The sequence below is a fragment of the Thalassobius vesicularis genome (assembly GCF_004799325.1).
GTDB classification, from domain to species: Bacteria; Pseudomonadota; Alphaproteobacteria; order Rhodobacterales; family Rhodobacteraceae; genus Thalassobius; species Thalassobius vesicularis.
In genome coordinates this window covers 218,269-436,319 of the sequence record NZ_SSMD01000002.1, presented here as the reverse complement: position 1 = coordinate 436,319, position 218,051 = coordinate 218,269, and the positions used below count along the sequence as shown (strand labels likewise).

At 64.6% G+C, this 218,051-nt stretch carries 228 protein-coding genes, 4 tRNA genes, 1 other RNA gene, 2 pseudogenes and 1 riboswitch (1 of these 236 running past the window's edge); of the genes and pseudogenes, 131 read left to right on the top strand and 104 right to left on the bottom strand.

Translation table 11 applies throughout. The annotated features are described in order from the left end of the window. Positions 1 to 158 precede the first annotated feature (158 nt). The 4 genes from pgsA to E7681_RS05965 all read left to right on the top strand — a co-directional run bounded on the left by pgsA (position 159) and on the right by E7681_RS05965 (position 3,186). On the top strand, positions 159 to 782 hold the full coding sequence (gene pgsA / locus E7681_RS05980) for a CDP-diacylglycerol--glycerol-3-phosphate 3-phosphatidyltransferase (RefSeq protein ID WP_136338353.1): 624 nt from the start codon (positions 159 to 161) through the stop codon (positions 780 to 782). Beyond that, positions 782 to 1,027, top strand: a complete 246-nt coding sequence (gene moaD, locus E7681_RS05975) for a molybdopterin converting factor subunit 1 (RefSeq protein WP_136338352.1) — start codon at positions 782 to 784, stop codon at positions 1,025 to 1,027. Before pgsA ends, moaD begins: the two co-directional genes overlap by 1 nt. Position 1,028: 1 nt before the next feature. Then, on the top strand, positions 1,029 to 1,472 hold the full coding sequence (locus tag E7681_RS05970) for a molybdenum cofactor biosynthesis protein MoaE (protein ID WP_136338351.1): 444 nt from the start codon (positions 1,029 to 1,031) through the stop codon (positions 1,470 to 1,472). A 130-nt stretch (positions 1,473 to 1,602) separates the two neighbouring features. Continuing rightward, positions 1,603 to 3,186, top strand: coding sequence for an acyl-CoA synthetase (locus tag E7681_RS05965; protein ID WP_136338350.1), 1,584 nt, complete (start codon positions 1,603 to 1,605; stop codon positions 3,184 to 3,186). Positions 3,187 to 3,222: 36 nt separating this feature from the next. On the opposite strand, the gene E7681_RS05960 is transcribed toward E7681_RS05965, so the two are convergent. The 3 genes from E7681_RS05960 to ubiA are packed head-to-tail and all read right to left on the bottom strand — an operon-like array spanning position 3,223 to position 6,508. Further along, entirely contained in the window at positions 3,223 to 3,546 is a 324-nt protein-coding gene (locus E7681_RS05960) for a hypothetical protein (protein ID WP_136338349.1), read from the bottom strand. After that, positions 3,539 to 5,479, bottom strand: coding sequence for an OmpA family protein (locus E7681_RS05955; RefSeq protein ID WP_136338348.1), 1,941 nt, complete (start codon positions 5,477 to 5,479; stop codon positions 3,539 to 3,541). Before E7681_RS05955 ends, E7681_RS05960 begins: the two co-directional genes overlap by 8 nt. A 57-nt stretch (positions 5,480 to 5,536) precedes the next feature. After that, positions 5,537 to 6,508, bottom strand: a complete 972-nt coding sequence (gene ubiA / locus E7681_RS05950; protein WP_246032418.1) for a 4-hydroxybenzoate octaprenyltransferase — start codon at positions 6,506 to 6,508, stop codon at positions 5,537 to 5,539. A 12-nt stretch (positions 6,509 to 6,520) separates the two neighbouring features. On the opposite strand from ubiA, the gene E7681_RS05945 reads away from it, so the two are divergent. The 4 genes from E7681_RS05945 to E7681_RS05930 all read left to right on the top strand — a co-directional run bounded on the left by E7681_RS05945 (position 6,521) and on the right by E7681_RS05930 (position 9,690). Then, positions 6,521 to 7,249, top strand: a complete 729-nt coding sequence (locus E7681_RS05945; protein ID WP_136338346.1) for a 16S rRNA (uracil(1498)-N(3))-methyltransferase — start codon at positions 6,521 to 6,523, stop codon at positions 7,247 to 7,249. Positions 7,250 to 7,252: 3 nt separating this feature from the next. Further along, complete coding sequence (locus tag E7681_RS05940) at positions 7,253 to 7,759, top strand: hypothetical protein (protein WP_136338345.1); 507 nt, start codon at positions 7,253 to 7,255, stop codon at positions 7,757 to 7,759. A 60-nt stretch (positions 7,760 to 7,819) separates the two neighbouring features. Beyond that, entirely contained in the window at positions 7,820 to 9,190 is a 1,371-nt protein-coding gene (locus tag E7681_RS05935; RefSeq protein WP_136338344.1) for a glutamate--cysteine ligase, read from the top strand. A 77-nt stretch (positions 9,191 to 9,267) separates the two neighbouring features. Further along, complete coding sequence (locus tag E7681_RS05930) at positions 9,268 to 9,690, top strand: GNAT family N-acetyltransferase (protein ID WP_136338343.1); 423 nt, start codon at positions 9,268 to 9,270, stop codon at positions 9,688 to 9,690. Between the two features lie 166 nt (positions 9,691 to 9,856). Here E7681_RS05930 and E7681_RS05925 read toward each other — a convergent pair whose 3' ends face one another. The 9 genes from E7681_RS05925 to E7681_RS05885 are packed head-to-tail and all read right to left on the bottom strand — an operon-like array spanning position 9,857 to position 15,821. Next, entirely contained in the window at positions 9,857 to 10,435 is a 579-nt protein-coding gene (locus E7681_RS05925) for a hypothetical protein (protein ID WP_136338342.1), read from the bottom strand. Beyond that, positions 10,432 to 11,037, bottom strand: coding sequence for a glycerol-3-phosphate 1-O-acyltransferase PlsY (gene plsY, locus E7681_RS05920; RefSeq protein ID WP_136338341.1), 606 nt, complete (start codon positions 11,035 to 11,037; stop codon positions 10,432 to 10,434). The genes E7681_RS05925 and plsY overlap by 4 nt, the downstream gene beginning before the upstream one ends. Beyond that, positions 11,037 to 12,317 carry a dihydroorotase gene (gene pyrC / locus E7681_RS05915; protein ID WP_136338340.1) on the bottom strand — a complete coding sequence of 427 codons (1,281 nt, stop codon included), beginning with the start codon at positions 12,315 to 12,317 and terminating at the stop codon, positions 11,037 to 11,039. The genes plsY and pyrC overlap by 1 nt, the downstream gene beginning before the upstream one ends. After that, positions 12,314 to 12,793 carry a hypothetical protein gene (locus E7681_RS05910; RefSeq protein ID WP_136338339.1) on the bottom strand — a complete coding sequence of 160 codons (480 nt, stop codon included), beginning with the start codon at positions 12,791 to 12,793 and terminating at the stop codon, positions 12,314 to 12,316. The genes pyrC and E7681_RS05910 overlap by 4 nt, the downstream gene beginning before the upstream one ends. After that, on the bottom strand, positions 12,790 to 13,350 hold the full coding sequence (locus E7681_RS05905) for a hypothetical protein (protein WP_136338338.1): 561 nt from the start codon (positions 13,348 to 13,350) through the stop codon (positions 12,790 to 12,792). The genes E7681_RS05910 and E7681_RS05905 overlap by 4 nt, the downstream gene beginning before the upstream one ends. Further along, positions 13,347 to 13,877 (bottom strand): aspartate carbamoyltransferase catalytic subunit, encoded by a 531-nt coding sequence (locus tag E7681_RS05900; RefSeq protein ID WP_136338337.1) that lies wholly within the window; start codon positions 13,875 to 13,877, stop codon positions 13,347 to 13,349. The genes E7681_RS05905 and E7681_RS05900 overlap by 4 nt, the downstream gene beginning before the upstream one ends. Further along, the gene (locus E7681_RS05895; protein ID WP_136338336.1) at positions 13,874 to 14,314 is read right to left on the bottom strand and encodes a hypothetical protein; all 441 of its coding nucleotides are present in this window, start codon (positions 14,312 to 14,314) and stop codon (positions 13,874 to 13,876) included. The genes E7681_RS05900 and E7681_RS05895 overlap by 4 nt, the downstream gene beginning before the upstream one ends. A 2-nt stretch (positions 14,315 to 14,316) precedes the next feature. Beyond that, positions 14,317 to 14,865 carry a hypothetical protein gene (locus tag E7681_RS05890; RefSeq protein ID WP_136338335.1) on the bottom strand — a complete coding sequence of 183 codons (549 nt, stop codon included), beginning with the start codon at positions 14,863 to 14,865 and terminating at the stop codon, positions 14,317 to 14,319. Beyond that, a complete protein-coding gene (locus tag E7681_RS05885; RefSeq protein ID WP_136338334.1) occupies positions 14,862 to 15,821 on the bottom strand; it encodes an aspartate carbamoyltransferase catalytic subunit in 960 nt (319 codons plus the stop codon). The genes E7681_RS05890 and E7681_RS05885 overlap by 4 nt, the downstream gene beginning before the upstream one ends. 125 nt (positions 15,822 to 15,946) lie before the next feature. Here E7681_RS05885 and E7681_RS05880 point away from each other — a divergent pair, with 125 nt between their 5' ends. The 5 genes from E7681_RS05880 (at position 15,947) to E7681_RS05860 (ending at position 22,828) form a co-directional block, all read left to right on the top strand. Next, positions 15,947 to 16,735, top strand: a complete 789-nt coding sequence (locus E7681_RS05880; protein ID WP_136338333.1) for a uracil-DNA glycosylase — start codon at positions 15,947 to 15,949, stop codon at positions 16,733 to 16,735. Continuing rightward, positions 16,732 to 17,349 (top strand): LysE family translocator, encoded by a 618-nt coding sequence (locus E7681_RS05875; RefSeq protein ID WP_136338332.1) that lies wholly within the window; start codon positions 16,732 to 16,734, stop codon positions 17,347 to 17,349. The genes E7681_RS05880 and E7681_RS05875 overlap by 4 nt, the downstream gene beginning before the upstream one ends. Positions 17,350 to 17,351: 2 nt before the next feature. Then, complete coding sequence (moaB, locus tag E7681_RS05870; protein WP_136338331.1) at positions 17,352 to 17,894, top strand: molybdenum cofactor biosynthesis protein B; 543 nt, start codon at positions 17,352 to 17,354, stop codon at positions 17,892 to 17,894. Between the two features lie 98 nt (positions 17,895 to 17,992). Next, the gene (locus E7681_RS05865; protein ID WP_136338330.1) at positions 17,993 to 19,450 is read left to right on the top strand and encodes an efflux RND transporter periplasmic adaptor subunit; all 1,458 of its coding nucleotides are present in this window, start codon (positions 17,993 to 17,995) and stop codon (positions 19,448 to 19,450) included. A gap of 3 nt (positions 19,451 to 19,453) precedes the next feature. Further along, the gene (locus E7681_RS05860) at positions 19,454 to 22,828 is read left to right on the top strand and encodes an efflux RND transporter permease subunit (protein WP_136338329.1); all 3,375 of its coding nucleotides are present in this window, start codon (positions 19,454 to 19,456) and stop codon (positions 22,826 to 22,828) included. 6 nt (positions 22,829 to 22,834) lie between these two features. Here E7681_RS05860 and E7681_RS05855 read toward each other — a convergent pair whose 3' ends face one another. After that, on the bottom strand, positions 22,835 to 23,641 hold the full coding sequence (locus E7681_RS05855) for a protein-disulfide reductase DsbD domain-containing protein (RefSeq protein WP_136338328.1): 807 nt from the start codon (positions 23,639 to 23,641) through the stop codon (positions 22,835 to 22,837). Positions 23,642 to 23,774: 133 nt separating this feature from the next. On the opposite strand from E7681_RS05855, the gene E7681_RS05850 reads away from it, so the two are divergent. Next, positions 23,775 to 24,341 carry a YqgE/AlgH family protein gene (locus tag E7681_RS05850; RefSeq protein ID WP_211089766.1) on the top strand — a complete coding sequence of 189 codons (567 nt, stop codon included), beginning with the start codon at positions 23,775 to 23,777 and terminating at the stop codon, positions 24,339 to 24,341. Between the two features lie 189 nt (positions 24,342 to 24,530). On the opposite strand, the gene E7681_RS05845 is transcribed toward E7681_RS05850, so the two are convergent. Then, entirely contained in the window at positions 24,531 to 25,481 is a 951-nt protein-coding gene (locus tag E7681_RS05845) for an L-threonylcarbamoyladenylate synthase (RefSeq protein ID WP_136338327.1), read from the bottom strand. A 119-nt stretch (positions 25,482 to 25,600) separates the two neighbouring features. Here E7681_RS05845 and E7681_RS05840 point away from each other — a divergent pair, with 119 nt between their 5' ends. The 5 genes from E7681_RS05840 to E7681_RS05820 all read left to right on the top strand — a co-directional run bounded on the left by E7681_RS05840 (position 25,601) and on the right by E7681_RS05820 (position 29,729). Next, positions 25,601 to 27,295, top strand: coding sequence for an acyl-CoA dehydrogenase (locus E7681_RS05840; RefSeq protein WP_136338326.1), 1,695 nt, complete (start codon positions 25,601 to 25,603; stop codon positions 27,293 to 27,295). Continuing rightward, on the top strand, positions 27,292 to 28,347 hold the full coding sequence (locus E7681_RS05835; protein ID WP_246032417.1) for an MBL fold metallo-hydrolase: 1,056 nt from the start codon (positions 27,292 to 27,294) through the stop codon (positions 28,345 to 28,347). The genes E7681_RS05840 and E7681_RS05835 overlap by 4 nt, the downstream gene beginning before the upstream one ends. A gap of 4 nt (positions 28,348 to 28,351) precedes the next feature. Then, positions 28,352 to 28,807: a DUF6173 family protein gene (locus E7681_RS05830; protein WP_136338325.1), complete on the top strand. Its 456-nt coding sequence runs from the start codon at positions 28,352 to 28,354 to the stop codon at positions 28,805 to 28,807. Positions 28,808 to 28,906: 99 nt separating this feature from the next. Further along, positions 28,907 to 29,041 carry an aa3-type cytochrome c oxidase subunit IV gene (locus E7681_RS05825; RefSeq protein ID WP_136338324.1) on the top strand — a complete coding sequence of 45 codons (135 nt, stop codon included), beginning with the start codon at positions 28,907 to 28,909 and terminating at the stop codon, positions 29,039 to 29,041. A 25-nt stretch (positions 29,042 to 29,066) separates the two neighbouring features. Next, positions 29,067 to 29,729 carry a hypothetical protein gene (locus E7681_RS05820; RefSeq protein WP_136338323.1) on the top strand — a complete coding sequence of 221 codons (663 nt, stop codon included), beginning with the start codon at positions 29,067 to 29,069 and terminating at the stop codon, positions 29,727 to 29,729. A 3-nt stretch (positions 29,730 to 29,732) separates the two neighbouring features. On the opposite strand, the gene E7681_RS05815 is transcribed toward E7681_RS05820, so the two are convergent. The 4 genes from E7681_RS05815 to greA form a co-directional block, all read right to left on the bottom strand. After that, positions 29,733 to 30,065, bottom strand: coding sequence for an AzlD domain-containing protein (locus E7681_RS05815; protein WP_136338322.1), 333 nt, complete (start codon positions 30,063 to 30,065; stop codon positions 29,733 to 29,735). Beyond that, complete coding sequence (locus E7681_RS05810; protein ID WP_136338321.1) at positions 30,062 to 30,778, bottom strand: AzlC family ABC transporter permease; 717 nt, start codon at positions 30,776 to 30,778, stop codon at positions 30,062 to 30,064. The genes E7681_RS05815 and E7681_RS05810 overlap by 4 nt, the downstream gene beginning before the upstream one ends. An 86-nt stretch (positions 30,779 to 30,864) precedes the next feature. After that, a complete protein-coding gene (locus tag E7681_RS05805; RefSeq protein ID WP_136338320.1) occupies positions 30,865 to 31,875 on the bottom strand; it encodes a hypothetical protein in 1,011 nt (336 codons plus the stop codon). A gap of 14 nt (positions 31,876 to 31,889) precedes the next feature. After that, positions 31,890 to 32,360 (bottom strand): transcription elongation factor GreA, encoded by a 471-nt coding sequence (greA, locus tag E7681_RS05800; RefSeq protein ID WP_136338319.1) that lies wholly within the window; start codon positions 32,358 to 32,360, stop codon positions 31,890 to 31,892. Positions 32,361 to 32,668: 308 nt separating this feature from the next. Here greA and E7681_RS05795 point away from each other — a divergent pair, with 308 nt between their 5' ends. From E7681_RS05795 to E7681_RS05785, 3 genes are all read left to right on the top strand, one after another. Continuing rightward, entirely contained in the window at positions 32,669 to 34,315 is a 1,647-nt protein-coding gene (locus E7681_RS05795) for an electron transfer flavoprotein-ubiquinone oxidoreductase (protein WP_136338318.1), read from the top strand. A 147-nt stretch (positions 34,316 to 34,462) separates the two neighbouring features. Then, positions 34,463 to 36,166, top strand: coding sequence for a tetratricopeptide repeat protein (locus tag E7681_RS05790; RefSeq protein ID WP_246032416.1), 1,704 nt, complete (start codon positions 34,463 to 34,465; stop codon positions 36,164 to 36,166). After that, complete coding sequence (locus E7681_RS05785) at positions 36,159 to 36,956, top strand: 4-(cytidine 5'-diphospho)-2-C-methyl-D-erythritol kinase (protein WP_136338317.1); 798 nt, start codon at positions 36,159 to 36,161, stop codon at positions 36,954 to 36,956. The genes E7681_RS05790 and E7681_RS05785 overlap by 8 nt, the downstream gene beginning before the upstream one ends. Before the next feature lie 77 nt (positions 36,957 to 37,033). Here E7681_RS05785 and E7681_RS05780 read toward each other — a convergent pair whose 3' ends face one another. Further along, positions 37,034 to 38,035 carry a polyprenyl synthetase family protein gene (locus tag E7681_RS05780; RefSeq protein ID WP_136338316.1) on the bottom strand — a complete coding sequence of 334 codons (1,002 nt, stop codon included), beginning with the start codon at positions 38,033 to 38,035 and terminating at the stop codon, positions 37,034 to 37,036. Positions 38,036 to 38,090: 55 nt separating this feature from the next. Between E7681_RS05780 and E7681_RS05775 the strand changes: the two genes are divergently transcribed. The 3 genes from E7681_RS05775 (at position 38,091) to E7681_RS05765 (ending at position 39,329) form a co-directional block, all read left to right on the top strand. Next, complete coding sequence (locus E7681_RS05775) at positions 38,091 to 38,306, top strand: putative signal transducing protein (RefSeq protein WP_136338315.1); 216 nt, start codon at positions 38,091 to 38,093, stop codon at positions 38,304 to 38,306. Continuing rightward, positions 38,299 to 39,045 carry a tRNA1(Val) (adenine(37)-N6)-methyltransferase gene (locus E7681_RS05770; protein WP_136338314.1) on the top strand — a complete coding sequence of 249 codons (747 nt, stop codon included), beginning with the start codon at positions 38,299 to 38,301 and terminating at the stop codon, positions 39,043 to 39,045. Before E7681_RS05775 ends, E7681_RS05770 begins: the two co-directional genes overlap by 8 nt. A gap of 116 nt (positions 39,046 to 39,161) precedes the next feature. Beyond that, a complete protein-coding gene (locus E7681_RS05765; RefSeq protein ID WP_136338313.1) occupies positions 39,162 to 39,329 on the top strand; it encodes a YdcH family protein in 168 nt (55 codons plus the stop codon). Position 39,330: 1 nt separating this feature from the next. Here the strand turns inward: E7681_RS05765 and yddG are convergent, their stop codons facing one another. Both yddG and gcvA read right to left on the bottom strand, forming a co-directional pair. Beyond that, positions 39,331 to 40,194 (bottom strand): aromatic amino acid exporter YddG, encoded by an 864-nt coding sequence (gene yddG, locus E7681_RS05760; protein ID WP_136338312.1) that lies wholly within the window; start codon positions 40,192 to 40,194, stop codon positions 39,331 to 39,333. Continuing rightward, positions 40,191 to 41,138, bottom strand: a complete 948-nt coding sequence (gcvA, locus tag E7681_RS05755) for a transcriptional regulator GcvA (protein ID WP_136338311.1) — start codon at positions 41,136 to 41,138, stop codon at positions 40,191 to 40,193. Before gcvA ends, yddG begins: the two co-directional genes overlap by 4 nt. 108 nt (positions 41,139 to 41,246) lie before the next feature. On the opposite strand from gcvA, the gene E7681_RS18790 reads away from it, so the two are divergent. Then, positions 41,247 to 41,408, top strand: a complete 162-nt coding sequence (locus E7681_RS18790; protein ID WP_168733161.1) for a hypothetical protein — start codon at positions 41,247 to 41,249, stop codon at positions 41,406 to 41,408. A gap of 67 nt (positions 41,409 to 41,475) precedes the next feature. On the opposite strand, the gene phbB is transcribed toward E7681_RS18790, so the two are convergent. The 3 genes from phbB to E7681_RS05740 form a co-directional block, all read right to left on the bottom strand. Further along, a complete protein-coding gene (gene phbB, locus E7681_RS05750; RefSeq protein ID WP_136338310.1) occupies positions 41,476 to 42,198 on the bottom strand; it encodes an acetoacetyl-CoA reductase in 723 nt (240 codons plus the stop codon). A gap of 185 nt (positions 42,199 to 42,383) precedes the next feature. Then, complete coding sequence (locus E7681_RS05745; RefSeq protein WP_136338309.1) at positions 42,384 to 43,559, bottom strand: acetyl-CoA C-acetyltransferase; 1,176 nt, start codon at positions 43,557 to 43,559, stop codon at positions 42,384 to 42,386. Positions 43,560 to 43,697: 138 nt separating this feature from the next. Further along, positions 43,698 to 44,546: an EAL domain-containing protein gene (locus E7681_RS05740; protein WP_246032415.1), complete on the bottom strand. Its 849-nt coding sequence runs from the start codon at positions 44,544 to 44,546 to the stop codon at positions 43,698 to 43,700. Positions 44,547 to 44,655: 109 nt separating this feature from the next. Here E7681_RS05740 and E7681_RS05735 point away from each other — a divergent pair, with 109 nt between their 5' ends. Next, the gene (locus tag E7681_RS05735) at positions 44,656 to 45,231 is read left to right on the top strand and encodes a DNA-3-methyladenine glycosylase I (protein ID WP_136338308.1); all 576 of its coding nucleotides are present in this window, start codon (positions 44,656 to 44,658) and stop codon (positions 45,229 to 45,231) included. Here E7681_RS05735 and E7681_RS05730 read toward each other — a convergent pair. The 3 genes from E7681_RS05730 to E7681_RS05720 all read right to left on the bottom strand — a co-directional run bounded on the left by E7681_RS05730 (position 45,225) and on the right by E7681_RS05720 (position 47,225). Continuing rightward, positions 45,225 to 46,157, bottom strand: a complete 933-nt coding sequence (locus E7681_RS05730; RefSeq protein WP_136338307.1) for a sterol desaturase family protein — start codon at positions 46,155 to 46,157, stop codon at positions 45,225 to 45,227. The genes E7681_RS05735 and E7681_RS05730 overlap by 7 nt on opposite strands. Then, the gene (locus E7681_RS05725) at positions 46,154 to 46,546 is read right to left on the bottom strand and encodes a hypothetical protein (protein ID WP_136338306.1); all 393 of its coding nucleotides are present in this window, start codon (positions 46,544 to 46,546) and stop codon (positions 46,154 to 46,156) included. The genes E7681_RS05730 and E7681_RS05725 overlap by 4 nt, the downstream gene beginning before the upstream one ends. A gap of 121 nt (positions 46,547 to 46,667) precedes the next feature. After that, the gene (locus E7681_RS05720) at positions 46,668 to 47,225 is read right to left on the bottom strand and encodes a TlpA family protein disulfide reductase (RefSeq protein ID WP_246032414.1); all 558 of its coding nucleotides are present in this window, start codon (positions 47,223 to 47,225) and stop codon (positions 46,668 to 46,670) included. A 22-nt stretch (positions 47,226 to 47,247) separates the two neighbouring features. Between E7681_RS05720 and argH the strand changes: the two genes are divergently transcribed. The 5 genes from argH (at position 47,248) to E7681_RS05700 (ending at position 53,153) form a co-directional block, all read left to right on the top strand. Next, the gene (gene argH / locus E7681_RS05715; protein WP_136338304.1) at positions 47,248 to 48,639 is read left to right on the top strand and encodes an argininosuccinate lyase; all 1,392 of its coding nucleotides are present in this window, start codon (positions 47,248 to 47,250) and stop codon (positions 48,637 to 48,639) included. Next, the gene (locus E7681_RS18785; protein WP_168733160.1) at positions 48,636 to 48,782 is read left to right on the top strand and encodes a hypothetical protein; all 147 of its coding nucleotides are present in this window, start codon (positions 48,636 to 48,638) and stop codon (positions 48,780 to 48,782) included. Before argH ends, E7681_RS18785 begins: the two co-directional genes overlap by 4 nt. After that, on the top strand, positions 48,782 to 49,096 hold the full coding sequence (locus E7681_RS05710) for a DUF2834 domain-containing protein (RefSeq protein ID WP_136338303.1): 315 nt from the start codon (positions 48,782 to 48,784) through the stop codon (positions 49,094 to 49,096). Before E7681_RS18785 ends, E7681_RS05710 begins: the two co-directional genes overlap by 1 nt. Before the next feature lie 202 nt (positions 49,097 to 49,298). Next, positions 49,299 to 50,564: a diaminopimelate decarboxylase gene (gene lysA, locus E7681_RS05705; RefSeq protein WP_136338302.1), complete on the top strand. Its 1,266-nt coding sequence runs from the start codon at positions 49,299 to 49,301 to the stop codon at positions 50,562 to 50,564. 33 nt (positions 50,565 to 50,597) lie between these two features. Continuing rightward, positions 50,598 to 53,153, top strand: a complete 2,556-nt coding sequence (locus tag E7681_RS05700; RefSeq protein ID WP_136338301.1) for a TIGR02302 family protein — start codon at positions 50,598 to 50,600, stop codon at positions 53,151 to 53,153. A gap of 169 nt (positions 53,154 to 53,322) precedes the next feature. Here E7681_RS05700 and E7681_RS05695 read toward each other — a convergent pair whose 3' ends face one another. Then, a complete protein-coding gene (locus E7681_RS05695) occupies positions 53,323 to 54,900 on the bottom strand; it encodes a 2-isopropylmalate synthase (RefSeq protein WP_136338300.1) in 1,578 nt (525 codons plus the stop codon). Positions 54,901 to 55,248: 348 nt separating this feature from the next. Between E7681_RS05695 and E7681_RS05690 the strand changes: the two genes are divergently transcribed. Both E7681_RS05690 and E7681_RS05685 read left to right on the top strand, forming a co-directional pair. Continuing rightward, positions 55,249 to 56,520, top strand: a complete 1,272-nt coding sequence (locus tag E7681_RS05690) for an NAD(P)/FAD-dependent oxidoreductase (RefSeq protein ID WP_136338299.1) — start codon at positions 55,249 to 55,251, stop codon at positions 56,518 to 56,520. A 52-nt stretch (positions 56,521 to 56,572) separates the two neighbouring features. Beyond that, a complete protein-coding gene (locus tag E7681_RS05685) occupies positions 56,573 to 57,238 on the top strand; it encodes an SDR family NAD(P)-dependent oxidoreductase (RefSeq protein WP_136338298.1) in 666 nt (221 codons plus the stop codon). A gap of 3 nt (positions 57,239 to 57,241) precedes the next feature. Here the strand turns inward: E7681_RS05685 and E7681_RS05680 are convergent, their stop codons facing one another. Further along, entirely contained in the window at positions 57,242 to 58,639 is a 1,398-nt protein-coding gene (locus E7681_RS05680; RefSeq protein ID WP_136338297.1) for an MORN repeat-containing protein, read from the bottom strand. A 154-nt stretch (positions 58,640 to 58,793) separates the two neighbouring features. Here E7681_RS05680 and E7681_RS05675 point away from each other — a divergent pair, with 154 nt between their 5' ends. Beyond that, positions 58,794 to 60,455 carry an NAD+ synthase gene (locus E7681_RS05675; protein ID WP_136338296.1) on the top strand — a complete coding sequence of 554 codons (1,662 nt, stop codon included), beginning with the start codon at positions 58,794 to 58,796 and terminating at the stop codon, positions 60,453 to 60,455. 69 nt (positions 60,456 to 60,524) lie between these two features. Here E7681_RS05675 and E7681_RS05670 read toward each other — a convergent pair whose 3' ends face one another. Then, positions 60,525 to 60,917 (bottom strand): metallopeptidase family protein, encoded by a 393-nt coding sequence (locus tag E7681_RS05670; protein ID WP_136338295.1) that lies wholly within the window; start codon positions 60,915 to 60,917, stop codon positions 60,525 to 60,527. 135 nt (positions 60,918 to 61,052) lie between these two features. Here E7681_RS05670 and E7681_RS05665 point away from each other — a divergent pair, with 135 nt between their 5' ends. Then, positions 61,053 to 61,604: a 2OG-Fe(II) oxygenase gene (locus E7681_RS05665; RefSeq protein ID WP_136338294.1), complete on the top strand. Its 552-nt coding sequence runs from the start codon at positions 61,053 to 61,055 to the stop codon at positions 61,602 to 61,604. Between the two features lie 58 nt (positions 61,605 to 61,662). On the opposite strand, the gene E7681_RS05660 is transcribed toward E7681_RS05665, so the two are convergent. Beyond that, positions 61,663 to 62,592, bottom strand: coding sequence for an MBL fold metallo-hydrolase (locus E7681_RS05660; protein ID WP_246032413.1), 930 nt, complete (start codon positions 62,590 to 62,592; stop codon positions 61,663 to 61,665). A gap of 159 nt (positions 62,593 to 62,751) precedes the next feature. Here E7681_RS05660 and gltX point away from each other — a divergent pair, with 159 nt between their 5' ends. Beyond that, on the top strand, positions 62,752 to 64,074 hold the full coding sequence (gene gltX / locus E7681_RS05655; RefSeq protein WP_136338293.1) for a glutamate--tRNA ligase: 1,323 nt from the start codon (positions 62,752 to 62,754) through the stop codon (positions 64,072 to 64,074). Positions 64,075 to 64,128: 54 nt separating this feature from the next. Here the strand turns inward: gltX and E7681_RS05650 are convergent, their stop codons facing one another. Together E7681_RS05650 and E7681_RS05645 are read right to left on the bottom strand one after the other, a co-directional pair. Next, positions 64,129 to 64,758: a ferritin-like domain-containing protein gene (locus E7681_RS05650; protein ID WP_136338292.1), complete on the bottom strand. Its 630-nt coding sequence runs from the start codon at positions 64,756 to 64,758 to the stop codon at positions 64,129 to 64,131. A 209-nt stretch (positions 64,759 to 64,967) separates the two neighbouring features. Next, entirely contained in the window at positions 64,968 to 65,564 is a 597-nt protein-coding gene (locus E7681_RS05645) for a gamma-glutamylcyclotransferase family protein (protein ID WP_246032412.1), read from the bottom strand. A 95-nt stretch (positions 65,565 to 65,659) separates the two neighbouring features. On the opposite strand from E7681_RS05645, the gene E7681_RS05640 reads away from it, so the two are divergent. From E7681_RS05640 to gcvP, 4 genes are all read left to right on the top strand, one after another. Next, positions 65,660 to 66,106, top strand: coding sequence for an RrF2 family transcriptional regulator (locus tag E7681_RS05640; protein WP_136338290.1), 447 nt, complete (start codon positions 65,660 to 65,662; stop codon positions 66,104 to 66,106). Between the two features lie 44 nt (positions 66,107 to 66,150). Then, a riboswitch (glycine riboswitch) is annotated at positions 66,151 to 66,237 on the top strand. Between the two features lie 156 nt (positions 66,238 to 66,393). After that, positions 66,394 to 67,518 (top strand): glycine cleavage system aminomethyltransferase GcvT, encoded by a 1,125-nt coding sequence (gcvT, locus tag E7681_RS05635; RefSeq protein WP_136338289.1) that lies wholly within the window; start codon positions 66,394 to 66,396, stop codon positions 67,516 to 67,518. A 23-nt stretch (positions 67,519 to 67,541) separates the two neighbouring features. Beyond that, positions 67,542 to 67,901 carry a glycine cleavage system protein GcvH gene (gene gcvH, locus E7681_RS05630; RefSeq protein WP_136338466.1) on the top strand — a complete coding sequence of 120 codons (360 nt, stop codon included), beginning with the start codon at positions 67,542 to 67,544 and terminating at the stop codon, positions 67,899 to 67,901. Positions 67,902 to 67,995: 94 nt separating this feature from the next. Beyond that, positions 67,996 to 70,842 (top strand): aminomethyl-transferring glycine dehydrogenase, encoded by a 2,847-nt coding sequence (gene gcvP, locus E7681_RS05625; protein WP_136338288.1) that lies wholly within the window; start codon positions 67,996 to 67,998, stop codon positions 70,840 to 70,842. 30 nt (positions 70,843 to 70,872) lie between these two features. On the opposite strand, the gene E7681_RS05620 is transcribed toward gcvP, so the two are convergent. From E7681_RS05620 to E7681_RS05605, 4 genes are all read right to left on the bottom strand, one after another. Then, positions 70,873 to 71,568 carry an SGNH/GDSL hydrolase family protein gene (locus E7681_RS05620; RefSeq protein ID WP_136338287.1) on the bottom strand — a complete coding sequence of 232 codons (696 nt, stop codon included), beginning with the start codon at positions 71,566 to 71,568 and terminating at the stop codon, positions 70,873 to 70,875. Further along, the gene (locus E7681_RS05615; RefSeq protein ID WP_136338286.1) at positions 71,568 to 72,428 is read right to left on the bottom strand and encodes an inositol monophosphatase family protein; all 861 of its coding nucleotides are present in this window, start codon (positions 72,426 to 72,428) and stop codon (positions 71,568 to 71,570) included. The genes E7681_RS05620 and E7681_RS05615 overlap by 1 nt, the downstream gene beginning before the upstream one ends. 65 nt (positions 72,429 to 72,493) lie before the next feature. Continuing rightward, the gene (locus tag E7681_RS05610) at positions 72,494 to 75,010 is read right to left on the bottom strand and encodes an ABC transporter permease (RefSeq protein WP_136338285.1); all 2,517 of its coding nucleotides are present in this window, start codon (positions 75,008 to 75,010) and stop codon (positions 72,494 to 72,496) included. Beyond that, positions 75,007 to 75,687 carry an ABC transporter ATP-binding protein gene (locus E7681_RS05605; RefSeq protein WP_136338284.1) on the bottom strand — a complete coding sequence of 227 codons (681 nt, stop codon included), beginning with the start codon at positions 75,685 to 75,687 and terminating at the stop codon, positions 75,007 to 75,009. The genes E7681_RS05610 and E7681_RS05605 overlap by 4 nt, the downstream gene beginning before the upstream one ends. Before the next feature lie 4 nt (positions 75,688 to 75,691). Here E7681_RS05605 and E7681_RS05600 point away from each other — a divergent pair, with 4 nt between their 5' ends. After that, positions 75,692 to 76,372, top strand: coding sequence for an arylesterase (locus tag E7681_RS05600; RefSeq protein ID WP_246032411.1), 681 nt, complete (start codon positions 75,692 to 75,694; stop codon positions 76,370 to 76,372). A gap of 89 nt (positions 76,373 to 76,461) precedes the next feature. On the opposite strand, the gene E7681_RS05595 is transcribed toward E7681_RS05600, so the two are convergent. After that, a complete protein-coding gene (locus tag E7681_RS05595; protein ID WP_136338282.1) occupies positions 76,462 to 76,668 on the bottom strand; it encodes a cold-shock protein in 207 nt (68 codons plus the stop codon). Between the two features lie 314 nt (positions 76,669 to 76,982). Here E7681_RS05595 and E7681_RS05590 point away from each other — a divergent pair, with 314 nt between their 5' ends. Both E7681_RS05590 and trxC read left to right on the top strand, forming a co-directional pair. Then, on the top strand, positions 76,983 to 77,918 hold the full coding sequence (locus tag E7681_RS05590; RefSeq protein ID WP_136338281.1) for a methyltransferase domain-containing protein: 936 nt from the start codon (positions 76,983 to 76,985) through the stop codon (positions 77,916 to 77,918). A 65-nt stretch (positions 77,919 to 77,983) separates the two neighbouring features. After that, positions 77,984 to 78,415 carry a thioredoxin TrxC gene (gene trxC / locus E7681_RS05585; protein WP_136338280.1) on the top strand — a complete coding sequence of 144 codons (432 nt, stop codon included), beginning with the start codon at positions 77,984 to 77,986 and terminating at the stop codon, positions 78,413 to 78,415. A gap of 82 nt (positions 78,416 to 78,497) precedes the next feature. Here the strand turns inward: trxC and E7681_RS05580 are convergent, their stop codons facing one another. Beyond that, on the bottom strand, positions 78,498 to 78,818 hold the full coding sequence (locus tag E7681_RS05580; RefSeq protein ID WP_136338279.1) for an antibiotic biosynthesis monooxygenase family protein: 321 nt from the start codon (positions 78,816 to 78,818) through the stop codon (positions 78,498 to 78,500). 118 nt (positions 78,819 to 78,936) lie between these two features. Between E7681_RS05580 and E7681_RS05575 the strand changes: the two genes are divergently transcribed. The 3 genes from E7681_RS05575 to E7681_RS05565 all read left to right on the top strand — a co-directional run bounded on the left by E7681_RS05575 (position 78,937) and on the right by E7681_RS05565 (position 80,627). Continuing rightward, on the top strand, positions 78,937 to 79,569 hold the full coding sequence (locus E7681_RS05575; protein ID WP_136338278.1) for a hypothetical protein: 633 nt from the start codon (positions 78,937 to 78,939) through the stop codon (positions 79,567 to 79,569). 69 nt (positions 79,570 to 79,638) lie between these two features. Further along, positions 79,639 to 80,148, top strand: coding sequence for an anthrone oxygenase family protein (locus E7681_RS05570; RefSeq protein WP_136338277.1), 510 nt, complete (start codon positions 79,639 to 79,641; stop codon positions 80,146 to 80,148). Further along, entirely contained in the window at positions 80,145 to 80,627 is a 483-nt protein-coding gene (locus E7681_RS05565) for a HugZ family pyridoxamine 5'-phosphate oxidase (protein WP_136338276.1), read from the top strand. The genes E7681_RS05570 and E7681_RS05565 overlap by 4 nt, the downstream gene beginning before the upstream one ends. Here the strand turns inward: E7681_RS05565 and E7681_RS05560 are convergent. Further along, positions 80,624 to 82,909 (bottom strand): glycosyl hydrolase family 28-related protein, encoded by a 2,286-nt coding sequence (locus E7681_RS05560; protein ID WP_136338275.1) that lies wholly within the window; start codon positions 82,907 to 82,909, stop codon positions 80,624 to 80,626. The two genes, E7681_RS05565 and E7681_RS05560, sit on opposite strands and share 4 nt — an antisense overlap. A gap of 145 nt (positions 82,910 to 83,054) precedes the next feature. Further along, positions 83,055 to 83,792, bottom strand: coding sequence for a DUF4336 domain-containing protein (locus tag E7681_RS05555; protein ID WP_136338274.1), 738 nt, complete (start codon positions 83,790 to 83,792; stop codon positions 83,055 to 83,057). A gap of 123 nt (positions 83,793 to 83,915) precedes the next feature. Here E7681_RS05555 and E7681_RS05550 point away from each other — a divergent pair, with 123 nt between their 5' ends. Continuing rightward, positions 83,916 to 84,380 carry an SRPBCC family protein gene (locus E7681_RS05550; RefSeq protein WP_136338465.1) on the top strand — a complete coding sequence of 155 codons (465 nt, stop codon included), beginning with the start codon at positions 83,916 to 83,918 and terminating at the stop codon, positions 84,378 to 84,380. A gap of 55 nt (positions 84,381 to 84,435) precedes the next feature. On the opposite strand, the gene E7681_RS05545 is transcribed toward E7681_RS05550, so the two are convergent. Then, positions 84,436 to 86,010 carry a lysine--tRNA ligase gene (locus E7681_RS05545; RefSeq protein ID WP_136338273.1) on the bottom strand — a complete coding sequence of 525 codons (1,575 nt, stop codon included), beginning with the start codon at positions 86,008 to 86,010 and terminating at the stop codon, positions 84,436 to 84,438. A 122-nt stretch (positions 86,011 to 86,132) separates the two neighbouring features. On the opposite strand from E7681_RS05545, the gene E7681_RS05540 reads away from it, so the two are divergent. Together E7681_RS05540 and E7681_RS05535 are read left to right on the top strand one after the other, a co-directional pair. Continuing rightward, positions 86,133 to 86,564, top strand: a complete 432-nt coding sequence (locus E7681_RS05540; RefSeq protein WP_136338272.1) for a tellurite resistance TerB family protein — start codon at positions 86,133 to 86,135, stop codon at positions 86,562 to 86,564. Between the two features lie 90 nt (positions 86,565 to 86,654). Continuing rightward, complete coding sequence (locus E7681_RS05535; protein WP_246032410.1) at positions 86,655 to 87,065, top strand: L,D-transpeptidase; 411 nt, start codon at positions 86,655 to 86,657, stop codon at positions 87,063 to 87,065. Positions 87,066 to 87,328: 263 nt separating this feature from the next. Here E7681_RS05535 and dacB read toward each other — a convergent pair whose 3' ends face one another. Continuing rightward, positions 87,329 to 88,717: a D-alanyl-D-alanine carboxypeptidase/D-alanyl-D-alanine endopeptidase gene (dacB, locus tag E7681_RS05530; RefSeq protein WP_342777048.1), complete on the bottom strand. Its 1,389-nt coding sequence runs from the start codon at positions 88,715 to 88,717 to the stop codon at positions 87,329 to 87,331. A 154-nt stretch (positions 88,718 to 88,871) separates the two neighbouring features. Then, positions 88,872 to 89,471 (bottom strand): nicotinate-nucleotide adenylyltransferase, encoded by a 600-nt coding sequence (locus E7681_RS05525; RefSeq protein WP_136338269.1) that lies wholly within the window; start codon positions 89,469 to 89,471, stop codon positions 88,872 to 88,874. Positions 89,472 to 89,572: 101 nt separating this feature from the next. Here E7681_RS05525 and E7681_RS05520 point away from each other — a divergent pair, with 101 nt between their 5' ends. Continuing rightward, positions 89,573 to 90,445 (top strand): bifunctional helix-turn-helix transcriptional regulator/GNAT family N-acetyltransferase, encoded by an 873-nt coding sequence (locus E7681_RS05520; protein WP_136338268.1) that lies wholly within the window; start codon positions 89,573 to 89,575, stop codon positions 90,443 to 90,445. 5 nt (positions 90,446 to 90,450) lie between these two features. Here the strand turns inward: E7681_RS05520 and rpiB are convergent, their stop codons facing one another. Continuing rightward, positions 90,451 to 90,891 (bottom strand): ribose 5-phosphate isomerase B, encoded by a 441-nt coding sequence (rpiB, locus tag E7681_RS05515; protein ID WP_136338267.1) that lies wholly within the window; start codon positions 90,889 to 90,891, stop codon positions 90,451 to 90,453. Positions 90,892 to 91,051: 160 nt separating this feature from the next. On the opposite strand from rpiB, the gene ettA reads away from it, so the two are divergent. After that, entirely contained in the window at positions 91,052 to 92,707 is a 1,656-nt protein-coding gene (ettA, locus tag E7681_RS05510) for an energy-dependent translational throttle protein EttA (protein WP_136338266.1), read from the top strand. Positions 92,708 to 92,935: 228 nt separating this feature from the next. After that, positions 92,936 to 93,139: a hypothetical protein gene (locus tag E7681_RS05505; protein WP_136338265.1), complete on the top strand. Its 204-nt coding sequence runs from the start codon at positions 92,936 to 92,938 to the stop codon at positions 93,137 to 93,139. A gap of 83 nt (positions 93,140 to 93,222) precedes the next feature. Here the strand turns inward: E7681_RS05505 and E7681_RS05500 are convergent, their stop codons facing one another. Next, positions 93,223 to 93,426, bottom strand: a complete 204-nt coding sequence (locus tag E7681_RS05500) for a YgaP family membrane protein (protein WP_136338264.1) — start codon at positions 93,424 to 93,426, stop codon at positions 93,223 to 93,225. 163 nt (positions 93,427 to 93,589) lie between these two features. On the opposite strand from E7681_RS05500, the gene E7681_RS05495 reads away from it, so the two are divergent. From E7681_RS05495 to E7681_RS05485, 3 genes are all read left to right on the top strand, one after another. Beyond that, positions 93,590 to 93,997: a universal stress protein gene (locus tag E7681_RS05495; protein WP_136338263.1), complete on the top strand. Its 408-nt coding sequence runs from the start codon at positions 93,590 to 93,592 to the stop codon at positions 93,995 to 93,997. Positions 93,998 to 94,147: 150 nt separating this feature from the next. Then, positions 94,148 to 95,947: a translation elongation factor 4 gene (lepA, locus tag E7681_RS05490; RefSeq protein WP_136338262.1), complete on the top strand. Its 1,800-nt coding sequence runs from the start codon at positions 94,148 to 94,150 to the stop codon at positions 95,945 to 95,947. Between the two features lie 168 nt (positions 95,948 to 96,115). After that, a complete protein-coding gene (locus E7681_RS05485; protein ID WP_136338261.1) occupies positions 96,116 to 96,463 on the top strand; it encodes a hypothetical protein in 348 nt (115 codons plus the stop codon). A gap of 9 nt (positions 96,464 to 96,472) precedes the next feature. Here E7681_RS05485 and E7681_RS05480 read toward each other — a convergent pair whose 3' ends face one another. Continuing rightward, positions 96,473 to 96,781, bottom strand: coding sequence for a hypothetical protein (locus E7681_RS05480; RefSeq protein ID WP_136338260.1), 309 nt, complete (start codon positions 96,779 to 96,781; stop codon positions 96,473 to 96,475). A gap of 378 nt (positions 96,782 to 97,159) precedes the next feature. Further along, positions 97,160 to 97,234, bottom strand: a tRNA-Thr gene (locus E7681_RS05475). A 102-nt stretch (positions 97,235 to 97,336) separates the two neighbouring features. Between E7681_RS05475 and E7681_RS05470 the strand changes: the two genes are divergently transcribed. The 14 genes from E7681_RS05470 (at position 97,337) to E7681_RS05405 (ending at position 105,847) form a co-directional block, all read left to right on the top strand. Further along, a complete protein-coding gene (locus tag E7681_RS05470) occupies positions 97,337 to 97,516 on the top strand; it encodes a hypothetical protein (protein ID WP_136338259.1) in 180 nt (59 codons plus the stop codon). Then, on the top strand, positions 97,516 to 98,787 hold the full coding sequence (gene murA / locus E7681_RS05465; protein ID WP_136338258.1) for a UDP-N-acetylglucosamine 1-carboxyvinyltransferase: 1,272 nt from the start codon (positions 97,516 to 97,518) through the stop codon (positions 98,785 to 98,787). The genes E7681_RS05470 and murA overlap by 1 nt, the downstream gene beginning before the upstream one ends. Next, positions 98,784 to 99,260 carry a DUF2948 family protein gene (locus tag E7681_RS05460; RefSeq protein ID WP_136338257.1) on the top strand — a complete coding sequence of 159 codons (477 nt, stop codon included), beginning with the start codon at positions 98,784 to 98,786 and terminating at the stop codon, positions 99,258 to 99,260. The genes murA and E7681_RS05460 overlap by 4 nt, the downstream gene beginning before the upstream one ends. 95 nt (positions 99,261 to 99,355) lie before the next feature. Then, positions 99,356 to 100,657 (top strand): histidinol dehydrogenase, encoded by a 1,302-nt coding sequence (gene hisD, locus E7681_RS05455; RefSeq protein WP_136338256.1) that lies wholly within the window; start codon positions 99,356 to 99,358, stop codon positions 100,655 to 100,657. 11 nt (positions 100,658 to 100,668) lie between these two features. Beyond that, positions 100,669 to 101,148, top strand: coding sequence for a UPF0262 family protein (locus E7681_RS05450; RefSeq protein ID WP_136338255.1), 480 nt, complete (start codon positions 100,669 to 100,671; stop codon positions 101,146 to 101,148). A 4-nt stretch (positions 101,149 to 101,152) separates the two neighbouring features. Then, the gene (locus E7681_RS05445; RefSeq protein WP_136338254.1) at positions 101,153 to 101,611 is read left to right on the top strand and encodes an arsenate-mycothiol transferase ArsC; all 459 of its coding nucleotides are present in this window, start codon (positions 101,153 to 101,155) and stop codon (positions 101,609 to 101,611) included. Further along, complete coding sequence (locus tag E7681_RS05440; RefSeq protein WP_425471375.1) at positions 101,611 to 102,003, top strand: ketosteroid isomerase-related protein; 393 nt, start codon at positions 101,611 to 101,613, stop codon at positions 102,001 to 102,003. The genes E7681_RS05445 and E7681_RS05440 overlap by 1 nt, the downstream gene beginning before the upstream one ends. Continuing rightward, the gene (locus E7681_RS05435) at positions 102,000 to 102,584 is read left to right on the top strand and encodes a GNAT family N-acetyltransferase (protein WP_136338252.1); all 585 of its coding nucleotides are present in this window, start codon (positions 102,000 to 102,002) and stop codon (positions 102,582 to 102,584) included. Before E7681_RS05440 ends, E7681_RS05435 begins: the two co-directional genes overlap by 4 nt. A gap of 51 nt (positions 102,585 to 102,635) precedes the next feature. After that, on the top strand, positions 102,636 to 103,517 hold the full coding sequence (locus E7681_RS05430; protein ID WP_136338251.1) for a carbon-nitrogen hydrolase family protein: 882 nt from the start codon (positions 102,636 to 102,638) through the stop codon (positions 103,515 to 103,517). An 84-nt stretch (positions 103,518 to 103,601) separates the two neighbouring features. Beyond that, positions 103,602 to 103,820: a translation initiation factor IF-1 gene (gene infA, locus E7681_RS05425; RefSeq protein ID WP_136338250.1), complete on the top strand. Its 219-nt coding sequence runs from the start codon at positions 103,602 to 103,604 to the stop codon at positions 103,818 to 103,820. Next, positions 103,821 to 104,396, top strand: coding sequence for a Maf family protein (locus tag E7681_RS05420; RefSeq protein WP_136338249.1), 576 nt, complete (start codon positions 103,821 to 103,823; stop codon positions 104,394 to 104,396). Beyond that, positions 104,393 to 105,418 (top strand): ribonuclease E/G, encoded by a 1,026-nt coding sequence (locus E7681_RS05415; protein WP_136338248.1) that lies wholly within the window; start codon positions 104,393 to 104,395, stop codon positions 105,416 to 105,418. Before E7681_RS05420 ends, E7681_RS05415 begins: the two co-directional genes overlap by 4 nt. Further along, complete coding sequence (locus tag E7681_RS05410; protein WP_136338247.1) at positions 105,415 to 105,597, top strand: DNA gyrase inhibitor YacG; 183 nt, start codon at positions 105,415 to 105,417, stop codon at positions 105,595 to 105,597. The genes E7681_RS05415 and E7681_RS05410 overlap by 4 nt, the downstream gene beginning before the upstream one ends. A gap of 175 nt (positions 105,598 to 105,772) precedes the next feature. Continuing rightward, positions 105,773 to 105,847, top strand: a tRNA-Phe gene (locus E7681_RS05405). A gap of 81 nt (positions 105,848 to 105,928) precedes the next feature. Here the strand turns inward: E7681_RS05405 and E7681_RS05400 are convergent. From E7681_RS05400 to E7681_RS05385, 4 genes and pseudogenes are all read right to left on the bottom strand, one after another. Further along, a pseudogene (locus E7681_RS05400) lies at positions 105,929 to 106,399 on the bottom strand (transposase); the annotation flags it as partial. An 89-nt stretch (positions 106,400 to 106,488) separates the two neighbouring features. Continuing rightward, entirely contained in the window at positions 106,489 to 106,782 is a 294-nt protein-coding gene (locus tag E7681_RS05395) for a transposase (RefSeq protein ID WP_136338245.1), read from the bottom strand. 228 nt (positions 106,783 to 107,010) lie between these two features. Further along, a tRNA-Cys gene (locus E7681_RS05390) sits at positions 107,011 to 107,084 on the bottom strand. Between the two features lie 302 nt (positions 107,085 to 107,386). Further along, the gene (locus E7681_RS05385) at positions 107,387 to 107,839 is read right to left on the bottom strand and encodes a hypothetical protein (protein WP_136338244.1); all 453 of its coding nucleotides are present in this window, start codon (positions 107,837 to 107,839) and stop codon (positions 107,387 to 107,389) included. A gap of 244 nt (positions 107,840 to 108,083) precedes the next feature. On the opposite strand from E7681_RS05385, the gene E7681_RS05380 reads away from it, so the two are divergent. The 3 genes from E7681_RS05380 (at position 108,084) to E7681_RS05370 (ending at position 111,163) form a co-directional block, all read left to right on the top strand. Further along, a complete protein-coding gene (locus tag E7681_RS05380) occupies positions 108,084 to 108,737 on the top strand; it encodes a protein-L-isoaspartate O-methyltransferase family protein (protein ID WP_136338243.1) in 654 nt (217 codons plus the stop codon). Between the two features lie 97 nt (positions 108,738 to 108,834). Further along, positions 108,835 to 110,253 (top strand): TolC family outer membrane protein, encoded by a 1,419-nt coding sequence (locus E7681_RS05375; RefSeq protein WP_246032409.1) that lies wholly within the window; start codon positions 108,835 to 108,837, stop codon positions 110,251 to 110,253. A 70-nt stretch (positions 110,254 to 110,323) separates the two neighbouring features. Then, complete coding sequence (locus E7681_RS05370; protein WP_136338242.1) at positions 110,324 to 111,163, top strand: hypothetical protein; 840 nt, start codon at positions 110,324 to 110,326, stop codon at positions 111,161 to 111,163. On the opposite strand, the gene E7681_RS05365 is transcribed toward E7681_RS05370, so the two are convergent. Both E7681_RS05365 and E7681_RS05360 read right to left on the bottom strand, forming a co-directional pair. Further along, positions 111,148 to 112,611 (bottom strand): cobyric acid synthase, encoded by a 1,464-nt coding sequence (locus E7681_RS05365; RefSeq protein WP_136338241.1) that lies wholly within the window; start codon positions 112,609 to 112,611, stop codon positions 111,148 to 111,150. The genes E7681_RS05370 and E7681_RS05365 overlap by 16 nt on opposite strands. Before the next feature lie 117 nt (positions 112,612 to 112,728). Further along, positions 112,729 to 113,049, bottom strand: coding sequence for a DUF6280 family protein (locus E7681_RS05360; RefSeq protein ID WP_136338240.1), 321 nt, complete (start codon positions 113,047 to 113,049; stop codon positions 112,729 to 112,731). A 217-nt stretch (positions 113,050 to 113,266) separates the two neighbouring features. On the opposite strand from E7681_RS05360, the gene efp reads away from it, so the two are divergent. Together efp and E7681_RS05350 are read left to right on the top strand one after the other, a co-directional pair. Continuing rightward, the gene (efp, locus tag E7681_RS05355) at positions 113,267 to 113,830 is read left to right on the top strand and encodes an elongation factor P (protein WP_136338239.1); all 564 of its coding nucleotides are present in this window, start codon (positions 113,267 to 113,269) and stop codon (positions 113,828 to 113,830) included. Positions 113,831 to 114,013: 183 nt separating this feature from the next. After that, entirely contained in the window at positions 114,014 to 114,265 is a 252-nt protein-coding gene (locus E7681_RS05350) for a type II toxin-antitoxin system prevent-host-death family antitoxin (RefSeq protein WP_136338238.1), read from the top strand. Here the strand turns inward: E7681_RS05350 and ygfZ are convergent. After that, positions 114,262 to 114,993 carry a CAF17-like 4Fe-4S cluster assembly/insertion protein YgfZ gene (gene ygfZ, locus E7681_RS05345; RefSeq protein ID WP_136338237.1) on the bottom strand — a complete coding sequence of 244 codons (732 nt, stop codon included), beginning with the start codon at positions 114,991 to 114,993 and terminating at the stop codon, positions 114,262 to 114,264. The genes E7681_RS05350 and ygfZ overlap by 4 nt on opposite strands. Positions 114,994 to 115,061: 68 nt before the next feature. On the opposite strand from ygfZ, the pseudogene E7681_RS05340 reads away from it, so the two are divergent. Further along, positions 115,062 to 115,670, top strand: a pseudogene (locus E7681_RS05340) (glycosyltransferase); the annotation flags it as partial. On the opposite strand, the gene E7681_RS05335 reads toward E7681_RS05340, so the two are convergent. Further along, entirely contained in the window at positions 115,606 to 117,495 is a 1,890-nt protein-coding gene (locus E7681_RS05335; RefSeq protein ID WP_246032408.1) for an ABC transporter ATP-binding protein, read from the bottom strand. The pseudogene E7681_RS05340 and the gene E7681_RS05335 sit on opposite strands and share 65 nt — an antisense overlap. A gap of 146 nt (positions 117,496 to 117,641) precedes the next feature. On the opposite strand from E7681_RS05335, the gene E7681_RS05330 reads away from it, so the two are divergent. Continuing rightward, positions 117,642 to 118,838, top strand: a complete 1,197-nt coding sequence (locus E7681_RS05330; RefSeq protein WP_136338235.1) for a pyridoxal-phosphate-dependent aminotransferase family protein — start codon at positions 117,642 to 117,644, stop codon at positions 118,836 to 118,838. 66 nt (positions 118,839 to 118,904) lie between these two features. On the opposite strand, the gene copM is transcribed toward E7681_RS05330, so the two are convergent. Continuing rightward, on the bottom strand, positions 118,905 to 119,258 hold the full coding sequence (gene copM, locus E7681_RS05325; RefSeq protein WP_136338234.1) for a CopM family metallochaperone: 354 nt from the start codon (positions 119,256 to 119,258) through the stop codon (positions 118,905 to 118,907). A gap of 71 nt (positions 119,259 to 119,329) precedes the next feature. Further along, the gene (locus E7681_RS05320; RefSeq protein ID WP_136338233.1) at positions 119,330 to 120,439 is read right to left on the bottom strand and encodes a pyridoxal phosphate-dependent aminotransferase; all 1,110 of its coding nucleotides are present in this window, start codon (positions 120,437 to 120,439) and stop codon (positions 119,330 to 119,332) included. A 118-nt stretch (positions 120,440 to 120,557) separates the two neighbouring features. On the opposite strand from E7681_RS05320, the gene E7681_RS05315 reads away from it, so the two are divergent. After that, positions 120,558 to 121,346, top strand: a complete 789-nt coding sequence (locus tag E7681_RS05315; RefSeq protein ID WP_136338232.1) for a crotonase/enoyl-CoA hydratase family protein — start codon at positions 120,558 to 120,560, stop codon at positions 121,344 to 121,346. A gap of 277 nt (positions 121,347 to 121,623) precedes the next feature. On the opposite strand, the gene E7681_RS05310 is transcribed toward E7681_RS05315, so the two are convergent. Then, a complete protein-coding gene (locus tag E7681_RS05310) occupies positions 121,624 to 124,752 on the bottom strand; it encodes a valine--tRNA ligase (protein WP_136338231.1) in 3,129 nt (1,042 codons plus the stop codon). 213 nt (positions 124,753 to 124,965) lie between these two features. Continuing rightward, entirely contained in the window at positions 124,966 to 125,400 is a 435-nt protein-coding gene (locus tag E7681_RS05305; protein ID WP_136338230.1) for an Lrp/AsnC family transcriptional regulator, read from the bottom strand. A gap of 107 nt (positions 125,401 to 125,507) precedes the next feature. On the opposite strand from E7681_RS05305, the gene E7681_RS05300 reads away from it, so the two are divergent. The 3 genes from E7681_RS05300 (at position 125,508) to E7681_RS05290 (ending at position 130,026) form a co-directional block, all read left to right on the top strand. Next, positions 125,508 to 126,623, top strand: a complete 1,116-nt coding sequence (locus tag E7681_RS05300) for a type III PLP-dependent enzyme (RefSeq protein ID WP_136338229.1) — start codon at positions 125,508 to 125,510, stop codon at positions 126,621 to 126,623. A gap of 69 nt (positions 126,624 to 126,692) precedes the next feature. Then, a complete protein-coding gene (locus tag E7681_RS05295; protein WP_136338228.1) occupies positions 126,693 to 128,987 on the top strand; it encodes a xanthine dehydrogenase family protein molybdopterin-binding subunit in 2,295 nt (764 codons plus the stop codon). Next, entirely contained in the window at positions 128,968 to 130,026 is a 1,059-nt protein-coding gene (locus E7681_RS05290; RefSeq protein ID WP_136338227.1) for a DUF2235 domain-containing protein, read from the top strand. The genes E7681_RS05295 and E7681_RS05290 overlap by 20 nt, the downstream gene beginning before the upstream one ends. Positions 130,027 to 130,034: 8 nt before the next feature. Here the strand turns inward: E7681_RS05290 and E7681_RS05285 are convergent, their stop codons facing one another. Together E7681_RS05285 and E7681_RS05280 are read right to left on the bottom strand one after the other, a co-directional pair. Further along, on the bottom strand, positions 130,035 to 130,829 hold the full coding sequence (locus E7681_RS05285; RefSeq protein WP_136338226.1) for an inositol monophosphatase family protein: 795 nt from the start codon (positions 130,827 to 130,829) through the stop codon (positions 130,035 to 130,037). A gap of 174 nt (positions 130,830 to 131,003) precedes the next feature. After that, positions 131,004 to 131,909, bottom strand: a complete 906-nt coding sequence (locus E7681_RS05280; protein WP_136338225.1) for a LysR family transcriptional regulator — start codon at positions 131,907 to 131,909, stop codon at positions 131,004 to 131,006. A 96-nt stretch (positions 131,910 to 132,005) separates the two neighbouring features. Between E7681_RS05280 and metF the strand changes: the two genes are divergently transcribed. Both metF and E7681_RS05270 read left to right on the top strand, forming a co-directional pair. After that, a complete protein-coding gene (gene metF / locus E7681_RS05275; RefSeq protein ID WP_136338463.1) occupies positions 132,006 to 132,872 on the top strand; it encodes a methylenetetrahydrofolate reductase [NAD(P)H] in 867 nt (288 codons plus the stop codon). Positions 132,873 to 132,938: 66 nt separating this feature from the next. After that, positions 132,939 to 133,427: a PaaI family thioesterase gene (locus E7681_RS05270; protein ID WP_246032407.1), complete on the top strand. Its 489-nt coding sequence runs from the start codon at positions 132,939 to 132,941 to the stop codon at positions 133,425 to 133,427. 121 nt (positions 133,428 to 133,548) lie between these two features. Here the strand turns inward: E7681_RS05270 and E7681_RS05265 are convergent, their stop codons facing one another. Together E7681_RS05265 and E7681_RS05260 are read right to left on the bottom strand one after the other, a co-directional pair. Then, on the bottom strand, positions 133,549 to 133,917 hold the full coding sequence (locus E7681_RS05265; protein ID WP_136338224.1) for a GFA family protein: 369 nt from the start codon (positions 133,915 to 133,917) through the stop codon (positions 133,549 to 133,551). Then, positions 133,914 to 134,663, bottom strand: a complete 750-nt coding sequence (locus E7681_RS05260; RefSeq protein WP_136338223.1) for a rhomboid family intramembrane serine protease — start codon at positions 134,661 to 134,663, stop codon at positions 133,914 to 133,916. Before E7681_RS05260 ends, E7681_RS05265 begins: the two co-directional genes overlap by 4 nt. Before the next feature lie 78 nt (positions 134,664 to 134,741). Here E7681_RS05260 and E7681_RS05255 point away from each other — a divergent pair, with 78 nt between their 5' ends. After that, positions 134,742 to 135,281, top strand: a complete 540-nt coding sequence (locus tag E7681_RS05255; protein WP_136338222.1) for a tetratricopeptide repeat protein — start codon at positions 134,742 to 134,744, stop codon at positions 135,279 to 135,281. A gap of 55 nt (positions 135,282 to 135,336) precedes the next feature. Beyond that, positions 135,337 to 135,422 (top strand) — tRNA-Leu (locus tag E7681_RS05250). 404 nt (positions 135,423 to 135,826) lie between these two features. On the opposite strand, the gene dtd is transcribed toward E7681_RS05250, so the two are convergent. From dtd to E7681_RS05205, 9 genes are all read right to left on the bottom strand, one after another. Next, positions 135,827 to 136,264 (bottom strand): D-aminoacyl-tRNA deacylase, encoded by a 438-nt coding sequence (gene dtd / locus E7681_RS05245; protein WP_136338221.1) that lies wholly within the window; start codon positions 136,262 to 136,264, stop codon positions 135,827 to 135,829. A gap of 135 nt (positions 136,265 to 136,399) precedes the next feature. Continuing rightward, entirely contained in the window at positions 136,400 to 137,071 is a 672-nt protein-coding gene (locus tag E7681_RS05240; RefSeq protein ID WP_136338220.1) for a nitroreductase, read from the bottom strand. A gap of 20 nt (positions 137,072 to 137,091) precedes the next feature. Beyond that, on the bottom strand, positions 137,092 to 138,186 hold the full coding sequence (locus E7681_RS05235; RefSeq protein ID WP_136338219.1) for a TFIIB-type zinc finger domain-containing protein: 1,095 nt from the start codon (positions 138,184 to 138,186) through the stop codon (positions 137,092 to 137,094). Then, complete coding sequence (locus E7681_RS05230; protein WP_136338218.1) at positions 138,176 to 138,556, bottom strand: nuclear transport factor 2 family protein; 381 nt, start codon at positions 138,554 to 138,556, stop codon at positions 138,176 to 138,178. The genes E7681_RS05235 and E7681_RS05230 overlap by 11 nt, the downstream gene beginning before the upstream one ends. 3 nt (positions 138,557 to 138,559) lie before the next feature. Continuing rightward, positions 138,560 to 139,687 carry an SPFH domain-containing protein gene (locus E7681_RS05225; RefSeq protein ID WP_136338217.1) on the bottom strand — a complete coding sequence of 376 codons (1,128 nt, stop codon included), beginning with the start codon at positions 139,685 to 139,687 and terminating at the stop codon, positions 138,560 to 138,562. Between the two features lie 16 nt (positions 139,688 to 139,703). Further along, positions 139,704 to 140,567, bottom strand: a complete 864-nt coding sequence (locus E7681_RS05220) for a DUF2927 domain-containing protein (protein ID WP_136338461.1) — start codon at positions 140,565 to 140,567, stop codon at positions 139,704 to 139,706. Between the two features lie 76 nt (positions 140,568 to 140,643). Continuing rightward, positions 140,644 to 141,843 (bottom strand): toxic anion resistance protein, encoded by a 1,200-nt coding sequence (locus E7681_RS05215; protein WP_136338216.1) that lies wholly within the window; start codon positions 141,841 to 141,843, stop codon positions 140,644 to 140,646. 31 nt (positions 141,844 to 141,874) lie between these two features. Then, on the bottom strand, positions 141,875 to 142,768 hold the full coding sequence (locus E7681_RS05210) for a 5-bromo-4-chloroindolyl phosphate hydrolysis family protein (RefSeq protein ID WP_136338215.1): 894 nt from the start codon (positions 142,766 to 142,768) through the stop codon (positions 141,875 to 141,877). Between the two features lie 166 nt (positions 142,769 to 142,934). Continuing rightward, positions 142,935 to 144,050, bottom strand: coding sequence for a pseudouridine synthase (locus tag E7681_RS05205; protein WP_136338214.1), 1,116 nt, complete (start codon positions 144,048 to 144,050; stop codon positions 142,935 to 142,937). A gap of 86 nt (positions 144,051 to 144,136) precedes the next feature. Between E7681_RS05205 and E7681_RS05200 the strand changes: the two genes are divergently transcribed. Continuing rightward, complete coding sequence (locus tag E7681_RS05200; protein WP_136338213.1) at positions 144,137 to 144,586, top strand: nucleoside deaminase; 450 nt, start codon at positions 144,137 to 144,139, stop codon at positions 144,584 to 144,586. Between the two features lie 5 nt (positions 144,587 to 144,591). Here the strand turns inward: E7681_RS05200 and E7681_RS05195 are convergent, their stop codons facing one another. Beyond that, on the bottom strand, positions 144,592 to 145,284 hold the full coding sequence (locus E7681_RS05195; protein WP_136338212.1) for a metal-dependent hydrolase: 693 nt from the start codon (positions 145,282 to 145,284) through the stop codon (positions 144,592 to 144,594). A 152-nt stretch (positions 145,285 to 145,436) separates the two neighbouring features. Between E7681_RS05195 and gatC the strand changes: the two genes are divergently transcribed. The 8 genes from gatC to E7681_RS05155 all read left to right on the top strand — a co-directional run bounded on the left by gatC (position 145,437) and on the right by E7681_RS05155 (position 151,045). Next, positions 145,437 to 145,724, top strand: a complete 288-nt coding sequence (gatC, locus tag E7681_RS05190; protein ID WP_136338211.1) for an Asp-tRNA(Asn)/Glu-tRNA(Gln) amidotransferase subunit GatC — start codon at positions 145,437 to 145,439, stop codon at positions 145,722 to 145,724. Beyond that, the gene (gene gatA, locus E7681_RS05185) at positions 145,724 to 147,205 is read left to right on the top strand and encodes an Asp-tRNA(Asn)/Glu-tRNA(Gln) amidotransferase subunit GatA (RefSeq protein WP_136338210.1); all 1,482 of its coding nucleotides are present in this window, start codon (positions 145,724 to 145,726) and stop codon (positions 147,203 to 147,205) included. The genes gatC and gatA overlap by 1 nt, the downstream gene beginning before the upstream one ends. 35 nt (positions 147,206 to 147,240) lie before the next feature. After that, complete coding sequence (locus E7681_RS05180) at positions 147,241 to 147,993, top strand: hypothetical protein (RefSeq protein WP_136338209.1); 753 nt, start codon at positions 147,241 to 147,243, stop codon at positions 147,991 to 147,993. 87 nt (positions 147,994 to 148,080) lie between these two features. Then, on the top strand, positions 148,081 to 148,737 hold the full coding sequence (locus E7681_RS05175; RefSeq protein ID WP_136338460.1) for an N-acetylmuramoyl-L-alanine amidase: 657 nt from the start codon (positions 148,081 to 148,083) through the stop codon (positions 148,735 to 148,737). Between the two features lie 11 nt (positions 148,738 to 148,748). Then, an RNA gene (gene rnpB / locus E7681_RS05170) (RNase P RNA component class A) lies at positions 148,749 to 149,145 on the top strand. Between the two features lie 94 nt (positions 149,146 to 149,239). Further along, positions 149,240 to 149,950: a DUF533 domain-containing protein gene (locus tag E7681_RS05165; RefSeq protein ID WP_136338208.1), complete on the top strand. Its 711-nt coding sequence runs from the start codon at positions 149,240 to 149,242 to the stop codon at positions 149,948 to 149,950. Between the two features lie 147 nt (positions 149,951 to 150,097). Further along, on the top strand, positions 150,098 to 150,265 hold the full coding sequence (rpmG, locus tag E7681_RS05160) for a 50S ribosomal protein L33 (RefSeq protein WP_007799108.1): 168 nt from the start codon (positions 150,098 to 150,100) through the stop codon (positions 150,263 to 150,265). Positions 150,266 to 150,358: 93 nt separating this feature from the next. After that, positions 150,359 to 151,045, top strand: a complete 687-nt coding sequence (locus E7681_RS05155) for a VIT1/CCC1 transporter family protein (protein WP_136338207.1) — start codon at positions 150,359 to 150,361, stop codon at positions 151,043 to 151,045. A gap of 74 nt (positions 151,046 to 151,119) precedes the next feature. On the opposite strand, the gene E7681_RS05150 is transcribed toward E7681_RS05155, so the two are convergent. Both E7681_RS05150 and E7681_RS05145 read right to left on the bottom strand, forming a co-directional pair. Further along, positions 151,120 to 151,857 (bottom strand): Bax inhibitor-1/YccA family protein, encoded by a 738-nt coding sequence (locus E7681_RS05150; protein ID WP_136338206.1) that lies wholly within the window; start codon positions 151,855 to 151,857, stop codon positions 151,120 to 151,122. 116 nt (positions 151,858 to 151,973) lie between these two features. Then, positions 151,974 to 152,192, bottom strand: coding sequence for a YjiS-like domain-containing protein (locus E7681_RS05145; protein WP_136338205.1), 219 nt, complete (start codon positions 152,190 to 152,192; stop codon positions 151,974 to 151,976). A gap of 125 nt (positions 152,193 to 152,317) precedes the next feature. Here E7681_RS05145 and E7681_RS05140 point away from each other — a divergent pair, with 125 nt between their 5' ends. Next, entirely contained in the window at positions 152,318 to 153,169 is an 852-nt protein-coding gene (locus tag E7681_RS05140; RefSeq protein ID WP_136338459.1) for a LysR family transcriptional regulator, read from the top strand. A gap of 3 nt (positions 153,170 to 153,172) precedes the next feature. On the opposite strand, the gene E7681_RS05135 is transcribed toward E7681_RS05140, so the two are convergent. Next, positions 153,173 to 154,132 (bottom strand): NADPH:quinone oxidoreductase family protein, encoded by a 960-nt coding sequence (locus E7681_RS05135; RefSeq protein WP_136338204.1) that lies wholly within the window; start codon positions 154,130 to 154,132, stop codon positions 153,173 to 153,175. Between the two features lie 267 nt (positions 154,133 to 154,399). Between E7681_RS05135 and E7681_RS05130 the strand changes: the two genes are divergently transcribed. From E7681_RS05130 to E7681_RS05115, 4 genes are all read left to right on the top strand, one after another. After that, the gene (locus E7681_RS05130; RefSeq protein ID WP_136338203.1) at positions 154,400 to 154,768 is read left to right on the top strand and encodes a helix-turn-helix domain-containing protein; all 369 of its coding nucleotides are present in this window, start codon (positions 154,400 to 154,402) and stop codon (positions 154,766 to 154,768) included. A gap of 53 nt (positions 154,769 to 154,821) precedes the next feature. Beyond that, the gene (locus E7681_RS05125; protein WP_136338202.1) at positions 154,822 to 155,619 is read left to right on the top strand and encodes an inositol monophosphatase family protein; all 798 of its coding nucleotides are present in this window, start codon (positions 154,822 to 154,824) and stop codon (positions 155,617 to 155,619) included. Between the two features lie 101 nt (positions 155,620 to 155,720). Then, positions 155,721 to 157,055: an 8-oxoguanine deaminase gene (locus E7681_RS05120; RefSeq protein WP_136338201.1), complete on the top strand. Its 1,335-nt coding sequence runs from the start codon at positions 155,721 to 155,723 to the stop codon at positions 157,053 to 157,055. A gap of 37 nt (positions 157,056 to 157,092) precedes the next feature. Further along, entirely contained in the window at positions 157,093 to 157,584 is a 492-nt protein-coding gene (locus tag E7681_RS05115; RefSeq protein ID WP_136338200.1) for a CAP domain-containing protein, read from the top strand. Here E7681_RS05115 and guaD read toward each other — a convergent pair. Continuing rightward, positions 157,542 to 158,861, bottom strand: a complete 1,320-nt coding sequence (gene guaD / locus E7681_RS05110) for a guanine deaminase (protein WP_136338199.1) — start codon at positions 158,859 to 158,861, stop codon at positions 157,542 to 157,544. The two genes, E7681_RS05115 and guaD, sit on opposite strands and share 43 nt — an antisense overlap. A 129-nt stretch (positions 158,862 to 158,990) precedes the next feature. Here guaD and mgtE point away from each other — a divergent pair, with 129 nt between their 5' ends. The 5 genes from mgtE to E7681_RS05085 all read left to right on the top strand — a co-directional run bounded on the left by mgtE (position 158,991) and on the right by E7681_RS05085 (position 164,175). Continuing rightward, on the top strand, positions 158,991 to 160,388 hold the full coding sequence (gene mgtE, locus E7681_RS05105) for a magnesium transporter (RefSeq protein ID WP_136338198.1): 1,398 nt from the start codon (positions 158,991 to 158,993) through the stop codon (positions 160,386 to 160,388). Then, positions 160,385 to 160,942 carry a 5-formyltetrahydrofolate cyclo-ligase gene (locus tag E7681_RS05100; RefSeq protein WP_136338197.1) on the top strand — a complete coding sequence of 186 codons (558 nt, stop codon included), beginning with the start codon at positions 160,385 to 160,387 and terminating at the stop codon, positions 160,940 to 160,942. The genes mgtE and E7681_RS05100 overlap by 4 nt, the downstream gene beginning before the upstream one ends. A 30-nt stretch (positions 160,943 to 160,972) precedes the next feature. Further along, complete coding sequence (locus tag E7681_RS05095) at positions 160,973 to 161,440, top strand: OsmC family protein (protein ID WP_136338196.1); 468 nt, start codon at positions 160,973 to 160,975, stop codon at positions 161,438 to 161,440. Positions 161,441 to 161,488: 48 nt separating this feature from the next. Then, positions 161,489 to 162,301, top strand: a complete 813-nt coding sequence (locus E7681_RS05090) for a TIGR00282 family metallophosphoesterase (protein ID WP_136338195.1) — start codon at positions 161,489 to 161,491, stop codon at positions 162,299 to 162,301. 95 nt (positions 162,302 to 162,396) lie between these two features. Continuing rightward, complete coding sequence (locus E7681_RS05085) at positions 162,397 to 164,175, top strand: SLC13 family permease (RefSeq protein ID WP_136338194.1); 1,779 nt, start codon at positions 162,397 to 162,399, stop codon at positions 164,173 to 164,175. Between the two features lie 4 nt (positions 164,176 to 164,179). Here E7681_RS05085 and E7681_RS05080 read toward each other — a convergent pair whose 3' ends face one another. Next, entirely contained in the window at positions 164,180 to 165,952 is a 1,773-nt protein-coding gene (locus E7681_RS05080) for an SLC13 family permease (protein WP_136338193.1), read from the bottom strand. 119 nt (positions 165,953 to 166,071) lie between these two features. Between E7681_RS05080 and E7681_RS05075 the strand changes: the two genes are divergently transcribed. The 3 genes from E7681_RS05075 (at position 166,072) to E7681_RS05065 (ending at position 168,856) form a co-directional block, all read left to right on the top strand. Beyond that, positions 166,072 to 166,812 carry a YebC/PmpR family DNA-binding transcriptional regulator gene (locus tag E7681_RS05075; protein WP_136338192.1) on the top strand — a complete coding sequence of 247 codons (741 nt, stop codon included), beginning with the start codon at positions 166,072 to 166,074 and terminating at the stop codon, positions 166,810 to 166,812. Positions 166,813 to 167,317: 505 nt separating this feature from the next. Beyond that, complete coding sequence (locus E7681_RS05070) at positions 167,318 to 167,911, top strand: LysE/ArgO family amino acid transporter (RefSeq protein WP_136338191.1); 594 nt, start codon at positions 167,318 to 167,320, stop codon at positions 167,909 to 167,911. 39 nt (positions 167,912 to 167,950) lie between these two features. Next, the gene (locus E7681_RS05065; protein ID WP_136338190.1) at positions 167,951 to 168,856 is read left to right on the top strand and encodes a DMT family transporter; all 906 of its coding nucleotides are present in this window, start codon (positions 167,951 to 167,953) and stop codon (positions 168,854 to 168,856) included. Here E7681_RS05065 and choV read toward each other — a convergent pair whose 3' ends face one another. From choV to E7681_RS05045, 4 genes are all read right to left on the bottom strand, one after another. Next, complete coding sequence (gene choV, locus E7681_RS05060; RefSeq protein WP_136338189.1) at positions 168,857 to 169,909, bottom strand: choline ABC transporter ATP-binding protein; 1,053 nt, start codon at positions 169,907 to 169,909, stop codon at positions 168,857 to 168,859. Next, positions 169,906 to 170,742, bottom strand: a complete 837-nt coding sequence (gene choW / locus E7681_RS05055) for a choline ABC transporter permease subunit (protein WP_136338188.1) — start codon at positions 170,740 to 170,742, stop codon at positions 169,906 to 169,908. The genes choV and choW overlap by 4 nt, the downstream gene beginning before the upstream one ends. A 103-nt stretch (positions 170,743 to 170,845) precedes the next feature. Next, positions 170,846 to 171,466: a LysE family translocator gene (locus E7681_RS05050; RefSeq protein ID WP_136338187.1), complete on the bottom strand. Its 621-nt coding sequence runs from the start codon at positions 171,464 to 171,466 to the stop codon at positions 170,846 to 170,848. 110 nt (positions 171,467 to 171,576) lie between these two features. Beyond that, on the bottom strand, positions 171,577 to 172,500 hold the full coding sequence (locus tag E7681_RS05045) for a choline ABC transporter substrate-binding protein (RefSeq protein ID WP_136338186.1): 924 nt from the start codon (positions 172,498 to 172,500) through the stop codon (positions 171,577 to 171,579). A 73-nt stretch (positions 172,501 to 172,573) separates the two neighbouring features. Between E7681_RS05045 and betI the strand changes: the two genes are divergently transcribed. The 4 genes from betI to E7681_RS05025 all read left to right on the top strand — a co-directional run bounded on the left by betI (position 172,574) and on the right by E7681_RS05025 (position 176,766). Beyond that, positions 172,574 to 173,167 (top strand): choline-binding transcriptional repressor BetI, encoded by a 594-nt coding sequence (gene betI, locus E7681_RS05040; RefSeq protein ID WP_136338185.1) that lies wholly within the window; start codon positions 172,574 to 172,576, stop codon positions 173,165 to 173,167. A gap of 17 nt (positions 173,168 to 173,184) precedes the next feature. Next, positions 173,185 to 174,645 (top strand): betaine-aldehyde dehydrogenase, encoded by a 1,461-nt coding sequence (gene betB, locus E7681_RS05035; protein WP_136338458.1) that lies wholly within the window; start codon positions 173,185 to 173,187, stop codon positions 174,643 to 174,645. Positions 174,646 to 174,736: 91 nt separating this feature from the next. Then, complete coding sequence (betA, locus tag E7681_RS05030; protein WP_136338184.1) at positions 174,737 to 176,383, top strand: choline dehydrogenase; 1,647 nt, start codon at positions 174,737 to 174,739, stop codon at positions 176,381 to 176,383. A 146-nt stretch (positions 176,384 to 176,529) separates the two neighbouring features. Further along, positions 176,530 to 176,766 (top strand): HP1242/YdcH family protein, encoded by a 237-nt coding sequence (locus tag E7681_RS05025; RefSeq protein ID WP_136338183.1) that lies wholly within the window; start codon positions 176,530 to 176,532, stop codon positions 176,764 to 176,766. 52 nt (positions 176,767 to 176,818) lie between these two features. On the opposite strand, the gene E7681_RS05020 is transcribed toward E7681_RS05025, so the two are convergent. From E7681_RS05020 to E7681_RS05010, 3 genes are all read right to left on the bottom strand, one after another. Continuing rightward, a complete protein-coding gene (locus tag E7681_RS05020; RefSeq protein ID WP_136338182.1) occupies positions 176,819 to 177,616 on the bottom strand; it encodes an alpha/beta hydrolase in 798 nt (265 codons plus the stop codon). Then, a complete protein-coding gene (locus E7681_RS05015; protein WP_136338181.1) occupies positions 177,616 to 179,013 on the bottom strand; it encodes a helix-turn-helix domain-containing protein in 1,398 nt (465 codons plus the stop codon). Before E7681_RS05015 ends, E7681_RS05020 begins: the two co-directional genes overlap by 1 nt. Positions 179,014 to 179,085: 72 nt before the next feature. After that, entirely contained in the window at positions 179,086 to 180,300 is a 1,215-nt protein-coding gene (locus E7681_RS05010) for a multidrug effflux MFS transporter (RefSeq protein ID WP_136338180.1), read from the bottom strand. A gap of 191 nt (positions 180,301 to 180,491) precedes the next feature. On the opposite strand from E7681_RS05010, the gene E7681_RS05005 reads away from it, so the two are divergent. The 5 genes from E7681_RS05005 to E7681_RS04985 all read left to right on the top strand — a co-directional run bounded on the left by E7681_RS05005 (position 180,492) and on the right by E7681_RS04985 (position 185,817). After that, the gene (locus E7681_RS05005; RefSeq protein WP_136338179.1) at positions 180,492 to 182,024 is read left to right on the top strand and encodes an acyl-CoA carboxylase subunit beta; all 1,533 of its coding nucleotides are present in this window, start codon (positions 180,492 to 180,494) and stop codon (positions 182,022 to 182,024) included. Positions 182,025 to 182,125: 101 nt separating this feature from the next. Further along, on the top strand, positions 182,126 to 182,476 hold the full coding sequence (locus tag E7681_RS05000; RefSeq protein ID WP_136338178.1) for a hypothetical protein: 351 nt from the start codon (positions 182,126 to 182,128) through the stop codon (positions 182,474 to 182,476). Beyond that, on the top strand, positions 182,469 to 182,876 hold the full coding sequence (locus tag E7681_RS04995) for a DUF6497 family protein (RefSeq protein ID WP_246032405.1): 408 nt from the start codon (positions 182,469 to 182,471) through the stop codon (positions 182,874 to 182,876). The genes E7681_RS05000 and E7681_RS04995 overlap by 8 nt, the downstream gene beginning before the upstream one ends. Before the next feature lie 64 nt (positions 182,877 to 182,940). Further along, positions 182,941 to 183,354: a hypothetical protein gene (locus tag E7681_RS04990; protein ID WP_136338177.1), complete on the top strand. Its 414-nt coding sequence runs from the start codon at positions 182,941 to 182,943 to the stop codon at positions 183,352 to 183,354. Between the two features lie 414 nt (positions 183,355 to 183,768). Next, positions 183,769 to 185,817, top strand: a complete 2,049-nt coding sequence (locus tag E7681_RS04985) for an acetyl-CoA carboxylase biotin carboxylase subunit (protein ID WP_136338176.1) — start codon at positions 183,769 to 183,771, stop codon at positions 185,815 to 185,817. 78 nt (positions 185,818 to 185,895) lie between these two features. On the opposite strand, the gene E7681_RS04980 is transcribed toward E7681_RS04985, so the two are convergent. Next, positions 185,896 to 186,339 carry a DUF4174 domain-containing protein gene (locus tag E7681_RS04980; protein ID WP_136338175.1) on the bottom strand — a complete coding sequence of 148 codons (444 nt, stop codon included), beginning with the start codon at positions 186,337 to 186,339 and terminating at the stop codon, positions 185,896 to 185,898. Positions 186,340 to 186,495: 156 nt separating this feature from the next. Here E7681_RS04980 and scpA point away from each other — a divergent pair, with 156 nt between their 5' ends. Continuing rightward, positions 186,496 to 188,622: a methylmalonyl-CoA mutase gene (gene scpA / locus E7681_RS04975; RefSeq protein WP_136338174.1), complete on the top strand. Its 2,127-nt coding sequence runs from the start codon at positions 186,496 to 186,498 to the stop codon at positions 188,620 to 188,622. Positions 188,623 to 188,712: 90 nt separating this feature from the next. On the opposite strand, the gene nhaA is transcribed toward scpA, so the two are convergent. Continuing rightward, a complete protein-coding gene (nhaA, locus tag E7681_RS04970; RefSeq protein ID WP_136338173.1) occupies positions 188,713 to 189,876 on the bottom strand; it encodes a Na+/H+ antiporter NhaA in 1,164 nt (387 codons plus the stop codon). Positions 189,877 to 189,967: 91 nt separating this feature from the next. Between nhaA and E7681_RS04965 the strand changes: the two genes are divergently transcribed. From E7681_RS04965 to E7681_RS04945, 5 genes are all read left to right on the top strand, one after another. Next, entirely contained in the window at positions 189,968 to 190,579 is a 612-nt protein-coding gene (locus tag E7681_RS04965; protein WP_136338172.1) for a VOC family protein, read from the top strand. Beyond that, positions 190,576 to 191,064 carry a GNAT family N-acetyltransferase gene (locus E7681_RS04960; RefSeq protein ID WP_136338171.1) on the top strand — a complete coding sequence of 163 codons (489 nt, stop codon included), beginning with the start codon at positions 190,576 to 190,578 and terminating at the stop codon, positions 191,062 to 191,064. Before E7681_RS04965 ends, E7681_RS04960 begins: the two co-directional genes overlap by 4 nt. A 52-nt stretch (positions 191,065 to 191,116) precedes the next feature. Next, positions 191,117 to 191,797 (top strand): molecular chaperone DjiA, encoded by a 681-nt coding sequence (locus tag E7681_RS04955; RefSeq protein ID WP_136338170.1) that lies wholly within the window; start codon positions 191,117 to 191,119, stop codon positions 191,795 to 191,797. Then, entirely contained in the window at positions 191,797 to 192,825 is a 1,029-nt protein-coding gene (locus E7681_RS04950; RefSeq protein WP_136338169.1) for an endonuclease/exonuclease/phosphatase family protein, read from the top strand. Before E7681_RS04955 ends, E7681_RS04950 begins: the two co-directional genes overlap by 1 nt. A 64-nt stretch (positions 192,826 to 192,889) precedes the next feature. Next, entirely contained in the window at positions 192,890 to 193,252 is a 363-nt protein-coding gene (locus E7681_RS04945) for a hypothetical protein (protein WP_136338168.1), read from the top strand. Here E7681_RS04945 and E7681_RS04940 read toward each other — a convergent pair whose 3' ends face one another. From E7681_RS04940 to E7681_RS04925, 4 genes are read right to left on the bottom strand one after another with little or no spacing between them, the layout of a single operon-like run. After that, complete coding sequence (locus E7681_RS04940; protein ID WP_136338167.1) at positions 193,253 to 194,797, bottom strand: Ppx/GppA family phosphatase; 1,545 nt, start codon at positions 194,795 to 194,797, stop codon at positions 193,253 to 193,255. A gap of 52 nt (positions 194,798 to 194,849) precedes the next feature. Continuing rightward, positions 194,850 to 197,024 carry an RNA degradosome polyphosphate kinase gene (locus E7681_RS04935; RefSeq protein WP_136338166.1) on the bottom strand — a complete coding sequence of 725 codons (2,175 nt, stop codon included), beginning with the start codon at positions 197,022 to 197,024 and terminating at the stop codon, positions 194,850 to 194,852. Between the two features lie 51 nt (positions 197,025 to 197,075). Then, a complete protein-coding gene (locus E7681_RS04930) occupies positions 197,076 to 197,777 on the bottom strand; it encodes a P-loop NTPase family protein (RefSeq protein WP_136338165.1) in 702 nt (233 codons plus the stop codon). After that, on the bottom strand, positions 197,777 to 198,844 hold the full coding sequence (locus E7681_RS04925) for an AI-2E family transporter (RefSeq protein ID WP_136338164.1): 1,068 nt from the start codon (positions 198,842 to 198,844) through the stop codon (positions 197,777 to 197,779). The genes E7681_RS04930 and E7681_RS04925 overlap by 1 nt, the downstream gene beginning before the upstream one ends. A 138-nt stretch (positions 198,845 to 198,982) precedes the next feature. On the opposite strand from E7681_RS04925, the gene E7681_RS04920 reads away from it, so the two are divergent. From E7681_RS04920 to E7681_RS04900, 5 genes are all read left to right on the top strand, one after another. Continuing rightward, positions 198,983 to 199,771, top strand: coding sequence for a helix-turn-helix transcriptional regulator (locus E7681_RS04920; protein ID WP_136338163.1), 789 nt, complete (start codon positions 198,983 to 198,985; stop codon positions 199,769 to 199,771). Between the two features lie 276 nt (positions 199,772 to 200,047). Next, positions 200,048 to 201,400: a proline--tRNA ligase gene (gene proS, locus E7681_RS04915; protein WP_136338162.1), complete on the top strand. Its 1,353-nt coding sequence runs from the start codon at positions 200,048 to 200,050 to the stop codon at positions 201,398 to 201,400. A 93-nt stretch (positions 201,401 to 201,493) separates the two neighbouring features. Beyond that, complete coding sequence (locus E7681_RS04910; RefSeq protein ID WP_136338161.1) at positions 201,494 to 202,003, top strand: DUF2937 family protein; 510 nt, start codon at positions 201,494 to 201,496, stop codon at positions 202,001 to 202,003. A 52-nt stretch (positions 202,004 to 202,055) separates the two neighbouring features. Beyond that, on the top strand, positions 202,056 to 203,345 hold the full coding sequence (locus E7681_RS04905; RefSeq protein ID WP_136338160.1) for a lipoprotein-releasing ABC transporter permease subunit: 1,290 nt from the start codon (positions 202,056 to 202,058) through the stop codon (positions 203,343 to 203,345). Then, positions 203,338 to 204,021, top strand: a complete 684-nt coding sequence (locus E7681_RS04900) for an ABC transporter ATP-binding protein (RefSeq protein ID WP_136338159.1) — start codon at positions 203,338 to 203,340, stop codon at positions 204,019 to 204,021. The genes E7681_RS04905 and E7681_RS04900 overlap by 8 nt, the downstream gene beginning before the upstream one ends. Here E7681_RS04900 and E7681_RS04895 read toward each other — a convergent pair. Further along, a complete protein-coding gene (locus E7681_RS04895) occupies positions 204,018 to 204,461 on the bottom strand; it encodes a DMT family transporter (protein ID WP_136338158.1) in 444 nt (147 codons plus the stop codon). The genes E7681_RS04900 and E7681_RS04895 overlap by 4 nt on opposite strands. A 9-nt stretch (positions 204,462 to 204,470) precedes the next feature. Next, positions 204,471 to 204,881: a PaaI family thioesterase gene (locus E7681_RS04890; protein WP_136338157.1), complete on the bottom strand. Its 411-nt coding sequence runs from the start codon at positions 204,879 to 204,881 to the stop codon at positions 204,471 to 204,473. Between the two features lie 151 nt (positions 204,882 to 205,032). On the opposite strand from E7681_RS04890, the gene E7681_RS04885 reads away from it, so the two are divergent. Both E7681_RS04885 and E7681_RS04880 read left to right on the top strand, forming a co-directional pair. Next, positions 205,033 to 205,431 (top strand): c-type cytochrome, encoded by a 399-nt coding sequence (locus E7681_RS04885; RefSeq protein WP_136338156.1) that lies wholly within the window; start codon positions 205,033 to 205,035, stop codon positions 205,429 to 205,431. A gap of 25 nt (positions 205,432 to 205,456) precedes the next feature. After that, positions 205,457 to 205,861 carry a c-type cytochrome gene (locus E7681_RS04880; protein WP_136338155.1) on the top strand — a complete coding sequence of 135 codons (405 nt, stop codon included), beginning with the start codon at positions 205,457 to 205,459 and terminating at the stop codon, positions 205,859 to 205,861. A gap of 7 nt (positions 205,862 to 205,868) precedes the next feature. On the opposite strand, the gene E7681_RS04875 is transcribed toward E7681_RS04880, so the two are convergent. The 8 genes from E7681_RS04875 to parE all read right to left on the bottom strand — a co-directional run bounded on the left by E7681_RS04875 (position 205,869) and on the right by parE (position 214,841). Beyond that, positions 205,869 to 206,549, bottom strand: a complete 681-nt coding sequence (locus E7681_RS04875) for a hypothetical protein (RefSeq protein WP_136338154.1) — start codon at positions 206,547 to 206,549, stop codon at positions 205,869 to 205,871. Positions 206,550 to 206,763: 214 nt separating this feature from the next. Further along, positions 206,764 to 208,986 carry an NADP-dependent isocitrate dehydrogenase gene (locus E7681_RS04870; protein ID WP_136338153.1) on the bottom strand — a complete coding sequence of 741 codons (2,223 nt, stop codon included), beginning with the start codon at positions 208,984 to 208,986 and terminating at the stop codon, positions 206,764 to 206,766. A 186-nt stretch (positions 208,987 to 209,172) separates the two neighbouring features. After that, the gene (locus E7681_RS04865) at positions 209,173 to 209,985 is read right to left on the bottom strand and encodes an energy transducer TonB (protein WP_136338152.1); all 813 of its coding nucleotides are present in this window, start codon (positions 209,983 to 209,985) and stop codon (positions 209,173 to 209,175) included. Beyond that, on the bottom strand, positions 209,982 to 210,365 hold the full coding sequence (locus E7681_RS04860) for an ExbD/TolR family protein (protein WP_136338151.1): 384 nt from the start codon (positions 210,363 to 210,365) through the stop codon (positions 209,982 to 209,984). The genes E7681_RS04865 and E7681_RS04860 overlap by 4 nt, the downstream gene beginning before the upstream one ends. Before the next feature lie 3 nt (positions 210,366 to 210,368). Beyond that, entirely contained in the window at positions 210,369 to 210,743 is a 375-nt protein-coding gene (locus tag E7681_RS04855) for an ExbD/TolR family protein (protein WP_136338150.1), read from the bottom strand. Further along, a complete protein-coding gene (locus E7681_RS04850) occupies positions 210,743 to 211,453 on the bottom strand; it encodes a MotA/TolQ/ExbB proton channel family protein (protein ID WP_136338149.1) in 711 nt (236 codons plus the stop codon). The genes E7681_RS04855 and E7681_RS04850 overlap by 1 nt, the downstream gene beginning before the upstream one ends. Positions 211,454 to 211,918: 465 nt before the next feature. Then, a complete protein-coding gene (locus tag E7681_RS04845; RefSeq protein WP_136338148.1) occupies positions 211,919 to 212,854 on the bottom strand; it encodes an HNH endonuclease in 936 nt (311 codons plus the stop codon). Positions 212,855 to 212,885: 31 nt separating this feature from the next. Further along, the gene (parE, locus tag E7681_RS04840; RefSeq protein WP_136338147.1) at positions 212,886 to 214,841 is read right to left on the bottom strand and encodes a DNA topoisomerase IV subunit B; all 1,956 of its coding nucleotides are present in this window, start codon (positions 214,839 to 214,841) and stop codon (positions 212,886 to 212,888) included. A gap of 226 nt (positions 214,842 to 215,067) precedes the next feature. On the opposite strand from parE, the gene E7681_RS04835 reads away from it, so the two are divergent. Further along, positions 215,068 to 215,754, top strand: coding sequence for a redoxin domain-containing protein (locus E7681_RS04835; RefSeq protein ID WP_136338146.1), 687 nt, complete (start codon positions 215,068 to 215,070; stop codon positions 215,752 to 215,754). A 67-nt stretch (positions 215,755 to 215,821) separates the two neighbouring features. After that, the gene (locus tag E7681_RS04830; RefSeq protein WP_136338145.1) at positions 215,822 to 216,493 is read left to right on the top strand and encodes a dimethylsulfonioproprionate lyase family protein; all 672 of its coding nucleotides are present in this window, start codon (positions 215,822 to 215,824) and stop codon (positions 216,491 to 216,493) included. 92 nt (positions 216,494 to 216,585) lie between these two features. On the opposite strand, the gene E7681_RS04825 is transcribed toward E7681_RS04830, so the two are convergent. Continuing rightward, positions 216,586 to 217,470, bottom strand: a complete 885-nt coding sequence (locus E7681_RS04825) for an alpha/beta fold hydrolase (RefSeq protein ID WP_136338144.1) — start codon at positions 217,468 to 217,470, stop codon at positions 216,586 to 216,588. Positions 217,471 to 217,576: 106 nt separating this feature from the next. After that, positions 217,577 to 218,051, bottom strand: the 3' portion of a protein-coding gene (locus E7681_RS04820) for a hypothetical protein (RefSeq protein WP_136338143.1). Its footprint extends 110 nt past the window's final position; only the last 475 of its 585 coding nucleotides appear in the window; its start codon lies beyond the right edge, outside the window; the stop codon is at positions 217,577 to 217,579.

The following is a 218,051-nucleotide window of genomic DNA, read 5'->3' as shown; positions in this document are numbered from 1 at the left end:
CGGGGCGGCAATCATACCCAAGGTGCAATATATGTATACTTATGTGTCAAAACTTGGGCTTCCTGAGGTGATTACGGTGGTGATCCCGGGGTTGTATTGGCTAACAACAGCCTGAAACGGCGCTTTCCAGCGACGCGGGAACCGGATAGGAAAGCCTTATGAAATGGACGATCCCGAATATCCTGACGGTTGGCCGTCTGCTTGCCGCGCCCGGCGTTGCGGTGATGTTTTTGTATTTCACGCGCCCCTGGGCCGACTGGTTTGCGCTGGCGCTGTTCGTCGGGGCGGCGATTACCGATTGGTTCGACGGCTACCTGGCCCGCCTGTGGAAACAGGAAAGCAAGTTCGGCGCGATGCTTGACCCGATCGCCGACAAGGCGATGGTCGTGATCGCGCTGGTGGTGCTGACGGGCTATTCGGGGATGAATCCCTGGCTGATCCTGCCCGCCACCGTGATCCTGTTCCGCGAAGTGTTCGTCTCAGGCCTGCGGGAATTCCTGGGTGCTGACTCGGGCCGTCTGGCGGTGACCAAGCTGGCCAAGTGGAAGACCACCGCCCAGATGGTGGCGATTGCGACGCTGTTCCTGGGCACCGGGCTGGATTATCTGGAAAAGGGCCGCGCCCCGCGTGCTGGCGAAGGCGACATTCCGATGGGCGCCAGCCTTGCCGATCTTGCGACTCATGTCGGACTGGCGCTGATCTGGGTGGCCGCTATCCTGACTGCGATCACCGGCTGGGACTATTTCCGCAAGTCCCTGCCATATCTGAAGGACGAGCGCTGATGGATGTTCTCTATTTCGCATGGGTGCGGGAACGCATCGGAATTCCTCGCGAAAAGGTCGAAACCCAAGCCGCCACCGTGGCCGATCTGGTCGAGGAGCTGCGCGCCCGCGAACCCCGCTATGCCGCCGCGTTTGCCGATCTCTCTGCCCTGCGCGTCGCCTTGGATCAGGAGCTGACCGAGTTTGATGCCCCGCTGGCCGGTGTCCGCGAGGTGGCGTTCTTTCCGCCGATGACGGGGGGCTGAGATGGCCGTCCGCGTGCAGGAAGCGCCGTTTGATCTGGGCGCTGAAACCGAACGCTTCGCCGATGCGCAGGCCGATATGGGCGCGGTCGTCACCTTTACTGGCATCGTGCGTGATCTGCCCGGCGACAGCCTGGACCGCATGGTGATCGAGCATTACCCCGGCATGACCGAAAAGGCGTTGGAGAAGATCGAACTGGACGCCCGTGAGCGTTGGTCGCTGGGCGACGTGCTGATCATCCACCGCTTTGGACCGATGGCCGCGAACGAGCGGATCATGATGGTCGCCACCGCCTCTCGCCATCGCAAGGACGCGTTCGAGGCGGCCGAGTTCCTGATGGATTACCTCAAATCCCGCGCGCCCTTCTGGAAGAAGGAATTCACCGCGTCCGGCGCCGAATGGGTTGCCGCAAAGGACGCGGACGAAGAGGCGCTGACCCGCTGGTAATCGCTTCTCAGCGGCGAAAACTGCGCTAATCTTCCCACCGGAAGAGGCCCCACACAAGACGACCGCCGACGGTCCCGCCAGAATGGCGGGAAAGTTCGGCCATGTGGGCCGGAGCACGGAGGAGTACGCCATGAACCTGGAAACGCAGATCGACATCGCGCGGCAGCACACGATCGGGGATTTGCTGCGCCGCTCGGCGCAGAAGGCACCGGGCAAGACCGCCATTATCTGCGGCGATGTCAGCTGGACCTATACCGAGTTCGACGCCCTTGTGAACCGTCTGGCGCGGGGCCTGATCGTGCGCGGCGTGGGGCAGGGGGATCGCGTGGCGATGGTGTCGCGCAACAGCCATGCCTTTGCGGCGATGCGGTTCGCCATCGCGCGGGCCGGGGCAGTGCTGGTGCCCGTCAACTTCATGCTGAACCCCGAGGAAGTGGGCTATATCCTCGCCAGCTCGGGTGCCAAGGTGCTGTGCTATGGCCCGGAATTTGCTGACCTTTGTGCCAAGGCGCGCGACCACGGCACTGCGGTGGAATGGACTGTCGCCCTGCCGGGCGAGGCACTGCCCGCCGCCGAGGACTCGGACGTGCCGTTCGACGTGCTGCCCGATGCGGATGACAGCCCCGTCCTGCTGGGCCTGAAAGGCGCCAGCCTGGCGCAGATCGTCTATACCAGCGGCACCGAAAGCGCGCCGAAGGGCGCGATGCTGAGCCATGATGCGGTGATGTGGCAATACGTCAGCTGCATCGTGGACACCGAGATGACGCGCTCGGAATCCATGCTGCACGCCCTGCCGCTGTACCATTGCGCGCAGCTGGACGTGTTTTTAGGGCCGGCGGTCTATCTGGGGATGACCAGCGTCATCACCGGCCAGCCCAGCCCCGACGTGATCCTGCCGCTGCTGGAAAAGCACCGGATCTCGACCTTTTTCTGCCCGCCATCTGTGTGGATTTCGCTGCTGCGCTCGCCCCTGTTCGACAAGACCGACCTGTCGGCGCTGCGCAAAGGGTATTACGGCGCGTCGATCATGCCGGTCGAAGTGCTGAAAGAGCTGCAATCCCGCCTGCCGCAGGTACGTCTGTGGAACCTCTACGGCCAGACCGAGATCGCGCCCGTCGCCACCCTGCTGCCACCCGAGGAACAGCTTTCCAAGGCCGGATCGGCTGGGTTCCCTGCGCTGAACGTGGAAACGCGGGTGGTGGATGACGAGATGAACGACGTGGCCGTGGGCGAGGTCGGAGAGATCGTGCACCGCTCGCCCCACCTGATGAACGGCTATTACAACGACCCGGACAAGACCGCGTCGGCCTTTGCCGGGGGCTGGTTCCATTCCGGCGATCTGGCGACCGTGGATGCCGATGGCTACGTCACCGTCGTGGACCGCAAGAAGGACATGATCAACACCGGCGGCGAGAACGTCTCGAGCCGCGAGGTTGAGGAGACGATCTATCTGATGCCGCAGGTGTCCGAGGTCGCGGTGATCGGCCTGCCGCATGAACGCTGGATCGAACAGGTGACGGCCGTGATTGTACTGAAGGACGGACACGCGGCCGAGGCGGATCACATCATGGAGCATTGCCGCGAACACCTGGCCCATTTCAAGGTGCCCAAGCGGGTGGAGTTCATCGCGTCCCTGCCCAAGAACCCCAGCGGCAAGATCCTGAAACGCGACCTGCGGATCACCTTTGGCAGCACCGGCAGCGCGCTGGGATAAACGCAAAAAGCGCCCCTCGGGGCGCTTTTCCTACGCTCAGGCGTTGATCTTTTCGATATAGGCGCGCAGTTCCTCGGCCTCGTGCCGGGCTTCGCGCAGGCCGTCCATGGTGGCGGACAGTTCGGCCTCGGCCTGGGCCAGTTGGTTGGTCAGCTCGGCCTCGCGCTGCTGCAGGTAGGTGATCGCCTGATCGCGGGTTTCTTCGGCCTCGTGCAGCTCTTGCGCCATCTTCTCCAGCTCGCCCATGTCGGATTTCGACACGCGGGTGAAGCGGTGGATCAGCCAGTTGGCGAACCAGCCCATGCAGAAAGCGATGAACAGCACGATCGCGGTTGCGATAATGAATTCTGCCCTATTCATCGTTCGATCCTCCATCCTTGGCTGCGTCTGCCGGGTCCACGGGTTGGTCCGTTTCGGGCTGCAGTTCTTCTTCGGCGGTTTGTTCAGCGTTTTCAAGGGTGGTTTCGGGCTGAGCGGCCGGTTCGTTGCGAATCAAGTGAAACTCGATTCGGCGATTGGCGTCTCGGCCTTCCTCGGTGCCGTTGTCGGCGATGGGTTGTTCCTCGCCGTAGCCCTTGGCCACGAAAGAGCCCGTCAGCACCTTGCGGGCGCGCAATTCGTTCAGAACGGCCTGGGCGCGCTGCTGGCTGAGGGCCTGGTTCATCTCTTCGCGGCCCTGGCTGTCAGTGTGCCCGCCGATTTCCAGCTTCATCTCGCCACAGCTGCGCAGGATCTCGGCGATATCGTCAAGAATGGCGGCGGCCTCTGCGTCGGGCTTGTCCGAGCCGGGTTCGAAGTTGATCTTGCGGGTTTTCACGATCTCGCCAATGCCGGCCTCGCATTCCTCGGGCGTCGGGATCGAGGCAACAGGGTCCAGCGCCTCGACATATTCGACGCTCAGATCAAAGCGCGCTTTATCCCCCAGTTTCTGGGCGAACAGGCGGGCGATGTTGGCGCTGGTGGCGGTGTTGCCGGTCTTGCCGGACAGGATGATCAGGTCGGGCGTGACCGAGACATAGCCGTTCGACAGTTTCGACAACCCGTCCAGCGCGGTCAGGACGCGCAGGCTCCAGCTGGCGGGCAGGGTTTCGTCCAGTCGGGCGGCGTTGTGAATGGCGGCCGAGCCGAACCGCGCCTTGGCAAAGGTCTCGGCGGCGGTGCGGGTCAGTTCGTTGTTCAGGCGGCCACGCAGCTGGACCAGCCCTTCGGGTGACAGCGTTGCGGTGAATTCCGGAACCTCGGTCGCCGCGTCCTTTTTCTTGGGCTGGGGCAGGACCGAATGCAGGGCGAATACCGTCGGAAGATCGTTCTCCAACTCGCCCACGACGCGGTCGAACAGGCCCTGAACGGTGCCCTCGGCGGCGACAAGCGTGATGTCCGCGTCCGAGAAGGTGACAGAGCCATTGCCAAGCTGCGCCAGCGCGGCGACCGCTTTTTCCACGGCCTCAGCCCAGGTCGGCGAGGGGACGCCCAACCCGATCGTACAGGTCGTCTCGCCTTCGACTCCAGCAGCCTTGGCCGCGGCCAGAATGCGCGTGCGGGACTCTTCGTCCTCGGCCGAGCAGGCATCGAACCGCGCACCGTCGGCATCAATCAGGAACCGCAAGGTAAACGGCGTGATCACCGGGCGCGGCGCCGTGATTTCCATGACCAGTTTGACGTCACCGGGTACGGCGCGTTTCAGGTCGTTTTCCAGTTTGCGCTTGTCCTGATCGCTGTCGGACATGGCGCGGATTTCAACCTCGCCCGCGGCGACGGAGACCTTGCTGCGCGGCAGGGATTTCAGCGCCTTGAGCGCATAGCGCAGCGAATCCTCCCACGCGTCGGGCACTTGGTAATCGGCCGTTTCCAGCAGGTCGGTGACATTGCCATTCGCCGCCAGGCTGGACAGCTTGGCCAGCAGATCGCGGCGGTCGGTCGAGGCGGGGACCAGCCCGATCAGGGAAATACCGCTGTCATTGCGCAGAATCTCGACCGAGAAGCGCGGGGCGGTCAGTTGCGCCGTGGCTTTGACGGTCATGTTGTCGATGACGCGGGCGGCATCCACCACGGTGCCTGCACTGGTCAGCGCGGCAAAGCGCAACGCCTCGGAAGGGGCTGTGCCGGTCAAGAAAACTTGCAGGCCGTCTGCATGAACCTCGGCCCAGTGCAACTCGCGCCCGTCGAGGGCCCGGCGCACGCCCAGCTCGGAATTGTCCTGAATCACGTTGACCGCGAACCCGGCGGCGATCAGGCACAGCCCCGCCGCCACGCCGAAAGTGGCCGAGATGATGGCAATGGAGGAAAGTCGCATTGGGCCCCGTCAGATAGTCTGTGCGCTTTGTTTAGGGATATGCCCCCCTTTGCGCAATCACCCGAACATGGCACCGGCGAAAAACAGCAAAGGGATCAGCCCGGTATCCCGGTTGGCGCGAAACAGTCTGAGGCAGATCGCGCTGTCGTCGATGTCCAGAACACGCATTTGCCAGACCATGTGCGCCCCCATCGCCCAAGGGGCAAGCAGCGCGATCAGGATGGCAAAGGGGCGTTCGGTCTGGCCCGACATGGCCATCAGGATCGCCACCGCCATCAGCGCGACGGTGCCAATCAGGAACCGGCGCAGCCATTGCGGGGTGTCGTGGGCGAACAGGCGCGCGGTGGATTTCACGCCGATCAGGGCGTCATCCTCTTTGTCCTGGTGGGCATAGATCGTGTCGTAGAACAGCGTCCAGCTGATCCCGCCGATGTACAGCACCACGGCCGCCGGATGCAGGCTGCCGGTATGGGCGACCCAGGCCAGCAGCGCACCCCAGTTGAAGGCGATGCCCAGGAACACCTGCGGCCACCATGTAAACCGCTTGGCGAACGGGTAGACCGCCACGGGCAGGAGCGAGACCACGCCCATCAGGATCGCGCCAGTGTTGAAGGTCAGCAGAATCGCGAAGGAAATCAGCGCCTGCGCGATCATCCACGCCGCCGCCTGTTTCACGCTGACCTGACCCGACGGGATGGGGCGGGACTTGGTCCGCTCGACCGCACCGTCGAAATCGCGGTCGGTGATGTCATTCCAGGTGCAGCCCGCGCCTCGCATCAGCCACGCGCCTAGTCCGCAGGCGACAAAGATCCACAGGTCGAACCAGCGCGGCTGGCCATCATGCAGGATCGCCAGCGCCAGACCCCACCAGCAGGGCAGCAACAGCAGCCATGTGCCGATCGGCCGGTCAGCCCGCGACAGGCGCAGGTAGGGCCGGGTGGCCGCGGGTGCCAGATGATCGACCCAATTGCCTTTGACGGCATCCGAAACCTGGCCTGCGGGCTCTGGCATGTGAGCGTGTTCGGGCATAAGAATGGGTCCATGACTGCGAAAATCCGCCTCTATGTAGATCATCCTTTGGGGGATGGGCAAACGGTTCCCCTGGACCGTGACCAAGCGCATTACCTGTTCGGGGTGATGCGGCTGAGTGAGGGCGCGCCCGTCGCCCTGTTCAATGGCCGTGATGGCGAGTGGCTGGCCGAGGTTTCGGACGCTGGCAAGCGGGGCGGGGTGCTGTCTTGTGTGCGCCAGACCCGGCCTTTGCAGATGCCGCCCGACCTGTGGTTGCTGTTCGCGCCGATCAAGAAGGCGCGCACGGATTTCATCGTGGAAAAGGCCGCCGAGATGGGGGCCGCGCGGATTATGCCGGTGCAGACCGAGTTTACGAACTCGGAGCGGATCCGTCAGGACCGTCTGCAGGCCCATGCCGTTGAGGCGGCCGAGCAATGCGGCGGCACTTACGTCCCCGAAGTCACCGATTTGCAGCGGTTGGACCGGGTGTTGGCCGATTGGCCCGAGGGGCGTCAGCTGATGTTCTGCGACGAGGCCGAGGTGGGGCGCTCGTCCGTCCTGCCGGATGGCCTCTCAAAGGGCGCGTGGGCGATTCTGATCGGACCCGAGGGCGGGTTTTCCGAGGCTGAGCGTGCGCGTTTGCGGGCTTTGCCCTTTGCCCATGTGGTCAGCCTTGGACCGCGCATCCTGCGCGCGGACACGGCCGCTGTTGCCGCTATGACGGTCTGGCAGCAGGCCCTTGGCGACTGGACGGCCTAAGGGATGATCCGTTCCGGTGCCGCAGACACCCTGAAACGCTGGGCCGAGCCGCTGATCGCTGTTGCGATAACCGGTTTCGGGCTTTGGTGGGCGCTGACCGGCTTTGCGTTGATCCGTTGGCTGGGTGTTGCCGTCACCGTGCTGGGCGTGGCGCTGCTGGTTCTGGGCATCCGCCGCGCGCGGTTCTGGCGCGGGGGGCAGGGCGCTGGCCATGTCGAGGTGGACGAGGGTGCCATTGCCTATTTCGGCCCGCTGGGCGGTGGGGTGATCGGCGCGAATGCCCTGCACTCGTTGCGGCTGGTCACGCGGGATGGGGCCCGTTCGTGGGAACTCAGGGCGCCGGGGCAAGACCCGCTGCAGGTGCCGGTCGATGCCAACGGGGCCGAGGCATTGTTCGATGTCTTCGCAAATCTGCCGGGGATCGACATGCGCCGATTGCTGCGCGCGCTGGACGAAACCGGGCCTCAGGATGTCGTGATCTGGGTGCGAAACGACGCGCGGCTGCATTGACTTTGGGCGGATTAACACTCAATCCTGCCCAGACCTGAGGGACAAAGACCGGAGCGAGACATGTCAATTCCCCAATCCGGCGGCGGGCCGATCGAGCATATGGGCCAACTGGCCGAGTATCTGGAATCCGGCTGCAAGCCCAAGGACGCCTGGCGCATCGGCACCGAGCACGAGAAGTTCGGCTATTGCAAAGATACTTTGAAACCAATCCCTTACGAGGGTGATCGTTCGGTTTTGGCAGTCCTCGAAGGGCTGCGCGACGGCCACGGCTGGTCCCCGCTTGAGGAAGGCGGCAAGCTGATCGGCCTGACCAAGGACGGCGCCAATGTCAGCCTGGAACCCGGCGGTCAGCTGGAACTGTCCGGCGCCCCGCTGGAGACGATCCACCAGACCTGCGACGAGGTGAACCAACACCTGCGCGATGTGAAGGACATCGCCGACAAGGTGGGCGTACGCTTCATCGGTCTGGGCGCCGCGCCGGTCTGGAAACACGACGAAATGCCGATGATGCCCAAGGGGCGTTACCGGCTGATGAACGAATACATGGACCGCGTCGGCACGATGGGCAAATCCATGATGTACCGGACCTGTACGGTGCAGGTGAACCTCGATTTCGCCTCCGAGGCGGACATGGTCAAGAAACTGCGCGTGGCGCTGGCGCTGCAGCCGGTCGCGACCGCGCTGTTTGCCAACTCGCCCTTCTTCGAGGGGAAGCCGAACGGCCACCGTTCGTGGCGCTCGCGCATCTGGCGCGATCTGGATCCGGCGCGGACAGGGATGCTGCCCTTTGTCTTCGAAGACGGCATGGGCTTCCAACGTTACGTGGACTATGCCCTTGATGTGCCAATGTATTTTGTCTACCGCGACGGGAAATACATCAACGCTCTGGGCCAGTCTTTCCGCGATTTCATGAAGGGCGAACTGCCCGCGCTGCCGGGCGAAACGCCGACCCTGTCGGATTGGGCCGACCACCTGACCACCTGTTTCCCCGAGGCGCGGATCAAGAAATACATGGAGATGCGCGGCGCGGATGGCGGGCCGTGGCGGCGCATTTGCGCGCTGCCTGCCTTCTGGGTCGGGCTGATGTACGACCAGAACAGCCTGGATGCGGCCTGGGACATGGTGAAATACTGGGATGCCGAAACCCGCGAAGCCTGGCGCGTCGAGGCCAGCGTGCGCGGCCTTCACGCTATCGTCGGCGGCCGCCGGATGCTGGATCTGGCCGCAGAAGTGCTGGACATCTCGCGCAAGGGCCTGATCGCCCGTAAACGCTGTGGGCTGGGCGGCATGGTGCAGGACGAACGCCACTTCCTGCATGCGCTCGAGGACAGCATCGACACTGGCAAAACCCCGGCGGACGAGCTGCTGGAACACTACCACGGCGACTGGAACGGCGATCTGAACCGCCTCTACGCCGAGTACAGCTACTGATCGAAGGCACGAATTTCCTGTGGTTTGTGGGGTTTGTCCCGCAAACCACAGGAAACGCCCCGACCCGCTGAACACCCATGCCGCAGCCGCAGATTCTGCCTTTCACTGATGACCATATCGCGCCAGCGCGCGCGCTGTGGCAAACCCTGCCGGGCGTCGGGCTGAGTGCTGCAGATAAGCCCGCAGCCCTCGCCACATTCCTGCGCCGCAATCCCGGCCTCAGCCGGGTCGCGGTCATGGACGACCGCCTGATCGGCACTATCCTGATCGGCCACGACGGGCGGCGCGGTTTGATCCATCACCTCGCCGTCAGCCGGGCCCACCGCAGACAAGGCCTTGCCCGCCGCTTGCTGGACGCTGGACTGGCCGGACTGCACGCCGAAGGCATCGGGCGCGCGCACCTGTTCGTCTTCGCTGACAACGCTGAAGCACTGGCGTTCTGGCGCGCGACCGGCGCGCTTTACCGGGACGATCTGGAGATGTTCTCGATCCCCCTTTGACCGAGGCGTAAGTCCCACGGTCGGATTTGAGTATTTGGATCAGAAAGAAACCAGGAAGTGCCGTCCTTGACCGCCCGCGCGCGGGTGAAAGAGGGGCGCTTCTATTGGCTTCTTTCTGACGAAAATACTCATCACTCAGGTCAGGCCACGCGCGCGGCGTTGGTGGTTACTGCAGCGTCGTTGCCGCGCGGATATGGGAGCCAGCCTTCAGCGCTTGGGTCAGGGGTGCCGAAAAGCCGACGGTGCCAGCGGGTTTGTCGCCGTGGCTCATCGAGATTGGTCCGTGCAGGGCAAGGGGGGCGAGCAGGGTGCAGGCCATGGCGGTCATGCTGTCTTGCTCGGCGTGACTGGCGAAGCCGGGGGAGGTCGGGATGTCGTGCAGGCGGATGTCTCGTTCGACGTATTCCGCCCATTTGAAGGGCCGGCAGATATCGGTGAGCACGAGGTCCAGGTCGGGGTAGTCCGCGCGCAGGCGGTCCAGCCTGTCATCGTGCATCTGCGATTCCGGGGGCGGGCAGGAGAACGGGATGACCGTGCCGTAATGGTGCAGCAGGTAGACCGTGTCCGACTGGAACCAGGTGGGTACCAGCGTGAGTTTGATCGCGGGGTTCGTGGTGCGGATTGTCGGGGCGATGTAGGGCGCGCCCGCGTGGACGTACTCCATCCAGAAGGTCAGCCCGTCGCCGGTTTGGTAGGTGTGTTTGTCCGGCGGCGGGGTGCGTTTTCGGGGAACCTCTGGGATCATTTCTTGCCGATTTTCGGCTCGGTCCCTTTGCGGATGCGGGCGATGTTGGCGCGGTGGGTCCAGAAGATCAGGATGGTCAGCGCGCCGCCGAGGGCGACCATCTCTCCGTGGCCGAGCAGGATCATCCAGACGGTCGAGGCGGCGGCGGCCGTCAGTGCCGCGAAGGAGGAGATGCGGACCGCGAAGGCCGTTGCCAGCCAGGTCGCGCAGGCGGCCAGACCCACGGGGAAGCTGAGGCCCAGCAGCAGGCCGAGGAAGGTGGCGACGCCCTTGCCGCCCTTGAACTTCAGCCAGACCGGGAAGCAGTGGCCCAGGAAGGCCAGGCCACCGGCCAGTTGCGCGGCGTCCTCGGCCGCGAAGGCGCGGGCCAGCAGCACGGCTGCCGCCCCTTTGCCGCCGTCCAGCACCAACGTCAGGAAGGCGGCGAGTTTGTTTCCGGTGCGCAGCACGTTGGTCGCGCCGATATTGCCCGATCCGATCTGGCGCAGGTTGCCCAGACCCATGACCTTGGCGATGACCATGCCGAAGGGGACAGAGCCCAGCAGGTAGCCGATGACGGCCCAGAGGATCAGCAGCGTTTGCGGGGTGGTAATCTCGGGCATCAGATATCTCCGAAGACTTGGGTGCCGGCGACGAAGGTTGCCAAGACCTTGCCTTGCATCCGCGCGCCGTCAAAGGGGGTGTTCTTGGATTTCGAGCGCAGCTTGGCGCGGTCCATCACGAAGGGGGCGTCGGCGTCGAACAGGACCAGATCGGCGGGGGCGCCGATGTCCAGCGTGCCGCCGGGCAGGTTCAGGCGTTTCGCGGGGTTCAGCGACATGGCGCGGAACAGTTGCGGCAGGGTCAGGTCGCCGGAGTGATAGAGGCGCATCGCGGCGGGCAGGAAGGTTTCCAGACCGACGGCGCCCGAGGCGGCCTCTTCGAAGGGCAGGCGTTTGGATTCCTCGTCCTGCGGGGTGTGCATCGAGCAGACGATGTCGATCAGCCCGTGGCGCAGCGCGTCGACCAGTGCCAGGCGATCATCCTCGGAGCGCAGGGGCGGGGTCAGCTTGAAGAAGGTGCGGTAGTCGGCGACGTCCAGCTCGTTCAGGGTCAGGTGGTGGATCGAGGTGCCGGCGGTGATGTCCAGCCCGTTGCGCTTGGCGCGTTCCAGCGCGGGCAGGGCGCGGGCGGTGGTGATCTGGTCGGCGTGGTATTTCGCGCCGGTCATTTCCAGCATTGCGATGTCGCGGTCCAGGCCCATACGCTCGGCCATCGGCGAGACGGCGGGCAGGCCACGCAGCGAGGCGAACTTGCCCGAGGTGGCGGCGGCGCCTTGGGACAGGATCGGTTCCTGCGGGTGGGCGATGACCAGCGCGCCCAGCGATTTGGCATAGGTCAGCGCGCGGCTGAACACCTTGGTGTTCTGGACCACGCGGGTGCAATCGGTAAAGGCGACGGCCCCGGCATCCAGCAGGAAACCGATCTCGGTCATCTCGCGGCCTTCGCGGCCCTTGGTCAGCGCGGCCATCGGGATGACATTCACCGGCGCGGCCTCTTTCGCGCGGCGGGTGACGAATTCCAGCGTTTCGGGGCTGTCGATGGCGGGCGAGGTGTCGGGGCGGGTGACGATGGTGGTCACGCCCCCGGCGGCCGCAGCCAGACCGGCCGAGCGGAAGGATTCCTTGTGCCGTTCGCCCGGTTCGCAGACCTTGACGCCAATATCCACGATGCCGGGGGCCAGGTGCTTGCCGCGCCCGTCGATCACGCGGACCCCTTCGGGCAGGGCGATTTCCGCGCCGATGGCGGCGATCTTGCCGTTCTCCAGCAGGATCGAGCCATGCTCGACCGAGCTGGCGACGGGGTCGATCAGGTGGACGTTGCGGATCAGCGTGGCGGTCATGTGCGGTTCCCCCCGGAGGTGGTTTTCAGGGCAGTTTTCAGGGCCGCGTCCAGCGCGGGCAGTTCGGTGGCGGCGACGGGCCAGGTCAGGCTCCAGCTGCGCATGACGCCGGTCTGGCTGTTCAGGCGCAACACGCCCGGCAGGTTCAGCGCGCGGCGGATCGGGCCACGGGTCAGGGTGTAGTTGACCTCGGTCCCGAACGGAAGCGATTGTTCGATGCCGCCCTGATGGCGGATGGCGCCGGTGGGGGTGATCTCGAACCGGATGCGGTGGCGGTCCAGCCACAGGGTGATGACCAGCGGCAGCAGGATGAAGGCCGGCGCGGCCAAGGCCCCGGCCAGCGGCATGTCGTAGCGGATCGCCAGCAGGTAGCCCAGACCCAGCCCGAACAGGGCGGGGACGGGGCCCTTGGCGGTCAGGCCATAGATCGGGTGCTGGGTCTGCACCTGGTTCAGGGTCTGGGACCACAGGGTCATTCGGGTACCCCCTTGTATGTGCCGCTCTGGATGTCGCGGATCAGGTGATAGACCTGCTGGCCGTCGCGCAGGCGTTCAAAGCCGTGGCGTTGCAGCACGATCGGGTGACGGAACCGCGCGCGGGGGCTGCGGATGTCGTCCTTGAGCGGCAGCACCGAGGTGGCGAAGTTTACGTTGTAGAGCGGCCCACCTTCGAGCGTCACGCGGTTGTCGGCGTCCAGCGTGAACGAGCGCAGGCGCTTGCCCTGGAACGGCGCGTCGGTGGCGACATAGGCGCGTTTGTTGGACAGGGAGTAGAAGGTGCGCCGCCACACCATCGGCCGCCAGATCAGCGCGCCGCCAAAGGCCGCCGCGCCGATGGCCAGGTAGATCAGGCCGAAGGGCCATGCCTCGGACGCATAGGCCATCCATCCGGCCCCGGCGCCCAGCCAGAACAGCAGCATCAGCCCGACCGAGGGGCTGTCGGGGATGCCGAACCGCACATGCGGGTCGGGTTGGCCCTGCCAGAGGATCGCCTCGTCCTCGTCAAGGATATCGTCCCAGCTGCGGGGGTTCATGTCTGGGCCTGTTCGCGGTCGTGGCGCTGGATGTCGCGCATCAGGCGGTAGACATGGGGGCCGTCGGCAATGCGGTGGAACCCGATGCGGCGGGTGCGTTGGCGGCCCTTGTGGGTGTAGGTCTGGGTGGCGAAATGGATGGTGGCCAGCGCGCCCTCGTCCATCGACAGAGAGGTGGCGGCGTTGATCGCATAGGAGCGCAGGCGCTTGCCGACGATAGGGTAGTCGGTGGCGATGAAGGCGCGCTTGTTGGACAGCGAATACCAGGTGCGGCTGTTCTGCCAGGGGCGTCTGAGGAAGCCGCCGAACGCCATTGCCACACCAACCGAGAAATGGATCAGGCCGAACATCCAGAAGAACCCGCCGCCCTGCGCGGCCATGACCATCCAGAAAAACGCGAAGCCGGCGAAGGCGGTGCCGAAGATCGCCGTCACCACGGTTTCGGCCGAGACCACCAGCGAGGCGTCGGGGCGGCCCTGCCAGAGGATTTCTTCGTCGGGGTCGAGGATGTCGTCCCAGCCACTCATGAGCGGCCCCCGGCGCGGGCGCGCTGGATGGCGTCGCGGGTGGCGGTCTTGTCGGCAAGGTATTTCAACAGGTGCTTGTCGCCCGACAGGGTCACGATCTGGAGGGCGGAGCCGAGCGACTTGATCTCTTTGATTTCGCCCAGCCGGACGGTACGGCCCTGCGGACCCATCACGCGGGCGGTGGTCAGATCCCAGCGCACTTTCAGCTCGTCCGAGGCGACGTAGAAGGCGCGCACGGCAATCGCAGCCAGCCCACCGACGGCCCCGGTCCAGACATGCGGATTGCCCATGAAGAACAGGATCGCCATGCCCACGGCCATCGCAATGGCAGCCATCCAGGCGTGATCGCGCCAATAGGTGGCGCGGTCGGGATGGATCTGCGTCAGAAGCTCTTCGCCGTCCTGAAGCTCGTAATTGGGGGTGAGAGAGCCGTACATGGTCAGCCTCCGTGCGGGGAGATCAAGTAGATGAGGGTGCCGAGCGCGATCCCGGCCAGCGGTAACGCCCAGCCCAGCCAGCGCGGAAAACGGGGTTTTCCGGGCGCGCCCACGTCGCCGGTGGTGCCTTGCGCGGCGTCGCTGCGAATCGGGGCGAGGTCCAGCTCGGGGCGGGGTTCGGACCAGGTGCCCAGCCAGATCAGCGGATGCGACAGGCGCAGGGTCTGGGCCTTGCCGCGAAACGCCCCCGAGGAGATCAGCGCCACATGTCCGCGGATGTTGCCAAGGAACTGGCGGTCGTCGCGCAGGTCGTCCGGGTCGATGTTGTAGCCCTCGGTCAGGTAGCCGGGCAGGCCCATGTCATCGAGGTTGGAGACCGGGAAAATCTCGACATAGGACGGGTTCAGATCGTAGAGCCCGAGGGCGGAAATCAGCGGCCAGCCTTCGCGTTCGAAGTCGGCGAAATCCTCGATATCCTCGGGGGGGAGGTCCACGGCAAAGAGCCGGACGACGCCGGTTTCGCCTGCTGGAACCTCGATCCGGTCGCTCACGCCATGACCCCTTGCTTGGCGCGGCGGGCCTCGCGCAGGTTGCGGGCCAAGAGGTCCATCGCGGCCATGCGGACGGCGACGCCCATTTCCACCTGTTCCTGAATGACCGAGCGGTTGATGTCATCCGCGATCTCGCCGTCGATTTCGACACCGCGGTTCATCGGGCCGGGGTGCATGACGATGGCGTCGGGCTTGGCGTAGCTGAGTTTCTCGGCGTCCAGACCGTAGCGGTGGTAATACTCACGCTCGGACGGGATGAAGCCGCCGTCCATGCGTTCCTTTTGCAGGCGGAGCATCATGACGACGTCAACGTCCTGCAATCCCTCGCGCATGTCGTGGTAGACCTCGACCCCGAAGGCGTCGATCTGGGCGGGCATCAGGGTGGGCGGGCCGACCAGGCGGACACGGTTTTCCATCTTGCCCAGCAGGATCAGGTTGGACCGCGCCACGCGGCTGTGGGCGATGTCGCCGCAGATGGCGATGTTCAGGCGGTGCAACCGGCCCTTGGCGCGGCGGATGGTCAGCGCGTCCAGCAGGGCCTGGGTGGGGTGTTCGTGCTTGCCGTCACCGGCGTTCAGCACGGCGCAGTTCACCTTTTGCGCCAGCAGGTCCACGGCCCCGGAATGCGGGTGGCGCACGACCAGCAGATCGGGGTGCATGGCGTTCAGGGTCAGGGCGGTGTCGATCAGGGTCTCGCCCTTCTTGATCGAGGAGGCCTGCATCGACATGTTCATCACGTCCGCGCCAAGGCGTTTGCCGGCCAGCTCGAAACTGGCTTGGGTGCGGGTCGAGTTCTCGAAGAACATGTTGATCTGGGTGAGGCCCTTCAGCGCCTCGGCGTGTTTCACGTCGCGGCGGTTCAGGTCGACATATTGGTCGGCCAGGTCCAGCACGGTGGTGATTTCGGTCGGGTGGAGGGGCTCTATCCCCAGAAGATGCTTTTGCGTGAACGTCATCGCCGCCTCCTGCGTTGCCTGTGGTGCTTATATGGGCGGGTGGGGGCAGGGGCAAGATTGACGGGCGTCGCGGGGGCTGGATTTGCCGCCTTTCCGCGCGCGGCGGGGCGGGGTAGCTTGGGCGCATGGAATCGGCACTGGACTATCATACGGCGCTGCGCCTGCTGGAATGGCAGATCGAGATGGGGGCGGACGAGGCGATCTGCGACTCCCCTATCGACCGCTATGCCCTGGCGGCCGAGGTCAAGGCCGCCCCTGCGCCCGTGCGCGGGGCGGTGGTGGCACCCGTTCCGAAGGCACCCAAGATCGACCCGGTGGCCGAGGCCCGCAAGATGGCCGCTTCGGCGGGCGATCTGGCGGGTTTGCGCGCGGCAATGGCGGCGTTCGAGCATTGCGAGCTGAAGCGCGGCGCGCGCAACCTGGTGTTCAGCGATGGCACGCCCGGCGCGCGGGTCATGCTGATCGGCGAAGCGCCGGGCCGGGACGAGGACCGCGAAGGACGCCCGTTTGTGGGCCGTGCGGGGCAGTTGCTGGACCGGATGCTGGGGGCGATCGGGCTGGACAGACGCTCGGACGATCCGGGGCGGGCGGTCTATATCACCAACGTGCTGCCGTGGCGGCCCCCGCAGAACCGCGACCCCAACCCCGAGGAAATCGCCATGCTGCTGCCGTTCCTGAAACGGCATGTCGAGCTGGCCAAGCCTGACGTGGTGGTGCTGATGGGCAATATCAGCTGTCAGGCCGGGCTGGGCGACCGGGGCATCACGCGGTTGCGCGGGCAATGGGCCAAGGCGTTCGGCGCCCCGGCGCTGCCGATGTTCCACCCGGCTTACCTGCTGCGCCAACCGCATCAGAAACGCGAAACCTGGGCGGATCTGCTGAGCCTGAAGGCCCGGCTGGAGGATAAAGAATGATCGACTGGATGGTGCTGCTGGCCTTTGTGCCGGCGGGGCTGGCGTTGAACCTGACGCCGGGGGCGGACATGATGTTCTGCCTTGGGCAGGGGTTGCGATCAGGGCCGTGGCCGGCGGTGTCGGCCAGTGCGGGGATCTCGGTCGGGGCGTTCGTGCATGCCTTTGCGGCCGGTCTGGGGCTGAGCGCGCTTGTCGCCGCCTTTCCGCTGGCCTTTGACGTGATCCGCTGGATCGGCGTGGGCTATCTGCTGTGGCTGGCCTGGCAATCGCTGAAGGCGGGGCCGGTGGGCGGCAAGGTCAAGGGCGTCTCGGTCGCCAAGGCGTTCCGGCAGGGGCTGATGGTGAACCTGACCAACCCCAAGGTGATCCTGTTCGTGCTGGCCTTCGTGCCGCAATTCGTGGACCCCGCGCGCCCCGTGCTGCCGCAATTCCTGATCTACGGCGCGGTGCTGGCGCTGGGCGGGTTCGTCATCAACGGGCTGGTCGGCGTGTTTGCGGGCGGCATCGGCAAGCGTCTGGCGCAGGATGCCGGTTTTGCCACATGGCTGGGCCGGATCAGCGCGGGCATATTCGTGGCACTGGCCGCGCGTTTGGCGCTGATGCAAAGGGGATAGACATGAGCCGCATCGACGAAAGCAAAGAGTTCATCCCGGTTCGCATCGCGGTTCTGACGGTCTCGGACACGCGCGGCTTGGCCGAGGATCGCTCGGGTCAGACGCTGGTGGACCGGATCGAGGGGGCGGGGCACATCCTGGCCGACCGCAAGATCATCCGAGACGAGCGGGCCGAGATCGCCGATCAGCTGCGCGCCTGGATCGCCAATCCCGAGGTGGACGTGGTGATCTCGACGGGCGGCACCGGGCTGACCGGGCGCGACGTGACCGTCGAGGCGCATCGCGATGTCTATGAGAAAGAGATCGACGCATTTGGCACGGTGTTCACCATCGTCTCGATGCAGAAGATCGGCACCAGCGCGGTGCAAAGCCGTGCCACGGGTGGCGTGGCGGGCGGCACGTATCTGTTCGCCTTGCCCGGCAGCACGGGGGCGTGCAAGGACGCATGGGACGAAATCCTGCGCTGGCAGCTGGATTACCGGCACCTGCCGTGCAACTTCGTCGAGATTTTCCCGCGGCTTGAGGAACACAAGCGACGGAAATGACGGGCTGATCCGTTTCACTCTGACGTCTTGGCAAACGCCGTTTCCCCGCTACTGTTAGTGATCGGGCGACTTGGCCCGAGCAAGAGGACGAACGAGCGATGCGATTTCTGCGCCGAAGCCTGACCGGGCTGTTCCTGCTGGCCGTGACGGTCGGGCTGCTGGTCTATGCCGGGGCCATGGTGCGCGACGCGATCGAAGCGCGCCTGTCGCGCGAGGCGCGGGCGCCGCAGGGGCGGGAACGGATTTTCGCGGTCAACGTGATGACGGCGCAGCCGGGGACGGTGACGCCGGTGCTGAGCGCATTCGGCGAGGTGCAAAGCCGCCGGACGCTGGACCTGCGCGCGGCTCTGCGTGGTACGATCGTGGAATTGGCCGACGGGTTCGAAGAGGGCGGTCAGGTGCGCGCGGGTGATGTGCTGGTGCGGATCGACCCGTCCGATGCGCAGGCCGCGCTGGATCGTGCGCAAGCCGATCAGATGGATGCCGAACTGGAAAGCCGCGACGCCGCCCGCACGCTGGAGCTGGCCCGCGACGAGCTGGCCGCGACCGAGGAACAGGCGGGTCTGCGCGAGAAGGCGTTCAAGCGGGCGCAGGATCTGGCCGCGCGCGGGGTGGCGACGGATGCAACCGTGGAAACCGCCGAGCTGGCAGCGGCGGCTGCCAGGCAGGCCGTGGTCTCGCGCCGGCAGGCATTGGCGCAGGCCGAGGCGCGGGTGGATCAGGCCGCCACGCGGCTGAACCGGGCGGGCATCGCGCTGGCCGAGGCCGAGCGGGTGCTGGCCGACACGGTGATCCGGGCGGAGTTTGATGGCACCTTGAGCGGCGTGAAGGCGGTCGCGGGCGGGCTGGTCTCGCAGAACGAGGTGCTGGCGCAGCTGGTGGACGGGCAGGCGCTGGAAGTGGCGTTCCGCATCTCGACCCCTCAATACGCGCGGCTGCTGGACGGGGCGGGGCAGTTGGCCAAGGCCCCGGTCGATGTCACGCTGAACCTGTATGGGGAAAACCTGACGGCCAAGGGCCGCATCGACCGCGACAGTGCGGCGGTGGGCGAGGGGCAGACGGGCCGTCTGATCTTTGCCCGGCTGGAGGCCCCGCGCGGGCTGAAGCCGGGGGATTTCGTCAGCGTCGCGGTCGAAGAACCGCCGCTGGATTACGTGGTCAGCCTGCCCGCGACGGCGCTGGATTCCGCCTCTCGCGTGCTGCTGTTGGGGGCCGAGGACCGGCTGGAGGCGTTGGAGGTGCGCGTGGTGCGCCGGGTGGGCGACAACGTGCTGGTGCGCAACCCCGATCTGGCCGGGCGCGAGGTGGTGCTGCAACGCACCCCGCTGCTGGGGGCCGGGATCAAGGTGCGCCCGCTGCGCAATGCGGCCGACGCTGCCCCGCAGGCGCCGCAGATGCTGGAGCTGTCGCAGGAACGCCGCGCGAAACTGGTGGCCTTTGTCGAGGCGAACAAGATGATGCCCTCGGACGTGCGGACGCGGATATTGGCGCGGCTGCAAGAGGACAAGGTGCCCGCCGAGATGGTCGAGCGGCTCGAAGCGCGGATGGGGGGCTAAGCGATGATGCGCCCCATCCCCGAGGCGGCGGGCGGCATCCTGTCCTACTTTACCCGTCACCGCACGGCGGCGAACCTGCTGCTGGTGGTGCTGCTGGTGATGGGTCTGGCCGCGACGCCCCGGATGCGGGCGCAGTTTTTTCCGGATGTGGTGGTGGACGACATCTCGATTTCCGTGCGCTGGGAAGGCGCCGGGGCCGAGGACGTGGACGCCGCGATCATCCAGGTTCTGGAACCCGCGCTGCTGACGGTGGAGGGGGTGGAGGCGAGCTCCAGCTCTTCGACCGAGGGGCGGGGCACGATTACGCTGGAGTTCGAGCCGGGCTGGGACATGGGGCGTGCGTCAGATGAGGTGCAGGCCGCCGTCGATCTGGTGACGACCCTGCCCGAAGAGGCGGACGACCCGGTGGTCAAACGCGGCGCATGGCGCGACCGGGTGACGGACGTGGTGATCACGGGGCCGGTGTCCGTGCAACAGCTGGGGCTGTTCGCGGATGAATTCGTCGCCCGCCTGTTCGAGGTGGGCATCACCCGCACCACGATCCGGGGCGTCGCAGCACCCGAGATTCTGGTCGAGGTGCCCAGCCTGAGCCTGCGCGCGCATGACGTGACCATCGCCCAGATCGCCGCTGCGATCGCCGAGGAGGTGGACGCCGATCCCGCCGGGGATGTGGGCGGCGGCAGCACGCGGGTGCGTACGGGGGTCGAAAAACGCTCGGCCGAGCAGATCGGGCGGATCGTGTTGCGCTCGAACCCGGACGGGTCGGCGCTGACGGTGGGCGACGTGGCGGCGGTGCGCCTGCTGGGGGCCGACCGGGCGCGGGTCTATTACGTGGATGAAAACCCGGCGGTGTCGATCCGGGTGGACCGCTCGGCCTCGGGCGATGCGATCAAGGCGCAGGCGCAGGTGCAAAAGGTGGCCGACGAGATGGAGGTCACCCTGCCCAAGGGCGTGACCGTCGATCTGATCCGCACCCGCGCCGAGGCGATCACCGCCCGCCTGAACATCCTGCTGAGCAACGGCGCGCAGGGGCTGGTGATGGTGCTGATCCTGCTGTTCCTGTTCCTGAACGCGCGGACGGCGTTCTGGGTGGCGGCGGGGATTCCGGTTTCGATGCTGACGGCGATTGCGCTGATGTATCTGGGCGGGCTGACCATCAACATGATCAGCCTGTTCGGCCTGATCATCACGCTGGGCATCGTGGTGGATGACGCCATCGTGGTGGGTGAACATGCCGACCACCTGTCGCGCCACGGGCACGGGCCGATCAGCGCCTCGGAGACCGCCGCGCGGCGGATGGCGCTGCCGGTGTTCTCGGCCACGCTGACCACGATCATCGCGTTCTTCGGGCTGACGGCGATTGGCGGGCGCTTTGGCGATCTGGTGGGGGATATTCCGTTCACCGTGATCGCGGTGCTGGGCGCCTCGCTGGTTGAATGTTTCCTGATCCTGCCCAACCACATGGCTCACGCGCTGGCGCATTCGGCCAAGGAGCATTGGTACGACTGGCCCTCGCGCACGGTGAACAAGGGGTTCCGCTGGGTGCGCAGCACCCTGTTCCGGCCCTTCACCACCTTTGTCGTCTGGGCGCGCTATCCGGTGATGGCGGGGGCGATCCTGCTGCTGGCCGGGCAGATCGCGATCTTCATCCGGGGCGACGTGCAGTGGCGGTTCTTCAACGCGCCCGAGCGCGGCAGCGTCACCGGCAATTTCGCCATGCTGCCGGGGGCGACGCGCGCCCACAGCCTTGAAATGATGCGTGAAATGCAGCGCGCGACAGAGGAGCTGGGGGCGGAGTACGAGGCCCGCTATGGCCGCAATCCGCTGGATTACGTGATGGCCGAGGTCGGCGGCAATTCCGGCGCGCCGCTGCCGGGGGCCGACACCAAGGACGCGGACCTGCTGGGTGGTATCGCGATCGAGCTGATCGACGCCGACCTGCGCCCCTATTCCAGCTTTGCCTTTCTGGGCGAGTTGCAGGAACGCGTGCGCAACCACCCGCTGGCCGAAACCGTCAGCTTCCGAGGGTATCGGTCCGGCCCCGGCGGGGATGCGCTGGACGTGCAGTTTTACGGGGCCACTGCCGAGGTGCTGAAAGGCGCCAGCGAGGCGCTGAAACAGGCGCTGGCCAAGTTCCCCGAAGTCTCGGCTGTTGAGGACAACCTGCCCTATGACAAGGATGAGCTTATCCTGGAGCTGACCCCGCAGGGGCAGGCGCTGGGGTTCACCATCGACGGTCTGGGCCGGGTGCTGCGCCACCGCCTGAACGGGCTGGAGGCGGCGACCTTTCCTGACGGGCCGCGCAGTGCGGCGATCCGGGTCGAGCTGCCCGAGACCGAGCGCACCGCCGATTTTCTGGAGACCCTGCAACTGCGCACCTCGGCCGGTCGTTACGTGCCGCTGGCGGATATCGTCAGCGTGCGGGCGCGCTCGGGGTTTTCGACGGTGAAGCGGGAAAACGGCGTGCGGCTGATCTCGGTCACCGGGGATATTTCCGAGGACGACCCCGCCCGCGCCGAGGAAATCGGCCGCCTGCTGGAAGCCGAGATCCTGCCGAAGATCGCCAGCGAACATCAGGTGGAATGGCGCATGGCGGGCCTGTCGGAACAAGAGGACCAGTTCCTGTCCGAGGCAATGACCGGCCTGACCCTGTGCCTGCTGGGCATTTACCTGGTGCTGGCCTGGGTGTTCAGCAGCTGGACCCGGCCAATCGTGGTGATGGCGATCATCCCCTTTGGCCTGGTCGGCACGATCTGGGGCCATGTCCTGTGGGAGGTGCCGCTGTCCATGTTCACCGTCGTCGGGCTGGTGGGCATGACGGGCATCATCATCAACGACTCGATCGTGCTGGTGACCACCATCGACGATTACGCGCAGGATCGCGGGCTGATCCCCTCGATCATCGACGGCACGGCGGACCGGTTGCGCCCGGTGATGCTGACGACGCTGACTACGGTGATGGGTCTGGCGCCGCTGCTGTACGAAACCTCGCAGCAGGCGCAATTCCTGCGGCCCACGGTGATCACGCTGGTCTACGGGCTGGGCTTCGGCATGGTGCTGGTGCTGATGGTCGTGCCCGCGCTGGTGGCGATCCAGCAGGATCTGGGCCGGCAGTTTCTGTCGCTGCGCCGCGCCGTGCGGGCCCGCGCGCTGCGTGTGCCGGTGGTGCTGGGCGTGGCCGTGCTGCTGGGCTGGCTGGGGCTGACGATGGGGTGGCCCTTTGTGACCGGCGCGGTCTATCCGCCGCTGGCCGCATGGGCGATCGGCAGCCCGATGCTGGGCGGGCTGATGCTGTTCCTGGGGGGCGTGGCCGCGCTGACCCTGGCTGGCTTTGCGATGGTGGGGCTAATCTATGCCCTGCGCCGCCGCGCGGCCTGAGCGGGCTCAGTTCGCCGGGCAGCCCTGAATATCGACGGCATGATCGCTGCCCAGAACGGTGACGCGCAGCCCCGAGCGATCCAGCGCAAAGGCGCCGCCATCCATGTGCACCAGCTCGGTCCGGACGGTCAGCACGTCGCCCTGACGGGTGGTTTCGCTTTCGGCGACCCAGACCTCGGGGTCGGCGGTCTCGACCACGGCGTATTCGTAGCTGCCAGCCGGAGGCATCGTCAGATGCGCCGTCAGTTTCAGCCCGTCCTTGTCCAGCGCGATCTCGCAGCTGACCTGCCCGACACCGGCCTTGTAGGCGGTCAGAGGCTGGTCGGCCAAGGCGGCGGAAATCTGCGGATCCCGCTGGCGCGACCCGGGCAGGGCCATGTCGAATTGCAGCTCGGCCGGGACGCAGATGTCGTTGCAGATCCCGATCTGCAAATCGCCCTTCAGGGTGATCGGCTGGCCGGGATCGCGCGGGGTCAGCACCACGGGCAGGATCAGATCGCCCTTGTAACCCACTGAATTCATGCCGTTTTGCGAAAATACCTTGGGCGTGGGCCAAGCCGGCACCATCGCCCGCAGGTTCGCCGAGGCCGACCAGTCGATCATCGGCGGAATCCCCGCATCCCCCGGCGCGCGCCAATAGGTCTTCCACCCCGGCGCCAGGTCGATCTTCAACGCGGCGATATGGGTGCCGTCCTCGGCCGTCCAGCCTGGCAAAACCTGCAAGGACACGACGGGCGACTGCTGATCCTGCGCCAGCGCGGGCGCGGCCAGGGTCATGCAAACGGCAAGGGCGGTCAGGGTACGGTGCTTCATGGTCCCCCTGACATGGGTGAAAATCGGGCGCTTGCCAACTCACATTCGGGCGAGGCGACGTGAGCGGGCCACAGACGTGGTTTTTCTGTCGCGGGTGCTGGACCGGGGCCAGTGGCGATCTTATCTTTGAGATATGGAACCCGAGTTGAACCTCACTGGTAAATTGTTGATCGCGATGCCCGGCATGGGGGATCCGCGGTTCGACAAGTCCGTTGTGCTGATCTGCGCCCATTCCGCCGAAGGGGCGATGGGCCTGATCGTCAACAAACCCACCGGCGAGGTAGAGCTTTCGGACATGCTCGAGCAGCTCTCGATCAGCCACGGCCCGGAAAGCCGCCAAATGAACGTGCGCTTCGGCGGCCCGGTCGAGACAGGGCGCGGCTTCGTGCTGCACTCGCTGGATTATGTCAGCTTCGTCAATACGTTGAAGGTCGAAGGCGGGTTTGGCATGACCGCCACGCTGGACATCCTCGAGGAACTGGCCCGTGGCCATGGGCCGGAACGAGCGCTGGTGGTGATCGGCTATGCGGGCTGGGGCCCGGGGCAGTTGGAGGGCGAACTGGCCCAGAACGCCTGGCTGACCTGCGACGCCGATATGCGGCTGGTCTTCGACCTGCCCGACAACGCGAAATGGGACGGCGCGCTGCGCTCGATGGGGATCAGCCCGCTGCTGCTGTCGTCGGAAGCAGGTCACGCCTGAGCGCGATTTCCACAGGGTTTGTGGGGTTTAACCGTCAAATCACAGGATTTGCCGCCGCGCCTGTTGCCGCGTTGGAATTTGAGTATTTGGATCAGAAAGAAACAAGGGCGCGGCGTCTGATACTGCAACTGCTTTCGGCTTCTTTCTGATGAAAATACTCACGGCGCCACGCTGGCCACGAGCGCGCCGTCAGGGGCGGGGGGCGGCGGCGCGGGACAGGCGGTCGTTGATGGCCAAGCCAAGGCCGGTCATCGGGATCGGGCTGACGGCGATGCCTTCTGGGCCCATGGCGTCCAGCGCGTGGAGGTGGTGGAACAGGTTGGCCGCAGCCTCGACCAGGTTGCCGGTTTCGGACAGGTTCAGCATGCAGTCCACGGGGCCGAAGCCGAGAAGCATTTCGCCGGGCTGGATCGTGGTGGCGTTCAGGCGGACGCGGGCGCCGGGGGCGTAGTGCGAGAGCATCTGGCCCGGCGCGGTCAGTGGGTCGGACTGGTTGCGCTGGGTGAGCGGGGAGCCGAGCACGGCCTCGATATCCTCGGAGGCGACGCCGCCGGGGCGCAGCAGGGTGGGGGTGCCGGAGAGGCCGATGATGGTGGACTCGACCCCGACGGGGCAGGCACCGCCATCCAGGATGGCCTCGATCCGGCCGGACAGCCCGTCGATCACGTGTTGCGCGGTGGTGGGGCTGATCTTGCCCGAGCGGTTGGCCGAGGGGGCGGCGACGGGGCCGTCGAATTGTCTGAGCAGCGCCTGTGCCACCGGGTGGGCGGGGACGCGGATGGCCAGCGTCGGCAGCTCGGCGGTGACCAGCGGCGACAGGCCGGCGTCGTCGCGGATCGGCAGGACCAGCGTCAGGGCGCCGGGCCAGAAGGCGTCGGCCAGCCTTTGCGCGGTGTCGGACCAGTGGACGTAGCGCTGCGCGATCTGGGCCGAGGCGACATGCACGATCAGCGGATTGAAGCGGGGGCGGCCCTTGGCCTCGAAGATGCGGGCGACGGCGGTGTCGTTGCGGGCGTCTGCCCCCAGTCCGTAGACCGTTTCGGTGGGCAGGGCGATCAGCCCGCCTGCGGAAAGAGTTTCCGCGCAGCGAAAAATGCCAGCGGTATCAGGGGTATGGACGGTCGTGGACAGGCTGGACATGGGCTATGACGCGGCGTTTTGGTTGATGCATTCAAGCCGATGGATACTTTCCTCGGCACGCGTTTTTGCATAACTGCGGTTGACCCGAATTCCAACCCGTCCCGCAAGGAGGAGCCCAAATGCCGTACCGTGCGCCTGTAGAAGATTACCGTTTCATTTTCGAAAACGTCGTCGATATGGCCCAGGTGGCCGGGACGGAGCGGTTCGCGGATGCGACCGAGGACATGACCAGCGCTATCCTGACGGAGCTGGGCAAGATGGCCGAAGAGGTCCTGTACCCGATCCAGCGCAATGGCGACCTGAACGGCGCGGTGCTGGAAAACGGCGTGGTGCGCACCAGCCCCGGCTATGCCGAGGCGTTCCGGGCGATGGCGGATGGCGGCTGGTTGTCGGTCTCGGCCACGCCTGAGCATGGCGGCATGGGCCTGCCGCTGGTGATGAACACCGCCTATAACGAGATGGTCGCCAGCACCTGCATGGCGCTGGGTCTGTGCCCGCTGCTGACGCAGGGCCAGATCGAGGCGCTGGAGCATCACGCGAGCGATGCGCTGAAAGAGATGTACCTGCCCAAGCTGATCAGCGGCGAGTGGACCGGCACGATGAACCTGACGGAACCGGGCGCGGGCTCGGACGTGGGGGCGCTGAAGTCGAAGGCAGAGCGGAATGACGATGGTTCGTATTCGGTGACGGGTCAGAAGATCTTCATCACCTGGGGTGACCACGACTTCGGCGGCAATGTCTGCCACCTGGTTCTGGCGCGTCTGCCCGATGGTGGCGCAGGCACCAAGGGGATCAGCCTGTTCATGGTGCCCAAGTTCCTGCCGAACGAGGACGGCTCGCTTGGCGAACGCAACAGCCTGGGCGTGGTCAGCCTGGAGCATAAGCTGGGCATCCACGGCAGCCCGACCTGCGTGATGCAGTTCGACGGGGCCAAGGGTTGGCTGGTCGGCCAGGAGCACAAGGGCATGGCGGCGATGTTCACCATGATGAACAACGCGCGTCTGAGCGTGGGCGTGCAGGGCGTCGGCATTGCCGAGGGCGCGCTGCAGCACGCGATGGCCTATGCGCAAGAGCGCGAGCAGATGGGCAAGATCATCCAGCACGCCGACGTGCGCCGGATGCTGCTGACCATGAAGGCGGACACGTTCGCGGCGCGCTCGCTGGTGCTGGATTGCTCGGTTGCGCTGGACATGGCGAACGCCACCGGCGAGGCGGCCTGGGGTGCCCGCGCGGCGCTGCTGACGCCGATCGCCAAGGCGTTCTCGACCGATGTGGGCATGGCCGTAGCCGAGCTGGGCGTGCAGATCCACGGCGGCATGGGCTTTATCGAGGAAACCGGGGCTGCTCAGTTCAGCCGTGATGTGCGCATCACCGCGATCTACGAGGGCACCAACGGCATTCAGGCGATGGACCTTGTGGGTCGCAAGATGATGGATGGCGGAGAGGCTGCGTTCACCCTGCTGGACGAGATCGAAACCCATGCCGAGCAAGCGCGCGCCGTGCTGCCCGAGCTGGCCGAACCCGTGTGGCAAGCCACCGAAACGCTGCGCGAAGCGGTCGAATGGATGCTGGCGCAAAAGGACATGAACGACCGGTTCGCCGGGGCCGTGCCGTTCCTGACCGCGTTCGGGCGCGTGCTGGGCGGGCATTACCACCTGAAGGCCGCGATGGCCGAGGGCGGCAATGGCACCCGGACCAAGGTCGCCCGGTTCTACGTCAACCGGCTGCTGCCGCAGTTCGGCGGGCTGCTGGAACACGCGATGGCGGGCGCTGCGGATCTGTACGACATCACCAATGACGAGCTGGTCGCGTGACCGCGGCCTTGGCCGAGGTGACACCCGGCGGCATCCGGTATCCTTGGGACGCTCCGCCCGCCGAGGGTGAGGCGACCCGCATCGCCGAGGGCGTGCTGTGGCTGCGCCTGCCGCTGCCGATGGCGCTGGACCACGTCAACATCTACGCGCTGGACGAGGGCGACAGCTGGACCCTGGTTGATTGCGGCGTCTACTCGAAGCGGACGGTCGCGATCTGGGAAAAGCTGCTGGCCGGGCCGCTGGGCGGCAAGCCGGTCAGCCGTGTGATCCTGACCCACCACCATCCCGACCATGTCGGCATGGCGGGCTGGTTCATCGCCAAAGGGGCCGAGCTGTGGACGACCCGCACCGCCTATCTGATGTCGCGGATGCTGATCCTGGACGTCGAGCACAAGGTGACCGAGCAGGTCAAACTGTTCTGGCGCCGGGCGGGCATGTCGCAAGAGGTCTATGAAAAGCGCCTGCAAGAGCGGCCGTTCAACTTTGCCGACCTGTCGCATCCGCTGCCGGTGGGCTTTATCCGGGTGCAGCAGGGCGACGTGATCAGCGCCGGCGGGCGCGAGTGGGACATCCACATCGGCAACGGTCACGCGCCGGAACACCTGACGATGTGGAGCCGCTCGGACAACCTGGTGCTGGCTGGCGACCAGATCCTGCCCTCGATCAGCCCGAATATCGGCGTGCACGCGACCGAGCCGGATGCCGACCCGCTGGGCGAATGGATGGAAAGCTGCACGCGGCTGGCGACGCTGGCGCGCGAGGATCACCTGGTACTGGGCGGGCACAAGCTGCCGTTCACCGGGCTGCCGACGCGGATGCGCCAGCTGATCGACAACCACCACGGCGGGCTGCGCCGCCTGCGCCAGCACCTGGTGCAACCGCGCACCGCGGCCGAATGCTTCCCGCCGCTGTTCAAGCGCACGATCGACATCGGCACTTATGGGCTGGCGCTGGTCGAGGCTGTCGCGCACCTCAATCATCTGTATCATGAAGGGGAGGTGACCCGCACCGCCCGCGCCGATGGCGCGTGGCTGTGGCAGATGAAGGAGTGACGCCATGGACGGCAAGGTCAACACCACCGCCGAAGCCCACGAAGGCGACGCGATCCCGCGTCGCTACGAGGTGCGCGCGGACCCCGAGGCCGCCGTCACCGACGTGCCGCCCGAGGTCACGGCCAAGCCCGTCCAGCAGAAATCGCCCGCCGAATGGGCGTATGAGCGGCTGATTCTCTATATCCAGAACTTCGAGGAGCAGCTGGACAACGAACACGAGATCGCCATGGGATTCGCCGGGGGCGAAGCGGGCGTTCTGCGGATCGAGGGGATGGGCTATTTCGACCCCGACATCGTGACGTTTTACGGCAGCGACGAAACCGGGGCCAAAACGCAGCTGATCCAGCATGTCAGCCAGCTGAGCGTGATCCTGCGGGCCCTGCCCAAGGAACCCGCCCGCGAAGAACCCACCCGCATCGGGTTCCGCCTTGTCGAAGATCTGGTCAAGAGCGAGACCTGAGACGACGGGCCCGCTCGATCCACATTCCCGGGGGATGACAGCGTAAAAAAAATCCGCTAGTCACGGGAAGAAACATCCAGACTGCAAGGAAACGCACCAATGGCAGCCCACAAGCACGGCGAAATGGACATCACTGTTCAGGAAAAAACCTTTCACGGTTTCATCAAAGCTTCGACCTACACTGTTTACGCAGTGATCGCGGTCCTGATTTTCATGGCGCTGGTCAACAGCTGATTCTATCAGCGAAAGGGTTTGTTCGATGCGTAAGTGGTTCCTGATATTGGCAGCGGCCAGTCTGGCGGCAGGGTGTGCCGTCAAGCATGACCCGCCCGTCACGGACGAGCAGATCGCCAACGCGGTCTATCGGCACAACGGGCCGAACGAGCTGACCCTTTTCACCATGATCAACAACCAGAACGGATCCGGCGCGCATACCTCGCTGATGATCAACGCCAGCCAGCGTGTGATCTTTGATCCGGCGGGGTCGTTCCGCGATCCCAAGATCGTGGCGCGCAATGACGTGGTTTACGGCGTCACTCCGTATCTGGAGGACGTCTACACCCGGTTCCACGCCCGCCAGACCTATCACGTCGTGATCCAGCGGATGCCGGTGTCGCCCGAAGTGGCCGAGCTGGCGCTGCGCCTGGCGCAGTCGAAGGGCGAAGTGGTTGACGGGCGCTGCGCGGCCTCGACCTCGGAGATTCTGGCGCAACTGCCCGGTCTGAACGTGGTGCCGTCGATTTCGCCCAAGAAGGTGATGGCGCAGTTCGGTCAGGTGCCGACGGTCAGCACCCGCAGCCTGTACGAATACGACGACGAAGACCGGTTCTCGGCGCTGCGCGACTATGATCCGGATGCGGCCAAGGCCAGCTTCAAGCGCATGCAGGACCGCAAGCAGGTCAAGGCGCCCTACACCTACTGAGGCTTAGCCCAGTAGCCAGAGCGACAGATACAGGCTGGCCGCGCCGCAGAAGATCGCGGCCAGCACGTTCTTCCAGACATAACCGACGATGACCGTCACCGCCGAGGCAATCAGGCGGGCCGGATCGGGCTGTCCGCCGGTCGCAGCGGGCCACATCACCGCGGGGGCCACAAGGCCGGGCAGAATCGCCACGGCGGTATAGCGCAGGTGCCGCAGCAGCCACTCGGGCATGGGGCGGTTGCCGATGATCCCGGTAAAGACAAAGCGCAGGCCAAAGCTGCCCAGGCCCAGCCCGATGATCACGGTCCACAGGGTGACGGGGTCGATCTGGGTCATGCGGTGCCTCCTTTGCGGGTCATCAGCAGTTCAACCTGAGCGCCGGCGATCATGCCGCCCAGCCCCGCGACCAGCAGGCCCAGATTGAACGGCAGAAAGCCGAAGCCAAGCGCCAGCCCGATTGACACAAGCGCCGCAGCGCGGTGGGCGGCGGTGGTCAGCATCGGGGCGATCAGGGCCAGAAAGGTGATCGGCACCGCGAAATCCAGCGCGAATTCCGGCGGGATGGCACTGCCCAACATCGCCCCGCCCAGGGTGGCGACGTACCACATCGGGCAGACCGGGGTCACGGCGCCGAAGAAGTAGGCGACCTTCTCCTTCAGGTTCCAGCCGGGGTTCTTGTCATAGGCCATGATGGCGCAGGCATAGCTTTGATCGACGGTGAAATAGGCCGCCAGCGCGCGCTGCCACAGCGGTGCGCCGCCCAGATGCGGGGTCAGCGAGGCGGAATACATCGCCATGCGCAGGTTGACCGCCAGCGCCGAGGCAAGGATGACCAGCGTCGGCGCGTCCTCTTTCAGCAGCTGGATGGCGGTGAATTGCGCGGCCCCGGCGATCACGACGATCGAGAACGAGAGCGTCTCGTACACTTTCAGCCCGGCCTCGGTGGCGACGACGCCGAACAGCAGGCCGAAGGGAATGATCACCAGCAGAAAGGGCAGGCCATCGCGGAAACCCTTCCAATAGGCGGTGCGGGGCGAGGGGGCGGGCATGGGTCACCTGTCGTTGAAACACGATCAGGCGTAGCGGGGTTGCGCGCGCGGTTCAATCCGAAAGGTCAGATTTTTTGACCCGTTGGTCAGTCGAACATCCCGGTCACGCGACCCAGCAGCATGAAGGCGCGGGCGGTGCGGGTGTCGGACAGGTCGGCGATCTCGGAATCGGTGGCGGTTTCGCAGAACTCGGCCAGCATCTTGTCGAAGCGGCGCAGGAAATGGTGCGCCGTGTCGCGGAAGATCGGGTCCTGTTTCATCCGGCCAGCCGACAGCGCCAAGGAGGAGCGGTCGCGGATGCCGCCCAAGGCCGCGATCTGGCGGCCACGCTCGCCGGTGGCGAAGCGACGCCAGATTTCCGAGCGCGCGCGGTCGGGGCGCAGGTCGTCCATGTAGATGCCGTCCTGGCTGAGCAGGGTCAGGATGTCCTGGCTGGCCTGGATCAGCTGCGCGGCCTGACGGTCCTTCAACGCCTTGCGCAGGGCGGCAAAGCCTTCCTCGTCCTCGGCGGTTTCGGGGAAATTCAGCGCGCGGATGAAATCGGCGCGGGCCAGCGGCGGGGCCAGATCCTCGGCGGGGGTGCCAAGGGGCAGGGGGGCCTGATCCTCGGGCGCGGCAGCGTCGGCGGGCTTGGGCGCGGGGCGCATCAGGTCGATGCGGTCGCGGGTCGAGCTGAAGGTGGCCAGCGCGATCTCGGTCTTTTTCTGGGCCTCGGCGATCTGGTCCAGCTTCTTGGCGATCGAGGTGTCCGGCCCCGAGGACCGGCCCTGCGCCTGCGCCAGATAGGTTTTGCGGATCGCCTCGATCGCGGCCTGCAGGCGGGCGCTTTCTTCGCGCATCACACGCGAGGAGCGCGCCGCCGTCGCCGCCACCCAGATCATCGCCACGGGCAGGAAGATCACCATCAGGGTCATCATGAAGCGCAGCGCGGTGTCCGCGTCGGCATCCTGACCCAGCAGGAAGAAAAACGCACCCGCGCCCAGCAGCCACAACAGGCTGAGGACCACGGCGATCATCTCGATCCCGGTGATGCGCGGCCCCGAGGCGCTGTCATACAGCCCCAGCGGAGTCGATCTGGTGTCTTCTTTGTCGGCCATCGGATCGCCTGTCGTCAGATGTACTGAACCTTCAACACTTCGTAGGCTTTTTCACCCCCCGGCGTGCGAACTTCGACCGAGTCGCCCTCGTCCTTGCCGATCAATGCCCGCGCGATGGGCGATTTGATGTTCAGCAGGCCACGTTCGATATTGGCCTCGTGTTCGCCCACGATCTGCCAGGTCTTTTCTTCGTCGGTGTCTTCGTCAACCAGGGTGACGGTCGCGCCGAACTTGATGCTGCCGGACATGCTGGTGGGGTCGATGACCTCGGCCAGAGAGATGATGCCTTCGAGCTCTTTGATGCGGCCTTCGATGAAGGACTGCTTTTCGCGGGCCGAGTGGTATTCGGCGTTCTCGGACAGGTCGCCCAGTTCGCGCGCTTCGGCAATGGCCTGAATGATCGTCGGACGCTCGACGGATTTCAGGTGCTTCAATTCAGTCTCGAGCGCGACGAAACCCGCGCGTGTCATCGGTATTTTTTCCATTGGCCCCTTGTTCCACGAAAGAGACGGCGGGCGCCGGGGCGCCCGCCAGATGGGTGTTGTTCCCCTTGGCAATTACCTGACCAAAAGCCCGCAGACAATGCAAGAGATTGCACCCGGAGGTCAGGATTTCGTACATTGCCGGACAAGAATAACGAAATTGCCGCTGCGGAAGTCTGCGTCGGCCCGGATCGCCCCGGGCTGCGTGTTTTCCCGTAGTTTTACGTTGTGTTTTCATTGACGGGCGATGCTGCAGCGCGGTAACCACAGCGAAACAAAATTACGCGCGTGATCCATAAGGAGGGCCACCCATGTCGGAAATCGAACGGGAAGCGATGGACTATGACGTTGTGATCGTTGGTGCGGGGCCTGCTGGGCTTTCTGCAGCGATCCGTCTGAAACAGCTTGATCCCGAGCTGAACGTCGTTGTGCTTGAGAAGGGCTCGGAAGTGGGCGCGCATATCCTGTCGGGCGCGGTGCTGGACCCGAGCGGTCTGGACGCGCTGATCCCCGACTGGAAGGCCAAGGGCGCGCCGCTGAATACGCCGGTGAGCTCGGACCATTTCTATATGCTGGGCGAAGCGGGCGAAGTGCGCATCCCCAACTTCCCGATGCCGCCGCTGATGAACAACCACGGCAACTACATCGTCTCGATGGCGAATGTCTGCCGCTGGATGGCCGAGCAGGCCGAGGAACTGGGCGTCGAGATTTTCCCGGGCATGGCGTGCTCGGAGCTGGTCTACGGCGAGAACGGCGAAGTCAAAGGCGTCGTCGCGGGCGTGTTCGGGCTGGAAGCGGACGGGTCCTACGGCCCCGACACCGAGCCGGGCATGGAGCTGCGCGGCAAGTACGTGTTCCTGTCGGAAGGCGTGCGTGGCTCGCTGGCCAAGGAAGTCATCGCCAAGTACGACCTGTCGGCCGGCAAGTGCCCGCAGAAATTCGGCATCGGCATGAAGGAAATCTGGGAAATCGACCCCGCCAAGCACAAGCTGGGCAGCGTCACCCACACGATGGGCTGGCCCCTGGGCGGCAATGCCGGCGGCGGCAGCTTCATCTATCACCTTGAAAACAATCAGGTTTACATCGGCTTCGTGGTTCACCTGAACTATGAGAACCCGCACCTGTTCCCCTACATGGAATTCCAGCGCTTCAAGCATCACCCGATGGTCGCCGAGCTGCTGAAAGGCGGCAAGCGCGTGGCTTACGGCGCGCGTGCGATCTCTGAGGGCGGTTACCAGTCGATGCCCAAGATGGTGGCACCGGGCGTGGCGCTGCTGGGTTGCTCGGTCGGGATGGTCAACGTGCCGCGCATCAAGGGCAACCACAACGCGATGCTGTCGGGCAAGGCCGCGGCCGAGGCCGCCTACAAGGCGATCCAGGATGGCCGCGAGGGCGACGAGCTGTCCACCTACGAGACCGAGGTGCGCACCGGCGCCATCGGCAAGGACCTGAAGAAGGTCCGCAACGTCAAGCCGATGTGGTCCAAGTGGGGCATGCTGCCCAGCCTGGTTCTGGGCGGTCTGGACATGTGGACGAACACGCTGGGCTTCTCGCTGTTCGGGACGCTGCGCCACGGCAAGACCGATGCGGCGGCCACCGGCGAGGCGGCGAACTTCAAGAAGATCGACTACCCCAAGCCGGACGGAAAGCTGTCGTTCGACCGTCTGACCAACGTGTCGTTCAGCTTTACCAACCACGCCGAGGAACAGCCCTGCCACCTGCGCCTGGCCGATCCGAACGTGCCGATTGCGGTGAACCTGGCGAAATACGACGAACCGGCGCAGCGCTACTGCCCGGCGGGCGTGTACGAGGTGCTGGAAAGCGAAAACGGGCCGGAGTTCCGCGTCAACTTCCAGAACTGCGTCCACTGCAAGACCTGCGACATCAAGGACCCCAGCCAGAACATCACCTGGGTCACCCCGCAGGGCGGCGACGGCCCCAACTACCCCAACATGTGATCACCAAAACGATCACCCAAAGGGCGGCCCAACTGGCCGCCCTTGTCTTTTGCGCCCAATGACGAAAACGGGACCGCGCGTGCATTGCGTTTGCCGCCGGGCGCGCTAGTCTGTCCCTTCGAGGAGACCGGAAAGGCGGAGCAGAGCATGTACAAACGGCTTTGGGGAATGGCACTGGCCCTGACGATGACGGCGGCCGTTCCGGCGCAGGCGCAGGGCATCGCGGGGGCCTATCTGGCGGCACGCAGCGCGGGCATGGCCAGCGATTACAAGGCCGCCGCCGACTATTTCACCCGGGCGCTGGCGCGCGATCCGTCGAACCCCAAGCTGCTGGAAAGCACGGTGGTGATGCAGCTGTCGCTGGGCCAGATCCCGCGCGCCATTCCCATCGCCCGCAAAATGGAATCCGACGGGCTGCAAAGCCAGGTCGCCCGCATGGTCCTGATCGGCGAGGACGTGACCGCCGGCCGCTTTGACGCGCTGCTGGAACGGGTCAAGGCGCAGCAGGGCGTCGGGCCGCTGGTGGATGGGTTGCTGAATGCCTGGGCGCTGATGGGGGCGGGGAATGTCTCGGACTCGCTGAAAGCGTTCGACGCGGTGGCCAAGGAACGCGGGCTGAGCGCCTTTGCGATGTATCACAAGGCGATGGCGCTGGCCTCGGTCGGGGATTTCGAGGGCGCGGACAAGATTTTCTCGGACAGTTCGGACGGGCCGATGCAGGTGGGCCGTCGTGGCGCGCTGGCACGGATCGAAGTGCTGAGCCAGCTGGAGCGCGGCAAGGATGCGCTGGAGCTGCTGGACCAGATGTTCGGCCGCGATTTCGATCCGGCGATTCAGGCGATGCGTGCACGGCTGGAGGCCGGCGAAACGCTGCCCTTCACGCTGGTGCACGACGCGCGCGATGGCGTGGCCGAGGTGTTCTACTCGGTCGCCGAGGCGCTGAATACCGAAGCGGGGCCGGAGTACACGCTGCTGTATACGCGAATGGTGGAATATCTGCGCCCCGACCATGCCGACGCGATCCTGCTGAGCGCCAGCCTGCTGGACACGCTGGAGCGGTACGAACTGGCAACGGTGGCCTACAAATCGGTGCCGCCCGAAAGCCCGTCCTATTTCGCGGCGGAACTGGGGCGCGCGGATTCGCTGCGTCGGGCGGATCGCTCGGAGGCGGCGATCGAGGTGCTGGAGCAACTGGCCCGCAGTCATGGCTCGTTCCCGGTGGTCTGGGTGTCGCTGGGCGATCTGCGTCGCCAGCTGAAGGACTTCAAACAGGCCGCGCAGGCCTATGACAAGGCGCTGGCGTTGTATGACGCGCCGGACCATTCGCAGTGGTTTCTGTATTACGCGCGGGCGATCAGCTTTGAGCGGCTGGGCGAGTGGACCAAGGCCGAACCCGATTTCCGCATGGCGTTGCAGCTGAACCCGGGCCAGCCGAGCGTGCTGAACTACCTGGGCTACTCGTTGGTCGAACAGAACCAGAAGCTGGACGAGGCCCTGTCGCTGATCGAACAGGCGGTCGAGGCCGAACCCAACAGCGGCTATATCGTCGACTCGCTGGGCTGGGCGCTGTACCGGCTGGGCCGCTACGACGAGGCGATCGGCCATATGGAACGCGCGGCCGAGCTGATGCCGGTCGATCCGGTGGTGAACGACCATCTGGGCGACGTGCTGTGGGCCGTGGGCCGCATCCGCGAGGCGGAGTTCCAGTGGCACCGCGCGTTGTCATTCGCGAAATACGACACCGGTTCGGGCGAGGTGGATCCGGATCGCATCCGCCGCAAGCTGGCCACCGGGCTGGACGCGGTGCTGGCCGAGGAAGGCGCCCCTCCGTTGAAGGTGGCGCATGACTGAGCGACGGGTCTTCGCCCCGGCGAAGGTCAATCTGACATTGCATGTGACGGGCCAGCGGGCGGACGGGTACCACCTGCTGGACAGTCTGGTCGTGTTCGCGGATGTGGGCGACTGGCTGGACGTGTCTCTGGGCCATGGGCTGACGGTCAGCGGACCGATGGCGGCGGGTGTGCCCACGGACGGGCGCAATCTGGTGCTGAAGGCGGCGGCGTTGATGGGTGTGGAGGCGCGGATCGCGCTGGAGAAACACCTGCCGGCGGCGGCGGGAATCGGCGGCGGGTCCTCGGACGCGGCGGCGGTGCTGCGGGCGTTGCGGGATCTGACGGGCGGTGAGGTGCCGGGGGCGGGGCTGTCTTTGGGTGCCGATGTGCCGGTCTGTCTGGCGGGCCGCGCGGCCTATATGCGCGGGATCGGCGAGGTGGTGGAGCCGGTGGACGGGCTGCCGGACCTGGCGGCGGTGCTGGTCAATCCGGGGGTCGAGGTGCCGACGGGCGCGGTGTTCAAGGGATTGGCACGTAAGGATAATCCAGCGATGACCCCGCTGGACCGAAGCGATCTTATCGGCTGGCTGCGGGCGCAGCGGAACGATCTGGAAGGGCCTGCACGAGAGGTGCAGCCGGTGATCTCGGATGTTTTGGAGGCGATCGAGGCAACGGGGAGCGTGCTGGCGCGGATGTCCGGCTCGGGTGCGACGTGTTTCGGAATCTACGAGGATCGGGCGCAGGCAGAGGCGGCGGCACAGGCGCTGGGGCGGCCGGGCTGGTGGGTGCGGGCGGCGACTTTGCGGTAAATCCCGCGCCGGTGGAGGGCGCAGGATTTGAGTATTTTCATCAGAAAGAAGCCAGGGGCCGGGATCAGATGATCCGGTCAGTTGATCCGGGCGACCACGTAGTCGGCCAGGTCGATCAGCATCTGGCGGATCGGGTGCTCGGGCAGGGTGGCGATGGCGGTTTTGGCCTTGGCGGCCCAGGCCAGCGCCTCGGCCCGGGTGTCGATCAGGGCGTTGTGCTTGTGCAGGAGCGACAGGGCGTGGTCGAGGTCGCCGTCCTCTTGCTTGCCTTTTTCGATGGTGCGGGTCCAGAAGGCGCGTTCGTCGGCGTCGGCCTTGGCGACGGCCTTGATGACCGGCAGGGTCAGTTTGCGTTCGCGGAAATCGTCGCCGACATTCTTGCCGGTGGCCTTGGTGTCGCCTTGGTAGTCGAGCAGGTCATCGACGATCTGGAAGGCGATCCCGAGCGCGTCGCCGTAGTCGAACAGGGCTTGGACATGGGGCTGGGGGGCGCCTGCGATCTCGGCCCCGGATTCGGTGGCGGCGGAGAACAGGGCGGCGGTCTTGCCGCGCACCACTTGCAGGTAGATCGATTCGTCGGTGCGCAGGTCCTGCGCGGCGGTCAGTTGCAGCACCTCGCCTTCGGCGATGGTGGCGGCGGCGTTGGACAGGATTTCCAGCACGCGCAGGTTGCCGGGTTCGACCATCAGCTGGAAGGCGCGGGCGAACAGGTAGTCGCCGACCAGAACCGAGGATTTGTTGTCCCACAGCAGGTTGGCGGTAGGGCGGCCGCGGCGTTGGGCGCTTTCGTCCACGACGTCGTCATGCAGCAGGGTGGCGGTGTGGATGAATTCCACCGTGGCGGCCAGATGGATGTGGTAGGGGCCGGTGTAGCCGCACAGCTGCGCGGCGGCCAGGGTCAGCATCGGGCGCAGGCGTTTGCCGCCAGCCTCGACCAGATGGGCGGTCACTTGCGGGATGCGCGGCGCGTGCTTGGAGGCCATGCGTTCGCGGATCAGGGTGTTCACGGCCTCCATCCCGTCGGCAAGATGGGCGGCCAGTTGTTCGTGCGGTTTGGTTGCGGCGTGATCCAGGCTCATCGGTCCCCGTCTGCATGGCTCGACAAATCGGCCGCCATGTCCTTAATTCCCCAGTATGAAACAGCTTCTGAGTACAACTGACCCGACCGTGATCGCATTTGCACAAGCGCTGCTTCAGGGCGAGGGTATAGACTGCTTTGAAATCGACGTAAATATGAGCGTCCTGGAAGGTGGGATCGGATTGTTTCCGCGCCGCCTGATCGTGGCGGACGAGGACCATTTTCGCGCGGCGCGGGCGCTGCGGGACAACGGGATTTCCGTGGATGACTGAGCTGAGTTGCAACGATTTCTTAGGTGGAAAAGTGCGCGTCTGGCAGCCGGTGAACGGGTATCGGGCGGGGCTGGACCCGGTGTTGCTGGCGGCATCGGTGCAGGCCAAACCGGGGCAAAGCGCGCTGGAGCTGGGCTGCGGGGTCGGTGTGGCCTCGCTCTGTCTGGCGTGGCGGGTGCCGGGGGTGGCTGTGACGGGGCTGGAGTTGCAGCCCGAATACGCCGATCTGGCACGGCGCAATGCGGTGGAAAACGGGGCGGATTTCACCGTGCATACGGGCGATTTGCGGGCGCTGCCCGAGGCGGTGCGGCAACGGCAATTCGATCATGTGCTGGCCAATCCGCCTTATTTCCTGCGCGATGCAGGCACCGGGGCGGCGGACCCCGGGCGCGATCTGGCGCTGGGGGGCGACACGCCGCTGGCGACCTGGGTCGAGGTGGCGGCGAAGCGTTGCGCGCCGCGCGGCACGGTGACGTTCATCCAGCGGGTCGAGCGGGTGCCGGAGCTGCTGAGCGCGATGTATACCCGGCTGGGCAGCATCGAGCTGTTGCCTCTGATCCCGCGCGAAGGACGCCCGCCGCAACTGGTGCTGATTCGCGGCCGAAAGAATGGGCGCGCGCCGTTCCGGATGCTGCCCGGGCTGCTGGTGCATCCCGGCGAAAACCATCGCGACGGGGGAGAAGATTACACGCCGGAGCTGCGCGCGGTGCAACGCGATGGGGCGGCTTTGCCCTTCTGAGCCACAAACTGCCGCATCCCGCGGATTTTACCGAAAAATGCTGCGCTGCCGCGTGACAGGCACTGATTCTGGTGCTGTACTTGTCACACGATTTTTACACTGAGAGGAGAATGCCCATGAGCTTGAGTTCGCACGTCGAGGAACTGAAGAAGAAACACCTGTCCCTCTCGCAGCGCGTCGAGGAAATGCAACGCGCCCCGGGTGTCAGCGACGCAGAGATTGCCTCGCTGAAGAAGCAGAAACTCCGCATCAAAGAGGAGATCACCCGACTCAGCACCGTCTAAGTCAAGGTTTCAAGCTGGCGCGCGCGGCCAACGCCGCGCCGCCGGTGATCAGCAGGGCCGACAGGGCCAGCACCCATCCGGGTTGGGCAACCCCGGCAATCACCAAAACCAGCGTAGACAGCAGTGGCGCCGCGTAGGAGGCCACGCCAAGTAGCTGGATGTCGCCCTTTTTCACCCCGATATCCCAGACGTAGAACGCCAGCCCGACCGGGCCCAGTCCAAGGGCGATGGCCGAGGTCCAGGCCGTGGCGGTTTGCGGCCAGACGGTATCCTCGGTCGCCAGATGCAGCAGGGCGGACAGGATCGCGGTGGCGACGCAGAAAATGGCGACGCTTTCGGTGGGCGCATCGCCCAGTTTGCGCGACAGGACCGAGTAGGTGGACCAGGTCAGAGCGCATCCCAGCGCCAGCAGGTAGCCGGGCAGGGCGGCCGGATCGAACCCGGCCCCGCCGCCGCCGATGATCAGCGCGGCCCCCAGAAACCCGACGATGCCGCCGATCAGATGGCCGGGGCGCAGGCGTTCGCCGGGCAGCAGGCCTGAGAACAGCACGATCAACAGCGGCCAGAGGTAGGCGATTAGCCCGGCCTCGGCTGCGGGGGCAAGGCGCAGGGCGCTGAAATAGAGCGCGTGGTAGCCGAAAAGCCCAATTGTGCCAAAGGCATAGACCTTGAGCGGGACATGCCGCAGGCGCGCGAACCCACCCGTTGCCCCGGTCCAGATCAGGCCAATCGTGCCGCCGATGGCAAAGCAGATCGCATTCAGCAGCAGCGGCGGCGTGGGGGCCGTGCCGACTGTGAACAGCGCCAGCAGCGCCCAAAGCAGAACGGCGATGAAGCCGATGGCGGTGGCGCGGGGCTTGGTCATGGGGTCAGGTCCTCTACGGGGATGATGGTCATGCCGGTGGGCAGGTCGTCCGAGCCGCGCATCTGGTTGGTGATCCAATCGCGGAAGGCGCGGACTTGCGGGCGGCTTTCGGCAGCTTTCTGGCACAGCAGACGGAAATGTGCACGGGTGGAAATCGCGGTGCCGAACGGGGCGACAAGGCGGCCCTGATCCAGATCGCGCCGGGCAAAGGTGTTGCGGGCCAGAACGACTCCGGCACCTTCCAGCGCGGCGTCCAGCGCATGGTCGGGCTGCGAGAACGTGGTCGTGACCTGCGGCGGTTCGGTGATGCCGACGGCCCGAAACCACGCGGGCCAATCGGTGCGCGGGCTCAGGAAATCATCCGAGGCGTTGTGCAGCAGCGGGGCCCGCAGCAGCGAACGGGGGGTCGGGAATTGCGCGACCATGTCGGGGCGCATGACCGGGGTCAGCCATTCGCGGTGGCTGAGCGGGGTCGCGGACAGGTGGGTGTCGGTGCCGTAACCGTATCGAATTGCGACGTCGATTTCGTCGAGGTCAAAGTCCATCAGGCGCAGGCTGGCGGTGAACCGCAGGTCGATCTCGGGGTGGAGGCGGGCGAAATCATAGAGGCGCGGCGCCAGCCATTTCGCGGTAAAGGCGGGGCCGGCGGTGACGTTCAGCGTGCGGGTATCCGTCAGCCGCCGCGCGGCGCGCCAGGCTTGGGTCAGGGTGTCGAACCCCTCGGTCGCACCGGGGGAGAGGGCACGGCCCGCCTCGGTCAGGCGGACGGCGCGGTTGAGGCGGTGAAACAGGGGCTGGCCCAGGTGCTCCTCTAGCGATTTGATCTGAAAAGACAGGGCGGCGGGGGTGACGTTCAACTCGGCCGCGGCCTTGGCAAAGGACAGGTGACGCGCGGCCGATTCAAAGGCGCGCAGGGCTGTCAGAGGGGGGAGGCGGTCGAACATACGGTTAAGGAAAACTTGTCTGAAGCTGCACGAAGTCTCGTTTGTTGCATGAAATTACAGCGAGTATCTTTGGTCTAGTCAAGAATTACCAAGCCGAAGGAGGCGCAAATGTTCGAAGCGACAGCAACCGTCCGCACCAAAGAAGCACTCGAGAAAGCTCGGGTCGAACGCGCCGTGGTCCTGCGCGCGCTGATCCGGGTCGTGCTCAAACCGCGCATAATTCCGCTGGGCCGGCCGGTCCTTACGGGATCGTCCCGCTGCCCGAACTGACGGACTTACGGGGCACGAAAAAGGGCCGGTCGCAGGACCGGCCCTTGGCGTTCGTAAAGGCGTCGGATCAGACGAAGAACTGTGCGCCGTTGGCGGCAATGGTCGAGCCGTTGATGAAGCCCGCGTCGTCAGCAGCCAGGAAGGCCACGCAGCGCGCGATTTCCTCGGGTTCGCCCAGACGGCCGGCGGGGATGCCCTTGATGATCTTTTCGCGGACGGATTCGTCGATCGCCATCACCATCTCGGTCGCGATGTAGCCGGGGCAAACGGCGTTGGCGGTGATGCCGAAACGCGCGCCTTCCTGCGCCAGCGATTTCACGATGCCCAGATCGCCCGCCTTGGTCGCGGCATAGTTCACCTGGCCGGCCTGGCCTTTCTGGCCGTTGATCGACGAGATCACGACAACGCGGCCGAACTTGCGGTCACGCATGCCGTTCCAGACGGGGTGCACGGTGTTGAAAACGCCGGTCAGGTTGGTGTCGATGACCTCTTTCCACTGCTGCGGGGTCATACGGTGGAACATGGCGTCACGGGTGATGCCGGCGTTGGCCACGACGATGTCGATGGGGCCCAGATCAGCCTCGACCTTGGCGATGCCTGCTGCACTTTCATCGTAGTCGCCGACATTCCACTTGTAGGTCTTGATGCCGGTTTCCGCGGTGAACTTTGCGGCTGCTTCGTCATTGCCGGCATAGGTTGCGGCGACGACGCAACCCTGGGCTTGCAGGGCCTTCGAAATGGCTGCGCCGATGCCGCGCGAACCGCCGGTGACGAGTGCTACTCTTGCCATGGTTTTCCTCCAGTTAGGCGTGATGCGTTGGTAACTCTGTTACTTTGTATGCTGCGAATGCGCAATAATCTTGCGTGCGAAATATGCGGTTTCGACACATTTTTTGCGCGTTTGCAGCGGATGGTCGAAGAAAAAGGGGCGCTGCAGAACAGCGCCCCCGGATATGCGTACTAATTGCGCATCGGTTACGGGCGTTCCAGGCACATTGCGACGCCCATGCCGCCGCCGATGCACAGGGTTGCCAGACCTTTTTTGGCTTCGCGGCGCTTCATCTCGAACAGCAGGGTGTTCAGGATGCGGCAGCCCGAGGCACCGATCGGGTGACCGATGGCGATGGCGCCGCCGTTCACGTTCACGATCGACGGATCCCAGCCCATGTCCTTGTTCACGGCGCAGGCTTGTGCGGCGAAGGCTTCGTTGGCTTCGACTAGGTCCAGGTCACCAACGGCCCAGCCGGCCTTGTCCAGGGCCTTGCGCGATGCGTAGATCGGGCCAACGCCCATGATCGACGGGTCCAGACCGGCGGTCGCGTACGAGGCGATGCGGGCCAGCGGCTCCAGGCCGCGACGTTCGGCTTCGTCGGCCGACATCAGCAGCACGGCAGCGGCGCCATCGTTGATCCCCGAAGCGTTCGCCGCGGTGACCGAGCCGTCCTTGGTGAAGGCGGGGCGCAGTTTCTGCATGGCGTCGATGGTGGCGCCGGCACGGATGTATTCATCCTTGTTGACGATGATGTCGCCCTTGCGGGTCTTGATGGTGAAGTCGATCACTTCGTCGTCGAACTTGCCGGCTTTCAGCGCGGCTTCGGCCTTGTTTTGCGAGGCGACGGCGAATTCGTCCTGCATGTCGCGGCTGATCTGCCACTGCTGAGCGACGTTCTCGGCGGTCTGACCCATGTGGTAGCCGTTGAACGCGTCCCACAGGCCGTCCTTGATCATCGAGTCGATGTATTTGACATCGCCCATTTTGACGCCGGCGCGCAGATGCGCGACGTGGGGCGACAGCGACATGTTTTCCTGACCACCAGCGGCCACGATGGCGGCGTCACCCAGCTGGATGTGCTGCGCGCCCAGTGCGACAGCGCGCAGGCCCGAACCGCAGACCTGGTTGATGCCCCAGGCAGAGCTTTCTTTCGGCAGGCCGGCATTGATATGCGCCTGACGCGCCGGGTTCTGGCCCTGACCGCCGGTCAGCACCTGACCAAGGATCGTCTCGGAGACCTCGGATTTGTCGATTCCCGCGCGGGCCACGATGGCCTCCAGCACGGCGGCGCCCAGATCGTGCGCCGGAGTATTTGCGAAAGAGCCGCTGAACGAACCGACGGCCGTACGGGCTGCCGAAACGATAACAACATTGGTCATGTTCATCCTCCACCAATAGTCAGCCGAGGAGCGCCGGGTTCGCAGCGTGCGGGCCCTGGACTCCCCGCCTTCGGAAACCGTGATAGAGCAACCGCCGCGATGCGGCAACTGCGGAGAATTGCCGCGCCGCAGCGAAATTTATGCTCGTCGACGCTGCGTCGCTTTGGAATTTTGTTTCCAGGGCTCCTGAATGGTGGGGGCGCCGAAATAGTAGCCTTGCAGGCAATCCACGCCGATGCCCTGCAACCAGACGTAATCTTCATAGGTTTCAACGGATTCCGCGACGGTGAACATGTCGAATTGCTGCGCGATGCCAACCAGCGCCCGCGTCAGAACCTGATTATCTGGGTCCGTATGGATATTACGGATGAACTGGCCGTCGATCTTCAGGATGTCGAAATAGAAGTCTTTCAGGTAGCGAAAGGAGGTGTAGCCAGCGCCGAAATCGTCCAACGCAAAGCTGATTCCCTTGCGTTGCAGGTCGGACATGAAGCCCACGACCAGATCAGGCACCGTCATGGCCGAGCTTTCGGTGATTTCCAGGATCAGGCGTTCGGCGGCGGTGGGGTCGCCCTCTAGCCCCTGTTGCAGCGTTTGCATCCAGCGGGGAAAACCGATGGAGCGCGCGGACATGTTGATCGACAAGCGCAATGTCGGGGCCTGCGCCAGCGCCCTGAAACCGGATTCCAGCGCGAGGCAGTCGATGACGCGACCCAGCTCGGTCGCTTCGATCTGTTCGATGAAATCCTTGGCCGGGATGATGCGGCCGGTTTCGTCGAAGATGCGGATCAGTCCCTCGTAAAAGGCGGGGTGTTCGGGTTTCAGCGCCGACACCACCGGCTGATAGGCCAGCGCGACCTGCTTATGCTTGACCGCCTCGGAGACCATGGTCAGCACGTCGGAATCGCGGGCACTGATCGCGGCGTTCAGCGGGGATTGCTGATTCCTCTGGACGTCCTTCCACTTGTTGCCTTTGCGTTTGCCCACGACTCGCTCCGTGTTTGCTTGTTGGTCACAATGCGGCCGCAAGCGTTACCGGTTGCTTAATGTTGGCATTTTGTTCTAATTGTTCCGATCACGCGAAACGGGGGCCGACATGGGCGAAAGATGCGGCTGGGCGGGGCCCGAGCAGATTTATCTGGACTACCACGACACCGAATGGGGCGTCCCCGATTACGACAGCCGCGCGCTGTGGGAAAAGCTGATCCTGGACGGGTTCCAAGCGGGGCTGAGCTGGATCACCATCCTGAAAAAGCGCGAGGGATTTCGTCAGGCGTTTCAGGGGTTTGACCCGAATGTGATCGCCGAGTGGGGCGAGGCCGAGGTGACCCGTTTACTGGCCGATCCGGGCATCATCCGGCACCGCGGCAAGATCGAGGCGACGATCACCAACGCACGCGCCTGGCAACGGATCGAGGCGCAGCAGGGGTTCAGCACATTCCTGTGGGACTACGTGGGCGGCACGCCGATCCAGAACCGCTGGAGCAGCATGTCGCAGGTGCCGGCCTCGACCGAAATCTCTGCGCAAATTTCGAAGGATTTGAAGAAGGCCGGGTTCAAGTTCTGTGGGCCGACCATCGTTTATGCCTTCATGCAGGCCGTCGGCATGGTCAACGACCACCTGATCGGGTGCCCGTGTCATGAGCCGGTGGCGCGTCTGAGCCGTCAGTAACGGTCAAATCCCGGGGTGCCGCGATCCTGCGGGGTTTTCTCGAGGTGCTTGCGCTTGATCGTTTCCGAGGTGTCGCGGGATCCGTCATGGCTCCAGCCCGGAGGGGCGACGGCGTACATCAGGCGCTGGCGCAGGCTGAGGCCGGGGCGCAGCAGGTCGCGGAAGATGCCGACCCATTCGTGAAAGGCGACGCGGATCGGGTTGAAGGTGCCAAGGTTTTTGACCAGCCCGTATTGGACCTTTTCCTCGGGGAGTTCGGGGACGAAGGTGCCGAACATCTTGTCCCAGATGATGAACACGCCGGCATAGTTGGCGTCCAGGTAGCGCGGATTGCGGCCGTGATGGACGCGGTGATGGCTGGGGGTGTTCATGATCGCCTCGAACCAGCGGGGCAGCTTGCCGATCGCCTCGGTATGGATCCAGAACTGGTAGATCAGGTTCAGGCCGCCGCAGAACAGCACCATCGCCGGGTGAAAGCCCAGCAGGATCAGCGGGGCGCGGACGATGATCATGAAGGTGAACATGCCGGTCCAGGTTTGCCGCAGGGCGGTGGTCAGGTTGTAATGTTGCGAGGAGTGGTGGTTGACGTGGCTGGCCCAGACCCAGCGGATGCGGTGGCCGAACCGGTGCACCCAGTAATAGCGCAGATCGTCCAGCACAAAGCACAGCGCGACGACCCACCACGAGGTGCCCAGATCCAGAGGGGTGATCCGCCACAGCGCCATGAAGAACCACCAGGCGACAAAGCCAAGGGCGATGCCGACCGCCACGTTGCCTGCGCCCATGATCAGGCTGGTCAGGGCGTCGCGGGTTTCATAGCGCCCGCCGCGCCGTTTGATGACGATCCAGCCCAGCTCTAGCAGGATGGCCAGGATGAAGAACGGTACGGCCCATTGCACCACGTCGGGATAATGCGGTCCGGTCACAGGCTTGCCTCCATTTTCGAGCGCCAGGAGTCGATTTCGTCGGGGTCCAGCTTTAGCCGGATTTCGGGGGCGGTGTAGTCGGGCAGCGACAGCTCCAACCCGCCGGGAATGTCCGAGACCTCGGCCCCCAGCAGCAGGCGGGCCGCGCCGTCCGCGCCCATCGCCCAGACCACGCCCAGCCCGGCGCTGGATTGCACTAGGGCGAAATGGCGGTTGCGCGACAGGTTCACCGACTGCAGGTTCGTGTCGGGATATTCGTTGCGCCAGACGGCAGCGATTTCGGTGTCGTCTGCAAAGATTCGGGGGCGGCTCATGCCAAGGATATGCAACAGGATCGCAATGGCTGCGATCCCGCCCGTCACCATCAAAAGTAGTGCGGACAGCGGCATAGTCTCCTCCTGCGGTCATCAAACTGCAAGAAGCGATGCTTTGTCAAAGGCCTAGACGGATTTCGCGGCTTGCCCCGGCGGAAGGCTGGGGTGCGAGGTGGCAAATCGCCCGATCGGATGGTTACGAGCGGCCCAGAAGCGCCGAAATCAGCGCGCGCGCCTCCTCCGAGTGCCAGTCGGCGTCACCGATCAGGCGGCCGATTTCCTGCCCCTCGGGGTTCAGCAGAACGCTGACGGGCAGACCCAGAACCGCCATCTGGCGCGCCAGCTGCTGCTTGGGGTCGCGGTGCAGCGGCAGGTTGGTCACGCCGGCCTCGGCAAAGAATTTCTCAAGCGCGGGTTGCGGGTTGCGGCCGGTGGCGATGGTGACGACCTCGAACGCATCTCCGCCGAATTCGGCCTGCAGCGCGGAAAGCGAGGGCATCTCGGCCCGGCAGGGGGCGCACCATGTGGCCCAGAAATTCACCAGCACATATTTGCCCTTGTACTGGGACAGGCTGATCTCGCCGCCATCCGCCGAGGTGAAAACGGTGTCCGGCACGGGCTTTGCCTGCTCGGCCAGGTTCAGTTTCTTCATGTCGCCCAGGCGCAGCGCGTCCAGCGAGGCGGTATCGGCAACGGTGGCATTTGCACCAAGCGCCAAGGCCGTATAAAGGACGATCCGGAAAAACCTGTGCATGATACCTCCCAAGGGGCAAACGATGAGTGACAAATCCTCGAACCAGATGTGGGGCGGCCGCTTTGCCGCCGGGCCGGACGCGATCATGGAGGCGATCAACGCCTCGATCGGGTTCGACCAGCGTATGGCCGCACAGGACATTGCCGGTTCCAGGGCCCATGCCGCCATGCTGGCCGCCACAGGCATCGTCAGTGATAGCGATGCCGCAGCCATTCGGGAAGGGCTGCTCACGGTCTTGTCAGAAATCGAAAGCGGTTCGTTCCAGTTTTCGACCGCGCTGGAAGACATCCACATGAACGTGGAGGCCCGCCTGAAGGAAATCATCGGCGAGCCCGCAGGCCGTCTGCACACCGCCCGGTCGCGCAACGACCAGGTGGCGACCGATTTCAAACTGTGGGTCCGCGACCAGATGGATGCGGCAATCGCCGGGATCGAGGCGCTGATCCGCGCCCTGCTGACCCAGGCCGAGGCCGGGGCCGATTGGGTGATGCCCGGTTTCACCCACCTGCAAACCGCCCAGCCCGTGACCTGGGGCCACCACATGATGGCCTACGTGGAAATGCTGGGCCGCGACCTGTCGCGTTTCCGCGATGCGCGGGCACGGATGAACGAATGCCCGCTGGGCTCTGCCGCGCTGGCGGGCACGTCCTTCCCGATTGATCGGCACATGACGGCGGCGGCCCTGGGCTTTGACCGCCCGACCGCCAACTCGCTGGACGCCGTGGCCGACCGCGATTTCGCGCTGGATTTCCTGTCCTGCGCCTCGATCTGCGCGATGCACCTGAGCCGGTTCGCCGAAGAGCTGGTGATCTGGTCCTCGGTCCAGTTCCGGTTCGTGGCGATGTCGGATAAATGGTCCACCGGCTCGTCCATCATGCCGCAAAAACGCAACCCCGACGCGGCCGAGCTGATCCGCGCCAAGATCGGCCGCATCTTCGGCGCCAACGTGGCGCTGATGACGGTGATGAAGGGGCTGCCGCTGGCCTATTCCAAGGACATGCAGGAAGACAAGGAACAGGTGTTCGACGCCGCTGACAACCTGATGCTGGCCTTGGCCGCGATGACCGGCATGGTCAGCGACATGAGCGCGCGCCAAGACAACCTGGCTGCCGCCGCCGGCTCGGGCTTCTCGACCGCAACGGATCTGGCCGACTGGCTGGTGCGCGAGCTGAACCTGCCGTTCCGCGACGCCCACCACGTCACCGGCTCGCTGGTGGCCATGGCCGAGGGCAAGGGCTGCGACCTGCCGGAATTGACGCTGGCCGACATGCAATCCGTCCACGCCGAGATCACCGACGCCGTTTTCGGCGTGCTGGGGGTTGATAATTCGGTCGCCTCGCGCATGTCCTATGGGGGGACGGCACCGGCACAGGTGCGCGCCCAGATCACCCGCTGGAAGGAAATCCTGGCATGAAACCCCTGGCTGCGCTGATGATCCTGACCCTGCTGGCTGCCTGCGGGGCGGACGGCGCGCCGACCCCACCCAAGGATGAGCCGGTGAAAACCGGCATCACCATCTCGGGCTCCGCCCGGGCGGGGATCAGCAAGACTTTCTGATGTCGCTGCTGCGGATGTCATATCTGGCGCTGGCCGTGCTGGGCGCGGTCTGGCCAATGTGGCATTTGCTGCCGTGGCTATTTGAAAACGGTCTGTCCGTGCCCGGCCTTCTGGACGCCTGGCAGACGAACGCCGCCGCCACCGGCCTGTTGCGCGATCTGCTGGTCTCGGCCATCGCCCTCATCCTCTGGATCCTGGCCGAGGTCTTTACCCGCCGCAACTGGCAGGCGCTTTGGGCCATTCCCGCGACCCTGCTGATCGGGGTCAGTTGTGGCCTGCCGCTCTACCTGTTTCTGCGCACACGCCCGGTTTGATCCGGTGTTCGATATCTTGGGGCTCCGCCCCAAACCCCGGAGTATTTCCAATCAGAAAGAAGCAAGCAGCTTTTGGTTTCTTTCTGAGCGAAATACTCCGGGGTGAATGCGCCGCAGGCGCAGAGGGGCAGGGCCCCTTTTGGCCCGTTGAAATGGGCGGCCAGTCTGGTATGACGCCTGTCAATCAGCAAAGGGCGGACGAATGGACCATTTTCTGTACAAGGACGGCGCACTTCATGCAGAGGGCGTGCCGGTGGCCGAGATCGTGGCGGCGGTTGGCTCGCCCGTCTATGTCTATTCCACGGCCACCCTGCTGCGCCACTTCCGCCTGTTTGACGAGGCGCTGAAGGGGCTGGACCATGTCGTCTGTTTTGCGATGAAGGCCGCCAGCAACCAGGCGATCCTGAAGACGCTGGCGCAGGCCGGGGCGGGAATGGATGTGGTCTCGGGCGGTGAATATGCTCGTGCCAAGGCCGCCGGTGTGCCGGGGGATAAGATCGTTTTCTCCGGCGTTGGTAAAACCCGCGAGGAGATGCGCGCCGCGTTGCTGGGCGGGATTCGCCAGTTCAACCTGGAATCCGAGCCGGAGATGGAGCGCCTGAACGAGGTTGCCCTGTCGCTGGGGCTGCGCGCGCCCGTGACCGTGCGGGTGAACCCGGATGTGGACGCCAAGACCCATGCCAAGATTGCCACCGGCAAGTCCGAAAACAAGTTTGGCATCCCGATCGCCCGTGCGCGCGAGGTGTATGCCCATGCCGCTCGTCTGCCCGGTCTGGATGTGGTCGGCATCGACGTGCATATCGGCAGCCAGCTGACCGATCTGGAGCCGTTCCGCATGGCCTATCGCAAGGTGGCCGAGTTGACCGAGGTGCTGCGCGCCGATGGCCATGACATTCGCCGTCTGGATCTGGGCGGCGGTCTGGGCATTCCCTACACCCGCTCGAACGAGGCGCCGCCGCTGCCGCTGCAATGGGGCGAGGTGATCCGCGAAGAAGTCGGCCATCTGGGCGTTGAGGTCGAGATCGAGCCGGGGCGCCTGATCGCGGGCAATGCGGGGATTCTGGTCTCGGAAGTCGTCTATGTGAAATCCGGTGAGGGGCGCAATTTCCTGATTCTGGATGCGGCGATGAACGATCTGGTGCGTCCGGCGATGTACGACGCCCATCACGATATCATCCCGGTGGTCGAGCCCGAAACCGGGGTCGAGCAGGCCCCCATCGACATCGTCGGGCCGGTCTGCGAATCCGGCGACACCTTTGCCAAGCAGCGCGTGATGCCGCCGCTGGTCGAGGGCGATCTGGTCGCCTTCCGCTCGGCCGGGGCCTATGGCGCGGTGATGGCCAGCGAATACAACACCCGCCCGCTGGTGCCCGAAGTGCTGGTCAACGGGGATCAATTCGCCGTCATCCGGGCGCGTCCGAGCTTTGACGAAATCATAAACCGCGATAGCATTCCGGAATGGCTCTGACGTGATCCCTGCGTCGGGCCCTCTGGATTGGGTATGTCTGACGCAAATCGCAGAGTTCTGAGGAAAATCCGCTGGCCGCTTCGCCTGACCTGGGCGGGGATGATTGCCGAGCGGGTGACGCATGCCTTCTGGCCGGTCTGGTCGGTGGTCATGCTGGCCGTGGGCTTGCTGATGATGGGCGTGCAGGATCACCTCTCGGTCGAGGTGGTCTGGGGCCTGGGCGTGGTTTTCGCGCTGGCGGTGCTGGGCTTTGGTTTGCGGGGCGCGCTGGCATTCCGGTTTCCGCGACAGGCCGAGGCGTTGGACAGGTTGGATGCCGCGCTGACGGGACGGCCGATCCGCAGCATGATGGACACGCAGGCGATCGGGGCGGGTGACAGCGCCTCGGCCCAGTTGTGGCAGGTGCATCAGGCGCGGATGGCGGCGCGTGCGGAACAGGCCAAACCCGTCGAGCCGGACCTGAGGCTGACCCGCCGCGACCCGTTCGCGCTGCGATATGTGGCGATGTTGGGGCTGTCGGTGGCACTGCTGTTCGGCACGTTGAACAAGGTCGGATCGGTCACCGGCATGGGGCCGGGGGGTAAGGGCAGCCTGGCCGCTGGTCCCGCGTGGGAGGGCTGGATCGAGCCGCCCGCCTATACTGGCCTGCCGGTTCTGTATCTGGCCGATCAGCCCGATCAATTGGAAATCCCGCAAGGCAGCCGCGTCACCCTGCGATTTTACGGCGAGCTGGGGGCGCTGACGCTGGCCGAGACGGTCTCGGGCCGGGTGGGGCAGGTGCCGCCTGCCTCGGAACCCGCACAGGATTTCACGGTCGCCCAATCCGGGCGTCTGGCCATCGAAGGCGACGGCGGCCGCAGTTGGACCGTGGCGCTAATGCCGGACCTGCCGCCGATGGTGGCGATCGCGGGCGAGGCGGAAACCAATGTCGATGGCCGCATGAGCCTGCCCTTTACGGCCGCCGATGATTACGGCGTGACCGGCGGCAGCGTCCGCATCAGCCTGGACATGGCCAGCCTGGATCGCCGCTATGGTTTGACCGCCGAGCCGGAACCGCGCCCCGCGATCACGATGGATCTGCCGCTGCCGATCTCGGGCAGCCGGGCCGAGTTTACCGAGCAGCTGATCGAGGATTTCTCGCAGCACCCTTGGGCGCATCTGCCCGTGAGTTTCGAGTTCTTCGTGACCGATGCCGCCGGGCAAACCGGCATTGGCGATCCGGTGGTCATGCCCTTGCCCGCGCGGCGCTTTTTCGACCCGCTGGCCGCCGCCCTGATCGAGTTGCGGCGCGACCTGCTGTGGACCCGCGCCAACGCGCCCCGGATTGCGCAGGTGATGCGCGCGATTTCATGGCGGCCCGAGGCGCAACTTTTTCCCGACGAGGCGGATTACCTGCAATTGCGCGTCATCCTGCGCCGTCTCGAGGGCTACGGCCCAACGATGACCGACGAGCAGCGCGACGAGTTGGCCGCCGCCCTGTGGGAGCTGGCCCTGAAGCTGGAAGACGGCGATCTGGACGACGCGATGGAGCGGATGAAACGCGCCCAGGAACGTCTGAGCGAGGCGATGAAGAACGGCGCCTCCGAGGAGGAGATCGCCCGCCTGATGCAGGAATTGCGCGACGCCACGCAGGACTACCTGCGCCAGAAATCCCGCCAGGCGCAACGCGATCAGGAACAAATGGACGATGGCATGCAGATGCCCGACGACTCCATGCAGATGAGCATGGACGACCTGCAACGCATGATGGACCGCATCCAGGAGCTGATCGAACAGGGCCGCATGGCCGAGGCGCAAGAAGCCATGCGCCAGTTCCAGGAAATGATGGAAAATATGCAGATGGCCCAGCAGGGCGGGCAGGGCCAAAACCCGGGCGATCAGGCGATGGAGGATCTCGGCCAGACGCTGCGCGATCAGCAGGGCCTGTCCGACCGCGCGTTCCGCGACTTGCAGGAACGGTTCAACCCCGGTGCCAATTCCGGCCAGTCGCAAGGCAACGAAGGCCGTAACGGCGGCATGGGTCGCGGCCAAAGCCACGAAGGTCAGGGGCAGGGACAAGGCTCGGGCGAGGCCGAAGGTGAAGGTCAGGGGCAGGGCGGTCTAGCCGAACAACAGCAGACCCTGCGGCAAGAGCTGGAACGCCAACGCGGCCGCCTGCCGGGCGCAGGCACCGAAGGCGGTGAAGCGGCCCGCGAGTCCCTCAAACAGGCCGAGCGCGCGATGGAAGGCGCCGAAGAGGCGCTGCGCCAGGACGATCTGGCCGGCGCCATAGACAAGCAGTCCGAAGCCATGGAAGCGATGCGCGAAGGGCTCCGTAATCTGGGCGAGGCGATGGCCGAGGCCGGCCGCCGTCAACGCGGCGGCGAAGGGCAGGAAAACGGCAATGCTCAGGCCAACTCGCGCGATCCGCTGGGCCGCACACCGGGTGCGCGGGGCGGTGATGTCGGCAGCGACCAGAATCTGCTGCAAGGCGAAGACGTCTACCGCCGCGCGCGCGAGCTACTGGACGAAATCCGGCGCCGCAGCGGCGAAGGTGATCGCCCGACGGAAGAGCTGGACTACCTGCGCCGCCTGCTGGACCGGTTCTGATCCGCAACGGAAAAGGGGCTTTGCCCCTCTGCGCTGCGCGCATTCACCCCAGAGTATTTCAGTCAAAAAGAAGCTGGTTTCTTTCTGGTTCAAATACTCTGGGGGTTTGGGGGCAAAGCCCCCAACGGCGCAACGAAAAACCCCCGGCGCGGGGCCGGGGGTTCGGGGATCAGTGGTGATCCTTGTAGTTGATCTCGCGCCGGTCTTCGCCGGGGCCGGTCTTTTGGCGCCGGACGATCAGCCTGTTGATCGCGTTGATATAGGCCTTCACGCTGGCGACCACTGTGTCAGTATCCGCCGAAGAGCCGGTGGCGATGCGGCCGTCTTCCTCGATCCGGACCGAGACGGTGGCCTGGGCGTCGGTGCCTTCGGTGACGGCGTGCACCTGGTACAGCTGCAGCCGCGCCTTGTGCGGGTAGAGCATCTTTACGCAGTTGAATGCCGCATCTACGGGGCCGTCGCCGGTGGCGTCGATCGAGTGGTCCTTGCCGTCGATGGTCATGGTCATCTCGGCCTCTTGCGGGCCTTCGGTGCCGCAGATCACGCGCAGGCGCTTGAGCTGGAGGGTGTCGCCTTCGTCCTGGCCGACCTGGTCCTGGACCAGTGCGACGAGGTCGTCGTCGTAGACCTCTTTCTTGCGGTCGGCCAGCGCCTTGAAGCGCACGAACACGTCGTTGAGCTGGTTTTCACCCAGATCGAAGCCAAGCTCCTGCATCTTCGAGCGCAGCGCAGCGCGGCCCGAGTGCTTGCCCATGGCGATGTTCTTTTCGTGCAGGCCGATATCGGCGGCCTTCATGATTTCGAAGGTCTCGATGTTTTTCAGCACGCCATCCTGGTGGATGCCGGATTCGTGCAGGAAGGCGTTCTTGCCGACGATGGCCTTGTTGAACTGCACAGCAAAGCCAGACACGCTGGAAACACGGCGCGAGATGTTCATGATCTTGGTGGTGTCGATGCCGGTGCGGTAGGGCATGATGTCGTTGCGCACGCGCAGGGCCATCACGACCTCTTCGAGGGCGGTGTTGCCGGCGCGTTCACCCAGGCCGTTGATGGTGCATTCGATCTGGCGCGCGCCAGCCTCGACCGCGGCCAGGGCGTTGGCGGTGGCCATGCCAAGGTCGTTATGGCAGTGGGTGGCAAAGACCACCTCGTCGGCGCCGGGGACGCGTTCCAGCAACATGCGGATCAGGTCGGCGGATTCGCGCGGGGCGGTGTATCCGACGGTGTCGGGGATGTTGATCGTGGTGGCGCCGGCCTTGATGGCGATCTCGATCACGCGGCACAGGTAGTCGTGCTCGGTCCGGGTGGCGTCCATCGGCGACCATTGCACGTTGTCGCACAGGTTGCGCGCGTGGGTCACGGTTTCGTGGATGCGCTCGGCCATCTCGTCCATGGTCAGGTTCGGGATGGCGCGGTGCAGCGGCGAGGTGCCGATGAAGGTGTGAATCCGGGGCTTGGCCGCGTGTTTCACCGCCTCGTAGCAGCGGTCGATATCCTTGAAATTGGCGCGGGCGAGGCCGCAGATCACGGAGTTCTTCGAGCGCTCGGCGATCTCTTTGACCGCATTGAAGTCACCTTCGGAGGCGATGGGAAAGCCCGCCTCGATGATGTCCACGCCCATTTCGTCCAGAAGCTCGGCGATCTCCAGCTTCTCGTCGTGGGTCATGGTGGCGCCGGGGGATTGCTCGCCGTCGCGAAGAGTCGTGTCGAAAATCAAGACGCGGTCTTGTTTGGAAGTATCGGTCATATCGGGTCTCTTTGTCTAAGTCTGCGTAAGCCTGTGGCGCGAAAACAAGCACATCCTCTGAGCGGTCGCGCCAGTCCGTGGCACGCTCAGAGGCGGCTTAGCAGTAGCAGGGCAGCAGCCGACAGCGCCCCGGTGGGACGGTCTGCGACGGTGATGATATGGCCCTGAATCTTCATGGCTTCGATTTATACAGGCCAGAATCGAAAAGAAAAGGCAGAATATCGGGGGAAATGCGGGTCATTCATATCGTGATAATGATATGCATCAATGAATGTGTTCCCGGTTTCCGGCAGACTTGATCCTAGGTCAACCGGGGTGTTGCCCCGTTTAGGGAAGGGGACGTTCGCAATGGCAGATATCGTTGTTCTGGGTGCCGGTCTTGGCGGCTCGATCCAGGCATATGAATTGAAGGAAACGATTTCGAAATCCGACAAGCTGACGGTGATTTCGAACAAGCCTTATTTCCAGTTCACCCCGTCCAATCCGTGGGCCGGTGTAGGCTGGCGCAAGAAAGACGACATCACGATCGATCTGGCCCCGGTGATGAAGCGCCGCGGGATCGAGTTCATCTGTGACGGCGCGGCCAAGCTGGACCCGGTTGCGCAGGTCGTCACGCTCGATAGCGGGCGCGAGGTGCGCTATGACTACCTGATCATCGCCACCGGCCCCGATCTGGCCTTTGACGAGATCGAGGGGTTCGGCCCGGACAAATACACCAACTCGGTCTGCCATATCGAGCACGCCGAGGTGTCGGGCGACAATTGGGATGCGTTCTGCGCCAATCCCGGCCCCATCGTGATCGGTGCCGTGCAGGGCGCGTCGTGCTTTGGCCCGGCCTATGAATACGCGATGACCATCGACACCGACCTGCGCCGCCGCAAGATCCGCGACAAGGTGCCGATGACCTTTGTCACCTCGGAACCCTATGTCGGGCATCTGGGCCTGGGCGGGGTGGGCGACACCAAGGGGATGCTGGAAAGCATCATGCGCGACCGCGACATCCAGTGGATCACCAACGCCAAGGTCAACAAGTTCGAAGAAGGCACCGTTCACGTCACCGAGGTGAACGAGGACGGCACCGACAAGAAACAGCACGCGCTGCCGTTCAAATACTCGATGATGCTGCCCGCCTTCCGGGGCATTCCCGCGCTGCGTGGCATCGAGGGGCTGGTGAACCCGCGTGGTTTCGTGCTGACGGACGCCTACCAGCGCAACCCGAAATACCCCAACATCTTTGGCATCGGGGTGTGCATCGCGATTGCGCCGCCGGTGGCCACGCCGGTGCCGACGGGTGTGCCGAAGACCGGCTTCATGATCGAAAGCATGGTCACCGCGACCGCGCATAACCTGCCGCTGATCATGCAGGGCAAGGAACCGACCCACCAGCCCACCTGGAACGCGCTGTGCTTGGCCGATTTCGGCGACCGTGGGGCAGCCTTCCTGGCGATGCCGCAGAACCCGCCGCGCAACGTCAACTGGACCTCGCAGGGCAAGTGGGTGCACTGGGCGAAGCTGGCGTTCGAGTGGTACTTCATGCGCAAGATCCGCACCGGTGTGTCCGAGCCGTTCTACGAAAAGACCATCATGAAGATGATGAAGATCCACAAGATCAAGGGCTGAGACTGACAGGCCCCGCCTTGACCGGGCGGGGCCTTCGCCTAGGTCCACCGGCATGAAACGAGCGTTGATCATCGGGGCGTCGGGCGGGATCGGCGGGGCTGTCGCCTCGGCGCTGCGGGCGCGTGGCACGCAGGTGGTGGGGCTGTCGCGTTCGACCCACGGGCTGGACATCACGCGAGAGGCCTCGGTGGCCGAGCACTTGGGCGCGCTGGAGCCGGGGTTCGACCTGATCTTTGTCGCCACCGGTCAGCTGAGCGGCGCGGGACATCCCCCCGAGAAAACCCTGAAATCTCTGGATCCGGCCGCGATGGCCGCGCAATTCGCGGTCAATTGCATCGGCCCGGCGATGGTGCTGAAACACGCGCAACGCCTGCTGCCGCGCGACCGGCAAAGCGTGTTCGCGGCGCTGTCGGCGCGGGTGGGGTCGGTCGGGGATAATCGGCTGGGCGGCTGGTATTCTTACCGCGCGGCCAAGGCGGCGCTGAACCAGATCATCCACACCGGCGCGATCGAGCTGGCGCGCACCCATCCGCAGGCGATCTGTGTCGCTTTGCATCCGGGCACCGTGGCAACCAATTTCACCGAAGGTTACGCCGCGCGCCACGCCACCGTCACCCCGTCTGAGGCGGCGCAGAACCTGCTGGCGGTGATCACCGGGTTGGAACCCGCGCAGACCGGGCTGTTCTTTGACTGGCGGGGCACGCCGGTGCCGTGGTGAGGGTTATTCCTTCACCAGTGCGCCGTTGTCCCAGGTGCCGGTCTCTTCCTGGCCCGAGGCATAGCGCATCGTGCCGTTGCCCTGGCGTTTGCCGTCCTTGAACGTGCCTTCGTAGATGTCGCCATTGGCGTAGGTGGCCTTGCCGGTGCCGTTGATCTCGCCGCTTTGCCACTGGCCTTCGTACTTGAATCCGTCCGGAGAGCTGATCGTGCCCATGCCCGACCGCTGGCCATCGACGAAGTCGCCCTCGTAGACCATGCCGTTGGGATAGGTCGCCTTGCCCTTGCCGTGGCGCTTGCCCTCGGACCAGTCGCCTTCGTAGCGATAGCCGTCGGGGTAGGTCATGATGCCGGTGCCGTGGTTCTTGGCGTTGACGAAACCGCCCTCGTAGATCGCGCCGTTCTTGTAGGTGGCCTTGCCCTGACCCTCGATCACGCCCTTGCGCCATTCCCCTTCGTAGGTCGAGCCATCGGGGTAGGTGATTTTGCCGATCCCGTCCTCGGCGCCCGCGCGGAACTGGCCGACATAGATCGAGCCGTCGGGGTAGGTGACGGTGCCCTGGCCCTCGATCTGGCCAGCGACCCAGCTGCCCTGATAGCGGTAGCCATCCGCGCCGGTAAAGGTGCCCTGACCCTGACGCGCATCCTCGGCGAACTCGCCGTCGTAGATGTCGCCGTTGGCATAGGTGACCTTGCCCAGACCCTGACGGCGGCCATTGACCAGCGCGCCTTCGTAGACGTCGCCGTTGCTTTGCGCCAGCTTGCCCTGACCGTGGATCTGGCCGTTTTCCCAAAGCCCGGTGTAGATCATGCCGTCGGGCATGGTCAGCGTGCCCTTGCCCTCGCGGGTGCCGCGCTTGACCTCGCCTTCGTAGACCGCGCCGTCGGGATAGGTGATGGTGCCGCGCCCTTCCTTGACGCCGTTCACCCAGTCGCCGTCATAGACATAGCCACCCGGCGTCCGCATCACCCCGCGACCGTGGTGCATGGCGTTCTTGAACGTGCCCTCGTAGCGGGTGCCGTTGGCGTAGATGGCGACCCCGGTGCCGGAGATCTTGCCGTCGATCCAGTTGCCTTCGTAGGTCGAGCCATCGGTGAACACGATCTTGCCGATGCCCTCGGGTTTGCCCTTGGCGAACTCCCCCTCGTAGACCGAGCCATTGGGGAAACGCGCGACGCCCTTGCCGCGAATCTCTCCGTTCACCCAGTCGCCGGTGTATTCGTAGCCGTTGGGCAGACGGTAGGTGCCGGTGCCGTGTTGCAGCCCGTCCTTGAACGTGCCCTCGTAGACGCCGCCATCCTCGTATTGCTTGGTCTGGACGTTGCCGTCCTGCGCGCCCGCGGGCATGGCCAGCCAAAGCCCGGCCACGACGGCGGCGATGAACTTGCGCGATTTTGCCATTTGAGACCCTGCCTGTTACGTGACGCTTGCCTGTCGAAGTTCCCCGGAATCTAGTGGACCCCCGTGCCAGAGACAACGGCTTTTGCCCAAAGCGGCTTTCCCTCGGCGGGAAGTCTGCTAAATCGGGGGGGACGAAGCGAACCGGGGGCCGGCCATGTCCGACACTTTCCGCCTGACACTTGCGCAGCTCAATCCCGTGCTGGGCGACCTTGCCGGCAATGCCGCCAAGGCGCTGAACGCGTGGGACGAAGGCCGCAAGGCAGGTGCCGACATGGTGGCCCTGACCGAGATGTTCATCACCGGCTACAACACCCAGGATCTGGTGATGAAGCCCGCCTTTCACCAGGCCGCCATCGCCGCCATCGAGGCGCTGGCCCCGCAAACCGCCGACGGCCCCGCACTGGGGATCGGCGGGCCAGTGGTGCAGGACGGGCAGCTGTTTAATGGCTATTACGTCCTCAAGGGCGGCAAGGTTTCGGCAACCGTTCTGAAGCATCACCTGCCCAATGAAACCGTGTTCGACGAGGTGCGCGTTTTTTCCAGCGGGGACATCGGCGGCCCTTATTCCGTGGGCGATGTGCGCATCGGCAGCCCGATCTGCGAGGACGCCTGGCACGAGGACGTGGCCGAGACGCTGGCCGAAACCGGGGCCGATTTCCTGCTGGTGCCGAACGGCAGCCCCTACTTCCGCGGCAAGATGGAAGTGCGCCAGAACATGATGGTCGCCCGCGTGGTCGAGACCGGTCTGCCGCTGATCTATCTGAACATGGTCGGCGGTCAGGACGATCAGGTCTTTGACGGCGGCAGCTTCGTGCTGAACCCGCATGGCGAACTGGCCGTGCAACTGCCCGTGTTCGACACCGCCATCGTGCATATCGACCTGGACCGCACCCCCGAGGGCTGGCGTGTCCGCCCCGGCGAACTGGCCCATCAGCCCGACGCGATGGAGCAGGATTACCGCTGCATGGTCGAGGCTCTGCGCGACTATTGCGGCAAGACGGGCTTCGGCAAGGTTTTGCTTGGCCTGTCCGGCGGAATTGATTCCGCGCTGGTGGCAACGATCGCCGTGGATGCCTTGGGGGCCGAAAACGTGCGCTGCGTGATGCTGCCGTCCGAGTATACCTCGCAAGGGTCGCTGGACGACGCCAAGGATATCGCCGAACGCCTGGGCTGCCGCTACGACTACGTGCCGATCGCCGAGGGGCGTCAGGCCATCACCAACACGCTGGCCCCGCTGTTTGCCGGCACCAAACCCGACCTGACCGAGGAAAACATCCAGTCCCGCCTGCGTGGGCTGCTGCTGATGGCGCTGTCCAACAAGTTCGGGGAAATGCTGCTGACCACCGGCAACAAGTCCGAGGTCGCGGTTGGCTATGCCACGATCTATGGCGATATGGCCGGGGGGTACAATCCGATCAAGGACATGTACAAAACGCGCGTCTTCGAGTGCTGCCGATGGCGCAACGCCAACCATCACGCCGACTGGATGGCGGGCCCCGCGGGTGAAGTGATCCCGGTGACGATCATCGACAAGCCCCCCTCGGCCGAGCTGCGCCCCGACCAGAAGGACGAGGACAGCCTGCCGCCCTATCCGGTGCTGGACGCGATCCTGGAAATGCTGGTGGATGGTGAGGCCAGCGTAGCCGATTGCGTGGCAGCCGGGTTCGAGCGGGACACGGTGAAACGGGTCGAGCATCTGCTCTACATCAGCGAATACAAACGCTTCCAGTCCGCGCCGGGCGCACGCCTGAGCCCGCGCGCCTTCTGGCTGGATCGGCGTTACCCCATCGCCAACCGCTGGCGCGATCCGAGCTGAGCGCGGACCGGATTTCTTGAAGAAATCCGGTCAAAATTCTTTGAAAGAATTTTGCGGCTCAACCGTTGGTCATTCCCACCAGCGGTCGATGCTGGCGATGTCGTCGTCGCTCCAGCCGAAGTGATGCGCGAATTCGTGTGTGGTGACATGGGCCACCAGCTCTTGCAGCGTGACATTCCCGCGCTCGCGCCATTCGTGCAGGATGGGTTGGGCGAAAAGCCACACGATGTCAGGGCCTTGGGGCTGATCCCAGACAGATTTGTGTGTCATGGGAATGCCTTCGTAGAGGCCCGTCAGCTCTAGCGGGTCGTCGATCTCCATCTCGTCCAGCATGTCCCGCGCGGGCCAGTCGGTCACCTGCAAGACAACCTCTGCCGCCGCTTTGCGGAAGGGGTCGGGCAGTTGCGCCACGGTCTGGCGCGCAAAGTGTTCGATGCGGTCGATGTCGGTGGTATGGCTCATGCCCCAGATATGGCGGCTGACGTCGGGAATGCAATCGCGCGGCGATGTCGTTTTTCGGCGGAGGTGACGCAAACAGGCGGGACGGTTGGGCGGGCGACGTTAAACGGGCGCTCTGGACTTTGGAAGGACCCTGTAATGCTGAGCGTGCATTCGATACCCAACGCGTTTTCGATCGATCAATGCAATGAAATCCTGACGATCGTGGCGGCTCAGCCCAGTCAGGATGCCGGTCTGGTCAAGCAGAACAGCGATCACAACATCCGGCGGGCCGATCTGGTCTGGCTGGATGACGTGGCGGGGACGGATTGGGTGATGGACCGGATCATCGATCTGGTGCGCGAGGCCAACCGGGATGTCTATGATTTCGACCTGCGTGAGTTTGCGGAGAGCCCGCAAGTCGCGCGCTATGGAGCCGAGCGTGAGGGGCATTTCGACTGGCATTCCGATATTGGCGAGGGGGTTTTGGCCTCGAAGCGGAAGCTGACGATGGTGATCCAATTGACGCCCGGATCGGAGTACGAGGGTGGCGGGCTGGAAGTCATGCCGTCGAACCACGTGATCTCGGCGGATCGGGCGCAGGGCTGTGCGACGCTGTTTCCGTCGATGCTGTTGCACAGGGTTGTGCCGGTGACGGCGGGCGGGCGGCATTCGCTGACGATCTGGGCCCACGGTCCGGCATTTCGGTGAGCGCCTGGGGGCGATGCCCCCAGACCCCCTGAGTATTTGTGATCAGAAAGAAGCCAGGTCAGCCTTCGATCATCATCTGGTACGAGGCCGGGACGTAGTGGAAGCCGTCGCCGCGTGGCTCGACATAGCCGAGGGCCGGGAAGGGCATGTGGTAGCCGATGAAGGGGGTCTTGTCGGCGGCCATCATGTCCAGCATCTTGCGGCGGGTTTGGGCGGCCTGGGCCTTGTCGCGGTCGAACTTTACCTCCCAGTCGGGATAGGCGAGCGACCAGACGTAGTGGTTGGCGAAATCGGCGCCAAGGACCAGCTGCTTGCCGTTGCTTTCGATGTGATAGGCCATGTGGCCGGGGGTATGGCCGGGGGCCAGCATTCCCGTGACGCCACTGGCGACTGCGCCGCCATCGTCCAGCATGGTCATCTTCTCTGCCAGCGGGCGGACGTTTTTCTCGAAGCCTTCGTTGCCGGCCATGTCCCAGGCGTCGAACTCGGCCGCGCCGGTGATGTAGCGGGCGTTGGCAAAGGTCGGTGTGCCGTCGGTCATCAGGCCACCGATATGATCGCCATGCATGTGGGTGAGGACGACGACGTCGATCTGGTCGGCGGAATAGCCGGCCGCCTGCAACGCGGCGACGGTGGCGGGGCCCTGCAGGCCGGTGTCGAACAGGATCAACTCGGCCCCGGTATTGACGACGGTGGGGGTGAAGAAGAACTGCGCCTTGTCGGTGGGGATGTTGTTGGCCGCCGAGACCGAGGCGAATTCCTCGGGCGTGACGTTCATCCCGAAGATGGTTTGCGGGTCGGGGACGGTGCGGGTGCCGGCCAGGATGGCGGTGACCTCGAATCCGCCCAGCTTGAAGCGGTTGAATTTCGGCGGGGCCATGCCCAGCATTTCGGCGGCGGCAAAGGCGCGTCCGGATGCGGCAACCAGCGGCAGGGCAGCGGCACCCATCAGGGCCGAACGGCGGGTGATATAGGGGGACTTCGTCACGGCGCGTTTCCTCCTGTCAGCGTGATGACTGTACGAAGGATAGCGCAGTCCGGATTGTTGGCTGTTCCATTCACGACATCGTGAAAATGCGCGGTTGCGGGGGCCTTTCTGGACAAATCCGCGCATCTGTGACATGGGGCGGTCAACAGGAGTACATACATGACCACCACCCGTTTTGCCCCTTCGCCCACCGGCTATATCCACGTGGGCAACCTGCGCACCGCGCTGATGAACTATCTGATCGCCCGCAAGACCGGCGGCACCTTTATCCTGCGGATCGACGACACCGATCAGGAACGCTCGAAAGAGGAATACGTCGATCAGTTGCAGCGCGATCTGGAATGGCTGGGCCTGACCTGGGACCGGCTGGAGCGTCAGTCGCTGCGCCTGGACCGCTACGAGGACGCCGCACAAAAGCTGCGCGACATGGGCCGGTTCTACGAGTGCTTCGAAAGCCCGACCGAGCTGGACCTGAAGCGCAAGAAGCAGCTGAACATGGGCAAGCCGCCGGTCTATGACCGCGCCGCGCTGAGCCTGTCGGACGCCGACAAGGAAAATCTGCGGGCCGAGCGGGGCGGCTACTGGCGTTTCCTGCTGAAGCAGGAGCGGATCGAGTGGGCCGACGGCATTCTGGGCGACATCTCGATTGATGCGGCCTCGGTGTCGGACCCGGTGCTGATCCGCGCCGATGGTCAGGTGCTGTACACGCTGGCCTCAGTGGTGGACGACACGGACATGGGTGTGACGCATATCGTGCGCGGCTCGGACCACGTGACCAACACCGCGACGCAGATCCAGATCATGGAGGCGCTTGGCTTCTCGGCGCCGTCCTTTGCCCACCACTCGCTGCTGACCGGCGCGCAGGGCGAGGCGCTGTCGAAGCGTCTGGGCGCGCTGGCGATCAAGGACCTGCGCGAACAGGGCGTGCAGCCTGCCGCACTGCTGTCGCTGATGGCGCGTCTGGGCTCGTCCCAGCCGGTCGAGCTGCGCACCACGCTGGACGAAATCGCCGACGGGTTCGACCTGTCGCAATTCGGCGCGGCCCCGACCAAGTTCGACGTGCAGGACCTGTTCCCGCTGACCTCGCACTACCTGCAGACGCTGCCCTATTCGGCCGTGGCCGATGACATCCGCGCGCTGGGTGTGCCGGATGCCCTGGCCGAGCAGTTCTGGACCGTGACCCGCGACAACATCACCGTGAAGGCCGATCTGGCTGGCTGGTGGGCGCTGTGCCGTGACGGGGCCGAGCCTGCGATTGATGACGAGGATCGCGAGTTCATTGCTCAGGCGATGACCATGCTGCCCGAAGGGCCGTTCGACGCGGGCACCTGGAAAAGCTGGACCAACGCCGTGAAAGAGGCGACCGGCCGCAAGGGCAAGGGCCTGTTCATGCCGCTGCGCAAGGCGCTGACCGGTCAGGCGCATGGCCCGGACATGGGTGATCTGATGCCGCTGCTGCAGGTGATCCGCGCGCGCGGCTGATCTGGCACGACCCGACATGACAAAAGGGCCAGCCCGGCGGCTGGCCCTTTTTCGTCAGGCAAGCTGTCCTTCGAACGCCGCCAAATGGTTCAGAGAGCCATCCAGCAGGTTCTGATAGACATCCTCCAGCGCCGTGCCTTCGACCCCGGCCATTGCGGCGGTGATGTCGTCGATATCCGTCAGCTCGATCAGCACGCCGACCTCGAACGCATCGGTCAGCGACTGGCTACCCTGCGCCAGCAAGCTGTCGTACAGCGCCTGGATTTCATCGTTCTGGAACTCGCCCGCCTCGGCAAAGACGAAGCTGTCGATGAACAGGCCCATCTGGTCCGCCTGCGCCAGCAGCGCGTTGAAATGGTTGTCCTCGGAGGCGGCGATGTTGTCGAATATCCGCGCACCGTACAAATCTCCGAAGGTTTCGTACAAATCGCCCGCCATCTTCTCTTCTTCCAGCATGAACAGCAGGGTCGAGATGTCGCCCATGTCATAGGGTTCAAACAGTTTTTCCGGCCGCGACGGATCGCCCGGGTCCGAGATCGGAGTCTCGACCGGCTCGGCGGTCTGAACGGTGGCGGAGACCTGCTGTTCGGCCTGGTCGATCATGTATTTCCAACGCTGCCCCATGCCGCTGATTTGCGCCTTCAGGGTGTCCAGAGTGTCTGCTGTGTCGATTGTGCGCTGCATGATCGCCTGCCTGTCCGTATTGGAGTTCGAAATGATATTCGAAAAACAATATGTGTTTCACAATACGCACCACAAGGGGCAGGCGCGACATATAGCTGTCCAAATTGACGGAAATTCATGGAAAATTCAATAAAATCAGCGGATTGCGGGGCAGGTGCGGCGGGGTGACGCAAACCTTCCAGTGGTGGAGGGTTTGGTCCCGGTCCCGGTCAATTGGCCGTGCGCGGGATCGGCGGGTGGTCGTCCAGATGCACCACGCGGGCCTTTAGCTGGCGCAGCCAGGCGTCCACCAGATCGGTTTCTGACGGGCTCAGATCCTGGTGGCGCGGGTAATGGGGGTGGCTGCGGTCGTTCAAAATCGGGGCATCCCAGCCCTCCGTGGTGTCAAAGAAGCGGGCGACGCCCTCCTCTCCGAACTCGGTCAGGTAGCCCTGCACGACCACGTCCAGATAGCTCAGCAGAACCGGGTGGGCCATCGTGGGCGCGCCGTGCTTGCCCTCGGGGATGGCGTAGATCGCGACGTCCGGCGTGAAGGGCAGGGGGTGATGCGGCAGGTCCACCAGACGCACGCGGTCATAGGCGTGTTCGCGGGCATCCAGCGCCCGCCAGTCGCCATTGGGAACCGGCGCGATCAGCCCGTCGATCTCGGTCCCCGAATCCGGGACGGCGGTCAGGAACGCCACGGGGCGCAGCGCCGTGTGCCGCCATATCCGCCGCCAACCACGGGCGCGGGCCGGGTAGGCCAGCCCGTAATCATGGGTTTTTCGGTTCACCAGTGAGCCGTAGCCAAAGAAAAATGCATCCATGATGTAGATAAAATGTCGCAGCCTTGATCCATATCAATCCCAAATCTGCCGGATTTCGGCAGTCTCAGGCAACTCTGACCCAAGGGAAGCCGCCCGTGCGTATCACCAAACGAACCAATATCGCGATCCGAGTCCTGATGTTCTGTGCCTCGAACGAGGGCAGGCTGGTGACGAAATCGGAGATTGCCGAGCGGTGCAACGCCTCGGAAAACCACTTGGCGCAGGTCATCAACCAGCTGGGTCAACTGGGCTATCTGCATACGCAGCGGGGCCGAAATGGCGGCATTCAGCTGGGTCGCGCGATGGATCAGATCCAGATTGGCGACGTTTTCCGGCAGTTGGAAAGCAACGTGCCGATCGCCGAATGCTTTGCCGACGTGGACAACACCTGTCCGCTGGTCGAGGCGTGCCGCCTGAAGCTGGCGATCGCTGGCGCGGCCGAGGCATTCTACAATCATTTGGACGGCATCACGCTGGATCAACTGGTGTGCGGAAATCATCAGCTGATCGAAATCATGTCGCCCATCGCCTGCCACGCGTGAAAAACGACCTCTTGCCGCGCGAAGGCGACTCGTCTAAGCAGAATCCCATCTGATCGGGAGAACCGGGTAATCCGGTGCCGAAGGAGCAACCGCCCCGGAAACTCTCAGGCCCAAAGGACCGATCAGGCAGTAACACTCTGGAGAGAGGCGCGTACGCGTCCGCCGAAGGGATAACGATCTCAGGCGAAGGGACAGAGGGGGCATCGAGTTTTCCGTCACATCCGTGGCGGGTGTGATGCCGGAACAGGGCTTTGGTCCGTCCGGTTTCGTGAAAACAGAGGATGCCTATGACCGACTTGAAATCGCTGCCACTGGACGGATTGCACCGCGAGCTGGGCGCCAAGATGGTGCCGTTTGCGGGCTATGAAATGCCCGTGCAATACGCCCTGGGCGTGATGAAGGAACACCTGCATACGCGGGAACAGGCCGGGCTGTTCGACGTCAGCCACATGGGGCAGGTGATCCTGCGCGGGCCGGATTACCGCAGTGCCGCGCTGGCGCTGGAGGCGCTGGTGCCGGTCGATGTGGCCGGGCTGGGGCTGAACCGTCAGCGCTATGGCTTTTTCACCAATGATGCGGGCGGCATACTGGACGACCTGATGCTGGCGAACCGTGGGGATCATGTCTTTGTGGTGGTTAACGCCGCCTGCAAGGACGCCGACATCGCCCATCTGCGCGCCAACATGCCCGAAGGGGTCGCCGTCGAGGTGATCGAGGACCGCGCGCTGCTTGCGCTGCAGGGCCCGGCCTCGGAGGCGGCGCTGTCCGCGCTGAACCCCGCCGTGGCCGCGATGAAATTCATGGATGTGGCCACCGTCGATCTGTGCGGGGCGGAATGCTGGGTCTCGCGCTCGGGCTACACGGGCGAGGACGGGTACGAAATCTCGGTCCCCGTCGCGGCGGCCGAAACGCTGGCACGGGCCTTGCTGGCCGATGAGCGGGTCGAGGCGATCGGGCTGGGCGCGCGCGACAGCCTGCGGCTGGAGGGCGGTCTGTGCCTGTACGGCCATGACATCGACGAAACCACGACACCGGCGATGGCGGGCTTGGGCTGGGCGATCCAGAAGGTCCGCCGCGAGGGCGGTGCGCGTGACGGCGGTTTCCCCGGCGCGCCCACGGTGCTGAGAGAATTGCAGGAAGGCCCGACAGAGCGCCGCGTCGGCCTGCGCCCGGACGGGCGGGCCCCGATGCGCGAAGGCGTCGAGCTGTTTAAGTCCGAGACCGCAGCTGTTGCGATCGGGCGCGTCACCTCGGGCGGGTTCGGCCCCAGCGTCGGCGGGCCCGTGGCGATGGGCTATGTGCCCGCGGCTCTGTCCGCCCCCGGCACCCAGCTGTTCGGCGAAGTGCGCGGCAAGCGACTGCCGGTGCAGGTGGTGGCGCTGCCCTTCGTGCCGGCCAATTTCAAACGATAAAACACTCAGGGAGAAGACCCATGATCAAATTCACCGAAGAACACGAATGGCTGCGCGTCGAGGGCGACCTGGTCGTCGTCGGCATCACCGAACACGCCTCGACCCAGCTGGGCGACGTGGTGTTCGTGGAACTGCCCGAGATCGGCACGATGGTGTCCACCGGCGATGAAGTGGCCGTGATCGAAAGCGTCAAGGCCGCCTCGGACATCGCCGCACCGCTGGACGGCGAGATCGTCGAGGTCAACGAGGCCATCGTGGACGAGCCGGGCAAGGTGAACCAGGACCCGCTGGGCGAGGCGTGGTTCTTCAAGATGAAGATCGATGATCTGTCCGAGCTGGACCAGTTCATGGACGAAGACGCCTATGCCGAGCTGATCGGCTGACCGGACCGGGGATGCCCCCGCGCCCCCATCGAGGGGGCCCGGGGCCAGCCTTTGGCGAGAGTATTTTTTTCAGAAAGAAACGATGAGGGTGCCCATGGCCTTCAAGCCCACCGAATACCTGCCGTACGATTTTGCCAATCGCCGTCATATCGGCCCGTCTCCGTCGGAGATGGCCGAGATGCTGAAGGTGGTGGGCGTGGACAGCCTGCAGGCGCTGATCGACGAGACCGTGCCGCGCGCGATCCGGGCCGAGGCGCCGCTGTCCTTTGGCAAGGCGCTGAGCGAGCGGCAGATGCTGCGCCGGATGAAAGAGGTTGCCAAGAAGAACAAGGTTCTGAGCAGCCTGATCGGGATGGGATATCACGGGACGGTCACGCCGCCCGCGATCCAGCGCAATATCCTGGAAAACCCGGCCTGGTACACCGCCTACACGCCCTATCAGCCCGAGATTTCTCAGGGCCGGCTTGAGGCGTTGTTGAACTACCAGACCATGGTCAGCGACCTGACGGGGCTGGAGATTGCCAATGCCTCGCTTCTGGATGAGGCGACGGCGGCGGCCGAGGCGATGACCATGGCGCAGCGTGTGGCCAAGTCGAAGGCCAAGGCGTTTTTCGTGGATGAGAACTGCCACCCGCAGAACATCGCCGTGATGCAGACCCGGGCCGAGCCGCTGGGGATCGAGGTGATCGTTGGCGCGCCCGAGGCGTTGGATCCGGCGCAGGTGTTCGGGGCGATTTTCCAGTATCCGGGAACCTATGGCCATGTGCGCGATTTCACCCCCGAGATGGAGGCGCTGCATGCCGCCAATGCCGTGGGGATCGTGATCGCTGATCCTATGGCCTTGGTTTTGTTGAAAGAACCGGGGGCGATGGGGGCGGATATCGCCGTCGGATCGACCCAGCGGTTTGGCGTGCCTCTGGGTTATGGCGGCCCGCACGCGGCCTATATGGCCTGCCGCGACGCCTATAAGCGCGCGATGCCGGGCCGTCTGGTCGGCGTGTCGATCGATGCGCGCGGCAACCGGGCCTACCGGCTGTCGCTGCAAACCCGCGAGCAGCATATCCGGCGCGAGAAGGCGACCTCGAACGTGTGTACGGCGCAGGCGCTGCTGGCGGTCATGGCCTCGATGTACGCGGTGTTCCACGGGCCGGACGGGCTGCGCGCGATTGCGCAACGCATCCACCGCAAGGCCGTGCGGCTGGTCCAGGGGCTAGAGGAGGCGGGCTTCAAGGTTGAACCCGAGACCTTCTTTGACACCGTGATGGTCGAGGTCGGGCCGCTGCAACAGGCGGTGCTGAAATCGGCCGTGGACGAGGGCGTAAACCTGCGCCCGGTCGGCACCACCAAGGTGGGGATCACGCTGGACGAGGCCGTCGTGCCCGCCACGATCGAGGCGGTCTGGCGCGCCTTCGGGATCACCCGCAACGACGATCGGTCGGGCGATTGGCGGCTGCCGCAAGTGGCGTTGCGCGAGACGGAAATCCTGAAGCACCCGATTTTCCACATGAACCGCGCCGAGACTGAGATGATGCGCTACATGCGTCGTCTGGCCGACCGCGATCTGGCGCTGGATCGGGCGATGATCCCGCTGGGGTCGTGCACGATGAAGCTGAACGCGGCCGCCGAGATGATGCCGATCAGCTGGCCCGAATTCGCCGATCTGCACCCGTTCGTGCCCGTCGATCAGGCCGCAGGTTACACCGAGATGATCAGCGATCTGTCGGAAAAACTGTGCGATATCACGGGGTACGACGCGTTTTCCATGCAGCCCAACAGCGGCGCTCAGGGGGAATATGCGGGGCTGCTGACCATCGCGGCCTATCATCGGGCGAACGGGCAGGGGCATCGTAATGTCTGCCTGATCCCGATGAGCGCGCACGGCACCAACCCGGCCAGCGCCCAGATGGTCGGCTGGAAGGTGGTACCGGTTCAGTCGATGGAAAACGGCGATATCGACCTGAACGATTTCCTCGCCAAGGCACAGAAGCACGCGGAAAATCTGGCGGGCTGCATGATCACCTATCCCAGCACGCATGGCGTGTTCGAGGAGACCGTGAAAGAGGTCTGCGCCATCACGCATGAGCATGGCGGGCAGGTCTATATCGACGGCGCCAACATGAACGCGATGGTGGGCTTGTCCCGTCCCGGCGATCTGGGCGGGGACGTTAGCCACTTGAATTTGCACAAGACTTTCGCCATCCCGCATGGCGGCGGCGGCCCCGGCATGGGGCCGATCGGGGTCAAATCGCACCTGGTGCCGCACCTGCCGGGCCATCCCGAAACGGGTGGGGCCGAGGGGCCGGTTTCGTCTGCGCCTTACGGGTCGGCCTCGATCCTGGCGATCAGTTGGGCCTATTGCCTGATGATGGGCGGGGACGGGCTGACGCAGGCAACGCGCGTTGCGATCCTGAACGCCAACTACATCGCCAAGCGGCTGGAGGGGGCCTTTGACGTGCTGTTCAAGGGGCCGACCGGCCGCGTGGCGCATGAGTGCATTCTAGACACGCGCCCCTTTGCCGACAGCGCCCACATTACCGTGGACGACATCGCTAAGCGCTTGATTGATTGCGGTTTTCACGCCCCGACCATGAGCTGGCCCGTTGCCGGAACGCTGATGGTAGAGCCGACGGAATCCGAAACCAAGGCCGAGCTGGACCGCTTCTGCGACGCCATGCTGGGCATCCGGGCCGAGATCGACGCGGTTGAAAACGGGCAGTTGGACGCGGAAAACAACCCGCTGAAACGTGCGCCGCATACGGTCGAGGACCTGGTTGGCACGTGGGAACGGCCCTATAGCCGCGAGCAGGGGTGCTTCCCTCCGGGGGCGTTCCGGGTGGACAAGTATTGGCCGCCGGTGAACCGGGTCGACAACGCCTGGGGTGACCGAAATCTGGTGTGCATCTGCCCCCCGATGGAGGATTACGCGGACGCAGCCGAATAACGCTAAGGCCCTGCTTTTGCAGGGCCTTTTTTATTTCGTCCAGTGGGTGCGGATGGTCTGCGCGGCGGTTTGGGCCCACAGGCGATAGACCTCGGGGCCCGGGTGAAACCCGTCCTCGGGCATCAGCGCGGGGTCTGGCGGCAGGTCGAAATCCAACGGGTGATAGCCTGCGAAATCGGCCAGATGGGCGGCGCGCATCTGTTGCAGACGGCTGGCATGGCGGCCAAGGGTCCAGCGTAAGGGATTGGGAAGTAACGGAAATTCCCCCATTGGTGGGATCGCGGTGACGCAGATCAGGCGCGCGCCGCGGTCGCGCAGGCCCTGCAGCAATTGCCGTTGGTGATGCACGAACCGCTGCGGGCTGGTCAGGCGGGTGACGTCGTTGACGCCCAGGGCTAGTACGGCCACGTCCAGCGGGGTGGCTTGCGGCAGCACGCTCAGCGCGTCGGAACTGGTGGCACCGGTGCTGGCAAGTAGTTGCCATTCAACGGAAAAATCCGTGGATAACGCCCGCACCAGATGCCCGGACAGGGCCTGATCCTGATGATCAACCCCGACCCCAGCGGCCGAGGAATCGCCCAGAACCAGCAGCCGCAAGCGCGGGCCCGTGCCCGCCTGACCGGCCCTTGGACCGGCGGCTTCGGGCAGGATCAGCGCGGTTTTTCGCGTACGCAGCGCCTGCGCCAGAAGCAACGGGGCAAGCGCGAAACGTACGATTCTGTCCATTATTCGTACAACGGCGACAGCAGCGTTTTCAGCGTGTCCCAGGTGCCCTGATCGGCGGCGCAGAGGATGTATCCCTCCTCGATCGCGATGTTGTAATCGCGCCCGTCCAGCATCTTGGCGACGCCCCCGGCCTGTTGGCACAGCAGCACGCCCGCCGCGTGGTCCCACGGGTTCAGGATGCCGGACAGGTTGAAATCGACGCCACCCTGCGCCAGCGTCCGGTATTCGTGGCATGAGCACCGCATCGAGCCCATGCGCGAGAAGCTGGGCAGGACCGGGGCCAGTTTGGCCTGCGCGTCCTTGGGCATCAGGTAGTAGTGCATGATGCCCGACAGGGTTTCCAGCGCGCCGGGTTTGGAGACGCTGGTCGGACGCTCGGCCCGGCCGGCGCCGGCGATGCGGGTGGGGGATTGGTCGTCCGCGATGATCCAGTCGTCGACCATCGGATCGTACAGCAGGCCGAACACCGGGCGGCCATAGCGGGTGGCGGCCAGGATCACCCCGAACAGCGGCAGGCCGTGGGCAAAGTTCCACGTGCCATCGACCGGGTCGATGATGAAGGCCAGTTCGGCCTCGGCCGCCTTTTGGCGCAAGGAGGGGTCTTTGGCGGCGGCTTCCTCGCCGATGACGGTGGCGTTGGGGAACAGCTGCAGGATACCGCGCGCGATCATCGCTTCGGCGGCGATGTCGGCCTCGGTCACCAGATCCTGCGGGCCGGACTTGGTGTCGATCTGATGCGCCGAGAGGTTGCGGAACCGGGGCAGGATCTCGGTCTTGGCGGCGCGGCGGACAAGGTTCACAAGGCTGGTCTGCTGGGCTGCGGTCAGCGGGGTGACGGGGAGCGGAAGGGTCTGGGTCATCGGTCGCCTGCGTGATTCTGCGGTTGCCTCATGGGTTGCATCCGGGGGCGGCGGATGCAACGCGTCTATTCGCGCGATCGCAGGGTTCGGGCGGGGCGAGTCGCCAGGCTGCGGCGGGCAAAGCCAAGCCCGGCCAGCAGGGTCGCCAGAACGCCGCCCGCCACGATGCCAAGGGCCGAGGGCCAGATCACGGCGAACTCGGTCTCCATCACGAAATGCGACACGGCCCAGCCGCCGGTGATGCCCGCGGCCAGTGCGACAAGGCCCGCACCGGCGCCCAGCAGGGCCGCACGCAGGGCAAAGCTGGACAGGATGCGGGCGCGGGTGGCGCCGAGGGTTTTCAGGATCGCCGCCTCGTAGCTGCGGGCCTGTTCGCCGGCGGCGGCGGCCCCGATCAGCACCAGAAAGCCGGTCAGCAGCGTGGCAGCGGCCCCCCAAGAGGTGGCGCTGGCGATGCCGTTCAGCATGATCGAGACCTGGTCGATGGCGTCGCGGACGCGGATGGCGGTGATGTTGGGGAACTGGTTGGCCAGATCGCGCAGGATCGCCGCCTCGGCCTGAGGCTCGGCGTAGACGGTGGCGATGAAGGTGTGCGGCGCGCCTTTCAGGGCGTTCTCGTTCACGGCCAAGACGAACCCCATCCCGGCGGTCGAGAAATCAACCTCGCGGAACGAAGTGATCGTGCCGGTGATGTCACGCCCCAGAATGTTGAGCGTGATGGTGTCGCCAAGGCTCAGGCCGATCTCTTCGGCCTCTTCCCGGGCAAAGCTGATCTGTGGCGGGCCGTCATAGCCCAGCGGCCACCATTCCCCGGCGACGATGCGGGTGTTGGCGGGCTGGGCGTCGGCATAGGTGATGCCACGATCGCCGCGCACGACCCAGTGATCCCCGGCAACCTCGGTCGCGGGGCGGTCGTTGATGCGGGCGACGACACCGCGCAGCATCGGGGCGTATTCGACCTTGCTGACAGCGGGGTCATTTTCCACGCGGTCCAGAAAGCCGGGCATCTGGTCGCGCTGGATATCCACGAAGAAATAGCTGGGCGCGATGTCCGGCAAGTTGCCCGAGATGGCGCGGCGCAGGTTGCCGTCGATCTGGCCCACGGCGGCCAGCACGGCAAGGCCAAGGCCCAGCGACAGGACGACGGGCGTTGCCTCGTCCCGAGTGCCGCCGATGGCCGCGATGGCCCAGCGCAGCGCGGGGCGACCGCGCGCGGCGCGGCGGAAACGGCGCGACAGGCGGCGCAGGGCAAGGGCGGCCAGCGCCAGCACGGCAAGCGCGCCGGTCAGCCCGCCTGCGGTCCACAGGGTCAGCGTCACGGTGCCCGAGAACAGCACCGCCACGCCCACCAGCGCGGCCACCAGCGCGGCGGTGGCTAGCACGAAGGGCAGCGGCGGCAGGGCGCGGGCGCCCGCCATCGCGTCGCGGAACAGGGTGGCGGCCTTGACTTCTCCGGTGCGGGCCAGCGGCCAGAGGGTGAAGATCAGCGCGGTCAGGATGCCGTAGACGGCGGCCTCGGCCAGCGGTTCGGGGTAGAGCGCGAAGACGGCGGGAACCGGCAGCGCGGCGGTCAGCAGCGGGGCCAGCAGGACGGGCACGCCACCGCCCAGCGCCAGACCCAGCGCGATGCCCAGCAGGGCCAGCGCGCCGATTTGCAGGAAATAGGTCAGGAAGATCACCCGCCGCTCGGCCCCAAGGCTGCGCAGGGTGGCGATGACGTGGGTTTTGCCAGCCAGATAGGCGCGCACGGCGGCCGAGACACCGACCCCGCCCACGGCCAGACCGCTGAGGCCGACCAGCACCAGAAACGCGCCCAGACGGTCGACGAAACGGGCGATGCCGGGGGCGCCGTTGCGGGCGTCGCGCCAGCGCATCCCCTTGTTTGCAAAGGTTTCCTCGGCCGCGGCCTTGGCAGAGAGCAGGTCCAGTTCGGCGGGCAGATCCAGCCGGTATTTCGTCTCGTAAAGCGAGCCCGCCACCAGCAGGCCCGAGTTCGCCAGCGCGGGCGAGGCGACGATGGTGCGCGGCCCAAGGCCAAAGCCCGCAGCACCGCTGTCGGGTTCGCGCGTCAGCGCGGCCATCAGGCGGAAATCCTGCGTGCCAAGGCGGAACGTGTCGCCCACGGTCAGGCCCATGCGGTCGATCAGGACGCGCTCCATCACCGCGCCGGGCAGGGTGCCGTCGCCCGCCAACGCGTCGGCCAGCGGCATCGCGGGGTCCAGTGCGACGGTGCCCACCAGCGGATAGGCGCTGTCCACGGCCTTGACCTGCGTCAGGCCGCGTTCCTCGCCCACGGCGACCATCGAGCGGAAGTCGATCACCTCGGACACGCGCTCGGCGGTGGTGTCCATCCAGGCGCGCTCCTCGGGGGTGGCGGCGCGGTAGGTCAGCTCGATCTCGGCGTCGCCGCCCAGCAGGGCCGCGCCTTCGCGGGCCAGACCGGCCTCGATGCCCGCGCGGATAGAGCCGACGCCGGCGATGGCAGCCACGCCCAGCGTCAGGCAGGCCAGAAAGATGCGAAAGCCGCGCAAGCCGCCGCGCAGCTCGCGCCGGGCAAAGCGGGCGGCGATGGTCAGGCTCATGCGGTGTCTCCGTCCAGTCGGCCATCGCGCAGGCGGATCACCCGGTCGCAGCGGCTGGCCAGATCGTCGGCATGGGTGACCAGCACCAGCGTCGCGCCGTGGCGGTCGCGCAGGCCGAACAGCAGCTCGATGATCGCGGTGCCGTTGGTGCCGTCCAGATTGCCGGTGGGCTCATCCGCCAGCAGGATCTGCGGGCGCGGGGCCGAGGCGCGGGCCAGCGCGACGCGCTGCTGCTCGCCGCCCGACATCTGGGAGGGGTAGTGATCGGCACGCGCGGCCAGACCGACGGCGCGCAGCTCCTCCATCGCGCGGTCAAAGGCGTCGGCATGGCCAGCCAGTTCCAGCGGGGTGGCGACGTTTTCCAGCGCGGTCATCGTGGGGATCAGGTGGAAAGACTGGAACACCACCCCCATATGTTGACGGCGAAAGCGGGCCAGCTGGTCCTCGGACATCGCGGTCAGGTCCTGCCCAAGGGCGGTGATGGTGCCGGTTGTGGCGCTTTCAAGCCCGCCCATCAGCATCAGGAGCGACGACTTGCCCGAGCCGGACGGACCAACAAGGCCCAGCGACTCGCCCCTCTGGACATCCAGCGAGATGGCATGGAGGATTTCAACCAGACCGGCATTCCCGTTCAGGGACAGGCCAACACCAGACAGCGACAACACCGGATCGGACATACGTATGCTTCTCTTCCTCAAGGCTTTCTTCTCATATGGGCGTTGGTCGGCGATGGGCAAGGCACTGGCGGTGCTTCTGCTGACTGTCCCGGCGGCATGGGCGCAACCGATGGCGGTCATCGCCTATGGCGATAGCCTGACCGCAGGCTATGGGCTGGCCGAGGGCGAGGGGTTCGTGCCGCAGCTACAAGGCTGGCTGACCGCGCAGGGGCAGGAGGTGCAGGTGCTGCAAGGCGGCGTGTCGGGCGACACCACGGCGGGCGGTCTGGCGCGGCTGGACTGGACGCTGACCCCCGAGGTGCAGGGCATCATCGTGACGCTGGGCGGCAACGACATGTTGCGCGGGATCGACCCGGCGGTGTCGCGCGCGAAGTTGAAGGGGATCTTGCAGATCGCGCAGGATCGCGGGCTGGCGATCCTGCTGGTGGGCATGCCCGGACCGTCGAATTACGGGCCCGAGTACCGGCAGGCCTTCGACGCGATGTATCCCGAGTTGGCAGCGGAATTTGGCGCGGTGTTCGCGCCGAGTTTTTTCGAAGGGCTGGGCGAAGGCTCGCCCGCCGATCTGCAGGCGCTGTTCCAGGCAGACGGCATTCACCCCAACCGCGACGGTGTGGCGCTGATCGTCCAGGCGCTGGGCCCAAAGGTGCAAGAGATGATTGCGCAGATCGCGCCCCGGAATTGAAAAAGGCGCGGCGTTCCCGTCGCGCCCAAAATTCTTTGAAAGAATTTTGTCCGGATTTTTTCAAAAAATCCGACGCCCTTGCCCGAAGTTCAGGCCAGTTTGATCTCGGTCGCCAGTTCGCGCCCATCACGGCCCGACTGGATTTCGAAGACGACTTTCTGGTTGTCGGCCAGCGATTTCAGCCCTGCCTTTTCAACGGCCGAGATGTGCACGAACACATCCTTGCTGCCGCTGTCGGGCTTGATGAAGCCGTAGCCTTTGGTGGTGTTGAACCATTTCACGGTGCCAGTGGCCATGCCGTGTGACTCCTGCAAAACGTTGTCCGCGTCGTGCGACAACCCGGCTCGTTAGTTCACAGATCGAGGTCTGAGCCGAGGGCGGTGCAGGTAGTCGATAGTTTAGTAACGTTGCGCGGAAAGGATGAGCACGGTTCCCTTTGAAATCAAGGGGCAAATCTGCTCTGAAACGAATCTTGACTTTGCCCGCGCCATGCCCAAATAGGCGCCAGATTTCCTTGCTGCACGAGCCCCCGGTGAAAGAGCATCCGTCCTGACGACACCGCCCGATCTGTCCCCTCGGTGCCGTGTTCTTTTGCAAAAGCAGTCCCCCTATGTCCGTACATCTGACGTCTTCGGGCGATCTCTCGGTTGATCGCCGTTACCAATTCGCGTGCTCGCTGGCCGGTGCGGGCGATCCTGCCGCCGCCGTCGGTTTGATGGCGGAAACGCTGGGCGCTGTGCCGGGCTGGGTGGCGGGCTGGATGGCGCTGGGCGACTGGGCCGAGGCGTCTGGCGAAACGGATCAGGCGATGCAGGCCTTCGCGCGGGCGCAGGCGTTGGACCCGGCGGATCGGCTGGGCGCGGGGCTGCGGCTGGACCTGCTGCGCGCCGTGCCGATGGCCGAGACCATGCCCTCGGCTTTTGTCGAGAACCTGTTCGACCAATACGCCCCCCGGTTCGAACGCTCGCTGGTCGATCAACTGGGCTATTGTGGGCCCGACCTGCTGGCCGGGGCGCTGAACGGGCCGCTGGGGCGGGTGCTGGATCTGGGCTGCGGCACCGGGCTGATGGGGCAGGCGATTGCCGGCCGCGCCACCTGGCTGGAGGGCTGGGACATCTCGGCCGGGATGCTGGATCGAGCGCGGGGCAAGGGGCTGTACCACCAGCTGCAAAAGCGCGACCTGGCGCGGCTGGAGCACGGGCCCGAACAATGGGACACCATCCTGGCCGCTGACGTGTTCATCTACTTGGGCGCGCTGGAGCGGATCACCGCCTGGATCGCCCATGCGCTGGCCCCGGGAGGGCGCTTTGCCTTTACCGCCGAGGCGGGGCTGGGCGACAGCGTCACGCTGCTGTCCTCGCGCCGTTATGCCCATGGCGAGGACTATATTCGCGGGCTGATGTCGGATGCGGGCTTTGGCTCGGTCCGGATCGAGCGCGCGGCGCTGCGTCAGGACCGGGGCGAACCGGTCGAGGCCTTTGTCGTCGTCTGCGCCGCGCTGAACCGCGAGACGGATCGCACGGGCGAGGAATCGGAATACGCCTGACGCCCCCTTGTACGGGTCGGCGGGCTGATTATATTCTGATTAACATATGTATTCAGGAGCGCATCATGGCCCCCAAGAAACTCACCTGCCTGGACTGCGGCCAGGTCAACCGCATCCCCGAAGACAAGCTGACCGCCGGCCCCAAATGCGGCACCTGTGGCGCACCGCTGATGGGCGGCAAGGTCGCCGAAGTGGACCTGGCCACGCTGGAGAAAGCCGCGCGCACCGATGACGTGCCGCTGGTCGTGGATTTCTGGGCCCCGTGGTGCGGCCCGTGCCGGATGATGGCGCCCGAGTTCTCCAAGGCGGCGGCCGAGCTGAAGGGCGCGGCGCGTCTGGTCAAGCTGAACACCGAGGATCACCCTCAGGCCGGAATGAAATACGGCATTCGCGGCATTCCCACAATGGCCGCCTTCGCGGCTGGGCGAGAGCAAGCCCGTCAGTCCGGCGCCATGCCCGCAGCCTCGATCATCCAATGGGTGAAGGCCGCCGTCTGACCCCCGGTCTGACCCCGGCGCCGCAAAATTCTTTCAAAGAATTTTGACCGGATTTTTTCGAAAAATCCGGTCTCGCCCGGCCTCAGCCGTAGGTGCGGGCGACGTCGTACATCACCGGCTCGAAGCTTTTGCACAGCTCGTTGATCACGCGGTTGCGCTTGCGCATCTCGTCGCTGCGCAGCATGGCTTGGTAATCCTCGCGCTTTTCCCATTGCGAGTAATTGGCGATCCGCGTTTGCGCGTCGTTCACGTGCAGCCCGGCGGCGATGAAGCCGGGTTGCTTTGAGATCACCTCGTCATAGGCGCTGTTCAGCAGGTCCAGCAGGTCCTGACAGGTGCCCGGGGTGGCCTCGAAGGTGGTGATGACGGTCTGAAAGCGATTCTCACTCGAAATCTTCGGCATGTTGTCCTCCATCCTTTGCAATCAGCCTAGCACCGGAATGTGACAGGACCAAAGCTCGAATTGGTTAACGGCATGTTTACCAATGTGAATTCATGCTTGTGCCCAAGGGGGATTGGTGATGCGGGCGTGGGTGCTTCTGTTCTGTCTGATCGGCGGCATGGCGCAGGCCGGGGCCTGGCCGCGCGGCAAGGGGCATTGGTTCAGCGCCACCGCGTTGGACTGGGGGGCGGATGGGTCCGTGGCGACCTCGTTCTTCGCTGAATACGGCCTGACCGACCGGCTGACGGTGGGGGTGGACGGGTTCTGGACCACGGAGGGCGCGACCGTGCTGGGCTTTGCCCGCCTGCCGGTCTGGAGCGGTCCGCAGGGTGGCAAACTGGCGCTGGAGGCCGGTATCGGCACCGCCGACGGCAAGCCGATCCTGCGCCCCGGCCTGTCCTATGGGCGTGGCATCGTGACGGGCTGGGGCAATGGCTGGGTCGCGGTGGATGCGACGGCGGTGGTTGACCCGGCGCTGGGTCTGAGCAGTTGGAAGGTCGAAAGCACGCTGGGCTTGGCCCCGTCTGAACGGTGGAAATTCCTCATGCAACTCCGCTCGACCGGCAGTATCGGCGGGGTGCAAGACATGGTTCTGGCCCCATCGGCAGTGTTCCGACTCGGTAAATCCGTCTATCTGCAGGCGGGGGGTGCCTATGGGCTGACCGACCCGCGCGACAGCGGTATCAAGCTGGGCGTCTGGTTGGAGTTCTGAATATCTTGCGACAGAACTGACATGTCCGAGCGTTAGACCCTTACCAAATTTGTTAACCAAAGGTCAGTCATGTTGTTCCGAGTGCCGCTTTTCCTGTCTCTGCTGTTTTCCGCCGCGATCTTCGGGTTCTTCTACGCTTGGGTCTGCTCGACCATGTGGGGGCTGGACCAGACCCCGCCCGAGGTTGCGATTCAGGCGATGAACGCGATGAACCGCTCTGTCCGCAACGCGGTCTTCGCGCCGGCGTTCTTTGGCACCCCGCTGGTGCTGGTCGTCACGGCGGCGTGGGTCTGGGTGTCCGGTCGGCGGGCCGCTGCGATGTGGCTGGTGGCGGCGGTGCTGGTCTACCTGCTGGGGGCCTTCGTGCCGACGGTGATGATCAACGTGCCGATGAACCAGGCGCTGATGCTGACCGACCTGAGCCAGCCGACGCAGGTGCTGGCCGAGATATGGACGGCCTATTCCAGCACCTGGCAGATCTCGAACATCGCGCGGACGGTGGCGTCGGGGGTGGCGCTGCTGCTGGTGGGCGCGGCGCTCTTGCCTGCGACGGCGCGCGGGCCTAACACGGAGCTATGACCGATCCGATCCGCCCCACCGATGACGAGGCCCGTTCCCTGGCGCGTAGCCTGCTGCGGCAGGCCCGCTTTGCCGCGCTGGCGGTGAATGACCCCGACACCGGCGCGCCCTATGTCAGCCGGATTGCGCTGGGGATGGTGGGCGGGCCGGTCTCGCTGATCTCGGCGCTGGCGGTGCATGCGCGGGCGCTGGCCGCCGATCCGGCCTGCGCGCTGCTGGTAGGAGAGCCGGGGCCCAAGGGCGATGCCCTGTCGCATCCGCGTCTGACCGTGCAGGCCGTGGCGCGGTTCATCCCGCGCAGCGACCCCGCGCACGAAGAAATGGCCGCGCAATACCTGCGCGACCATCCCAAGGCCAAACTCTACCTGGTGCTGGGCGATTTCGGCTTTGTCGCCTTCGCCCCGCAACGCGCCTTTCTGAATGGCGGGTTCGGACGGGCGTTTCACCTGACGCCCACCGATCTGGCCGATCCGGCTTAGTTGTCCATCCGCACCATGACGCCGACCTGCCCCTGCAGGGCGTCGGGCCAGTGCAGCTCGACCTGGTCCTTGTTGGCGCCCTGCTCGGTGTTGACGTAGGGCATGGCGTAATTGGCCACGTTGCCCGCGGTCTTGACCTTGCCGCGCGCGACCACTGCCTCGACGTTCTGGGCGTAGCCGCCAAAGGGCAGGGGCCCCGCGCAATCCACCGTCCAAGTCGCGTTGACCGAGTTCTGCTGGTGCAGGATCACGGTCGGGTTCTCCATCCCTTGGTCGATGGCGTTGAACATGTTGCCCTTGACGGTGATGTTGCGCATCCGGGTGTAATCCAGATCGGCAAAGGACGTGTCCACCATGTCCACGCGGTCCAGCGTGCCGTGGATGGCGCGGAACATGTTGCCGTGGATGTTCAGGCCGCTGATGAAATGGCCCGCGCCATGTGGTTTCACCACGATGAACCGGAACCACGGCGCCGCGTCGATCGACTGGAAGATGTTGTTCGAGATGTTGAGCGAGCTGAACGAATACTCGTTGTTGAAGGCCGGGTCGGGGTCGTGCTCGTTCACCCATTCGATGAAGCAGTTGTCGATATAGTTGCCGTCCACCGTGGCGCGGTTATGCGTGCTGGTCAGCACCAGACCAGCGGTGCGCAGGCCCTCCAGCTCGTCATCGCCCTGGAACCAGTGGTTGCCCGAGATGATCGAGCTGGTGCCGCCCAGCACCGCGAAATGCCGGAACTGGGTGATGCGGTTGTCGCGCAGTTTGACGTCGTTGGAGTTGGCGTTGATCGCGATGGTGGTGCGGTCCTGCGCGCGGGTGCCGGTCTCGTTCGACAGGAACTGGCAGCGGTCCACCAGCATGCCCTGACACCCTTCGCCGATCGAGGTGATGCCGCGATCCTTGGGCGAGGTGACGAAGCTGTCCTTCAGGTGGAAAATCAGGCCCGCCGGGGCCAGCAGGATGCCACTGGCGCGCCCGCCGCATTGCAGCTCGACATCCGACAGCGAGAATTTCGAGAGCTTCTGGAACCCCGAAAAATCCAGCATGTATTTGTAGCGGGTAAAGTAATAGGTCTGCGTGCCCACCGCATCATACAGCGGCATCGACAGCGTGATCTGCTGGGTGGCGACGTTCTTGGCGCGGACATAGACCTCGCGCCCGACCCCGTTGGACCACACGCGCGATCCCACGGGGATGTTGGCGACGTTGACCACGTTCGACAGGGTCAGCGGCGCATTGGTCGAATAGCTGGCGGTCGAGGTGTAGCTTTCGGTGTCCCAGGCGGTGCTGTCCTCGGCGTAGAACTGGCCGTTGATGACCTGACGGCGGGTGGCATACTCGGTCCGGTTGGCGACGGCGGCCTGCATGTCGATGGGGCCGGTGATGCTGATGCGACGCCCGCACATGTCCAGCGATTCATGGTCGGCGTTGTTCAGCAGCGCCTGGAACGCCTTCTTGAAGGCCAGCTCCTCGTTGCCGAAGGCGTCGATATAGGCGGGCAGGTCAAAGTTGCGGGTCAGCGACAGCATCTTGTCGTCGGGCATGACCACGGTGCCTTCGAACCGGACGCGGCTGGCGAATGTCATGTTGTCGGACAGGTAGTAATTGCCCGCCGAGACCAGCACGCTGCGCCCGTTGGCGGCGTCATCCGCGGCGGTGAAGGCGGCCAGATCGTCGGTGACGCCGTTGCCCACCGCGCCGAAATCGCGCACGTCCACCCAATCCAGCATCGAGCGCAGATAGGCCTCGGTGATGTCCTCGATCACGAAATCGTCGATGCGCACGATGCCGCCATTCGCGCCGGTCAGGTCCAGCCCGAAATGTCCGTAGGCCACGGGCGAGGGCCACACCATGTCCACCCCGCCGCGATTGCCGCTGCCGACGATGGCGCTGATCTCGACCACCTCGCCATAGCTGGACAGCGCCGTGGTGGCACCGTTCTGGTTCAGCCCGCTGACAAAGGCGTCGGTCGCATCGCCCGGACGCCCCGCAATCCGGACCGAGGGCAGGTTGCCGCTGATCGCCTTGATCCGCGCGGTGATGCGCAGGTAGCACCCCGGCAGGATCGGCGTCTGCCCCATGTAGCGCACGCGCTGGGTGGTGTCGGTCTTTTGCAGCTCCAGACAGCCGGCAAAGTCCTGATCCGCTGGCACAAAGGCCGCGTTCACCGCGTTGTCATAGGTGTCCGAGCCGGCCGTGCCATCGCCGCTGGACCACACGTCCAGCCCTGCCGAAAACGGGGTGGGCATGAAGACCACGCCATCGGTAATCGCCTTGTTCATCTGCTGTCCTTTCCTGAGGTCCGCCGCCACGCGCCGGATCAACTGAATCCGCTGACCGGGTCCGCGCCCGGATGGCAGGGGGGATAGCAAACGAAGGGTTAACAGCGGCTGAGACCACCGTGACGGTGCCCGTATCCGCAGGCACTCAGCCGCGCTGCTGCGGCAGCCAGCGGAAGGCGCGTTTCAGACGGGCAGCGCCGTCCTGACGGAACCACTCGCCATGCGCCAGGATCACCCGTTCGGGCCCCCAGGCGACCATGCGGTTCACGCAGTCCGACAGGGCGTCGAAATGGTTGCGAAAGGTCAGCCGCATGTCGCGCGGCATCGCCCCGTCGGGGGCCTGAATGCCGCCGATCCGGGTGGCGATCCGCATCCACCACGGCAGCTTGGCGGGTTCGAAATTCTCGATCAGGTCGGTCAGGATCAGGGTGCGGCTGGCAGTGTGAAAGAACACCGCCTCGCGGTGCACGAAGCTGCCCTTGACGATCATCTGCTCGATCTGTCCGGCCCAGTCTGCCGGGGCCTGATCCCCCAGCGCGTGGTCGAATTTCACCGGCACGCCCTTGCGCGCGGCCCGGTCCGTCACCCCCGGCGCGGCCCAGGCCTGCGCCGCGGGCCATGCGACCTGCCAGTGATGCACCCAGGCGTAGTGGATCCAGTTCGGCGCGATCAGGTGGCGCACGGGGCCAAGCGCGCCCAGTTCAGCCCGCAGGCCTTCGGTCAGCTGCGTGGGCGAATGCACCCACAGCCCGCCATCGGCCAGCCGGATCACCGTGGCGCGGGTGGAAAACGGCATCCCGTAGAACCGGATCGCCGGCCCGTCGATCAGCCAGATGTCCTGCGCCACGGGTTTGAGCGTGTTCAGCGGTTCGTATCCGGTCATGGGGCGCTCCTTTGCGGGCAGACTGGCCCCATTGCGCGCGGTTCGCAACCCGTGGGATTTCCCTTGCCGAATCCCGGCGTCCGGGGGCCTCATGGCGGCACCCCTCTCATGAAAGGCACCGCGATGGAGCTGGACCCCACCACCGACCTGAGTTTCACCCGAACCCTGCCGATCCCGCCCGCGCTGGTCTGGGATTGCTGGACCTCGCCCGTACATATTCCGCGGTTTTTCGTACCACGCCCGCACCGCGTCACCGCCTGTGACATCGACCTGCGCGTCGGTGGCCGCTTCAACACCGTGTTCGAGGTCGAGGGCAACGAGATGCGCAACGAGGGCGTCTATCTGGAGGTGATCCCGAACCGCCGCCTTGTCTTCACCGACGCCTATACCGAAGGCTGGAAACCCAAGCCCGAGCCGTTCATGACCGCGATTCTGGACCTGTCCGAGGACGGGCAGGGCGGCACGATCTACACCGCCACGGCCCGCCACCGCACGTCCGAGCTGTGCGAAAACCACAAGCAGATGGGGTTTTACGAAGGCTGGGGCATCGTCGTGGATCAGCTGGTCGAATACGCGCAAACCCTTTGATCCAAACGCAAAAGGCCGCGCACGGGGCGCGGCCTTTCACTCAATTTCGGCTGTCTCAGACCAGCTCGCCCGCCAGGGCCTGGTCGATCAGCGCAACGGTTTCCTGCACGCCGTAAAGCGCGATGAAGCCGCCGAAACGCGGGCCTTGGGACGCGCCCAGCAGCACCTCGTACAGCGCCTTGAACCAGTCGCGCAGCGGGTCGAACCGGTCACGGCCCACGGCGTAGACGATGGATTGCAGCGCCTCGTCGTCCAGCGCGCCGTCATAGGCGGCCAGTTGCGCGCGCAGCTCTTGCAGGGCTTCGCGCTCCAGATCCGTGGGCGCGCGGAACACCTTGGTCGGCTTCACGAAATCATTGTAGTAGCGCACCGCGAATCCGGCGGCCTGATCCATGTCGGCGTTCGCTTGCGGAGAGGCATCGGGCGCATAGCGGCGGATGAAGCCCCACAGCGTTTCCTTGTCCTCGGCCCCCGACACAGATGCCAGGTTCAGCAGCATGCCGAACGGCACCACCATGGTCGAGGCCGGCGGGTTGCCGTTGTGGATGTGGAACACCGGGTTGTTTACCTTGCCGGCGGCATCCTGATCGGGATAGGCGCGCAGCTGCTGGTGGTATTCATCCACCGCCTTGGGGATCACGTCGAAATGCATCCGCTTGGCGGTCTTGGGCTTGAGGTACATGAAGTACGACAGCGATTCCGTGCTGGCATAGGTCAGCCATTCGTCGATCGTCAGGCCGTTGCCTTTCGACTTGGAAATCTTTTCACCGTTTTCGTCCAGGAACAGCTCGTAGGTGAAATGTTCCGGCTTCTTGCCGCCCAGGATCTCGCAGATGCGGTCATAGATCGGCGTGTTGGTGCTGTGATCCTTGCCGTACATCTCGAAATCCACGTCCAGCGCGGCCCAGCGGGCGCCGAAGTCGGGCTTCCACTGCAGTTTCACGTTGCCGCCGGTGACGGGCAGGGTCCATTCGCGGCCGTCCTCGTCGTCGAAGGTGATGGTGTAGTCGGTCGCGTTCACCTCTTTCATCGGCACGTAAAGGACGCGGCCGGTTTCCGGGTGGATCGGCAGGAAGATCGAGTAGGTCGAGGCGCGCTCGTCCCGCAGGGATTTCAGCATGACCTTCATGATGTCGTCGTATTTTTCGACCGCGCGCTTCAGCACGGCGTCGAATTGGCCCGACTTGTAGAACTCGGTGGCCGAGTAAAATTCGTATTCAAACCCGAACGTGTCCAGGAACCGGCGCAGCATGGCGTTGTTATGGCCGCCAAAGCTGTCGAATTCGCCGAAGGGATCGGGGACCGAGGTCAGCGGCTTCTGGATATTGGCGTGCAGCATGTCCTGATTGGGCACGTTGTCGGGCACCTTGCGCATGCCGTCCATGTCATCCGAGAAACAGATCAGACGGGTGGGAATGTCGCTGATCACTTCGAACGCGCGGCGGATCATCGTGGTGCGCGCGACCTCGCCGAAGGTGCCGATATGCGGCAGACCCGAGGGGCCATAGCCGGTCTCGAACAGGACGTATCCCTTCTCTGGCGGTTTCTTTGCGTAACGCTTGGCCAGGGTCCGGGCTTCTTCAAAGGGCCAGGCTTTGGAATTCATCGCGGCGTCACGCAGATCAGACATGTCTCTCTCCAATAGGATCGGGTCCGCACGCGCCCCATGCGCGGCAGACCGCCGCTTCCTATTGCGAGGGGCGCGCGCAGTCAATATTCTGCACTGCGACACAGACATGCAGGATCAGTCAAATGACCGACGAACAGACAGAAACCCATCCACTCAGCCCGCAGGATTGCCTTGTTGCGCTGATGATCGCCGTTTCGGCCTCGGATGAGAACCTCCGCACGGCCGAGTTGATGAAGATCCAGAACGCCGTGAACCACCTGCCGGTCTTTGCCGATTACGACATCGACCGGATGAACCGCATGGGCAAGCTGGTGATGGACCTGTTCGCCGAAGAGGACGGGCTGGATGCCCTGTTCGGCCTGATCCGCGACAACCTGCCGGAAAAACTGTTCGAGACAGCCTATGCGCTGGCCTGCGACGTCGCCGCGGCCGATGGCACGCTGGCCGAGACCGAGCTGCGCCTGCTCGAGGAAATCCGCTACGAGCTGAACATCGACCGCCTGCACGCCGCCGCGATCGAGCGGGGCGCCCGCGCGCGTCACACCAGTCTGTAATCCGGGTCTGCGATCGGTCCGGCAGGCGGGCCAAAAGGCTTTGACACTTGTCATGCCGCGCCCCATCGTGGGGGCAAGATGCGCTTTCGAATGACCTTTCTTGCCCTGGCCCTGTCCCTGTTGCCGCTGATCGCGCGGGCGCAGGTCGTGCAGGTGGTGGTGGACCTGTCACAGCAATCCATGACCGTCTTTCTGGACGAGGCGCACCTGTACACCTGGCCCGTCTCCACCGCCCGGAGGGGCAAGGTCACGCCGGTGGGCACCTACAGCCCGCAATACCTGTCGGCCAATCACCGCTCCAGCCTGTACAACAACGCGCCGATGCCCTGGTCGGTGTTTTTCCACGGAAACTACGCCATCCACGGCACCACGGATGTGGCCAAGCTGGGCAGCCCCGCCTCGGCCGGGTGCATCCGGCTGCATCCTGACAACGCGCATCTGCTGTTCAATCTGGTCAAGGCGCGGCCGTTCGAGATGACGCTGATCACCGTCATGCCCTGACATTTTTCGGGGCAATAACCTTTGACATGGGGGGCAAACTGGCTCAGGGTCTCGCCATTGGTACGACGCATTTCAATTTTAGTTTTAAGGTAGACGGTTTTATCGTCATGCAACTGACAGCACCCCCCCTCAAAGACCTAAGACACTAATCGCGGATTGTCCCGTGCAGGTGGCCACAGCCTGCGCGCGGGCAGGCTGGCGCTCCACTCACGAACGTCCGACAAGGTGCGCCCGCAACGGCGCACCTTGTTTCTTTTGGGGGATCAGCCCGCGTATTCGGTGCCCCAGCGTTCGATCAGCGCCTGCTGCAGCTCTTTCGAGATCCTGTTCCAGTGCCGCCCGCCTTTCGGACGCTCGCGCTCGGCCACGCTCAGGGCTTCGCGGCGGGGGTTGTCGGCGGTGAAGATCGCAAAGGCCAGATCGCGCCCGCCCGGGGTCGAGATGTAGCCCGCCAGCGCGCTGACGAAGTTCAGCGTCCCGGTTTTGGCCCGCACGGTGATCGGGTGGTTCTTTTGCACCTTGCCGCGCGCATCGCGCAGCGGGATGCCCTTCAGCATCGCCTTCAGCGGCCCGTTCTGATGCGCCGAGACCAGCGCGCGGGTCATGTCCTGCGCTGATATGCGCGACGCATCCCCCAGACCCGAATGATCCACCAGCCGCGTTTGCGTCATGCCCAGCCGTTGCGCCGCCCAGCGGCTCATCTCTTGGGCACTGCCGCGCAGGTCGGCGGCCTTGCCGGTGCGGGCCTGCGTGGCGGCCTGACCCACCAGTTCAGCCGTCAGGTTGGTCGAGTATTTCAGCATCAGCCGCAGAATCTCGCGCAGCGGGTCGCTTTCATGCGCCAGCAGCGTCGTGCCTGATGGCGCTTTGCCGGTCGCCGCCTCTTCGGGCAGGGCGATGCCGTGGGCGCGGGCCAGACTGCGGAACACCTGCCCGGCGTAAATCTCGGGGCGGCGGACCGGCAGCCAGCGCGACCCGCCCTTGCCTAGCGCGGCACTGGCGACGGTCCAGCTCTCGATCCCGGCCTTGTCGCGGTAGGTGTAGGTCGGCAGATCGCGCGCCACGACGGCCATCGTGGCCATCCGCACCTCGGGCCGGTAGCGGTCCGAGCGCGCGTCCATCGTCACGCCCCAGCTTTGGCCTTCGCGTTTCCACTCGAAATGCACGCGGTTGAAGTTCAGCGACAGGCCCGACAGGGCAGGGTTATAGCCGACATGCTCGGGCTGGTCGGGGTCGATCTGGCGGGCATAGGGCAGGGCGCCGCCCCAGACCAGGAACCGCCCGGTGATCCCCTTGACGCCGGATTGCTTCAGCCGCGCGGCCAGCTTGGCCAGCGCGTCGGTGTCCAGCGTCGGATCGCCACCGCCCGCCAGCACCAGATCGCCCTGCACGATCCCCCCCGTCACCGGCCCCGTCGCGATCAGCCGGGTGCGGAACCGGTGGTTCGCGCCCAGATGCTCCAACGCGTACAGCGCCGTGACCGTTTTCGTGACCGAGGCCGGTGGCAATCCGGTCGCCGCGGCGTGGGTCTCCAACATCTGCCCCGAGGATGCATCGGCCACCGCAAAGGCGACCTGACCGGTCAGCCGGGCCTTGGAAATCAGCGTCTGCGCCCCGACCGAGGCCCCCGAAAGGGCACGCTCGGGCCGCAAATGCGGGCGTAAAGATAAGGCCGGAGGCCCCGCCAATACGGGGCCCGCCATCAAAAGTGTGCTGGCAGAAACCAGAAAAGACCGTCTTGAAATGCGTTGAGTCATGATGCGCCGAATCTAACCCCAGCCGGGGCTTGGAAACAAGCGTCCAGCCTTAGCGCCAGTCGCCGCGACGGCGGATTTCGCTAGAGGAATGGTCCATCATCGGGACGTTCAGGAAACACCAGCGCGGCGGCTGTGCGTGGCCCAGTTCCCGGCAGGCTTCGAGCGGCAGCCGGGCGTGGCGGAACACCTGCGCCGCCTTCGACCCCCGGGCCGAGATCCGCTGACCCGGTCGCGCCAGCACCCCCACGGGGACGTTGGACATGATCCACTGCCAATCCTGCCACTGGCTGAACTGCACCAGGTTGTCCGCGCCCATCAGCCAGACGAACCGGACGCCGGGATACAGCTGCTTCAGCCGCCGCAGCGTCTGCGCGGTGAAGCGCGTGCCCAGCTGCGCCTCGATATCCGTCACGGTGACGCGCGGGTGTTGCATCACCGCCTTGGCCCGCGCGATCCGCCGCCCGATTTCCGCCGGTCCGCGCGCCTTTAGCGGGTTGCCGGGGCTGACCAGCCACCACACCCGGTCCAGCCCGAACCGTTTCAGCGCCTCGCGGGTAATATGCGCGTGGCCTTCGTGGGCGGGGTCAAACGACCCGCCCAACAGCCCGATCACCGTGCCGGGTGGCGCATATGGCAGCGAATTTTTCATCCCGTTTCAATCGCCTTGCCGTGGCGTCGCTGTCAACCCGGATTGACGCGGGGGGTGTGGTTGACTTAAGTAAACCAAAACGATTGACCAAGGTAAACCATATGCCCGCCGATCCCATCACCCGCATCCGCCGCTTCAATCGCGCCGTCACCCGTGAAACCGGCGCTTTGGACCAGTCGTTTCTGGGGCGGGGCCGTCCGTTGGGGCCTGCGCGGGTGCTGCACGCGATCGGCCACCACTCGCCCGAGCTGGAGGCGATCCGCACCTATCTGGACCTCGACAAGGCGCTGTTGTCGCGCTTCCTGAAGGCGCTGCAACGGGACGGGCTGGTCGCGCTGACCCCCGATCCCGCCGATGGCCGCCGCAAGCTGGCCACGCTGACCTCCGCCGGGCAGGCCGAACTGGCCGAGTATGACGCGCTGTCCGACGCCCGCGCGCAGGCATTGCTGGCCCGCCACCCCAAACCGCAGGCCCTGCTAGAGGCGATGGACCTCATCGCCTCGGCCCTCGGGCAGGATGTCGAGATGCTGGAGATGGACCCGCGCGACCCCCGCGCCATCCACTGCCTGACCGAATATTACGCCGAGCTGGGCCGCCGCCTGCGCACCGGATTTGACGTGAAACTGTCCGCCGATCCGGGCGCCACCGACATGATCCGCCCGCGCGGCGCGTTTCTGGTGGCGATGTCGGATGGGTTGCCGCTGGCCTGCGTCGGCCTGAAAGGCACCGACAAGGGCTATGCCGAGATCAAGCGCCTGTGGGTTTCCCCCGCCGCGCGCGGCATGGGGCTGGCCAAACGCCTGATGACCCGGATCGAATCCATCGCCCGCGATCTGGGCATCACAACCCTGCGGCTGGACACCAACTCGGCCCTGCCCGAGGCGGTCGCCATGTACCGCACCGCCGGCTGGGACGAGATCGACCGCTTCAACGACGACCCCTATCCCGACCATTTCTTCGAAAAGCGGCTGTAAGGGCCTCAGCCCTCGATCATGTCCACGCGGGTGGCGTGACGGCCGCCCTCGAACTCGGCACCCAGGAAGGCGTCGACGATGTCCAGCGCCAGCCCTTCGCCCACGACGCGCGCGCCGATGGACAGGATGTTGGCGTTGTTGTGCATCCGGATCATCCGGGCCGAGAACGTGTCCGAGCACACGCCGCAGCGGATGCCCTTGACCTTGTTGGCCGCCATCATGATGCCCTGGCCGGTGCCGCACAGGATGATGCCCAGATCCGCCTGACCCGAGGCCACCTTCTGCGCCGCCGCCTGGCCGTGCAGGGGGTAGTGCGTGCTTTCGGTCGTCATCGGGCCGATATCGGTGACGTCATAGCCCTTGGCCGCGATGTGATCGGCAATGGCGCGCCGCAGATCAATGGCGGCGTGGTCGCTGGACAGAACGATGCGCTTGCTGGCAGTCATGAGGAGGTTCCCGTTTGCAAGGGGGGCCATTGCCCCGTTTCCCCCTCGCCATAACAGAGACCCGCCCCAGCCGCCAGATCACGCGCCAACAGTGATTGCCCCCGCCCGCGTGGTCCGGTATCACACGGCCCAACCTGAATTTGCGAACCCGAGGTCCGTCATGGCATCCTACCAGTACGTTTATCACATGTCGGGGGTCTCCAAGACCTATCCCGGCGGCAAGAAGTGCTTCGAGAATATCCACCTGAACTTTCTGCCCGGCGTGAAGATCGGTGTCGTCGGTGTCAACGGCGCGGGTAAATCGACCCTGCTGAAGATCATGGCCGGCATGGACAAGGACTTCCAGGGTGAAGCCTGGGCCGCCGAGGGCGCCAAGGTCGGCTACCTGCCGCAGGAGCCCGAGCTGGACCCGTCGCTGGACGTGCGCGGCAACGTGATGCTGGGCGTGAAGGCGAAAAAGGACATCCTCGACCGCTATAACGAGCTGGCCATGAACTACTCGGACGAAACCGCCGAGGAAATGGGCAAGCTGCAAGACGAGATCGACAGCCAGAACCTGTGGGATCTGGACAGCCAGATCGACGTCGCGCTCGAGGCCCTGCGCTGCCCGCCCGACGATGCCGATGTGACCAAGCTTTCGGGCGGTGAAAAGCGCCGCGTCGCGCTGTGCAAGCTGCTGCTCGAAGCGCCCGACATGCTGCTGCTCGACGAACCGACCAACCACCTGGACGCCGAGACGATCGCATGGCTGCAACAGCACCTGATCGACTACAAGGGCACCATCCTGTGCGTCACCCACGACCGTTACTTCCTGGATGACATCACCGGCTGGATCCTGGAACTCGACCGTGGCCGCGGCATCCCCTACGAGGGCAACTACTCGGCCTGGCTGGAGCAGAAAGCCAAGCGGCTGGAGCAGGAAGCCCGCGAGGACAAGGCCAAGCAGAAGACGCTGGAACGCGAACTCGAATGGATGCGGCAGTCGCCCAAGGCCCGTCAGGCCAAGCAAAAGGCCCGTATCAACGCCTATAACGAGTTGGCCAACACGTCCGAGCGTGAAAAGGTCGGTCGCGCCCAGATCGTCATCCCCAACGGCCCGCGTCTGGGCAACAAGGTGATCGAGGTCAACGGCCTGTCCAAGCACCTTGGCGACAAGCAGCTGATCGAAGACCTGTCCTTCAGCCTGCCGCCCGGTGGCATCGTCGGTGTGATCGGCCCCAACGGCGCCGGCAAAACCACCCTGTTCCGCATGCTGACCGGTCAGGAACAGCCCGACGAGGGCACCGTCGAGTATGGTGACACCGTGAAACTGTCCTACGTGGACCAGTCGCGCGACGACCTGAACCCGAACGAAAACGTCTGGGAAGCCATCGCCGACGGTCAGGACATCATCAAGCTCGGCGACGCCGAGGTGAACGCCCGCGCCTATTGCTCGGCCTTCAACTTCAAGGGCTCGACCCAGCAGAAGAAAGTGTCGCTGCTGTCGGGTGGTGAGCGTAACCGCGTCCACATGGCCCGCCTGCTGCGCTCGGGCGGCAACGTGCTGCTGCTTGACGAACCGACCAACGATCTGGACGTCGAAACCCTGCGCGCCTTGGAAGACGCGCTTGTCGATTTCGCCGGCTGCGCCGTGGTCATCTCGCACGACCGTTTCTTCCTCGACCGGATTTGTACCCACATCCTGGCCTTCGAAGGCAACGCCCACGTGGAATGGTTCGAGGGCAACTTCGAGGACTACGAAGAAGACAAGAAACGCCGCCTCGGTCCCGACGCACTGGAGCCGACCCGGATCAAACACAAGAAATTCACGCGCTGAGCGTGAGAAGGGCGGCCCAAGTGGCCGCCCTTCCCATATCTGCCGTCCGGGGGCACCCCGAACCGCGCCCGACCTCTGCCCCTGAGCCCGTCCCGACGCCGCCCTGCACTGTTCAGCACAAAACCGCCACGCGTGCGAAAAATTTCCACTCGCCTCAATGTAGCCATATTCTCCCGTTTACGTTGTATTTACGAATTCATGTCCAGATGGATGAAAACGGAGACTCAAATGGCACTTGTCGTATTGCTGATGTTCAGCGTGCTCGGCTTCGTGACGGCGGTTGTAGGTTTCCTCGGCTTTGGATTTTCCACCATCGCCGCTTTTGTCGTGTATTTCGGCCTGGCGCTGTTCGGCCCGGCCTTCCTGCTGCCCCTGACCCGGATTATCGGCCGGATGACCGGGGAAGGCTCCGAAGGGATCGCTTCGGTCTGATTGCCCCGCTCACGGATACAGACTCGCAGATACAAAAAGGCCGCGCCCGAAAGCGCGGCCTTTCTCAGTCTCTGGAGGAAGACTTACTGGAAGGCGCAGCCGGACTTGCAGCCCAGCTTTTTGAAGATCATGGCCGCCGGGCAAAAGCCGGTGAAGGACGACTGCAGCAGATTCGCGCCGATGAACACGGTGAACCACATGAAATAGGGCGACACGTAAACGGTCAGAACGACGCTCAGCAGCACCATGATGCCAGCGAAACGGAACATTGCGCGATCAATCGACATGGGTAGGGTCCTTTACAAGGGTTTTGGGGGCCGCCGTTGGGCGGGATGACCCTGATATAAACATTCCAAATTCGGAATACAATAGAAATCTGTACGTGACCTGTATCAAGGCGCGCAGGCGGCGTTGGGCGCACCATGGACAAAACCTCAGGAGGACCCTGCCATGTACACGAATATCCTTGTGCCCGTTTCCTTTGACAGTGACCGCAACGCCGCCGGTGCCATCGAAGTGGCCGAGGCCCTGTGTGAAGAGGGGGGAAAGATCACCCTGATCCACGTGATGGAGCATATCCCCGGCTACGCGATTTCCTACATGCCGACCGACTACATCGCCGAATCGCGCATCGCCATCGAAACCGAGCTGGCCGCGCTGGGCGTTGCCCTGCCGAACGCCGAGGCCGTGGTGGTCGAGGGGCATTCGGGCCGCACCATCGTGGATTGGGCTGCGGAAAACGGCGTGGATTGCATCGTGATCGCCTCGCACCGGCCGGGGATGCAGGATTTTCTGCTGGGCTCGACCGCGACGGCGGTGGTGCGGCATGCCCGCTGCGCGGTGCACGTGTTGCGCTGAAACACTGGGGGCGGCGCGGGCTGAGGGCCCGGGACGCCTCCGGCGGGAGTATTTTGGTCAGAAAGAAACAGGGTCGCGCGCTTTGGAAACAAGGGGCGGGGCGCATCTGACCCATTGACCGGCGCTCGAATCCGCATCATATCGCAGGCCATGACAGACCTCGCCCATATCCGCAATTTTTCCATCGTTGCCCATATCGACCACGGGAAATCCACCCTGGCCGACCGGCTGATCCAATCCACGAACACCGTGGCCGAGCGGGACATGAAGGCCCAGATGCTCGACGCGATGGATATCGAGCGGGAGCGGGGCATCACCATCAAGGCCAACTCGGTCCGGATCGAGTATATCGCCAAGAACGGCGAGACCTATGTGCTGAACCTGATCGACACGCCCGGTCACGTCGACTTTGCCTATGAGGTGAGCCGGTCGATGCAGGCGGTCGAGGGATCGCTGTTGGTGGTCGACGCAAGCCAGGGCGTTGAGGCGCAGACGCTGGCCAACGTGTACCAGGCGCTGGACGCCGATCACGAGATCGTGCCGGTGCTGAACAAGATCGACCTGCCCGCCGCCGACCCCGAGCGGGTAAAGGAAAACATCGAGGACGTGATCGGCATCGACGCACAGGATGCGATTCCGATTTCCGCCAAAAGCGGTCTGGGCATTCCCGACGTGCTGGAGGCGATCGTGCACCGTCTGCCCGCCCCCAAGGGCGAGCGCGACGCGCCGCTGAAGGCGATGCTGGTGGACAGCTGGTACGACCCCTATCTGGGCGTGGTCGTTCTGATCCGCGTCATCGACGGCGTCATCAAGAAGGGCGACCAGATCAAGATGATGCGCACCGGCGCGGCCTACAAGATCGACAAGCTGGCCGTGCTGAAGCCGCAGATGGTGGATTTTCCGGAACTCGGCCCGGGCGAGATCGGCGTTTTCACCGCGCAGATCAAGCAGGTGCGCGACACCAAGGTCGGCGACACCATCACCCATGACAAGAAGCCCTGCGCGCAGGCGCTGCCGGGCTTCAAGCCGTCGATCCCGGTGGTGTTCTGCGGGCTGTTCCCGGTCGATGCGAATGATTTCGAGGCGCTGCGGGATGCCATCGAAAAGCTGCAGCTGAACGACGCCAGCTTCAGCTCGGAAATGGAAACTTCGGCAGCGCTGGGCTTTGGCTTCCGCTGCGGTTTCCTGGGCCTGCTGCACCTTGAGGTGATCCGTGACCGTCTGGAGCGTGAATACGATCTGGACCTGATCACCACGGCGCCCTCGGTGGTTTATCACCTGCACATGAAGGACGGGACGATGCAGGAGCTGCACAACCCCGCCGACATGCCCGACCTGACCTATGTCGACCACGTTCAGGAACCCCGCATCAAGGCCACCATCATGGTGCCCGACGAATACCTGGGCGACGTGCTGAAGCTGTGCCAGGATCGCCGCGGTATCCAGATGGACCTGACTTATGCCGGCACCCGCGCGATGGTGGTCTATGACCTGCCGCTGAACGAGGTGGTGTTCGACTTCTACGACCGTCTGAAATCGGTGACCAAGGGCTACGCGTCCTTCGACTACCAGATGATCGGCTACCGCGAGGATAACCTCGTGAAGATGCAGATCCTGGTGAATGACGAACCCGTGGACGCGCTGTCGATGATGGTGCACCGCGACCGCGCCGAAACCCGTGGCCGCGCCATGTGCGAAAAGCTCAAGGACCTGATCCCGCGCCACATGTTCAAGATCCCGATCCAGGCGGCCATCGGCGGCAAGGTCATCGCGCGCGAGACCCTGTCGGCCCTGCGCAAGGACGTGACCGCGAAATGCTACGGCGGCGACGCCACCCGGAAAAAGAAACTGCTGGAAAAGCAGAAGGCCGGTAAGAAGAAGATGCGCCAGTTCGGCAAGGTCGAGATCCCGCAAGAGGCGTTCATCTCGGCCCTCAAGATGGACAGCTGATCAAAAAGCCCGCCAGCCGGCGGGCTTTTTCTTTGGAATATTGCGGAACCGATTTTGCCTTCATCACTCGATGCACCTCACGCGCATCGTGGTGTCAAACAATATTTACGATAAATTCAATATCATATACACAATCCCAAGTAGATATTGTCGCAAATTGGGGTTCGTATGAAAACGATACTATTAGTCGGGATGATGCTTCTTGCCGGATGTGCGTCTCAAATCATGGAAGGATTTGTGGGGAAAGACATCTCGGAAGTGTATGTTCAGTACGGGCCGCCGATGAACAGATTTGAAATGCCTGACGGTCGGCACGCGTTCCAATGGCATATTCAGGAAGAGTTCTTTATGCCGTCCACGACAACCATCAATACCTATGGCGGTATGGCTACTGCGCAGACATATGGTGGCGGTATCTACTCCAACAGCTGCTACTACACGCTCTACGCCAAACCGAACTCAGCGAAAAGTTTCACCGTTGTTGGTTTCGAGCAGCCTCGTATTGATTGCGAGTAAGCGGCATAGTCACTCCCGCAGTTGATCCCGCAGATTCCAGTTGAACAGGGCGGGTTCGTCGGTTGCGCCTTTGACGCGTTTCCAGCGGCGATAGTTGTCCTCCATCCGGGTGCGTTCCTCGCGCAGGCTGCGGGTTTCCCAGGTCTCCAGCAGTTCGCATTGGTGCATCGGCACCAGCGCGGCCACGGCGCGGCCGTAGCGGGTGATCCACAGCCGGTTGCCCATGCCGTGGACCCAGTGCATGCCCTCGCCGCAGGACTGGCGGAACTCGGTCAGCGAGGTGATGCGATACGGGGTCAGGCGGGTCATGTGGCTCATGCGGGGCAGTGTGGCCGGACAGGGTTAACGCCGCCTCAGCAGGCCGTACGGCGGCCCCCGGGGCTTTCCCTGTGGTTTGCGGACCGAATCCCACAAACCCTGTGGAATTTTGCCACGGCTGCGTCTGTGCCAGTGGCGCAGCGCCGGGGCGGGGCCCCACGCATGTCGGCCCCGGCAAAGCGTCCGCCAGTGCCTGTTTTTTGCCGGTTGTGGTCGGTCGGTTGAAGGTTGCGCAGCTTTGCTGTCAGGCGTTTTGTGGGGCCTGTGGGCGCACGGTGCATATGGCGCGGGGGATTCGCTGTAAAACCTGTAATGATTTGAAAACGCACGTAAAAATCCGCCTGTCTGGCGGTGGCGTGGTGCGGTTTTGGGGGAAGATGGTGCTGCTGGACAGGATTGAACTGTCGACCTCTCCCTTACCAAGGGAGTGCTCTACCACTGAGCTACAGCAGCGCCGTTTCCGTGTCGTCCGGTGTGTCCCGTCCGACCGTGGAGCGCTGATTAGCGGTAAATGAATCGGTGTGCAAGCCCAATCTGGACGCTTTTTTCACCCTAATGTATGAACGCGTCATGGAGCAGAAAACACCCGGCACAAAACCCCCGAAAAAGCCCCTCGCGCGCGAGGACCGCTTGAAGGCTGCGCTAAAGGCCAATATGGCCCGCAGAAAGGCCCAGGCCAAGGCGCGCTCGGGCCAGGAAAATGCCAGCGAAAACAACGACGAAGGGCAGGACTGATGGATTCGATTCTCGTGACGGGCAATGGCCCGCTGAATGGCAGCATTCCGATCGCCGGGGCCAAGAACGCCTGCCTGACGCTGATGCCCGCGACTCTGTTGTCGGACGAGCCGCTGACGCTGACCAACGCGCCGCGCCTGTCGGACATCCGCACCATGACGACGCTGCTGCAATCGCTGGGGGCCGAGGTCACCTCGATGCAGGGCGGCAAGGTGCTGGCGATGTCCAGCCACGACCTGAACAACCACACCGCCGACTATGACATCGTGCGCAAGATGCGCGCCTCGATCCTTGTGTTGGGGCCGATGCTGGCGCGCGAAGGCCATGCGATTGTGTCGCTGCCCGGCGGCTGCGCGATTGGCGCGCGCCCCGTCGACCTGCACCTGAAGGCGCTGGAGGCGATGGGCGCCGAGCTAGACCTGCGCGACGGCTACGTCCACGCCAAGGCCCCTGCGGGCGGCCTGAAGGGCGGTATCGTCGACTTCCCGTTTGCCTCTGTCGGTGCGACCGAAAACGCGCTGATGGCCGCCACGCTGGCCAAGGGCACCACCGTTCTGAAAAACGCCGCGCGCGAGCCCGAGATCGTCGATCTGGCCGACTGCCTGCGCAAGATGGGCGCGCAGATCGAGGGCGAGGGCACCAGCACCATCACCATTCAGGGCGTCGACCGTCTGCACGGCGCGACCCACCCCGTGGTCACCGACCGGATCGAGCTGGGCACCTACATGCTGGCCCCCGCCATTGCCGGCGGCTCGGTCGAGCTGCTGGGCGGCCGCCGCGACCTGCTGGAGGCGTTCTGCCAAAAGCTCGAGGAAACCGGGATCGAAATCACTCAGACCGACACCGGCCTTGTCGTCAGTAACACCAGGGGCCGGGTCAAGGCCGTGAACGTCACGACCGAACCGTTCCCCGGCTTTCCCACTGATCTGCAAGCACAATTCATGGCGCTGATGTGCACCGCCGAGGGCACCAGCGACCTCCACGAGACGATCTTTGAAAACCGTTTCATGCACGCCCCCGAACTGACCCGGATGGGTGCCAAGATCGAAGTGCACGGCGGCACCGCCAAGGTCACGGGCGTGGCCAAGCTGCGCGGCGCGCCGGTGATGGCGACGGACCTGCGGGCCTCGGTCTCGTTGATTCTGGCGGGTCTGGCGGCCGAGGGCGAAACCATCGTCAACCGTGTCTACCACCTGGACCGCGGCTATGAACGGGTCGAGGAAAAGCTGGGCAATGTCGGCGCGAAAATCGAACGGGTAAAGGGCCAATGACGCAGGACGCACGTTTCGAGGACGGGCGCGAAGCCCCGCTGAACCTGGGCGCGCTGGATGGCGACGACCTGAAGGTGATCTCGGCGCTGGTGCAGGATGCGGTGTTCCCGGCCTCGGAAATGCGTTGGCTGGCCAAGGAACAGCGGTTTGCACTGCTGCTGAACCGATTCCGCTGGGAAGACGCCGGGCGCGACCGCCACGGGGCCGAGCGGGTCCAATCCGTTCTGGTGTTCGAAAACGTGCAGCGTGTCGCCTCGCAAGGCGTGCCCCGCGGCGAGGCGGACATGATCCTGTCGCTGCTGTCGCTGGATTGGCAAGAAGGCGAGGCACCCTCGGGCGTGGTCGAACTGGTGCTGGCGGGCGACGGCGCGATCCGGTTGCAGGTCGAGGCGCTGGAGGTCTCGCTGCGCGACGTGACGCGGCCCTATCGTGCGCCCTCGGGGCATGTGCCGGGGCACCCGGAAGGCGCCTGAACAGGCAGTTATGTCAGCAAGATGACGGGCGGGCCGCGCAAAGGCTTGAGGCCGGGGCGCGGGGCGGCTATGTCGGTGCGAAGCCCGGAGGGACCATGCCTGTATTTCTGAACGCATCCGACGCCGATTTCGAAGCCACCTTTGCCGCCCTGCTGGGCGCCAAGCGCGAGGACAGCCCCGATGTGGATGACGTCGTGGCCGGGATCATCGCGGATGTGCGGGCGCGCGGTGATGCGGCGGTGATTGACCTGACCGCCCGGTTTGACCGTCTGCAACTGACGCCTGAAACCCTGCGCTTTTCCGAGGCCGAGATCGACGCCTACGTAGCGCAGGTGCCAGAGGCCGAACGCGCCGCGCTGGAACTGGCGGCTGTACGTATCCGCGCCTACCATGAACGCCAGATGCCCGAGGATGCCTATTGGACCGACGAAAGCGGCGCCCAGTTGGGCTGGCGCTGGACTCCGGTCTCGGCGGCGGGGCTGTATGTGCCGGGCGGGTTGGCCTCCTATCCCTCGTCGGTGCTGATGAACGCGATCCCCGCCAAGGTGGCCGGGGTTGGGCGGTTGGCCATCGTGGTGCCGACGCCGGATGGTGTGGCGAATCCGCTGGTTCTGCTGGCCGCGCGGATCGCCGGGGTGGACGAGGTTTATCGCATTGGTGGCGCGCAGGCTGTGGCCGCCCTGGCCTATGGCACCGAAAGCATTGCGCCGGTGGACAAGATCACCGGGCCGGGCAACGCCTTTGTCGCGGCAGCCAAGCGGCGGGTGTTCGGCAAGGTCGGTATTGACATGATCGCCGGGCCGTCCGAGATTCTGGTGATCGCCGACAAGGACGCCAATCCCGACTGGATCGCGCTGGACCTACTGAGCCAGGCCGAGCATGACGAAAGCGCGCAGTCCATCCTGATTACCGACAGCGCCGATCTGGCCAAGGCGGTCTCTGCCGCGGTCGACAAGCATCTGGAAACGCTGGAGCGCCGCGCGATTGCCGGGGCCAGTTGGCGCGATTACGGCGCGGTCATTATGGTGAACGATCTGGATCAGGCCGCCGCCCTATCGAACCGCGTCGCCCCCGAGCACCTGGAGCTGTGCGTGGCCGATCCCGACGGTCTGGCCGAAAAGATCACCCATGCGGGCGCGATCTTTCTGGGCGGCTGGACGCCCGAGGCGATCGGCGATTACGTCGGTGGCCCCAACCACGTCCTGCCCACGGCGCGTTCGGCGCGGTTTTCGTCGGGTCTGAGCGTGATGGACTTCGTCAAGCGCACCACGCTGGCCAAGATGACCCCCGCGGCGCTGCGCGCCATTGGACCCGCCGCTGAAACGCTGGCAATCTCTGAAAGCCTGGAAGCACACGGCCTGTCCGTGCGCGCCCGCCTCGACCACCTGAACGAGTAAGGACGACCCCCATGTCCCGGATTACCCATATCGAGCTGGACGACAGCAACCTCCCTCCGCCGACGCCCGAGATCGAGCAGGAGCGCAAAGTCGCGATGTTCGACCTGCTGGAGGAGAACTCGTTCGACCTGCCCAAGCGTGACGATCGCGTCGTCCCCGAAGGCCCCTACCACGTGGGCCTGTCGATCAAGGAGAAGCGGCTGGTGTTCGATATCGCCTCGGAAGCGGGGGAAAAGGCGGCGGAGTTCCACCTGAGCCTGTCGCCCTTCCGTCAGGTCGTCAAAGACTACTGGTCGATCTGCGAAAGCTATTTCGACGCCGTGAAAAACCTGCCGCCCAGCCAGATCGAAACCATCGACATGGCGCGCCGGGGCATCCACAATGAAGGCGCCCGCATCCTTCAGGAACGTCTGGAGGGCAAGGCCGAGGTGGATACGGACACGGCCCGGCGTCTGTTCACCCTGATCTGTGTGTTGCATTTCGGAGCCTGAGTCCTTGGTTGAACCTCTGCCCCAGTCGGTATTGTTCTGTTGCGATCACAACGCGGTCCGCTCGCCTATGGCCGAGGGGATCATGAAGAAATTCTACGGCACCGGCACCTATGTGCAGTCGGTCGGTGTCATGGGCGATCTGGAAATCGACGGATTCGCGATTGCCGTCTGCCATGAGCTGGGGGTCGAGCTGTCGCGCCACCGCGCCCGCAGCTTTGAGCAGCTGGAGGAATGGGGCGACGCGCTGTCCTCGTTCGATCTGATCATCGCGCTGTCGCCCACCAGCCGAGAGATGGCGACCCAGCTGACCCGGATTTTCCATCTGGACGTGGAATATTGGCCGATCTTCGATCCGACCTCGACCGGGGAAAACCGCGAGGCCAAGCTGGTGGCCTACCGCAAGGCGCGCGACCAGATCGTCGCCAATCTGACGGCCCGCTGGGGCGCTCCGAAGGGGATGTGATGCAGGTGATCCAACGCTATTTCGACGCCTTCAACGCGGGCGATCTGGACGGGATGCTGGCCTGTTTGGCCGATGACGTGGCCCACCACGTGAACGAGGGCAAGGTGCGCGTCGGCAAGGACGCATTTGCCGAGTTCTGCGCCCACATGAACCGCAGCTACAAGGAACACCTGACCGACATGGTGATCTTCGAGGCCGAAGGCGGCACCCGTGCCGCGGCCGAGTTCATCGTGAACGGCACTTATCTGGCCACCGATCCCGGCCTGCCCGAGGCGCATGGCCAGACCTACCGCTTGCCAGCGGGCTCGTTCTTCTCGCTCCGGGATGGCAAGATCACCCGCGTGGTCACCTACTACAACTTGGCGGACTGGATCGCGCAGGTTTCGGCATGATCGAGGTGCGCGCCCTGACAGGTGCCGCGCTGGACGAGGCCCTGGATGACGTCGCGCAGCTGCGGATCACCGTGTTCCGGGACTGGCCGTATCTCTATGACGGCGATCTGGATTACGAGCGCGGCTACATGTCCAGCTATCGCGGCAATGACCGGGCAATCGTGGTTGGGGCGTTTGACGACGGGCGTCTGATCGGCGCGGCGACGGGGACGCCGATGGAGGATCACGCCAGCGATTTCGGCTCGGCCTTTGACGGCACGGGCGAGGATCTGTCGCGCATCTTCTACTGCGCGGAATCGGTACTGCTGCCCGACTATCGGGGCCACGGGATCGGCCATCGGTTTTTCGATTTCCGCGAGGCGCATGCCCGCAAGCTGGGCAAGGCCAAATCCGCCTTTTGCGGGGTGCTGCGTCCGGCGGATCACCCGGCCCGGCCAGAAACCTACCGTCCGCTGGATGCATTCTGGCGCAAACGGGGCTACCATCCCCTGGCCGGAGCGGTGGCACAGTTCAAATGGAAGGATGTCGGGGAGGCGGCGGAGACGCCCAAGCCCCTGCAATTCTGGATTCGCACCTTGTGACGTCGGAACGCCTTCGGCGAGAGTATTTTGGATCAGAAAGAAATGGCTAAAATGAAGATTGCGACTGCTGCATACCCGTTGGATTGGTTTGAAACCTGGGCGGATTACGAGGCCAAATTGCGTGGCTGGGTGTCCGAGGCGGCTGGTCAGGGGGCCAATCTGCTGGTGTTTCCGGAATATGGCGCAATGGAGTTGGCCTCGCTTGCCGGGGCAGAGGTGGCGGCGGATCTGAAGGGCTCGATCTCGGCGGTGTCCGAGCGGGTGGAGCGGTCGAATGCCGTGCTGGCCGGGCTGGCACGCGAGTTCGGGGTGTACATCCTGGGCGGGTCGGCCCCGGTGCCCGAGGGGGGCGTGGTGGTGAACCGCGCGCCGTTCTTTGGGCCGGATGGCGGGGTGGACCATCAGGACAAGCAAATCATGACCCGGTTCGAGCGCGACGATTGGGGCGTGTCGGGGGGCGGGGCGCTGAAGGTTTTCGAGACCGCCCTGGGCAAGATCGGCGTGCTGATCTGTTATGACAGCGAGTTTCCCCTGCTGGGGCGCACCCTGGTCGAGGCCGGGGTCGAGGTGATCCTGGTGCCGTCCTGTACAGAGGCGCTGGAGGGCTATTGGCGCGTCCGCATCGGTGCGATGGCCCGTGCGTTGGAAGGGCAGTGCGTGTGTGCCATGGCCTCGCTTGTGGGGAAGCGGCCCGAGATTTTCGCGGTCGAGGAAAACACCGGGATGGGGGGCGTGTTCGGCCCGCCCGACATGGGCTTTCCGGCGACGGGTGTGATCGCCGAGGGGCAGCTGGGCGTGGCTGGCTGGACCTATGCCGAGGTCGACCCGAAGGCGGTGCGGGCCGTTCGCGCGGATGGTCACGTTTTGAACATGACCCATTGGCAGGAACAGTCGCCGCGGGCCGTTCCCCCGCGTCCGGTTGTCCTGAGGTAGAGATTTCCCTTGAAAATCCGGCAAAATGCGCCCATCTAACGCGCGTCCCGCAATTTGGGGCGGGATTAGTACTCAGGAGAGACCATGGCCAAGGAAGAACTGCTCGAATTCCCCGGTGTCGTGAAGGAACTCCTGCCGAATGCGACATTCCTGGTCGAGCTGGAAAACGGCCATACGATCATCGCACATACGGCAGGCAAGATGCGTAAGAACCGCATCCGTGTTCTGGCCGGCGATCGGGTTCAGGTCGAAATGACCCCCTACGATCTGACCAAGGGTCGGATCAACTATCGCTTCAAGTAAGTGCGTCTGATCCTGGGATCAGGCAGCCCGCGCCGCAAGGAATTGCTGGCGCAGATCGGGGTTGTGGCGGATGACATCCGCCCGCCCGATATTGACGAAACCCCGCATAAACAAGAGCTTCCGCGCCCTTATTGCGCCCGTATGGCGCGTGAAAAGGTGATGGCGGTGCAGGCTGATGCCGGGGATGTCGTGCTGTGTGCAGATACCACCGTGGCGCTGGGGCGCCGCATCATGGGCAAGCCCGCGAATGCCGGCGAGGCCGCGCAATTCCTGCTGGCCATGTCGGGGCGGCGCCACAAGGTGATCACCGCCGTGGCCGTGCGACGGGGCGACCGCGTGTGGGAGCGCGACGTTGTCACCGACGTCAAGATGAAACGCCTGTCCGACGAAGAGTTGAACGCCTACCTGGCCACCAACGATTGGCAAGGCAAGGCAGGCGGATATGGCATTCAGGGGCCCGCAGGGGCGCTGATCCCGTGGATTCAGGGCTCGTTCACCGCAGTGGTGGGCTTGCCGGTTGCCGAAACCGCTCAGCTGTTGCAGGCGGCGGGTTACCCGGTTTGGAGGCAGGCATGAAAGGCCGTCAGATTATTCTGGATCACATCCACGGACGCGAGGCTGCGGCCCTGCTGGTCGATGGCCGGCTGGAGGATCTGCTGATCGACAGCGATCAGCCGCGCCTGGGGGCGATTTATCGCGCCGTGGCCGAGCGTCCGATGAAGGGGCAGGGGGGCTTGTTCGTGAACACCCCCGATGGCTCGGCCTTTTTGCGTCAGGTGAAGGGGATCGCGCCGGGCGACAAGCTGCTGGTGCAGGTCTCGGGCTATGCCGAGGCGGGCAAGGCCATCCCCGTCACCACCCGCCTGCTGTTCAAAAGCCGCTATGCGATCGTGACGCCGGGTGCGCCGGGGCTGAACATCAGTCGCCAGATCAAGGACGATGACCTGCGTGACGAGCTGACGGGCTTGGCCCGCGCCGTGTTCGAGGGCGATGAGGAGACCGGTCTGATCCTGCGCTCCTCTTGTGCCACCGCTGATCCTGCGGACATTGGCGACGACATCGCCCAGATGCTGGATCTGGCCGCCGCCGTGGCTGGCGATACCGAGGGCGACATCGAAAAACTGACCGAGGGGGACAGTCCCCACGACACCGCCTGGCGCGAGTGGACCGAACCGGCTGAGGTGATCACCGAAGCTGGCGGCTTCGAAACTCACGGCGTGCTGGAGCGCATCGACGCGCTGCAATCGCCGCTGGTGACGCTGACGGGTGGCGCCTCGATGTATGTCGAGCCGACTCGGGCGCTGGTTGCCGTCGACGTGAACACCGGCCGTGACACCACCCCAGCCGCCGCGCTGAAGGCCAACATCGCCGCCGCGCGCGACCTGCCGCGTCAGCTGCGTCTGCGCGGTCTGGGCGGGCAGATTGTCATGGACCTGGCCCCGATGCCCAAGAAGGACCGTCGCGCGTTCGAGCTGTCGCTCAAGGCCGCCTTCCGCGCCGATCCGATCGAAACCATCCTGGCCGGCTGGACCCCCCTGGGCGCGTTCGAGCTGCAACGCAAGCGCGACCGCCTACCGCTGAGCGAGCTGCTGGCATGAGCTGCCCGATCTGCCAAAAGCCGACCGATGCCAAGTTTCGCCCCTTCTGTTCGCAGCGCTGCGCGGATGTGGACCTGGCGAAATGGCTGGGCGGTGACTACGCCATCCCGTCCCACGATCCCGAGGATATCGAGAAAGTCGCTGAGGCATTGGACGAGGCGCAACGCAAGCCGCACTAATGCCCTAATCGGCTGATTTTCGGTGTTTTTTGCTGCCCGCCCGGTGGCGAGATGCCTTGCGCGCAAACGGATTTTCTACGCCGCGATTTTTTTGCCGAAAATTGTCAAATCCCTCTGGACACCCTTCCGTGTCTCGCCTAGAACGCCTCCACCCGAACGCAAGTCGTTCTCCCGTGCCCGGGTAGCTCAGGGGTAGAGCAGTGGATTGAAAATCCTCGTGTCGGTGGTTCGATTCCGCCCCCGGGCACCATTTTTCATAGCAAAAAAAGATGCTTACGGTTTTCTTTGTTAGTAAGCGTTGCAATCAGCCCCCTATTTGCCATCCTTCCGAGATGACTTCGTATTTCAGGCTCCGCCAGAGCCGTTCCACGAAGATGTTGTCGAGGAACCGGCCTTTGCCGTCCATCGAGATGCGCACGCCGGATCGGCGCAGGCAGTCGGCCCAGGCGAAGGACGTGAACTGCGATCCCTGATCCGTGTTCATGATCTCGGGCGGGCCGAAGCGGTGGATGGCCTCATACAGCGCGTCTACACAGAAGTCAGTCTCCAGCGTGTTCGATATCCACCAGGCCAGCACCTTGCGGGTGTGCCAATCCATGATTGCCACCAGATACAGGAAGCCCCTTCGCATCGGCAGATAGGTGATGTCGGCGGCCCAGACCTGATTGGGCCGGGTCACACGCAGACCACGCAGCAGATAAGGCCAGGTCATCTGCCGCACGCCGAAGAACGGCGTCTCCAGGAACTGCTCGTCGATCTGGCGCATCAGCATCGAATTCATCGCCGTCTCGCCCTTGGGCTGGTAGTGGAACGACGACCGCGAGATCGACAGCAGCTTGCACTGTTTTCCGATCGACAGGTCGGGATTGGTGGGCTCAACCATCTTCCGACTCATGTGCCGGTCCACGGTTTGAGCTTTCTGGACAAAAAATCGTTGGCCACGGCCAGCTCCCCGATCTTGGCGTGCAGCTCTCTTGCCTGCTCTTCGTCGATCTCGGAGGCTTTCCTGTCGCCGCGCTCGAACACGCCAGACGCACCTTCCAGCAACGCCCGCTTCCAAGTGTGGATCATCGTCGGATGGACCCCGAACCGGCTCGCCAGATCGGCCACCGTCTGCTCACCCTTCAGCGCCTCAAGCGCCACCTTCGCCTTGAACTCCGGCGAATGCTGCTTCCGTTTCGACATCTCTGATCGCCTACTCGTCGAAGATCAGCAAATAGCAATTCGTAGCCTACGTCAGTGTCCGAATTTCGGGGGGTAGCTCAATTGCGAAGATACCCGCATTCGATACCCGCACAAGTCGAATGGATACAATCGATCTCGTATGGGAAGATCGAACACAGTCTATTTTCTCAATGAAATCAGTGGTCCGGTTGGGCCAAGATTGCATAGGATCTATCGGGAAGGTGATGATGGAGGCGAGTACCGGAATCGAACCGGTGTGCACGGATTTGCAATCCGCTGCGTCACCACTCCGCCAACTCGCCTTATGTAAGCGTATTAATCACTTACGTGGTGTACTTGTTTGGTCATCAGAAAAGCCATCGCCAAAGTGAAACGTGCTTCCCTGCCTACGACGCCGACATAATGGGATCGCGTGTGGATGTCTAGGCCTGAACCAAGGGTGGCTTCTCCTTTGTCTCACTTTTTTATGTAGGTGGCAGTCAAAGAGAGCCCTAGTGCTCTTGCGTTGAGTGTTCTGCCTGAAGCCGCACGGGACGACGAAAGCAAGAACAGGCGGGTCGTTTAGCCCGCTTGTTCCATTCTAAATTTGTCGTTCTTGACGCACTCAGGCAGCCATTCGCCGAATAAAGTACAGAGATCCGAACAGGATGAAAAAGTTGGCGACTTGACCAGGGATGACGGCCCCTAGCGCCACTACGCCGGTTGCCACCACATGGACATGCAATGCCGTGATCAACAGGTGCAAGGTGACGTTGCTCCAAAGCGCCGCCTTAAGCGCAACGGAGTCCGGTTCGTTTCTAACAAGGTAGTTGAGCACGGTTGCCGCCAAAATGGCTGCGCCATAGGCGCGAACAAAGACGGACAACTGCGCGGATGGTTCAAAGCCGACGTTGGTTGCCTGAATATGCGGTGCGACCATCATCAGCAGGCCAAACAATAAGCCTATAATGGCTGTTATTAGAAAAATAGTGAACGTGACAAAGTGCTTCCTCCCAGTTTTTGACTTTCTGCTTAAATTATTAGCATGTTTGGTGGATTTTGGCCAAATTTGCTGCAAGTGATTGGATTAATGGTGCTTAAGTGGATTGCTGTTCCGACATCGTGTGCGCTGAGATTTTCTGTCCGGCGGTGACCGAGGTCGATCTGAGGTCGGGCAGGTCGCTAGGGGGCGGTTCGACCGATCGACGGCGATAGGGCAGGGAGCGGCGATTTGACGTTTGCGGCAGGGTTCATTGGCGTTGCTGCCAGCGACGGAATATGACACAACTGACGTTAAGATTCTGAACGAACGAGTTTAGCACATGACCGACTACGCCGCCCGCCGCACCATGATGGTAGACACTCAGATCCGTCCTTCGGATGTGACCAAGTTTCCGATCATTGACGCCATGCTGTCCGTCCCGCGTGAGGACTTCGTGCCTGCCGACAAGGTTCAGGCCGCCTATGTGGGCGACAATGTCAGCCTGGGCGGCAACCGTGTCGTGCTGGAGCCGCGCACCCTGGCCAAGATGCTGGACGCGCTGGACATTACCCCGGACGAGCTGGTCTTGGATATCGCTTGCGGGCTTGGCTACTCGTCGGCCGTGATCGCCAAGATGGCCGCTGCGGTGGTCGCCGTTGAAGAAGACGAAACCCTAGCCGAAGAAGCGCAAACCGCGTTGTCGCGGGCTGGTGCCGATAACGTGATCCAGCACACTGGCGCGCTGACCGCAGGTGCAGCCGCGCATGGCCCCTATGACGTGATCGTTCTGCAAGGTGCGGTCGAGCGTATGCCCGAAGAGATCCTGGCGCAGCTCAAGGAAGGCGGGCGCATCGCTGCCCTGTTCGCCGAGGGTGAACTGGGTGTCGTCCGGGTCGGCTACAAGATCGACGGAGAGATGAACTGGCGCTTTGCTTTCAACGCGGGCGCACCGGTCTTGCCGGGGTTCGAACGCCACCGGGCGTTTACCCTGTAAGGCTAACATAATTAGGCCGCGCCCGTTGGACCCCCGGGCGCGGTTTTGGTTTGAGTGAAAGAACAATAGCCCCAGAGGGGGCGAGCAGGAGCATGACATGCGGAAAATGGGGATTCGAGCGCGCCTGATGGCTGGTGGTCTGGCGATGGTTATGGCGGTTACGGCGCCGGTTCTGGCAAATGCTGAAAACCTGGCGGACGCGCTGGCCTCGGCCTACAACAACAGCGGGCTGCTGAACCAGTACCGCGCCGTCCTGCGTGCCGCGGACGAGGATGTCGCCGTGGCCGTGGCCGCGCTGCGCCCTGTCGTGGGCTGGACCGGCAGCATTGATTACGTCAAGTCGCGCGCGCGGACTTCGCTGTTCCTGCCGGCGCAAACGTCGGAAACCCGCTCGGCCACGCTGGGCATCGGGGCTGAACTGCTGCTCTGGGATGGCGGTAAATCCGTCCTGACCATTGATGCAAAGCGCGAGGCCGTTCTGGCCACCCGCGAGGCGCTGATCGGGGTTGAACAGAACATCCTGCTGCAAGCCGTTGACGCCTATATGAGCGTCCGCAGCGCCTCGGAAACCGTTGCTCTGCGTCAGAACAACGTCCGCGTCATTACCGAAGAGCTGCGCGCCGCCAAGGACCGTTTCGATGTGGGCGAAGTGACCCGCACCGACGTCGCGCAGGCCGAGGCCCGCCTTGCCGCTGCGCAAAGCGCCTTCGCGCAGGCTCAGGGCGATCTGGTCACCGCGCGTGAGTATTATAAGGCTGCCGTTGGCGCCAATCCCGGATCGCTGACGCCTCCGCCGGCGGTTCCCGCAACGGCCAAGTCGATGGACGAAGCCAAGCTGATCGCCGTGCGCACCCATCCCGACGTGAAGCAGGCCCAGCACGAGGCCGCTGCCGCCGAGCTGGCGGTGCAGATCACCCGCGCCGCGTTGAAGCCGACCATCAGCCTCAGCGCCGGGTATAGCGAGAAGAACGTCTTCGACAGCGCGAACTTCACCCATGCCGGCTCGATCGGTCTGGACATCAGCGGCCCGATTTATGCCGGTGGCAAGGTCGCCGCGCTGCTGCGTCAGTCGATCGCCAATAACGAGGCCGCCCGTGCCAACCTGCTGGTCACCACGCAAAGCGTGGAGCGCGAGGTCGGCACTGCGTTCTCGAACCTGAAAGTTGCCGGTGCGGCGCGCAACGCGTTCGACCAACAGGTCCGCGCCGCGACCGTGGCCTTCCGCGGTGTCCGCGAAGAGGCGACCCTGGGCGCGCGCACCACGCTGGACGTGCTGAACGCCGAACAGGAACTGCTGGACGCTCAGGCCAGCCTGATCGCCGCCCGCAACAGCGAATACGTGGCCGCCTACAAACTGCTGCAAACCATGGGCCTGCTGACGACCGAGCACCTGAAGCTGAACGTTCAGCGCTACGATGCGTCGGCCTATTACGATCAGGTCAAATACGCCCCGTCGATGCTCAGCAAGCAGGGCCGCCAGCTGGACCGTGTGCTGCAAGGCATGGGTAAAAAATAAAAATTTCCTCATCGGTTGAGCGAACCGGCACTCGGGGGTACACTTCCCCCGAGGCTGAACGGGTATAGGCATGTCGAATCCAGTTACCAACGCAGATATCGAGGACGTCCTTTCGTCCATTCGCCGCCTTGTGTCCGAGGACGCACGGCAATCGGTACCTGCGCCTGTGGCTGAACCATCTGGCCGTCTGGTCCTGACGCCCGCATTGCGCGTCATGGAGTCCGCACGCCCCGAGGAAATCCGCTCGGGCGAGGCGTCGCCTGACACCCCCGAGGATGAAACCAGTGCCGATCTGCCGCAGCCTGAACTGGTTGAGGCATACGAGATGGCGGGCCTGTCGCTGGACGACACCGGCCGGCGCAACCTCGAAGCCAGGATTGCCGAACTCGAAGCGGTCATCACCGAGTCCGGCGGCCAGTGGGAACACGACGGCGAGGAAGGCAGCGCCAATGCCGGTGGCTTCGTGCGCCGCCTGCATTGGGAGCCGGAGGCGATCTCCGCAGAGCTCGAGGACACGGACGAGGCTGGCTTCGTCGAGATGGCCGAGGAACAGGTCGCCGAGGATACCGTCGTCGCCTTTGCCGAGGCGCCTGCCGTCGACGAGGTTGAGGTCGTGGCCATCGAAGAGCCCGAGGTCGAGACGGATTTCGCCGCGGACGACTACGAACCCGCGCCGCTGGATCAGGCCGAGGAGACCTGTGCCACCCCGGATTTTGACGACGATGCGGCAGACGAAGGCGTTGATTTTCCTGCCGATTTCGTCGTAGACGAACAGATGCTGCGGGCTTTGGTTGCCGAAGTCGTGCGGCAGGAATTGCAGGGTGCTCTGGGCGAGCGGATCACCCGCAACGTCCGCAATCTTGTGCGTCGTGAAATCATGCGCGCTCTGACCAGTCAGGGACTGGAATAACGCGGCTCGCGCGCCAGACTCAGCAGCAGATCGATGTCCAGATGCGCCTCCATATGGTCGGCGAGAGCGTCCAGCGTGTCCTCGACGGACGCATCATAGCTGAGCCTGCTTTCCAGCCCCAATTCCGCCAGAAACGCGCGGCGGAACCCGTCCGCGCTGAACAGGCCGTGCAGATAGCACCCACGCACCCGGCCATTCGCGGACGCGGCACCATGCGGCTGATCCTGAACCTGTAGCCAGGCGCGCTGGCAATCGGGACCGTCAGTATGCCCCAGGTGGATTTCGTAGCCGTCTACCAGATCCCCGCTGGGCAAATAGGTCGCTTGTGTCAACGCCAGCCGCTTTTGCGGTTTCATCACGGTTGTAACATCCAGCAATCCCAGCCCGGCGACGCTGCCAGCGGGCCCTTCCAGCCCATCGGGGTCGTGAATTTCGCGGCCCAGCATCTGATACCCGCCGCAAATGCCCAGCACATGACCGCCGCGCCGGACATGTGCCTGAAGGTCGATATCCCAACCCTGTGCGCGAAAGAATTCCAGATCGGCAATCGTGGATTTCGACCCCGGCAGCAGCACCAGCGCCGCGTCGGCGGGCAGGGGGTGCCCGGGCGGCACGATCTGAACGCTGACGCCCGGCTCGGCCGACAGCGGGTCCAGATCATCGAAATTCGAGATGCGCGACAGGTGCGGAACCGCGATTTTCAGATTACCGGACCCGGCTGAGGAGATGTCCATCACATCCTCGGCGGGCAGTTTCCACGCCTCGTTGAACCACGGCAGAACACCCAAAGTGGGCCAGCCGGTCCGCTCGACCGTGAACTGCAGGCCGTCGTCAAACAGGCTCACATCGCCCCGGAACTTGTTGATCGCAAAGGCACAAATGCGCGCGGCATCGGGGGCGTCCAGCACGGTCTGCGTTCCAACGATCTGCGCAATGACGCCGCCCCGATCAATGTCGCCCAGCAGCACCACGGGCACATCCGCGGCCTCGGCAAAGCCCATGTTTGCGATGTCGCCCTTGCGCAGGTTGACCTCGGCGGGGCTGCCTGCGCCCTCGATCAGAACGATGTCGGCCTGGGTGCACAGGCGCTGAAAACTCTCCAGCACATAGGGCATCAGCGACGGCTTCTTTTGCCCGAAATCGCGTGCCAGCTGGGTGCCGAACCGGCGGCCCTGCACGATGACCTGCGCGCCGGTGTTGGTCTCGGGTTTCAGCAGAACCGGGTTCATGTCCGTGTGCGGCTCCACACCAGCCGCCCGGGCCTGCAACGCCTGAGCGCGGCCGATTTCACCCCCGTCCGAGGTGATCGCGGCGTTATTCGACATGTTTTGCGGCTTGAACGGTCGCACCGACAGGCCGCGCCGCACCAGCGCGCGTGCCAGCCCGGCCACGAACATGGATTTGCCGACGTTCGAGCCAGCCCCCTGGATCATGATCGCGCGCGCCATTGCTTCCTCCGAATGCCAGATCGCATCGGGTCTATGCTGTGGGATCAAAGGGGGGAAGGGCAAAAGAAAACGCGCCCCGACTGGGGGCGCGTTTTTCGTAATAAGATGCCAGAGGCCTTATGCGGCCTCGGCGTGCTGTGCAGCGTTGCGGCGTTCACTCTCTTCACGCGACAGCGCGACCGAGGTACGAATCCCTTTGGACACGAATTCCATCAGACCCTTCACAACGCGTTCGTTCGGGTCGATGCCGGCGCAAGTCAGCACCTCACGACCATCGCGCGAGCGGGCCCAGCGGGCGATTTGCTCGGGACCGTTGCCATATTTCTTGTCGTCGGCGATGGCATCGTCGAGCGCAGCCAACACAACGGCTGCAAAGAGTTTACGTGCACGGTTGCCTTGCTCGTTATTGAAGGCCGTGCCGTCAACGAAATCTTTCATGATTCGTCCTTCGTTATTGCTCTTGCGTTTTTCGGGCGTGGCGCTCCTTATGACGGATAAGTTGCGATTCGGATAGGCTGCATTTGCATGGCTCCCATGCAAAAAGCGCATATCTTGTCGAAAATTCGCCCCAAGTCTCGTCGTCTTGCACCGGTGACCGACACAAGATATAGGAACGGTCAAATTCCGATCAACCTTTGCGCAAGGTTTTGCCAATATGCCCAAGATCAACGGTAACGAAATCCGCCCCGGCAACGTGCTGGAGCATGAAGGTGGTCTGTGGGCCGCCGTGAAAGTGGACCATGTGAAGCCCGGCAAGGGCGGCGCATTCGCTCAGGTCGAGCTGAAGAACCTGCGCGACGGCCGCAAGCTGAACGAACGCTTCCGCAGCGCCGACAAGGTCGAGCGCGTCCGCCTGGAGCAAAAAGACCAGCAATTCCTGTACGAAACCGACGGGATGCTGGTGTTCATGGACACCGAAACCTACGAACAGGTCGAGCTGCCCGCAGACATCCTGGGCGAACGCCGCCCGTTCCTGCAGGACGGCATGACCGTCGTCATCGAATACCACGACACCGAGGCGCTGAACGCGACCCTGCCGCAGAAAGTTGTCTGCAAGATCGTCGAGACCGAGCCGGTCGTGAAGGGCCAGACGGCCGCCAACTCGTTCAAACCGGCGGTTCTGGACAACGGCGTGCGCGTGATGGTGCCGCCGTTCATCGGCCAGGACGAAGATATCGTCGTCAACACCGAGACGATGGAATATTCGGAACGCGCCTGATTTTCAGGTCTGATCTCTGGGAGGAGGTCGAGCGGGGAGCCGGGCAATTGCCCGGCTTTTTGCTGTCTGGGGGGCACCGCGCGGCGTTAACGATTTACAGCGCGGCGGCGGCGTTGGGGTTTGGTTAACCCGTTTGAACGTAGGGTTTCGGGGCAAAACCGTACGATTCGAAAAGGGGATTCCATGCTGGAAAACGGGGTGCTGCCCAGCAGCTATCTGCGCACCAATCTGGCCGATGTGCTGAACAGCGTGCGCTATGCGCAGCGGCGTTATCTGATCACGCGCGGCTCGCAGCCGGTGGCGGCGCTGGTGCTGCCGCATGAACTGGACGTGGTCGAGGAACTGGTGCGCAAGTCGCCCGCGCAGAAGGAATACGAATACATGGCCCGGATGGAGGCGTGGCGGCGCGCCTCGGTCGTGGCGCGCGCTGGTTAGGGCGTCCAGCTGACAGGGACGCCGGCGGCGGTCAGAGGGCCCTCGGCGCGGTCGAACCGCAGATAGGCGATGGCCCGGCCGCCCGATTGGGTGAACAGGGTGCCGGCCTCTTTGTCGCCGGACAGGATCGGCGTGCCGATCGGGGCGGTGCCGTCGATGGCGACGGTGGTCAGGCCCTTGCGCAGCTCGGTCTTGTGCTTCATGCGGGCGGTCACCTCTTGCCCGACATAGCAGCCCTTGCGGAAATCGACGCCGTGCAGACGCTCGAACCCGGCCTCCAGGATATAGGTGTCGGGCGTCAGCTCGATCCCGGTTTCGGGGATGCAATGGGCGACGCGGATAGCATCGAAATCGGTGCCGTCATCGCCGGATTCCGCGCCGTACAGGCGCCAGCCAAGCGCAGGGTGGCGGGGATCCGTCACCGCGCCTTGCGGGGTGTCCCCGGTGCCGCGTCGGACCTGAAGGTCGGTGTCAGTCAGCGTGACCTGGGCGCGCAGCTTGTACATGGTCAGGCGCGGCAGGATCGCGGGGGCCAGCGTGGCGTCGATGTCCAGCAGCACGTCCTGATCCTGCGGGATCAGCAGGAAATCGGCCAGGTATTTGCCCTGCGGCGTCAGCAGCGCGGCGTAGACGGGGCCGTCTTTCAGGCGCTTGACGTCGTTGGTCACCAGCCCCTGGAGGAAGTGCTGCGTGTCCGGCCCGCTGATGCGGATGATTTTTCTGGTCATTTCACTCTCCCGTCCTGCGCGTGAGTTTAATATAGGCTTGGCGGCGAAGGACAACAGGGGATGAGCGGATGCGGGCGGCGTTGAGCGTGGTGATACCGGTTTTGAACGCGGAACGGGCGCTGCCGGGCTGTCTGGCCGCCCTGATGGAGGGGCTGGAGGCCGGGCTGATCCGCGAGCTGGTGATCAGCGATGGCGGGTCTTCGGATGCGACGGTGCAGATCGCCGAGGAGGTGGGCGCGGTTGTCGTGACGGGGCCGGCGTCACGCGGAGGGCAGCTGCGGCGCGGGGCCGAGGTGGCGCAGGGCGAATGGCTGCTGTTGCTCCATGCCGATACGCAATTGGCGCCGGGCTGGACGGACGCGGTGATCGCGCACATGCAGGGGCAGGGCGCGGCGTATTTCCGGCTGGCGTTTGCCTCATCCGCTTTGGCGGGGCGCTTTGTGGCTGGATGGGCCAATCTGCGGGCGCGGTGGTTCGGGCTGCCCTACGGCGATCAGGGGTTGCTGATCAGCCGGGCGCAGCTGGAGGCGATCGGCGGGGTGCCGGATCAGCCGTTGATGGAGGATGTGGCGCTGGCGCGGGCCTTGCGGGGCCAGTTGCACGCGCTGCCGGTTATCGCCCGAACCAGCGCCGAGCGATACGAGACAGAAGGTTGGTGCCGTCGGGGCTGTCGGAACCTGTGGACCCTTGCCCGCTACCTTGCTGGCGCTGACCCTGAGCGGCTAGCGCAAGACTATCGGCGGTCGGACCGTCGGTCCTGAACTGCAGGGCGTGCAGCTCGGCGTAGATGCCGCCACGGGCCAGCAGCTCGTCATGGGTGCCTTCGTCGACGACGCGGCCCTTGTCCATCACCACGATCTTGTCGGCGTTGCGCACGGTGGACAGCCGGTGCGCGATGACCAGCGTGGTGCGGCCGCGGGCCAGTTGATCCAGCGCCTCTTGCACGACCTGTTCGGATTGGGCGTCCAGCGCGCTGGTCGCTTCGTCCAACAGCAGGATTGGCGTGTTGCGCAGCAGGGCGCGGGCGATGGCGACGCGCTGGCGCTGCCCACCCGAAAGGGCCGAGCCGCGCGGGCCTACCGGCGTGTCCAGCGCCTGCGACAGCTTGGGCAGGAAGTCCTGCACATGCGCGGCCTTCAGTACCGAGTTCAGACGGTCAATCGACACGTCCGAGCGGCCCAGCAGGATGTTTTCGCGCAGGGTTTCGTCGAACAAGGCGGCGTCTTGCGAGACGACCGAGAAAAGCCCGCGAAGGTCTGGAATAGACAAGTCTTTGGCCTCTGTCCCGCCGATTAGCACCTTTCCAAGTTGAGGATCGACAAGCCGGGTTAGCAGGTTGAACACCGTGGATTTACCCGCGCCGGACGCGCCGACCAGTGCGGTGGTCTTGCCGGCAGGGGCGACCAGCGTGGCGCCGTTCAGCACCTTGGTGTCGCCGTAGGACAGGTGGACGTTCTCCAGCCGGACCTCGGGCGTGCCCTTGGGGGCGGGCTTGGGCAGGGCCGGGGATTGCAGGGTGGGCTGGGTGTCCAGCAGTTCCTTGATGCGTTCGATCGCGGCGGCGGCGTTCTGCCAGACGCCGGACACGGCCCCCAGACGGCGCAGCGGTTCAAACGCGAAACCGATGGCGGTGAAGAAGGACATGAACTCGCCAATGGTCTTTTCACCGGCGATGATTTCCGAGCCGCCAAAGACCAGAACACCCAGAAAGCCGAAGCCCGCCATCACGTCGATCAGGCCGGGGATGGCCGCAGCGCCCAGCTTGGCGCGCACATCGGCGCGGACCAGATCGTTGGTCAGGGTGCGGTAACGGTTCGACTGGTATTGCTCCAACCGGTTGAGTTTCACCGGGATGATGCCGTGGAACACCTCGTCCAGACGGGTCGAGAGCTTGGCCCCGGCATCGCGCGCCTCACGCGCGCGGCGGCGGACGAATTTCTGCACGACGGCCGAGGGCAGCACCATGATCGGCGTGCCGATGCAGGCGACCAGCGTCCATTGCCAATCGACCGACAGGGCGACGCCCATCAGGATCACCAGGGACACCAGATCGCGCCCCGCGCCGGTGATGATGGCGTTCCAGACCTGGCCCACGGCCTCGACATCCGATTGCACGCGCTGGATCAGGAACCCCGGCGGATGGGTCTGGTGAAAGGAGCTGTCCTGCTCCATCAGGTGGTCCAGCAGTTCGGTCCGCATATCGGCGGCCGAGCGTTGCGAGATCAGCGCCAGCAGCGCCTTTTGCCCGACGGATGCCCCCGCGCGGATCACGAAGATGCCCAGGATCGCGCCGCCGACCAGCCAGATCGCGCCGTGCTGCCCCTCGACAAAGATCTGGTCGAACATCGGGCGCATCATGTAGCTGAGCGCGCCCAGCATCGAGCCTTCGAGCGCCATGAACACCAGCGAGCCGATCAGCAGGCCCAGATGCTTGCGCAGGTATTTTCGCCACAGCCAGCCCAGCAGATGGGCCGAAGAGTCGTTTTGCGTCTGCGGTGTCATGCCAGTCCTGCGGCTGTTTTCCTGCGCGTCTTGTACGGTTTGCGCGGGCCAGTGGCAAGCGCCGCGCCCGGTGCCGTAGCTTTGCGGCGTTGACGCCGCCGCGCAGGGGCGTAGGGTCGGCGAGTTGTCCTACGGAGTTTGCCGCCATGAGCCTTGCCAACGGTCGTTCCTACCTTGCCATTCCCGGCCCCTCGGTCATGCCCGAGGCGGTCCTGCGCGAAATGCATCGCGCCGCGCCCAACATCTACGAGGGCGAAGTGGTCGAAATGATGGACGGCATCATGCGCGGCCTGAAACGGGTGGCGCGCACGGCGCATGACGCAGTGATCTACATCGCCAACGGCCACGGCGCATGGGAGGCGGCCCTGTCCAACGTGCTGGCCCCCGGCGATCTGGCTTTGGTGCCGGCGACGGGGCGGTTTGGCCACGGCTGGGCCGATCAGGCGCAGGGGCTGGGGATCGAAACGCAGGTGCTGGATTTCGGGCGCAAGGTGCCGTTCGACCTGAACCGGGTCGAAGAGGCGCTGCGGGCGGATAAGGCGCACAGGATCAAGGCGGTGCTGGCGACGCATGTGGACACCTCCAGCTCGGTGCGCAATGACATCGCGGGGCTGCGGCAGGTGCTGGACGCGGTCGGGCATCCGGCCCTGTTGATGGCGGATTGCATCGCCTCGCTGGGCTGTGACGTGTTCGAGATGGACCTGTGGGGCGTCGACGTGATGGTTGCGGCCAGCCAGAAGGGGCTGATGGTGCCGCCGGGCCTGGGACTGGTGTTCTTCAACGAACGCGCCGCCGAGCGCCGCAAGGGCATGGAGCGGGTCAGCCGCTATTGGGACTGGACGCCGCGTGCGCGGCCCGAGTTCTTTTACCAGTATTTCGGGGGCACCGCGCCGACGCATCACCTGTACGGGCTGCGCGCCTCGCTGGAGATCATCCATACCGAGGGGATGGAGAACGTCTGGGCGCGCCACGCCACGCTGGCCCGCGCGATCTGGGCTGCGGCCGAGGCCTGGGGTGCGGGTGGGCCGCTGACGCTGAACGTGACAGACCCGGCCAATCGTAGCCACGCGGTGACGGCGCTGCGGATCGGCGCGCCGCATGGCACCGCCCTGCGCCGTTGGACCGAGCACGAGGCGGGGCTGACGCTGGGGGTGGGGCTGGGCATGTCCGAGCCGGACGATCCCAAGGGCGAAGGGTTTTTCCGCATCGGCCATATGGGCCATGTCAACGCGCAGATGGTGATGGGGCTGGTCGGCTCGATCCAGGCGGGGTTTGACGCGTTGAAACTGCCCTACGGCCCCGGCGCGCTGGATGCCGCCGCGCGGGTGATTTCGCAGGGGTAGGAGGGGCGCTGCCCCTCTTGGCCTTTGGCCAATTCACCCCGGGATATTTGGAAAAAGAAGAAGGGATCAGTGGCCGTTGCGGGCCAGCCAGTCCTGCATCCAGGCGATCTCGGTTTCCTGGGCGGCGATGACGGCCTCGGCCAGTTTGCGGACCTCGGGGTCGGAGCCGTGTTCGAGCACGACGCGCGCCATGGCGACGGCGCCCTGGTGGTGCGGGATCATGCCACGGATGAAATCGGCGTCGGGGTTGCCGGTGAACTGGATGTTCATTTGCGTATGCATCGTGGCGTTGATGTCGGCGTAGGCTTGCTCGGCCGCGGTGGCGGCGTGTTGCGTGTGGCCTTGGTGTTGCGCGGTTTCCGCGTGCAGCGGCAAGGCGAGCGTCATCAGCAGGGGCAGGGCGAGGCGGAAGGCGGGCATGTCTGGCTCCGATATGGGATTCGGGGCCAGATTAGCCGGGGCCGTGTGCGCCCGGGATCACGTTGTCGTGGTCAGCCCGCGCGGGCGGCCGAGAGCGCCTGGGGCAGCACGGTTTCCAGCAGGTTCAGGTCGTTCGGCGTGCCCGCGCTGATGCGGATGCAGCGATCCTGTGGTGCGACGAAGGGCATGCGGACGAAGAGGCCGCGGGAGACCAGCTCGGTCAGGACGCGGCGGGCGAAGGTGCCGTCCTGGCCGCAATCCACGGCGACGAAATTGGTGGCCGAGGGCAGGGCGCTGAGGCCGTTTTTCGCGGCGATGGCCGTGATGCGGGTGCGGGCGGCGGCGACGTTGGCGACGGTTTGCTTGAGATAATCCTGATCCTGCAAGGCGGCCAGCGCGCCGATCTGGGCGGCGCGGTTCATGCCGAAATGGTTGCGGATTTTGTTGAAGGCGGTGATCAGCGGCTCGGCCCCAAGGGCATAGCCGACGCGCGCGCCTGCCATGCCGTAAGCCTTTGAAAAGGTGCGCATGCGGATCAGGCGGGGGTCTTCGATGTCGACCTCGGCGGCGGTGCCTTCGGGGGCGAATTCGACGTAAGCCTCGTCCAGGATCAGCAGGGTGTCGTCGGGCAGGGTGTCCATCGCGGCCACGATGTCGGCGCCCTTGTGCCAGGTGCCCATCGGGTTGTCGGGGTTGGCGAGATAGACGATCTTGGCGCCCACCTCGGCCGCCTTGGCGAACAGGGCGGCGGGGTCTTCGTGATCGCCGGTGTAGGGCACCTTGTGCAGCACGCCGCCAAAGCCCGCGACGTGGTAGTTGAAGGTGGGATAGGCCCCGTCCGAGGTGACGACGGTGTCGCCCGGCTCGACCAGCATTCGGGCCAGGTAGCCCAGCAGGCCGTCGATGCCCTCGCCGACCACGATATTCTGCGGGCGGATGCCGTGTTGGGCGGCCAGCGCGGTGCGCAGGTCGTGGCTCTCGGGGTCGCCATACATCCACTGGCCGGCGCTGGCCTCGCTCATCGCGGCGATGGCGCGCGGGGAGGGGCCAAAGACGTTCTCGTTCGCGCCAAGGCGGGCCTTGAAGGGGCGTCCATTGGCGCGCTCTTGCGCTTCGGGCCCGACGAAGGGCACGGTGGCAGGAAGCGAGGCGACAAGCGGGGTGTATCTGGGTCCGGTCATGGCCAGCAGATAAGCGCAAGCCGGGGGGCTGGGCAAGATGCTACGCGTGCCCCCACGTTCCAGTGGCAATCGGGGCCGAATGGCCGATACTGCCGCCAACCGCAAGGAGGAGACCCAAATGGCCCGCGTATCCGTCGAGATCGAAAACCACATCGCCCGCGTGACCCTGACCCGGGGCGACAAGATGAACGCCCTGGACAATGACATGGTCGAGGCCATCGTCGCCGCGGGCGAAGGGCTGAAAGGCAACAACGACGTGCGCGTCGTGGTGCTGTCGGGCGAGGGGCCGGCCTTTTGCGCAGGACTGGACGTCGCCAATTTCGGAAAGTTCGCCGGGGCAGACCCGGTCGAGCTGGTGATGCCCCGCAGCCATGGTGCGGCGAACCTGTTTCAGCAGGTGTGCATGGTCTGGACCCAGCTTGAGGTGCCGGTGATCGCAGCCCTGCACGGGGTGGCGTTCGGCGGCGGGCTGCAACTGGCGCTTGGGGCGGATATCCGCATCGCCCACCCCGAAACGCGCCTGTCAGTGATGGAGATGAAATGGGGCCTGGTCCCCGATATGGGCGGCATGGTGATCCTGCCGAAACTGATGCGCTCGGACGTGCTGCGGCAGCTGATCTACACCGCCGATCAGGTCGGCGCCGAAGCGGCGCAGGGCATGGGGCTGGTCACGGAACTGTCCGCCGACCCGCTGGCACGGGCGATGGAGCTGGCCGGCCAGATGGCACTCAAAAGCCCCTCGGCCATGCGCGCCGCAAAGCGCCTGATCGCAGTGTCGGAAAGCGGCGCGGACGAGGCCACGGTGCTGCACGAGGAAAGCCGCGAACAGGCCGCGCTGATCGGCAAACCGCACCAGATGGAAGCGATCATGGCCAACATGCAAAAGCGCGTACCCAACTTCAAATGACCCAACGGTGCGCGCGTGCCGCGCGCGCTGGATAACTCAAAGGCGGCCCAAGGGGCCGCCTTCTCGGGTTTCAGGGGCGCTGCCCCTCTCCGTCGAAAACTGCGTTTTCAACGAATTCACCCTGGGATATTTGAAAAAAGAAGAAGCTGGCTTCTTTCTGATTCAAATACTCAATTCCAGCCTGACCGTTAGCGATAAGGCGAGACACGGGCTGAGGACGACCGCGCCGGGCAACGCCCGGCGCCTCCCGCCCGCCGCAGGCGAGGCTGATCTTTGATCAGCCCAGCTCGGCCAGACGGGCCAAGGCGGCTTTGAGTTTCGCCTCTTCGTCCTCTTTCAGCGCCAGGGCGTCGCGGGTTTCCTCGACGATTTCCTCGGGTGCGCTGTCGATGAACTTGGGGTTGTTCAACCGGCCACGCAGGCCGCCCAGTTCTTTTGCCAGTTTGCCCAGGGTCTTCTCGAGGCGGGATTTCTCCTCGGCGACGTCGATGATGTCGGCGAGCGGCATGCCGAAGGTGCCGCCTTCGACCGGGATCGTGGCGCAGCCTTTGGGGAATTCGGTCACGTCGGTCAGGCTGTCGATGCGGGCCAGGCGCTTGATCAGCACTTCGTTGCGTTCCCATGCGGCGCGGCCGGCGTCGTCCAGCGCGGTGACCAGCATCGGCACGTAAAGCCCTGCCGGCACGTGCATCTGCGCGCGGGCCGAGCGGACCTCTTCGATCAGCGAAATCACCCAGGTCATTTCCTTGTCGGCATCCGCGTCGATCAGGTCGGCCGAGGCATATTCGGGCCAATCGGCATGGACCAGCATCTTGGGCCGTTCGCCGGTGACCGACCACAGTTCCTCGGTCACGAAGGGCATGATCGGGTGCAGCAGGATCAGGCATTGATCCAGCACCCAGCCCATCACGGCGCGGGTTTCGGTCTTTTCAGCGTCCGAGCCGTCCATCAGCAGCGGTTTCGAGAGTTCCACGTACCAGTCGCAGACCTTGCCCCAGACAAACGCGTAAAGCGCCGAGGCCGCGTCGTTGAAGCGGTAGGCGGTCAGCGCCTCGTCCACGGCTTCGCGGACGCGGGCGGTTTCGCCGATGATCCACTTGTTCACGGGCGCGGTGGCCGAGGGGATCTCGGCCGAGGGGGCGCCGTTCGCGTAGACCTCGTTCATCTCGGCGAAACGGGTGGCGTTCCAGATCTTGGTGCCGAAGTTGCGGTAGCCCTTGATGCGTTCCTCGGACAGTTTCAGCACGCCGCCAATCGCCGCCATCGAGGCATTGGTAAAGCGCAGCGCGTCGGCGCCGTATTCGTCGATGATCTCCAGCGGGTCGATGACGTTGCCGGTCGTCTTCGACATCTTCTTGCCCTTCTCGTCGCGCACCAGCTGGTGCAGATAGACGGTGTGGAAGGGGATGTCGTCGACCACGGCCAGCTGCATCATCATCATGCGCGCCACCCAGAAGAACAGGATGTCGAAGCCGGTGATCAGCACATCGGTCGGGAAATATTTAGCCAGTTCAGGCGTTTGTTCCGGCCAGCCCAGCGTGCCGATGGGCCACAGGCCCGAGCTGAACCAGGTGTCCAGCACGTCGGGGTCACGCCAGACCGGGTAGGTCAGCTTGGTCGGGTCCTGATCCACGGCGTAGTGCGCCAGCGATTCCGCGAAGGCGTGGATCGCGGCGTGTTTGTCGGCGACCTCGATCACGCGGGCATGGGACAGCGGCGCGGGGATGCGCGCGTTGTCGTCCAGGAATTTCGCGGTCACTTCGTCAAAGCTGGCGGCGCAGTGCAGCACGTCGCCCCGGTGCAGCATCCCGCCTTCGTTCAGCAGGCGGCCCAGTTCAACGACGTCCAGATCGCCGTCGCCCTCGTCATCGACAAAGTCCTCGGCAGCCAGGTCCAGACCGTACCACACGGGGATCTGGTGGCCCCACCACAGCTGGCGCGAGATGCACCAAGGCTCGATGTTTTCCAGCCAGTGGTAATAGGTCTTCTCGCCGCTTTCGGGGATGATCTTGGTCTTGCCGGTGCGTACGGCCTCCAGCGCCGGGCCAACGATCTTGGTGGTCTCAACGAACCACTGGTCGGTCAGCATCGGCTCGATCACGACCTTCGAGCGGTCGCCATAGGGCTGCATGATCGGCTTGCTTTCGACATAGGGGATCGCGCGCTCGGTCTTGCCGCCGTCCTCGTCCACCACGGTTTCGGTGGTCATGACGGCCAGCCCCTCGTCGGTGATCTGCTGGACGACCAGCGCCCGCGCTTCGAAGCGATCCAGCCCGCGCAGCTCGTCGGGAACCAGGTTCAGCGCGTCCACCTGCATCTCGGTGAAGGGCGCGCCGCCGGCGTATTTCTGGGCTTCCATCGCGCTGTCAGCATACGAGGGGCCATCCGCGCGCATCTGCCCGCGCGTGTCCATCAGGCGGTACATCGGGATGTTACCGCGCTTGGCCACCTGGTAGTCGTTGAAATCATGCGCGCCGGTGATCTTCACCGCGCCCGAGCCAAAGGTCGGATCGGGGTATTCATCGGTGATGATCGGGATCAGGCGGCGGTGCTCTTTCGGGCCCACCGGGATTTCGCACAGCTTGCCGACGATGGGGGCATAGCGTTCATCCGAGGGATGCACTGCCACCGCGCCGTCACCCAGCATGGTTTCCGGGCGGGTCGTGGCGATCGAGATGTAATCCCGCTCCTCGCTGAAGGTGACGTTGCCGTCCTCGTCCTTCTCGACATAGGTGTAGGTCTGGCCGCCGGCCAGCGGGTATTTGAAGTGCCACATATGGCCGGGGGTCTCGATGTTCTCGACCTCCAGATCGGAAATGGCGGTCTCGAAATGCGGGTCCCAGTTGACCAGACGCTTGCCGCGATAGATCAGGCCCTTGTTGTACATGTCCACGAAGACCTTGATCACGGCGTCGTGGAAATTGCCGCTCTGGTCCGAGGCAGGCGCACCGGGCGCGCCGGACATGGTGAAGGCGTTGCGCGACCAGTCGCAAGACGAGCCCAGACGCTTCAGCTGGTTGATGATGGTGCCGCCATACTGGCCCTTCCACTCCCAAACCTTGTCCAGGAACGCCTCGCGCCCCAGATCGCGCCGACCCGGCAGGCCCTTGGCGGCCAGCATCTTCTCGACCTGCAACTGCGTGGCGATACCGGCATGGTCCTGACCGGGCTGCCAGAGCGTGTCAAAGCCGCGCATCCGGTGCCAGCGCACCAGGATGTCCTGCAGCGTGTTGTTGAAGGCGTGGCCCACATGCAATGCCCCGGTGACGTTGGGCGGCGGGATCATGATGCAGAAGGTTTCCGCCCGCTTGGCATTCGCGCCCGCAGTAAAGCAGCCAGCCTTTTCCCAGGCTGCGTAAATGCGGCCTTCAGCCTCGGCCGCGTCAAAGGTCTTTTCCATCGCCATGATCCAGAACTCTTGTCGTGTCTTCCGTTGCGGACCCGTCTAGCGAATTGACGCGCGAAGGGAAAGGCGCTTGATCACGCGGCGGCGCCTGTGGCAGCGTCTTGGGGCGCTGCCCCAAACCCCGGAGTATTTTATTCAGAAAGAAACCTATGCTTCTTTCTGATCGAAAGTACTCCGGGGTGAATTGGCCGAAGGCCAAGAGGGGCTGGCCCCTCAGGTGCGGCGGTCGATCTTGGTGCTGAGGTGGATCAGGCTTTCCGAACTGCGCACGCCTTGTCCTTCGCAGATGCGGTCGAGCACGGCGTCCATTTCCTCGGTCGTGTCGGCGGCGAGGTTGATGATCATGTCGAAGCGGCCCGAGGCGGTGTGCACGGCGGCGACCTGGGGCAGGGATTTCAGGCGCGCGAGGATTGCCGCACCGGCGCGGGGTTCCACACTCAGCAGCACCGTGGCGCGCAGGCGGGGGCGCAGGGTGGCGCCCAGGCGCAGGGTGTAGCCCTCGATCGTGCCGTTGGTTTCCAGCTTTTCCAGCCGGGCCTGCACCGTCGTGCGTGCCAGCCCCATGCGGCGGGCCATCGTGGCCACCGGCATCCGGGCGTTTTCGGCCAGAAGGGCCAGGAGTTGCGTGTCGATTTCGTCGCTTGGCATGATCGGACCTGCGTTTCGCCAGAAATTGTCGTCACTATAGGCGCTCTGCCTGCGCAAATCGACCGAAATTGCTTGCACTGTGAAGGAAAATCAACAGGAGAGACCCCATGCGCGCTGAACCCTATTGGCTGGACCCGGTGACCCATTTGCGCCGTCAGCGGCCCGATCATGCGGTGATGTATTTCAGCCCCTTGGTGCTGCAGCGGCAGGCGCGGCGGTTCATTGACGGGTTTCCCGGCCTTGTGACCTATGCGGTCAAGGCCAATGCGCGGGCCGAGGTGTTGGTCAATCTGGTGGCGGCGGGCGTCAGCGGGTTCGACGTGGCCTCTCCGTCCGAGATCGCGGCGGTGCGGGCGGTCTGCCCGGATGCGGCGCTGCATTACAACAATCCCGTGCGCTCGGTTCAGGAAGTGGCGGCGGCGGTCGGGGTGCAGTCTGCCTCGGTCGATTGTGTGGCCGAGTTGGACAAGCTGGCCCCCTTGGGCGGGATCGAGGTGTCGGTGCGGCTGGCGCTGCCGGTCAAGGGCGCGGCCTATGATTTCGGGGCGAAATTCGGCGTTGGGCCGGATGCGGCGGTGGATCTGCTGCGCGAGGTTGCCGCGCGCGGGCATGTGCCGGCGATCACCTTTCATCCCGGCACGCAATGCACGGACCCCGAGGCCTGGGTGGCATATATCCGCGTTGCGGCCGAGGTTTCGGCGCGCGCGGGTGTGCCCTTGGCGCGGTTGAACGTGGGTGGGGGCTTTGCCGCTCATCGCCACGGCGACGCGCCGGATCTGGAGCGGGTCTTTGCCCGGATCGGCGAGGCGACGCGCGCGCATTTTCCGCAGCCCCCCGCGCTGGTCTGCGAGCCGGGCCGCGCGATGGTGGCCGAGGCGTTCACGCTGGCGACCCGCGTCAAGGCGCTGCGGCCCAACGGGGCGGTGTTCCTGAACGACGGCATCTATGGCGCGCTCAGCGAGTTGCGCGACATTTGCGGCAGTGACCGGGTGCAGGTGCTGGAAGCTGCGGGCCAGCCGCGCAGGGGTGCGCCTGTGCCGCGCGTGGCCTTTGGGCCGACCTGCGACAGCCTGGACCGTCTGCCCGAGCCGGTGCCTTTTCCCGAGGATACGGCCGAGGGCGACTATGTGCTGTTTTCCGGCATGGGGGCCTATTCGCTGGCGATTGCGACGCGGTTCAACGGCTATGGCGTGGGCGATCCGATCACCGTCGCGTCACTGTAGCCCCGGCCACTGGACAGCGCGCGTAGTCCCGCTAATCTCGGGCCCAAGGGGACGCGAGAGGACAGGCGCATGGAAAAATTCGGGAAGGCTCAGCCGATCACCCGGGTCGAGGATCAACGGTTTTTGACCGGGCAGGGACGGTATGTCGATGACATCGCGCCCGAGGGGGCGTTGCATGCCTATGTGCTGCGGTCCCCGGTCGCCCATGGCGGGATCTCGGGGCTGGATGTGTCGGACGCCGCGCAGGCTGACGGCGTGCATCTGGTGCTGACCGGGCCGGAGCTGATCGCGGCGGGCGTGGACAAATCGCTGTGGGGCATCACCATCAAGAACCGCGATGGCAGCCCGGCGGCCAGCCCGTTCCGGCCGATTCTTGCGGTGGACAAGCTGCGCTATGTCGGCGAACCCATCGCGATGATCATCGCCGACAGCTATGAGCAGGCCAAGGACGCCAGCGAGCTGATCGAGCTGGATTTCTACGAGATCGAGGCCAAGATGGACATGGCGCCCGGCGGCGCCCCCATCCATGACGACGTGCCCGACAACGTGGCCTTTGACTGGGGTCTTGGGGACGAGGACGCCTGCGAGGCCGCCTTTGCCCGCGCTGCCCACGTGGTGCGGCTGGAGGTGGGCGACAACCGCGTCATCGTCAATTCGCTGGAGCCGCGCGGCTGTTACGCCGAATGGGACGGGGCGCGCCTGCATGTGTGCTTTAACGGGCAGGGGGTCTGGGGGCCGAAGGCGCAATTCGCCCGCGTCCTGAATCTGGACCCCGAAAACGTGCGCGTCACCATGCCCGATGTGGGCGGCGGGTTCGGCATGAAGGCCCCGCCTTACCCTGAATATTACGCCTGCGCCCATGCCGCGATGGTGCTGGGCCGCCCGGTGCGCTGGATGTCCGACCGGACCGAGGCGATGCTGTCCGACCACCACGGCCGCGATCTGGTCAGCACCGCCGCGCTGGCCTTTGACGCCGATCACCGGATCATCGGCTACCGGGTGGATACGCTGTCGAATCTGGGCGCGTATAACTCGAACTTCGGGCAGATCATGCAGACGCAGCTGTTCTCGCGCGTGTTGATGGGGACGTATGACGTGCAGGCGACCTATCTGCATACGCAGGGGTTCTACACCAACACCGTCTACACCGACGCCTATCGCGGCGCGGGCCGCCCCGAGGCGAACTATCTGCTGGAACGGATGATGGACGCCGCCGCGCGCCAGCTGGGCGTGGACGTGTGGGATTTGCACCGCAAGAACTTCATCCCGCCGTCGAAATTCCCCTATAAATCCGCCACGGGCGAGACCTATGACGTCGGCGATTTCGCCCGCGTGCTGGACCATGCCGAACGCTTTGCCGACAAGGCCGGGTTCGCCGCGCGCAAACGCGAAAGTGAAGCGCAGGGCAAACTGCGCGGCATGGGGCTGTGTTACTATATCGAAAGCATTCTCGGCGATCCTTCGGAAGGCGCGAAGGTCGAGTTCAACGAGGACGGAACCGTGACAATCTATGTCGGCACGCAATCGAACGGGCAGGGCCATGAAACGGTCTATGCCAAGTTCCTGTCGGACCAGACCGGGATTCCGTTCGACCTGATCTCGGTCGTGCAGGGCGATTCCGACCGTATCAAGCAGGGCGGCGGCACGGGCGGGTCGCGCTCGGTCACGGTGCAGGCGAACGCGACGCTGGCGACGGTGGCCAAGATGGTGACGGCCTTCGTGCCCTACGTCGCCGAAAAGATGGGCGTGGAGGAGGCGGCCGTGCAGTTCGATGACGAAACCTTCCGCGCGCCGGGGTCCAACATGACGCCAACGCTGTTGGAGGCCGCGCAGATGGCCCGGGCCGATGGCCGCGACGATCTGCTGGTGCACGAAGAGCGGGCCACGCTGCCCGCGCGCTCTTTCCCCAACGGTGCCCATGTGGCCGAGGTCGAGGTGGACCCCGATACCGGCAAGGTCGATCTGGTGCGTTACTCTGTCGTTGACGATTTCGGCAACCTTATCAATCCCTTGCTGGCCGAGGGGCAGGTGCATGGCGGCGTCGCCCAAGGCATCGGTCAGGCGCTGATGGAGCAGACGGTCTATGACCCCGACGGCCAGTTGCTGACCGCGACCTTCATGGACTACGCCATGCCGCGCGCCGCGGACATGCCGTTTGTGCGGTTTGAAACCGAACCCGTGCCCTCGACCGCCAACCCGATGGGCATGAAGGGCTGCGGCGAGGCGGGAACGGTCGGCGCGATGGCCGCGGCGACGAATGCGGTGCTGGATGCGTTGTGGGATCGCGGCGTGCGCCGGGTCGACATGCCGCTGACCCCGGGCCGCGTATGGGAGTATTTGCAGGATGCTGAGACGGCTTGCTGAACGGCTCCTCAGCCGGGTTTGGCCGGGCGACCGGGCCAAACACTCGGCCCCGCAATCCCCGACCCGGGGGCCGTTGACGCATGTCATCATCCTGGACGGCACGCTGTCCACGCTGGAGCCGGGCCATGAAACCAAAGCCGGCCTGACCTACCGCCTGCTGAGCGAGGTCGGCGCGCCGGTCTCGGTCTACTACGAATCGGGCCTGCAAATGCACAGCTGGCGCGACGCAAAGGCGGTGCTGATGGGGCGCGGCATCAACCGTCAGATTCGCCGCGCCTATGGCTATCTCGCCAGCCGCTACCACCCCGGCGACCGCATCTTCTTGCTGGGCTATTCGCGGGGCGCCTTTGCGGTGCGCTCGCTGGCGGGGGTGATCGACACGGTGGGCCTGCTGCGCGCCCACCACGCGACCGAGCGGAACATCACCCAGGCCTACCGCTATTACCAGATGACGCCGGGCAGCCCTGCGGCGCGCAGTTTCGTACGCGCGCATTGCCATGAAAGCGTTGAAATTCAGATGGTTGGCGTGTGGGATACAGTGAAATCACTGGGCCTGCGCCTGCCGCTTTTGTGGCGCTGGAGCGAGGCGGACCACGCCTTTCACAACCACACTCTGGGGCCGTCGATCCAGCATGGCTGCCACGCGCTGGCGCTGGACGAGACCCGCCAAGTGTTCGAGCCGGTGCTCTGGACCAGCGACGACACCACCGCTGACCGGATCGAGCAGGTCTGGTTCAAAGGCTCGCACGGGGATGTCGGGGGGCAGATCGGTGGGCATGCGGATGCGCGCCCGCTGTCGAATATCCCGCTGGTCTGGATGCTGGAACAGGCCGAGCGCGCCGGGCTGATCCTGCCCGCCGGATGGCGCGCACGGTTTCCGTGCGATCCAGATGCGCCCTCGGTCGGGACGTGGCGCGATTGGGGGAAACTGTTCTTGCTGCGACGGCGGCGGCGGGTCGGGCTGGACCCGTCCGAACGCTATCACGAAACCGCCCTGCGCGCGGACGCAGCGGTGACGCTGCGCCGTCAGGCCGGGTAGGGCTTGGGTCAGTCGCGGGCGCGGATGACCTTGGCGAAACGCTCGAAAATCTCGCCGTTGGCGGCAACGATGTCGCCGTCTTGCAGCGGGTCATGGCCGTCGCGGATCGGGCCGACCATGCCGCCTGCCTCTTGCACGATCAGGTAACCGGCGGCGATGTCCCAGATGTTCAGCTCGCGCTCCCAGAAGCCGTCGTAGCGGCCGGCGGCCACATAGGCCAGGTCCAGCGCGGCCGAGCCCCAGCGACGCACGCCAGCACATTCGGGCATGATGCGGGCCAGGTCCTGCAGCGTTGCGGGCAGGGTGCGCTTGCCGGCAAAGGGAATGCCGGTGGCGAAGATCGATTCAATCATCCGGTTGCGGCCTGAGACGCGCAGACGGTTGGAATCGTTCAGCCAGGCGCCCATGCCCTTTTCGGCGTAGAACATCTCGTCCTTGGCGGCGTCGTAGATCACCGCCGAGACGATCTGGCCCTTATGCTCCAGCGCGATCGAGATCGCCCAGTGCGGCAGGCCGTGCAGGAAGTTGGTGGTGCCGTCCAGAGGGTCGACGATCCAGCGGCGGGTCGGGTCTTGTCCGGCCTCTTCGCCACCTTCTTCGCCCAGCCAGCCATAGGTGGGGCGCGCGCCCATCAGCTCGTCCTTGAGGATCTTCTCGGCGGCGATGTCGGCCTTGGACACGAAGTCCCCGGCGCCCTTCATCGAGACCTGCAGGTTCTCGACTTCGCGGAAATCCTTCACCAGCGAGCGGCCTGCCTTGCGGGCGGCCTTGATCATGATGTTGAGATTTGCACTGCCTTGCATCGGTCGGCTCCTGATTGGTCAAGCCGCGCCTATACCCCTCGCGGCCCTGTTTGCCAAGGGATAAGGCGGCAAAACCGGTTTGCCAACCGGATAGGGCGCAGGGGGCCAGCCCCCTTGGGTGAAAATCGCAGATTTTCCCCCTTCACCCCCGGGATATTTGGAAAAAGAAGAAGGCTATTGGCGTTGCAGTTTGACCGCTTCGGTGCGCGCGAGGCGGGTGAAATGCGCGAAATAGGGGCGCGTGGCGTCATCGGTGCGCACGGCGGCGTAAAGGCGGCGGGTCAGGCCGTGTTTTGTCAGCGGGCGGGTGACGTAGTCGGAGTTGTATTTCACCTCGCGTACGACCCAGTCGGGCAGCACCGCGACGCCGCGGTTGGAGGCGACCAGCAGCAGGATCATCGCGGTCAGTTCGACGCGGCGGATATTGGCGGGCTCGATCCCGGCGGGTTGCAGCAGCAGTTTGAAGATGTCGAGGCGCGAGCGGTCCACCGGGTAGGCGAACAGGGTCTCGGAGCGGAAATCCTCGGGGTCGATGTAGTCCTTCTGGGCCAGCGGGTTCTGCGAGGAGGCGACGAAGACCGGGGAATAGTCGAACAGCGGCAGGAAGGTGACGCCGGGGATATCCTCGGGGTCGGAGGAGATCACCAGGTCGACGTCTTCCTTGGCCAGCGCGGGCAGGGCGTCGAAGGCCAGGTTGGGGCGGATGTCCACGTCGACATCGGGCCAGGCCTTGCGGAACTGGTCCAGCACCGGGAACAGCCATTCGAAACAGGCGTGGCATTCGATGGCGATGTGCAGGCGGCCCATGTTGCCGGTGACGATGCCTTTGAATTCTTCCTCGAGCGCTGCGATTTCCGGCAGGATGCGGTCGGCGGCGCGCAGCAGGCGCATTCCGGCGGCCGACAGTTTCAGCGGCTTCGAGCGGCGCACGAACAGCTCGACCCCGGTCTGGTCCTCCAGGTACTTGATCTGGTGGGACAAAGCCGATTGCGTGATGTTCAGGATATCGGCGGCGCGGGCCATGCCGCCGGCCTCGTGGATGGCCTTGATGGTGCGCAGGTGGCGGAACTCGACGTGCATATGTGAATGCGGCTCATGTTGGTCATTAATTTTATGAAGTTGTCTCACAAAGCAGAATCGGCGACAAGGGGGCAACTTCAGATGATGGATACCGACATGACCGCGCCCACCGTTTCCTTTGAATTCTTCCCGCCCCAGAACCTGGAGGCCTCGTTCCGCTTGTGGGATACCGTTCAGGTGCTGGCCCCGCTGGCCCCGCGTTTCGTGTCCGTGACCTACGGCGCCGGTGGCACCACCCGCGATCTGACCCGCGATGCCGTGGCGACGATCCACAAGCATTCGGGCCTGAACGTGGCCGCGCACCTGACCTGCGTGAACGCCACCAAGGCGGAAACCCTGGCGATTGCGGACCAGTTCGCCGCCGCTGGCGTGAATGAAATCGTCGCCCTGCGCGGCGACCCGCCCAAAGGCACCGGCGCGTTCCAGCCCCACCCCGAGGGCTTTGCCTCGTCGGTTGAGCTGATCGAGGCGCTGGCCGAAACCGGCAAGTTCAAGCTGCGCGTCGGCGCCTACCCGGAAAAGCACCCCGAGGCAGGCTCGGCCACTGCGGATGTCGAGTACCTGAAGCGCAAGTTCGACGCCGGCGCGGACGAGGCCCTGACCCAGTTCTTCTTTGAGGCCGAGACCTTTTTCCGCTTCCGCGACGCCTGCGAAAAGGCCGGCATCGACAAGCCGATCATCCCCGGCATCCTGCCGATCGAGAACTGGAAGGGCGCGCGCAACTTCGCCCGCCGCTGCGGCACCGACGTGCCCGCCTGGCTGGACGACGCCTTCGAGAAGGCCGAGCGCGATGGCCGTCAGGACCTGCTGGCCACCGCACTGGCGACCGAGCTGTGCTCGGATCTGATCGACGGCGGCGTGGACAGCCTGCACTTCTACACGCTGAACCGCCCCGAGCTGACCCGCGACGTCTGCCACGCCCTTGGCGTCGCGCCCAAGGTCTCGCTGGAAAACGTTGCGTAACACCCCCTTGCGGGATACGCCCTGCCGCGTCACCCTTCACATGCGAACATGTGAGGGGGGCGCGATATGAACGAACGCATGGTGGCGAAATCGCCCGAAGATCTGCCCAGCCAGGACGAGTTTCTGTCCATGTCGGGGCTGGAGGCGATGCAGAAGATGGCCAACGGCGAAACCGCCGGTCCGCCCATCGCGCATCTGCTGAACTATCGCCTGACCGAGGTTGCAGACGGCCGCGTCGTGTTCACCGGCACGCCCACCTTCCAGACCACGAACCCGATGGGCACGGTGCATGGCGGCTGGTACGGCACGGTGCTGGACAGCTGCATGGCCTGCGCGGTGATGACCAAGGTCCCGCGCGGCAGCGTCTACACAACGCTGGAATACAAGATCAACATCCTGCGCCCGATCCCGCTGGGAACCCAGGTTCAGGCCATCGGCGTGGCGCAACACGTGGGCCGCTCGACCGGCATCGCCAATGGCGAGATCGTCGGCGTCGAGGACGGCAAACTTTATGCGACGGGCTCGACCACCTGCATCGTGATGAAGATCAGGTAGCAAAGGGGCGCTGCCCCTCTCCGTCGAAAACTGCGTTTTCAACGAATTCACCCCGGGATATTTTCAAAAAGAAGAAGCCTGCTTCTTTCTGATCCCAAATACTCGCCCCGCAGGGCCGGTTTCAGCTTGCCCGGTCCTTTGGGTGGTTCACACCGTCCGCCCACGGAACCTCGCCGAGGTCGCGGGGGTTCACGCCTTCGATGGCGGCGACGTTGACGCCGTATTCGTTGGGGTTCGAGCGGCGCTGGTGGTGGGTGTAGATGCCGCAGATCGAGCAGAAGTAGTGTTTCGCCGTCATCGTGCCCCATTGGTACAGCGTCAGCGTGTCCTCGCCCTTGACGATCCGGATGCCGTCCAGCGGGGCTGACACCGCAATCGCGCCCCGACGGCGGCAGAACGAGCAGTCGCAGCGGCGCGCTGTGTTGAAGCCGTCGCTCAACTCGACCGCCAGTTCGACGGCGCCGCAGTGGCAGGTTAGTTTGTGAGTCATTTCCGGCGTCTCCTGACGATGGGGATCGAGGATCTGGCGAAGGCGTACTTGGCCTCGGGGTTGGGGGGCAGGCCGTGGGTGCGGCTCCAGTATCCCGGACCGCCCCGGCGCAGCCAGATCGGCATGGTCAGCGCGAAGCCCGCGATGAAACCGCCGGCATGGGCCCAGTAGGCCACCCCGCCCATCGACGCATCGGCTGCGCTGCCCGAGACCAGTTGCAGCAGGAACCACACGCCCAGCATCGCCCAGGCCGGGATCGCGAAGATGCGGAAGAAGATGATGAAGATGAACAGGATGTCGATCTTGGCCTTGGGATACAGCAGCAGGTAGCCGCCCATCACCCCCGCGATCGCCCCCGAGGCGCCGACGGTGGGCACCTCGCTCCAGGGGGCGGCGATGACATGGGCCAGGCTGGCGGCCAACCCCGAGGCCAGGTAGAACAGCGCAAAGCCGACATGGCCCATCGCGTCCTCCATGTTGTCGCCAAAGATCCACAGGAACAGCATGTTCCCGGCCAGGTGCATCAGCCCCGCATGCATGAACATCGTGGTGAACAGCGTGTCATAGTCGCGCCCCTGCGCGATATGGGCCGGGATCAGCGCGTAGCGGTCAAAGAACGCGGCCAGCGCGTAATCGTTGTTGAAATGGTCCATGTAGCCAAGGAACACCAGCACGTTCACCGCGATCAGCGCATAGGTGACGAAGGGCGTTCTGGACGATGGGTTATGGTCGCGGATCGGAAACATGGGCGCACGATCCGGGGTTTTCCGGCCGGGGTCAAGCGCCTGCCTTGACGGGGTTCGAAAACGCTCCAGATTAGGGGGATGCGTATCCTGTCTGTCATGGCGTTGATGCTGTCCGGTGCTGCGGCGTGGGCCTGTCCCGCGCCCCCCGATCATGCCGCCGCGATCGAGGACGTGCTGACCCAGATCCGCGCCGCCAAGACCGAGCAGGACGCCCGCCTGCTGACCAACCAGCTGTGGGAATTGTGGACCGACGCCCCGGATGAGGCCGCCCAGGCGGCGCTGGACACCGGCATCAGCAAGCGCGCCTCGTATGATTTTCTGGGGGCCACGCAGGAATTCGACCGCCTTGTCGCCTATTGCCCCGACTATGCCGAGGGCTACAACCAGCGCGCCTTTGTCAATTTCATGCGCGAGGATTACCAGGCCGCGCTGACCGATCTTGACGTGGCGCTGCGCCTGTCGCCGACCCATGTGGCGGCGATGACCGGCAAGGCGCTGGCGCTGATGGGGCTGAACCAGCAGGACCAGGCCCAGCAGGTGCTGAAACAGGCCCTTGCGCTGAACCCCTGGCTGCCCGAACGCCACCTGCTTGCGCCACCCAAGGGTGAGAAGTTGTAGCGCGTTTCGCGCCTTTACACGCCTGATTGATCGGCTATTGTCCGCAACTCTGTAGGCGGGCGTGGTGGAACGGTAGACACAGGAGACTTAAAATCTCTAGGCCGAAAGGCCATGCCGGTTCGAATCCGGCCGCCCGTACCAGACAATCCCAAAATCACTGTGCTCATCGCTGCGTGCCGCCCCGCGCGCCGACACTTTGTCAGACGATTTCGCCTGATCAGGCTTGCGCGACTCGCTGTTCTGTGATCGTCTGACGATCATCGCCGGGCCAGCGCCCCCTCCTGTCTCATGGGGGGCGTCGGTCGCGTCCGACCGAACGGGAGGTTCGCCGCAGCGACAGGTGCATGAGGGGTTGCGCCAGTCGCGTTTCTGAGGGGAAGCGGCAAACGTGGGGTTCGGCACCGGCATACGCGGCCAGTGGCCCGGTACGACGACCAGAGGCGCGGGGGAAGAGGGGCCCCCGCGCCGACTGGTTTCAGAGCGTACGAAAATCCCCAAGAATCTTACAATTTCGTGGGTGTATCGAAGGTTAAGGCGGCGTCCGATCAGACCTCGACCCAGATCGTGACCGGCCCGTCATTGACCAGCGCCACGCTCATATCCGCGCCGAATTCGCCGGTCTCGACGGAAATTCCTTCGGATTCCAATCGCTTGGCGAAATATTCATACAGGCGCTTGCCCTCGTCTGGCGGTGCCGCAGTCGAAAACCCCGGCCGATTGCCCCGCGACGTGTCTGCCGCCAGGGTGAACTGGCTCACCACCAAAGCCGATCCGCCCGCATCCCGGATCGAGCGATTCATCTTGCCGGATTCATCCTTGAAAATCCGTAGCTTAGCGATCTTTGCGGCAATCTGATCGGCCTGCGCCTCGCTGTCTCCGGCCATCGCGCAGATCAGGATCAGCAGCCCGGGGCCACTCCGCCCGATCACGCTACCGTCGACAGAAACCGAGGCTTCGGAAATCCGCTGCAACAAGGCTCTCATGGCGCCAATCCTCTCGCTGAACATCGGGAAAATCCCCCATATCCCGTTGATATGCAAGGGCTTCTTCTTTTTCCAAATATCCCGGGGGTGAATGCGTTGAAATCGTAGATTTCAACGGAGAGGGGGCTGGCCCCCTCAGCGCCAGTCGATCACCTCATCCATGTCCGCCCGTGCGGTGCGGAACCCGTTGGCCGGATGGCTGGTGTCCTCATATCCAAAGGAAATCGCGCATAAAATCAACCGGTTATCCGGAATGCCGAAATGCGCCCGAACGGTCGGTGCAAAGGCCGCAACCGCCGCCTGCGCGATGCTGGCCACGCCGACTGCCTCGGCCGCGACGGTGAAGGCCGCCACGAACCCCCCGCAATCCATCACGCCATAGGTGCCCAGATCCGCCTCGGACGTCACGATGGCCACGTGCGGCGCGCCGAACAGGCGATAGTTCTCCATCATCTGCTTGCCCGAGGCCACCCGGTCGCCCCGCGTCACGCCCACGGCGTCGTACAATTGCAGGCCACATGTGCGGCGCCGGTCCTGATAGACCCCAAGATATTGTTTGGGCCAGTCCAAATCGGGCTGCGCTGCTTGGCTCGAGGCGGCGGCATGAATCACGTCGCGGAACCGGTCAGTCTCGGCCCCGTCGGTCACGATCACTTGCCAGGGTTGGGCGTTGCACCAGGTCGGCACGCGCGAGGCGGCGCGGACGATGCGTTCGACCACGTCACGCGGCACCGGATCGGGCCGGAATCCGCGGCAGGAATGGCGGCGATGCATCAGGGCGTCAAACGCGTCAAACTCTTCGGTCATGTCCCCTCCCCAAGGGTAAGTCATTGATTTTGTGCGGCGATGTAGCCAACGATCCCCGCCACGATCAAGCCCAGTACCACCGCGAAGGCGATCTTCCAGGCCGACCAGGGACGCTCGCCCTGTACCCGCCCGGTTTGGCCGTTGATCACGAAACGGTACGTTTTTCCGCGATATTTGTACGCCGCCAGCCAGACAGGCAGCAGGATATGTTTGAACGTAACATCGCTGATCTGGGTCTGGATATCGTGAATGCGCTGCTGATCACCGCCGATGTCGAAACGCACGTCGCGCTCGATCACACGGTTCATCTTTTCGCGGGCAATGTCATAGCCCTGGTCCAGCTCGACCGAGTAGCCCTCGGCCCGGAATCCGGCCAGAAAGTGCGGCTGATAGGGCTTCAGCGCGGACAGATCCCACGGCTCCAGCGCGTCGGTATAGCGCCCCGGCAGGCTGCGCGAGGCCAGCACCAGCACGTCGTCAAAGAACCGCGCCACGCGGCCCGATTTCGGAGTCCAGCGGATTTTCGGGACCTGCACCTGCACGGGCTTGCCGTCGCGCATCACGGTTTCGGTGACGTAATAGGTCGTGCCGCGCTCGCCGCGATAGGCGGATTTGGTGTCGGCGTCGAAGGTCCAGTAGGGGACATAGATGCCGTCCATCTTGCGGCCCTTGCGGGCGTATTCCTGCAAGCCATTGGGCGCGAACCACAATTTCCCCAGCCAACGGGTCATCGCTTCACGCGCCTGACCCTCGTTCAGCACGAAGGGCAGCACGCCGCGCGGCTTGATCTGGCGATGCGTGCCGGTGTCGGTGACGACGGGCGTGGCGCAGAACGGGCATTCGAGGGCGTGGGTGGCCTCGGAAAACTCGACCTCGGCGCCGCAATTGGGGCATTTGGTGGTGCGGATTTCCTCGATGTCCTGGGCGGGCAGCAAGTTGTCCAGCGCTTGTTTGAAATCCAGCTCGCGGATGGCACCGCCTTTCCAGAGGCCCTTGTCCTGAACGGGTTCGGTGTGGCCGCAATGGTCGCAGATCAGCTGCCCGGCCTTGGGATCGAAGCGCATGTCCGCGCCGCACTGATCGCAGGGAAAGCGGTGTTCGGAATTATCGGCCATGCGCCCCTCCGGCATGTTCGAAACTGACGATCTGGGCGATTTCGCTGGCGGCGGTCGATGTGAAGCGGATCACGTGGCAGAACAGCCGGTCGCGCTGGCCCGGACGGCGCAACGTGCCCGAGGCGGTGCCCGCCTTGCCGTGGCTGACCACCTGATCGACGCGGATTTCCTCGCATCGGGGCAGGGTGGCGCGCAGGGTCTGGATCGCCGCGCGCCCCGAGATGGCACCGCCGTTACGGTCCCAGACCGCGCCTTCGGACAGCACCGAGTCGGGCAGGTCGCCCGCACCCAGAAGGGCCAGGGCGATCTGCTCAACCCGTTGATTGCGGGGCGAGTTTTCGCAGTCAGAGCTGCGGATGACCTGTGTCATGTCTTAGCCTGCGGGCGGCGGCGGAGGAGGCGGCAGGATGGTGAACAGCTGCGCCAGTTCCTGCACGTCCTCGGCGTGTTTCCAACCGTCCTGACCGGCGGTCCAGACATGGGTTTCGCGCGTCAGGCTGCCGTCCGAGGCCATCCGCCCCATCGTCGCGCGCGAGAACGGCCCCTGCGTCTGGCCGTCCACGGCGATGTGCCAGACCTTTTCGACCGGCGGGGGCGGGGGCGCAGCGACGGGCGCGGCAGGCTGCGCCGCCTGAGGCACGGCGCCCCACGGCCCCGTGCGCGCCATGTTCTGCGCCATCGCCATGCCCATCCCCATGCCAAGCCCTGCCCCCATGCCCGAATTGGGCGTCTGGGCGGCGGCGGTCATGGCCTCGGCGGCGGAATACTGGGTGAACTTGCCCAGATCGCCCGCCAGACCCATCGAGGTCCGCTTGTCCAGCGCGGCCTCGACCGCCGGGGGCAAGCTGATGTTTTCAATATACAATTCGGGGATCGACAGGCCGTATTCGGCGATCGTGGGGGCGATCTCGGTGGCGATCAGCTTGCCCAGGTCGGCGGTGTTGGCGGCCATGTCCAGCACCGGAATCCCCGAGGCGGAAATGGCGCGGGAAAACTCTTGCACGATCACGTTGCGGATCTGGAAACTGATCTCGTCCATCGTGAATTCGCCGTCGGTGCCGACGATCTCGGTCAGGAATTTCGCGGCGTCGGACACGCGCACGGAATAGGTGCCGAAGGCGCGGATGCGGGTCGGGCCGAACTCCGGATCGCGCAGCATGATCGGGTTCTTGGTGCCCCATTTCAGGTCGTTGAACCGGGTCGTGTTGACGAAATAGATCTCGGACTTGAACGGCGATTTGAACCCGTGGTCCCAGTGCTGCAGCGTGGTCAGGATCGGCATGTTGTTGGTTTCCAACATGTACAGGCCGGGGGTGAAGACATCGGCCAGCTGCCCCTCGTGGACAAAGACGGCGGCCTGGCCTTCGCGGACGGTCAGCTTGGCGCCGTACTTGATCTCGTGGCCTTCGCGTTCAAAGCGCCAGACCATCGTGTCGCGGGTGTCGTCCGTCCAGTGGATGACGTCGATGAATTCACCGGTCAGAAAATCGAAAATACCCATGGGGTCCTCCGTTTGTTCAACTGTGGGTGCCGACCAGTTCCCTGGCGATGCGGCGGATGATGGGGCGGGCTTCCTCGGCGCTCATGCCGGCACGCAGGCGTCGATCGTACAGGATTTTCAGCAGCATTTCGTCATGCGTCGTCAACAGCGCGAATTCATCGTCGTCGTTGAAGATCGAGGGGCGCGCGGCGGGGCTGTCATTGGGCAGGCCCAGCCCCTGGGCCAATTCTTCGTGGATGCAGGAAAGGCGCAGCAGGTCGGGGTGTTCAGCCCGGATGATCGCGATGGCCTTGTTGTATTCGTGGTCGTCCGACATGTTCGACAGCGACAGCACCAGGCAATAGATCGAGGAGGGGATCTCTTCGAGGATTTGCAGAAATGCGGGCTGGATGTTCGGCACGATGGTGCGGACGCTGGACAGCACCTCGCTGCGGTCATCCTCGGAGACGACCAGCACCATGAAATTGGCGTCCTTGTCGCGCATCCCGATGGGGTGGCCGGTCACGCGGTTCAGCCGGTTGACGTAATTGGTAACGGATTTGGTGTCGGTGGCGCGCTGTTCGGGTGGGATCGAGGCGCCGAAATGCAGCTTGACGCGCACCGGGTCCGACCAGCGCCGCAGTACGCCCGCCCCGGATTTCGAGGCACGCATCCCCGCGCCGCTTTCGTATTCGTCATAGAGGGCAATGCGTTCGAAATCGCGGGCCAGCATCGCGGCGGTGAAGGGCGTGTCGGGGCCGCCGCCATCAGTGCGCAGCAGGCCCTGTGCCAGCAGGTCGGCCTGCAGGCGGGAATAGTAACGCGTCAGGGCCTGGCTTTGCGCGGACGGTCCGGCGGCCAGATCGGACGGGCGCGATTTGGGGGGCTGGCGCGGCCCCATATCAATGCACCCCGCCAGCGCCAGAACGGCGCAAGCGGCGGCTGCTTTGATCGGGCCGGGCCAGACGTGCAAACGCTTACCCCTTCGGAACCGAGGTGCCGGCAGTGTCGCCCAGACCGGTCTTGCGGGCCTTGGCAGCGGCGAGGGTGTCGCGCAGCTCGGCCTCCATCTTCTTCAGGTCGGCCTCGGCGGCGGCGCGTTTGGCCTTGCCCTCGTCGGCGATTTGCAGGCTTTCGTTGATCGTGGCGATCAGGTCGGCATTGGCCTGTTTGACGGCGTTGATGTCGAACACGCCGCGCTCCATCTCTTCGCGGATCATCTTGTTGGATTCGCGCAGGTTTTTCGCGTTGGCAGTCAGCAATTCGTTGGTCAGGTCATTGGCGTCGCGGACGGCGGCGGCGGCCTCGGCGCTGCGCTGGATGGTGACGGCCTGCGCCAGTTGGGTTTCCCAAAGCGGTACGGTGTTCACCAGGGTCGAGTTGATCTTGGTCACCAGCGACTTGTCGTTTTCCTGCACCAACCGGATCGAGGGCAGCGACTGCATCGTCACCTGACGGGTCAGTTTCAGGTCGTGCACGCGGCGCTCCAGATCGTCGCGCGCGGCACGCAGGTCGCGCAGTTCCTGCGCTTTCATCACCTGCTCGCCTTCGGGGGCGGCCTGAACATCGGCCTCTTTGGCAGGGATGGTTTCGCTGTCCAGCTCTTTCAGCTTGGCTTCGCCGGCGGCGATGTAGAGCGCCAGTTCGTCGTAGAAGGCCAGGGTTTTCTGGTACAGCAGGTCCAGCGACTTGATGTCCTTCAGCAGCTTGTGCTCGTGGTTCAGCAAGTCGTCGGTAATCTTGTCGATCTGGCCCTGCACCATCTCGAAGCGGGCGGTGAATTGGGCGAAGGGCGCGGCCTTGCCCAGCAGTTTTTCCCACCAGCTGCGTTCACGGCGCACGTCCAGTTCCGAGACCGAGAAGCCGCGGATCGTGCTGACGATGTTGCGCAGGCTGTCACCGGCGGGGCCGACATCCTTGTTGCGCACGTCGGACAGCATGGCCTGGCTGATCTCTTGCAGTTCGGCCTGCGCGCCCGAGCCGAAATTCACGATGGACCCGGTGTCGGACATGTCCAGTTCGGCCATGCGGGTGCGGATTTCCTCGGACTGGGCGGGGGCGGCCTGCTCCAGCGCGACGACCTCGTCGGCGCGGGTGGGTTCGGGCAGGATCACGGCATTGACTTCATCAACCAGGGCCAGCGCATCCTGCGCCTTTTGCTGAGTGGTTCCGGGCATGTGTTTCCCTTTCGGTATCCGTTTCAACGGGTTATTGCGAGGTCACGCCTTCGCGTTTCAGCCGGTCGCGCAGCACGTCGATCTCGATATTCAGATCGCTGCGGTCGTCCAGCAACAATTTTCGGGTGCGGGCGGCAAAGTTCTGCTCAAGATCGTCCAGCAGCGCGGCATAGTCGCTGCGGGCTTGGGCATCGCCGGTGCGGGCGTAGATGTCGGCGAACTTGATCGTCGCGTCGCGGGCGCCCATCAGGTAGACGGACAGGTATTTGCGCGCGGCGGTCAGGTCGCGCGGGTCGTTTTCAACGGTGCGGAACAGGTCGCGCGCGGTGGTCTGGAACTGGTCGAGCCGCGCCATCATCTGCCGGTCGCCTGCGCGCTTCATGGCGTCGGTCATGGCGGCAAGGTGCTTTTCCGCCTCGTCCACGGCGCGGGCCACGCGGTCGGTCTGGAAGGTGTCGATCCCCTCCATCCCCTTGTTTTTCATCGGGTCCACGCCAAAGGCCAGCAGGTGCAGCGCGGAGCCGATCACCAGATAGATCACGGGGGCGATCAGATCGCCGGTGGCGGCGAACCCGGCCAGTGCCAGGCCCAGACCAGTCAGCAGCGAGCCCGCGATCTTGCGCGGAAAGGCGGGGCGGCGGGCGACGGTGCGGGCCTCGTATGCTTCTTGTGCGATCAGGCCCTCTCGGGTCAGCCAGGCGGCCAGGATCAGCAGGCCAAGCGCGGCGAGGTTCAGCGCCAGCGCGGTCGGGCCATTGCCGAAGGCCGACCAGATCAGGGGCAGCGGGGCAAGAAACAGCAGGTTCACACGGCCCCCGGCGCGGGTGCGGCGGGCGGCGCGGAACTCTCCGCTTGGTTTTTGGGTCGGGTTTTGGGCGGGGCTGTCGCCTTGCGGGCTGAACTTGCCGCCGTAACGTTGTGCCATCCTAGACGCCTCCTGCGATCGAGACGTAGAGGATCAATATGACAAGCAGGACAAAGGCCAGCTTTTGCAGACCGGTATCAGACATCCGTTCCCCAGAGTTTTGGTGCCTATCCAAAGGTAGGGGATCGGGGGCCGTGTTACTAGGGGGAGAAACGCGCGTCCCGCGTCACGACCGTTTCGGGCCGGGGCGTCCGCCGGGTTTTCCATCGGGTTTGCGCGCCGGGCGCGGGCCGGTTCCGGGGCCGCGTTTGGGACCATCGCCCCGCGGACGATCACTGCCCGAGGCCGCGCGGGCCGGTTTGCCGGGGCCTGCCGGTTTGCCGCGCGCGGGGCGGCCGGGTTTGGCCGGGCGGTCGCTGGCGTCGGGGCGGGTGCTCAGCTCGGCCGAGGCGGGTTTGCCGCGACGCGGGCGGGCGGGCTTGCCGCTGTCCTCGGCGGGTTTGGGGCGACCGGGCTGGCCGGGGCCGCCAAAGGCCGATTTGCGCGGCTTGCGGCGCAGACGGGGGCCTGCGGGTTTCTCGGTCTCTTCCTCCATCGCGGCCATGCCTTCGGCGTCCAGACCCAATTGATCGCGCACGACCTTGCGGCGGACTTCCTCGACCTCGCCGGGTTTCAGCTGGCCCAGCAGGAACGGGCCGTACGAGGTGCGGATGAGGCGGTTCACGGTGAGGTTGATCGCCTCCATCGCGCGACGGATTTCGCGGTTCTTGCCCTCGCGCAGGCCGACGGTCAGCCATGCGTTGGCGCCTTGCTGGCGGTCCAGCGAGACGATCATCGGCTGGTAGGTGACGCCCTCGTGGGTGATGCCCTTGCGCAGGGGTTCGAGGATTTCTTCGGTGACCTTGCCGTTGACGCGGACGCGATACTTGCGCAGCCAGCCGGTGGAGGGCAGTTCCAGCTTGCGCTTGACCTCGCCATCGTTGGTCAGCAGCAACAGCCCCTCGGAGTTGAGGTCGAGCCGGCCGACGGACATGACGCGGGGCAGGTCCTCGGGGAGTTTGTCGAAAATGGTGTCGCGGCCCTGTTCATCGCGGGTGGTGGTCACCAGACCGGCGGGCTTGTGGTACAGCCACAGGCGCGGCGGCTCGGCGGCGGCGAGGGGCTGGCCATCGACGGTGATGCGGTCGCGCGGGGTGACGTTCAGCGCGGGGCTGTCGATCTGGGCGCCGTTGACGGTGACGCGACCCTCGGCGATCAGCTTTTCCGCCTCGCGGCGGCTGGCGCGGCCCGAGCGGGCGATGATCTTGGCGATGCGATCGCCCTGGGGGGTGTCTTTGGTCATGTCTGGCGTCCTGAAGCGGGGCAAGGCCCTTGGCTATACCATATCGCACCATTGCGAAAGCGGACAATGCGGGGCAAAGACGGGTTATGGTGTTTCGCAGCTACATGGATCAGGCGCTGGACGAAGCCCGCGCGGCCGCCGCGCGGGGCGAGGTGCCCGTGGGCGCGGTTCTGGTCGCCCCCTCGGGCGAGGTGGTGGCCCGCGCCGGCAACCGTACGCGCGAGCTGTCCGATCCGACCGCTCATGCCGAGGTGCTGGCGATTCGCGCCGCTTGCGCCGCCGCCGGGTCCGAACGCCTGCCCGGTCATGATCTATATGTTACGCTGGAGCCTTGTCCGATGTGTGCCGCTGCCCTGTCGGCCACGCGGATCGCGCGCATCTATTACGGGGCGTCCGATCCGAAAAGCGGCGGCGTCGCGCAGGGGCCGCGCATCTTCAGCCATCCGCAGTGCCACCATGTGCCCGAGGTTTATGACGGCATCGGGGCGGCAGATGCAGAGGCGCTGCTGAAGGAGTTCTTCGCGCAGCGCCGCTGATCGGGTCAGAGAGTGATCGGCACCATCACCTGCGGTTCGATCACGTTCACGCCTTGCAGCTCTTCCTTCATCAGGGCGGCGGATTGCTCCAGCAGGGGGAAGGTGCGGTAGTGGCAGGGGATCACGGTCTTGAAGTTGAAGAACGTCTTGGCCGCGTAGCTGGCGCGCTTCATGTCCATCGTGAAATGGCCGCCCGCGCACAGGATGCCGATGTCGGGGTGGTGCAGATCGTTGAACACCTTCATGTCCGCCATCACGTCGGTGTCGCCGGTGGCGTAAATCGTGTGCCCCTCGCCGGAAATCATGAAGCCCGCCTCGGACCCGCAATAGACCGGTCCGTTCGGCCCCGCCATCGAGGACGAGTGCACCGCGTTCACCATCGTCACCGCGACATTGCCCAGCTTGACCGTGCCGCCCTTGTTGAAGCCGACGGTCTTGATGCCTTCGGTGCCTTCCCAGTGGCTCATCAGGTCGTAGATGCCGACGACGGGGATGTTCTGCGCCTTGGCGATGGCCAGCGTGTCGCCGACGTGATCGCCGTGGCCATGCGTCAGCAGGATCGCCGTGGCGTTGCAGGTGGCCGTGTCGCGGCTGTCCGCGGGGAACATCGGGTTTCCGGTCATCCAGGGGTCCAGCAGCAGGATCTGGTCGCCGATCTCGATTCGGAATCCGGAATGGCCCAGCCAGGTGATTTTCATGATTGCCCTCCTCATATTGCGCTTTGTCGATGCTAGCACGGGGGGCGTGGTTGACCAGACGGGAATTCGCCTGCGCCCAAGGCGGGGTGATGCTTGCGGAGCGCGGGGGAGGGCGTTAAACGCATCGGGGACTGGAAAACGGAGACTTGCCGATGTCGATCGACACGCAGACCGCCGCCAAGGTGGCCAAGCTGGCCCGGATCAAGGTGGAAGACGACGCGCTGCCCGCGCTGGCCAACGAGTTCAACACCATCCTGGGCTTCATCGAGCAGCTGAACGAGGTGGATGTCGAAGGCGTCGAGCCGATGACCTCGGTCACGCCGCAGCGTCTGAAACGGCGCGAGGACGTGGTGACGGATGGCGACATGCAGGACAAGATCCTGGCCAACGCGCCCGACGCGCGCGAGGGCTTCTTCGCTGTGCCGAAGGTGGTGGAATAATGACCGATCTGAACAAACTGACCCTGGCCGAGGCCCGCGACAAACTGCGTGCCAAGGAAATCACCAGCGTTGAGCTGACCGAAGCCTGCCTGAAGGCCGTGGACGCCGCCGATACGCTGAACGCCTTCGTGCACAAGACCCCCGAGATCGCGTTGCAGCAGGCGAAAGCCGCCGACGCGCGTCTGGCTGCGGGCGATGCGCCGGCCATGTGCGGCCTGCCCGTGGGCATCAAGGACCTGTTCTGCACCAAGGGTGTCGCCAGCCAGGCGGCCAGCCGGATTCTGGAGGGCTTCAAGCCCGAGTATGAATCGACCGTGACCAGCAAGCTGTTCGACGCGGGCTCGGTCATGCTGGGCAAGCTGAACATGGACGAATTCGCGATGGGTTCGTCGAACGAGACCTCGGTCTATGGCAATGCTGTGAACCCGTGGAAAGTGGACGATCGCCAGCTGACGCCGGGTGGGTCTTCGGGCGGGTCCGCGTCCGCCGTGGCAGCCGATCTGTGCCTGGCCGCGACCGGCACGGATACTGGTGGCTCGATCCGCCAGCCCTGCGCTTTTACCGGCACCGTGGGGATCAAGCCGACCTATGGGCGCGTGTCTCGCTGGGGCATCGTGGCCTTCGCAAGCTCGCTGGATCAGGCCGGGCCGATGACCAAAACGGTGCGCGACTCGGCGATCATGCTGGGCGCGATGGCGGGTCATGACCCCAAGGATTCCACCAGCGCCGATCTGGCCGTGCCGGATTTCGAGGCGATGCTGACCGGTGATATCCGCGGCAAGAAAATTGGTATTCCCAAGGAATACCGTCTGGATGGCACCCCCGACGAGATCGTCAAGCTGTGGGACGACGGCACCGCGATGCTGAAGGACGCTGGCGCGCAGATCGTCGATATCAGCCTGCCGCACACCAAGTACGCGCTGCCCGCGTATTACGTGATTGCGCCGGCCGAGGCGTCCTCGAACCTGGCGCGCTATGACGGCGTGCGCTACGGCCGCCGCGCCAAGCTGGCGGCGGGCGACGGCATCACCGAGATGTACGAAAAGACCCGCGCCGAGGGCTTCGGCCACGAGGTGCAGCGCCGTGTCATGGTCGGCACCTACGTGCTGTCCGCTGGCTTCTACGACGCCTATTACAACCGCGCCCGCCGCGTCCGCGCGCTGATCAAGCGTGACTTCGATCTGGCGTTCGAGGCCGGTGTCGATGCGATCCTGACTCCCGCCACTCCGTCCGCCGCGTTCGGCTTGGGCGAGATGAGCGACGAGGATCCGGTGAAAATGTACCTCAATGACGTGTTTACCGTGACGGTGAACCTGGCCGGTCTGCCGGGCGTCAGCGTTCCCACGGGTCTGGATGCCCAGGGGCTGCCGCTGGGGCTGCAGCTGATCGGGCGTCCGTGGGAAGAGGGCGATCTGCTGAATACCGCCTATGCGCTGGAACAGGCGGCAGGCTTTGTGGCCAAGCCGCAGCGTTGGTGGTAAGGACGCGCGAAACGGAAACGGGCAAGGTGATGGCGATGCGGTACCTTCTGTGTGGTGTGGCTCTGGTGGGTCTGGCGGCGTGCGAAGCATCCCTGCCTGACAGCGGTGTGGGCTTCGGGAACTATACCGACTACCGCAAGACGCAGGACCAACAGGCCGCGGATCAGGCGGGCAACCCGCTGCCCTCGCCGATGGCCGTGTCCGAGGAAACGCTGGAACCCAGCCGGACCGGCGTTTCGGGGACTATCCCCGCAGCCGCACCCATCGCGGGCCAGCCGCAGGACGAGGCGGCCCGTCTGGCCGCTGATACCGCGGCGGCGCTGAGCGGCGGGGCGGCGACGCAACCCGCAGCCCAGCCTGAAACAGCCCCCGCGAAGAAGCCGGAGTTGAACAATCCCGGCATCTCCTCTGAGAACGATTTCAAATCGGTCTCGGCCGAGCGCACCATCCAGAGCGATGCCGAGCGTCTGGCCCAGAACAAGGCGCAGTACCAGGTGGTTCAGCCGACCTCGGTGCCGATGCGGTCTGGTGGCACCGGGCCGAACATCGTGGAATTTGCGCTGAAGACCTCGAACCCGATTGGCACGCCGATGTATGCGCGCGGGCCGTTCAGCACCGAAGGCCGGGCCGAGCGCAACTGCGCGAAATACGCCTCGGCCGATCAGGCGCAGGCGGCTTTCCTGGAACGTGGCGGGCCCGAGCGGGATGGCCAAGGGCTGGACCCGGACGGCGACGGTTATGCCTGCGACTGGGATCCGCGCCCGTACCGCAAAGCCTCGGGTGGATGACGCCTCTTGCGTGACACACTGCAACCGACCGTGATCCAGCGCCCGTCCCCGAATTTCGGTGAAAGACGGGGCGGCGTTCTGCCGGATATGGTCGTGCTGCATTACACCGCGATGGCGAGTGCCGCCGACGCGATCGAGCGGCTGTGCGACCCCGAGGCCGAGGTTTCGGCGCATTACGTGATCGGGCAGGACGGCACGATCTGGCAACTGGTCCCCGAGGAAAAGCGCGCCTGGCATGCTGGTGCGGGCAATTGGGGGTGCGTGTCGGACGTCAACTCGCACTCAATCGGGATCGAGCTGTGCAACCTTGGCGACCACCCCTTTGCCGAGCCGCAGATGGCCGCGCTGGAGGCGCTGCTGGAGGATATTCTGGCGCGTTGGTCGATCCCGCCGGAACGGGTCATCGGGCATTCCGACATGGCGCCCGAGCGCAAGTGCGATCCGGGTACGCGGTTCGACTGGCACCGTCTGGCCCTGCGCGGGCTGTCGGTCTGGCCGAAGGTGGAACGTCAGGACCATCTGGAACCGATGGACTGGGACGCCAGCAAGGTGATCCATGTCGGGCGGGCGCTGCGCAGTTTCGGCTATGTCATGCCGGATAACGAGATGGCGCCGCTGCATGTCTACAACGCCTTTTGCGCGCGGTTTGGCTGTGCTGGCCCGGAAAACCGGGCCTATGCAATGGCCATGGCCGAGGACCTGGCGCGTCGCTTCCCCGTTGACCGCCCGCAGGACAACGCATAAGTGATCCGGGCGCGGAGGGCTGGATGGCCGCTTGGGTCGCAAGACCCGGGAGGAAAGTCCGGACTCCACAAGGCAAGGGTGCCGGGTAACGCCCGGCGGGGGCAACCCCAGGGAAAGCGCCACAGAGAACAGACCGCCCCTGCATGCAGGGGTAAGGGTGAAACGGTGGAGTAAGAGACCACCGCGGGACTGGCAACAGGACCGGCATGGCAAGCCCCACCCGGAGCAATGCCGAATAGGGGCCTTGCGCGGGGCATGATCGGGCAACCGATATCGCCGCAGGTACGTCTTGACCCAGAGGCCCGGGTTGGCAGCTAGAGGCGCGTCGGTAACGGCGCGTTCAGATGAATGGTCATCCAGAGGGGGCAACCCCTTGGACAGAATCCGGCTTACAGGCCCTCCGCGCATATTCCTCCAGAAAATCGGCGAAAATTTGTTGGCCCACGGGGCTGTTGGCCCCAGTATGGGGCGATGTTCATGCCACCAGCAGGAGGACCCCTCGATGAGTTTCGTTCGTACTTTGGCCACGCTGGCCATCGGTTTTGCCGCCGCGCGCGGTGTTGACAAGTATCGCAAGATGGGCGGCATGGAGGGCATTCAGGATGCCATGAAAAAAGCCGCAGGCACCGGTGGTGTGGCCGACCAGATGACCGCGATGGCCGAAAAGATGGGGCTGGGGGCGGGCATGGCCTCGCTCGAGTCGATGATGGGCATGTTCAACCAGCAGGCCAAGGGCGCCTCGGACGCGGCCGGGACCGGGCTGGACAACATGATGAGCGCGATGACAGGTGCTGCGACCACCGGGGCAGGGGGCATGGCCGCCCTGTTCGAGACGATGACCAAGGGCACCCCCTTTGCCGCCATCGCCGAGGACAACGCGCGGCTGATGATCCGGGCGATGATCCAGGCCGCCAAGGCGGACGGAGAGATCGACGCCGAAGAACAGGCCGCGATCCTGTCGCATCTGGACGGGGCCTCGGCCGCGGAAATCGCGTTCGTGCAGGCCGAGCTGGCCGCACCCGTCGACGTGATGGATCTGGCCCGCGACACGGGGGATACCGCCAAGGCGCAGGTCTATTCGGCGGCCCTGATGCCGATCACCGTCAACACCGACGCCGAGAAGCAATACCTGTCCAATCTGGGCTCGGCTTTGGGGCTGGATGCCGCGAAAATCAACGAGATTCACGAGGCGATGGGCAAACCGACCCTGTGAAACAAGGGACATCGAAGCGGGGGCGGAAATCCCCCCGCTTTGTCGCAGAATTGCTGTTGACTCGGGTGGGATAACCCTTAAAAGGCAGGCTTCAAGGATTCCACGGGCGGCCCGACTGACCCGTTAGACCAAGACTGGAGTTTTACCATGGCGAAGCCGACGACGATCAAAATCCGTCTGAACTCGACCGCAGGCACGGGCCACTTCTACGTGACCAAGAAGAACGCTCGTACCATGACCGAGAAGATGACCGTGCGGAAGTACGACCCGGTCGTGCGCAAGCATGTCGAGTACAAGGAAGGCAAGATCAAGTAATTGATCCCCCCTTCTGACGAAGCTGAGGGCCACGCGTTTGCGTGGCCTTTTGCGTCTGTGCCCATGTGCAAATGAGTTGCAGGAGTAACGCCCATGCCCAAGGAAGGCCATTTCATCAATCGCTCTGGGTGGTTGCGCGCGTCGATTCTGGGCGCGAATGACGGCATCGTGTCCACGGCCAGTCTGCTGGTGGGCGTGGCCGCGGCGGGGATGGACCGCTCGGGCATTCTGCTGACGGGCTTGGCCGGGCTGACGGCGGGCGCGTTCTCGATGGCGGCGGGCGAGTACGTGTCGGTCTCGGCTCAGTCCGACACCGAGGCCGCGGATTTGGAGCGTGAACGCCGCGCGCTGGAGGATGACCCCGAATACGAGCTGCACGAGTTGGCGGCAGGTCTGGCCACGCGCGGGGTCGCCCCCGATCTGGCGATGCTGGTGGCCGAGCAGATGACCGAGCACGACGCGCTGGACGCCCATGCCCGCGAGGAGCTGGGGCTGACTGAACTGGCCAGCTCGAACCCGCTGGAGGCGGCGATCGCGTCGGCCTTTGCCTTTGCGATCGGGGCGGCGCTGCCGATGCTTGGCGTGCTGGTGCCCGCTCCGGGCCGCATGTCGGCCGTGGTGGCGGTGGTCACGCTGATCTCGCTGGCCGTTCTGGGGGCTGTCGGGGCGCGTCTGGGCGGCGCGCCGATGATGCGGGCGGTGGTGCGGGTGCTGTTCTGGGGCGTCGTCGCCATGACCGTGACGGCGGGCGTCGGGTTCCTGTTTAACGTTGTCGTCTGACCCAGACACTGCCTGACATGCAAAAGGGCCGGTCAAACGACCGGCCCTTTGTGTTTCCTCAGCGGCGCTGCGCGTTATTCGCGATTGCCGAACAGTTGCAGCAGGAACATGAACATGTTGATGAAGTCCATGTACAGGTTCAGCGCGCCCATGATGGCGGCCTTGCCCAGCCACTCGCTGTCGCCGTGATGGGCGTGGACCAGGTAGGTGTTCTTGATGTTCTGGGTGTCGTAGGCGGTCAGGCCCGCGAAGATCAGCACACCCAGGATCGAGATCGCGAACATGATCGCGGGCGAGCCCAGGAAGATGTTGATGATCGAGGCGACCAGCAGGCCGATCACACCCATGATCAGGAACGAGCCCATGCCCGAGAGGTCCTTCTTGGTGGTGTAACCCACCAGCGACAGGCCAGCGAACGAGATCGCGGTGACCAGGAAGACCTGCGCGATCGAGAAGCCGGTGAACGCCACGAAGATCCAGCTGAGCGACAGGCCCATCACCGCCGCGAAGGCGAAGAAGAACAGCTGCGCGCCAGCGGCGGACAGGCGGTTGATTGCGGCGCCGAAGGCGAACACCATGATCAGCGGCGCGAACATGACGATGTAGCCCAGGATGTTGGGCTGAAGGGTCATCGGGTCACGGAATACGGCCAGCAGACCGGGCGCAGTACCGACCGCCCATGCCACGGCAAAGGTGATCAGCATGCCCACGGACATGGTGCCGTAGACCTTGTTCATGTGGGCGCGCAGCCCTTCGTCGATTTGGGCGGCGCGGGTTCCGGTCGCCGCTCGCATCGTGTTGTATTCAGCCATCTAAGCCTCCGAGTGTGTTCCAGATGCCCCGTTGGGAAGGAGCTTGTCTCGAATATCGGTGAGGGGGCCTTGAATTTCAAGGCTCCCCTCGGCGGATTTGGCGGCTGTCCGGGCGATCAGCGGCGCCAGTGGCTCGGGGCATCCCAGAACGGGCGGCCGGCCTCGGACAGGGCCTCGGCGCGGGTCAGGCCGATATCGGCCAGCGCGGCCGCGTCAAGGCAGGCCAGGGCGCGGCGCTGACGGTGCAGGGCGATGGCGGTTTGCAGGCGGCACAGCATCGACACACGCAGCGGACGGGACGCAAGGGAGTAGCGCAGGGAATGGGGGGCGAACATAGCGGTTCCTTTCCAATGTGTGATGGTTTTAGTTTGTTGCATCAATTCTGATGATGTATATGGATGCAATTGCGGCATTTTGAAAATGAATGTTTGCACTGGTATTCATCAAGAATGGTGATGGTATGCGAAATCTGGACGTGACGACCCTGCGCTCTTTCGTGGCGGTGGCGGATCTTGGCGGCGTGACGCGCGCGGCGGGGGTGTTGAACCTGACGCAGTCGGCGGTTTCGATGCAGCTGAAGCGGCTCGAGGAATTGCTGGGCGTGCCGCTGCTGGACCGCTCGACCCGCGCGATCGGCCTGACGGCGGCGGGCGAGCAGTTGCTGTCCTACGCGCGGCGCATCGTCGAGTTGAACGACGAGGTGATGTCGCGGCTGACCGATCAGGTGTTCGAGGGCGAGATCGTTCTGGGCGTGCCGCATGACATCGTCTATCCCGCCGTGCCGCAGGTGTTGCAGCGGTTCGCCCATCAGTTCCCGCGGATGAAGGTGAACCTGATCACCTCGTTCACGCGTGAGCTGAAGGCCCAGTTCCAGCGCGGCGAATGCGACGTGATCCTGACCACCGAGGCGGTGCTGGAGGCGGGGGGCGAAACCCTGACCACCAAGCCGCTCAGATGGGTCGGTTCGCCCGGCGGGTCGGCTTGGAAACAGCGCCCGTTGCGTCTGGCCTTTGGGCGATTCTGTATCTTCCGCGCCGGGGCTATTGCCGCGCTGGATCAGTCGGGCGTGGATTGGGAAATCGCGGTCGAGACGGAATCGGACCGCACGATCGAGGCCACCGTCAGCGCCGATCTGGCCGTGCACACCATGATCGACGGCACCGAGCCGCGCCATCTGGAGCAGATCCAGCACGGGGGGCAATTGCCCGATCTGGGGGCGCAGCAGATCAACATGTACGTGACCGACAAGGGGCGCAAACAGGTGATCGGCCATCTGGCCGACCAGCTGCGCCAAGCTTATCGCGCGATGTGACGTTTAAGGGGTCACGACGACCTTGCCGGTGGACTTGCGGGTCCGCAGCAGCTCCAGCCCCTCGGCCGCGTTGTCCAGCGTCACGACGTTGCTGACATGCGGCTTCAGCTTGCCCTGTTCGTACCAGCCGATCAGGGTGCGCAGGCTGTCGGTGATGACCTGCGGGTGGAACGCCATATAGCCGCCCCAGTAGACGCCCAGCACGCTGAGGTTTTTCACCAGCAGGTGGTTGGCGGGGATTTGCGGAACCTCGCCGCTGGCGAATCCGATGGGCAGCAGGCGACCCTCGGGTTTGCAGGCGCGGAAGGCGGCCTGCCATTGCTCGCCACCGACCGCGTCATAGACCACGTCCGCGCCGCCCAGCGATTTGACGATGCCCCGGATGTCCTGGCTTTCGGCGTCGATCAGGTGATCCGCGCCAGCGGCCTTTGCGACGGCCAGCTTGTCAGCGCCGCGTGCGCAGGCGATCACGGTCGCGCCCATCAGTTTGCCGATCTCGACCGCCGTCAACCCGACGCCACCGGCGGCACCGGTGACCAGCAGCGTTTCACCCGGTTGCATCCGCGCGCGGTGATCCAGCGCCACGTGGCTGGTGCCATAGGCGATCTGGAAGGCGGCGGCGTCCTCGAAGCTCATGCAGTCGGGGATTTCGACGCAGCGGTTCACGTCGAAAACGCCGTAATCAGCCAGCCCGCCCTGACCGCCGAACACCGCAACGCGGGTGCCGACCGCAGGCCCGTCCGTATCGGGGCCCAGCTGATCGACAACGCCCGCGACCTCCATCCCCAGGGTAAACGGCGCCTGTGGGGTGTCCTGATACTTGCCCTGAATCATCAGCAGATCGGCGAAGTTCAGACCGCAGGCCGCGATTTTCAGGCGGATCTGCCCCTTGGCGGGCTGAGGGATCGACAACTCGGTCAGCTCGGGCTGGGTTCCGATGGTGGGGACGTGAAAGGCGCGCATCTGTTTCCTCCGGTTTGCGCTGTTATGCGAAGCGGCAAGGGGGCTGTCAAACGGCCTGCGTGTTGGCGGATGAATTGGTCATCGAACCCGTCCAATTCGCCGCTTAATTGTCAGAACATTCATTTTTTTCCCGTTTTTGATGAGACCGATGCTTGATCCACATTCAAAATCCGATAGATTTCGGACGTTTGGTGTTCTTTTTACGTTTTGGTCAGGGAAGGTCTGCTAGGCCGTCCTGTGAGTGGTGGAACCAGTAGGGGATTATTCATGACGCATCCGGTGGACGTGCATGTAGGGCAGCGCATTCGGCACCATCGCTGGATGATGAGCATGACCCAGCAAGATCTGGCCGAAAAGGTCGGCATCAAATTCCAGCAGTTTCAGAAATACGAAACCGGGGCGAACCGCGTCAGTGCGTCTCGTCTCTGGGACATCGCAGAGGCGTTGGGCGTCAAGATCAGCTGCTTTTTCGAAGGCATCAACGACGACGCGCAGGCAGAGCAGATCACCGATGAAACCCGCGATCTGATGATGAACCGCGAGGCGCTGGATCTGATCCGCTCGTTCTATGCCATCCCCGAGGAACAGCGCCGCCGGTTGTTCGAATTGGCCAAGGTCTTGTCCGACGCCGCTTGAGCCACGCTGTTCGCTGGTGTAGGCGCTGAGATAGCGCAGCGCCGGAGGATACCATGACCGATCACGACAGCCTGATTGCCACGGCCCATGCTTTGGCCGATGCCGCCCGCGAGGCCGTTCGCCCCTGGTTCCGGCGTCCGGGCCTTGAGGCGGACAACAAGCTGTCGGCGGGCTTTGATCCGGTGACCGAGGGTGATCGCGCCGCCGAACGGGCCATGCGCGCGGTGCTGGCTGAAATGCGCCCCGACGACACGATCATCGGCGAGGAATTCGGCCGGACCGAAGGGCGCAGCGGTATTTCCTGGGTGCTGGACCCGATCGACGGCACGCGTGGGTTTCTGTCCGGCACGCCGACTTGGGGCGTGCTGATCGCCGCGTCGGATGCCTCGGGCCCGATTTTCGGCGTCATCGACCAACCCTATATCAAAGAGCGGTTCTGGGGCGGTCTGGGGCAGGCGCAGATGGACGGGCCGTTCGGGCCGCGCCCGCTGAACGTTCTGGGCTCGCGCCCGCTGTTGGACGCCATCGTGTTCACGACCTTCCCCGAAGTGGGTAGTGCCGCCGAAGGGCAGGGGTTCCATGACGTCGCCTCGAAATGCCGGCTGACGCGCTATGGGATGGATTGCTACGCCTATGCGCTGCTGGCCGCAGGTCAGATCGACCTGGTGATCGAGGCGGGATTGTCCAATTACGACGTGCAGGCACCCATTGCAGTGATTCAGGCGGCGGGCGGTCTGGTCACCGACTGGCAGGGTGGGCCGGCCCACGAAGGCGGGCGCATTCTGGCCGCTGCGGGGGCCGAACAACACGCCGAGGCGCTTAAAATTCTCAGCAATGTGCCTCTTGATTGATCGTTTGGTGCGTCCGATAAAGCGGTAACGGCGCGAGTCCTTTGTCCCTTTCTGTCGCGCCCTGTCACACTCTGACCGAAGGGGGCCAAAGGAGTGTGACCATGCGCGAAACCCTGATCCGCAATGCCGACCATATTCTGACGATGGACGATGACCGCCGCGAATTGCGCGGGGCGGATGTGTTGATCCGCGACGGGCAGATCGCTGCCATCGGGCACGGGCTGGTCACCCGCGGTGAGGTCGTCGAGGCGCGCGGCTGCGTCGTCACACCCGGCTTGGTGAACACGCACCACCACCTGTACCAGACCCTGACGCGCGCGGTGCCTGGCGGGCAGGATGCGCTGCTGTTCGGCTGGCTCAAGACGCTGTACCCGATCTGGGCGCGGTTCGGGCCCGAGGAGATGTTTACCTCGGCCCAGATCGGGCTGGCGGAACTGGCGCTGTCGGGATGCACGCTCAGCTCGGACCATCTGTATCTTTATCCCAATGGTGCGCGGCTTGAGGACACGATCCACGCCGCCGGCGAACTGGGCCTGCGGTTCCACCCCACGCGCGGAGCGATGAGCATCGGCGAAAGCGCCGGGGGCCTGCCGCCCGACAGCCTGGTCGAGCATGAGGCGGATATTCTGAACGACTGCATCCGCGTGGTGGACGCGTTCCACGATGCCTCGGACGGGTCGATGTGCCGGGTCGGGATCGCGCCGTGCTCGCCGTTTTCGGTCAGCCGAGAGCTGATGCGCGACGCCGCGCTGCTGGCGCGGGACAAGGGCGTGATGCTGCACACCCATCTGGCCGAGAACGACGAGGATATTGCCTATAGCCTGGAGAAATTCGGCTGCCGCCCCGGCCAATATGCCGAGGATCTGGGCTGGACGGGCGCGGATGTCTGGCACGCGCATTGCGTGAAACTGGACGGGCAAGAGATTGATCTGTTTGCGAAAACCCGCACGGGCGTGGCGCATTGCCCATGCTCGAACTGCCGTCTGGGCAGCGGGATCGCCCCGGTGCGCACGATGCGAGATGCCGGGGTCAAGGTCGCGCTGGGGGTCGACGGGTCGGCCAGCAACGACGCCGGTAACCTGATCGCCGAGGCGCGTCAGGCGATGCTGCTGCAACGGGTCTCGAAAGGGGCCGACGCGATGAGCGCGCGCGAGGCGCTGGAGATCGCCACCCGTGGCGGGGCCGAGGTGCTGAACCGCCCCGATTGCGGCCAGATCGCGCCGGGCAAACGAGCCGATATCGCGATCTGGGATGTGTCTGGGCTGGAAAGCGCCGGCAGCTGGGACCCCGCGGCATTGCTGTTGGCCGGGCCGATGAAGGTGCGGTATCTCTATGTCGAGGGGCGCCAGATCGTCCGCGACGGGCAGATCACGACGATTGATGTCGAGGCCCTGATCGCGCGGCAGGCGCGTCTGTTGTCCGGGCTCATGGCCTGATCCCAGCCGGTGTGTCGGCCAAAGGTTCGGAGGGAAGATGTTTAACGCAAAACGTGCCGTGATCTTGATGGCGTTTCTGGTTTCGGGGTGCTTTTCGACCGATCCGAACAAGGTCATGCCTCCGGCTAAGCCTACGCCGCCGGTTGCCCCGGTGGATGAGGTCAGTTTTGACAAGGCGCTGACCAAGGCGCGGCGCGCAGCGGGCGTGGGGGTGCTGACCGAGAACAAGGCGCTGGAGCGGTCCGCGACAGGCCATGCGAAGGACATGGAGCGGAAGGAATACCTGGCCCATGTGAACCCGGCGGGTCTGAATTTTGACAAGCGCATGCTGCGGGCAGGCTATTGCATCGCCTCGATGGCCGAGAACATCGCCGAAGGCCCGAAAACCGAGGCGGCGGTGTTCAAGATGTGGATGGACTCGCCTGCGCATCGCAAGAACATGCTGAACGGTAAGTACACGCAATACGGGCTGGCGCGGTCCGGCCGTTACTGGGTGCTGGACTTGGCGGGCCCCTGCGTGCGCAACTGACCAGCGACGTAAGTTGCTGAAATTGCACGATCATCACCCATCATGATGGTGGGGAAAATGGCCTCCCAGATGTCCTCGGCCCGTTCGGTGCGTTGGGCGATGGCGGGGGTCGAGGCGAGGTCCAGCACGACAATATCCGCCTCCATCCCCGGGGCCAGATTGCCGATCTTATCCTCCATCCGCATGGCGCGGGCAGACCCGGCGGTGGCCAGCCACAGCAGGTGCGCTGCGTGCAGCGGGTGGTGGCGCAGCTGGCCGATCTCATAGGCCGCGGCCATCGTCCGCAGCATCGAAAAGGACGACCCGCCCCCCGTATCCGTGGCCAGCCCGACGCGGTGCCCGGCCCCCATCATCGCGCCCATGTCGAACAGGCCCGAGCCGATGAAGGTGTTCGAGGTCGGACAATGGATCAGCGCGGCGTCAACCTCCAAAAGGCGGGATTTTTCGCGCTCTTCCAAGTGGATGGCGTGGCCGTACATGCCGCCGGGGCGCAGCAGTCCGTGTTCCTCGTAGGTGTCCAGATAGTCGCGCGCCTGCGGGTAGAGGGATTTAACCCATGCGATCTCGTCCACCTGTTCGGAGAGGTGGGTCTGCATCAGGCAATCCGGGTGCTCGCCCCAAAGCGCACCCAGGGCCGACAGCTGATCGGGCGTCGAGGTGGGGGAAAAGCGCGGGGTGATGGCATAGGATAGCCGGTCGACCCCGTGCCATTTTTCCAGCAGGCGTTTTGAGTCGTCATAGGCCGATTGCGCGGTGTCACGCAGGCCAACGGGGGCGGTGTCGCGGTCCATGCAGGTTTTGCCGGCCACCACGCGCATCCCGCGCGCCAGTGCCGCCTCGAAGATCGCGTCCACGCTGGTGGGGTGGATCGTGCAATAGCTGACAACGCTGGTGGTGCCGTTCGCCAGCACCAGATCCAGATAGCGCCCGGCGATTTCTGTCGCATAGGCGGGGTCGGCAAAACGCATCTCCTCGGGGAAGGTGTAGTGGTTCAGCCAGTCGATCAGCCGCTTGCCCCAGCTGGCGATGATCGCGGTCTGCGGGTAATGCACGTGGCTGTCCACGAAGCCCGCCATGATCAGCCCGTTGCCATGATCCGCCACCGCCGCCTGCGGATGACGCGCGCGCAGATCGTCGGCGGGGCCGACCTCGGCCACCTTGCCGGCGCGGATCAGAACGCCGCCGCGCGCCTCGTGCCGGGCGGCCTCGATTCCTTCGGCAAAGGGGTCTGCGTCAAAGCTCAGCACCTGCCCCAGCAGGAGGATGTCATCGGTCATGGCGGTTTCCTTTCCGCCCCACAGTATTGCGCGGCAAATCCAAGGTAAATCGCCCGCGCCCATTGTTTCCGCCCCTGACCTTCCGTTAAGAGGGGACGACGACAAAGCATTGGCAAATCGGGGGGCGAAATGAGCGAAGAGCACCAGATCGACGAACACCTGCCCGAAGAACCCGAAGAAGGCAGCTATGCGCTGGAGAAGCGCGCCGTCACCGCGATTCTGTATGCCGTTGACGTGGGCGATGCTGAACAGCTGAAAGAGCTGATGGAGCCGCTGCACGCGGCCGACATCGCCGACCTTCTGGAACAGCTGAACACCTACGATCGGCGCCGCCTGGTCGAGCTGTATGACCGCGAATTCGACGGGGAAATCCTGTCGGAACTGGACGAGGGCATTCGGGAAGAGATCATTTCGGTCCTGAAACCGCACGTTCTGGCCGAAGCTGTCCGCGAGATGGATTCGGATGACGTGGTGGACCTGGTCGAGGACCTGGACGAGCCGCAGCAGGAAGCCATCCTTGAGGCGCTGGAAGACGCCGACCGGGTTGCGGTCGAGCAGGCGCTGACCTATCCGGAATACTCGGCCGGTCGTCTGATGCAGCGCGAGGTCGTGACCGCGCCCGAACATTGGACCGTGGGCGACGCGATTGATTTCCTGCGGAATGCCGAGGAGCTGCCGGACCAGTTCTATCACGTGATTCTGGTCGATCCGCGGATGCATCCGATTGGCAACGTGACGCTGGGCAAGCTGATGTCCTCGCGCCGGACGGTGCCACTGAAGGACATCGTCGAGGACGTGTTCCAGGTGATCCCGGTCACCCAATACGAAGGCGACGTGGCCTATGCGTTCAACCAGTACCACCTGATTTCCGCCCCCGTCGTGGACGAGGCGGACCGTCTGGTCGGCGTCATCACCATCGACGACGCGATGGCCGTGCTGGACGAAGAACACGAGGAAGACATCCTGCGTCTGGCCGGTGTGAGCGACGAAGCCAGCCTGTCGGATACCATCCTTGAGGCCGCAAAAGGCCGCGCGCTGTGGCTGTTCGTGAACCTGCTGACGGCGATTCTGGCCTCGCTTGTGATTGATATCTTCGCCGAGACGATTAACCAGATGGTGGCGCTGGCAGTGCTGATGCCGATTGTCGCCTCGATGGGCGGCAATGCAGGGACGCAGACCATGACGGTGACGGTGCGGGCGCTGGCCACGCGCGACCTGACGGCGCAGAACGCGATGCGTGTGGTCGGGCGCGAGGTGTCCGTCGGTGCGCTGAACGGGGTGCTGTTCGGGCTGATCATGGCGCTGGTCGCGGGCTTCTGGTTCGGGGCGCCGATGCTGGCGGCGGTGATCGGCGTGGCGATGTTGCTGACGCAGGTCTCGGCGGCGATTGGCGGTATCGTGATCCCGATGGCGCTGGACCGGTTCGGGATCGACCCGGCGCTGGCCTCGGGGCCGTTCGTGACGACGGTGACGGATGTGGTCGGCTTCTCGGCCTTTCTGGGGCTGGCCGCCTCGGTGATGATGTGACGGATCTGGCTGCGCAAAAGGCCGCTGCACGCAAGGCCGCCTTTGCCCGCCGCAAGGCTGCGCATGAGGCCGGCCTGGTGGGCCGCGCCGCGCATCTGTCCGAGGTTCTGGCTGGCTATCGTGGCGTGCCGCTGGCCGGTTACATGCCGATCCGTACCGAGATCAGCCCGCTGCCCGCGATGGAGGAGGCCTCGGCCCACGGCATCGTCGGCGTGCCGGTGATCACGGGCGAAGGCCAGCCGCTGGTGTTTTCCCGGTGGGAACCGGGCTGTGCTATGCGTGACGGCCCGTTTGGCGCGCAAATCCCTGCGGTAGATGACTTTTTCGAACCCGAGATCCTGATCGTTCCGCTGGTGGCCTTTGATCGCAAGGGCGGGCGGCTGGGCTATGGCGGCGGCTTTTACGACCGCACGCTGGAGCTGCTGCGCGCCAAACGCGCGACGCTGGGCATCGGCTTTGCCTATGCCGCGCAAGAGGCGGACGACCTGCCGCTGGAACCCACCGATCAGCCGCTGGACATGATCGTCACCGAACAGGGTATCCTGAGTTTCTGAGCGCCCCAGCGGCGCCAATAGGAGGGCCGCATGGCAGAACACAGCTACTCTTCTCGCATCGTCTGGACCGGCAATCGTGGCGAGGGGACGGCGCATTACCGCGCCTATGACCGCACCTGGAACATCGAGACGCCGGGAAAGCCGGTCGTGGAATGCTCGAACGATCCGCTGCTGGGCGGCGATCCGACCAAGCCCAACCCCGAGGACCTGTTGATCTCGGCCCTCAGCGCCTGTCACATGCTGTGGTATCTGCACTACGCCAGCGATGCGGGCATCCGCGTGCTGGGCTACGAAGACAGCCCCGACACGGTGGGCGAGGTGCTGCCCTCGGGCGCGGGTCGATTCCTGCGCGCGACCCTGCGGCCCCGGATCACTTTGGCGTCTGGTAGCGACACTTCGGCGGCGGACGCAATCCACGGGCGCATCCACGACGTGTGTTTCATCGCGCGCTCGGTCAGTTTCCCGGTGTCCTACGCGGCGACATATCACGTGGGCTAAGGCGAGTTCCCTCTTGCCTGCGGCGGGGCGGGGGCCTAGGCAGGTCGCATGAAAATACTGTTTCTTGGCGATGTGATGGGGCGGGCCGGTCGGCGCGCTGTAACGGAAAACCTGCCGCGGCTGCGCGACGAGTGGAAGCTGGATTTCGTCGTGGTCAACGGCGAGAACGCCAGCAACGGCGCGGGGCTGAGCGGCGATCACGCCAAGCTGCTGCTGGATGCGGGCGCTGACGTGGTGACGCTGGGCGACCATGCCTTCGACCAGAAGGATATGCTGCAATTCATCGAGAAAGAGCCACGCATCCTGCGCCCGCTGAACTATGCCAAGGGCGCGCCGGGTATGGGTGCGCGGGTCTATCAGGACGGGCGTGGGCGCAAGATCCTGGTCGCGCAGGTGCTGGGCAACGTGTTCATGAAACGCGCCTTTGACGATCCGTTCTCGACCATCGACGAGGTGCTGCGCAAGCACCCGCTGGGCGGGGCCGTACAGGCGGCGCTGGTCGATGTGCATTGCGAGGCGACCAGTGAAAAGATGGGCATGGGCCATTTCTGCGACGGGCGCGCCAGCCTGATCGTGGGCACCCACACCCATGTGCCGACCAGCGACACCCAGATCCTGCCGCGCGGCAGTGCCTTCCAGTCGGATGCGGGGATGTGCGGCGATTACGACTCGGTCATCGGCATGGAAAAGACCGAGCCGCTGCGCCGCTTCGTGACTGGCATGGTCAAGGCGCGATTCAGCCCGGCCGAGGGCGAAGCTACCCTGTCGGGCGTCTATGTCGAGACCGACGATCGCACCGGATTGGCCAAGGAAGTGCGCATGATCCGCCAAGGCGGACGTTTGCAGCAGGCGGGTCTTTGACGCAGGCGCATTTTATGCGCTCGCATCGTGCCGACCCTTGCCCGTGTGCGGCGCTTCGGCGAAACTGACTCGGCTGTTTTGATCTAGGAGGTCGCATGGACCTGTTTCACCTGTCGCAGTCCACGCAGGCGATTTTGACGCTGCTGGTGCTGGTTGGCATGTTCGCCATGTTCGTGAAAGAGGTCTTTCCGACCGAGGTCGTCGCGATCGCAGGAACAGCATTGATGCTGGTGCTGGGCCTGCTGCCCTACAAGGCCGCGCTGGGGGTTCTGTCGAACCCGGCGCCCTGGACCATTGCCATGATGTTCATCGTGATGGGCGCCTTGGTGCGTACCGGCGCGCTGGATGCGTTTACGGTGCTGGCGGACCGGCAGGCGCGCTCGAAACCCAAGCTGGCGATCGCGATGCTGCTGGTGTTCGTTGTGCTGGCCTCGGCGATCATGAACAACACGCCGGTTGTCGTGGTGATGATCCCGGTCTTCGTGCAGCTGTCCTCGACCATGGGGATTGCCGCCAGCCGGTTGCTGATCCCGCTGTCCTATGCCGCGATCATCGGGGGCACGCTGACGCTGGTCGGCACCTCGACCAACCTGCTGGTTGACGGTGTGGCGCGCTCCAAGGGGATGGAGGGGTTCTCGATCTTCGAAGTGACGCCGTTGGCGGTGATCCTGGTGCTTTGGGGGATGATCTACCTGACCGTGTTCGGAAAACTGCTGCTGCCCGAGCGCACCAGCATGGCCAACATGCTGTCGAACAAAAGCCGGATGAAGTTCTTTACCGAAGCGGTCATTCCCCCCGAATCCAACCTTGTCGGCCGAGAGGCGCTGGGGGTTCAGCTGTTCAAACGCGAAGGCGTGCGGCTGATCGACGTCATCCGTGGCGACCAGTCGCTGCGACATGAGCTGGAAGGCGTCACGCTTCGGGTCGGTGACCGCGTGGTGTTGCGGACCCAGATGACCGAGCTGCTGAGCCTGCAACGCAACAAGAGCCTGAAGCGCGTGGATCAGGTTTCGGCCGTGGAAACGCAGACGGTCGAGGTGCTGATCACCCCGGGCTGCAAGATGGTGGGGCGCTCGCTGGGTTCGATGCGTCTGCGCCGTCGCTACGGTGTCTATCCGCTGGCCGTGCACCGGCGGAACCAGAACATCGGTTCGAAACTGCAAGAGCTGGTGGTGCGCGTGGGCGACACGCTGCTGCTGGAAGGCGCGCCCGAGGATATTCAGCGTCTGGCCGCGGATATGGACATGGTGGATGTGACGCATCCCTCGGCCAAGGCGTTCCGCCGTGCGCAGGCCCCCGTGGCGATTGCCGCGTTGTTGGGCGTCGTGGTGCTGGCCGGGCTGGGCATCGCCCCGATCCTGCTGTTGTCCACATTGGCCGTCGCCGTGGTGCTGCTGACCCGCTGCATCGACTCGGACGAGGCGTTTTCCTACGTGGATGGCCGCTTGCTGGCGCTGATCTTTGCCATGCTGTCGATTGGCGCCGCGCTGGACCATACCGGCGCGATCCAGTTGGTTGTCGGCGCGATCGAGCCATGGCTGTCCGTACTGCCACCGGTGCTGGTGATCTGGGCGATCTACCTGCTGACCTCGATCCTGACCGAGATGGTGTCGAACAACGCCGTCGCCGTGGTGATGACGCCCATCGCCATCGGGCTGGGGCAGGCGATGGGGGTGGACCCGCGCGCGCTGGTGGTTGCGGTGATGATCGCCGCCTCGTGCAGCTTTGCCACGCCCATCGGCTATCAGACCAACATGCTGGTTTATGGCCCGGGCGGGTACAAGTTCACCGACTTCCTGCGTGTCGGCATTCCGCTGAACCTGACGATGGGGATGCTGGCCTCGGTGCTGATCCCGATGTTCTTTCCGCTCTGAGGGATCAGAGCGGCCAGAAGATCAGGATCAACGGGATCGAGACGGCCACGACCAGAAGCTCCAACGGCAGGCCCATGCGCCAGTAATCGCCAAAGCGATAGCCGCCGGGGCCCAACACCAGCGTGTTGTTCTTGTGCCCGATCGGCGTCAAAAAGGCCGAGGACGCGGCAATCGCCACCGCCATCAGGAACGGATCGGGGCTGACGCCCAGCTGTTGCGCCATCGTGATGCCGATGGGGGCCGCGACAATGGCCGTGGCGGTGTTGTTCAGCACATCCGACAGCGTCATCGTCACCACCATCAGCACGGTCAGGATGGCCCATGCGGGCATCCCTGCGGTCAGGTCCACCAGCGCGCCCGCGATCAATTGCGTGCCGCCTGACGTCTCCAGCGCCGCCCCCAGCGGAATCATCGAGCCCAGAAGGACGACGACCGGCCATTCGATATGATCGTAGAGCTCCTCCAGCGGCATGATGCGGGTCAGCACGTAGGCCACGACCACAAGGCCAAGGGCGATGGGCAGGTAGATCAGGCCGATGCTGGCGGCCAGAACGGCGCCCGCGAACAGGCCGATGGCCAGCCAGGTTTTGGAGTTCTCGGTCACGGTCAGCCCGCGCTCGGCCAGCGGCAGGACGCCCAGCCAGTCCAGCACGTCGGCGGCGGCACCGCGCGGGACCAGCAGCAACAGAATGTCACCCGGCAGCACTTGCGTCTTGCGGACCTGATCGCGGATCGCCTGACCCTGACGCGAGATGCCCAACAGGACAGTGCGCTGACGCCATGCCAGACCGATCCCCTGCGCCGTGCTGCCGACCAGACGGGATTCCTGCGGCACGACGGCCTCGATGATGTCCAGCCCTTCGCCGTCCGCCTTCAGCAGCGCCTCGCGCTTTTCGTCGGAAAAGGCCAGCGACAGGGCCGAGCGGAACTCGTCCAGTGCGGCTGGGGCGGCCTCCAGCACCAGTGCGTCGCCAGCCTGCAGGGTGCTGTAGCGCGAGCGGCCATAGCGGCGTTTGCCGTCGCGGATCAGGCCAATGATGACGACGTCGGCTTTCTCGGCTTCCTCGTACAGCTCCTCGACCCGTTTGCCGATTAGTTTTGAGGCGTCGGGAATGGTCAACTCGGCGATATAAGCGCCCAGATCGGCCACCTGCGCGGTGGCGTCGTCCCGCTTGGGGATCAGCCGCCAGCCGATGAACGCCACGAAGATCAGCCCCGCAACCGCCGTCAGACCGCCCACGGGGGCAAAGTCGAACATGTGAAACGGCTCGCCCAGCGATTCCTCGCGGATGGCGGCGATGATGATGTTGGGGGGGGTGCCGATCAACGTGGCCATGCCGCCCAGAATGGTGGCAAAGCTCAGCGGCATCAGGCTCAGGCCGGGGTTGCGCCCGGCCTTGTGGGCGGTCTGGATGTCCACCGGCATCAGCAGTGCCAGCGCCGCGACGTTGTTCATGAAGGCCGACAGCACGCCGCCGATCCCGCCCATCAGCGCGATATGCCCGCCCAGGGCGCGGCTGCTGTCCACCAGCGTGCGCGTGATCAGGAACACCGCGCCCGACCGCACCAGCCCGGCCGAGACGATCAGAACCAGCGCCACCACCAGCGTGGCCGAATGCCCAAAGCCCGAAAACGCGTCCTTGACGGGAATCACCCCCAGCACCACGCCCAGAAGCAGCGCGCTGAACGCCACCAAGTCGTAGCGGTAGCGCCCCCACAAAAGCAGGACAAAGACGCCGCCGAACAGGGAAAACAGGATGATCTGGTCATTGGTCATGGCAAAGGCTCCTTTCGGCCAGACAATCGCAGCGCAGAAGCGAACGCAACCACCTTGCGGCCCCTCCCTGCCGTGGCATATAGAGGCGCGACGCAATTTTACTGATGAGGGAGGCACCGATGGCCGGCCACTCAAAATGGGCAAACATCCAGCATCGCAAGGGCCGGCAGGACGCCGCTCGCTCGAAGCTGTTCTCGAAATTCTCGAAAGAGATCACCGTCGCCGCAAAGATGGGTGATCCCGACCCCGACAAGAACCCGCGCCTGCGCCTAGCGATCAAGGAAGCCAAGTCGCAGTCCATGCCCAAGGACAACATCGAACGCGCCATCAAGAAGGCCGTCGGTGGCGAGGGCGAAGCCTACGAAGAAATCCGCTACGAAGGCTACGGCCCGAACGGCGTTGCGGTGATCGTCGAGACGATGACCGACAACCGCAACCGCACCGCCTCGAATGTGCGCTCGCTGTTCACCAAGCACGGCGGCAACCTGGGCGAGACCGGCTCGGTTGGCTTCATGTTCGACCGCAAGGGCGAGATCAGCTATCCGGCTTCGGTCGGTGACGCCGACACCGTGATGATGGCCGCGATCGAAGCGGGCGCCGAGGATGTCGAAAGCACCGAAGAAGGCCATGTGATCTGGTGCGCCGACACCGACCTGAACGAGGTCTCGACCGCACTGGAATCCGAACTGGGCGAGTCGGACTCGACCAAGCTGGTGTGGAAGCCGCAGACCACGACCGAGCTGGGTCTGGAAGACATGCAAAAGCTGATGAAGCTGCTGGATGCCCTGGAAGACGATGACGACGTGCAGCGCGTCACCTCGAATTTCGAGGCGTCGGACGAGGTGATGGAGCAGCTCTGATCCCCAAACAGGATCAACGCGATTTGGCCGGCCCTTCGGGGCCGGTTTCTTTTTGACTCAAAGGCTTTCGTGCCGAAGCTCATCCAGATCGGATTTTGCGGTCCTTGGATGCGGCAAAAGAGGCCGAAAAGTTATCCCCAACATCCATTGTTTTGGCATCAGAAATGGCTTTTGAAAAAGAGTCCTTTTTTGCAAAGATTCCGTTAAAGCTAGCCGCCAGTTTTATCGAAAACCGATATTGAAGTTCTTATCCACAGACGAGGTCCAAGTGTGTGGACAGTTTTGTGGATAAATTTACATGCGGGCTTCATCGCCTCACTCTGCGGATTTTCGGCTCATCTCTACGAGAGAGCGCGCGCCTGTCGTAGCTTCGCTCTGAAAGTGGTTGATATTGAACGCAGAACCCGCGCATCGCCGGATTCAGTCTGGCCGCCGCAATCGGTTTCATTTAGGTCTATGCAGGCAACCGGAATGGGTCCGGTTGGTCTGATCGGCGAGGAACGTCATGGAATCTGCCCTTGCAGGCTTCGCACTCGGCTTGTCGCTGATCATGGCGATCGGCGCGCAGAATGCTTTCGTTCTGCGGCAGGGCATTCGGCGCGAGTATGTCTTTGCGGTCTGCCTGACCTGTGCGCTGTCCGATGCGATCCTGATCGCGGCCGGTGTATCCGGCTTTGGCATTCTGGTGACCAAGATGCCCTGGCTGGAGCCGCTGATGCGTTGGGGCGGCGCGGCCTTTCTGATCGTCTACGGGGCGCGGAGCTTTCGCGCGGCGTGGCAGGGGGGCGAGCATCTGGACGCTGCGGAAACCGGACGGTCCAGCCTGAAGGGCGTGCTGCTGACGTGCCTGCTGCTGACTTGGGCCAACCCCCATGTCTATCTGGATACGGTCGTCCTGTTGGGCTCGGTCGCGTCGCAATATCCGGATCGGTTGCCCTTTGCCCTGGGCGCCATGACGGCAAGCTTTCTGTTCTTCTTCTCGCTGGGCTACGGGGCGCGGCTGCTGGCCCCCCTGTTCCGGCGTCCGGTCGCCTGGAGGGTGCTGGACGTGTTCGTCGGCCTGGTGATGTGGAGCGTTGCGGCCAGTCTGATCCTCTAGCCTCTTGCGGCGGCGCAGAAACCGTGAATTAGTACACATATGAACGATCAAGCCCAATCCCGCCCCGTCCTTGGTGTCCTCTGGATGCTGGTCACCGGGTTGCTGTTCGTATGTGTCACGGCGCTGGTGAAAACCCTGGGTCCGGTTATCCCGGCGGCTGAGGCGGCGTTTCTGCGCTATGCCATCGGTCTGATCTTCGTCATACCGATGCTGCGCCCAATCCTGAAAGCCAAACTGACGCGCCGCCAGTGGGGGCTGTTTGCCCTGCGGGGGCTGGCGCATTCCGGTGGGGTGGCCCTGTGGTTTTACGCGATGGCGCGCATTCCGATCGCGGACGTGACGGCGATGAACTACATGTCGCCGATCTACGTGACGCTCGGCGCGGCCTTATTTCTGGGCGAAAAACTGGCACTGCGCCGTATTCTGGCAGTCGTGATCGCGCTTGTCGGGGCTGTCATCATCCTGCGCCCCGGCTTTCGCGAAATCGGCCACGGCCATGTGGCGATGCTGATCGCGGCGGTGGTTTTTGGCGCCTCGTACCTGCTGGCCAAACTCCTGAGCGATGAGACCAGCCCGATCATCGTTGTCGGCATGCTGTCGATTTTCGTGACGATCGGGTTATTCCCGATGGCGCTGTCGAATTGGGTCACGCCCAGCTGGCATGCCTTGGGCATGTTGGCGGCCGTGGCCTGCGTGGCGACGGCGGGGCATTACACGATGACGCTGGCCTTTGCGGCGGCGCCCATCACGGTGACGCAGCCGGTTACGTTCCTGCAGCTGCTTTGGGCCTGCTTGCTGGGCTACTTCGTGTTCGACGAAGGGCTGGACCTTTGGGTGGTCGTCGGCGGGGGCGTGATCCTGGGCTCGGTCAGTTTCATCACCTGGCGCGAGGCGGTGCTGAAGCGCCGGATGCGGACGCCGCCCGCCATCGCCACCAAGGTCTGATCACGCGCCGCGCGGGTCCAGCAGTTTCTCCATGATCGATTCCGGGGTGATGTGGCCCAGCACCGTGTCGCCGTCGACCACGTTGACCAGCCCACCGGCCGAGGCCTTCATCACGTCCCTGACGGGCGCATCCGGGGCCACGTTGACCGTCGCCTCTGCCGTGCCCTGTTGCATCACATCCCGTGCGCAGAGAACCCCAAGCGGGTTCATATGTGCAACGAAATCAGCCACATAGTCGGTTGCCGGCGCGGTAAAGATCTCTTGCGGGGTGCCGCATTGGACGATCCGGCCTCCCTCCATGATGGCGATGCGATTGCCGATCTTAAAGGCTTCGTCCAGGTCGTGGCTGACGAAGATGATGGTGCGTTTGAGGGACTTTTGCAGCTCTAGCAATTCGTCTTGAAGGTGCGCGCGGATCAGCGGGTCGAGCGCCGAGAACGGTTCGTCCATCAGCAGGATCGGAGCCTCGGTTGCAAAGGCGCGGGCCAGGCCGACGCGTTGTTGCATGCCGCCCGACAGCTCTCCGACGCGGCGATCGGCCCAGTTGGCCAGGCCGACCAGCTCTAGTTGGGCGTTGACGCGGTCGTTGCGCTCGGCCTTGGCCATGCCGGCCAGTTCCAGGCCCAGGCCGACGTTTTCGCGGACGGAACGCCAGGGCAGCAGGCCGAATTGTTGGAATACCATCGCAACGCGGTGCATCCGGATGCGCCGCAGGGTGGCCTTGTCCGCGTCCGAGACGTTGACCAGCGCGTTCCCGTCGCACACCCAGGTCGCCCCGCGCACCACCGGGTTGAGGCCGTTGACCGCGCGCAGAAGGGTCGATTTGCCCGAGCCCGACAGGCCCATCAGCACGAGGATTTCACCCTCTTTCACCTCGAGTGAGCAGTTGTGGACGCCCAGCACCTGACCGGTTTCCGACTGTACCTGCGCCCGGGTCTGACCCTGGTCCATCAGGGGCAGCGCCTGGTCGGGATGGTCGCCGAAAACGATCGACACATTGTCGAATTTCACTGCGATTCCAGCGGTTTGAGAGGAAGAGGTTACATGAGTCATTTGTCACGCTCCACACGCAGCATACGGTCGAGAAGGATGGCCAGCACCACGATCACGAAGCCGGATTCAAAGCCAAGCGCGGTGTTCACCTGGTTCAGTGCGCGCACCACCGGCACGCCCAAACCATCGGCGCCGACGAGGGCCGCAATGACCACCATCGACAGCGACAGCATGATCGTCTGGTTCAGGCCGGTCATGATCTGGGGCAGGGCGTAGGGCAGTTCGACTTTCATCAGGGTTTGGTGCGGCGTCGCGCCAAACGCCTGCGCCGCTTCGAGCAAAGATTTCGGGGTCGAGGTCACGCCCAGATGGGTCAAACGGATCGGTGCGGGCAGCACGAAGATCACCGTAGCGATCAGGCCGGGCACCATGCCGATGCCAAAAAACACAATGGCTGGAATAAGATAGACGAAAGTCGGCAAGGTTTGCATCAGGTCCAGCACGGGACGCATGGCTTGGTAGAGTTTGGGGCGGTGGGCGGTGGCGATGCCGATGGGGACGCCCAGACCCATGCACACCACGCAAGAGGAGAGCACGAGGGTCAGCGACTCGGTCGTTTCCTCCCAATAATCCTGGTTGAGGATGAACAGAAACCCGACCGCCACGGTCGCCGCCGGTTTCCAGTTGCGCTGCAGCAGCCAGGTCAGGCCCGCGAATATCGCAATGATTACAAGTGGATGGGGTGTCTGAAGCACCCAGAGGATCGCCTCGATCAGGTTCTCCAACGCGTCAGAGAGGTTGTCGAAGAACAAAGCCCCATGCAGTTGGAACCAGTCGAAGATCTTTGCGGCAAGCTTGCCGACGGGGATTTTTGTCTCTGTGATCCAGTCCATTTTTCCGTCTCTGTTCACCCGCAGCGCGGGGCGTTAACGGACGCGTAACCGCCCGGATTGTAAGATTCTCTCCGAAAAACGTACGTCGTTTCCGGAGCCACGTTCAGCCGCGTGGCGACAGCACCAATGCCAGGCCCGAGGCGATCAGGAACCCGCCGACGCCGCGGTTCAGCAGGTGCAGCCGCAGCGGCGTCAACACGGAGGACATCGCCCAACCCAACCCCGAATAGAGCGCGGCGGCCAACAGCTCGAGCGCGAGGAACCACAGGCCGAGTTCGACGAATTGCCCGGCGACGGGCGCGTTGAAATCGACGAATTGCGGCAGGAAGGCCGTGAAGATCGCGATCGCCTTGGGATTGCCGATGGCGATCAGGAAATCCTGCCGGGCCAGCGCCCGCAAACGCGCATCACGCGGCGCGACGGGGGCGGCTGCGTCAGGCGCAGGGGTGCGCCAGAGCTTCCAGCCGACATAGGCCAGATAGGCGGCACCGGCATATGCGACGACGGTGAAGGCGGCCTCGGACGCGGCCAGCAGCATCCCCATGCCCAAGCCGACCAGCGCGATCATCGCGGCAAAGGCGGGCAGGCGGCCGACGCTGCCCGCAACGGCGCGCGTAAAGCCCAACCGTGAGGCGTTCGAGAAGGACAGCAGGTTGTTCGGCCCGGGCGCCGCATTCAGCGCAAAACAGGCCGGCACGAAAAGCATGAGCGAGGTCAGCGTCATGGCGGGGCGTTCCCTAAAGGTCAGGGCTGCGCCCTGTCACGATGCCTCGGCCCCCCGCCTGTCCTCCCCCCGTGGCCGGGGGGAGGGAGCGTGTGGAGGCCGACCCAGTCTTACAGGCCGAGCGCCGATTTCACGGCGGCCATGGCGTCGCCGCCATCCATCGTGGTCACGCCGTCCAGCCAGGGACCCAGCGCGTCGGGGTTGGCTTTCAGCCAAGCGGCGGCTGCCTTGTCGGGATCGGTGCCGTCGTTCAGGATCGCGCCCATGATCTCGTTCTCCATCGCCAGCGAGAACTCGAGGTTGGTCAGCAGCTTGCCGACATTGGCGCATTCGGTGACATAGCCCGCGCGGGTGTTGGTGTAGACGGTGGCGCCGCCCAGATCCGGGCCGAACCAGTCGTCGCCGCCGGTCAGGTAGGACATCTGGAAGTTGGCGTTCATCGGGTGGGGTTCCCAGCCGAGGAAGATCACCGGCTCGCCCTTGCGATCCGCACGGGCGACCTGTGCCAGCATCCCCTGTTCCGAGCTTTCCACGACCTCGAACCCGGTCAGGCCAAAGGCGTTGTCCTTGATCATGTCCATGATCAGGCGGTTGCCGTCATTGCCCGGCTCGATGCCGTAGATCTTGCCTTCGAGCGCGTCCTTGTGGGCGGCGATGTCGGCGAAATCCTTGATCCCCAGATCGGCGGCGGCCTTGTTCACGGCGAGGGTATATTTCGCGCCGTAGAGGTTAGCCTTGACGGTGTCGACGGTCTTGGCGTCGCGGTAGGGGGCAATGTCGGCCTCCATCGTGGGCATCCAGTTGCCCAAGAAGATGTCGACGTCGCCACCGGCCAGCGAGGTATAGGTCACGGGCACGGACAGGACCTTGATGTCGGTGTCATAGCCCAGCGCCTGCAGCACGACGGTGGTCGCGGCGGTGGTGGCAGTGATGTCGGTCCAGCCCACATCCGAGAAGGTGACCTTGCCGCAATCGGCAAAAGCCGGCGCGGCGGCCAGCAGGGCCAGAGCGGACAGAGTAGTTTTCATGGTCATTGGGACCTCCCGGTTTTTCTTGATTGACGAGTCAATTAAAAGTCATCTAGCTTAACAAGGCAAGGAGTTTGTCATGCCGAAGCTGGGAATGGAGCCTATACGCCGGGCCTCGCTGATAAAAGCGACAATCGACGAGATCGGCAAAGCGGGGTCTCTGGACGTCACCGTCAGCCAGATCGCGAAACGCGCGGGCATGTCCAGCGCGCTGGCGCATCATTACTTCGGCGGCAAGGAACAGATTTTTCTGGCGGCGATGCGGCACACCTTGTCGGTCTATGGCGGCGAAGTGCGCGGCGCCCTGCTGATGGCGCGCAGCCCGTCCGAGCGGGTCGAGGCGATCGTGCGTTCCTCCTTCAGTCATACCAATTTCCGGCGCGAGGTCGTGGCCGCCTGGCTGAACTTCTACGTGCTGGCGCAAAGCTCGGACGAGGCGCGCCGCCTGCTGATCATCTACCAGAAACGCCTGCGCGCGAACCTGCGCCACGCCCTGCGCCCCGCCTACGGCGCGCAAGCCCCCGACATGGCCGAACGTCTGGCCGCGTTGATCGACGGCGCCTATCTGCGCCAATCCCTGGGGCAGGGCGAACAGGACGCCGAGGCGGCGATCCATCTGGCCTTGGGTTGCCTGCCAAAGCCATCCAACACTGCCCTTTCTGCTTCTTTCTGATGAAAATACTCGATAAAATGCCCTATCCGACCCAACCCACCTCCAGCCATTTCATCAACGGCCGCTATGTCGAAGACACCGCCGGAACGCCGCTGCCGGTGATCTACCCGGCCACGGGCGAGCAAATCGCGACCCTGCACATGGCCACCCCGGCGATCGTCGAACAGGCCCTGACTGCGGCGCGCGCTGCTCAGGCCGCTTGGGCCGCGACAAGCGGAGCCGAGCGCGGGCGCATCCTGCGCCGGGCCGCTGATATGATCCGCGAGCGCAATCACGATCTGTCGATTCTGGAAACCTATGACACCGGCAAACCGCTGCAGGAAACGCTGGTGGCCGATGCCTCCTCTGGCGCGGATGCGCTGGAATATTTCGGTGGCATGGCCGCGACCCTGACGGGCGAGCATATCCCGCTGGGCAACGGCAACTGGGCCTACACGGTGCGAGAGGCGTTGGGCGTTTGCGTGGGCATCGGGGCGTGGAACTACCCGACCCAGATCGCCTGCTGGAAGGCCGCGCCTGCGCTGGCCTGTGGCAATGCGATGGTGTTCAAACCGTCTGAAACCACCCCGCTCTGTGCGCTGAAAATCGCCGAGATCCTGCATGAGGCCGGCCTGCCGGCGGGTCTTTATAACGTGATTCAGGGCGCGGGCGAGGTTGGCAAGTCGCTGGTGACGGACGCGCGGGTGGATAAGGTCTCGCTGACCGGATCGGTGCCGACGGGGCGCAAGGTTTATGCGGCGGCGGCCGAGGGCATGAAGCACGTCACGATGGAGCTGGGCGGGAAATCCCCGCTGGTGATTTTCGACGACGCGGATCTGGACGATGCCGTGGGCGGGGCGATTCTGGGGAATTTCTATTCCTCGGGGCAGGTGTGCTCGAACGGCACGCGGGTGTTCGTGCAGAAGGGCATTAAAGAGGCGTTTCTGGCGCGTCTGGCCGAGCGGCTGGAGGGTGCCCAGATCGGCGACCCGCTGGACGAGGCGACGAGCTTTGGGCCGATGGTGTCCGAGGGGCAGTTGGGGATTGTCGAGCGATACATCGCCAAGGGCGTCGAGGAAGGCGCGCGGCTGGTGGCGGGCGGCAAGCGTTTGGCGGGTAATGGGTTTTTCATCGAGCCGACGGTGTTTGCGGATGTCTCGGATGACATGATCATCGCCCGCGAAGAGATTTTCGGCCCCGTGATGTGCGTGCTGGATTTCGACGATGAGGCCGAGGTGTTGGCCCGCGCGAATGACACGGAATACGGGCTGGCGGCGGGCGTGTTCACGCGCGATCTGGCGCGGGCGCATCGGATGGTGGCGGGGTTCCGGGCCGGGACCTGCTTCATCAACTCTTATAATGACGCGCCTGTGGAGGTGCCGTTCGGGGGCGTGAAGGCCTCGGGCGTGGGGCGCGAAAACTCGAAAGCGGCGATCGAGCACTATTCGCAACGAAAATCGGTTTTCGTGCGGATGGGCCGAGTGGAGGCGCCGTTCTGAACCCCCTGTGGGGCCGCGCCTCTCGGGCCGGCCCACCCGCCCACCCCCGTCCCGAGAGGCGCGGGGGCTGGGCCTATGACGGAGCGACGTGATGGAAGCGGATTTCGTGATCGTGGGCGCGGGCAGCGCGGGCTGCGCGATGGCTTATCGTTTGGGCGAGGCTGGTGCGAAGGTGCTGGTGATCGAGTATGGCGGCACCGATGCGGGGCCGTTCATCCAGATGCCAGCGGCCTTGTCCTATCCGATGAACATGGGGATTTATGACTGGGGCTTTCAGTCGGAGCCGGAGCCGCATCTGGGCGGGCGACGGTTGGCCACCCCGCGCGGCAAGGTGATTGGCGGGTCGTCCAGCATCAACGGGATGGTGTTCGTGCGCGGGCATGCGCGGGATTTCGACCATTGGGAAGAGGTCGGCGCGGCTGGCTGGGGCTATCGGCATGTGCTGCCGTATTTCAAGCGGATGGAGACGTGGCATGGCGGTGCGTCCGACTATCGCGGGACCGAGGGGCCGCTGCATGTGACGCGTGGGCCCCGGAAAAACCCGCTGTTCCATGCCTTTGTCGAGGCCGGGCGGCAGGCCGGGTATCCGGTGACGGACGACTATAACGGTCAGCAGCAGGAGGGCTTTGGCCCGATGGAGCAGACCGTGTATCGCGGGCGGCGCTGGTCGGCGGCGAATGCGTATCTGAAGCCTGCGCGGAAGAAGTTTGGCGTGGATGTGGTGCGCGCGCTGGCGCGGCGGGTGGTCATCGAAGGCGGCCGTGCGGTCGGTGTCGAGGTTGAGCGCGGCGGCAAGGTCGAGGTGATCCGGGCGCGGCGCGAGGTGGTGTTGGCGGCGTCGTCGATTAATTCTCCGAAACTGTTGATGCTGTCGGGGATCGGGCCGGGCAAACATCTGGCGGAGCATGGGATTGATGTCATTGCGGATCGGCCCGGTGTGGGCGCGAATCTGCAGGACCATCTGGAGATTTACATGCAGATGGCCTCGGCCCAGCCGGTGACGCTGTACAAGTATTGGAACCTGTGGGGCAAGGCGTTGATCGGGGCGCAGTGGCTGTTCACGGGGACGGGTCTGGGGGCGTCGAACCAGTTTGAGAGCGCCGGGTTCATTCGGTCGGCGGCGGGGGTCGATTATCCGGATATCCAGTATCACTTCATCCCGATCGCGGTGCGTTACGATGGCAAGGCGGCGGCCGAGGGGCACGGGTTCCAGGCGCATGTGGGGCCGATGCGGAGTGCCTCGCGCGGGTCGGTGACGCTGCGCTCGGGTGATGCCAAGGCGGCGCCGGTGATCCGGTTCAACTATATGAGCGAGGAGAGCGACTGGCGCGATTTCCGGCAGTGCATCCGGCTGACGCGGGAGCTGTTCGGGCAGGAGGCGTTCGCGCCCTATGTGAAGCATGAGATCCAGCCGGGGGCGGGGTTGCAGAGCGATGACGAACTGGACGGCTTCCTGCGCGAGCATGCAGAGAGTGCGTATCACCCCTGCGGAACGTGCCGGATGGGCGCGGCCGATGATCCGGGCGCGGTGGTGGACCCTGAGGCGCGGGTGATCGGGGTCGAGGGGCTGCGGGTGGCCGACAGCTCGATCTTCCCGCGGATTACGAATGGCAATCTGAACGCGCCCTCGATCATGGTGGGGGAGAAGGTTTCGGACCTGTTGCTGGGGCGCGAGCCCTTGGCGGCGGAGGCGCTGGAGCCGTGGATGAATCCCGATTGGCAGGGGGCGCAGAGATAGGGGCGCTGCCCCTCGGCCTGCGGCCTCACCCCGGAGTATTTTCGATCAGAAAGAAGCAAGGGGCGGCAGGGTTGATCCGTGTCAATGTGGGGCGCGATACGCGGCGGTAGGGTTGAGCGCAAACAACAAGACTCGGAGGACGCGCGATGTCGAACACCCCCCACGAACTGCACGATGAATTCCCCGGCCAGGCCGCGAAGATCAGCGAGCTGAAGCAGAGCAACGCCCATTTCGCCAAGCTGGCGGAGGAGTATCACGAGGTGAACCGGGCCGTGCACCGGGCCGAAACCAACGTGGAGCCGATGGAGGCGCTGGCTGAAACCGATCTGCGCAAGCGTCGGGCGACCCTGAAGGATGAGATCTGGGGTCTGCTGTCGGCCTGATCCGATTGGGACAGTGAAATGCAAAGCCGCCCTTTGGGGCGGCTTTCGCATTTCATAGCAGGCCGTCGAGGAAGCGCCAGAGCGCGGGCAGGCTGTCGGCGCGCCAGATGTCGGTGTGGCCCGCGCCCTTGACCGAGAGGAAGACTTTGCGCGGGCCGGGGGCGGCGGCGAGGATTTCACGGCCTTGGGTTTGCGGGATCAGCGTATCCTGGCTGCCGTGCCAGATGAAGAGCGGCAGGCTGAGCTGCGCGGCGCGGGTCAGCGAGGGCCACTGGTTGGCCAGCTTATCGGCGTATGAGGCCAGTTGCGGGTAGTGGACCTGTGCCAGATCGGGGATCGAGGTGAAGGGGGCCTCGAGCAGGAGGCCGAGGGGTTTGTCTGTCAGGCCAGCGGTGAGCGAGATCGCGACGGCGGTGCCCAGGCTTTCGCCGTAGATCACGGTGTTGCGCGGGGCGAGGTGGTCGTAGACGAGGCGGGCGTCGGCGGTCAGTGTCGCCTCGGACGGGGTGCCGGTGCTGCCCGACGAGCCGCGATAGGCGGGGGCGATCAGGCCGTAGCCGCGTTTCAGGAAGCGCTGGAAGCGGCCGGTGCGGTCGGCCAGATTGCCCGCGTTGCCGTGGAAATACAGGATCGTGGGCTTGCCCGGCTTGGCGTCGGCGGTCCAGATCACCAGGGTTTCGCCGTCGGGCGTGGGCAGAAAGGTCTCGGCCATCGGCAGGCCGGCCTGTTTCGGAGTCTCGTGGCTGGGGTCGAACGGATAGAACAGCCAGCGTTCCGCCTGCGAGGCGGCGGCGATGACGCCTGCGCACAGCGCGACCAGCAGGGTCAGGCGGAACAGCAGGCGGCGCATCAGTCGACCCGGTAGGGCAGCACACCGCGTTCGTCGGTGTCGATGGTCAGGCGGCGCTCCAGCGGCGGGACGGAGCGCTGGTGGCACTGCTTGCGTTCACAGATGCGGCAGGAGATGCCGATGGGTTCGTAGGCGCGCGGGTTCGAGACGTCCAGATCGTCGGCATAGACCAGATCGGCGGCGTGGCGGACCTCGCAGCCCAGCGAGATGGCGAAACGGCGCACGGGCGCGCCGAAGCTGCCGCCGGGTTTCGAGACGTCGCGGGCGAGGCTGATATAGCGCACGCCGTCCGGGGTTTCGGCCAGTTGGCGCAGGAAACGGCCGGGGGTTTCAAAGGCCTGGTGCACGTTCCACAGCGGGCAGGCACCGCCGAAGCGGGCGAATTGCAGGCGGGTGGCCGAGTGGCGCTTGGTGATGGTGCCGGCCTGATCGACGCGGACGAAGAAGAACGGGATGCCCTTGGAGCTGGGCCGTTGCAGGGTCGACAGGCGGTGGGCGACCTGTTCGATGGACGCGCCGAAGCGGTGGGCCAGAAGCTCTAGATCGTGGCGGGTGTCCTGCGCGGCCTTGAGGAAGCGGCCATAGGGCATTTGCGCGGCCCCGGCGAAGTAGTTGGCCAGACCGATCTTGGCGATGGCGCGGGCTTCCTCGGACTGGAAGCGGGCGAGGTCCAGCGTCGCCTCGAGCAGTTTGTCCTGATGCAGCAGGGCGATCTGCAGCAGCAGCTGAAAGGTCTGCGTTTGCGGCGAGGCGTGGCTGGAGATGGTCAGCGTGCGCTTGTCGCGGTCGAAATGGCGGGTGGGGGCGGTTTCGGCCAGCTGGACGCTGATGCCGGCGGCGCGCAGGGTGTGCAGGGCATGCTGGCGGATGCCGGCCTCGCCCGCACCTTGGGCGAAATGCTCGGCCGCGCGGTCGACGGCGTCGATGTAGTTGTCGCAATAGTGGAAGAAGTCGCGCACCTCGTCCCAGGGCGAGGGCTGGGTGCGGCTGTCTTCGCGGCCCAGGGCCTCGTCCAGCGAGGCAAGGCGTTCGTGGGTCTGCCGGTAGGCGCGGTGCAGGTCCAGAAAGGCGCGGGCCAGCGCGGGCGCATTCGAGGCGGTCAGGCGCAGATCGGCCAGCGGCGGGGCGGCATCGGCAAAAACGGGGTCGGCCATCGCCTCGCGCATGTCCGAGACCAGACGTTCGGAATCGCCGGTGCTGAGCTCGGTCACGTCAAAGCCGAATTCTTGCGCCAGCGACAGCACGACGGTGGTGCTGACGGGGCGGTTGTTATTCTCCATCTGGTTCAGATAGGGCAGCGAAACGCCCAGTTTGGACGCGAATTCCTTTTGCGTCAGGCCCAGTCGGGTGCGGGTTTCGCGCAGTTTCGCGCCGGCATAAAGTTTCTGCGTGGCCATCGGAGGAATTTTTGCAAACAGGTTTTCAGGCAACCTATCTTTGCAAATTTGCGGCGGCAAGGGCGAAGCGGGTCACAGACCCAGCTTTGCCTCGCGCCGGATCACCAGCAGGATCGAGATGACGGACAGAACCGCCGTCGCCATCATCAGCGACAGCAGCGGCAGCGCGGTCGAGCCGGGTTGCAGCATCGCGCCAGCAATGGCCGAGAGCGCGGCACCGCCGCCGATCATCATCGTGCCCCCCAGCCCCGAGGCAGTGCCCGCCAGGTGCGGACGCACCGACAGCATCCCGGCGGTGGCGTTGGGGATGGTCATGCCGTTGCCAAGGCCGACAAAGACCATGCAGCCGAAAAAGCTGAGGGCCGAGCCCGCTCCGCCAAGGTGGATGGCCAGCGACAGCACCAGGCCGGCGGCAACGATCAGCGCGCCGGTCATGACCATACGGTTGATCCCGATGCGGGCCGAGTAGCGCCCCGAGATGAAATTGCCGAGGAAATAGCCGATGCCGGGGGCGGCGAAGTAGAGGCCCAGCTCGTCCGGGGTCAGGCCGTAGACCGTCAGGCCGACAAAGGGCGCGCCGCCCAGATAGGCAAAGAACGCGCCCGAGCCAAAGGCAGACGCCATGCAATAGCCCCAGAACCGCGGGGATTTCAGCAGCTCGGGGTATTCGCGGAACTGCTGGAGGATGGTGTTGCCGGACTTCGTGGCGGTCTCGCCCAGATCGAACCAGACCAGCAGGAACAGCAGGATGCCCAGCCCCAGAAGGGCGACGAAGGTGGCGTGCCAGCCGAAGTGATGCTCAAGATACCCGCCCGCGGCGGGGCCCAGCATCGGCACCAGCGACATGCCCATGGTCACGTAGCCCATCATCGAGGCCGCCTGATCGGGCGGCACCATGTCCCGGACCACCGCGCGCGACAGCACCATCGCCACCGCGATCACAGCCTGGATCATGCGGAACACCATGAACATCACGCCCGAGGTCGACAGCAGGCAGCCCAGCGTCGCCAGACAGAAGATCGCCACGCCAGTCAGGATCACCGGGCGGCGGCCGTACTTGTCAGACAGCGGCCCCACAAAGATCTGCATCACCCCGTTCACGCCCAGATACAGTGCCACGGACAGCTGCATGAAAGCGTAATCGACCTGGAAATACTGCGCCATGCCCGGCAGCGACGGCAGGAACATGTTCATCGCCAGCGCCGAGATTCCCGCCAGCAGGATCAGGGTCGACAGATGGGGTGGGGTGGCCCGGTTCAAATAGCGGGCGGCGGGTTTTTTGTTCATATGCGAATGGGTAGGGCTGGTGCGACAGCTTGTCCACTCTTGGCGCTGCAGCATGGGTTTTGACGTAACGGTAATTCGCACATTTGCAGTTATCCAACATTGCGTTGCCAAATCTTTGCAAATTTGCCGAAATCTGCTTTGAGCTTCGCAGTACTCGCCTTATACCCGTGGCAATTCAGAAGGGGAATGCCATGAAAGATATCCTCCAGGAACTGGAAGGCCGCCGCGCCAACGCCCGTCTGGGCGGAGGACAAAAGCGCATCGACAGCCAGCACGCCAAAGGCAAGCTGACCGCGCGTGAACGCATCGAATTGCTGCTGGACGAGGGCTCGTTCGAAGAGTTCGACATGTTCGTGTCGCACCGCTGCACCGATTTTGGTATGGAAAAACAAAAGCCTGCAGGTGACGGTGTCGTGACCGGCTGGGGCACGATCAACGGCCGCATGGTCTATGTGTTCAGCCAGGATTTCACCGTGTTCGGCGGCTCGCTGTCGGAAACCCACGCCCAGAAAATCTGCAAGATCATGGACATGGCGATGCAGAACGGCGCGCCTGTGATTGGTCTGAACGACTCGGGTGGTGCTCGAATCCAGGAAGGCGTTGCCTCGCTGGCTGGCTATGCCGAAGTGTTCCAGCGCAACATCATGGCCTCGGGCGTGGTGCCGCAGATTTCGGTGATCATGGGCCCGTGCGCCGGTGGCGCCGTGTATTCGCCCGCGATGACCGACTTCATCTTCATGGTGAAGGACAGTTCGTACATGTTCGTGACCGGCCCGGACGTCGTGAAAACCGTGACGAACGAAGTCGTGACCGCCGAGGAACTGGGGGGCGCATGCACCCACACCAAGAAATCCTCGGTCGCGGATGGCGCGTTTGAGAACGACGTCGAGGCGCTGGCCGAAGTCCGCCGCCTGGTCGACTTCCTGCCGCTGAACAACCGCCAGAAGCCGCCCGTGCGCCCGTTCTTTGACGAGCCCGGCCGCGTCGAGGCGTCGCTGGACACGCTGATCCCCGAAAACGCCAACACCCCCTACGATATGAAGGAACTGATCCTGAAGATCGCGGACGAGGGTGATTTCTACGAAATCCAGCAGGATTACGCCAAGAACATCATCACCGGCTTCATCCGCATGGAAGGCCAGACCGTGGGTGTCGTGGCGAACCAGCCGATGGTGCTGGCCGGCTGTCTGGACATCGACAGCTCGCGCAAGGCCGCGCGTTTCGTGCGCTTCTGCGATGCGTTCGAGATCCCGATCCTGACGCTGGTCGACGTTCCGGGCTTCCTGCCGGGAACCAGCCAGGAATACGGCGGCGTCATCAAGCACGGCGCGAAGCTGCTGTTCGCCTATGGCGAAGCGACCGTTCCCAAAGTGACCGTGATCACCCGGAAAGCATACGGCGGGGCCTATGACGTGATGGCGTCCAAGCACCTGCGTGGCGACTTCAACTATGCCTGGCCGACGGCGGAAATCGCGGTGATGGGTGCCAAGGGCGCCACCGAGATCATCCATCGTGGCGACCTGGGCGATGCCGAGAAGATCGCGCAGCACACCAAGGACTATGAAGACCGTTTCGCCAACCCCTTCGTGGCGGCAGAGCGGGGCTTTATCGACGAGGTGATCATGCCGCACTCGACCCGTCGCCGGGTAAGCCGTGCGTTTGCCTCGCTGCGGGGCAAGTCGCTGAAGAACCCCTGGAAGAAGCACGACAACATCCCGCTGTAAGGCGGATGGTGCAGTGGGGGGCTGCCGGCCCCCCACACCCCCCGGGAGTATTTGGATCAGAAAGAAGCCAGGCGCGGAGGCGCGGGCGGGAGAGGGCGGACGTGAGCCGGTCGACGTGGCATTTTCAGGACGAGGACGGCGCGCTGGTTTTGGCGCGGCGCCTGCCTGTGCGCTTCGATCTGGCGGTCGAGGCCGAGATGCCGCGTTGCGGGCGGCACCGTCTGGCTCGGCAGGTGCGTCAGGACATGTGGCGCGCCTTGCAGGGGCTGCGCGGGTTTTCCCCGGCGGTGCGGGTCGAGCCTGTGGGCGAGACGCTGCGCGTGACGGCGGGCGGTCAGGTTGATGGGGCTTTCCCAAAGGCGAAGGCCGAAGAAAAGTTGCGCGAAGTGCTGTCGGATCGGAATAATCGTATCCGGTGGGTGGCGTATGCTGGGGGATTCTGCTATGGGTAGAACGAATCCGGTATTTGCCGCGCTATGGGGATGCCTTTTGGTAAACGCGGCCACGGCTGCGGGGCAAGAGGAGGCCCCCGCCGTGCCCTCGGGTTTGCATCTGAAATTGCAGGAATTTTTCGTCGATACGCAGCCCGATGGCCTGCGCGTAGGGCGGTTCCGTTTTGTTGCGCCGGCGCTGGCCGAGGGCGTGGCTTTTGCCCGCGTCGAGGAGGACTTTGCTGCGCTGTGCACGGGCTATGCGCTGCCGTATCTTGCGCGCGAACAGCAGGACGTGGGGCAGGTCGTGATCTCGCTGGCGTCCAAGCCGCTGGAGTTCGGGGAATCCGACCCGTCGGTCGTGCAGTTCTTCGAGGCGTTCCAGATCGAGAACGCCCAATGCAAGTGGGAGGGGTTCTGATGTTGCCCTTCGCCGCTGCTTCGTTCATTCAGGGTGATCGCCACGCCAATCGAGGAGGCTTTTCATGCTGAAGCACCGTGGATTCCCCGGACGGATGCCCGGGACAGATTTCCAGTTCGTCATTCGCCGCGCCAACCCCAAGGGCGTGACGCCGCTGATCAAGCGCGAACGCTATCGCGACCGCAAGGCCGTGGACCGGCGGGCCGATCTGGCCTTCATGTCCGCGCTTTGGGAATATTTCGGCACCGAGCCGTTCGAGCGGGGCAACCTGGATGCCGGGCGCCTGAGCTGGCTGTTCGGGCGCGAGGTCGTCGCCGTTGACGACCCGTTTGACCCCAAGAGCTATGAGTCGATGCTGGTCATCAACGAACCGGTGGCGCGGGCCTCGTTCCCCGAGGCGTTCCAGGAGGATGAACCCTGGGCCGAGGAAGACGACTGGGACGACGAATTCGACGACGAAGAAGACGAGGATTGGTGATCGGCATGTTTTTGCGCAAGGCAACGCGATTTGAGCAGGAAGCGGCTTATGCCGCTGACGGCGCATTTGCGTGCTTGGCACGGGCCGCGTCCTGCGCCAGCGTGAAAACCGTAGTGGCGGCCTGGGATGAGCAGGCCGGGACGCAATGTCTTTACCGTTACCCTTCCCCTGTAGGGCGGCGTGGCTTGCAGATAAGCCGCCCGCCCGTTTTTTTGCCTGATTCCGCTACAGGAATCCGGGCAGGGCGGAGCACATCGCCCGTCGCAACCAATACCCGTCGCGCTGCTGAGCGTGACGTGCCGGCCGCTGCGCCGGATCTGACTGCGAAACCCATTCCGGCCGCGGGCCGGGGTGGGTTTTTTGTTGCCATTGCCGGGGGCGTGGGCCCGCGGCCAAGACCGGAAGGGACGAGAAATGTTCAATAAGATCCTGATTGCGAACCGGGGCGAGATCGCCTGCCGGGTGATCAAGACCGCCCGGAAGATGGGTATCCAGACGGTGGCCATCTACTCGGATGCGGACAAGCAGGCGCTGCACGTGCAGATGGCCGACGAGGCCGTGCATATCGGCCCGCCGCCCGCCAACCAGTCCTATATCGTGATCGACAAGGTCATGGACGCGATCCGCAAGACCGGCGCGCAGGCCGTGCACCCGGGCTATGGCTTCCTGTCGGAAAACAGCAAGTTCGCCGAGGCGCTGGCCGCCGAGAACGTCATCTTCGTCGGCCCGCCGGTGGGCGCGATCGAGGCGATGGGCGACAAGATCACCTCGAAGAAGATCGCTCAGGAAGCGGGCGTTTCGACGGTTCCGGGCTACATGGGCCTGATCGCGGACGCGGACGAGGCGGTGAAGATCTCGAACGAGATCGGCTATCCGGTGATGATCAAGGCGTCGGCCGGCGGCGGCGGTAAGGGCATGCGGATCGCATGGAACGACACCGAAGCGCGCGAGGGTTTCCAGTCGTCCAAGAACGAAGCTGCGAACAGCTTTGGCGATGACCGCATTTTCATCGAGAAATTCGTGACGCAGCCGCGCCACATCGAAATTCAGGTGCTGTGCGACACCCACGGCAACGGCGTGTACCTGGGCGAGCGTGAATGCTCGATCCAGCGCCGGAACCAGAAGGTCGTCGAAGAGGCACCGAGCCCCTTCCTGGACGAAGCCACCCGCAAGGCGATGGGCGAACAGGCTGTCGCACTGGCCAAGGCCGTGGGCTATGCCAGCGCCGGCACCGTGGAATTCATCGTCGACGGGGCCAAGAACTTCTACTTCCTGGAAATGAACACCCGTCTGCAGGTGGAACACCCGGTCACCGAGCTGATCACCGGCGTCGATCTGGTGGAGCAGATGATCCGCGTCGCCAATGGCGAGCCGCTGAGCATCACCCAGGACGATGTGAAACTGACCGGCTGGGCGATTGAAAACCGTCTGTACGCAGAAGACCCGTATCGCGGCTTCCTGCCCTCGATCGGTCGTCTGACCAAGTACAACCCGCCGGCCGAAGTGGCCGCCGGTCCGCTGCTGGTCAACGGCAAGTGGCAGGGCGAGGCACCGTCGGGTGCGACCGCCGTGCGTAACGACACCGGCGTCTATGACGGTGGCGAGATCAGCATGTACTACGACCCGATGATCGCCAAGCTGTGCACCTGGGCCCCGACCCGCGCCGAAGCGATCGAAGCGATGCGCGTCGCGCTGGACAGCTTTGAGGTCGAAGGCATCGGTCACAACCTGCCGTTCCTGGCGGCCGTGATGGACCACCCGAAATTCGTCTCGGGCGACATGACCACGGCGTTCATCGCCGAGGAATATCCCGAGGGCTTCGAGGGCGTCACCCTGCCCGAGGACACCCTGCGCAAGATCGCGGCCTCGGCTGCGGCGATGCACCGGGTTGCCGAAATCCGCCGCACCCGCGTGTCGGGCCGCATGGACAACCACGAGCGCCGCGTCGGCACCGAGTGGGTCGTGTCGCTGCAGGGGCAGGATTATCCGGTGACCATCAAGGCGGATCACGACGGGTCGACCGTGACCTTTGACGACGGCAGCGCGCTGCGTGTCGCCAGCGACTGGACCCCGGGCGACAGCCTGGCGCAGATCGCGATCGAAGGCACCGACGGTCTGGTTCTGAAGGTCGGCAAAATCTCGGGCGGGTTCCGCATCCGCAGCCGTGGCGCGGACCTGAAGGTGCATGTGCGCACCCCGCGTCAGGCTGAACTGGCCAAGCTGATGCCGGAGAAACTGCCGCCCGACACCTCGAAGCTGCTGCTGTGCCCGATGCCGGGTCAGGTGGTAAAGATCAACGTCGAGGAAGGCGAAGAAGTGCAAGAAGGCCAGGCCCTGTGCACCATCGAGGCGATGAAGATGGAAAACATCCTGCGCGCCGAGAAGAAGGGCATCGTGTCCAAGATCAACGCCGCCCCGGGCGCCAGCCTGGCGGTCGACGAAGTGATCATGGAATTCGAGTGATCGGATGACCTGGGTCGCGCCATATCACATGCCCGGCCCGGTCCCCTTCGGGGGATCGGCGCGGGCGATGTGGCGCGATCATTCCTTGCCCAGCGTTTCGCGGATTTCCTGCTGCCGGGTGGGCCACTTGTCGATCGAGCGGGTGATCTCGCGCACCGTCCAGGGGGCGGGTTTGCGCAGTTTCACCTGGCCGTCCTTGTCGATCAGCACCAGCGCAAAGCCGCGCGGGCGCAGCGCGTCTCTCCAGGCCGATTTGGGGCTGGGCACCGTGTCCACCACGATCACCACGTCGCGGGCGATCAGGCCGGTGGCGTCGGTTTCCAGAAAGCGCAGCTGCTCGGCAAAGCGGGGATCGGCAGGGCTGTCGGCGAACACGACGATGGGCCGCGCCGTCCAGAGAAATTCCTCGGGCGTGATCTGGGCACTGTCCAGCACGGCAAGGGCGGGCGGTTCAGCCGTGTCCTGCGCCGCGGCGGGGACAGCGAAAACCAAAGCGATTCCAAGTAGTAGTCGCGCGATCATGGGGCCTCCTATCGGTGAACATATAGGAAGCCCGGCGGCGATTGCGACTGTGAAAAACGATTGGGGCAGCGCGTCGCACATGCGGTGCGGCGTCCGCCCCCAGACAAAATCCAGAATTGCCGTCCGGACGGGCGGATAAGACAAGAGGACCAGACCATGACCACCAAGGACGATTGGCGCAAGCTGGCGGAGAAGGAACTCCGTGGTAAGCCTGCGGATAGCCTGACCTGGAAAACCCTGGAGGGGATCGAGGTTCAGCCCCTCTACACCCAGGACGACACCGACGCGCTGCCGCATATGGGCAGCCTGCCGGGCTTTGGCCCGTTCACGCGCGGGGTGAAGGCGACGATGTATGCGGGCCGTCCCTGGACGATCCGTCAGTATGCCGGGTTCTCGACCGCCGAAGAATCGAACGCTTTCTACCGCCGCAATCTGGCCGCCGGTCAGCAGGGCGTGTCGGTCGCGTTCGACCTGGCAACGCACCGCGGTTATGACTCGGATCACCCGCGCGTTGTGGGTGACGTGGGCAAGGCCGGCGTGGCGATCGACTCGGTCGAGGACATGAAGGTGCTGTTCGACGGCATCCCGCTGGACAAGGTCTCGGTCTCGATGACCATGAACGGCGCGGTGATCCCGATCCTGGCGAACTTCATCGTCACCGGCGAAGAGCAGGGCCATGACAAATCGGTGCTGGCCGGGACCATTCAGAACGACATTCTGAAAGAGTTCATGGTGCGCAACACCTACATCTACCCGCCTGAGCCGTCGATGCGGATCATCTCGGACATCATCGAGTACACCTCGAACGAGATGCCCAAGTTCAACTCGATCTCGATCTCGGGCTACCACATGCAAGAGGCCGGGGCGAACCTGGTGCAAGAGCTGGCCTATACCCTGGCTGACGGGCGCGAATACGTCCGCGCGGCGATGGAAGCAGGCATGAACGTGGACAAGTTCGCGGGCCGTCTGTCGTTCTTCTTTGCCATCGGCATGAATTTCTTCATGGAGGCCGCAAAGCTGCGCGCCGCGCGTCTGCTGTGGCACCGCGTGATGACCGAGTTCGGCGCAAAGGACGAGCGGTCCAAGATGCTGCGGACGCACTGCCAGACCTCGGGCGTCAGCTTGCAGGAACAGGACCCCTATAACAACGTGATCCGTACCGCGTACGAGGCGATGTCGGCGGTTCTGGGTGGCACCCAGTCGCTGCACACCAACGCGCTGGACGAAGCGATTGCGCTGCCGACCGATTTCTCGGCCCGGATCGCACGCAACACCCAGCTGATCCTGCAGGAAGAAACCGGCGTGACCAAGGTGGTCGACCCGCTGGCGGGCTCGTACTACGTCGAGGCGCTGACGGCGGAACTGGCCGAAAAGGCCTGGGCGCTGATGCAGGAAGTCGAGGAAATGGGCGGCATGACCAAAGCTGTGGCCAGCGGCATGCCGAAACTGCGGATCGAGGAATCGGCGGCCAAGCGTCAGGCGATGATCGACCGTGGCGAAGAAGTGATCGTCGGCGTCAACAAGTACCGCAAGGACAAGGAAGACCCGATCGACATTCTGGACGTGGACAACGTGAAGGTCCGCGAAAGCCAGATCGCGCGCCTGACCCAGATGCGCGCATCGCGTGACGAGGCGGCCTGCCAGGCAGCCCTGGCGGAACTGACCCGCCGCGCCAAAGAGGGAGGCAACCTGCTGGAGGCCGCGGTGGAGGCCGCGCGTACTCGGGCATCCGTCGGGGAAATCAGCATGGCAATGGAGAAAGAATTCGGCCGTCATCGCGCCGAGGTGAAGACTCTGGCTGGCGTCTATGGCGCGGCTTACGAAGGCGACGAAGGGTTCGCCGCGATCCAGCGCGACGTGGACGCCTTTGCCGAGGCGGAAGGCCGCCGCCCGCGTATGCTGGTGGTCAAGATGGGCCAGGATGGCCATGACCGCGGCGCCAAGGTGATCGCGACGGCGTTCGCCGACATCGGCTTTGACGTCGATGTGGGCCCGCTGTTCCAGACCCCGGAAGAGGCCGCTCAGGACGCCGTGGACAACGACGTGCACGTGGTCGGGATCTCGTCTCAGGCGGCGGGTCACAAGACCCTGGCGCCGCAGCTGATCCAGGCGCTGAAGGACAAGGACGCGGGCGACATCATCGTGATCTGCGGCGGTGTGATCCCGCAGCAGGACTATGACTTCCTGAAAAAGGCCGGTGTGAAGGCGATCTTTGGCCCGGGTACCAACATTCCCGAAGCGGCCAAGGACATCCTGCGCCTGATCCGCGAAGCGCGGGGTTGAGGACGCCGGGGGGCTGTCTGCCCCCCGGACCCCCCGAGGATATTTGGAAAAAGAAGAAGGGGCCTGCGGTGTGCGGGCCCCTTTTTTTAGTCAGGCGGGCTGACGGGCGATGGCCAGTTTCAGCGTGGCAAAGCCGAGGATGGCCGAGACGACCGAGCCGGCAAGGACGCCGAGGCGGACCTCGTTCATCAGGGTGGCGTCGGTGAAGCTGAGCCCGCCGATGAAGAGCGACATGGTGAAGCCGATGCCCGCAAGGCAGCTGATGCCGTAGATGTGTAGCCAGTTGGCGCCTGTGGGCATCCGGGCGAGGCCGGATTTCACCATCAGGAAGGTGACGCCGAACACGCCCAGCTGTTTGCCCGCGATCAGGCCAAGCGCGATGCCGATGGGCAGCGGGGCCAGCATCTGGTCTGCGGTCAGGCCGCCCAGTACGACGCCCGCATTGGCGAAGGCGAAGATCGGCACGATCAGGTAGAGCACGTAGGGCGTCAGGCCGTGTTCCAGCGCGTGGAGGGGGGATTTGCCCCACTTATCCTTGAGCGGGATGCAGAAGGCGGTGATGACCCCGGCCAGCGTGGCGTGGACGCCCGATTTCAGCACGAAGAACCACATGATCGTGCCCAGCAGCAGGGCCGGGGCGATGCGGTGTGCGCCTTTCATGTTCAGCCAGATCAGGCCGCCCAACGGCAGCAGGGCGAGGTAGAGGTAGTCGAGCTTCAGATCCGCCGTGTAGAACAGCGCGATGATGACGATGGCGCCGAGGTCGTCGAGGATGGCCAGCGTCAGCAGGAAGACCTTGAGCGAGGCGGGCGCGCGGGTGCCGACCAGCGCCAGGATGCCCAGGGCAAAGGCGATGTCGGTGGCGGCCGGAATGGCCCAGCCAGCGATTGTGGGCTGGCCCCAGTTGAAGGCGGCAAAGATCACCGCAGGCAGGATCATGCCGCCCACGGCCGCCATGCCGGGCAGCATCACGTCGGCGGGGTTCTTGAGCTTGCCTTCGAGCATTTCGCGCTTCAGCTCGAGCCCGATGAGGAAGAAGAACACCGCCATCAGCCCGTCGTTGATCCACAGGATCAGCGGTTTTTCCAGGCCCTCGCCGTTCAGGGTGACCCGCAGCACGCTGTTCAGCGCGCCATCATAGGCCCCGTTCAGTGACGAGTTGGCCACCATCATGGCCGCCGCGGCGGCGATCATCAGAAGGATGCCCCCCGAGGCCTCGTGTTTGAAAAACTTGTCGAACGCGCGTAGCAGCATTGCTTTTCCTTGTCCCTGTTGCATAACTTTTGGGAAAGGTGGGGTGTTTTGCCCACGTATCAATACCGTATTCTGGGGAGGCGAGGCCGAAATGTTGGCGCTGGATCATCTGGCGGTGGCAGCTGCGACGCTGAAAGAGGGACGCGCCTTTGTCGAAGAGGCGCTGGGGATCGAGCTGCAAAAGGGTGGGCAGCACCCGCGCTATGGCACGCATAACCTGTTGATCGGGTTGGAGGACGGGTTGTACCTGGAGGTGATCTCGGTCGATCCGCAGGCCGATTTGCCGCCCGATCCGCGCTGGTTCCGGTTGGACGAGTTCGAGGGCGAGCCGTGCCTGCACAACTGGATTTGCCGGACCGAGGATTTGGCGGGCGATCTGGCGGCGCTGCCCGAGGGGGCGGGACAGCCGGTGGCGTTGACGCGGGGCGATCTGCGCTGGCAGATGGCGGTGCCCGAGGATGGGCGGCTGCCCTATGACGAGATGTGCCCGGCGGTGATCCGGTGGCAGGGGCGGCACCCGGCGGCCTCGTTGAAGCAATCGGGGGCGCGGTTGCTGCGGCTGCGGGTACAGCACCCCGAGGCGGTTGCGCTGAAGGCGCGGCTGGCCCCGGTGCTGGACGACCCGCGCGTGGTGTTCGAGGTGGCGGACGAACCCGCCCTGCGCGCCGAGTTTGACGTGAACGGAGAGGTCCGCACCCTATGAGCATTCGCGCCGCCACCCCGGATGATGCCGAGGCGATCGCCGCGATCTGGAATCCGTTCATCCGTGACAGCGCGATCACCTTTAACAGCGTGGAAAAGACCGTGCGCGGGCTTGCCGATGATATCGAGTCCAAGGCGCTGGATGGAAAGGGTTTTTTCGTGGCTGAGGTCGACGGATCAGTCGCGGGGTTCGCCACCTATGGCCAGTTCCGGGGCGGCGTCGGCTATGCCCGTACGATGGAGCACACGGTGATCCTGCACGACCGTGCGCATGGCCGGGGCGTGGGGCGCGCGCTGATGACCGCGATCGAGGATCAGGCCCGCGTGACGGGCGTGCATTCCATGTTCGCGGGGGTCAGTGCTGAAAACCCTGCCGCCGTCGCGTTCCACAAGGCGGTTGGTTACGTCGAGATGGCCCGGCTGCCGCAGGTCGGTTACAAGTTCGGGCGCTGGATGGATCTGGTGCTGCTGCAAAAGATGCTGTGATTGCGCGCAATCGCGCAATGACAGCGGCGACGGGGCGGGATAGGGTGCGCGCATGTCGATCTGGACCCGCATTACCGACGCGATCTCGGCCCTGGCCAAGGGCGAAAGCCTGACCTCGGTCTTCGAAAAACTGCGCACGCCGCCCGAACGCAGCGTGGCCTTTACCATTGCCGTCATCGCCCTGTCCGCCAAGATGGCCAAGGCCGACGGGCTGGTCACGCGCGACGAGGTGACCGCCTTTCGCGAGGTGTTCCAGATCGCGCAAGAGGACGAGGCCGGCGCCGCCCGCGTGTTCAACCTGGCGCGGCAGGACGTGGCCGGGTTCGAGGATTACGCCCGCAAGATCAAGGCGATGTTCGGCGAGGGCGAAAATTGCTTTTGCGACCTGATGGAGGGGCTGTTCCACATCGCGATGGCGGACGGCACCTATCATCCGGCCGAGGATGCGTTCCTGCAACGCGTGGCCGAGATTTTCGGCCTGCCCGAGATCGAGTTCCGCGGCCTGCGGGCGCGGTTCGTGCCTGACGCGGTGCCGGACCCGTACTCGGTGCTGGGGGTCAGCCCCGATGCCCCGCCAGAGGACATCCGCGCCGCGTGGAAACGGCTGATCCGTGACTCGCATCCCGACGCGATGATCGCGCGGGGCGTGCCGCCCGAGGCGGTGAAACTGGCCGAAAAGCGCATGATCGACATCAACCGCGCCTGGGAAGAAATCCAGGAAAGGCAGGGCTGATGCGGATCGCCACCTACAATGTCGAATGGTTCAACAACTTGTTCGACGACAAGGGTGGCCTGCTGGCGGATAACGGTTGGTCCGGGCGGCTGGATGTGACGCGGTTGCAGCAGACGGAATCGCTGGGGATCGTGTTCACCGCGCTGGATGCCGATGTCGTCATGGTGATCGAGGCGCCCGACCAGAATGGCCGCCGCACCACCGTGTCCGCGCTGGAGAATTTCGCCAAGACCTTTGGGCTGCGGGCGCGCAAGGCACTGATGGGGTTTGCCAACGACACCCAGCAGGAAATCGCGCTGATGTACGACCCCGACGTGCTGAGCGCGTGGCACGATCCGCTGGGCGATCCGACCGGCAAGAAGGGCTCGGACCGCAGCCCGCGCTTTGACGGGGTGTTCCGCATTGATCTGGACGTGGATGATACCGAGGACCTGATCCGTTTTTCCAAGCCGCCGCTGGAGGTAGGGCTGAAGACCAAGGGCGGGTTCCGGTTTCGGATGATCGGCGTGCACCTGAAATCCAAGGCCCCGCATGGCGCGCATGGACGCGAGGCGGTGATGCGGCTGGCCATCGCCAACCGGCGCAAGCAGTTGGCGCAGGCGATCTGGCTGCGCCGCCGGATCGAGGAGCACCTGGAAGTCGGAGAGCCGCTGATCGTGCTGGGCGATCTGAACGACGGCCCGGGTCTGGACGAGTATGAGCACCTGTTCGGGCGTTCGTCCGTGGAAATCGTGCTGGGGGAAAGCGACGGGGTGAAGCTGTACGACCCCCACGCCGAAATGGCCCTGCATCAACGCATCGGGGCGCTGCCCAGCACGGCGCGGTTCCACATGCCCAAGGGCAAGCGGTATCTTCAGGCGCTGCTGGATTACATCATGGTTTCACCCGAGATCGCCGCAAAGGGCGGTGAATGGCGCATCTGGCACCCCTATGACGACGACCGCTGCCAATGCGTGCCGGAATTGCGCGACGCCCTGATCACCGCGTCGGACCATTTTCCGGTGACGCTGGACATTGATCTGGACTAGGCGAAATCGCGCGCGTGGCGGGATGCCCTCTAAAACCGGGGCGGTTTTGCGCTATATTGAGGGTATGAAACGCCTTGTTCTGCCCCTTGTGATCTGTGTCGCCGCCTCTCCGGTTCTGGCCGAAGAGGAGAAGGGGTTTTCGCTGATGGAGGAGGGCGCCAAGCTGTTCTTCAAGGGCATCCTGCAAGAGATGGAACCCGCGATGGACGACCTGCAGGCGCTGGCCGACACGATGGAGCCGGCGATGCGTCAGTTTGTGCGGGAAATGGGCCCGGCGCTGGCCGAAGTGCTGCGCAAGGTCGACGACCTGTCGATGTACCACGCCCCCGAGATGCTGCCGAACGGCGACATCATCATGCGCCGCAAGCAACCCCAGCCGGACCAGGTGCCAAGCGAGCCCGCCCCGCAGGGCGAGGTTGATCTGTAATCACCCCTTGATCCGTACCTCGGACTGCGCGCCCAATGCGTTGGCCAGCGACTGGAAGCGCGCGGCGGCGACCTCTCCGAACAGGGGGGCGGCGTCGGAGGTCAGGATCAGCGTCAGATGCTTGAGCTTGGGGTGCCATTCCAGCTTGCCCAGCGGTTTTTCCGCCTGAAGCCACAGCATCGCGCCAAAGCGCATCGCCTTGCCCAGAATCTCGGCCTGTTTCTGGGCCTTTTCGTCGATCAGGTGAAAGATCGGCTCGAACGAGGTGCCGGCGCGCGAGTTCTTGTAGCGGTGCAGCAGGGCCAGGCCCAGGAACACCCGTTCGGAATGCTTCAGCCCGCCCAGATTGGCGCGGGTGGCGTTGTCGAAACAGACCTCGGCGCGGTAATCGGGGTGGGCGCGCCAGCTGACATCGTGCAGCAGGCAGGCGGCCTTGATCAGGCGTTTGCGCTCCAGCGTGGCCCCCGAAAACAGCGGCAGGATGAAGTCATAGAGCGCCTTGCCGAAGCCGGGGATGCGGGCGTCTTTTGCCTCGGCGAAGTAGCACGATTCGATCAGCGGATCGCGGTCGCGCAGCTGCTGGGGCATCTGTTCATACAGCATCCCCTCGCGGATCCCGTAAGAGGACACGGCGATGTCATGCGGGTGAAAGGTGCGCACGACCTCGCGCAGCACTTCGGCGGCATAGGGCACCAGCGCCATGCGCGAGCCGGACACGCCACAGCGTGCGCGCAGTTCAGACGGGTCGTTTTCGGCGATGTAGCGGATGGTGGCGTCGATGGATTTCGAGTTCATCCGGTATTCGTGCAGCACGTGCAGCGGATATTTGCGCCGCTCCATATCAATGCGGGCGATCGCACGCCACGAGCCGCCAACAAGGAACAGGCGATTGCGCTGCGGGCCCATTTCCGCGGCCAGGCGGGCGACGGTTTGCTGGATGTATTCCTTGCGGGCCTTCTTGCCGCCGGGCATGTGGCGCAGCTTCAGCGGTCCCAGCGCGCTGGTGACGCGGCGGCTGACTTGGCCCGCGCCGATCTCGGCCAGTTCCATCGACGAGCCGCCGATGTCGCAGACCAGACCGTAAGACCCCGGCCAGCCCAGCAGCACGCCCTGGGCAGAAAGGCGGGCCTCTTCCTCGCCGTCGATGATGTGGATCTGCATCCCGGTTTCGCGCAGCACCTCGGCCACGAAATCCGCGCCGTCGGCGGCATCGCGCACGGCGGCGGTGGCGACGGTGGTCAGCGGCAGGATGCCCAGCCCCTCGGCCAGTTTCTGGAACCGGCGCAGGGCGGACAGGGCGCGGCGGCGGCCCTCGGGGTTCAGGTGGCCGGTTTCGGACAGGCCTTCGCCGAGGGCGCACATGATCTTTTCGTTGTAGAAATAGGCCGGGCTGCGCGCGGCGCCGTCAAACACCACCAACCGGACCGAGTTCGACCCAACATCCACCACGCCCACGCGCGAGAGGGCCTGAGACGAGGGGTCGTTGAATAGCGGGCGGCCAAACGGGCCCCAATCTGTCGAGGCCGGAAGGGGCGTGTCGTCCATCAATTCGTTCCTGTGCTTCTGGCCCTAGGATGCTTCAGGGCCCGCAGTTAGGTCAATCATCCGTATGGGTCAATTGCGGAACATCTTTCGCCCCGGCCGAGCCACGCCCGGACAGCGACGGGTATTCCATGAAGAAGCGGTGGCAGTTGAAGGCGAACTCGCCCTCGGGCCAGGTGGCGCGGTCGAATTGGCCGTCGGGACGCATGACCCAGCTTTGGGCGACATCGGCCATGTTGGCGGCCATGATCTGGCTGACGATCTGCGCCTTCACGGTGGGGTTCTCGATCTCGATCAGGGTTTCGATCCGGCGGTTCAGGTTGCGGCCCATCCAGTCGGCGGACGAGATGTAGACCTTGGCCTTTTTCGAGGGCAGGTCATGCCCGTTGCCGAAACACACGATGCGCGAGTGTTCCAGGAAACGGCCGACGATGGATTTGACGCGGATGTTGTCCGACAGGCCCTTGATGCCGGGACGCACGCCGCAGATGCCACGGATGACCAGGCTGATTTTCACCCCGGCCTGGCTTGCCGCATACAGCCCGTCGATGATTTCCGGGTCGATGAGTGAGTTCATCTTGGCCCAGATCGAGGCCGGACGGCCCGCGCGGGCGTGCTCGGCCTCTTTCTCGAAGCCCTCCAGCAGGCGCTGTTTCAACCCGCTGGGCGAGATCGCAAGGTTTTCCAGCCCCTCGGGTTCGATGTAGCCGGACAGGTAGTTGAACACCTTGGTGGCATCGCGCCCAAGGGCGGCGTCGCAGGTAAAGAACGACAGGTCGGTGTAGATGCGCGCCGTAATCGGGTGGTAGTTGCCGGTGCCGTAATGGGTGTAGGTGACCAGCTTGTCGCCCTCGCGCCGGACCACGGTGGAAATCTTGGCGTGGGTTTTCCAGTCCACGAAGCCATACACCACATGCGCGCCCGAGCGTTCCAGGCGACGCGACTGGCGGATGTTGGCGGCCTCGTCGAAACGGGCTTTCAGCTCGACCAGCGCGGTGACGGATTTGCCGTCCTCGGCGGCCTCGCACAGTGCCTCGACGATGGGCGAGTTCTTGGAGGTCCGGTACAGCGTCTGCTTGATCGCCACCACATCGGGATCGCGCGCGGCCTGCTGCAGGAACCGGATGACCATGTCAAAGGTCTCGTACGGGTGGTGCAGCAGCATGTCTTTCTGCTTGATGGCGGCGAACATGTCGCCATCATGGTCCTGCACCCGTTCGGGAACGCGCGGGGTGAAGTTGGGCCACAGCAGATCGGGGCGGCTGTCCAGCACCAGTTCCTTGACGTCGGCGATGCCGATCATGCCGTCGATCTCGACGATCTCGGACGGGGTGACGTGCAATTCGCGCATGATGACGGATTTCAGCGCCTCGGGTGCGCCGGCCGAGATTTTCATGCGGACGACCTCGCCCCGGCGGCGGCGCTTCAGGGCGACTTCGAATTCGCGCACCAGGTCTTCGGATTCTTCTTCGACTTCAAGGTCGCTGTCGCGCAGCACGCGGAAGGCGCAATGGCCCATCATCTTGTAGCTGGGGAACATCTTGTCGATGAACAACAGCAGCAGTTCCTCGAGCGGGACAAAGCGGTGCGAGCCGTCGTTTTCGGGCAGTTCCACAAAGCGCGCGATCTGCTGCGGGATCGGCAGCAGCGCCATCAGCATCCGCTTGTCGCGGCGGCGTTCCAGTTGCAGCGCAAGGCTGAAGCCGGTGTTCGGGATGAACGGAAAGGGGTGCGCCGGGTCCACCGCCAGCGGCGACAGCACCGGGAAAACTTGGTTCAGGAAGATGTCCAGCAGGAAGGGTTTTTCCTCTTCGGGGACGTCCTCGCGGGTCAGGATCTCGATCTTCTCGGAGGCCATTTCGCGGCGCAACTCCTCGAAGACGCGCTGCTGGCTGTCCATCAGGCGGCGGGCGTTCTCGTTGATCAGCACCAGCTGCTCGGTGGGCGACAACCCGTCCTGCGCCGGGGTCATATTGCCCGCGCGGGCCAGTTCCCGCAGGCCAGCGACGCGGACGGTATAGAATTCGTCCAGGTTGGTCGCCGAAATCGACACGAAGCGCACGCGTTCCAGCAGCGGTACGCGTTTATTCTCGGCCTCTTCCAGAACGCGCCAGTTGAAGCCCAGCCAGCTGAGTTCACGGTTGTAGAAGCGGGCCGGGCCGGAGATGTCCAGACCGGGGATGTCGACGGGTTCGGCAAAAGGAGCCTTGAGAAAATCTGCTTGGGTCATGCGCGGTTTATGGACTGCTCTTGTGACGCGGGAATGACGCCGATTTTGCGCTTAAGTGTCTGGAATGTCCAGACGACCCAAGGGCGCATTCCCCTTGAGCACTTCGACCGCAAGGGTGCGGGTGACGGGGCGCTTCAGTTCCAGCGCGGCGCGGTCGATGTCGGCGACCAGCGCGCGGGCCACGTCGAAGCTGCGGTCCATGTGGGTGACCATGTAGGCGATGGTTTCCGGCGAGGGCAGCAATTGGCGGTCGCCGAACATCTTGGCGACGACGGCGGTCAGCAGCTGGTCGTCGGGCTGTTGCAGGGTCACGGACTGGGTGCCCTGCATCCGGCTGAGCAGGTCGGGCAGGGTCAGGCCCCAGGTCAGGACGGGGCGGTCGGCGGTGACCAGCAGGTGGTGCCCTTCGGCCAGGACCAGGTTGTGCAGGTGGAACAGCGCCTCTTCGGCGGTGCGGTCGCCGGCGATGTCGGGGATGTCCTCGACCGCGATGGGGCCGCGCGCCAGATCGGGGATGTCGGCATCGGGAAGATCGCGGGCGGAAACGATGCGCGCCCCCGAGGCAGCGGCCCAGACATGCGCCAGGTGGGTCTTGCCCGCACCGGACGGGCCGATCAGCGCCAGCTTGCGCCCGGCCCACTGGTCCCAATTCTCGATCATCACGACGGCCATTGCGTTGGCGGGCGAGACAAAGAACGCCTCGCGTCCCAATGCGGGACGCACGGGCAGGTCAAAGCTGAGTTGTCCGATCATTACTCTTCGGGCTTTCCGGACTGGCCTTGATACAGGCGGCTGTCCTTGTAGTTGGAAATCAGGAAGCGGGCGACCACGCCCAGGGCTGCGGCAACCGGCACGGCGACCAGCATCCCGACAAAGCCGAACAGCGTGCCGAACACCGACAGCGCGAAGATCAGCCAGACCGGGTGCAGCCCGACCGAGCTGCCGACCAGTTTCGGGGTCAGCACGTTGCCCTCGATCACCTGGCCCAGCACGAAGACGCCCGCGACGAGGCCGAGCGACAGCCAGTCGCCCCAGAACTGGAACAGGCCCAGCCCGATGGCCAGCGCGCCGCCGACGAAGGCACCGACATACGGAATGAAGGTCAGACCGCCCGCGATAAAGCCGACGACCAGCCCGAATTGCAGCCCCACCAGCATCAGCGCCACGGCATAGTAGGTGCCCAGAGCCAGGCAGACCGTACCCATCCCGCGGATGAAGGCGGCGAGGGTCTGGTCGATCTCGGCGGCCAGACGGCGCACCACGGGGGCATGATCGCGCGGCAGCATGTCGTCGATCTTGGCGACCATGTTGTCCCAATCATACAGCAGGTAGAAGGCCACCACGGGCACGATTACCAGCAGCATCACCACGTTGATGATCGACATGGCCGAGCTGAAGACCGCTTTCAGCAGTTCTCCGCCCTTGGACTGGATGGTTTCGCCGACGGTTTTCAGCGACTGGTGCAGGGTCGAGGTGTTGTCCAGCAGCTCGGGGAAGCGTGTGGTCAGGAAGGTGCGCAGATCCTCGAACACCTTGGGGATGATGTTGAACAGGGCGATCGACTGCTCGATCAGCGAGGGCACGACCAGCAGCATCGCCACGATCGCCACCAGCAGCGCGCCGATGGTGATGATGGCCGTCGCCATCGCGCGCGAGGCGCCCAACTTCTCTAGCCGGTCGGCAACGGGGTCCAGAAAATAGGCGATGGCACCGCCCAGCACGAAGGGCAGGATCACGTCGCCCAGATACCAAAGCACGATCAAAAAGACCGCTGTCGCGGCCCCCCAATATTTCGCTTGTTCCCGGACGGGCAGGGCCATGTCGCCTCCTGTTCGCTGATTGCCATTATGTCGTCACTCGGGGGGGCAAGCGCAAGCCTGTTTCTGCGAACGCATAATCGACAAGGGTCATGACAGCGTCTAGATATCTTGGCTGGAACGAGTACCCGGAATGTAAAGATGACCCTGTTGACACAGATCGACGATGCCGAGGCGATCGTCGTTCTAAACCGCATCGCGGCTGCCCCGAGCGTCGAATGCGCTTGGACCCTGACTGTCGAGGCGCTGGCCCGGTTCGGGTTCGAGCGCGTGAATTATGGCTATACTCGCTACCGGCTGGGCCGCTCGATCGGGCATCCGGACGATGCGTTTTTTCTGTCCACCCATTCGCTGGATCAGGTGAAGGCGTTTCACACAAGCGGGCTGTACATGCGTTCGGCCGACTATCGGTGGGTGCGCGAAAACGTCGGGGCCTGCCCCTGGGACTGGACCCGCAAGGAACGCGCCGCGGGACGGCTGTCGGCCGAGGAATGCGAGGCGATGGATGCGCTGGGCGCGGCGCGGCAGCGGGCGGGATACTCGATCAGCTTTCCCGATGGGGCGCCGCGCTCAAAAGGCGCGATGGGGATGGGCTGCGCACGCGGGGTCACACAAGAGCAGCTGGACGCGCATTGGGCCACCTGCGGCGAGCGGATCACCGCCATCGCCACGATGGCGCATTTCAAGCTGTCGCAACTGCCGCTGCCGGTGCCGGGGCTGGACCTGAGCGAACGCCAGCACGAGATCCTGGGCTGGATCGCCGACGGCAAGACGCTGCAGGATGTCTGCGTGCTGACCGGGCTGTCCCTGTCGGCGGTCGAGAAATACCTGCGCCGCGCCCGCGACGAGCTGGGGGTCGAGACCACCGTACAGGCCGTGGCCAAGGTGGCGTTCCTGAACCAGCTGTATATCCACGCCTCCTCGGTTTAGGGGCAGGGGCCAGGTGCGGGTTTCCGCACTGTCGCGGCGGACGATTTCCCGAAATACAGGACATGTTCCGTGAGTGCACCGCCTTGGGTTCGGCAAACCCCGGGGCGGAGGAACGGCGGCCCATCCCCAAAGGGCCGCCTTTTCCCTACGGACGGGCGGGGCGGTCAGGCCTCGCCCGTACCATTCGCTGTCAAACGCGCACGCGCGTCTTGTCTGACACGCGATCCTTCACTAAACCCCCGTACAAACCGCCATTCATCCCAAAGGGGCCATCCCATGCGTCTGTCGCGCTATTTCCTGCCTGTCCTGAAAGAAAACCCCTCCGAGGCGCAGATCGTCAGCCACCGCCTGATGCTGCGCGCGGGCATGATCAAGCAACAGGCCGCCGGGATCTATTCCTGGCTGCCGCTGGGCTTCAAGGTGCTGCGCAAGCTGGAAAACATCGTGCACGAGGAACAGGTTCGCGCAGGTCACATCCCGATGCTGATGCCGACCCTGCAATCGGCCGATCTTTGGCGCGAATCCGGCCGTTATGACGACTACGGCGAGGAAATGCTGCGCATCCGTGATCGCCACGGCCGCGACATGCTGTTCGGCCCGACCAACGAAGAGATGATCACCGACATCTTCCGCAGCCATGTTGGCAGCTACAAAGACCTGCCGATGACCCTCTATCACATCCAGTGGAAATTCCGCGACGAGGTCCGCCCCCGTTTCGGCGTCATGCGTGGCCGCGAATTCCTGATGAAGGACGGCTACAACTTCGACCTGACCAAAGAGGACGCGCTGCACGCCTATAACCGCCACTTGGTCAGCTACCTGCGCACTTACGAACGCATGGGCCTGCAGGCGATCCCGATGCGCGCCGACTCGGGCCCGATTGGTGGCGACGACACTCACGAATTCCTGGTGCTGGCCGATACCGGCGAGTCCGAGGTGTTCTATGACAGCGCCGTCACCGACATCCGCCTGGGCGAGCGGGACATCAACTATGACGACAAGGCCCAGTGCCAGGCCATCATGGAGGAGTTCACCGCGCTTTACGCCCGCACGGACGAAACCCATGACGAGGCCACCTTCAACGCCATCCCCGAAGAGCGCCGCCGCTCGGCCCGCGGGATCGAGGTCGGCCAGATCTTCTATTTCGGCACCAAGTATTCCGAACCGATGGGCGCCACCGTGCAAGGCCCCGACGGCAAGCCCGTTCCGGTCCACATGGGCAGCCACGGCATCGGCGTTAGCCGCCTGATCGGCGCCATCATCGAGGCCAGCCACGACGAGAACGGCATCATCTGGCCCGAGGGCGTGACCCCGTTCCATGTCGGCATCGTCAACCTGAAACAGGGCGACGCCGAGGCCGATGCCGCCTGCGAGGCGCTGTATAACAGCTTCACCGCGCTGGGTCTGGAACCGCTTTATGACGACCGCAACGAACGCGCCGGCGGCAAGTTCGCCACGATGGACCTGATCGGCCTGCCGTGGCGCATCACGGTCGGCCCGCGCGGGCTGAAGAACGGCGTGGTCGAGCTGACCTGCCGCCGCACCGGCACCTCGGAAGAACTGCCGCCCGAACAGGCGGTCGAGAAGATGGCCAAGCTCTACGCCACCCACATGGTGCGCGGCCTCTGAGCCATTTTGCCAAGTGATCCTGTGCCGCCCCCTGCGCCCAGCGTTGGGGGCGGTCGCGTTTCATGCTAGGCTTTCCCGCAAAGGGGGCAGGGCATGATCCTACGAGCTTTGACATTGGCGGGCGGGTTGCTGGGGGCGGGGGCGGCCTCGCAATTTCCCGAGTTTTCCCAACAATATACCCAACGGCTGGGCGGTGCGGTGGATGCACTGTCCGTGGTCGTGGCCGATTTCGACGCCTCGGCCCAGGCCGCCGGTCTGACCCGCGAACAGGCGCTGGCGCAGATGACTGGCTCGGACTTTCTGACCCATCGCCGCGCGGATATGGAGCGGACGTTCGCTCGTCATGCACGCCTGTCAGCCGATCTGGCCGCGCTGCAAGCGGCGGGGCCGTTCATGCGGGCCTATTACGCCGGGCACCTGAACGACCCGCAAATCGCCGTCCGCGCGTGGGAGGCGTATCAGCCCGCGCTGCCCGTCACCTTTGCCGGGGCCGTGTTCGGCGGGTCTGGCCTGATTGCCGGGCTGATCGCCATGTCGCTGCTGCTGGCGGTCCTTCGCCTGCCATTCCGCCGTCGCCTGCCGGAACCCGCGCGGGTGGGTTGACGTTGGCCCTTCGCTCGCCCATCACGACACAAGACAGATCAAGGGGCCACCCATGACGAACACGACCGCGCCCTTCGCGCGATTTGAATGGATGATCGCCTGGCGCTACCTGCGGGCCCGCCGGGCCGAGGGCGGCGTCAGCGTCATGACCTGGATCAGCCTGATCGGCATCACCCTGGCGGTGTTCGCGCTGATCGCCACGCTGGCCGTGCGCTCGGGCTTTCGGGCCGAGTTTGTCGATACCATTCTGGGCGCGAATGCCCATGTCACCGTCTACAACATCGGAGCCGTCGATCCCGTGACCGGCCAGATCGACCGGACCATGCCCGACTACGCCGCCATCGCCGACCGGATGCGCGGGCTAGAGGGTGTCACCCGCGTGGCGCCGCTGGTCAAAGGGCAGGTGATGGCCAACGCCCGCAACCGCAACTCGGGGGTCGAGGTGTTCGGCATTTCGCGCGATAATCTGCTGACCATCCCACGCGTCGCCCACCCCGAGGAATACGCCGGCACGCTGGACTATTTCGATCAGGGCATCGCCATCGGATCGGGCGTCGCGCGCGAGCTGGGCGTCAGCATCGGCGACAAGGTCAAGCTGATCTCGCCCAACGGGGTGAAAACCGCTTTTGGCACCAGCCCCCGTGTCGCCGCGTATGAGGTTGTCTATGTCTTCACCGCCGGGCGCTATGACATCGACCGCACGCGCGTCTACATGCCCTTCGCCACGGCGCAAAGCTTCTTCAACCGCGAGGGCGTGGCGGACGAGCTGGAGGTCATGGTCGCCGAGCCCGAAAAGGTGGACGATCTGGCGCTGGACCTGCTGCGCCTGAGCGGCGATCGCGGGCAGATCTGGACGTGGCGCGACGCCTCGGGCGGGTTCCTGCGCGCACTGGATATCGAGGACAACGTGATGTTCGTCATCCTGTCGATCCTTGTGCTGATCGCCTCGATGAACATCGTGTCTGGGCTGATCATGCTGGTGAAAAACAAGGGTCGTGACATCGGCATCCTGCGCACGATGGGCCTGACCGAGGGCGCGGTGCTGCGCGTGTTCTTCATCTGCGGCGCGTTCACGGGGGTGATTGGCACGGCGATGGGCGTGGTGCTGGGCTGCCTGTTCGCGCTGTATATCGACCCGATTTTCAGCTTTGTGAACTACGTGGCAGGCGGTGGCGTCTGGGATCCGGCAGTGCGCGGGATCTACAACTTGCCCGCCCAGCTGCGCCTGAACGACGTGCTGTCGGCCATCGCGCTGTCGCTGTCGCTTAGCTTTGTGGTCACGATCTTTCCGGCCCGCCGCGCGGCCCGCATGAACCCGGTGGAGGCCCTGCGCTATGAGTGATCCGGTCCTGCAACTGACGGGGGTCGCCAAGACCTATAACAAGGGTTTGCCGAATGCCGTTCAGGTGCTGCAAGCCATTGATCTGACTGTGCAGCCGGGCGAGATCGTGGCCCTGGTCGCGCCCTCGGGGGCGGGCAAGTCAACGCTGCTGCACATCGCCGGCCTGCTGGACACGCCCGACGCTGGCAGCGTCCGCATCTGCGGGGCCGAGATGGTGGGCGAGAGCGACCGCAAACGCACGGGCGTGCGCCGCTCGGATGTCGGTTTTGTCTACCAGTTCCACCACCTGCTGCCGGAATTCACGGCGCTGGAAAACGTGATGCTGCCGCAACTTGCCAACGGTGTCCCGCGCGCCGAGGCGCAGACCCGCGCCGCCGACCTGCTGTGCCGCGTCGGTGTCGAAGCCCGGTCCGAGCACCGCCCCGCGGCCCTGTCGGGCGGCGAACAGCAGCGCGTTGCGCTGTGCCGCGCGCTGGCGAACGAGCCGCGCCTGTTGCTGGCTGATGAACCCACGGGGAACCTGGACCCCGAAACCTCGGCCCAGGTGTTTGCGACGCTGATGGGGCTGGTGCGCGACACCGGTCTGGCCGCCGTGATCGCCACCCACAACATGGAGCTGGCGGCCCGCATGGACCGCGTGCTGCGCATGGACAAGGGCGTGCTGACCCCGGCCTAGGCCTTTTGCGCCATGTAGACCCCGGCGGACATCAGCGCGATTCCGATGGTGCGGTTCAGGCTGAGCGGGTTCAGACGCGCGCCGAATAGGCCGAAATGGTCGATGACCGCGGCGCTGATCAACTGGCCCAGCAGCACAAAGAAGATTGCGTTGCCGATGCCGAATTTCGGCGCGACGAAGGTCACCGACAGCACGTAGAACAGCACCAGAAGTCCGGCCAGAAACAAGTACTTGGGCGCGTGGATGGCCTTGGCCAACGGCGCCGGGCCATGCAGCAGAACGGTGATGCTGGCGGCAGTGAAGGCCACGCAGAACAGGATCGCGGCCGCCGCAACCGGAGAGCCGATCCGCACCCCCAACTGGGCATTCAGCGCTGCCAGGATCGGGATCCCGACCCCTGCGGCCATCATGGTCAGGGCATAGGCGGTGGTGGGGGGCATGGGGGCTCCTTACGGGCAGAAGAACGTGGCGGTCGCGGTGGCGACGGGCTTGTCCAGGGGCAGCGCGATCATGGTGGCGTTGCAGAACACCAGCTGCTTGCCCGCGCGCACGATCCGCGCCTCGCAGCGGATGCGATCGCCGGTGCCGGGGCGCAGGAATTGCGTGTCCAGGTTGGTCGTTGCGATGGGGCGCATCTCTCCGAAATGGGCCAGACAGCCGATCGCCATCGAGGTATCCGCCATCGCCGCCAGCGCCTGACCCGAGATGATGCCGCCCATCCGGGCCAGCTGATCCGTGATCGGCATCGACAGCACCGTCAGCTCGGGGCCGACCTCCTCGACGGTCAGATCCAGGGCCTTGACCCAGGGTGCAAAGCCCTGTTCCAGAAATGCTTGTGCGTCCGCTGTCGTAAGCGTCATGTAACCTCTCCTCCCTACTCAGGGGCAGAATGGCGAAGCGATGGGCGATTGTCACGCGCCCGCTGCAGGCGTTACGCTATGATCCGGATCAAGGCCGCGCGGTGCGGCCTGTGCGATCCTGTGACGGTGGGGCCAAGAGCGGAGAGAAACGATGAAAACCATGTACTTGGCTGTTGTATTTGCCCTGTGCGCCGGTCCGATGGCCGTGGCGCAGGACGCTGGAACCGGGCAGGCGCTGTTTCACAAACACTGCGCCACCTGTCATGGCACCGCCGCCGATGGGACCGGCCCGATGGGCCCCGCCTTGGTGGTGCAGCCCAAGAATCTGACCTCGCTCAGTGCCGAGAACGGCGGGGAATTCCCGCTGCTGCGCGTGGTGCGCCGCATCGACGGGCGCGACCCGCTGGTCAGCCACGGCAGCGCCATGCCGGTCTACGGCGAGTTTTTCGAGGGCGACGACACCGCGATGAAAACCGCCAGCGGCCAGCCCGTGCTGATGGGGCGGGCGGTGGCCGATCTGGTCGCGTTCCTGCAAGCCATTCAAAAATAAGGGCTTATGCCCAAAGGGGAGAGCAATGCGTAAAACGATTATCCTGATTGCCGGGGCGGGGTTTCTGGCGGCGTGCCAGTCCGGGCTGATGCCGCAACCCTCGGAAGGGGCGCGGCTGTACGCCGACAATTGCGCGGTCTGTCATGGCCCGACCGGGCGGGGCGACGGGGATCTGGTGGCCGATCTGGATCGCAAGCCCACCGACCTGACTCAGATCAGCCGGAACGCTGGCGGGGCTTTCCCGACGGCAAAGGTGCTGTCGCAGATCGACGGGTACACCCGGATGAAGAAGCGCGATCAGGTCATGCCGGAATACGGATCGCTGCTGGAAGGGGAGACGGTGCCGGTGCAGCTGGCGGATGGCCAGATGTCGCCCGTGCCCAGACCGCTGGCCGCGCTGCTGGCATATCTGGAAAGTATCCAGCAGTAACAAAGGTTTAGCTGCAAATTCCCTGCGTGTTCGCGCCTTTCCACGGCACGAAGGCGTGGTGTTGCACGATACTGGACAGGTCTGCCACCGGCATGGCCTGTTTCAACATGTCGTGCAGGCGCTGCGTGCGGGGGGCCTGAGGCGCCAGGGCTCGACAGCAGACATACTCCTCGACGATCGCGGCTTGCTGCTCGTAGGGGTAGGACATGAAGGCGGGTTTCGTAGAGATATCAAACAGATAGGGGTCGTGTCCGGGGCTGTGCTCGGTCGCGGCCTTGAGCGGGTGATAGCCGGTTTTCGCGCGATTCTGCCATTGCCAGACATGCGTCATTTCATGAGCGTAAAGCATCAGCGCGTAGAGGTTACCCTTGCCCTGCACCGCGTATCCGTAATCCGGCGTGAACATGTCCTTGCGGAAAAAAACCTTGTTGAACAAGGTGATAGCCCCCGGTGAGGTGACGAAATATTCCTGCTTGGGTGGCGGGTAAATCCGCTCTGAGCAGGTCACGCGCGGGCGGGCCTTGTAACGGGTGACATAGCTTTCAGCCATGTGGCCGCGGACGAAGCGGACGCGTTCAGGCTTGATTTCATTGCCGAAAATCGTGTCCGAGAAGGCGATTTCGTTCTGCGTCAGGGGCCGTCCGCAGGCCGGAAAAATCAACAAAATCAGGATGAAAAACCGCCACATGCCCGGATTAGGGCCCGGATTCGGCCGGTCTGGCAAGGGGAAATCGCGTTTCGTTTACGTCTTGCTAATCCGGGGAATCGTAAGGTTTTGGGGGAAAACTGTACGCTGGATTTTGGGCGATGCGCGGCGGCCTGCGGCCTTTGTTCCGCGCGTGGGTGCAAAGAAAAACGCCCGCGACTTGCGCGGGCGTTTTCCGAGGGTTTGGCAATGTGCCTTAGCCGATGATGGCGTTCAGCGTGGCCGAGGGACGCATGACGGCGGCCTTTTTCTCGACGCTGGGGTGGTAGTAGCCACCGATGTCGGCTGCGGCACCCTGAACGGCTGCGATCTCGGCCAGGATGGCGGCTTCGCCGTCGGCCAGGGCCTTGGCGACCGGCGCGAATTCAGCGGCCAGAGCGGCGTCGTCGGACTGCGCGGCCAGGGCTTCGGCCCAGTAGCGGGCGAACCAGTAGTGGCTGTCGCGGTTGTCCGGCTGGCCAACCTTGCGGTCGGGCGAGCGGTTGAAGTCCAGGATGCCCTGGGTCGCCGCTTCGGCTGCGGTGGCCAGAACGCCGGCCTTGGCGTTGCCCTTGACGTCCGCCAGGAAGTTCAGCGACTCGGACAGGGCGCAGAATTCACCCATCGAGTCCCAGCGCAGGTGGTTTTCCTGCACCAGCTGTTCGACGTGCTTGGGGGCCGAGCCGCCAGCACCGGTTTCGAACAGGCCGCCGCCGTTCATCAGCTTGACGATCGACAGCATCTTGGCCGAGGTGCCCAGTTCCAGGATCGGGAACAGGTCGGTCAGGTAGTCGCGCAGCACGTTGCCGGTGTTGGCAATGGTGTTCTCGCCCTTGGTGATCGTTTCCAGCGAGGCGACGGTGGCCAGGTCGGGGGACATGATCTCGAACTTGTCGGCGACACCGGCGGCTTCCAGCGCGGGGGTGACGTACTTGATCAGCTCGGCGTCATGGGCGCGGTTGGCGTCCAGCCAGAAGATCGAGCGGAAGCCGGTCAGGCGCTGACGGTCCAGGGCCAGCTGGATCCAGTTCTCGATCGGGGCTTTCTTGACGGTGCAGGCGCGCCAGATGTCACCGGCCTCGACATTGTGCGAGTGCAGGGTCTGACCGTTGGCCAGCACGACGCGGATGGTGCCGTCTGCAGGAGCCTGGAAGGTGGTCGGGTGCGAGCCGTATTCCTCGGCCTTCTGGGCCATCAGGCCGACGTTCTGAACGGTGCCGGCGGTGGCCGGGTTCAGGGCGCCGTTGGCCTTGAAGAAGTTGACGGTCTCTTTGTAGACGCCGGCATAGCAGTTGTCGGGGATGACGCAGTTGGTGTCAGCCTCTTTGCCGTCGGCCCCCCAGCCCTTGCCGCCTGCGCGGATCAGGGCGGGCATCGAGGCGTCGATGATGACGTCGGACGGCACGTGCAGGTTGGTGATGCCCTTGTCCGAGTTCACCATGTACATGCCCGGACGATCTGCGTTCAGCGCGTCGATATCGGCCTGGATGGCAGCGGCGTTCGGCAGGGTGGCGATACGTGCCAGCACGTCGCCCATGCCCGAGTTCGGGTTCACACCGGCAGCTTTCAGATCGTCGGCGTACTTGTCGAAGATCGGCGCCAGCCATGCCTTGACCGCGTGGCCAAAGATGATCGGGTCCGAGACCTTCATCATCGTGGCTTTCATGTGCAGCGAGAACAGGACGCCGTTTTTCTTGGTGTTCTCGATTTCCTCGGCCAGGAAGGCCGACAGCGCCTTGGCGGACATGAAGGTCGCGTCAGCAACGGTGCCTTCGTCCAGCTTCCAGCCGTCTTTCAGCACGGTCACGGCGCCGTCCTTGGCGACGAATTCGATCTTGGCGGCACCGGCCTGAGCGGCAGTGATGGTGGCCGACACTTCGTTGGCGTAGAAATCGTTGCCCGACATCGAGGAGACGTGGGTCTTCGAGGTGGTTTCCCACTTGCCCATGCGGTGCGGGTTCGACTGGGCGTAGGATTTGACGGCCTTGGCGGCGCGACGGTCCGAGTTGCCTTCGCGCAGGACGGGGTTCACGGCCGAGCCCTTGATTGCGTCATAGCGCGCGCGGATCGCCTTTTCGGCGTCGTTGGCGGGCTCTTCGGGGTAGTTGGGGATGTCGTAGCCCTGGCCTTGCAGTTCCTTGATCGCGGCCACCAGCTGCGGCACCGAGGCCGAGATGTTCGGCAGCTTGATGACGTTGGCGTCGGGGGTTTTCACCAGCTCGCCCAGCTCTGCCAGGTCGTCGTTGATTTTCTGCGCGGCGGTCAGCTTTTCCGGGAAGGTCGCCAGGATACGGCCGGACAGCGAAATGTCCTTGGTGCCCACGGTGACGCCGGCAGCTGCGGCGAACTTGCGGATGATGGGCAGGAACGAGGCCGAGGCCAGTTCGGGCGCTTCGTCTACAATGGTATACAAAATGTCGGGGGTCGAGTTTTCAGCCATTTTTCTACCCTTCTTTCTTTTGGTAGCAGAGAATGTGTCGGCGGGGCCGCGATGCGGCAGTCCTGAAATCACCCGAAGCAGGCCGAGGCACGGTCGCGGGCAGGTTGTTCCGCGTTTCCCATAGATCACGGGGCGCAAAAGATCAATTCTGGAGTGGTCGATTAGGCGCGAAAGGGTGACGCAGGCCTAGCCGTCAAAGCGGATCGTCAGGTTGAAGGCGAAACTGCGCCCCTGCAGGGCCTGCGGAGCGGGCGGGAAGCGCCCGGCGCGTTTCACGGCCTGCACGGCGGCGCGGTCCAGCGCGGGATGCCCGGCGGATTTGGTGACGCTGACCGATTGCAGCTTGCCATCCGAGGACACGCCGAGGCGCAGGCCAACCGCGCCGTCACGCCCTCTGGCGGCCAAGGGGTAGGCCTTGCGCCGCTCGATTCGGGACAGGATTTGGGCGGCCCAGTCGGCGGTCAGGCTGCGGGTCTGGGCGGCAGACAGGCTGGGCGCGGTCGATTTGGCCTTGCCCGCCGCACCGCTATTGCCGCTGCCCGCCGCCTTTTGGGCGGTGCTGGGGGCGCTGGGTTTGGCCGGTTTGGGTTTGGGCTGTGGCTTGGGTTCGGGTTTCGGCTCTGGTTTCGGCTCGGGCTTGGGTTGCGGCGTTGCCGGGGCGGTGTCCAGCACCGGGGCGGCGGCGCTGTCGGGTGGCGGCAGGGACGGGCCGGGGGCCGTGGGCTGGACCAGCGGTTGCGGCAGTTGAACGGGCTGGGCGGCGGCCTCGGGCTGCGGCATCTGCGGGGCGTCGGGGGTGGGGGCGGTGGCGGGCGGTGCCTCCCACTGTTCGACCAGCGCGGCCAGACGGGCGGGGGCGGCGGCCAGCGTCACCAGCGCCTTGCCAGCATCCCCCGCAGCCCCAGCGGCCCCGGTGGGCGATTGTAGCGCGGTAAACGCCAGCAGGTGCAGACCGGCGGCGGCGGTCAGGAACAGGGAGCCTTCGAGCAGCGCCTTCATGGCGTCACCGTGATCAGCTGCACCTGCGTCAGCCCAAGCGCCGCCAGTTGCGGCAGCAGGCGGGCCAGCGCGGTGGCGGGGGCGCGGGCATCGGCGCGGACCTGCACGGGCGCATCCGGGGTCAGCGCGGCGGACAGGGCGGTCAGTGCCGCCTGATCGCGCGCGTCCCGAAACGCCAGTTGCCCCTGGTCAGAGATATAGAGTGTCAGCCCGCCATCCGCCGGATCGGCCGAGCTGGTCTCGGGCGGGGTGACGGCGAACGGCTCGGGCGGGGCGATCTGCGCGGTCATCAGAAAGAAGATCAGCAGCAGGAACACCACGTTGATCATCGGCACGATGCTTTCCGAGCGCGGCTTGCGGGGCGGGCGGGCGAACTGCATCGGCTACTCCACCAGCATCAGGGCGGGTTTGCCGGCGGCGGTCAGCGCGTCCATGACGGTGACCACGCGCTGCAGCGGCACGTCCGTACCTGCGCGCAGCACGATCGGGTCGTCGGGCGTGGCCATCAGCGGATCCAGCGCGGCGGGCAGGGTGTCGAGCGTCGTGGCGATGCCGTTCAGCATCAGGCTGTCCGTGCCGATCTGCACCAGACGCGGCGGGCCGGACCATTCAGCGCCCATGCCAGCGGGGCGCAGCAGGATCTGCGTGTCGTGGCCAAAGCGCGCGGCCAGCATGAAGAACACCAGCAGCAGGAACACCACGTCGATCATCGGCGTCAGGCTGGGCCTGCGCCGGGGGCGGGGCTGCCCGAACTGCATCACTCGGCGGCCTTCAGCGCCTTGTTCTGGCGCGTTTCGGGGCGCGAGAGGGGGCGCAGGAAGATGCGGGTGGCGGCGTCCTCCATCTCCAGCCGCAGGCGGTCCTCGACGCTTTCGAACCAGCTGAGCGCCATCGAGGCGGGGATCGCCACGGCCATGCCGGCGGCGGTGGTCAGCAGTGCCTCCCATATCCCGCCGGCGAGGGTGGCGGGATCGGCCTGCGCGCCGGCCTGTTGCAGCGCCTGAAACGCCGAGATCATGCCCAGAACGGTGCCCAGCAGCCCCAGCAGGGGCGCGATGGTCGAGATCAGCTCCAGCGGGCGCTGGCCGCGTTGGGCATGGGCCAGCACACGGGCGGCGACACGGGTGGTTTCGGCGCGAGCGGCGTCATCGGAGAGGCCCGGATCCAGCCGCGCCTGCATCGCCGCATGGGCCAGGATCGCGCGACAGGTGCGCCGGTTGGCCAGAATTTCCTGCGCGGCGGTTTCCTGCCCGTCGCTCCATTGCGCGACGGCACATTGCACGTGCCCGCCGCCATTCCACGCGCCCAGACGCGACAAATCCCAGGTTTTCCACAGAATCAGTGCGGCCGTAATCACCGACAGCGCGCCGATCACCCACATGGCCGGACCGCCCGTCGCCAGAATTTCCAGCGCGGTTTCAAGGCCTTGGCTCAGGTCGATCTGGGCCGGTGCGGCGGTGGCGTCCATTCCGGGGCTCCTGCGGGGGGCATGACGGGTCCGGTCAGGTTTCCGGCATCGGGGGGCGCGTTGTCAATATCGCCGGGCAGAAACGCAAACGGGGCGAGGTCAGACCCCGCCCCGATCAGTGCTGAAATCAGGGATCAGTGCCGGATGATGCCGGGCGCCGCTAGCGGGCGCGACGGGCTGTCCGAGACCGAGGCAATCGCGGAAATCGCCGTGACCGCCAGGGCCCAGCCCACGATGAGGGTTGTAAAACGCATGTCTGAACTCATTGAAACGAAAGGTGGTAATGAGAGCAGGGTAGACGTTCGGAGAGGGGAGCGGCAGTCCGGGATTCCTGACCTGTAAGGAATGGGAGGGGGTGCCTATGCAGACCAATGCGGAATGCACAGCATTCCGCCGCGCCCGAGGCGTTCACAGGGCGTTTGTGAGGCCCAATCGTACTTTGTTTATAGTGAACTTCTTAAATCTTTAAATTTGAAATAAATGTCCTGAAATGAAGAGTTTGTTAATGCTCGGCCAATTTTTTGAGTTTCGAGGGAGGGAGATTTTCTTACCTTCTAGTGCCAAATATTCAGTAGCTTCTGAGTGAGAATCTTTAAATTGATTTGAAAACCTAATCCGGTAGTTTTGGTCTATTAGAAGGAAACCGGCGTCGAATAAAGAATGTATATCCTTTCTCAGCAAAATCCCGTTTTCAATAGAGTGATCGGGAAACTTGGCGTAGTCTAAAAGATGAGCAGCTTCCAATGTATTTTCAACTGCAGTGCCAGTCACTGCGCAGCGACCTTCATAAGCACCAAGGATCGCAAGCCTGAAAGCACTTTGACCAATTCTTACTTTTTGCTCGGAGTATGTATAGCCTGACGAAGGCGGTTCCGACAAACCGGTAGGCGTAACTGCCTTGACGCTTATATTATACTTCTCTCTGAGTGCTAAATACTTGGTGTGCAGAATTCTTCCTGCATCACTAACGCTTGAATATCCTTTGCCAGACACAATGTTGGGGGACCAGTCTAAAGGCAGTTCAAAATAGTCGTTTTCGTTCAAGAAAACTGGCTCGGTTAGCAATTTAAAGCCAATTAGAGTATTCTGATCTACAAATTCTGTTCTTTTGTATTTTCTAACAATTTCAATGAAACTTTCGAGGCTCTCGACCCCATTCGATATTCCCAAATCTCGCCATGCCGTTCCGATGGTGACCGTACCGGCGGACACAAAAACACCAAACCCTCCGATGAGGTTAATAGGTGATTTTCGGCGAAAAAAGAAAACTCCACCTTCATCTAACACTCGGAAATGTTGCTTTGAAGGTTGCCAAAAATTTATCTCACTTCGCGGCATGTGGTTGCGGCAGAAATTGAACCAGTCGTGGTCTGTGTTTCCGATGTAAAATTCATTTTTCATACTATTGAATTGTCCTTTATAGACTAATCACTTAAACATCTAACTCCTCCACGAACCGGGCGTTCTCCTGAATGTACTGGAACCGCAGTTCGGGTTTCTTGCCCATCAGGCGCTCGACCAGATCGCCGGTTTCGCCGGGTTCGTCCTCGTCTATGGTCACGCGGATCAGTTTGCGCGAGCCGGGGTCCATCGTGGTTTCCTTCAGGTCCTTGGCGTCCATCTCGCCCAGGCCCTTGAAGCGCGAGACGTCGATCTTGCCTTTGCCGCCAAGGCCCTTTTTCAGCCACTCGTCGCGCTCGGCCTCGTCCAGACAGTAGACGCGGCGCGCGCCTTGCGTCAGGCGGAACAGGGGCGGGCAGGCCAGGTACAGGTGGCCCTGATCAATCATCGGGCGCATCTGGGTGAAGAAGAAGGTCATCAGCAGCGAGGCGATGTGCGCGCCGTCGACATCGGCGTCGGTCATGATGATGACCTTGTCATAGCGCAGGTCGTCGACGTTGAACTTGGTGCCCATGCTGACGCCAAGCGCCTGGCAGAGGTCGTTGATCTCTTGGTTGCTGCCCAGTTTCGACGACGCCGCGCCCAGCACGTTCAGGATCTTGCCGCGCAGGGGCAGCAGGGCCTGATTGACCCGGTTGCGCGCCATCTTGGCAGAGCCACCGGCCGAGTCGCCCTCGACGATGAACAGCTCGGTGCCGTCGCGGTTGTTGGAGGAGCAGTCGACCAGCTTGCCGGGCAGGCGCAGCTTCTTGGTGGCCGATTTGCGGGCGGTTTCCTTTTCCTGACGGCGGCGGAGGCGTTCCTCGGCGCGCAGGACGAGGAAGTCGAGGATGGCGCCCGCGGATTTGGTGTCGGCGGCCAGCCAGTTGTCGAAGTGGTCGCGGACCGAGTTTTCGACAAGGCGCTGGGCCTCGACGGTGGCCAGACGGTCCTTGGTCTGGCCGACGAATTCGGGTTCACGGATGAAGCACGACACCAGCGCGCAGCCGCCGGTCAGCAGGTCGTCGCGGGTGATCTGCGCGGCTTTCTTGTTGTTGACCAGCTCGCCATAGGCGCGGATGCCTTTGAGGATCGCGGACCAGAAGCCCGCCTCGTGCGTGCCGCCTTCGGGGGTGGGGACGGTGTTACAGTAGGACTGGATGAAACCGTCGCGCGAGGGCGTCCAGTTGATCGCCCATTCGACCTTGCCGGGGGTGTTGAACTTCTCGGCAAACTCGACGGTGCCGGCAAAGGGCTGGTCGGCATAGGTGGAGGCCTTGTCCAGCGTTTCCTTGAGGTAGTCGGCCAGACCGCCGGGGAAGTGGAAGGTGGCCTCGGTCGGGGTTTCGCCGTCGTCGATGGCGGTTTTCCAGCGGATTTCGACGCCCGAGAACAGGTAGGCCTTTGACCGGATGGATTTGAACAGCCGCGCGGGTTTGAAGCGGTGATGGCCGAAGATTTGTTCATCCGCGTGGAAGGTGACGGTGGTGCCGCGCCGGTTGGGGGCGGCGCCGATCTTTTCGACGGGGCCCTGCGGGATGCCGCGGCTGAAGCGCTGCTCGTACAGTTCCTTGTTGCGCGCGACCTGCACGACCATCAGGTCGGACAGCGCGTTCACGACGGATGCGCCGACACCGTGCAGACCGCCCGAGGTCTGGTAGGCCTTGCCCGAGAATTTGCCGCCCGCGTGCAGGGTGCACAGGATCACCTCCAAAGCGGATTTGCCGGGGAATTTGGGGTGCGGGTCAATCGGGATGCCGCGCCCGTTGTCGCGCACGGTCAGCGAGTAATCGGCGTTCAGCTCGACCTCGATCCGGTTGGCGTGGCCGGCGACGGCCTCGTCCATCGAGTTGTCGAGGATCTCGGCCACCATGTGGTGCAGCGCGCGTTCATCCGTGCCGCCGATATACATACCGGGGCGTTTTCGGACGGGCTCCAACCCCTCCAGCACCTCGATCGAGGAGGCGTCATAGGTTTCGGGCTGGGTTCCATCAAGGAGATCGGTCATCGGCTGCTCGACTTCGTGTTTGTTGGTCTTGGATCATAGTCAAGCGGGCGGGGCTGGGAAAGCCAATTCCTGCCTGTCGCGGATGTCCGGGGAACGGCCCCCATCGGCAAGGCCCCGCCGGATTCGCGCGTAAGGTGAGGAATGCCTCAATTTCGTCGGAACTTTCAGGCATGATGCACGTTATTGGGGAGCATGACTTTAACTACTCGCCCAGAAGGGTTTCGCGATGACCGATTTGCAGAACGATCCGCCCAAGCCGGTGACACCCCGGCGCAGACGCGCGCGCTGGACGCCGACAGTGGGGACCGAGGTGCCCGATTTTGCAGCCGAAACCACGCGCGGGCGGCTGGAACTGCGCAAGTGGGGCGCGGGCAACTGGCTGTATCTGTTCGCTTTTCCGTCAACGTTTTCCTCGGTCTGCACGACGGAACTGGTGGCGCTGGCGGCACGGCGTCAGGCGTTCGAGGCGCTGGGCGTGCGGCTGATGGGGATCACCCCGGCGGCCATGAAACCCACGCTGGACTGGGTGCTGGACCTGGAAAAGCTGTTCGGGCTGGACATCCATTTCCCCATCGTCGCGGACGAGGGCGGCGCGACCCTGCGCCAGCTGGGCCTGATGCCGGCCGAGGGCGGGCTGGCCAGCCGCCCCAGCCTGTTCCTAGACCCGGCGGGCAAGCTGCGGATGCATGCGACCTATCCGGCGCGAATGGGGCGATCCGTCCCCGAGGTGCTGCGTTGTTTCGAGGCGATGAAGGACGTGGATTATTCCGGGCTGGCGACCCCGGCCGACTGGATGCCGGGCGATGATCTGGTCGCCCCCAAGGGCGTGGATGCCGAGCAGATGCAAAGCGTGTTCGGAGACGACTGGAGCAAGGTCAGCGATTACCTGATGGTGGCTCATGTAAAGGGTTAGATGTCGCTTTTGGGCGGGACAGGGCGGTTTCGTCCTCGCAAGCTGCCTCGGGAAAGAGGAGGCGCCGATGGAGGACCAGGCCCCGCAACCGCGGGTCAGCGACCGGCCGGACTGGCTGTATCTGCTGCGTGAATTCTACGAAATGTACCGGTTTCTGCCCGCAGGTGGCAGCAAGACGATCCGCGCCCACCAGCGGGTGGTGCGCGAAGCGATCGCGCGGCTGATGCGGACCGACCCGGTGATGCGCTCGGTCCCGCCCGCGCAACTGCCGGTGACGGCGCATCTGCGGCGCGCGCTGGACGAGGGGCGCTCGGGCGTGCTGGCGCCGGTGGCGCGGACGCTGGACGCGGTGGACCACGCGCTGCACTGGGAATACGGCTATGACAAGGTGCCCAAGGGGCTGGCGCGGGCCTATGGCTATGCCGAGATCGCCGGGCCGAACGGGCCGATCCCCAGCACCGAGGTGATCCTGGGCCTGGTTCTGTTCGCGCCGGGCTGCACCTATCCGGCCCACGCGCATCAGGGCATCCACGAAAGCTATATCTGCCTGTCGGGGTCGGTGTCCGAGAATGACTATGGCGTCTATGCGCCCGGATCGTCGATCTACAACCCGCCGGGACACACGCACCGGATCACCGTGTCAGACCTGGAGCCGGCGCTGCTGGCCTATGCCTGGATCGCCGAACCCGAAGTGTTGGCTGGCAACAAGATGGTGCTGGGCGTGCCGCGCCCGAAATAGGCGAGGCGATCGGGGCTGGGGGCCGGAATTTTTGAAAAATTCCGGACAAAATTCTTTGAAAGAATTTTGCGCCCTTGGGCTGGGGGATCACGTCAGGCCGTTTGCTGCGCCAGCCAGTCGCGGATGATCCGTGCCACCTCGTCGGGTTTCTGGTGGGCCAGCCAATGGTCGGCGCCGGGGATCTCGACCCGGGTCAGGGCGTCGCAATAGGCCTCCAGCCCTTCGGTGGCTTCGGGCAGCAGTGCGGTGTCGTCCAGGCCCCAGATCAGCAGGTGGGGCATCGGCACGCGGAACTTCGCGACGGGGAAGTCGGGGGCCTCGACTGCCTCGCCGGGGCCGCCGAGTTTCAGCGGAGAGGCGCGGTACCAGTTCAGCATCCCGGTCAGCCGCCCCGGCCGCGCCCATTCGGCGGCATAGGTGGTGCGTTTTTCGGGGGTCAGCCAGCTCATGTCCATCTTTGCCGAAAAGGCGCGGGTCAGGTTGGCGTAGTTGTCGGCTGACAGCCAATCCTCGGCGCCGTCACGTTTCAGCGTATGGATGTATTGCGAGGCCAGCGTCTGCCCGCCGCCCGCCGCCATCGCGCGCTGGAACGGGCCGGGGTGGACGCCGTTCATCACGATCAGCCGGTCCACCAGGTCGGGCCGGAACATCGCCAGCCCATAGGCCACGGCCGAGCCCCAGTCATGCCCGATCACCGTCACTGGACCGGCCCCCAGATGCGCGATCAGCGCGGCCATGTCCCCCACCAGATCCGAGGTGCGATAGGCGGTCACGTCTGCGGGCGCCCAGCTTTGGCCATAGCCGCGCTGGTCGGGGGCGATGCAGTGATAGGTGTCGCTCAGGCGGTCAGCCAGTTCGGCCCATGCGCCGGCATATTCGGGAAAGCCGTGCAGGAACAGCAGCACCGGAGCGCCTGCTTTCCCCCAGCCCAGATAGTGGAATGGGTGCCCGTCGATCTGGATATGGTGGCTGAGCATTGCCGGTATTCTCCCTGTGCCAGGCCCTTGGCCTCCTCCTACCAAGAGCCTAGCACAGGTTGCGGGGACGCAAAGCGGTTCGCTGCGTCACCCGTGGCGCACACGCTCAGATCTGGCTGCGGGCGTTGGCGCGCAGAAAGGCCTCTCGCAGGCCGAACCACAGATCGGTCGAGGTCATCGGGCGGCGCAGCATCACGTCGCCGATGGTGCGCTGTTCCAGCGGCCAGCTTGACTGGGTTTCAAACGTGCCCAGCACGATGACGGGCAGCGTCGGTTCAGTCCGGCGCAGCAACAGCAGAAGGCGGGTGAAATCAAGCGTGTCGCCCGGAAACTGGTCGCGGTCGATGATCACCGCATCGACATGCGCGCCGTAGTCGCGGACCAGATCGGTAAAGCAGTCGGGGTTGTTTTCGTCGATCATGTCGACGCTGAACTGGGTTTTCAGCCAGCCACGGGTCGTGGTGACATCGGGGGTTTCGGCCCCGAGGTACATGATACGGCGATGTACCAATGCGGCCTGGATCACCTCGTCATCCTTTTCGGAGGTGACCAGGGTGCTAAGCACGCGCTCTGACAGGTCA

Excerpts from the sequence above, each read along its gene's own strand:
- E7681_RS05410 (WP_136338247.1), top strand. The coding sequence starts at position 105,415 with ATGAGCTGCCCGATCTGCCAAAAGCCGACCGATGCCAAGTTTCGCCCC.
- E7681_RS05845 (WP_136338327.1), bottom strand. The coding sequence starts at position 25,481 with ATGTCCAGCCTGTCCACGACCGTCCATACCCCTGATACCGCTGGCATT.
- E7681_RS05335 (WP_246032408.1), bottom strand. The coding sequence starts at position 117,495 with ATGACACCGCAGACGCAAAACGACTCTTCGGCCCATCTGCTGGGCTGG.
- E7681_RS05360 (WP_136338240.1), bottom strand. The coding sequence starts at position 113,049 with ATGAAAGATTTCGTTGACGGCACGGCCTTCAATAACGAGCAAGGCAAC.
- rpiB (WP_136338267.1), bottom strand. The coding sequence starts at position 90,891 with ATGACTGCCAGCAAGCGCATCGTTCTGTCCAGCGACCACGCCGCCATT.
- E7681_RS05770 (WP_136338314.1), top strand. The coding sequence starts at position 38,299 with ATGACTGAGCTGAGTTGCAACGATTTCTTAGGTGGAAAAGTGCGCGTC.
- E7681_RS05865 (WP_136338330.1), top strand. The coding sequence starts at position 17,993 with ATGCGATTTCTGCGCCGAAGCCTGACCGGGCTGTTCCTGCTGGCCGTG.
- E7681_RS05025 (WP_136338183.1), top strand. The coding sequence starts at position 176,530 with ATGTCGAACACCCCCCACGAACTGCACGATGAATTCCCCGGCCAGGCC.
- E7681_RS05130 (WP_136338203.1), top strand. The coding sequence starts at position 154,400 with ATGACGCATCCGGTGGACGTGCATGTAGGGCAGCGCATTCGGCACCAT.
- metF (WP_136338463.1), top strand. The coding sequence starts at position 132,006 with ATGACCGCGCCCACCGTTTCCTTTGAATTCTTCCCGCCCCAGAACCTG.
- E7681_RS05575 (WP_136338278.1), top strand. The coding sequence starts at position 78,937 with ATGCGGGCGTGGGTGCTTCTGTTCTGTCTGATCGGCGGCATGGCGCAG.
- E7681_RS05775 (WP_136338315.1), top strand. The coding sequence starts at position 38,091 with ATGAAACAGCTTCTGAGTACAACTGACCCGACCGTGATCGCATTTGCA.
- E7681_RS05265 (WP_136338224.1), bottom strand. The coding sequence starts at position 133,917 with ATGACTCACAAACTAACCTGCCACTGCGGCGCCGTCGAACTGGCGGTC.
- E7681_RS05545 (WP_136338273.1), bottom strand. The coding sequence starts at position 86,010 with ATGTCTGATCTGCGTGACGCCGCGATGAATTCCAAAGCCTGGCCCTTT.
- E7681_RS05370 (WP_136338242.1), top strand. The coding sequence starts at position 110,324 with ATGTCGAATCCAGTTACCAACGCAGATATCGAGGACGTCCTTTCGTCC.
- E7681_RS05050 (WP_136338187.1), bottom strand. The coding sequence starts at position 171,466 with ATGACGCTGACCTCGCTCATGCTTTTCGTGCCGGCCTGTTTTGCGCTG.
- E7681_RS05550 (WP_136338465.1), top strand. The coding sequence starts at position 83,916 with ATGGAGCTGGACCCCACCACCGACCTGAGTTTCACCCGAACCCTGCCG.
- E7681_RS05820 (WP_136338323.1), top strand. The coding sequence starts at position 29,067 with ATGCGTAAGTGGTTCCTGATATTGGCAGCGGCCAGTCTGGCGGCAGGG.
- trxC (WP_136338280.1), top strand. The coding sequence starts at position 77,984 with ATGGCCCCCAAGAAACTCACCTGCCTGGACTGCGGCCAGGTCAACCGC.
- E7681_RS05825 (WP_136338324.1), top strand. The coding sequence starts at position 28,907 with ATGGCAGCCCACAAGCACGGCGAAATGGACATCACTGTTCAGGAAAAA.
- E7681_RS05310 (WP_136338231.1), bottom strand. The coding sequence starts at position 124,752 with ATGGCGATGGAAAAGACCTTTGACGCGGCCGAGGCTGAAGGCCGCATT.
- E7681_RS05075 (WP_136338192.1), top strand. The coding sequence starts at position 166,072 with ATGGCCGGCCACTCAAAATGGGCAAACATCCAGCATCGCAAGGGCCGG.
- E7681_RS05235 (WP_136338219.1), bottom strand. The coding sequence starts at position 138,186 with ATGGCCGATAATTCCGAACACCGCTTTCCCTGCGATCAGTGCGGCGCG.
- E7681_RS05065 (WP_136338190.1), top strand. The coding sequence starts at position 167,951 with ATGAACGATCAAGCCCAATCCCGCCCCGTCCTTGGTGTCCTCTGGATG.
- E7681_RS05685 (WP_136338298.1), top strand. The coding sequence starts at position 56,573 with ATGAAACGAGCGTTGATCATCGGGGCGTCGGGCGGGATCGGCGGGGCT.
- E7681_RS05495 (WP_136338263.1), top strand. The coding sequence starts at position 93,590 with ATGTACACGAATATCCTTGTGCCCGTTTCCTTTGACAGTGACCGCAAC.
- proS (WP_136338162.1), top strand. The coding sequence starts at position 200,048 with ATGCGTCTGTCGCGCTATTTCCTGCCTGTCCTGAAAGAAAACCCCTCC.
- nhaA (WP_136338173.1), bottom strand. The coding sequence starts at position 189,876 with ATGCTGCTACGCGCGTTCGACAAGTTTTTCAAACACGAGGCCTCGGGG.
- E7681_RS05535 (WP_246032410.1), top strand. The coding sequence starts at position 86,655 with ATGACCTTTCTTGCCCTGGCCCTGTCCCTGTTGCCGCTGATCGCGCGG.
- E7681_RS05955 (WP_136338348.1), bottom strand. The coding sequence starts at position 5,479 with ATGCGACTTTCCTCCATTGCCATCATCTCGGCCACTTTCGGCGTGGCG.
- E7681_RS04930 (WP_136338165.1), bottom strand. The coding sequence starts at position 197,777 with ATGATCGGACAACTCAGCTTTGACCTGCCCGTGCGTCCCGCATTGGGA.
- E7681_RS05860 (WP_136338329.1), top strand. The coding sequence starts at position 19,454 with ATGATGCGCCCCATCCCCGAGGCGGCGGGCGGCATCCTGTCCTACTTT.
- E7681_RS05365 (WP_136338241.1), bottom strand. The coding sequence starts at position 112,611 with ATGGCGCGCGCGATCATGATCCAGGGGGCTGGCTCGAACGTCGGCAAA.
- E7681_RS05505 (WP_136338265.1), top strand. The coding sequence starts at position 92,936 with ATGGCACTTGTCGTATTGCTGATGTTCAGCGTGCTCGGCTTCGTGACG.
- choW (WP_136338188.1), bottom strand. The coding sequence starts at position 170,742 with ATGGACTGGATCACAGAGACAAAAATCCCCGTCGGCAAGCTTGCCGCA.
- E7681_RS05255 (WP_136338222.1), top strand. The coding sequence starts at position 134,742 with ATGCGTATCCTGTCTGTCATGGCGTTGATGCTGTCCGGTGCTGCGGCG.
- E7681_RS05115 (WP_136338200.1), top strand. The coding sequence starts at position 157,093 with ATGTTTAACGCAAAACGTGCCGTGATCTTGATGGCGTTTCTGGTTTCG.
- E7681_RS05220 (WP_136338461.1), bottom strand. The coding sequence starts at position 140,567 with ATGGGGCCGCGCCAGCCCCCCAAATCGCGCCCGTCCGATCTGGCCGCC.
- E7681_RS05710 (WP_136338303.1), top strand. The coding sequence starts at position 48,782 with ATGTCGCTGCTGCGGATGTCATATCTGGCGCTGGCCGTGCTGGGCGCG.
- E7681_RS05790 (WP_246032416.1), top strand. The coding sequence starts at position 34,463 with ATGTACAAACGGCTTTGGGGAATGGCACTGGCCCTGACGATGACGGCG.
- E7681_RS04835 (WP_136338146.1), top strand. The coding sequence starts at position 215,068 with ATGACCGATTTGCAGAACGATCCGCCCAAGCCGGTGACACCCCGGCGC.
- E7681_RS04830 (WP_136338145.1), top strand. The coding sequence starts at position 215,822 with ATGGAGGACCAGGCCCCGCAACCGCGGGTCAGCGACCGGCCGGACTGG.
- E7681_RS04920 (WP_136338163.1), top strand. The coding sequence starts at position 198,983 with ATGACCCTGTTGACACAGATCGACGATGCCGAGGCGATCGTCGTTCTA.
- E7681_RS05175 (WP_136338460.1), top strand. The coding sequence starts at position 148,081 with ATGGTCGTGCTGCATTACACCGCGATGGCGAGTGCCGCCGACGCGATC.
- gcvP (WP_136338288.1), top strand. The coding sequence starts at position 67,996 with ATGGCCTTCAAGCCCACCGAATACCTGCCGTACGATTTTGCCAATCGC.
- E7681_RS05215 (WP_136338216.1), bottom strand. The coding sequence starts at position 141,843 with ATGCCCGGAACCACTCAGCAAAAGGCGCAGGATGCGCTGGCCCTGGTT.
- E7681_RS05015 (WP_136338181.1), bottom strand. The coding sequence starts at position 179,013 with ATGGCCACGCAGAAACTTTATGCCGGCGCGAAACTGCGCGAAACCCGC.
- E7681_RS04850 (WP_136338149.1), bottom strand. The coding sequence starts at position 211,453 with ATGGACGCCACCGCCGCACCGGCCCAGATCGACCTGAGCCAAGGCCTT.
- E7681_RS05850 (WP_211089766.1), top strand. The coding sequence starts at position 23,775 with ATGGAACCCGAGTTGAACCTCACTGGTAAATTGTTGATCGCGATGCCC.
- murA (WP_136338258.1), top strand. The coding sequence starts at position 97,516 with ATGGATTCGATTCTCGTGACGGGCAATGGCCCGCTGAATGGCAGCATT.
- E7681_RS05935 (WP_136338344.1), top strand. The coding sequence starts at position 7,820 with ATGTCAATTCCCCAATCCGGCGGCGGGCCGATCGAGCATATGGGCCAA.
- E7681_RS05260 (WP_136338223.1), bottom strand. The coding sequence starts at position 134,663 with ATGTTTCCGATCCGCGACCATAACCCATCGTCCAGAACGCCCTTCGTC.
- E7681_RS05570 (WP_136338277.1), top strand. The coding sequence starts at position 79,639 with ATGTTGTTCCGAGTGCCGCTTTTCCTGTCTCTGCTGTTTTCCGCCGCG.
- dtd (WP_136338221.1), bottom strand. The coding sequence starts at position 136,264 with ATGAGAGCCTTGTTGCAGCGGATTTCCGAAGCCTCGGTTTCTGTCGAC.
- E7681_RS05270 (WP_246032407.1), top strand. The coding sequence starts at position 132,939 with ATGAACGAACGCATGGTGGCGAAATCGCCCGAAGATCTGCCCAGCCAG.
- E7681_RS05945 (WP_136338346.1), top strand. The coding sequence starts at position 6,521 with ATGACTGCGAAAATCCGCCTCTATGTAGATCATCCTTTGGGGGATGGG.
- E7681_RS04855 (WP_136338150.1), bottom strand. The coding sequence starts at position 210,743 with ATGCAGTTCGGGCAGCCCCGCCCCCGGCGCAGGCCCAGCCTGACGCCG.
- E7681_RS05665 (WP_136338294.1), top strand. The coding sequence starts at position 61,053 with ATGCTGAGCGTGCATTCGATACCCAACGCGTTTTCGATCGATCAATGC.
- scpA (WP_136338174.1), top strand. The coding sequence starts at position 186,496 with ATGACCACCAAGGACGATTGGCGCAAGCTGGCGGAGAAGGAACTCCGT.
- E7681_RS05675 (WP_136338296.1), top strand. The coding sequence starts at position 58,794 with ATGTCCGACACTTTCCGCCTGACACTTGCGCAGCTCAATCCCGTGCTG.
- E7681_RS05650 (WP_136338292.1), bottom strand. The coding sequence starts at position 64,758 with ATGCAGCGCACAATCGACACAGCAGACACTCTGGACACCCTGAAGGCG.
- E7681_RS05085 (WP_136338194.1), top strand. The coding sequence starts at position 162,397 with ATGGACCTGTTTCACCTGTCGCAGTCCACGCAGGCGATTTTGACGCTG.
- phbB (WP_136338310.1), bottom strand. The coding sequence starts at position 42,198 with ATGGCAAGAGTAGCACTCGTCACCGGCGGTTCGCGCGGCATCGGCGCA.
- ubiA (WP_246032418.1), bottom strand. The coding sequence starts at position 6,508 with ATGCCCGAACACGCTCACATGCCAGAGCCCGCAGGCCAGGTTTCGGAT.
- E7681_RS05810 (WP_136338321.1), bottom strand. The coding sequence starts at position 30,778 with ATGCCCGCCCCCTCGCCCCGCACCGCCTATTGGAAGGGTTTCCGCGAT.
- E7681_RS05195 (WP_136338212.1), bottom strand. The coding sequence starts at position 145,284 with ATGAAAATCACCTGGCTGGGCCATTCCGGATTCCGAATCGAGATCGGC.
- E7681_RS05720 (WP_246032414.1), bottom strand. The coding sequence starts at position 47,225 with ATGCACAGGTTTTTCCGGATCGTCCTTTATACGGCCTTGGCGCTTGGT.
- argH (WP_136338304.1), top strand. The coding sequence starts at position 47,248 with ATGAGTGACAAATCCTCGAACCAGATGTGGGGCGGCCGCTTTGCCGCC.
- E7681_RS05315 (WP_136338232.1), top strand. The coding sequence starts at position 120,558 with ATGGCCCGCGTATCCGTCGAGATCGAAAACCACATCGCCCGCGTGACC.
- E7681_RS04925 (WP_136338164.1), bottom strand. The coding sequence starts at position 198,844 with ATGGCCCTGCCCGTCCGGGAACAAGCGAAATATTGGGGGGCCGCGACA.
- E7681_RS05380 (WP_136338243.1), top strand. The coding sequence starts at position 108,084 with ATGACCGACTACGCCGCCCGCCGCACCATGATGGTAGACACTCAGATC.
- E7681_RS05815 (WP_136338322.1), bottom strand. The coding sequence starts at position 30,065 with ATGACCCAGATCGACCCCGTCACCCTGTGGACCGTGATCATCGGGCTG.
- E7681_RS05230 (WP_136338218.1), bottom strand. The coding sequence starts at position 138,556 with ATGACACAGGTCATCCGCAGCTCTGACTGCGAAAACTCGCCCCGCAAT.
- E7681_RS05120 (WP_136338201.1), top strand. The coding sequence starts at position 155,721 with ATGCGCGAAACCCTGATCCGCAATGCCGACCATATTCTGACGATGGAC.
- E7681_RS04940 (WP_136338167.1), bottom strand. The coding sequence starts at position 194,797 with ATGGACGACACGCCCCTTCCGGCCTCGACAGATTGGGGCCCGTTTGGC.
- E7681_RS05605 (WP_136338284.1), bottom strand. The coding sequence starts at position 75,687 with ATGTCCGATCCGGTGTTGTCGCTGTCTGGTGTTGGCCTGTCCCTGAAC.
- infA (WP_136338250.1), top strand. The coding sequence starts at position 103,602 with ATGGCCAAGGAAGAACTGCTCGAATTCCCCGGTGTCGTGAAGGAACTC.
- E7681_RS04955 (WP_136338170.1), top strand. The coding sequence starts at position 191,117 with ATGTCGATCTGGACCCGCATTACCGACGCGATCTCGGCCCTGGCCAAG.
- E7681_RS05725 (WP_136338306.1), bottom strand. The coding sequence starts at position 46,546 with ATGCCGCTGTCCGCACTACTTTTGATGGTGACGGGCGGGATCGCAGCC.
- E7681_RS04950 (WP_136338169.1), top strand. The coding sequence starts at position 191,797 with ATGCGGATCGCCACCTACAATGTCGAATGGTTCAACAACTTGTTCGAC.
- E7681_RS05840 (WP_136338326.1), top strand. The coding sequence starts at position 25,601 with ATGCCGTACCGTGCGCCTGTAGAAGATTACCGTTTCATTTTCGAAAAC.
- E7681_RS05700 (WP_136338301.1), top strand. The coding sequence starts at position 50,598 with ATGTCTGACGCAAATCGCAGAGTTCTGAGGAAAATCCGCTGGCCGCTT.
- greA (WP_136338319.1), bottom strand. The coding sequence starts at position 32,360 with ATGGAAAAAATACCGATGACACGCGCGGGTTTCGTCGCGCTCGAGACT.
- E7681_RS05005 (WP_136338179.1), top strand. The coding sequence starts at position 180,492 with ATGAAAGATATCCTCCAGGAACTGGAAGGCCGCCGCGCCAACGCCCGT.
- mgtE (WP_136338198.1), top strand. The coding sequence starts at position 158,991 with ATGAGCGAAGAGCACCAGATCGACGAACACCTGCCCGAAGAACCCGAA.
- lepA (WP_136338262.1), top strand. The coding sequence starts at position 94,148 with ATGACAGACCTCGCCCATATCCGCAATTTTTCCATCGTTGCCCATATC.
- E7681_RS05155 (WP_136338207.1), top strand. The coding sequence starts at position 150,359 with ATGCCCAAGGAAGGCCATTTCATCAATCGCTCTGGGTGGTTGCGCGCG.
- E7681_RS05485 (WP_136338261.1), top strand. The coding sequence starts at position 96,116 with ATGAAAACGATACTATTAGTCGGGATGATGCTTCTTGCCGGATGTGCG.
- E7681_RS05940 (WP_136338345.1), top strand. The coding sequence starts at position 7,253 with ATGATCCGTTCCGGTGCCGCAGACACCCTGAAACGCTGGGCCGAGCCG.
- E7681_RS05045 (WP_136338186.1), bottom strand. The coding sequence starts at position 172,500 with ATGACCATGAAAACTACTCTGTCCGCTCTGGCCCTGCTGGCCGCCGCG.
- betB (WP_136338458.1), top strand. The coding sequence starts at position 173,185 with ATGCCCTATCCGACCCAACCCACCTCCAGCCATTTCATCAACGGCCGC.
- E7681_RS05610 (WP_136338285.1), bottom strand. The coding sequence starts at position 75,010 with ATGAGCCTGACCATCGCCGCCCGCTTTGCCCGGCGCGAGCTGCGCGGC.
- E7681_RS04965 (WP_136338172.1), top strand. The coding sequence starts at position 189,968 with ATGTTGGCGCTGGATCATCTGGCGGTGGCAGCTGCGACGCTGAAAGAG.
- E7681_RS04910 (WP_136338161.1), top strand. The coding sequence starts at position 201,494 with ATGATCCTACGAGCTTTGACATTGGCGGGCGGGTTGCTGGGGGCGGGG.
- E7681_RS05645 (WP_246032412.1), bottom strand. The coding sequence starts at position 65,564 with ATGGATGCATTTTTCTTTGGCTACGGCTCACTGGTGAACCGAAAAACC.
- E7681_RS05580 (WP_136338279.1), bottom strand. The coding sequence starts at position 78,818 with ATGCCGAAGATTTCGAGTGAGAATCGCTTTCAGACCGTCATCACCACC.
- rpmG (WP_007799108.1), top strand. The coding sequence starts at position 150,098 with ATGGCGAAGCCGACGACGATCAAAATCCGTCTGAACTCGACCGCAGGC.
- E7681_RS04980 (WP_136338175.1), bottom strand. The coding sequence starts at position 186,339 with ATGATCGCGCGACTACTACTTGGAATCGCTTTGGTTTTCGCTGTCCCC.
- moaB (WP_136338331.1), top strand. The coding sequence starts at position 17,352 with ATGAGCCGCATCGACGAAAGCAAAGAGTTCATCCCGGTTCGCATCGCG.
- yddG (WP_136338312.1), bottom strand. The coding sequence starts at position 40,194 with ATGACCAAGCCCCGCGCCACCGCCATCGGCTTCATCGCCGTTCTGCTT.
- E7681_RS05930 (WP_136338343.1), top strand. The coding sequence starts at position 9,268 with ATGCCGCAGCCGCAGATTCTGCCTTTCACTGATGACCATATCGCGCCA.
- E7681_RS04890 (WP_136338157.1), bottom strand. The coding sequence starts at position 204,881 with ATGACGCTTACGACAGCGGACGCACAAGCATTTCTGGAACAGGGCTTT.
- betI (WP_136338185.1), top strand. The coding sequence starts at position 172,574 with ATGCCGAAGCTGGGAATGGAGCCTATACGCCGGGCCTCGCTGATAAAA.
- E7681_RS05960 (WP_136338349.1), bottom strand. The coding sequence starts at position 3,546 with ATGAATAGGGCAGAATTCATTATCGCAACCGCGATCGTGCTGTTCATC.
- E7681_RS05295 (WP_136338228.1), top strand. The coding sequence starts at position 126,693 with ATGGAAAAATTCGGGAAGGCTCAGCCGATCACCCGGGTCGAGGATCAA.
- pyrC (WP_136338340.1), bottom strand. The coding sequence starts at position 12,317 with ATGACCGCCACGCTGATCCGCAACGTCCACCTGATCGACCCCGTCGCC.
- E7681_RS05875 (WP_136338332.1), top strand. The coding sequence starts at position 16,732 with ATGATCGACTGGATGGTGCTGCTGGCCTTTGTGCCGGCGGGGCTGGCG.
- copM (WP_136338234.1), bottom strand. The coding sequence starts at position 119,258 with ATGCCCGCCTTCCGCCTCGCCCTGCCCCTGCTGATGACGCTCGCCTTG.
- E7681_RS05200 (WP_136338213.1), top strand. The coding sequence starts at position 144,137 with ATGGTGTTTCGCAGCTACATGGATCAGGCGCTGGACGAAGCCCGCGCG.
- E7681_RS04845 (WP_136338148.1), bottom strand. The coding sequence starts at position 212,854 with ATGAAAAATGAATTTTACATCGGAAACACAGACCACGACTGGTTCAAT.
- hisD (WP_136338256.1), top strand. The coding sequence starts at position 99,356 with ATGCCTGTATTTCTGAACGCATCCGACGCCGATTTCGAAGCCACCTTT.
- E7681_RS05795 (WP_136338318.1), top strand. The coding sequence starts at position 32,669 with ATGTCGGAAATCGAACGGGAAGCGATGGACTATGACGTTGTGATCGTT.
- E7681_RS05320 (WP_136338233.1), bottom strand. The coding sequence starts at position 120,439 with ATGACCGGACCCAGATACACCCCGCTTGTCGCCTCGCTTCCTGCCACC.
- E7681_RS05430 (WP_136338251.1), top strand. The coding sequence starts at position 102,636 with ATGAAGATTGCGACTGCTGCATACCCGTTGGATTGGTTTGAAACCTGG.
- E7681_RS05450 (WP_136338255.1), top strand. The coding sequence starts at position 100,669 with ATGTCCCGGATTACCCATATCGAGCTGGACGACAGCAACCTCCCTCCG.
- E7681_RS04895 (WP_136338158.1), bottom strand. The coding sequence starts at position 204,461 with ATGCCCCCCACCACCGCCTATGCCCTGACCATGATGGCCGCAGGGGTC.
- parE (WP_136338147.1), bottom strand. The coding sequence starts at position 214,841 with ATGACCGATCTCCTTGATGGAACCCAGCCCGAAACCTATGACGCCTCC.
- E7681_RS18790 (WP_168733161.1), top strand. The coding sequence starts at position 41,247 with ATGTTCGAAGCGACAGCAACCGTCCGCACCAAAGAAGCACTCGAGAAA.
- E7681_RS05225 (WP_136338217.1), bottom strand. The coding sequence starts at position 139,687 with ATGGGTATTTTCGATTTTCTGACCGGTGAATTCATCGACGTCATCCAC.
- E7681_RS05240 (WP_136338220.1), bottom strand. The coding sequence starts at position 137,071 with ATGACCGAAGAGTTTGACGCGTTTGACGCCCTGATGCATCGCCGCCAT.
- E7681_RS05590 (WP_136338281.1), top strand. The coding sequence starts at position 76,983 with ATGTCCGTACATCTGACGTCTTCGGGCGATCTCTCGGTTGATCGCCGT.
- guaD (WP_136338199.1), bottom strand. The coding sequence starts at position 158,861 with ATGACCGATGACATCCTCCTGCTGGGGCAGGTGCTGAGCTTTGACGCA.
- plsY (WP_136338341.1), bottom strand. The coding sequence starts at position 11,037 with ATGCCCGAGATTACCACCCCGCAAACGCTGCTGATCCTCTGGGCCGTC.
- E7681_RS05180 (WP_136338209.1), top strand. The coding sequence starts at position 147,241 with ATGCGGTACCTTCTGTGTGGTGTGGCTCTGGTGGGTCTGGCGGCGTGC.
- E7681_RS04825 (WP_136338144.1), bottom strand. The coding sequence starts at position 217,470 with ATGCTCAGCCACCATATCCAGATCGACGGGCACCCATTCCACTATCTG.
- E7681_RS04960 (WP_136338171.1), top strand. The coding sequence starts at position 190,576 with ATGAGCATTCGCGCCGCCACCCCGGATGATGCCGAGGCGATCGCCGCG.
- ettA (WP_136338266.1), top strand. The coding sequence starts at position 91,052 with ATGGCATCCTACCAGTACGTTTATCACATGTCGGGGGTCTCCAAGACC.
- E7681_RS05600 (WP_246032411.1), top strand. The coding sequence starts at position 75,692 with ATGCTTCTCTTCCTCAAGGCTTTCTTCTCATATGGGCGTTGGTCGGCG.
- efp (WP_136338239.1), top strand. The coding sequence starts at position 113,267 with ATGCCCAAGATCAACGGTAACGAAATCCGCCCCGGCAACGTGCTGGAG.
- E7681_RS05670 (WP_136338295.1), bottom strand. The coding sequence starts at position 60,917 with ATGAGCCATACCACCGACATCGACCGCATCGAACACTTTGCGCGCCAG.
- E7681_RS05375 (WP_246032409.1), top strand. The coding sequence starts at position 108,835 with ATGCGGAAAATGGGGATTCGAGCGCGCCTGATGGCTGGTGGTCTGGCG.
- E7681_RS05830 (WP_136338325.1), top strand. The coding sequence starts at position 28,352 with ATGGACGGCAAGGTCAACACCACCGCCGAAGCCCACGAAGGCGACGCG.
- E7681_RS05140 (WP_136338459.1), top strand. The coding sequence starts at position 152,318 with ATGCGAAATCTGGACGTGACGACCCTGCGCTCTTTCGTGGCGGTGGCG.
- E7681_RS04885 (WP_136338156.1), top strand. The coding sequence starts at position 205,033 with ATGAAAACCATGTACTTGGCTGTTGTATTTGCCCTGTGCGCCGGTCCG.
- E7681_RS05620 (WP_136338287.1), bottom strand. The coding sequence starts at position 71,568 with ATGGACAGAATCGTACGTTTCGCGCTTGCCCCGTTGCTTCTGGCGCAG.
- gcvA (WP_136338311.1), bottom strand. The coding sequence starts at position 41,138 with ATGTTCGACCGCCTCCCCCCTCTGACAGCCCTGCGCGCCTTTGAATCG.
- E7681_RS05330 (WP_136338235.1), top strand. The coding sequence starts at position 117,642 with ATGAGCCTTGCCAACGGTCGTTCCTACCTTGCCATTCCCGGCCCCTCG.
- E7681_RS05020 (WP_136338182.1), bottom strand. The coding sequence starts at position 177,616 with ATGCGCCGCCTGCTGTTCCGCCTGACCCTGCTGGTCGCGCTGTGCGCA.
- E7681_RS05900 (WP_136338337.1), bottom strand. The coding sequence starts at position 13,877 with ATGAGTGGCTGGGACGACATCCTCGACCCCGACGAAGAAATCCTCTGG.
- E7681_RS04995 (WP_246032405.1), top strand. The coding sequence starts at position 182,469 with ATGGGTAGAACGAATCCGGTATTTGCCGCGCTATGGGGATGCCTTTTG.
- E7681_RS05805 (WP_136338320.1), bottom strand. The coding sequence starts at position 31,875 with ATGGCCGACAAAGAAGACACCAGATCGACTCCGCTGGGGCTGTATGAC.
- E7681_RS05305 (WP_136338230.1), bottom strand. The coding sequence starts at position 125,400 with ATGCCAAGCGACGAAATCGACACGCAACTCCTGGCCCTTCTGGCCGAA.
- E7681_RS05695 (WP_136338300.1), bottom strand. The coding sequence starts at position 54,900 with ATGACCGATACTTCCAAACAAGACCGCGTCTTGATTTTCGACACGACT.
- gatC (WP_136338211.1), top strand. The coding sequence starts at position 145,437 with ATGTCGATCGACACGCAGACCGCCGCCAAGGTGGCCAAGCTGGCCCGG.
- E7681_RS05735 (WP_136338308.1), top strand. The coding sequence starts at position 44,656 with ATGGGCGAAAGATGCGGCTGGGCGGGGCCCGAGCAGATTTATCTGGAC.
- E7681_RS05855 (WP_136338328.1), bottom strand. The coding sequence starts at position 23,641 with ATGAAGCACCGTACCCTGACCGCCCTTGCCGTTTGCATGACCCTGGCC.
- E7681_RS05150 (WP_136338206.1), bottom strand. The coding sequence starts at position 151,857 with ATGGCTGAATACAACACGATGCGAGCGGCGACCGGAACCCGCGCCGCC.
- E7681_RS05880 (WP_136338333.1), top strand. The coding sequence starts at position 15,947 with ATGGAATCGGCACTGGACTATCATACGGCGCTGCGCCTGCTGGAATGG.
- E7681_RS04990 (WP_136338177.1), top strand. The coding sequence starts at position 182,941 with ATGCTGAAGCACCGTGGATTCCCCGGACGGATGCCCGGGACAGATTTC.
- E7681_RS05280 (WP_136338225.1), bottom strand. The coding sequence starts at position 131,909 with ATGCACGTCGAGTTCCGCCACCTGCGCACCATCAAGGCCATCCACGAG.
- E7681_RS05540 (WP_136338272.1), top strand. The coding sequence starts at position 86,133 with ATGACCGACGAACAGACAGAAACCCATCCACTCAGCCCGCAGGATTGC.
- choV (WP_136338189.1), bottom strand. The coding sequence starts at position 169,909 with ATGACTCATGTAACCTCTTCCTCTCAAACCGCTGGAATCGCAGTGAAA.
- E7681_RS05560 (WP_136338275.1), bottom strand. The coding sequence starts at position 82,909 with ATGAACAAGGCGATTACCGATGGCGTGGTCTTCATGCCCACCCCGTTT.
- E7681_RS05895 (WP_136338336.1), bottom strand. The coding sequence starts at position 14,314 with ATGTACGGCTCTCTCACCCCCAATTACGAGCTTCAGGACGGCGAAGAG.
- E7681_RS05595 (WP_136338282.1), bottom strand. The coding sequence starts at position 76,668 with ATGGCCACTGGCACCGTGAAATGGTTCAACACCACCAAAGGCTACGGC.
- E7681_RS05680 (WP_136338297.1), bottom strand. The coding sequence starts at position 58,639 with ATGGCAAAATCGCGCAAGTTCATCGCCGCCGTCGTGGCCGGGCTTTGG.
- E7681_RS05415 (WP_136338248.1), top strand. The coding sequence starts at position 104,393 with ATGAAAGGCCGTCAGATTATTCTGGATCACATCCACGGACGCGAGGCT.
- E7681_RS05285 (WP_136338226.1), bottom strand. The coding sequence starts at position 130,829 with ATGCAAGGCAGTGCAAATCTCAACATCATGATCAAGGCCGCCCGCAAG.
- E7681_RS05435 (WP_136338252.1), top strand. The coding sequence starts at position 102,000 with ATGATCGAGGTGCGCGCCCTGACAGGTGCCGCGCTGGACGAGGCCCTG.
- E7681_RS05885 (WP_136338334.1), bottom strand. The coding sequence starts at position 15,821 with ATGACGTTCACGCAAAAGCATCTTCTGGGGATAGAGCCCCTCCACCCG.
- E7681_RS05125 (WP_136338202.1), top strand. The coding sequence starts at position 154,822 with ATGACCGATCACGACAGCCTGATTGCCACGGCCCATGCTTTGGCCGAT.
- E7681_RS05565 (WP_136338276.1), top strand. The coding sequence starts at position 80,145 with ATGACCGATCCGATCCGCCCCACCGATGACGAGGCCCGTTCCCTGGCG.
- E7681_RS04870 (WP_136338153.1), bottom strand. The coding sequence starts at position 208,986 with ATGGCTGAAAACTCGACCCCCGACATTTTGTATACCATTGTAGACGAA.
- E7681_RS05925 (WP_136338342.1), bottom strand. The coding sequence starts at position 10,435 with ATGATCCCAGAGGTTCCCCGAAAACGCACCCCGCCGCCGGACAAACAC.
- E7681_RS05300 (WP_136338229.1), top strand. The coding sequence starts at position 125,508 with ATGCGCGCTGAACCCTATTGGCTGGACCCGGTGACCCATTTGCGCCGT.
- E7681_RS05135 (WP_136338204.1), bottom strand. The coding sequence starts at position 154,132 with ATGCGCGCCTTTCACGTCCCCACCATCGGAACCCAGCCCGAGCTGACC.
- lysA (WP_136338302.1), top strand. The coding sequence starts at position 49,299 with ATGGACCATTTTCTGTACAAGGACGGCGCACTTCATGCAGAGGGCGTG.
- E7681_RS05290 (WP_136338227.1), top strand. The coding sequence starts at position 128,968 with ATGCTGAGACGGCTTGCTGAACGGCTCCTCAGCCGGGTTTGGCCGGGC.
- E7681_RS05395 (WP_136338245.1), bottom strand. The coding sequence starts at position 106,782 with ATGTCGAAACGGAAGCAGCATTCGCCGGAGTTCAAGGCGAAGGTGGCG.
- E7681_RS05205 (WP_136338214.1), bottom strand. The coding sequence starts at position 144,050 with ATGACCAAAGACACCCCCCAGGGCGATCGCATCGCCAAGATCATCGCC.
- E7681_RS04985 (WP_136338176.1), top strand. The coding sequence starts at position 183,769 with ATGTTCAATAAGATCCTGATTGCGAACCGGGGCGAGATCGCCTGCCGG.
- E7681_RS05500 (WP_136338264.1), bottom strand. The coding sequence starts at position 93,426 with ATGTCGATTGATCGCGCAATGTTCCGTTTCGCTGGCATCATGGTGCTG.
- gltX (WP_136338293.1), top strand. The coding sequence starts at position 62,752 with ATGACCACCACCCGTTTTGCCCCTTCGCCCACCGGCTATATCCACGTG.
- E7681_RS05470 (WP_136338259.1), top strand. The coding sequence starts at position 97,337 with ATGTATGAACGCGTCATGGAGCAGAAAACACCCGGCACAAAACCCCCG.
- E7681_RS05910 (WP_136338339.1), bottom strand. The coding sequence starts at position 12,793 with ATGACCCTGTGGTCCCAGACCCTGAACCAGGTGCAGACCCAGCACCCG.
- E7681_RS05785 (WP_136338317.1), top strand. The coding sequence starts at position 36,159 with ATGACTGAGCGACGGGTCTTCGCCCCGGCGAAGGTCAATCTGACATTG.
- pgsA (WP_136338353.1), top strand. The coding sequence starts at position 159 with ATGAAATGGACGATCCCGAATATCCTGACGGTTGGCCGTCTGCTTGCC.
- E7681_RS05780 (WP_136338316.1), bottom strand. The coding sequence starts at position 38,035 with ATGAGCCTGGATCACGCCGCAACCAAACCGCACGAACAACTGGCCGCC.
- betA (WP_136338184.1), top strand. The coding sequence starts at position 174,737 with ATGGAAGCGGATTTCGTGATCGTGGGCGCGGGCAGCGCGGGCTGCGCG.
- gcvT (WP_136338289.1), top strand. The coding sequence starts at position 66,394 with ATGACCGACTTGAAATCGCTGCCACTGGACGGATTGCACCGCGAGCTG.
- E7681_RS05555 (WP_136338274.1), bottom strand. The coding sequence starts at position 83,792 with ATGACCGGATACGAACCGCTGAACACGCTCAAACCCGTGGCGCAGGAC.
- E7681_RS04880 (WP_136338155.1), top strand. The coding sequence starts at position 205,457 with ATGCGTAAAACGATTATCCTGATTGCCGGGGCGGGGTTTCTGGCGGCG.
- E7681_RS05520 (WP_136338268.1), top strand. The coding sequence starts at position 89,573 with ATGCCCGCCGATCCCATCACCCGCATCCGCCGCTTCAATCGCGCCGTC.
- E7681_RS05905 (WP_136338338.1), bottom strand. The coding sequence starts at position 13,350 with ATGAACCCCCGCAGCTGGGACGATATCCTTGACGAGGACGAGGCGATC.
- E7681_RS04860 (WP_136338151.1), bottom strand. The coding sequence starts at position 210,365 with ATGCAGTTCGCCCGCCCGCCCCGCAAGCCGCGCTCGGAAAGCATCGTG.
- E7681_RS05145 (WP_136338205.1), bottom strand. The coding sequence starts at position 152,192 with ATGTTCGCCCCCCATTCCCTGCGCTACTCCCTTGCGTCCCGTCCGCTG.
- E7681_RS05070 (WP_136338191.1), top strand. The coding sequence starts at position 167,318 with ATGGAATCTGCCCTTGCAGGCTTCGCACTCGGCTTGTCGCTGATCATG.
- E7681_RS05080 (WP_136338193.1), bottom strand. The coding sequence starts at position 165,952 with ATGACCAATGACCAGATCATCCTGTTTTCCCTGTTCGGCGGCGTCTTT.
- E7681_RS05745 (WP_136338309.1), bottom strand. The coding sequence starts at position 43,559 with ATGACCAATGTTGTTATCGTTTCGGCAGCCCGTACGGCCGTCGGTTCG.
- E7681_RS04945 (WP_136338168.1), top strand. The coding sequence starts at position 192,890 with ATGAAACGCCTTGTTCTGCCCCTTGTGATCTGTGTCGCCGCCTCTCCG.
- E7681_RS05970 (WP_136338351.1), top strand. The coding sequence starts at position 1,029 with ATGGCCGTCCGCGTGCAGGAAGCGCCGTTTGATCTGGGCGCTGAAACC.
- E7681_RS05090 (WP_136338195.1), top strand. The coding sequence starts at position 161,489 with ATGAAAATACTGTTTCTTGGCGATGTGATGGGGCGGGCCGGTCGGCGC.
- E7681_RS05765 (WP_136338313.1), top strand. The coding sequence starts at position 39,162 with ATGAGCTTGAGTTCGCACGTCGAGGAACTGAAGAAGAAACACCTGTCC.
- E7681_RS04900 (WP_136338159.1), top strand. The coding sequence starts at position 203,338 with ATGAGTGATCCGGTCCTGCAACTGACGGGGGTCGCCAAGACCTATAAC.
- E7681_RS05165 (WP_136338208.1), top strand. The coding sequence starts at position 149,240 with ATGAGTTTCGTTCGTACTTTGGCCACGCTGGCCATCGGTTTTGCCGCC.
- E7681_RS05615 (WP_136338286.1), bottom strand. The coding sequence starts at position 72,428 with ATGACCCAGACCCTTCCGCTCCCCGTCACCCCGCTGACCGCAGCCCAG.
- E7681_RS05460 (WP_136338257.1), top strand. The coding sequence starts at position 98,784 with ATGACGCAGGACGCACGTTTCGAGGACGGGCGCGAAGCCCCGCTGAAC.
- E7681_RS05525 (WP_136338269.1), bottom strand. The coding sequence starts at position 89,471 with ATGAAAAATTCGCTGCCATATGCGCCACCCGGCACGGTGATCGGGCTG.
- E7681_RS04935 (WP_136338166.1), bottom strand. The coding sequence starts at position 197,024 with ATGACCCAAGCAGATTTTCTCAAGGCTCCTTTTGCCGAACCCGTCGAC.
- ygfZ (WP_136338237.1), bottom strand. The coding sequence starts at position 114,993 with ATGACCAGAAAAATCATCCGCATCAGCGGGCCGGACACGCAGCACTTC.
- E7681_RS05210 (WP_136338215.1), bottom strand. The coding sequence starts at position 142,768 with ATGGCACAACGTTACGGCGGCAAGTTCAGCCCGCAAGGCGACAGCCCC.
- gatA (WP_136338210.1), top strand. The coding sequence starts at position 145,724 with ATGACCGATCTGAACAAACTGACCCTGGCCGAGGCCCGCGACAAACTG.
- E7681_RS04865 (WP_136338152.1), bottom strand. The coding sequence starts at position 209,985 with ATGAAGGCGCTGCTCGAAGGCTCCCTGTTCCTGACCGCCGCCGCCGGT.
- E7681_RS05350 (WP_136338238.1), top strand. The coding sequence starts at position 114,014 with ATGCTGGAAAACGGGGTGCTGCCCAGCAGCTATCTGCGCACCAATCTG.
- E7681_RS05095 (WP_136338196.1), top strand. The coding sequence starts at position 160,973 with ATGGCAGAACACAGCTACTCTTCTCGCATCGTCTGGACCGGCAATCGT.
- E7681_RS05480 (WP_136338260.1), bottom strand. The coding sequence starts at position 96,781 with ATGAGCCACATGACCCGCCTGACCCCGTATCGCATCACCTCGCTGACC.
- E7681_RS05440 (WP_425471375.1), top strand. The coding sequence starts at position 101,611 with ATGCAGGTGATCCAACGCTATTTCGACGCCTTCAACGCGGGCGATCTG.
- moaD (WP_136338352.1), top strand. The coding sequence starts at position 782 with ATGGATGTTCTCTATTTCGCATGGGTGCGGGAACGCATCGGAATTCCT.
- E7681_RS05965 (WP_136338350.1), top strand. The coding sequence starts at position 1,603 with ATGAACCTGGAAACGCAGATCGACATCGCGCGGCAGCACACGATCGGG.
- E7681_RS04905 (WP_136338160.1), top strand. The coding sequence starts at position 202,056 with ATGACGAACACGACCGCGCCCTTCGCGCGATTTGAATGGATGATCGCC.
- E7681_RS05690 (WP_136338299.1), top strand. The coding sequence starts at position 55,249 with ATGGCAGATATCGTTGTTCTGGGTGCCGGTCTTGGCGGCTCGATCCAG.
- E7681_RS04875 (WP_136338154.1), bottom strand. The coding sequence starts at position 206,549 with ATGTGGCGGTTTTTCATCCTGATTTTGTTGATTTTTCCGGCCTGCGGA.
- E7681_RS18785 (WP_168733160.1), top strand. The coding sequence starts at position 48,636 with ATGAAACCCCTGGCTGCGCTGATGATCCTGACCCTGCTGGCTGCCTGC.
- E7681_RS05010 (WP_136338180.1), bottom strand. The coding sequence starts at position 180,300 with ATGAACAAAAAACCCGCCGCCCGCTATTTGAACCGGGCCACCCCACCC.